Origin of the sequence: Spiroplasma endosymbiont of Dromius quadrimaculatus, from assembly GCF_964031155.1 — a bacterium.
Taxonomy (GTDB): Bacteria; Bacillota_I; Bacilli_A; order Mycoplasmatales; family Nriv7; genus Nriv7.
This window is the reverse complement of sequence record NZ_OZ035010.1, coordinates 922,743-1,153,428: the sequence shown is the minus strand read 5'-3', so window position 1 is coordinate 1,153,428 and position 230,686 is coordinate 922,743. Positions and strand designations below refer to the sequence as shown.

General features: G+C 26.4%; 240 protein-coding genes, 8 tRNA genes, 3 rRNA genes, 1 riboswitch and 1 other annotated feature (2 of these 253 only partly in view). Of the genes, 214 read left to right on the top strand and 37 right to left on the bottom strand.

Annotated elements, in window-relative coordinates; all coding sequences use genetic code 4:
* The 9 genes from AAHM88_RS06435 to AAHM88_RS06395 all read left to right on the top strand — a co-directional run.
* Nucleotides 1-531 carry the 3' portion of a hypothetical protein gene (locus AAHM88_RS06435; RefSeq protein ID WP_342262642.1) on the top strand. Its footprint begins 435 nt before the window's first position, so 531 of the gene's 966 nt are visible here — the last part of the coding sequence; its start codon lies off the left edge, out of view; it ends in the stop codon at nucleotides 529-531.
* A 301-nt stretch (nucleotides 532-832) separates the two neighbouring features.
* The gene (locus AAHM88_RS06430) at nucleotides 833-2,764 is read left to right on the top strand and encodes a hypothetical protein (RefSeq protein ID WP_342262641.1); all 1,932 of its coding nucleotides are present in this window, start codon (nucleotides 833-835) and stop codon (nucleotides 2,762-2,764) included.
* Between the two features lie 49 nt (nucleotides 2,765-2,813).
* Nucleotides 2,814-5,753 (top strand): AAA family ATPase, encoded by a 2,940-nt coding sequence (locus tag AAHM88_RS06425; protein ID WP_342262640.1) that lies wholly within the window; start codon nucleotides 2,814-2,816, stop codon nucleotides 5,751-5,753.
* A 67-nt stretch (nucleotides 5,754-5,820) separates the two neighbouring features.
* Nucleotides 5,821-6,426 (top strand): phosphate uptake regulator PhoU, encoded by a 606-nt coding sequence (locus AAHM88_RS06420; RefSeq protein WP_342262639.1) that lies wholly within the window; start codon nucleotides 5,821-5,823, stop codon nucleotides 6,424-6,426.
* A 431-nt stretch (nucleotides 6,427-6,857) separates the two neighbouring features.
* Nucleotides 6,858-8,378 (top strand): DUF2130 domain-containing protein, encoded by a 1,521-nt coding sequence (locus AAHM88_RS06415; protein WP_342262638.1) that lies wholly within the window; start codon nucleotides 6,858-6,860, stop codon nucleotides 8,376-8,378.
* A gap of 116 nt (nucleotides 8,379-8,494) precedes the next feature.
* Complete coding sequence (hisS, locus tag AAHM88_RS06410) at nucleotides 8,495-9,772, top strand: histidine--tRNA ligase (RefSeq protein WP_342262637.1); 1,278 nt, start codon at nucleotides 8,495-8,497, stop codon at nucleotides 9,770-9,772.
* Entirely contained in the window at nucleotides 9,772-11,457 is a 1,686-nt protein-coding gene (gene aspS, locus AAHM88_RS06405; protein ID WP_342262636.1) for an aspartate--tRNA ligase, read from the top strand. The genes hisS and aspS overlap by 1 nt, the downstream gene beginning before the upstream one ends.
* 68 nt (nucleotides 11,458-11,525) lie before the next feature.
* Nucleotides 11,526-13,550 carry a transketolase gene (gene tkt / locus AAHM88_RS06400; RefSeq protein WP_342262635.1) on the top strand — a complete coding sequence of 675 codons (2,025 nt, stop codon included), beginning with the start codon at nucleotides 11,526-11,528 and terminating at the stop codon, nucleotides 13,548-13,550.
* A gap of 1 nt (nucleotide 13,551) precedes the next feature.
* Complete coding sequence (locus tag AAHM88_RS06395; protein WP_338967972.1) at nucleotides 13,552-13,779, top strand: YneF family protein; 228 nt, start codon at nucleotides 13,552-13,554, stop codon at nucleotides 13,777-13,779.
* Nucleotides 13,780-13,822: 43 nt separating this feature from the next.
* Here the strand turns inward: AAHM88_RS06395 and radC are convergent, their stop codons facing one another.
* Both radC and AAHM88_RS06385 read right to left on the bottom strand, forming a co-directional pair.
* Nucleotides 13,823-14,506 (bottom strand): RadC family protein, encoded by a 684-nt coding sequence (gene radC, locus AAHM88_RS06390; RefSeq protein ID WP_342262634.1) that lies wholly within the window; start codon nucleotides 14,504-14,506, stop codon nucleotides 13,823-13,825.
* The gene (locus tag AAHM88_RS06385; RefSeq protein ID WP_342262633.1) at nucleotides 14,496-14,765 is read right to left on the bottom strand and encodes a hypothetical protein; all 270 of its coding nucleotides are present in this window, start codon (nucleotides 14,763-14,765) and stop codon (nucleotides 14,496-14,498) included. The genes radC and AAHM88_RS06385 overlap by 11 nt, the downstream gene beginning before the upstream one ends.
* 564 nt (nucleotides 14,766-15,329) lie before the next feature.
* Here AAHM88_RS06385 and AAHM88_RS06380 point away from each other — a divergent pair.
* The 14 genes from AAHM88_RS06380 to AAHM88_RS06315 are packed head-to-tail and all read left to right on the top strand — an operon-like array spanning nucleotide 15,330 to nucleotide 21,633.
* The gene (locus AAHM88_RS06380; protein WP_338967359.1) at nucleotides 15,330-15,656 is read left to right on the top strand and encodes a hypothetical protein; all 327 of its coding nucleotides are present in this window, start codon (nucleotides 15,330-15,332) and stop codon (nucleotides 15,654-15,656) included.
* Between the two features lie 2 nt (nucleotides 15,657-15,658).
* Entirely contained in the window at nucleotides 15,659-15,880 is a 222-nt protein-coding gene (locus tag AAHM88_RS06375) for a hypothetical protein (protein ID WP_342223528.1), read from the top strand.
* Nucleotides 15,880-16,041, top strand: a complete 162-nt coding sequence (locus AAHM88_RS06370; protein ID WP_342262538.1) for a hypothetical protein — start codon at nucleotides 15,880-15,882, stop codon at nucleotides 16,039-16,041. The genes AAHM88_RS06375 and AAHM88_RS06370 overlap by 1 nt, the downstream gene beginning before the upstream one ends.
* Before the next feature lie 3 nt (nucleotides 16,042-16,044).
* On the top strand, nucleotides 16,045-16,275 hold the full coding sequence (locus AAHM88_RS06365) for a hypothetical protein (protein ID WP_342262537.1): 231 nt from the start codon (nucleotides 16,045-16,047) through the stop codon (nucleotides 16,273-16,275).
* 11 nt (nucleotides 16,276-16,286) lie between these two features.
* Nucleotides 16,287-16,421, top strand: a complete 135-nt coding sequence (locus AAHM88_RS06360) for a hypothetical protein (RefSeq protein WP_342262536.1) — start codon at nucleotides 16,287-16,289, stop codon at nucleotides 16,419-16,421.
* A gap of 19 nt (nucleotides 16,422-16,440) precedes the next feature.
* Entirely contained in the window at nucleotides 16,441-16,686 is a 246-nt protein-coding gene (locus AAHM88_RS06355; RefSeq protein WP_342262632.1) for a hypothetical protein, read from the top strand.
* Nucleotides 16,687-16,710: 24 nt separating this feature from the next.
* A complete protein-coding gene (locus AAHM88_RS06350) occupies nucleotides 16,711-17,694 on the top strand; it encodes a hypothetical protein (RefSeq protein ID WP_342262534.1) in 984 nt (327 codons plus the stop codon).
* A gap of 6 nt (nucleotides 17,695-17,700) precedes the next feature.
* Nucleotides 17,701-17,985 carry a hypothetical protein gene (locus tag AAHM88_RS06345; protein ID WP_338968736.1) on the top strand — a complete coding sequence of 95 codons (285 nt, stop codon included), beginning with the start codon at nucleotides 17,701-17,703 and terminating at the stop codon, nucleotides 17,983-17,985.
* A 2-nt stretch (nucleotides 17,986-17,987) separates the two neighbouring features.
* On the top strand, nucleotides 17,988-18,236 hold the full coding sequence (locus AAHM88_RS06340) for a hypothetical protein (protein WP_215826579.1): 249 nt from the start codon (nucleotides 17,988-17,990) through the stop codon (nucleotides 18,234-18,236).
* A gap of 21 nt (nucleotides 18,237-18,257) precedes the next feature.
* A complete protein-coding gene (locus AAHM88_RS06335) occupies nucleotides 18,258-18,650 on the top strand; it encodes a hypothetical protein (RefSeq protein WP_342262533.1) in 393 nt (130 codons plus the stop codon).
* Between the two features lie 43 nt (nucleotides 18,651-18,693).
* Complete coding sequence (locus tag AAHM88_RS06330; protein WP_342262532.1) at nucleotides 18,694-18,900, top strand: hypothetical protein; 207 nt, start codon at nucleotides 18,694-18,696, stop codon at nucleotides 18,898-18,900.
* Between the two features lie 15 nt (nucleotides 18,901-18,915).
* On the top strand, nucleotides 18,916-19,608 hold the full coding sequence (locus AAHM88_RS06325; RefSeq protein WP_342262631.1) for a hypothetical protein: 693 nt from the start codon (nucleotides 18,916-18,918) through the stop codon (nucleotides 19,606-19,608).
* On the top strand, nucleotides 19,569-21,101 hold the full coding sequence (locus tag AAHM88_RS06320; RefSeq protein ID WP_342262630.1) for a hypothetical protein: 1,533 nt from the start codon (nucleotides 19,569-19,571) through the stop codon (nucleotides 21,099-21,101). Before AAHM88_RS06325 ends, AAHM88_RS06320 begins: the two co-directional genes overlap by 40 nt.
* 31 nt (nucleotides 21,102-21,132) lie before the next feature.
* Nucleotides 21,133-21,633: a hypothetical protein gene (locus AAHM88_RS06315; protein WP_342262530.1), complete on the top strand. Its 501-nt coding sequence runs from the start codon at nucleotides 21,133-21,135 to the stop codon at nucleotides 21,631-21,633.
* A gap of 240 nt (nucleotides 21,634-21,873) precedes the next feature.
* Here the strand turns inward: AAHM88_RS06315 and AAHM88_RS06310 are convergent, their stop codons facing one another.
* Complete coding sequence (locus AAHM88_RS06310; protein WP_342262529.1) at nucleotides 21,874-24,105, bottom strand: hypothetical protein; 2,232 nt, start codon at nucleotides 24,103-24,105, stop codon at nucleotides 21,874-21,876.
* Nucleotides 24,106-24,300: 195 nt separating this feature from the next.
* On the opposite strand from AAHM88_RS06310, the gene AAHM88_RS06305 reads away from it, so the two are divergent.
* From AAHM88_RS06305 to AAHM88_RS06225, 17 genes are all read left to right on the top strand, one after another.
* Complete coding sequence (locus tag AAHM88_RS06305) at nucleotides 24,301-25,269, top strand: Mbov_0401 family ICE element transposase-like protein (RefSeq protein ID WP_342262629.1); 969 nt, start codon at nucleotides 24,301-24,303, stop codon at nucleotides 25,267-25,269.
* 233 nt (nucleotides 25,270-25,502) lie between these two features.
* Nucleotides 25,503-25,685: a hypothetical protein gene (locus tag AAHM88_RS06300; RefSeq protein ID WP_342262628.1), complete on the top strand. Its 183-nt coding sequence runs from the start codon at nucleotides 25,503-25,505 to the stop codon at nucleotides 25,683-25,685.
* A 460-nt stretch (nucleotides 25,686-26,145) separates the two neighbouring features.
* Nucleotides 26,146-26,472, top strand: a complete 327-nt coding sequence (locus tag AAHM88_RS06295; protein ID WP_342262627.1) for a hypothetical protein — start codon at nucleotides 26,146-26,148, stop codon at nucleotides 26,470-26,472.
* A 248-nt stretch (nucleotides 26,473-26,720) separates the two neighbouring features.
* Nucleotides 26,721-29,915 carry an ankyrin repeat domain-containing protein gene (locus AAHM88_RS06290; RefSeq protein ID WP_342262626.1) on the top strand — a complete coding sequence of 1,065 codons (3,195 nt, stop codon included), beginning with the start codon at nucleotides 26,721-26,723 and terminating at the stop codon, nucleotides 29,913-29,915.
* Nucleotides 29,916-29,966: 51 nt separating this feature from the next.
* Nucleotides 29,967-30,161, top strand: a complete 195-nt coding sequence (locus AAHM88_RS06285; RefSeq protein ID WP_342262625.1) for a hypothetical protein — start codon at nucleotides 29,967-29,969, stop codon at nucleotides 30,159-30,161.
* Nucleotides 30,162-30,772: 611 nt separating this feature from the next.
* Complete coding sequence (gene mnmA, locus AAHM88_RS06280) at nucleotides 30,773-31,912, top strand: tRNA 2-thiouridine(34) synthase MnmA (protein ID WP_338967488.1); 1,140 nt, start codon at nucleotides 30,773-30,775, stop codon at nucleotides 31,910-31,912.
* Between the two features lie 23 nt (nucleotides 31,913-31,935).
* Entirely contained in the window at nucleotides 31,936-32,907 is a 972-nt protein-coding gene (gene ftsY / locus AAHM88_RS06275) for a signal recognition particle-docking protein FtsY (protein ID WP_338967491.1), read from the top strand.
* A 7-nt stretch (nucleotides 32,908-32,914) separates the two neighbouring features.
* On the top strand, nucleotides 32,915-33,241 hold the full coding sequence (ylxM, locus tag AAHM88_RS06270; protein ID WP_342262624.1) for a YlxM family DNA-binding protein: 327 nt from the start codon (nucleotides 32,915-32,917) through the stop codon (nucleotides 33,239-33,241).
* A 14-nt stretch (nucleotides 33,242-33,255) separates the two neighbouring features.
* Entirely contained in the window at nucleotides 33,256-34,053 is a 798-nt protein-coding gene (locus AAHM88_RS06265) for a TIGR00282 family metallophosphoesterase (protein WP_342262623.1), read from the top strand.
* 2 nt (nucleotides 34,054-34,055) lie between these two features.
* Nucleotides 34,056-34,349, top strand: a complete 294-nt coding sequence (locus AAHM88_RS06260; protein WP_342262622.1) for a hypothetical protein — start codon at nucleotides 34,056-34,058, stop codon at nucleotides 34,347-34,349.
* Between the two features lie 486 nt (nucleotides 34,350-34,835).
* Entirely contained in the window at nucleotides 34,836-35,162 is a 327-nt protein-coding gene (locus AAHM88_RS06255) for a hypothetical protein (RefSeq protein WP_342262621.1), read from the top strand.
* 2 nt (nucleotides 35,163-35,164) lie between these two features.
* Nucleotides 35,165-35,386: a hypothetical protein gene (locus AAHM88_RS06250; RefSeq protein ID WP_342262620.1), complete on the top strand. Its 222-nt coding sequence runs from the start codon at nucleotides 35,165-35,167 to the stop codon at nucleotides 35,384-35,386.
* Entirely contained in the window at nucleotides 35,386-35,547 is a 162-nt protein-coding gene (locus AAHM88_RS06245; RefSeq protein WP_342262619.1) for a hypothetical protein, read from the top strand. Before AAHM88_RS06250 ends, AAHM88_RS06245 begins: the two co-directional genes overlap by 1 nt.
* 3 nt (nucleotides 35,548-35,550) lie before the next feature.
* Nucleotides 35,551-35,781, top strand: coding sequence for a hypothetical protein (locus AAHM88_RS06240; RefSeq protein ID WP_342262618.1), 231 nt, complete (start codon nucleotides 35,551-35,553; stop codon nucleotides 35,779-35,781).
* Nucleotides 35,782-35,792: 11 nt separating this feature from the next.
* The gene (locus AAHM88_RS06235) at nucleotides 35,793-35,927 is read left to right on the top strand and encodes a hypothetical protein (protein WP_338968593.1); all 135 of its coding nucleotides are present in this window, start codon (nucleotides 35,793-35,795) and stop codon (nucleotides 35,925-35,927) included.
* Between the two features lie 20 nt (nucleotides 35,928-35,947).
* On the top strand, nucleotides 35,948-36,193 hold the full coding sequence (locus AAHM88_RS06230) for a hypothetical protein (protein ID WP_338967504.1): 246 nt from the start codon (nucleotides 35,948-35,950) through the stop codon (nucleotides 36,191-36,193).
* A 24-nt stretch (nucleotides 36,194-36,217) separates the two neighbouring features.
* Nucleotides 36,218-37,198, top strand: coding sequence for a hypothetical protein (locus AAHM88_RS06225; protein WP_342262617.1), 981 nt, complete (start codon nucleotides 36,218-36,220; stop codon nucleotides 37,196-37,198).
* Nucleotides 37,199-37,260: 62 nt separating this feature from the next.
* On the opposite strand, the gene AAHM88_RS06220 is transcribed toward AAHM88_RS06225, so the two are convergent.
* A complete protein-coding gene (locus AAHM88_RS06220; protein ID WP_342262616.1) occupies nucleotides 37,261-37,482 on the bottom strand; it encodes a hypothetical protein in 222 nt (73 codons plus the stop codon).
* Between the two features lie 30 nt (nucleotides 37,483-37,512).
* Between AAHM88_RS06220 and AAHM88_RS06215 the strand changes: the two genes are divergently transcribed.
* The 7 genes from AAHM88_RS06215 (at nucleotide 37,513) to AAHM88_RS06185 (ending at nucleotide 41,743) form a co-directional block, all read left to right on the top strand.
* Entirely contained in the window at nucleotides 37,513-37,833 is a 321-nt protein-coding gene (locus AAHM88_RS06215; protein ID WP_342262615.1) for a hypothetical protein, read from the top strand.
* A 2-nt stretch (nucleotides 37,834-37,835) separates the two neighbouring features.
* The gene (locus AAHM88_RS06210) at nucleotides 37,836-38,084 is read left to right on the top strand and encodes a hypothetical protein (protein WP_342262614.1); all 249 of its coding nucleotides are present in this window, start codon (nucleotides 37,836-37,838) and stop codon (nucleotides 38,082-38,084) included.
* Between the two features lie 88 nt (nucleotides 38,085-38,172).
* Nucleotides 38,173-38,412 (top strand): hypothetical protein, encoded by a 240-nt coding sequence (locus AAHM88_RS06205; RefSeq protein WP_342262613.1) that lies wholly within the window; start codon nucleotides 38,173-38,175, stop codon nucleotides 38,410-38,412.
* Nucleotides 38,396-38,734, top strand: coding sequence for a hypothetical protein (locus AAHM88_RS06200; RefSeq protein WP_342262612.1), 339 nt, complete (start codon nucleotides 38,396-38,398; stop codon nucleotides 38,732-38,734). Before AAHM88_RS06205 ends, AAHM88_RS06200 begins: the two co-directional genes overlap by 17 nt.
* Nucleotides 38,700-39,053: a hypothetical protein gene (locus AAHM88_RS06195; RefSeq protein ID WP_342262611.1), complete on the top strand. Its 354-nt coding sequence runs from the start codon at nucleotides 38,700-38,702 to the stop codon at nucleotides 39,051-39,053. Before AAHM88_RS06200 ends, AAHM88_RS06195 begins: the two co-directional genes overlap by 35 nt.
* A 264-nt stretch (nucleotides 39,054-39,317) precedes the next feature.
* Nucleotides 39,318-41,156: a hypothetical protein gene (locus AAHM88_RS06190; protein WP_342262610.1), complete on the top strand. Its 1,839-nt coding sequence runs from the start codon at nucleotides 39,318-39,320 to the stop codon at nucleotides 41,154-41,156.
* Nucleotides 41,157-41,254: 98 nt separating this feature from the next.
* Entirely contained in the window at nucleotides 41,255-41,743 is a 489-nt protein-coding gene (locus AAHM88_RS06185; protein WP_342262609.1) for a hypothetical protein, read from the top strand.
* A gap of 264 nt (nucleotides 41,744-42,007) precedes the next feature.
* Here the strand turns inward: AAHM88_RS06185 and AAHM88_RS06180 are convergent, their stop codons facing one another.
* Complete coding sequence (locus tag AAHM88_RS06180) at nucleotides 42,008-45,622, bottom strand: ankyrin repeat domain-containing protein (RefSeq protein WP_342262608.1); 3,615 nt, start codon at nucleotides 45,620-45,622, stop codon at nucleotides 42,008-42,010.
* Nucleotides 45,600-46,922: a ribosome-inactivating family protein gene (locus AAHM88_RS06175; protein ID WP_342262607.1), complete on the bottom strand. Its 1,323-nt coding sequence runs from the start codon at nucleotides 46,920-46,922 to the stop codon at nucleotides 45,600-45,602. Before AAHM88_RS06175 ends, AAHM88_RS06180 begins: the two co-directional genes overlap by 23 nt.
* A 247-nt stretch (nucleotides 46,923-47,169) precedes the next feature.
* On the opposite strand from AAHM88_RS06175, the gene AAHM88_RS06170 reads away from it, so the two are divergent.
* From AAHM88_RS06170 to metK, 3 genes are all read left to right on the top strand, one after another.
* Entirely contained in the window at nucleotides 47,170-48,150 is a 981-nt protein-coding gene (locus AAHM88_RS06170) for an Mbov_0401 family ICE element transposase-like protein (RefSeq protein ID WP_342262606.1), read from the top strand.
* Nucleotides 48,113-48,550, top strand: a complete 438-nt coding sequence (locus AAHM88_RS06165; protein ID WP_342262605.1) for a hypothetical protein — start codon at nucleotides 48,113-48,115, stop codon at nucleotides 48,548-48,550. Before AAHM88_RS06170 ends, AAHM88_RS06165 begins: the two co-directional genes overlap by 38 nt.
* 428 nt (nucleotides 48,551-48,978) lie before the next feature.
* On the top strand, nucleotides 48,979-50,142 hold the full coding sequence (metK, locus tag AAHM88_RS06160; protein ID WP_346350382.1) for a methionine adenosyltransferase: 1,164 nt from the start codon (nucleotides 48,979-48,981) through the stop codon (nucleotides 50,140-50,142).
* Between the two features lie 58 nt (nucleotides 50,143-50,200).
* Here metK and AAHM88_RS06155 read toward each other — a convergent pair whose 3' ends face one another.
* Nucleotides 50,201-50,911 carry a Pr6Pr family membrane protein gene (locus AAHM88_RS06155; protein WP_342262603.1) on the bottom strand — a complete coding sequence of 237 codons (711 nt, stop codon included), beginning with the start codon at nucleotides 50,909-50,911 and terminating at the stop codon, nucleotides 50,201-50,203.
* 145 nt (nucleotides 50,912-51,056) lie between these two features.
* Here AAHM88_RS06155 and AAHM88_RS06150 point away from each other — a divergent pair, with 145 nt between their 5' ends.
* The 32 genes from AAHM88_RS06150 (at nucleotide 51,057) to AAHM88_RS05995 (ending at nucleotide 73,469) form a co-directional block, all read left to right on the top strand.
* On the top strand, nucleotides 51,057-51,455 hold the full coding sequence (locus AAHM88_RS06150) for a hypothetical protein (protein WP_342262602.1): 399 nt from the start codon (nucleotides 51,057-51,059) through the stop codon (nucleotides 51,453-51,455).
* Nucleotides 51,456-51,604: 149 nt separating this feature from the next.
* Nucleotides 51,605-51,681 (top strand) — tRNA-Ile (locus AAHM88_RS06145).
* A 17-nt stretch (nucleotides 51,682-51,698) separates the two neighbouring features.
* Nucleotides 51,699-51,791, top strand: a tRNA-Ser gene (locus AAHM88_RS06140).
* Nucleotides 51,792-51,815: 24 nt separating this feature from the next.
* Nucleotides 51,816-51,892: transfer RNA gene (locus AAHM88_RS06135), tRNA-Met, on the top strand.
* A gap of 3 nt (nucleotides 51,893-51,895) precedes the next feature.
* Nucleotides 51,896-51,971, top strand: a tRNA-Asp gene (locus tag AAHM88_RS06130).
* A gap of 9 nt (nucleotides 51,972-51,980) precedes the next feature.
* Nucleotides 51,981-52,056 (top strand) — tRNA-Phe (locus AAHM88_RS06125).
* A gap of 212 nt (nucleotides 52,057-52,268) precedes the next feature.
* Nucleotides 52,269-53,192 carry a 1-phosphofructokinase gene (gene pfkB / locus AAHM88_RS06120; protein ID WP_342262601.1) on the top strand — a complete coding sequence of 308 codons (924 nt, stop codon included), beginning with the start codon at nucleotides 52,269-52,271 and terminating at the stop codon, nucleotides 53,190-53,192.
* 1 nt (nucleotide 53,193) lies between these two features.
* The gene (locus AAHM88_RS06115; RefSeq protein ID WP_342262600.1) at nucleotides 53,194-55,239 is read left to right on the top strand and encodes a fructose-specific PTS transporter subunit EIIC; all 2,046 of its coding nucleotides are present in this window, start codon (nucleotides 53,194-53,196) and stop codon (nucleotides 55,237-55,239) included.
* A gap of 59 nt (nucleotides 55,240-55,298) precedes the next feature.
* Nucleotides 55,299-56,873 carry a PTS transporter subunit EIIC gene (locus tag AAHM88_RS06110; protein WP_342262599.1) on the top strand — a complete coding sequence of 525 codons (1,575 nt, stop codon included), beginning with the start codon at nucleotides 55,299-55,301 and terminating at the stop codon, nucleotides 56,871-56,873.
* Entirely contained in the window at nucleotides 56,834-57,406 is a 573-nt protein-coding gene (locus tag AAHM88_RS06105) for a hypothetical protein (RefSeq protein WP_342262598.1), read from the top strand. Before AAHM88_RS06110 ends, AAHM88_RS06105 begins: the two co-directional genes overlap by 40 nt.
* Nucleotides 57,407-57,527: 121 nt before the next feature.
* Entirely contained in the window at nucleotides 57,528-58,265 is a 738-nt protein-coding gene (gene tpiA / locus AAHM88_RS06100) for a triose-phosphate isomerase (RefSeq protein ID WP_342262597.1), read from the top strand.
* A 26-nt stretch (nucleotides 58,266-58,291) separates the two neighbouring features.
* On the top strand, nucleotides 58,292-59,110 hold the full coding sequence (locus AAHM88_RS06095; protein WP_342262596.1) for a Cof-type HAD-IIB family hydrolase: 819 nt from the start codon (nucleotides 58,292-58,294) through the stop codon (nucleotides 59,108-59,110).
* Nucleotides 59,111-59,139: 29 nt separating this feature from the next.
* On the top strand, nucleotides 59,140-60,675 hold the full coding sequence (gpmI, locus tag AAHM88_RS06090) for a 2,3-bisphosphoglycerate-independent phosphoglycerate mutase (RefSeq protein ID WP_342262595.1): 1,536 nt from the start codon (nucleotides 59,140-59,142) through the stop codon (nucleotides 60,673-60,675).
* A gap of 25 nt (nucleotides 60,676-60,700) precedes the next feature.
* Complete coding sequence (locus AAHM88_RS06085; protein ID WP_342262594.1) at nucleotides 60,701-62,206, top strand: dicarboxylate/amino acid:cation symporter; 1,506 nt, start codon at nucleotides 60,701-60,703, stop codon at nucleotides 62,204-62,206.
* Between the two features lie 238 nt (nucleotides 62,207-62,444).
* Nucleotides 62,445-63,281 carry a MurR/RpiR family transcriptional regulator gene (locus AAHM88_RS06080; RefSeq protein WP_342262593.1) on the top strand — a complete coding sequence of 279 codons (837 nt, stop codon included), beginning with the start codon at nucleotides 62,445-62,447 and terminating at the stop codon, nucleotides 63,279-63,281.
* A 155-nt stretch (nucleotides 63,282-63,436) separates the two neighbouring features.
* Complete coding sequence (locus AAHM88_RS06075; protein ID WP_342262592.1) at nucleotides 63,437-64,249, top strand: site-specific DNA-methyltransferase; 813 nt, start codon at nucleotides 63,437-63,439, stop codon at nucleotides 64,247-64,249.
* Nucleotides 64,242-64,898, top strand: coding sequence for a hypothetical protein (locus AAHM88_RS06070; RefSeq protein WP_342262591.1), 657 nt, complete (start codon nucleotides 64,242-64,244; stop codon nucleotides 64,896-64,898). The genes AAHM88_RS06075 and AAHM88_RS06070 overlap by 8 nt, the downstream gene beginning before the upstream one ends.
* A gap of 228 nt (nucleotides 64,899-65,126) precedes the next feature.
* Complete coding sequence (gene eno / locus AAHM88_RS06065) at nucleotides 65,127-66,437, top strand: phosphopyruvate hydratase (RefSeq protein WP_342262590.1); 1,311 nt, start codon at nucleotides 65,127-65,129, stop codon at nucleotides 66,435-66,437.
* Between the two features lie 728 nt (nucleotides 66,438-67,165).
* Entirely contained in the window at nucleotides 67,166-67,492 is a 327-nt protein-coding gene (locus AAHM88_RS06060; protein ID WP_338967359.1) for a hypothetical protein, read from the top strand.
* Nucleotides 67,493-67,494: 2 nt separating this feature from the next.
* Nucleotides 67,495-67,716, top strand: a complete 222-nt coding sequence (locus tag AAHM88_RS06055; protein ID WP_342223528.1) for a hypothetical protein — start codon at nucleotides 67,495-67,497, stop codon at nucleotides 67,714-67,716.
* A complete protein-coding gene (locus AAHM88_RS06050; RefSeq protein WP_342262538.1) occupies nucleotides 67,716-67,877 on the top strand; it encodes a hypothetical protein in 162 nt (53 codons plus the stop codon). Before AAHM88_RS06055 ends, AAHM88_RS06050 begins: the two co-directional genes overlap by 1 nt.
* Before the next feature lie 3 nt (nucleotides 67,878-67,880).
* Complete coding sequence (locus AAHM88_RS06045) at nucleotides 67,881-68,111, top strand: hypothetical protein (protein ID WP_342262537.1); 231 nt, start codon at nucleotides 67,881-67,883, stop codon at nucleotides 68,109-68,111.
* An 11-nt stretch (nucleotides 68,112-68,122) separates the two neighbouring features.
* Nucleotides 68,123-68,257: a hypothetical protein gene (locus AAHM88_RS06040; RefSeq protein WP_342262536.1), complete on the top strand. Its 135-nt coding sequence runs from the start codon at nucleotides 68,123-68,125 to the stop codon at nucleotides 68,255-68,257.
* 19 nt (nucleotides 68,258-68,276) lie between these two features.
* Nucleotides 68,277-68,519 (top strand): hypothetical protein, encoded by a 243-nt coding sequence (locus tag AAHM88_RS06035; protein ID WP_342262535.1) that lies wholly within the window; start codon nucleotides 68,277-68,279, stop codon nucleotides 68,517-68,519.
* 24 nt (nucleotides 68,520-68,543) lie between these two features.
* On the top strand, nucleotides 68,544-69,527 hold the full coding sequence (locus AAHM88_RS06030) for a hypothetical protein (RefSeq protein ID WP_342262534.1): 984 nt from the start codon (nucleotides 68,544-68,546) through the stop codon (nucleotides 69,525-69,527).
* Nucleotides 69,528-69,533: 6 nt separating this feature from the next.
* On the top strand, nucleotides 69,534-69,818 hold the full coding sequence (locus tag AAHM88_RS06025; RefSeq protein ID WP_338968736.1) for a hypothetical protein: 285 nt from the start codon (nucleotides 69,534-69,536) through the stop codon (nucleotides 69,816-69,818).
* 2 nt (nucleotides 69,819-69,820) lie between these two features.
* Nucleotides 69,821-70,069 carry a hypothetical protein gene (locus tag AAHM88_RS06020; RefSeq protein ID WP_215826579.1) on the top strand — a complete coding sequence of 83 codons (249 nt, stop codon included), beginning with the start codon at nucleotides 69,821-69,823 and terminating at the stop codon, nucleotides 70,067-70,069.
* 21 nt (nucleotides 70,070-70,090) lie between these two features.
* A complete protein-coding gene (locus AAHM88_RS06015; RefSeq protein WP_342262533.1) occupies nucleotides 70,091-70,483 on the top strand; it encodes a hypothetical protein in 393 nt (130 codons plus the stop codon).
* A 43-nt stretch (nucleotides 70,484-70,526) separates the two neighbouring features.
* Nucleotides 70,527-70,733, top strand: coding sequence for a hypothetical protein (locus AAHM88_RS06010; protein WP_342262532.1), 207 nt, complete (start codon nucleotides 70,527-70,529; stop codon nucleotides 70,731-70,733).
* A gap of 15 nt (nucleotides 70,734-70,748) precedes the next feature.
* On the top strand, nucleotides 70,749-72,746 hold the full coding sequence (locus tag AAHM88_RS06005; RefSeq protein WP_342262589.1) for a hypothetical protein: 1,998 nt from the start codon (nucleotides 70,749-70,751) through the stop codon (nucleotides 72,744-72,746).
* The gene (locus AAHM88_RS06000; RefSeq protein ID WP_342262588.1) at nucleotides 72,740-72,931 is read left to right on the top strand and encodes a hypothetical protein; all 192 of its coding nucleotides are present in this window, start codon (nucleotides 72,740-72,742) and stop codon (nucleotides 72,929-72,931) included. Before AAHM88_RS06005 ends, AAHM88_RS06000 begins: the two co-directional genes overlap by 7 nt.
* A gap of 37 nt (nucleotides 72,932-72,968) precedes the next feature.
* Nucleotides 72,969-73,469: a hypothetical protein gene (locus AAHM88_RS05995; RefSeq protein WP_342262530.1), complete on the top strand. Its 501-nt coding sequence runs from the start codon at nucleotides 72,969-72,971 to the stop codon at nucleotides 73,467-73,469.
* 240 nt (nucleotides 73,470-73,709) lie between these two features.
* On the opposite strand, the gene AAHM88_RS05990 is transcribed toward AAHM88_RS05995, so the two are convergent.
* A complete protein-coding gene (locus tag AAHM88_RS05990) occupies nucleotides 73,710-75,941 on the bottom strand; it encodes a hypothetical protein (protein ID WP_342262529.1) in 2,232 nt (743 codons plus the stop codon).
* A gap of 195 nt (nucleotides 75,942-76,136) precedes the next feature.
* Here AAHM88_RS05990 and AAHM88_RS05985 point away from each other — a divergent pair, with 195 nt between their 5' ends.
* The 13 genes from AAHM88_RS05985 to thrS all read left to right on the top strand — a co-directional run bounded on the left by AAHM88_RS05985 (nucleotide 76,137) and on the right by thrS (nucleotide 93,008).
* Nucleotides 76,137-77,519 (top strand): Mbov_0401 family ICE element transposase-like protein, encoded by a 1,383-nt coding sequence (locus AAHM88_RS05985; RefSeq protein WP_342262528.1) that lies wholly within the window; start codon nucleotides 76,137-76,139, stop codon nucleotides 77,517-77,519.
* 285 nt (nucleotides 77,520-77,804) lie between these two features.
* Nucleotides 77,805-78,734 (top strand): 6-phosphofructokinase, encoded by a 930-nt coding sequence (gene pfkA / locus AAHM88_RS05980; RefSeq protein WP_342262587.1) that lies wholly within the window; start codon nucleotides 77,805-77,807, stop codon nucleotides 78,732-78,734.
* Between the two features lie 47 nt (nucleotides 78,735-78,781).
* Nucleotides 78,782-79,744: an ABC transporter ATP-binding protein gene (locus AAHM88_RS05975; RefSeq protein WP_342262586.1), complete on the top strand. Its 963-nt coding sequence runs from the start codon at nucleotides 78,782-78,784 to the stop codon at nucleotides 79,742-79,744.
* Nucleotides 79,744-81,144 carry an ABC transporter permease gene (locus AAHM88_RS05970; RefSeq protein ID WP_342262585.1) on the top strand — a complete coding sequence of 467 codons (1,401 nt, stop codon included), beginning with the start codon at nucleotides 79,744-79,746 and terminating at the stop codon, nucleotides 81,142-81,144. The genes AAHM88_RS05975 and AAHM88_RS05970 overlap by 1 nt, the downstream gene beginning before the upstream one ends.
* A 498-nt stretch (nucleotides 81,145-81,642) precedes the next feature.
* A complete protein-coding gene (locus AAHM88_RS05965) occupies nucleotides 81,643-82,425 on the top strand; it encodes a hypothetical protein (RefSeq protein WP_342262584.1) in 783 nt (260 codons plus the stop codon).
* A 41-nt stretch (nucleotides 82,426-82,466) separates the two neighbouring features.
* Entirely contained in the window at nucleotides 82,467-83,639 is a 1,173-nt protein-coding gene (locus AAHM88_RS05960; RefSeq protein WP_342262583.1) for a hypothetical protein, read from the top strand.
* A 47-nt stretch (nucleotides 83,640-83,686) separates the two neighbouring features.
* The gene (locus AAHM88_RS05955; RefSeq protein ID WP_342262582.1) at nucleotides 83,687-84,976 is read left to right on the top strand and encodes a hypothetical protein; all 1,290 of its coding nucleotides are present in this window, start codon (nucleotides 83,687-83,689) and stop codon (nucleotides 84,974-84,976) included.
* Nucleotides 84,977-84,996: 20 nt separating this feature from the next.
* Nucleotides 84,997-86,616 (top strand): hypothetical protein, encoded by a 1,620-nt coding sequence (locus AAHM88_RS05950; RefSeq protein WP_342262581.1) that lies wholly within the window; start codon nucleotides 84,997-84,999, stop codon nucleotides 86,614-86,616.
* Nucleotides 86,568-86,831: a hypothetical protein gene (locus AAHM88_RS05945; RefSeq protein WP_342262580.1), complete on the top strand. Its 264-nt coding sequence runs from the start codon at nucleotides 86,568-86,570 to the stop codon at nucleotides 86,829-86,831. The genes AAHM88_RS05950 and AAHM88_RS05945 overlap by 49 nt, the downstream gene beginning before the upstream one ends.
* A gap of 23 nt (nucleotides 86,832-86,854) precedes the next feature.
* Nucleotides 86,855-87,736 carry a hypothetical protein gene (locus AAHM88_RS05940; RefSeq protein WP_342262579.1) on the top strand — a complete coding sequence of 294 codons (882 nt, stop codon included), beginning with the start codon at nucleotides 86,855-86,857 and terminating at the stop codon, nucleotides 87,734-87,736.
* A gap of 29 nt (nucleotides 87,737-87,765) precedes the next feature.
* On the top strand, nucleotides 87,766-89,376 hold the full coding sequence (locus AAHM88_RS05935; protein WP_342262578.1) for a hypothetical protein: 1,611 nt from the start codon (nucleotides 87,766-87,768) through the stop codon (nucleotides 89,374-89,376).
* A gap of 201 nt (nucleotides 89,377-89,577) precedes the next feature.
* Nucleotides 89,578-91,014, top strand: coding sequence for a pyruvate kinase (gene pyk / locus AAHM88_RS05930; protein WP_342262577.1), 1,437 nt, complete (start codon nucleotides 89,578-89,580; stop codon nucleotides 91,012-91,014).
* A 35-nt stretch (nucleotides 91,015-91,049) separates the two neighbouring features.
* A complete protein-coding gene (gene thrS, locus AAHM88_RS05925; protein ID WP_342262576.1) occupies nucleotides 91,050-93,008 on the top strand; it encodes a threonine--tRNA ligase in 1,959 nt (652 codons plus the stop codon).
* A 150-nt stretch (nucleotides 93,009-93,158) separates the two neighbouring features.
* Here the strand turns inward: thrS and AAHM88_RS05920 are convergent, their stop codons facing one another.
* The gene (locus AAHM88_RS05920) at nucleotides 93,159-94,016 is read right to left on the bottom strand and encodes an HAD-IIB family hydrolase (RefSeq protein WP_342262575.1); all 858 of its coding nucleotides are present in this window, start codon (nucleotides 94,014-94,016) and stop codon (nucleotides 93,159-93,161) included.
* Nucleotides 94,017-94,034: 18 nt separating this feature from the next.
* A complete protein-coding gene (trpS, locus tag AAHM88_RS05915; protein ID WP_346350434.1) occupies nucleotides 94,035-95,048 on the bottom strand; it encodes a tryptophan--tRNA ligase in 1,014 nt (337 codons plus the stop codon).
* Between the two features lie 136 nt (nucleotides 95,049-95,184).
* On the opposite strand from trpS, the gene AAHM88_RS05910 reads away from it, so the two are divergent.
* The 3 genes from AAHM88_RS05910 to AAHM88_RS05900 all read left to right on the top strand — a co-directional run bounded on the left by AAHM88_RS05910 (nucleotide 95,185) and on the right by AAHM88_RS05900 (nucleotide 98,521).
* Complete coding sequence (locus tag AAHM88_RS05910; RefSeq protein ID WP_342262573.1) at nucleotides 95,185-95,970, top strand: NAD(+)/NADH kinase; 786 nt, start codon at nucleotides 95,185-95,187, stop codon at nucleotides 95,968-95,970.
* 18 nt (nucleotides 95,971-95,988) lie between these two features.
* Nucleotides 95,989-96,351, top strand: coding sequence for a DUF4330 family protein (locus tag AAHM88_RS05905; RefSeq protein ID WP_342262572.1), 363 nt, complete (start codon nucleotides 95,989-95,991; stop codon nucleotides 96,349-96,351).
* A 70-nt stretch (nucleotides 96,352-96,421) separates the two neighbouring features.
* On the top strand, nucleotides 96,422-98,521 hold the full coding sequence (locus AAHM88_RS05900) for a polyribonucleotide nucleotidyltransferase (protein WP_342262571.1): 2,100 nt from the start codon (nucleotides 96,422-96,424) through the stop codon (nucleotides 98,519-98,521).
* Between the two features lie 50 nt (nucleotides 98,522-98,571).
* On the opposite strand, the gene AAHM88_RS05895 is transcribed toward AAHM88_RS05900, so the two are convergent.
* Nucleotides 98,572-99,996: an MATE family efflux transporter gene (locus AAHM88_RS05895; protein WP_342262570.1), complete on the bottom strand. Its 1,425-nt coding sequence runs from the start codon at nucleotides 99,994-99,996 to the stop codon at nucleotides 98,572-98,574.
* Between the two features lie 289 nt (nucleotides 99,997-100,285).
* Between AAHM88_RS05895 and AAHM88_RS05890 the strand changes: the two genes are divergently transcribed.
* The 47 genes from AAHM88_RS05890 (at nucleotide 100,286) to AAHM88_RS05660 (ending at nucleotide 146,395) form a co-directional block, all read left to right on the top strand.
* Nucleotides 100,286-101,941: a ribonuclease J gene (locus AAHM88_RS05890; RefSeq protein ID WP_342262569.1), complete on the top strand. Its 1,656-nt coding sequence runs from the start codon at nucleotides 100,286-100,288 to the stop codon at nucleotides 101,939-101,941.
* A gap of 32 nt (nucleotides 101,942-101,973) precedes the next feature.
* Nucleotides 101,974-104,751, top strand: coding sequence for a DNA translocase FtsK (locus AAHM88_RS05885; RefSeq protein WP_342262568.1), 2,778 nt, complete (start codon nucleotides 101,974-101,976; stop codon nucleotides 104,749-104,751).
* Between the two features lie 11 nt (nucleotides 104,752-104,762).
* Nucleotides 104,763-106,535: an excinuclease ABC subunit UvrC gene (gene uvrC, locus AAHM88_RS05880; protein WP_342262567.1), complete on the top strand. Its 1,773-nt coding sequence runs from the start codon at nucleotides 104,763-104,765 to the stop codon at nucleotides 106,533-106,535.
* 168 nt (nucleotides 106,536-106,703) lie between these two features.
* The gene (locus AAHM88_RS05875) at nucleotides 106,704-107,696 is read left to right on the top strand and encodes an HAD family acid phosphatase (protein WP_342262566.1); all 993 of its coding nucleotides are present in this window, start codon (nucleotides 106,704-106,706) and stop codon (nucleotides 107,694-107,696) included.
* A 360-nt stretch (nucleotides 107,697-108,056) separates the two neighbouring features.
* Nucleotides 108,057-108,551: a nucleoside 2-deoxyribosyltransferase gene (locus AAHM88_RS05870; protein WP_342262565.1), complete on the top strand. Its 495-nt coding sequence runs from the start codon at nucleotides 108,057-108,059 to the stop codon at nucleotides 108,549-108,551.
* A 203-nt stretch (nucleotides 108,552-108,754) separates the two neighbouring features.
* A tRNA-Arg gene (locus AAHM88_RS05865) sits at nucleotides 108,755-108,831 on the top strand.
* Between the two features lie 31 nt (nucleotides 108,832-108,862).
* A complete protein-coding gene (locus tag AAHM88_RS05860) occupies nucleotides 108,863-109,615 on the top strand; it encodes a DUF3196 family protein (RefSeq protein WP_342262564.1) in 753 nt (250 codons plus the stop codon).
* A 90-nt stretch (nucleotides 109,616-109,705) separates the two neighbouring features.
* Nucleotides 109,706-110,986 carry a trigger factor gene (gene tig / locus AAHM88_RS05855; protein ID WP_342262563.1) on the top strand — a complete coding sequence of 427 codons (1,281 nt, stop codon included), beginning with the start codon at nucleotides 109,706-109,708 and terminating at the stop codon, nucleotides 110,984-110,986.
* A gap of 80 nt (nucleotides 110,987-111,066) precedes the next feature.
* Nucleotides 111,067-113,454, top strand: a complete 2,388-nt coding sequence (lon, locus tag AAHM88_RS05850) for an endopeptidase La (protein ID WP_342262562.1) — start codon at nucleotides 111,067-111,069, stop codon at nucleotides 113,452-113,454.
* 134 nt (nucleotides 113,455-113,588) lie between these two features.
* Nucleotides 113,589-113,778: riboswitch (cobalamin riboswitch) on the top strand.
* A 116-nt stretch (nucleotides 113,779-113,894) separates the two neighbouring features.
* The gene (locus AAHM88_RS05845) at nucleotides 113,895-115,076 is read left to right on the top strand and encodes a hypothetical protein (protein WP_342262561.1); all 1,182 of its coding nucleotides are present in this window, start codon (nucleotides 113,895-113,897) and stop codon (nucleotides 115,074-115,076) included.
* Nucleotides 115,064-115,333, top strand: a complete 270-nt coding sequence (locus AAHM88_RS05840; RefSeq protein ID WP_342262560.1) for a hypothetical protein — start codon at nucleotides 115,064-115,066, stop codon at nucleotides 115,331-115,333. Before AAHM88_RS05845 ends, AAHM88_RS05840 begins: the two co-directional genes overlap by 13 nt.
* A gap of 6 nt (nucleotides 115,334-115,339) precedes the next feature.
* Entirely contained in the window at nucleotides 115,340-115,879 is a 540-nt protein-coding gene (locus tag AAHM88_RS05835; protein ID WP_342262559.1) for an energy-coupling factor transporter transmembrane component T, read from the top strand.
* A 16-nt stretch (nucleotides 115,880-115,895) separates the two neighbouring features.
* Nucleotides 115,896-116,099: an energy-coupling factor transporter transmembrane component T gene (locus AAHM88_RS05830; protein ID WP_342262558.1), complete on the top strand. Its 204-nt coding sequence runs from the start codon at nucleotides 115,896-115,898 to the stop codon at nucleotides 116,097-116,099.
* Nucleotides 116,100-116,156: 57 nt separating this feature from the next.
* A complete protein-coding gene (locus AAHM88_RS05825) occupies nucleotides 116,157-116,927 on the top strand; it encodes a hypothetical protein (RefSeq protein ID WP_342262557.1) in 771 nt (256 codons plus the stop codon).
* Nucleotides 116,928-117,281: 354 nt separating this feature from the next.
* Entirely contained in the window at nucleotides 117,282-118,565 is a 1,284-nt protein-coding gene (locus AAHM88_RS05820; RefSeq protein WP_342262556.1) for a hypothetical protein, read from the top strand.
* A gap of 200 nt (nucleotides 118,566-118,765) precedes the next feature.
* The gene (gene rpsP / locus AAHM88_RS05815; RefSeq protein WP_342262555.1) at nucleotides 118,766-119,188 is read left to right on the top strand and encodes a 30S ribosomal protein S16; all 423 of its coding nucleotides are present in this window, start codon (nucleotides 118,766-118,768) and stop codon (nucleotides 119,186-119,188) included.
* A gap of 13 nt (nucleotides 119,189-119,201) precedes the next feature.
* Nucleotides 119,202-119,453: a KH domain-containing protein gene (locus AAHM88_RS05810; RefSeq protein ID WP_342189928.1), complete on the top strand. Its 252-nt coding sequence runs from the start codon at nucleotides 119,202-119,204 to the stop codon at nucleotides 119,451-119,453.
* Nucleotides 119,453-119,959, top strand: a complete 507-nt coding sequence (gene rimM / locus AAHM88_RS05805) for a ribosome maturation factor RimM (RefSeq protein ID WP_342189927.1) — start codon at nucleotides 119,453-119,455, stop codon at nucleotides 119,957-119,959. Before AAHM88_RS05810 ends, rimM begins: the two co-directional genes overlap by 1 nt.
* A 23-nt stretch (nucleotides 119,960-119,982) precedes the next feature.
* Nucleotides 119,983-120,717, top strand: a complete 735-nt coding sequence (gene trmD, locus AAHM88_RS05800; protein ID WP_342262554.1) for a tRNA (guanosine(37)-N1)-methyltransferase TrmD — start codon at nucleotides 119,983-119,985, stop codon at nucleotides 120,715-120,717.
* 24 nt (nucleotides 120,718-120,741) lie between these two features.
* A complete protein-coding gene (gene rplS, locus AAHM88_RS05795) occupies nucleotides 120,742-121,113 on the top strand; it encodes a 50S ribosomal protein L19 (protein ID WP_342262553.1) in 372 nt (123 codons plus the stop codon).
* A gap of 58 nt (nucleotides 121,114-121,171) precedes the next feature.
* Entirely contained in the window at nucleotides 121,172-122,044 is an 873-nt protein-coding gene (gene ylqF, locus AAHM88_RS05790; protein WP_342262552.1) for a ribosome biogenesis GTPase YlqF, read from the top strand.
* Between the two features lie 492 nt (nucleotides 122,045-122,536).
* Nucleotides 122,537-124,966 carry a hypothetical protein gene (locus AAHM88_RS05785; protein ID WP_342262551.1) on the top strand — a complete coding sequence of 810 codons (2,430 nt, stop codon included), beginning with the start codon at nucleotides 122,537-122,539 and terminating at the stop codon, nucleotides 124,964-124,966.
* Complete coding sequence (locus AAHM88_RS05780) at nucleotides 124,956-126,020, top strand: hypothetical protein (RefSeq protein WP_342262550.1); 1,065 nt, start codon at nucleotides 124,956-124,958, stop codon at nucleotides 126,018-126,020. Before AAHM88_RS05785 ends, AAHM88_RS05780 begins: the two co-directional genes overlap by 11 nt.
* Before the next feature lie 263 nt (nucleotides 126,021-126,283).
* On the top strand, nucleotides 126,284-127,042 hold the full coding sequence (locus AAHM88_RS05775; protein ID WP_342262549.1) for a DNA-processing protein DprA: 759 nt from the start codon (nucleotides 126,284-126,286) through the stop codon (nucleotides 127,040-127,042).
* A gap of 89 nt (nucleotides 127,043-127,131) precedes the next feature.
* Complete coding sequence (gene topA / locus AAHM88_RS05770; protein ID WP_342262548.1) at nucleotides 127,132-129,096, top strand: type I DNA topoisomerase; 1,965 nt, start codon at nucleotides 127,132-127,134, stop codon at nucleotides 129,094-129,096.
* Between the two features lie 56 nt (nucleotides 129,097-129,152).
* Nucleotides 129,153-130,580, top strand: a complete 1,428-nt coding sequence (locus tag AAHM88_RS05765) for an NADP-dependent glyceraldehyde-3-phosphate dehydrogenase (RefSeq protein ID WP_342262547.1) — start codon at nucleotides 129,153-129,155, stop codon at nucleotides 130,578-130,580.
* Nucleotides 130,581-130,767: 187 nt separating this feature from the next.
* The gene (locus AAHM88_RS05760; protein ID WP_342262546.1) at nucleotides 130,768-131,394 is read left to right on the top strand and encodes a hypothetical protein; all 627 of its coding nucleotides are present in this window, start codon (nucleotides 130,768-130,770) and stop codon (nucleotides 131,392-131,394) included.
* A 164-nt stretch (nucleotides 131,395-131,558) separates the two neighbouring features.
* On the top strand, nucleotides 131,559-132,380 hold the full coding sequence (locus tag AAHM88_RS05755) for a hypothetical protein (protein ID WP_342262545.1): 822 nt from the start codon (nucleotides 131,559-131,561) through the stop codon (nucleotides 132,378-132,380).
* A 9-nt stretch (nucleotides 132,381-132,389) separates the two neighbouring features.
* Entirely contained in the window at nucleotides 132,390-133,136 is a 747-nt protein-coding gene (locus tag AAHM88_RS05750) for a hypothetical protein (protein ID WP_342262544.1), read from the top strand.
* The gene (locus AAHM88_RS05745; RefSeq protein ID WP_342262543.1) at nucleotides 133,060-134,166 is read left to right on the top strand and encodes a hypothetical protein; all 1,107 of its coding nucleotides are present in this window, start codon (nucleotides 133,060-133,062) and stop codon (nucleotides 134,164-134,166) included. The genes AAHM88_RS05750 and AAHM88_RS05745 overlap by 77 nt, the downstream gene beginning before the upstream one ends.
* 27 nt (nucleotides 134,167-134,193) lie before the next feature.
* Complete coding sequence (locus tag AAHM88_RS05740; protein ID WP_342262542.1) at nucleotides 134,194-135,099, top strand: ABC transporter ATP-binding protein; 906 nt, start codon at nucleotides 134,194-134,196, stop codon at nucleotides 135,097-135,099.
* Nucleotides 135,100-135,289: 190 nt separating this feature from the next.
* Nucleotides 135,290-136,885 carry a hypothetical protein gene (locus AAHM88_RS05735; protein ID WP_342262541.1) on the top strand — a complete coding sequence of 532 codons (1,596 nt, stop codon included), beginning with the start codon at nucleotides 135,290-135,292 and terminating at the stop codon, nucleotides 136,883-136,885.
* 284 nt (nucleotides 136,886-137,169) lie between these two features.
* Nucleotides 137,170-138,663, top strand: a complete 1,494-nt coding sequence (locus AAHM88_RS05730; protein WP_342262540.1) for a hypothetical protein — start codon at nucleotides 137,170-137,172, stop codon at nucleotides 138,661-138,663.
* Nucleotides 138,664-138,684: 21 nt separating this feature from the next.
* Nucleotides 138,685-139,587: an ABC transporter ATP-binding protein gene (locus AAHM88_RS05725; protein ID WP_342262539.1), complete on the top strand. Its 903-nt coding sequence runs from the start codon at nucleotides 138,685-138,687 to the stop codon at nucleotides 139,585-139,587.
* A gap of 500 nt (nucleotides 139,588-140,087) precedes the next feature.
* Nucleotides 140,088-140,414, top strand: a complete 327-nt coding sequence (locus AAHM88_RS05720; protein ID WP_338967359.1) for a hypothetical protein — start codon at nucleotides 140,088-140,090, stop codon at nucleotides 140,412-140,414.
* 2 nt (nucleotides 140,415-140,416) lie between these two features.
* Entirely contained in the window at nucleotides 140,417-140,638 is a 222-nt protein-coding gene (locus tag AAHM88_RS05715; RefSeq protein ID WP_342223528.1) for a hypothetical protein, read from the top strand.
* Nucleotides 140,638-140,799, top strand: a complete 162-nt coding sequence (locus AAHM88_RS05710; RefSeq protein ID WP_342262538.1) for a hypothetical protein — start codon at nucleotides 140,638-140,640, stop codon at nucleotides 140,797-140,799. The genes AAHM88_RS05715 and AAHM88_RS05710 overlap by 1 nt, the downstream gene beginning before the upstream one ends.
* 3 nt (nucleotides 140,800-140,802) lie before the next feature.
* Entirely contained in the window at nucleotides 140,803-141,033 is a 231-nt protein-coding gene (locus AAHM88_RS05705) for a hypothetical protein (protein WP_342262537.1), read from the top strand.
* 11 nt (nucleotides 141,034-141,044) lie between these two features.
* A complete protein-coding gene (locus AAHM88_RS05700) occupies nucleotides 141,045-141,179 on the top strand; it encodes a hypothetical protein (protein WP_342262536.1) in 135 nt (44 codons plus the stop codon).
* 19 nt (nucleotides 141,180-141,198) lie between these two features.
* A complete protein-coding gene (locus AAHM88_RS05695) occupies nucleotides 141,199-141,441 on the top strand; it encodes a hypothetical protein (RefSeq protein WP_342262535.1) in 243 nt (80 codons plus the stop codon).
* A 24-nt stretch (nucleotides 141,442-141,465) separates the two neighbouring features.
* Nucleotides 141,466-142,449, top strand: coding sequence for a hypothetical protein (locus AAHM88_RS05690; RefSeq protein WP_342262534.1), 984 nt, complete (start codon nucleotides 141,466-141,468; stop codon nucleotides 142,447-142,449).
* 6 nt (nucleotides 142,450-142,455) lie between these two features.
* Nucleotides 142,456-142,740 carry a hypothetical protein gene (locus AAHM88_RS05685; RefSeq protein WP_338968736.1) on the top strand — a complete coding sequence of 95 codons (285 nt, stop codon included), beginning with the start codon at nucleotides 142,456-142,458 and terminating at the stop codon, nucleotides 142,738-142,740.
* Nucleotides 142,741-142,742: 2 nt separating this feature from the next.
* Nucleotides 142,743-142,991 carry a hypothetical protein gene (locus AAHM88_RS05680; RefSeq protein ID WP_215826579.1) on the top strand — a complete coding sequence of 83 codons (249 nt, stop codon included), beginning with the start codon at nucleotides 142,743-142,745 and terminating at the stop codon, nucleotides 142,989-142,991.
* Nucleotides 142,992-143,012: 21 nt separating this feature from the next.
* Entirely contained in the window at nucleotides 143,013-143,405 is a 393-nt protein-coding gene (locus AAHM88_RS05675) for a hypothetical protein (protein WP_342262533.1), read from the top strand.
* 43 nt (nucleotides 143,406-143,448) lie between these two features.
* On the top strand, nucleotides 143,449-143,655 hold the full coding sequence (locus tag AAHM88_RS05670) for a hypothetical protein (RefSeq protein ID WP_342262532.1): 207 nt from the start codon (nucleotides 143,449-143,451) through the stop codon (nucleotides 143,653-143,655).
* Between the two features lie 15 nt (nucleotides 143,656-143,670).
* A complete protein-coding gene (locus AAHM88_RS05665) occupies nucleotides 143,671-145,851 on the top strand; it encodes a hypothetical protein (protein ID WP_342262531.1) in 2,181 nt (726 codons plus the stop codon).
* Nucleotides 145,852-145,894: 43 nt separating this feature from the next.
* A complete protein-coding gene (locus tag AAHM88_RS05660; protein WP_342262530.1) occupies nucleotides 145,895-146,395 on the top strand; it encodes a hypothetical protein in 501 nt (166 codons plus the stop codon).
* Nucleotides 146,396-146,635: 240 nt separating this feature from the next.
* Here AAHM88_RS05660 and AAHM88_RS05655 read toward each other — a convergent pair whose 3' ends face one another.
* Entirely contained in the window at nucleotides 146,636-148,867 is a 2,232-nt protein-coding gene (locus AAHM88_RS05655; protein WP_342262529.1) for a hypothetical protein, read from the bottom strand.
* 195 nt (nucleotides 148,868-149,062) lie between these two features.
* Here AAHM88_RS05655 and AAHM88_RS05650 point away from each other — a divergent pair, with 195 nt between their 5' ends.
* The 6 genes from AAHM88_RS05650 (at nucleotide 149,063) to frr (ending at nucleotide 154,573) form a co-directional block, all read left to right on the top strand.
* On the top strand, nucleotides 149,063-150,445 hold the full coding sequence (locus AAHM88_RS05650; RefSeq protein WP_342262528.1) for an Mbov_0401 family ICE element transposase-like protein: 1,383 nt from the start codon (nucleotides 149,063-149,065) through the stop codon (nucleotides 150,443-150,445).
* A 361-nt stretch (nucleotides 150,446-150,806) separates the two neighbouring features.
* Nucleotides 150,807-151,616 carry a 30S ribosomal protein S2 gene (gene rpsB, locus AAHM88_RS05645; RefSeq protein ID WP_425289540.1) on the top strand — a complete coding sequence of 270 codons (810 nt, stop codon included), beginning with the start codon at nucleotides 150,807-150,809 and terminating at the stop codon, nucleotides 151,614-151,616.
* The gene (tsf, locus tag AAHM88_RS05640) at nucleotides 151,616-152,458 is read left to right on the top strand and encodes a translation elongation factor Ts (RefSeq protein ID WP_342262526.1); all 843 of its coding nucleotides are present in this window, start codon (nucleotides 151,616-151,618) and stop codon (nucleotides 152,456-152,458) included. Before rpsB ends, tsf begins: the two co-directional genes overlap by 1 nt.
* Nucleotides 152,459-152,522: 64 nt before the next feature.
* Nucleotides 152,523-153,131, top strand: a complete 609-nt coding sequence (locus AAHM88_RS05635) for a hypothetical protein (protein ID WP_342262525.1) — start codon at nucleotides 152,523-152,525, stop codon at nucleotides 153,129-153,131.
* A gap of 104 nt (nucleotides 153,132-153,235) precedes the next feature.
* A complete protein-coding gene (gene pyrH, locus AAHM88_RS05630) occupies nucleotides 153,236-153,958 on the top strand; it encodes a UMP kinase (RefSeq protein WP_342189892.1) in 723 nt (240 codons plus the stop codon).
* A gap of 57 nt (nucleotides 153,959-154,015) precedes the next feature.
* On the top strand, nucleotides 154,016-154,573 hold the full coding sequence (frr, locus tag AAHM88_RS05625; RefSeq protein WP_342262524.1) for a ribosome recycling factor: 558 nt from the start codon (nucleotides 154,016-154,018) through the stop codon (nucleotides 154,571-154,573).
* Between the two features lie 48 nt (nucleotides 154,574-154,621).
* On the opposite strand, the gene AAHM88_RS05620 is transcribed toward frr, so the two are convergent.
* The gene (locus AAHM88_RS05620; RefSeq protein ID WP_342262523.1) at nucleotides 154,622-155,032 is read right to left on the bottom strand and encodes a hypothetical protein; all 411 of its coding nucleotides are present in this window, start codon (nucleotides 155,030-155,032) and stop codon (nucleotides 154,622-154,624) included.
* Nucleotides 155,033-155,085: 53 nt separating this feature from the next.
* A complete protein-coding gene (locus tag AAHM88_RS05615) occupies nucleotides 155,086-156,285 on the bottom strand; it encodes a hypothetical protein (RefSeq protein WP_342262522.1) in 1,200 nt (399 codons plus the stop codon).
* Nucleotides 156,286-156,484: 199 nt separating this feature from the next.
* On the opposite strand from AAHM88_RS05615, the gene AAHM88_RS05610 reads away from it, so the two are divergent.
* The 8 genes from AAHM88_RS05610 to AAHM88_RS05575 all read left to right on the top strand — a co-directional run bounded on the left by AAHM88_RS05610 (nucleotide 156,485) and on the right by AAHM88_RS05575 (nucleotide 169,644).
* Complete coding sequence (locus tag AAHM88_RS05610) at nucleotides 156,485-157,435, top strand: phosphatidate cytidylyltransferase (RefSeq protein ID WP_342262521.1); 951 nt, start codon at nucleotides 156,485-156,487, stop codon at nucleotides 157,433-157,435.
* 15 nt (nucleotides 157,436-157,450) lie between these two features.
* The gene (locus tag AAHM88_RS05605; RefSeq protein WP_342262520.1) at nucleotides 157,451-161,806 is read left to right on the top strand and encodes a PolC-type DNA polymerase III; all 4,356 of its coding nucleotides are present in this window, start codon (nucleotides 157,451-157,453) and stop codon (nucleotides 161,804-161,806) included.
* Nucleotides 161,807-162,280: 474 nt separating this feature from the next.
* A 16S ribosomal RNA gene (locus AAHM88_RS05600) occupies nucleotides 162,281-163,807 on the top strand.
* A 210-nt stretch (nucleotides 163,808-164,017) separates the two neighbouring features.
* Nucleotides 164,018-166,937: ribosomal RNA gene (locus AAHM88_RS05595) — 23S ribosomal RNA — on the top strand.
* Between the two features lie 75 nt (nucleotides 166,938-167,012).
* Nucleotides 167,013-167,119 (top strand): 5S ribosomal RNA (gene rrf, locus AAHM88_RS05590).
* Together the 16S, 23S and 5S rRNA genes form the textbook arrangement of a ribosomal RNA operon.
* A 336-nt stretch (nucleotides 167,120-167,455) precedes the next feature.
* On the top strand, nucleotides 167,456-168,466 hold the full coding sequence (locus AAHM88_RS05585) for a hypothetical protein (protein ID WP_342262519.1): 1,011 nt from the start codon (nucleotides 167,456-167,458) through the stop codon (nucleotides 168,464-168,466).
* 209 nt (nucleotides 168,467-168,675) lie between these two features.
* Nucleotides 168,676-169,167 (top strand): hypothetical protein, encoded by a 492-nt coding sequence (locus AAHM88_RS05580; protein ID WP_342262518.1) that lies wholly within the window; start codon nucleotides 168,676-168,678, stop codon nucleotides 169,165-169,167.
* Between the two features lie 135 nt (nucleotides 169,168-169,302).
* Entirely contained in the window at nucleotides 169,303-169,644 is a 342-nt protein-coding gene (locus AAHM88_RS05575; RefSeq protein WP_342189899.1) for a hypothetical protein, read from the top strand.
* Nucleotides 169,645-170,088: 444 nt separating this feature from the next.
* Here the strand turns inward: AAHM88_RS05575 and plsY are convergent, their stop codons facing one another.
* Nucleotides 170,089-170,784 carry a glycerol-3-phosphate 1-O-acyltransferase PlsY gene (plsY, locus tag AAHM88_RS05570; protein WP_342262517.1) on the bottom strand — a complete coding sequence of 232 codons (696 nt, stop codon included), beginning with the start codon at nucleotides 170,782-170,784 and terminating at the stop codon, nucleotides 170,089-170,091.
* 225 nt (nucleotides 170,785-171,009) lie between these two features.
* Between plsY and AAHM88_RS05565 the strand changes: the two genes are divergently transcribed.
* The 6 genes from AAHM88_RS05565 (at nucleotide 171,010) to AAHM88_RS05540 (ending at nucleotide 178,116) form a co-directional block, all read left to right on the top strand.
* Complete coding sequence (locus tag AAHM88_RS05565; protein WP_342262516.1) at nucleotides 171,010-171,933, top strand: alpha/beta hydrolase; 924 nt, start codon at nucleotides 171,010-171,012, stop codon at nucleotides 171,931-171,933.
* A 30-nt stretch (nucleotides 171,934-171,963) separates the two neighbouring features.
* Nucleotides 171,964-173,883: a DNA topoisomerase IV subunit B gene (gene parE, locus AAHM88_RS05560; protein WP_342262515.1), complete on the top strand. Its 1,920-nt coding sequence runs from the start codon at nucleotides 171,964-171,966 to the stop codon at nucleotides 173,881-173,883.
* A gap of 18 nt (nucleotides 173,884-173,901) precedes the next feature.
* Nucleotides 173,902-176,427, top strand: coding sequence for a DNA topoisomerase IV subunit A (gene parC, locus AAHM88_RS05555; protein WP_342262514.1), 2,526 nt, complete (start codon nucleotides 173,902-173,904; stop codon nucleotides 176,425-176,427).
* Nucleotides 176,428-176,444: 17 nt separating this feature from the next.
* The gene (locus tag AAHM88_RS05550) at nucleotides 176,445-176,933 is read left to right on the top strand and encodes a hypothetical protein (RefSeq protein ID WP_342262513.1); all 489 of its coding nucleotides are present in this window, start codon (nucleotides 176,445-176,447) and stop codon (nucleotides 176,931-176,933) included.
* A gap of 69 nt (nucleotides 176,934-177,002) precedes the next feature.
* A complete protein-coding gene (locus AAHM88_RS05545) occupies nucleotides 177,003-177,188 on the top strand; it encodes a hypothetical protein (protein ID WP_342262512.1) in 186 nt (61 codons plus the stop codon).
* Between the two features lie 250 nt (nucleotides 177,189-177,438).
* Nucleotides 177,439-178,116: a hypothetical protein gene (locus tag AAHM88_RS05540; protein ID WP_342262511.1), complete on the top strand. Its 678-nt coding sequence runs from the start codon at nucleotides 177,439-177,441 to the stop codon at nucleotides 178,114-178,116.
* Nucleotides 178,117-178,179: 63 nt separating this feature from the next.
* Here AAHM88_RS05540 and AAHM88_RS05535 read toward each other — a convergent pair whose 3' ends face one another.
* On the bottom strand, nucleotides 178,180-178,512 hold the full coding sequence (locus tag AAHM88_RS05535; RefSeq protein WP_342189905.1) for a hypothetical protein: 333 nt from the start codon (nucleotides 178,510-178,512) through the stop codon (nucleotides 178,180-178,182).
* Nucleotides 178,513-178,718: 206 nt separating this feature from the next.
* On the opposite strand from AAHM88_RS05535, the gene AAHM88_RS05530 reads away from it, so the two are divergent.
* The 13 genes from AAHM88_RS05530 to AAHM88_RS05470 all read left to right on the top strand — a co-directional run bounded on the left by AAHM88_RS05530 (nucleotide 178,719) and on the right by AAHM88_RS05470 (nucleotide 187,031).
* Nucleotides 178,719-179,930: a hypothetical protein gene (locus AAHM88_RS05530; RefSeq protein WP_342262510.1), complete on the top strand. Its 1,212-nt coding sequence runs from the start codon at nucleotides 178,719-178,721 to the stop codon at nucleotides 179,928-179,930.
* Between the two features lie 28 nt (nucleotides 179,931-179,958).
* Complete coding sequence (locus AAHM88_RS05525; RefSeq protein WP_342262509.1) at nucleotides 179,959-181,020, top strand: MFS transporter; 1,062 nt, start codon at nucleotides 179,959-179,961, stop codon at nucleotides 181,018-181,020.
* Nucleotides 181,021-181,075: 55 nt separating this feature from the next.
* A complete protein-coding gene (locus tag AAHM88_RS05520; protein WP_342262508.1) occupies nucleotides 181,076-181,330 on the top strand; it encodes a hypothetical protein in 255 nt (84 codons plus the stop codon).
* A 41-nt stretch (nucleotides 181,331-181,371) separates the two neighbouring features.
* Nucleotides 181,372-181,509 (top strand): hypothetical protein, encoded by a 138-nt coding sequence (locus AAHM88_RS05515; RefSeq protein WP_342262507.1) that lies wholly within the window; start codon nucleotides 181,372-181,374, stop codon nucleotides 181,507-181,509.
* A 9-nt stretch (nucleotides 181,510-181,518) separates the two neighbouring features.
* On the top strand, nucleotides 181,519-181,941 hold the full coding sequence (locus tag AAHM88_RS05510; RefSeq protein WP_342263327.1) for a GNAT family N-acetyltransferase: 423 nt from the start codon (nucleotides 181,519-181,521) through the stop codon (nucleotides 181,939-181,941).
* A gap of 44 nt (nucleotides 181,942-181,985) precedes the next feature.
* A complete protein-coding gene (locus tag AAHM88_RS05505) occupies nucleotides 181,986-182,234 on the top strand; it encodes a hypothetical protein (RefSeq protein ID WP_342262506.1) in 249 nt (82 codons plus the stop codon).
* Between the two features lie 127 nt (nucleotides 182,235-182,361).
* Nucleotides 182,362-183,240 (top strand): DNA adenine methylase, encoded by an 879-nt coding sequence (locus AAHM88_RS05500; protein WP_342262505.1) that lies wholly within the window; start codon nucleotides 182,362-182,364, stop codon nucleotides 183,238-183,240.
* A gap of 167 nt (nucleotides 183,241-183,407) precedes the next feature.
* Entirely contained in the window at nucleotides 183,408-183,818 is a 411-nt protein-coding gene (locus tag AAHM88_RS05495; RefSeq protein ID WP_342262504.1) for a hypothetical protein, read from the top strand.
* 98 nt (nucleotides 183,819-183,916) lie between these two features.
* Nucleotides 183,917-183,989: a sequence feature (ribosomal protein L21 leader region), on the top strand.
* A 10-nt stretch (nucleotides 183,990-183,999) separates the two neighbouring features.
* A complete protein-coding gene (rplU, locus tag AAHM88_RS05490; protein WP_425289535.1) occupies nucleotides 184,000-184,410 on the top strand; it encodes a 50S ribosomal protein L21 in 411 nt (136 codons plus the stop codon).
* The gene (locus AAHM88_RS05485; RefSeq protein WP_342262503.1) at nucleotides 184,376-184,681 is read left to right on the top strand and encodes a ribosomal-processing cysteine protease Prp; all 306 of its coding nucleotides are present in this window, start codon (nucleotides 184,376-184,378) and stop codon (nucleotides 184,679-184,681) included. The genes rplU and AAHM88_RS05485 overlap by 35 nt, the downstream gene beginning before the upstream one ends.
* A gap of 8 nt (nucleotides 184,682-184,689) precedes the next feature.
* On the top strand, nucleotides 184,690-184,971 hold the full coding sequence (gene rpmA / locus AAHM88_RS05480; protein ID WP_338968963.1) for a 50S ribosomal protein L27: 282 nt from the start codon (nucleotides 184,690-184,692) through the stop codon (nucleotides 184,969-184,971).
* 207 nt (nucleotides 184,972-185,178) lie between these two features.
* Nucleotides 185,179-186,618, top strand: a complete 1,440-nt coding sequence (locus tag AAHM88_RS05475) for a YfcC family protein (protein WP_338968833.1) — start codon at nucleotides 185,179-185,181, stop codon at nucleotides 186,616-186,618.
* Between the two features lie 269 nt (nucleotides 186,619-186,887).
* Nucleotides 186,888-187,031, top strand: coding sequence for a hypothetical protein (locus AAHM88_RS05470; RefSeq protein ID WP_342262502.1), 144 nt, complete (start codon nucleotides 186,888-186,890; stop codon nucleotides 187,029-187,031).
* Nucleotides 187,032-187,293: 262 nt separating this feature from the next.
* On the opposite strand, the gene AAHM88_RS05465 is transcribed toward AAHM88_RS05470, so the two are convergent.
* From AAHM88_RS05465 to AAHM88_RS05375, 19 genes are all read right to left on the bottom strand, one after another.
* Nucleotides 187,294-187,728: a hypothetical protein gene (locus AAHM88_RS05465; RefSeq protein WP_342262501.1), complete on the bottom strand. Its 435-nt coding sequence runs from the start codon at nucleotides 187,726-187,728 to the stop codon at nucleotides 187,294-187,296.
* Nucleotides 187,729-188,169: 441 nt separating this feature from the next.
* Nucleotides 188,170-188,400 carry a hypothetical protein gene (locus tag AAHM88_RS05460; RefSeq protein WP_342262500.1) on the bottom strand — a complete coding sequence of 77 codons (231 nt, stop codon included), beginning with the start codon at nucleotides 188,398-188,400 and terminating at the stop codon, nucleotides 188,170-188,172.
* Nucleotides 188,391-189,377, bottom strand: coding sequence for a hypothetical protein (locus AAHM88_RS05455; protein ID WP_342262499.1), 987 nt, complete (start codon nucleotides 189,375-189,377; stop codon nucleotides 188,391-188,393). Before AAHM88_RS05455 ends, AAHM88_RS05460 begins: the two co-directional genes overlap by 10 nt.
* Nucleotides 189,378-189,467: 90 nt before the next feature.
* On the bottom strand, nucleotides 189,468-191,159 hold the full coding sequence (locus AAHM88_RS05450) for a hypothetical protein (protein WP_342262498.1): 1,692 nt from the start codon (nucleotides 191,157-191,159) through the stop codon (nucleotides 189,468-189,470).
* Nucleotides 191,160-191,561: 402 nt separating this feature from the next.
* Nucleotides 191,562-192,278, bottom strand: a complete 717-nt coding sequence (locus tag AAHM88_RS05445; RefSeq protein WP_342262497.1) for a hypothetical protein — start codon at nucleotides 192,276-192,278, stop codon at nucleotides 191,562-191,564.
* A gap of 58 nt (nucleotides 192,279-192,336) precedes the next feature.
* Nucleotides 192,337-192,780: a hypothetical protein gene (locus AAHM88_RS05440; RefSeq protein WP_342262496.1), complete on the bottom strand. Its 444-nt coding sequence runs from the start codon at nucleotides 192,778-192,780 to the stop codon at nucleotides 192,337-192,339.
* Between the two features lie 12 nt (nucleotides 192,781-192,792).
* Complete coding sequence (locus tag AAHM88_RS05435) at nucleotides 192,793-193,989, bottom strand: Mbov_0396 family ICE element transmembrane protein (RefSeq protein WP_342262495.1); 1,197 nt, start codon at nucleotides 193,987-193,989, stop codon at nucleotides 192,793-192,795.
* Nucleotides 193,990-194,020: 31 nt separating this feature from the next.
* A complete protein-coding gene (locus AAHM88_RS05430) occupies nucleotides 194,021-194,311 on the bottom strand; it encodes an Mbov_0395 family pilin-like conjugal transfer protein (protein ID WP_342262494.1) in 291 nt (96 codons plus the stop codon).
* Between the two features lie 17 nt (nucleotides 194,312-194,328).
* Complete coding sequence (locus tag AAHM88_RS05425) at nucleotides 194,329-194,457, bottom strand: hypothetical protein (protein WP_342262493.1); 129 nt, start codon at nucleotides 194,455-194,457, stop codon at nucleotides 194,329-194,331.
* Nucleotides 194,458-194,625: 168 nt separating this feature from the next.
* The gene (locus tag AAHM88_RS05420) at nucleotides 194,626-195,885 is read right to left on the bottom strand and encodes a DNA (cytosine-5-)-methyltransferase (RefSeq protein WP_342262492.1); all 1,260 of its coding nucleotides are present in this window, start codon (nucleotides 195,883-195,885) and stop codon (nucleotides 194,626-194,628) included.
* Nucleotides 195,886-196,062: 177 nt separating this feature from the next.
* Nucleotides 196,063-196,383 (bottom strand): hypothetical protein, encoded by a 321-nt coding sequence (locus tag AAHM88_RS05415; RefSeq protein WP_342262491.1) that lies wholly within the window; start codon nucleotides 196,381-196,383, stop codon nucleotides 196,063-196,065.
* 16 nt (nucleotides 196,384-196,399) lie between these two features.
* Entirely contained in the window at nucleotides 196,400-196,690 is a 291-nt protein-coding gene (locus AAHM88_RS05410; protein WP_342262490.1) for a hypothetical protein, read from the bottom strand.
* 1 nt (nucleotide 196,691) lies between these two features.
* Nucleotides 196,692-196,868, bottom strand: a complete 177-nt coding sequence (locus tag AAHM88_RS05405; protein WP_342262489.1) for a hypothetical protein — start codon at nucleotides 196,866-196,868, stop codon at nucleotides 196,692-196,694.
* Nucleotides 196,850-196,975, bottom strand: a complete 126-nt coding sequence (locus tag AAHM88_RS05400; protein ID WP_342262488.1) for a hypothetical protein — start codon at nucleotides 196,973-196,975, stop codon at nucleotides 196,850-196,852. Before AAHM88_RS05400 ends, AAHM88_RS05405 begins: the two co-directional genes overlap by 19 nt.
* A gap of 14 nt (nucleotides 196,976-196,989) precedes the next feature.
* Nucleotides 196,990-197,523, bottom strand: coding sequence for a hypothetical protein (locus AAHM88_RS05395; protein ID WP_342262487.1), 534 nt, complete (start codon nucleotides 197,521-197,523; stop codon nucleotides 196,990-196,992).
* Nucleotides 197,507-197,974 (bottom strand): hypothetical protein, encoded by a 468-nt coding sequence (locus AAHM88_RS05390; RefSeq protein ID WP_342262486.1) that lies wholly within the window; start codon nucleotides 197,972-197,974, stop codon nucleotides 197,507-197,509. Before AAHM88_RS05390 ends, AAHM88_RS05395 begins: the two co-directional genes overlap by 17 nt.
* Nucleotides 197,975-198,232: 258 nt before the next feature.
* The gene (locus AAHM88_RS05385) at nucleotides 198,233-198,571 is read right to left on the bottom strand and encodes a hypothetical protein (protein WP_342262485.1); all 339 of its coding nucleotides are present in this window, start codon (nucleotides 198,569-198,571) and stop codon (nucleotides 198,233-198,235) included.
* A gap of 80 nt (nucleotides 198,572-198,651) precedes the next feature.
* Nucleotides 198,652-198,804 (bottom strand): hypothetical protein, encoded by a 153-nt coding sequence (locus tag AAHM88_RS05380; RefSeq protein ID WP_342262484.1) that lies wholly within the window; start codon nucleotides 198,802-198,804, stop codon nucleotides 198,652-198,654.
* 306 nt (nucleotides 198,805-199,110) lie between these two features.
* On the bottom strand, nucleotides 199,111-199,413 hold the full coding sequence (locus AAHM88_RS05375) for a replication/maintenance protein RepL (RefSeq protein ID WP_342262483.1): 303 nt from the start codon (nucleotides 199,411-199,413) through the stop codon (nucleotides 199,111-199,113).
* 361 nt (nucleotides 199,414-199,774) lie between these two features.
* Between AAHM88_RS05375 and AAHM88_RS05370 the strand changes: the two genes are divergently transcribed.
* The 17 genes from AAHM88_RS05370 to AAHM88_RS05290 all read left to right on the top strand — a co-directional run bounded on the left by AAHM88_RS05370 (nucleotide 199,775) and on the right by AAHM88_RS05290 (nucleotide 211,135).
* Nucleotides 199,775-200,647: a hypothetical protein gene (locus AAHM88_RS05370; RefSeq protein ID WP_342262482.1), complete on the top strand. Its 873-nt coding sequence runs from the start codon at nucleotides 199,775-199,777 to the stop codon at nucleotides 200,645-200,647.
* Between the two features lie 94 nt (nucleotides 200,648-200,741).
* The gene (gene obgE / locus AAHM88_RS05365) at nucleotides 200,742-202,013 is read left to right on the top strand and encodes a GTPase ObgE (RefSeq protein WP_342262481.1); all 1,272 of its coding nucleotides are present in this window, start codon (nucleotides 200,742-200,744) and stop codon (nucleotides 202,011-202,013) included.
* A gap of 18 nt (nucleotides 202,014-202,031) precedes the next feature.
* The gene (nadE, locus tag AAHM88_RS05360) at nucleotides 202,032-202,781 is read left to right on the top strand and encodes an NAD(+) synthase (protein WP_342262480.1); all 750 of its coding nucleotides are present in this window, start codon (nucleotides 202,032-202,034) and stop codon (nucleotides 202,779-202,781) included.
* A gap of 95 nt (nucleotides 202,782-202,876) precedes the next feature.
* On the top strand, nucleotides 202,877-204,406 hold the full coding sequence (locus AAHM88_RS05355) for a hypothetical protein (protein ID WP_342262479.1): 1,530 nt from the start codon (nucleotides 202,877-202,879) through the stop codon (nucleotides 204,404-204,406).
* Nucleotides 204,407-204,829: 423 nt separating this feature from the next.
* Nucleotides 204,830-205,156, top strand: a complete 327-nt coding sequence (locus tag AAHM88_RS05350; protein WP_342189958.1) for a hypothetical protein — start codon at nucleotides 204,830-204,832, stop codon at nucleotides 205,154-205,156.
* A gap of 2 nt (nucleotides 205,157-205,158) precedes the next feature.
* Nucleotides 205,159-205,380: a hypothetical protein gene (locus AAHM88_RS05345; RefSeq protein ID WP_342262402.1), complete on the top strand. Its 222-nt coding sequence runs from the start codon at nucleotides 205,159-205,161 to the stop codon at nucleotides 205,378-205,380.
* Entirely contained in the window at nucleotides 205,380-205,541 is a 162-nt protein-coding gene (locus AAHM88_RS05340; protein ID WP_338982040.1) for a hypothetical protein, read from the top strand. Before AAHM88_RS05345 ends, AAHM88_RS05340 begins: the two co-directional genes overlap by 1 nt.
* 3 nt (nucleotides 205,542-205,544) lie before the next feature.
* Entirely contained in the window at nucleotides 205,545-205,775 is a 231-nt protein-coding gene (locus tag AAHM88_RS05335; RefSeq protein ID WP_342262403.1) for a hypothetical protein, read from the top strand.
* 48 nt (nucleotides 205,776-205,823) lie between these two features.
* On the top strand, nucleotides 205,824-206,060 hold the full coding sequence (locus tag AAHM88_RS05330) for a hypothetical protein (RefSeq protein ID WP_342189962.1): 237 nt from the start codon (nucleotides 205,824-205,826) through the stop codon (nucleotides 206,058-206,060).
* A gap of 23 nt (nucleotides 206,061-206,083) precedes the next feature.
* On the top strand, nucleotides 206,084-206,731 hold the full coding sequence (locus AAHM88_RS05325; protein WP_342262478.1) for a hypothetical protein: 648 nt from the start codon (nucleotides 206,084-206,086) through the stop codon (nucleotides 206,729-206,731).
* Nucleotides 206,686-207,066, top strand: coding sequence for a hypothetical protein (locus AAHM88_RS05320; RefSeq protein ID WP_342262477.1), 381 nt, complete (start codon nucleotides 206,686-206,688; stop codon nucleotides 207,064-207,066). Before AAHM88_RS05325 ends, AAHM88_RS05320 begins: the two co-directional genes overlap by 46 nt.
* 6 nt (nucleotides 207,067-207,072) lie before the next feature.
* Entirely contained in the window at nucleotides 207,073-207,456 is a 384-nt protein-coding gene (locus AAHM88_RS05315; protein ID WP_342262242.1) for a hypothetical protein, read from the top strand.
* Between the two features lie 2 nt (nucleotides 207,457-207,458).
* Nucleotides 207,459-207,707, top strand: coding sequence for a hypothetical protein (locus tag AAHM88_RS05310; RefSeq protein ID WP_338968164.1), 249 nt, complete (start codon nucleotides 207,459-207,461; stop codon nucleotides 207,705-207,707).
* Between the two features lie 21 nt (nucleotides 207,708-207,728).
* The gene (locus AAHM88_RS05305) at nucleotides 207,729-208,121 is read left to right on the top strand and encodes a hypothetical protein (protein ID WP_342262405.1); all 393 of its coding nucleotides are present in this window, start codon (nucleotides 207,729-207,731) and stop codon (nucleotides 208,119-208,121) included.
* On the top strand, nucleotides 208,099-208,371 hold the full coding sequence (locus AAHM88_RS05300) for a hypothetical protein (RefSeq protein ID WP_342262476.1): 273 nt from the start codon (nucleotides 208,099-208,101) through the stop codon (nucleotides 208,369-208,371). Before AAHM88_RS05305 ends, AAHM88_RS05300 begins: the two co-directional genes overlap by 23 nt.
* A gap of 15 nt (nucleotides 208,372-208,386) precedes the next feature.
* On the top strand, nucleotides 208,387-210,576 hold the full coding sequence (locus tag AAHM88_RS05295; protein WP_342262475.1) for a hypothetical protein: 2,190 nt from the start codon (nucleotides 208,387-208,389) through the stop codon (nucleotides 210,574-210,576).
* Nucleotides 210,577-210,622: 46 nt separating this feature from the next.
* Nucleotides 210,623-211,135, top strand: coding sequence for a hypothetical protein (locus tag AAHM88_RS05290; protein ID WP_342262407.1), 513 nt, complete (start codon nucleotides 210,623-210,625; stop codon nucleotides 211,133-211,135).
* Between the two features lie 258 nt (nucleotides 211,136-211,393).
* Here the strand turns inward: AAHM88_RS05290 and AAHM88_RS05285 are convergent, their stop codons facing one another.
* Nucleotides 211,394-212,320, bottom strand: coding sequence for an ETX/MTX2 family pore-forming toxin (locus tag AAHM88_RS05285; protein WP_342262408.1), 927 nt, complete (start codon nucleotides 212,318-212,320; stop codon nucleotides 211,394-211,396).
* Between the two features lie 235 nt (nucleotides 212,321-212,555).
* Between AAHM88_RS05285 and AAHM88_RS05280 the strand changes: the two genes are divergently transcribed.
* The 12 genes from AAHM88_RS05280 (at nucleotide 212,556) to AAHM88_RS05225 (ending at nucleotide 226,299) form a co-directional block, all read left to right on the top strand.
* Entirely contained in the window at nucleotides 212,556-213,647 is a 1,092-nt protein-coding gene (locus AAHM88_RS05280; RefSeq protein ID WP_342262409.1) for a DDE-type integrase/transposase/recombinase, read from the top strand.
* A gap of 49 nt (nucleotides 213,648-213,696) precedes the next feature.
* The gene (locus tag AAHM88_RS05275) at nucleotides 213,697-215,334 is read left to right on the top strand and encodes an APC family permease (protein ID WP_342262474.1); all 1,638 of its coding nucleotides are present in this window, start codon (nucleotides 213,697-213,699) and stop codon (nucleotides 215,332-215,334) included.
* Nucleotides 215,335-215,400: 66 nt separating this feature from the next.
* A complete protein-coding gene (locus tag AAHM88_RS05270) occupies nucleotides 215,401-215,781 on the top strand; it encodes a hypothetical protein (RefSeq protein ID WP_338968675.1) in 381 nt (126 codons plus the stop codon).
* A 418-nt stretch (nucleotides 215,782-216,199) separates the two neighbouring features.
* On the top strand, nucleotides 216,200-218,254 hold the full coding sequence (locus AAHM88_RS05265) for an MFS transporter (protein WP_342262473.1): 2,055 nt from the start codon (nucleotides 216,200-216,202) through the stop codon (nucleotides 218,252-218,254).
* Between the two features lie 196 nt (nucleotides 218,255-218,450).
* Nucleotides 218,451-221,480 (top strand): DEAD/DEAH box helicase family protein, encoded by a 3,030-nt coding sequence (locus AAHM88_RS05260; protein WP_342262472.1) that lies wholly within the window; start codon nucleotides 218,451-218,453, stop codon nucleotides 221,478-221,480.
* Between the two features lie 113 nt (nucleotides 221,481-221,593).
* Entirely contained in the window at nucleotides 221,594-222,559 is a 966-nt protein-coding gene (locus AAHM88_RS05255) for a ComEC/Rec2 family competence protein (RefSeq protein ID WP_342262471.1), read from the top strand.
* 95 nt (nucleotides 222,560-222,654) lie between these two features.
* Entirely contained in the window at nucleotides 222,655-222,909 is a 255-nt protein-coding gene (locus AAHM88_RS05250; RefSeq protein WP_215825455.1) for a hypothetical protein, read from the top strand.
* 28 nt (nucleotides 222,910-222,937) lie between these two features.
* Nucleotides 222,938-224,170 carry an MSC_0882 family membrane protein gene (locus AAHM88_RS05245; protein WP_342262470.1) on the top strand — a complete coding sequence of 411 codons (1,233 nt, stop codon included), beginning with the start codon at nucleotides 222,938-222,940 and terminating at the stop codon, nucleotides 224,168-224,170.
* Between the two features lie 17 nt (nucleotides 224,171-224,187).
* Nucleotides 224,188-225,216, top strand: coding sequence for a hypothetical protein (locus AAHM88_RS05240; RefSeq protein ID WP_342262469.1), 1,029 nt, complete (start codon nucleotides 224,188-224,190; stop codon nucleotides 225,214-225,216).
* Nucleotides 225,217-225,255: 39 nt separating this feature from the next.
* Nucleotides 225,256-225,331: transfer RNA gene (locus AAHM88_RS05235), tRNA-Thr, on the top strand.
* Between the two features lie 2 nt (nucleotides 225,332-225,333).
* A tRNA-Ser gene (locus AAHM88_RS05230) sits at nucleotides 225,334-225,423 on the top strand.
* 42 nt (nucleotides 225,424-225,465) lie between these two features.
* On the top strand, nucleotides 225,466-226,299 hold the full coding sequence (locus AAHM88_RS05225) for an aldo/keto reductase (protein ID WP_342262468.1): 834 nt from the start codon (nucleotides 225,466-225,468) through the stop codon (nucleotides 226,297-226,299).
* 47 nt (nucleotides 226,300-226,346) lie between these two features.
* Here AAHM88_RS05225 and AAHM88_RS05220 read toward each other — a convergent pair whose 3' ends face one another.
* The gene (locus AAHM88_RS05220; protein ID WP_342262467.1) at nucleotides 226,347-226,805 is read right to left on the bottom strand and encodes a hypothetical protein; all 459 of its coding nucleotides are present in this window, start codon (nucleotides 226,803-226,805) and stop codon (nucleotides 226,347-226,349) included.
* Nucleotides 226,806-227,296: 491 nt separating this feature from the next.
* Here AAHM88_RS05220 and AAHM88_RS05215 point away from each other — a divergent pair, with 491 nt between their 5' ends.
* From AAHM88_RS05215 to AAHM88_RS05185, 7 genes are all read left to right on the top strand, one after another.
* Nucleotides 227,297-227,548 (top strand): hypothetical protein, encoded by a 252-nt coding sequence (locus tag AAHM88_RS05215; protein ID WP_342262466.1) that lies wholly within the window; start codon nucleotides 227,297-227,299, stop codon nucleotides 227,546-227,548.
* Between the two features lie 324 nt (nucleotides 227,549-227,872).
* The gene (locus AAHM88_RS05210) at nucleotides 227,873-228,175 is read left to right on the top strand and encodes a hypothetical protein (RefSeq protein WP_342262465.1); all 303 of its coding nucleotides are present in this window, start codon (nucleotides 227,873-227,875) and stop codon (nucleotides 228,173-228,175) included.
* 300 nt (nucleotides 228,176-228,475) lie between these two features.
* On the top strand, nucleotides 228,476-228,628 hold the full coding sequence (locus tag AAHM88_RS05205; RefSeq protein ID WP_158500808.1) for a hypothetical protein: 153 nt from the start codon (nucleotides 228,476-228,478) through the stop codon (nucleotides 228,626-228,628).
* Between the two features lie 258 nt (nucleotides 228,629-228,886).
* Nucleotides 228,887-229,354, top strand: a complete 468-nt coding sequence (locus AAHM88_RS05200) for a hypothetical protein (RefSeq protein ID WP_342262464.1) — start codon at nucleotides 228,887-228,889, stop codon at nucleotides 229,352-229,354.
* Nucleotides 229,338-229,871 carry a hypothetical protein gene (locus AAHM88_RS05195; RefSeq protein WP_342262463.1) on the top strand — a complete coding sequence of 178 codons (534 nt, stop codon included), beginning with the start codon at nucleotides 229,338-229,340 and terminating at the stop codon, nucleotides 229,869-229,871. The genes AAHM88_RS05200 and AAHM88_RS05195 overlap by 17 nt, the downstream gene beginning before the upstream one ends.
* A gap of 21 nt (nucleotides 229,872-229,892) precedes the next feature.
* On the top strand, nucleotides 229,893-230,417 hold the full coding sequence (locus tag AAHM88_RS05190; RefSeq protein WP_342262462.1) for a hypothetical protein: 525 nt from the start codon (nucleotides 229,893-229,895) through the stop codon (nucleotides 230,415-230,417).
* A 3-nt stretch (nucleotides 230,418-230,420) separates the two neighbouring features.
* Nucleotides 230,421-230,686: the beginning of a DNA (cytosine-5-)-methyltransferase gene (locus tag AAHM88_RS05185; RefSeq protein ID WP_342262461.1), read on the top strand. Its footprint extends 862 nt past the window's final position; only the first 266 of its 1,128 coding nucleotides appear in the window; it begins with the start codon at nucleotides 230,421-230,423; the stop codon falls past the right edge of the window.

Sequence of the window (230,686 nt, the reverse complement as noted above, 5' to 3'; positions counted from 1 at the left end):
GATAGTTCTAAAATTTCAAATAAAGGATATTGATTTGTTAATAGTCAAATAATTAATAATGATGGATTAGGAACACCTTATGTTTCTGAACTTTTTGAAAAATATCAACAATATGATTACTTTCATTTAATTACTACTAATGAGGCAGAAAATTTATTAACTATTAATCAAGAGTTAGAACAATTGCACAAAGATAATTTACAAGATAACTTTCCTCGTAATATTACTAGTGATACAATGCGTGAGCATATTGATTTGTATTGATTTATTGCTTCATCAATTAGTTTTAATCGTTTAGAATATGTTGAGTCATTAGACATTACTGAGTTTTTAACATCAGGAAATGCCTATCGTGTTAAGAGTTATGATGCTACTAGTTATTTTAATAAACCTTATATAATTAAAGAAAATGGTAAATTTAATTTAAATGATGGTAGTAATTATGTCTTTGTGTTTAAAAGATTTGCTGATGTTAATAATCTATCGTTAGGTAGCAAATGGTCGCATTTAGTTTTCTTAGGTATTTTTTAAAAAAGAAAAAATAATAATTTACTATAAATTATTTCAATATTCAAATTAAGTATATATATCCTATGTACGATTTTTGTTGTAAAAAATTATTTTAATATTGTTTTTGTAAGCATTTTACTTAGGTTTTATAACCTTTTATTAAGATTATGTTTGTTAATATTAAATATTTTGTTTTATTACTTATTTTTTAAATAAAAAGGTAATCAATTTTTAGTTGCTTTTCTTTCAAAATTATTTAAACCTTTTCCTACCTAACAAAACTTTATGCGTCCGTAGCGGTAGTATTTTTTTATCGTATTATATGCAGAGTTTTTTTAATCAAACTTATATTGATTTTTTTGTTTTTCCTGAATATGGTATTTCATTTAATGTTTTAATTATTATTTTAATTATTGTTGTACCACTTTTAATTATTGCTTTTTTTACTTTTATTTTTGCTTTTTTCTTATTACGAAAAAATCCATTAACATTAATGTCTAAGTCAATTAATTATAGTTATAAAACTGTTGTTAAATCAAAAACTAGTAATAAAAGTAGTTTTTTTAATAAAATTGTCGATTTTAGTTTTAAAACTAAAATAACCTTTTTCTTTGCTAATAATAGTTTGTCTAAATTGTCATTGACATTTGTTTCAACTTTAGCAGCATCAACATTATTATTCTTTTCATTATCAGCTTTTAAGATGAATGATTCAATTATGAATAAACAATGAGAAGGCGTTAATGTTAATTATTTATATAATTATCATACTAGTAATGATGATTTAAAATTAATGTATAAAGGCGAAGGTAGTAAAGTTGATTATCAAGCAATTAGTGAATTAAATCCTAATAATAATATTGTTGAAGATATTAAAAATAATTCTGCAAAAATTACAAATCAAGGATATTATGATGTTAGTAATAAATGAATTAGAAGTTCAGAAGTTAAAATCATTATTGAACAACTTAATAATCCAAATAGTGATAATTTACTTGGATTAGATTTAGAAACTAAGAAATTATTAGTAAGTATTATTAATACTTATCCTTATTTAAGAGATTATTTTACAGGTACAAATTTAAAAAATGATATTATTATTTTATTTAATAATATTTTTTATTGTCCAGAACAAGATAAAATGATTAATATTTTTAATGAGCAAATTTATTCGTTTAATATGAATAAATATCAAAGAATTAAAAATAGTAATCAAAAAATTAGTAAAATTGATGAAATAACAATAAAAACAAATATTAATCAGTTGAATGTTATTAATGAAACGCATCAAGAATTTATTAAACCATCGTTAAATAATAAGACATTACAGGAATTTTTTGATTTTGATATTGAAAATATTAAAATTAAATATGAACATTTTTTATCGTCTTTACAAAATAATTTTGGGTATGATAAGATTACTATTTTACCACTTTTAGTAAATGCTAACGATGTTTGAGCTTCAAACTTAAAACAAGATGATTTTGTTTATTTGAGTGATGGTGACTTTAATTTTATTAATGATGATAATAAAAAACCATTATTTGGTTATATTTTTGATACTTTTGATAATTTAACAAAAGATACTGTTATTACTCGTGAAAAGGAGTTTTATGAATATACTAATTTAAATGCAACATATTTTAATACCAAGTTATCACAAAATACAGCGAATGACTTTCAATCTTATTTTTCAATTGTTAGTAATAAGAAAAATTATCAAATTAGTTTCAATAAAAATGAATTATTTAAGACTGATTATTGAAATGATGATTTAGGTTGGAGTAGTGCAATTGAAGGATTTACTAATATTCATCATAAAAAACAGTTAACATTAAAATTTAGCACTTATTTAGAAAGTTTAATTATATGTTTTATCATTGGTGCTATTGTTATTGTTTTAATTATTGTTTTTGTAACTAGTAATATTACTATTAATGATAATTTGCGATTTGTTACAATTTTAAATGTTATTGGGTATCATTATAAATGATTAGCTAGTCGTTTTATATTAATTTTTATGCCAATTATGTTAATTACTTGAATAATATCCATTCCTTTAGCAAGACCAATTATTAAATTATTAACTGATATTATTTATAGTGAAACTAAAGTTTTATTTCCTGTATATATTGCAGATTGATACTATCCATTGGTTTTATTAATATTAGTTATTTTGTTTACAGTATCTTTTAGTATTTGTTGACTATCATTAATATATCGCAATAAAATTAGAAGTATTACTAATACATAATACATAGTTAAAATATATTGTTATAATAAAATTTGTGAGGTAGATAAATATGGTGTTTTTAAAAAGATTAGAAGCGTATGGATTTAAATCGTTTGCTAAGCCAACAAAAATAGTTTTTGAACACGGTATTATTGGTGTTGTGGGTCCGAATGGTTCTGGTAAGTCTAATATTAATGATGCTATTCGTTGAGTATTGGGCGAACAATCAATTAAATCATTACGGGGTGATAATATTCAAGATATTATTTTTCAAGGTAGCAGTGAATATCCACAGTTAAATATGGCGGAAGTTAAATTAATTTTTAATAATAAAAAACGCATTTTTCCTATTGACTTTGATGAAGTAGAAATAACTAGAAGAGTTTATCGTGATAATAATGAGAATGAATATTCAATTAATAAAAGTCGTAGCAGATTAAAGGATGTTCAAGAATTAGTATTAGGTACTGGTTTAAGTAAAGGTTCATTAGCTATTATTAATCAAGGTAATGTCGCCAATTTTTCACAAGTTAAACCAGAAGAAAGAAGATTATTATTTGAAGAAGCAGCTAATGTTTCTAAGTATAAAAAACGCAAATTAGAGTCAGTTCGGAAATTAGAAAAAACTGAAGAAAATTTAGTTCGTATTAATGACATCATTATTGAGATGGAAAGAAATATTAATTATTTGCGTCGTCAAGCTAAAAAAGCACAAGAATATGTTACTAAAAAAAAACAATTGACAACTATTGAAGTGGCTATTTTAGTAAAAGATATTACTAGTCAGTATGAAGGAATTCGTGATTTACAATTAGAAATTAAAAGATATACTTCTCAAACTGAAGATTTAAGTGTTCAAATTACTAATTATGATAATAAAATTAATTTGTTGCAAGAAAATATTTTTACTATTGATAATAAAATGCAACAATTCGGACAACAATTAGATGAACATCTTAATCAATTAGAACTATTACAAAATGAAAAAATCTCACAACAAAATGAAAAGCAAGTTAATAGTAATAATCAAGTTCAAGATTTAGAACAAGATGCTAATAATATTAATCAAGAAATTTTACAACAAACTAAATTAATTACTGAACAACAAAATATGATTGATGATTTTCAAAAACAAAGAATTTTATTAAATGAAGATTTAGAAGTTGCCGTTAAAAAGTATAATCTTTTAAATAAGGAAATTTATGAATTAAAAAGTAAACAAGATTATTTAGTTGATTTGCAAAGTAATAATACTTATTATTATCAGGGTGTTAAAACAATTTTAAATAATCGACTTCATTTAACAGGAATTATTGATACTATTGATCGATTAATTAATGTTCCTAGTATTTATCAATTAGCTATTCAAGAAGCCTTATCTAGCAGTATGCAACATATTGTTGTTGAAAAGGATAGTGATGCTATTCGTGCAATTCAATTTTTAAAAGCTAATGAAGGTGGAATTGCAACATTTTTACCTTTAAATAGTTTACGGATTCAAATGATTAATAATGAGGATTTATCATTATTAAAAACTCAAAAAGGTTTTATTGGTATTGCTTATGAATTATTAACTACTAATGTTAAGTTTGAACCAGTAATGCGTTTTTTATTAGGAAGAATAATTATTGTTGAGAGTTTAGCACAAGCAAATGAAATTGCTCATTTGACTTATCGGAAGTATCATATTATTACTTTACAAGGTGATGTTATTCGCCCTGGGGGCAGTATTAGTGGTGGCCACAAAAGAGTTAAGCCATTTTTATTTAATAATGAAGAGCAAGTTAATAATTTAAAAACTAAAATTAGTGAATTAGAACAATTAGTTCAAACTTATTATCAAAAATGGCAAAGTATTAAAGAGAAACTAATAACTTTAAATAATGAATTAGAACAAAAACAATTGCATTTAGGTAAGTTTCAACAAAGTAAACAAAGTAATGAACAAAAACAAAGAATAATTGAGCAAGAATATCAACATTTAACAAAGAAAAAAATGCGAGTTAGTGATGATTTTAATCAACAACTTGATGAGCGACTAATATTAGAAAATAAAATTAGTAATTTAAAGTTAGAAAAATTAAAAATTACTGAGCAACAACAAACACAAAGAGCTTTGCGAGAAACTTATAGTAATCAATTATATTCATTAACTTTAGAAATAAAAAAAATGCGTACTGAATATAAAAATCAAGAGAAACTATTACAAGAATATAACTATCAAAAGTTAGCAATTGATAATTGTTTACAACAAAATTTAGAAAGATTAGCGCAAGAATATCGTTTAACTTATGAATATGGTTATGAAAAGTATGGTCAAGACCCGATTGGTGATATTAAAGAAGTTCGTGAACAAATTATTTTATTACGCCAAGAATTACAAGATTTAGGGCCAGTAAATATTGATGCTATTTCTGAATATGAAACAATTAATGAGCGATATCAATTTTTAAAAGAACAAGAACAAGAATTAAATAATGGTAAAAAACAATTACTTAATGCTATTAAAGATATGGATGAAATTATGATAACACGTTTTGATACGACCATTAAAGATATTAATAAGGTTTTGCCAGAAACTTTTAAAGTTCTTTTTGCTGGTGGCACTGCTAGTTTAGTATATACTGATCCTAATAATATTTTAGAAACTGGAATTGATATTTTAGTAAATTTACCAGGAAAAACTATTACTAACTTGAATTTATTATCAGGTGGTGAGAAATCACTAGTAGCTTTAGCAGTGCTTTTTGCAATTTTAAAGGCACGCCCTTTACCAATTGTTATTCTTGATGAAGTGGAAGCACCATTAGATGTTGCTAATGTTGAAAGATTTGCTAAGTATTTAAAGTCTTTTGCTACGGAAACACAATTTATTGTTATTACGCATCGCCCAGGAACAATGGAAAACTGTGATACATTGTATGGCACAACAATGCAAAGTAAAGGTGTTACTAAAATGGTTGCTATTAGATTAGAACAAGCAAAAAATTTAGTTACTTCTGCTAATTAATTTATCGTGTATTATTAGTATGATAAGGGTAAAACATTAATGATTTAATCCAATGGAGGCTATTAAAATGTTAAGAACTAAATTTACTATTGAGATTGAACGCTTGAAAAATAATATTATTGAATTATTTAATTTAACAATGAAACAACATAAAGAAGTTATTAAGGCTTTAGAAGAAGAAAATATTAGTAAATGTAAAATAATTGTTGCGAATGATAATAATATTAACAAATTTTATGCTGAAATTTTAGATAGTGCCATTTGAAGAATTGCTAAGCAACAACCAGTTGCTAGCGATTTGCGCCATATTATTGGCTATATGTCAATTGCCAAAGAATTAGAAAGAATTTCTGATTATGCTCGTAACATTGCTAATTTTTATTTAAAAGCTAAACCACCAGTTAAATATAGTAAATATATTGGTCAATTATCTAAAAAAGTCTTAAAAATTATGCAGTTTATTATTAAAGTTCTTGCTGATGAAACACAATGAGGTAAGAAAATTATTCAAACTATTGTTAAATTAGATGATATTGTTGATAGTGAATATAATGATATTAACACTTTGTTAATTGATTTAGTTTTAGATAATGTTACTGAAGATAAAATATGAATTTATACAGGAATTATGCAACAATTAAAATATTTAGAGCGAGCTCTGGTGATCATTTAGTTAATATTGCTGAAATCTTACTATTTATTTCTCAGGGAACTCATTATGAATCAGGAAGATAGTATCAGGACAAGTTTTGGTAATAAAGCATTTAGAAAGAACTTATATAAAATTTATGATAGTTAATGAATCAACAAAAGATTAATATTGTTATTTTTAAAATATCTAGTAGTTTTTATTAATACTTGCGATTGAAATGAAGTAGTTTGAAAATATTATTATTTAATTAAAATTTCATTAATTATATTAATTTTAAATATAGAAATAAAGATAATTAATGCAGTAAAGAAAAATGTCTTTTTTATTTATAGAAGGAGACATTTTATTGTTTTAAAATTAAATGTTTAGAAAATAATCTAGAATAGAAATTTATATCAGATTGTTAATGATAATATTAATTTATAAAATTAAAAAAAGAAAGGATTTAACTAATGTCATTTATAATTCAATGTCCACATTGTCATCAAGAAATTACCGAAAAGGATTTTGAAAAGAGTCATCAAGCAGTATCATATTTACAACAATTTTTTAATCGTAAGGAGCAAGAATATTGTGATAAGTTAAAAAATCAATTAGATGCTGATTTTCAAAAACAAAAAGCAATAGAAATTACTAGTGTAGTAAATGAAAAAGAAAATGAGTGAAATAAGCAACACGATAATGAATTGCATAAAATAAAAGAAGCCCATCAACAAATTTTAGATGGTTTAAACCAACAATTAAATGATGCTAAGAGCAATTTAAAATCCCAAGAAGAAACAAAAAAGGCTGATATTGAAGTTTCTATTTTGAAAGAAAAAAGCAATATTGAAAAACAAAAACAAAAAGAAATTGCTGATATTAAAGATAATTATCAAAAGATAATTGATGAGTTAAATTCTAAAATAAAAGATTTAGATATTAAAGAAAAAACTAATGCATCTCAACTAGAAAAATTGTTTACAGAAAAAGAACTTGAAATTACTAAAAATAAACAACAAGAAATTGATTTATTAAAGGATAAAATTAGTATTTTAGAAACCGAAAAGAAAACAAAGGAAGCAGATATTAAGGTTATTTTGGCTGAAAAAGAAAAAGAGTGAAGTAATTTACAACAAAATAAGTTGGATACTTTAAATAAAGACTATCAGAAAAATATTAATGATTTACAACAGAAAAATCATCAATTAGATATGTTAGTTAAAACTAATGATGCTAAGGTCCAAGAATTAGTAGCAAAAAAAGAAACTGAAATTATTAATTCTAAACAAGAAGAAATTAATAAGTTAGTTGATGAAACAACTGAATTAAAACTTAAATTAGAACAAGGACGAAATATTAGAACAGGAATTTTAGGAGCTAATTTAGAAAATGATTTTGCAGGTAAAATGCCATCATTTTTCCCAAATGACCATTTTGAAAAAACAACTAAAACCATTAATGGTAAAAAACCTGATTTTAGGTTAGGAGTTTTGAATGATGAAGAGGATAATAAAGTAGTTGGTAATATCTTATTTGAGTTAAAAAATCAAGAAAAATTAGATAGTAAATGAGAGGAAAAATTAGCAATTGAATTAAAAGAATGAAATGCTAAGTTTGGCATTATTGTTTGAACTTATGCTAAAGCACCATTTAGTCGTTCTTCAAAATATCGTGATATTTTTATTATTAATACTGACCTTGAAGTTATTGCATTAATTGTTAATATTTTAAAATTTTTAATTAAAAAAGAATTTGCTTTATCATTACAATCTTCAACTAATAAAAATGATCAGGAATTTAAAGAACGCTTTAATATTTGATTACAAGATGAATTTAGTTCTTTAATTGGTAAAGCGATGCAAGAGTTTATTAAGTTTGAAAAGCATATTCAACAAATTCAAAATTCTAATGAGAAATTAAAAAGCGTTAAAGAGAATTTACAAGAAATATTAATTGCTAAAATTGAGGATTCTTTAAAAAAATTATTGTAATTTTAAAAGACTTCTTGTAGTTAAGACAACAACAAGAAGTTTTTATTGAAAAATTTTTAATTTTTGTAAATAACTAGTAAAATTAGTAGTGAAAGTAAGTCTAAGGAGAGAAATGTATGGAATATAAAGCCCCCAGAGGTACTAATGATATTTTACCAATCCAAAGTAAACAACGATATCAATTACAACAAATTTTACGAGATATTGTTAAAAAATATAATTATGAAGAAATTAGTACGCCGATATTTGAACAGTATGAATTATTTCAAAGAACTGTTGGTGTTAATAGCGATATTGTTAGTAAAGAAATGTTTAACTTTCAAGATAAAAAAGGTCGTGAATTAGCACTTCGTCCTGAAAATACAGCGCCAATTGTTAGAGCAGTAATTGAAAATAAATTAGTTGATGTTTTAGGATTACCTTTAAAATTATTTTACTATGGACATATGTTTCGCTATGAACGACCACAACGAGGGCGTCAAAGACAATTTACGCAATTTGGTGTGGAAGTTTTTGGTAAAAAAACTATTTATTTAGATGCTGAAATTATTTGTTTAGCAATGGATATTGTTAAATCGTTAAAGATTAATAATATTATTCTTAAAATAAATTTTTTAGGAGCAAAAGCAACCCAAAATAAATATCAACAAATTTTAAAAACATTTTTACAAGATATGAGCACAACATTATGTGAGGATTGTCAAAGAAGAATTACTAAAAATACCTTGCGAGTATTAGATTGTAAAATTGATCAAAATATTAAAAATTTACCAATAATTAGTGAAACTTATTCTGTTGAAGAAAAAGAATATTTTACAAGGTTAATAAAGTTATTGGATAATTTAAAAGTTAAATATGAGATTGATAGTAAATTAGTTCGCGGTTTAGACTATTATAATGATACTGTTTTTGAAATTATTAGTTTAGAGAAGGGTGTTGAAGGACAGAATACATTAATTGGTGGTGGTCGTTATGATAATTTAGTTGAGGAATTATCAAAAAATCAAAAATCAGTTCCAGCAATTGGTTTTGCAATCGGAATTGAAAGATTACTTAATGCTACTGAAAATCATTCAGACTTTATTAAAAAAATGCTTCCATTGGTTGATGTATACATTATTGCTTTAACCGCTACTGGTTATGAATTAGCAACTAATGTATTATTAACTTTAAGAAGTAATAATTTTATTAGTGATATGGATTATGAACAAAGGAATATTAAGGCTCAGTTTAATGTTGTTTCTAAATTAGATTGTCGTTTTGTTATTATTATTGGTGATAGCGAAGTTAAAGAGAATAATTTAACTATTAAAAATCAGGAAACTAAGGTAGAAGAAAAGATTAGTATTAATGAATTAATTAATTATTTGAATGCAAATAAGGGAGATAAATAATGAGAAGTCATAATTGTGGTGAATTAAGAGAAGAAAATGTTAATTTAGAAGTTAATCTTTGTGGTTGAGTTCATACAATTCGTAAACTTAATAATTTAATATTTTTAGATTTACGCGATCGTTATGGAATGACGCAAATTATAATTAATAGTGAAAATCCTAACTATGTTCTTGCTAAAAGTTTAAGCACTGATGATGTTATTAAAGTTAATGGTATGGTAGTGCTTCGTAAATCTAAAAATAATAATTTATCAACAGGAAATATTGAAATTATTTGTACTAATTTAGAGTTAATAAATAAATCACAAGTATCACCATTAGATAATGAAAGTTTAGAGGAAACGCGTTTAGAATATCGGTTTTTAGATTTACGAAGACAAGTAATGCAAGATAAAATAATTTTGCGTCATCAAGTTATGCAAATAATGCGTAATTTTTTAAATAATAATAATTTTTTAGAAATTGAAACGCCAATTTTAGCAAGCACAACTCCCGAAGGAGCAAGAGACTATTTAGTTCCGGCAAGAAATCAAAAAGGACATTTTTATGCGTTACCACAGTCACCGCAAATATTTAAGCAATTATTAATGGTTGGTGGTTATGATCGCTACTATCAAATTGCTCGTTGTTTTCGTGATGAAGATTTAAGAAGTGATCGCCAACCAGAATTTAGTCAATTAGATTTAGAAATGAGTTTTATTGAACAAAAGGATATTATTAGTCTTTTAGAGCAAATGATGCAGGAAATAATGTTAAAAACTAAAAACATTAATCTAAAAATACCTTTTTTACAATTAGATTATGAAGTAGCAATTGATTTATATGGTAGTGATAAACCAGATTTACGATATGATTTAAAACTTATTAACCTTAGTTTAATGAATACTAGTAGTAAAAAGAAAACTACTAAAGCAATTGTTGTTTCTCAGTTATTAACTGATTTACAATTAGCAGACCTAAAAGTTATTGTTAGTCAATATCAGGCGGGACAGTTAGAATATATTACTTATGATAATAAAGTTATTGCTTCAGAGTTATTATCTAATAATGCTGAAGCTATCATTAATCATTTAGCAATTAGTAATCAAGCAACAGTTTTAATGATTACAAATGATTATGAATTGGCTTGCAATACAATGGGAGCCATAAGACAGGCTATTGCTAAACAATTAAATCTTTTTACTAATGAAGATTATCAATTTTTATGAGTTATAAATTGACCATTATTTGCTTATGATAATGAAAGTAAAAAATTTGTTGCTGCCCATCATCCTTTTACGCGCCCTAATATTAAAGATGAAATTGATTTTACTAGTAATCCGATGTTAGTCAAGTCTCAGGCTTATGATTTAGTATTGAATGGTTATGAAGTTGGTGGTGGTTCAATGCGAATTCATAGTCTTGAAATGCAACAAAAAATGTTAGAGTTTTTACAAGTTTCTGTTGAAGAACAAAAGGAAAAATTTGGTTTTCTTTTGAATGCTTTATCCTATGGAGCACCAATTCATGGTGGTATTGCTTTGGGATTAGATCGTTTAATAATGTTATTAAGTAATAGTCATAGTATTCGTGATGTGATTGCTTTTCCTAAGAATACTAAGGGTAGTGATATGTTAACGCGTGCTCCTAGTGTTGTTAAACAAGAACAATTGGACATTTTGGGGTTAAATGTGGTAAATAGTTAGTAAAATATAGGTATTTTATGGAAAATATATTAAAATAAGTATGGTGAAAAGTAACAAGGAGGAATAATATGTCACAAAACCAATTTCAAAATGAAAACGATGATTATAATCGTGAGCAGTCAATTAATACTATTAAGATGTTAGGTGTTGAAGCTGTCAATCAAGCTAATTCAGGGCATCCGGGAATTGTTTTAGGAGCAGCACCAATGAGTTATGCACTATTTAGTGAACATTTATATTGTAATCCGCAAGATCCCCAATGAATTAATCGTGATCGTTTTATTTTATCAGCTGGACATGGCTCAGCATTATTGTATGCGTTATTACATTTAAGTGGTTATGATATTAGTATTGATGAAGTTAAAAATTTTCGGCAATTGGATTCAATTACTCCTGGACATCCAGAAAGAAATTTAACACCTGGTGTTGAAGCAACAACGGGACCATTAGGACAAGGATTAGCAATGGGTGTTGGTTGTGATTTAGTAAGAACTTTTCTGGCCCATAAATATAATAAACCTGATTTTAATATTTTTGACTATCATACTTATATTATTTGTAGTGATGGTGATTTACAAGAAGGCATAAGTCAAGAAGCTATTAGTTTAGCAGGTCATTTAAAATTAAGTAATTTAATTGTTTTATATGACTCTAATGATATTCAATTAGATGGTCCAGTAAGTTTATCACAAAGTGAAAATACAAAACAGCGTTTTTTAAGTGCTAATTGAAATTATATTTTAGTTACTGCGGGTAGTGACTTTAAAGCAATTAGTCAAGCAATAAGACAAGCTAAAGCGGAAACTGAAAAGCCAACTTTAATTGAAATTAAAACTATTATTGGTGTTGGCGCTTCAAAAGCAGGAACTAGCAGTGTTCACGGTGCCCCTTTAGGTGATGATATTATTAAGCTAAAAGAAAATTTGAAGTGAGATTATGAACCATTTTTTGTTCCTGATGATGTGAAAAATGATTTTAAAGTTAGAGTTGCACAAAGAGGTCAACAACAACAACAAATTTGAAATCAAATGTGAACTGAATATGCTAATAAATATGTTACTGAATATAAGGAAATTAATGATACTTTATATCATAACTATAATTTTACTGCTAATGATTTTCAAGATATTTTAATTGAACAAGATATGGCAACAAGAGATTGTTCATCAATGGTATTAAAAACTATTAGTAAAAAATTGCCATTATTTATTGGTGGTAGTGCTGATTTATCATCATCAACAAAAGTTTTAGGAAGTGATGGATACTTTGCATCTAATAATTTACAAGGTCGTAATATTATGTTTGGCGTTCGTGAATTTGGAATGGGTGCTATTAGTAATGGGATGCTATTACAAAAAACTGTTCGCTCATTTGTTGCTACTTTTTTAATTTTTAGTGATTATATGAAACCTGCAATTCGTTTAGCTTCATTAATGGAAATTCCTAATATTTTTGTTTTTAGTCACGATTCAATTGCTGTTGGTGAAGATGGACCAACCCATCAACCGGTAGAACAAATTTCAATGTTAAGAGCATTACCTAACTTAAATGTTTTTCGTCCTTGTGATATGAAAGAAACGATTGCTAGTTATATTTGTGCATTGAATAGTAAAGATAAGCCAACAGCAATTTTAGTTTCGCGACAAAATTTACCGCAAATTATTTCTAGTGATGTTAATAAAGCATTAAAAGGCGGATATATTATTAGTCCTGAAAAATCACAATTAGAATTAATAATTATTGCTACTGGTAGTGAAGTGCAATTAGCATTAAAAGTTCAGCAACAATTACAAAAAGAAAATATTAATACTATTCGTGTTGTTTCTATGCCTTCAACAACTGTTTTTGATTGTCAAGATGTGACTTATAAGTTAGAAGTGCTTCCGCAGACTGTTAAAAAGATAAGTTTAGAAATGGCTTCAACTTGAGGATGACATAAATATGTTGATAATGGGATAACTTTTGGTATTGACAGATTTGGCATATCAGCATCAATGCAAGATATAATGAATGAATTAGGATTTACTGTTGATAATATTGTATTACAAGTTAAACAATTATTACAAAAAGATAATATAAAGGAGAAAAGATAAAATGCCTTGATGAGCAGGATTGTTAATTGGTCTTGTTGGCGGTTTAGTAATAGGAGGGTTATTAGCATTTTTAATATCTAAAAAGATGTTTGAAAAGCAATTAAGAGATAATCCACCAGTTAATGAAAAAATGATTCGAGCAATGTATATGCAAATGGGAAGAAAACCTTCCGAATCACAAATTAAAGCTGTGATGAATGCGATGCGTCGTAATCAAAAAAAACCTTAGAACTAATAAAATAATTTTTTAAACTGCCATATAATGGCAGTTTTTATATGGCAAATTTAGTTTGCAATAAAATACTATAAAAATTATTTTTACTAATAATGATGTGATCAACAAATTCAATTTTTAAAACTTTAGCAATATAAATTAAAGAATTTGTGGTTTCTATATCATGTTTACTAGGCAAACTATCATTATTAGGGTGATTATGAGCACAAATAATTTTTTGGGCATGATTTTTTAAAACGAGGTAATATATATCTTTTGGATCAATCGAAATTTGATTAATTGTTCCTTGATACACAAGTTGTTTAAAAATAATCCGATTATTATTATTTAATAAAATTAAATAAAAATTTTCGGTATTTAAATTACTTACTTCATATTGAAGTAAGTAAAAAATATCATATGGATTATTAATTCTAATAATTTTATTGTTAGCAATGTTAATATTTATTCGTTGATATAACTCAAAACTTGCTAATAACTCAATAGCCTTAACTTTTCCAATTCCTTTAATAACGGTTAACTCATTTAAAGTTACTTTTAATAAGTTTTCAACACCATTAAAATGATTAATAATATACTGTGCTAATTGTAAAACATTTTGTTTTTTATTACCAGTTCGTAATAGTAATGCAAGAAGTTCGTTATTACTTAAATTTTTAATGCCATTTTTTCACGCTTTTTCTCGTGGTCGTTCATTAATGGGAATGTCTTTAAATTTCATAAAATGGTGGCAAAATCTTATTATATAAATTTTGGAGTTTTTCTAATTTTGCTTCTAAATTTTTAATATTTGTTGCATCACGATTATTTCATCCGACTTTAAAACCACCAGGGAGTCCAATATCGGCTTGTTGGGCATTAAAAAGATTTTTAATTACTGGAATAGCCAAACCAAGTAATGCTCCACCAATAAGAAATGAAGCAACGGCACCACCGGTTTTAGAAATCATTTCTTCTTCTGATAATTGTTTTAGTTTCATAATAACCTCCTTTCATAATTTATATTTGTTTGATAACAAATAATTTCCTTGATTGGACGCATAAAGTTTTGTTAGGTAAGAAAAGATTTGAATAAGTATTAAGACAGTCAGCAATGATTGTCTTTTTATTTTATAAGGTGTTAAAAATTTGTTCTTTGAAAATTAAATACAAGTGAATTAATAATGTTGGTATGTATTAAAGCACGATAAATTGTGGGTGGTCGCCATAACCAAAAGAAGTTTACCAGTTGATAGATAACATCCTATTAGCTATAGCAATTTGTTTCATTTTGCAATAAAAAAATGAATGGGTGGATTTCCTAAAAATATACACGCTATTAAATTAGTTCCAAGGGTAGGATGCGGATGTTAAAGTGTAGAAATTTCTATATAGGGGTATATTAAGTTTAAAATTATTAAAATCTTTATCTAATTAAAAAAACAAAATTTACTAACAAAGCTTGTTAAACACTTAAATCTGCGATATATAAGTGTTTAAAAAACTGAGTCAACTAACTTAGTTAATGTAACTTAGTTTATAACAAATAAGAAAGGTAATTTATTATGAAAAACATTGAAAACATTTTCTTAAATACTAAAAAATATCTCTTAAAAGAAACACAAAACGCAATGTTTATTAAAGCACCTAAAATTCCATGATTTAATGAACAAATCGGCATTTGGTTTCCAAAGCGATTTGTTTATAAAGGAAAATATGAAAATTCGATTTGTATTGGAATAATAAAAGATAGTAAATATCAAGTAATTTCAATTAATCAACAAGAGCAAGAAACCAAATTAATTAAGGGACAAGAATTATTAGGCTTCTTCATTGCCGAAAAAGAAAACAACAAAAAAGATATAAATTATAACTATTTTAAAGGAGCTTAAAAATGAATATTGCAATTGGACTAATATTTATTATTATCAGCATCATGCTATTGGCATATTTTGCTTATAAAATTTATGCCAAAATAAAAATGCGAATTAAATATAAAAATGCCATTAAAAATAATACTGGTAATTTCACAAAAGACGAAAAAGTGTTTATTGCTCGCTTTGAAGAATGAGTTAAAACCCCTAATTCAAAAGAAAATAATGCGGATAAAAAATAATGTTTTGAGAAATTATTATGGAATTTTTAAAACTGTTTGTTCCGATAGAAAAAATGCCTGCACAAGTTGCGTTTATTGCCGGATTAATTATTATCATTACTTTTCTTTTCGCGTTAATTTCAATTATATATTTACCAATAAAAATGATTTTTGGGAGATAAAAAATGACAATAAACTTAAAAGAATTTGATTGAGAACAAATCAAACAAACTTTCTGAGATTTATTTATTCAAATTACAACTATTCCGGCTCATATTAGTGGTGATAAAGAAATTGATTTAACTCAAGAAACACTTTGGCTTTTAATAGCAAACATTGCTTTTTGATTCTTAACAGCGATTATGGTGTGATTTATTCTAATGCTACTTTGAAAAACCATATCAGTATTTAGATAGGGAAAAAATTAATGTCAAGAAGTTACATTGTGATGCATTCCCAAAGAAATTCAAAATTAATTAGGAAAAAATATAATCGTGTTAAGATTAATCGTGGTTTTAACAAATTTAAGAAAAATTTTGAATATAAATGATGAATGCTTTAAAAAGAAAGGGGGTGATTATATGATTGGAACTTTCTTAATAGAAGCACCAGCAGTAACAAAAATAACAGCTAGTGACGCCGCAATGACTAAATTATGAAATGCGATTATAACGGCGTTTACTAAAATGTGAGAAATTATTGCTGTTAATATGCCACAAGTCGGTAACTTCTTTGCTGACTACTGAATATTCATTTTTCCATTTATTTTGGCAATATTCTTTATTTGCTTTAAAATGTTTGAAAAATTACTTGGAGCGGTACGCTAACAAAAAAATAAAGTGAGGTGCAAGATGAAATTTTGCAAATGAATAATAGAAAAAAATAACCATTTTATTGAATTAAATCGCACCTCATTTTTAATTTTATGACATTGAGGAGCAATTTGATATATTTACAACGGTTATTTTAAAAACATTGTAAGTTATTTATTTTTAGCAGGTTGTATTTTAATTTTCCTTTTTAAAATCAGTAATTTAACGCAAATTAACAAAGTTATTAATTTTTTAAAAAATTCACCATTAAACATCGTTATTGGTTCATTAGGAACTGGAAAAACTGCTTTTCTAGTATACGCATCAAAATTACTAAAAAAGAAAAAATATCATATCGCATCAACATTTCCATTACTAGAAACCCAAAAATTAAGTTTAGGGCATATGGGATTGTTAGACTTTGATTATCCAGTATTGCCTGACAAAACCTTGCTTTTGTGAGATGAAACCAATTTATTTTTAGAAGGAACCGATTGAGAAAAAAATAATACCAAAAACGAAGAAAGCGGTATTCAAGAATATTTCGCTCTGGCACGGCATTTTGGTCATATTGTGCTTGCTAGCGGTCAGAGAGATAAACATATTTGAGTTAAAGTTCGTGATATTGCCAATAATGTAATTGTGGGAATTCGTAAAAAACCCGTTAATATTTTTCGCCCCTACTTAAAAGTCATCTATGGTACCTTTACGAGCATTGAAGAATATGAACGCTGACGAAACACCTTAATCGATGCGAAAAATAGCAAAAAAGGTCGTCGCATTAAATATCGTGATATTCCTGAACTCGATATCTATTTTTTTAAACTAAAAATTCCTCTACCAATACTTAACACTTACAATTCTTTTTACCTAGCATTTTTAAGAGATTACTTAAATGCAAAAGTAAATCCTGATTATGAAGACAAATACTATACTGACACCGCAATTGATTTAGAAGACTTAGAATACTTAAAAATGGATAAATTTAGCAAATTTTTAAGAAAAATGAAAGAAAAGGAATAATAAAAAATGGAAAATCTCGCAAAAATGGCCGACTTTCTCGCTCAAATGCTTTATAAAGTTTTTGACTTAATTTGAAGTTTAGAAGTGCCGGGAACGAATATTCAACTAATATTTCCTCTATTCTTAACACTGGCTGTAGAATTTCTTATGGCAATTATTCTTGGATTTGGTAGTCAACAAGTTAATTTGGAAAAACAACGCCAATATGCGGTTAAAAATAAAGGTCGTTTAAGTGCCTGAGGAAAAGCTAAAAAACAAATAAAACCAATAAAAACAAAACAAGGGAACTAACAATGTTTAAACTAATTATTATTTTTATCTTAATAACTGTTCTTGGATTATTGGCTGGTAGTCATTTTGAAACTTTAACGAACTATATTAGCGAGGGACTTGCCAATTTCCAAAAGTTTATTACTAGCAATTTAACAATTTTAGAACTATTTAAACCAATGGCTCGGACATTTTCGCAACACCCAATTTTTACCATTCTTGGTGTCACTTGTGTACTTATTGCTTTATTTATTGTGATTAAAGGACGATAAAAATATGAAAGGAAAATTAAAATGAAGAAACTTTTAGGAAAATTATTTAAAAAAGATAATTCAAAAGAAAAAATGCCATTAAAATTAAGAATTAAAAATTCTTTTAAAAAGCAGTGGTTAAAAATAGTATTAAGTATCATTTTCATTTTTATAAGCTTATTACTTTGTGCATTAACAGCAATTGATACTAAATGAATAACTGGAACAAGTAACGAATTTAATGAGTTTATGAATAAAGAGATGGTTGATTTCTTTGGCAAGTTCAATAGTGGTATTATGCTAGCAGGAATATTTGTTTTTTGATGAGGCGGAGCAATATATTTTGCAATTAAATTTGAAAAATTCATCCGCTTTATTATTCAGAAAATTAAAGCAAAAAGAACCTTAAAAAATGAAATCAAACAAACTAATTAATTCTTTAAAAAAATATTGATGGAGAATTTTACCTTACATTTTTATGATTATTATCTTTTTTATTCCATTTTTAAAATTGGAAACTAATGATTTGAAATTATTATATGAAAAATTTGAAGTATTAATTTCACTTATGATACTAGGATATTTAGATATATGCATTACAATAGCAGTAGTTATAAACTGTAGCATTGAGTGACTTATTAAAAAAATCAAAACCAAAAGAACAATGAAAAATAAAATATTTTAAAAAGGAGTGATAAAAATGTTTATGAAAATATTTACCGTGTTAATTATTAGTTTCAATAACATTTTTACCATTCCCCAAAATATTAATAATGACGAAATAACAACACAATCACTAATTAGAAACAAAAGACAAAATAACCAAATTTACGAAAAAGAAGTTAAACTTGAAAATTTAAAAGAAGTTGAAATTGAGAATATTCAACAGCATCATGATGAATTAAAAATAATAATAAAAGTTCCTATAAATATAAATAAAAAAAATCTTGAAGAAGTACTTAAAGAAAGACCAAAACCAACAAATGATAAACTTGAATTTATAACTCCTGCTTTTTCAAAAAACAATGAAATAAGAAAAAATATTGAAGATTTAACAGGAAAATATGGCAAAATAATTAACCAAAATAACAATAGAAAAACATACAAAATCCAAAAGTTTATCCAATTAGAAATGACAATAAATTACTATGATCACTCAAGCGGATATAGAATAGAAATAAATCCTAGAAAAACATTTATCATTAAAACAGAAAAAGATACAACCGACATTGATTTGCCAGAAATAACCAAAAAATTTGATGGAAACCATAACTATAACGATGTTGTTGATAATCTTGATTATTTAATGATTCATCGCGGTGATTTTGACAAATTCAATTATTCTTATCTTTATTGAACACCAGACCAGTATTTAATTTCATTGACACCTTAGAAAAAGGTTATTACAAAGAATTTACGATTAAAAATCACGGCTTTAAAGACGAGAGCTATTTTTATCATAAGACTTCAACTATTTTACCAAATTCAGAAATAATCGACCCTACAAATGCAACCAAAATTGAAGTTATAAAAAAAATTAAAAAAAGACTTAATGAAAAAATTAACAATCTTGCTGGCGTAAATAATGCAATTGAAGGCATCGACTATAATACAGAAATTAAAGATAATGACAACAATTACTTAGACGATAGCACTACTTTTGATTTAACAACAGACAATGTCGCTGACAGAACATTTACCGTTAAATTCACCGCAATTGAAACGAGCACACAATTGCAAGGAACAAATACGATTAAAATGGTCATTCCGAAACAAGATGATAACAACGATAATGTCCTCAAAATTAAGGCATTTAATAAAACCCTAATTGCTGGAAATAACTATTTACAATTATTACACGGTGAAAATGAAATATGAAAATATGACACCACAAGAGCTAACGATTATTACCTAATTAAGTACCTTTTCGGAACCTTAAATTACCTCAATGTTAAATTTAGTTTTCTACGATATGACCCCGATTTAAAAAATGATATTTACCTATATTTTAAAAATAACATTCCTAGTATTAACAACAGCGATTACAAAAATGTTTTTGATGAAATCTATGAAATTCTTGGCAATTTCTTTGCTAGTTTATTTTATGCGACTTTTGATATGGACGAAAAAACTCATACCGAAATTGATTTTAAGGGTATAGAAAACTATAAGAAGGATTATTTTATTCAAATAGGTTTCTTTTATCGTTCATTAATTACCTTTTATCCCAAAAAATACTTAGTAAATATTATAGGAAACTCAGAATTATTACTAAGAAGTTATTTCTTTACTTTTGACAAAAAAATGCACCAAGAGAATTACAATGCTATTAACAATACCAATAGCATTTATCAAATTAATTTTAATGTCCTTAAATCTTACGACAATAAACTAATTACCTTGCCAACCAGCAAGACTGCTAACAGTATTAATTATCTCAATACCGATATTGATATTCGTTATGGTATTAATATTTTTACCTTAACTTTTCCACTTTATCACAAAGGTAATATTTCTAACTACAATTTTAAAATTTATGACTTTAATGTATTAAATTCAACAGCCTTTATCCCTGATGGTTCAAATAACAGTGAATGAGACGATTTAATTCCACCAGCAAATTGCAAATATTCGGGACGATGAATACCAACATTTAATGATATTGGTTGTGCCATTCAAAATGCTGGTATCAAAATGATAAACTGAATACTGACAGCGTCACAAATCATCACGATTTTACGACCATTAGCAATTATTGCAAAAGCAACAGTTAACTTTTCAACCGATATTTTTCCAGTTTTTAAAACAGTACCAGCTTTTTACTATACCTTCCAATTTTTAATCGGTTTTGCCATTTTTCTAATGATTTTAAGAATTTTCGTGTAATATATATAGAAAAAATAAAGAAGTTAAAATTATGAAATTTTTAAATATACTAACTCTCTTGGAATTAGCAACATTATTCATAACTGGTTGTAATAATAAAACAAATAAATCAATAACACCACCAATGATTAAAAATCAAATTTATGAAAAAGAAGTTAAACTTGAAAATTTAAAAGAAGTTGAAATTGAGAATATTCAACAACATCATGATGAATTAAAAATAATAATAAAAGTTCCTATAAGTATAAATAAAAAAAATCTTGAAAAAGTACTTAAAGAAAGACCAAAACCAACAAATGATAAACTTGAATTTATAACTCCTGCTTTTTTAAAAAACAATGAAATAAGAAAAAATATTGAAGATTTAACAGGAAAATATGGCAAAATAATTAACCAAAATAACAATAGAAAAACATACAAAATCCAAAAGTTTATCCAATTAGAAATGACAATAAATTACTATGATCACTCAAGCGGATATAGAATAGAAATAAATCCTAGAAAAACATTTATCATTAAAACAGAAAAATAAGTTAACTAAATTTAAAAACTGTTAAAATTACTACCCTAAAAGGTGGTTGTCTATGATGACAATACTCTTAAACAACTAAGCAACTTTTCATTTTTTATATTTTAATAAAATAAGAAACCAGTAATTAATTAAAATTACTGGTTTGAATATTTTTCTTATTTTTCACAAGAAATTAAACATGGTGTACTTGCTCCAATTAAAGTTATTGTTCTAAATAGCTAATATCGTTTTTATAAAACCTTATACTATAGTAGTAACTGTATTTGTTTTTACCGGCCCTTCTCTTTCTGATGAAAAAAATGCTTCACCGTTAAATGTTATGTTATCATTGTTTTTATCTATAGTAATTTCATTGGGTAATAAACTATATTTTTGTAAAATTTGCATTACTTCTGTAATTGATAATGTAACTACTTGTTCTTTATTGTTATCATCAATTATTTTGGCAGTAATATTTCCTGTAATTTTTTGTTTTAAATTTAATATAACTTTAGATGTAATTATTCTTACTGGATAAGTAATTTTTAATTTTTCATTGGGATTAAGTTCAAATTTATCAGCGGGTACCTTAAAAATACTTAAAATCATTTCTTGTTCTTGTTTATTTGTGTTTGATAAATCAAATTCATTTGATAATACATTAATGATTTTAGAATTTTTATTATTTATATTTGTAAAATCTGTTAATTTCATTTCATCATCAGAATTTATGTTTCAACCATTTAATTTATTTTCTTGTTTTGTTTTAGTTAATCCTGTTGTAATTTGAAATACTAATTTTGATTTTGAATTATATTCACAAGTGGGTACATTAAATGATCTTGTATTTGGAGTTTTATTGATAATTTCTCTATCAGAACATACATTTTTAGGAGCATTAGATCATAAAAATGAATTTTCTCTTTTTGTTATTTCAGTATTTGAAAAATTTAAATTATTAGTATCAATATATTTTATTTCTTTAAATTTTAAATTAGGGTTTTCATCACGAAACTTAAAAAATACTGCTCTTTTAATTAATTCATTTAAATTAATAGCATTAATTTCATCTTTATTTTTAATTTTATAATTAACAGTAACTTCACCAAAATATTTACCATTGTCTTTTGCTTTAATTGTAGCTGATGTATCTGTTTTATTAATAATTTCTAATTGTGATATATCTAAATTAGGATTTAAATAATTTAATTCATTTAAAATAATTTCATCATTAATAATGTTATTAAACCGTAAATTATTTATTTGAATAATAATATTTAAAAGCATTTTAGTTTTAGTTATTGCAAATACATTACCACTTTTTTGTTCAATTATAATAGAAATAACTGCTTCATTTATTCCATTAATTTTAATTAAGTTTGATGAAGGTCTTGATTTAAAATATAATCCATCATCTGTTGCAAAATAAGTAGCACCAGCAACTGTAGACTTAATATTTCTGTCATGGATTGCAATATCATTAACTTGCCCTTTTATTTCGCTAATTTCTATAGCATCATAATTGTTTGGTTTATCTTCAATCAAATAAATTTTTTTATTTGCAGATATTGCGTAAGCTTCTCCTGTTGATTGAGAAATTATAATGCGATTAACCTTGTTATTTATTCCATTAATTTTAATTAAGTTTGATGAAGGTCTTGATTTAAAATATAATCCATCATCTGTTGCAAAATAAGTAGCACCAGCAACTGTAGACTTAATATTTCTGTCATGGATTGCAATATCATTAACTTGCCCTTTTATTTCGCTAATTTCTATAGCATCATAATTGTTTGGTTTATCTTCAATCAAATAAATTTTTTTATTTGCAGATATTGCGTAAGCTTCTCCTGTTGATTGAGAAATTATAATGCGATTAACCTTGTTATTTATTCCATTAATTTTAATTAAGTTTGATGAAGGTCTTGATTTAAAATATAATCCATCATCTGTTGCAAAATAAGTAGCACCAGCAACTGTAGACTTAATATTTCTGTCATGGATTGCAATATCATTAACTTGCCCTTTTATTTCGCTAATTTCTATAGCATCATAATTGTTTGGTTTATCTTCAATCAAATAAATTTTTTTATTTGCAGATATTGCGTAAGCTTCTCCTGTTGATTGAGAAATTATAATGCGATTAACCTTGTTATTTATTCCATTAATTTTAATTAAGTTTGATGAAGGTCTTGATTTAAAATATAATCCATCATCTGTTGCAAAATAAGTAGCACCAGCAACTGTAGACTTAATATTTCTGTCATGGATTGCAATATCATTAACTTGCCCTTTTATTTCGCTAATTTCTATAGCATCATAATTGTTTGGTTTATCTTCAATAAAATAAACTTTTTTATCTAAATTTTTTAAATTATTTGTTTTTAAATAACTGATTTCACTTTTTGTTGAAGTTGGAGCGTTTCCGACAATTCCTGACATTCCGCTTCCGGCCATTGTTATTGTGCTTAATAAACTGAGTAATTTTTTCATATTAATTAAATTCCTTTCGTGAATTTTTACTAATTAATAAAATTTACAACACCTTTTCCTTTCTCCAAATCCTAATCTGCAATTTCTTTACTTTGGAATCTCATTATAAATCATCAAATAAGAATTTTTATCATTTTTTTCGGTTTATTGAATACTAAAATTTGTTAAAGTTACTATCAAGAAAGGTAATTTATTATGTTAAAAATTAATAATAATGTAAAAACCTCAGAAAACAACCATTGATTTAGTTTATTTACAACCCATAAAAATATGTACATCAATAAATGCGAACAATTGGCTAATGAATATGAAAAATTAGATGAATACTTATATAAATATCATTATCGGTTAAAACAAGGTTATAAAGTAGTTCATTTTGCACCAAGAACAATTATTACAATTTTTGGTGATGTTACTTTTAAACGACGCCGATATAAATATTGAAATCAAAAATCAGGTAAATTTGAATATGTATGTTTGTTAGATAAAGAAATTGGCTTATTGCCTAAACAACGCATTTATTTTGATGTCCAATTTAAAGTTTTAAGTCTTTTGGGAGATGGTAAACGGTATCGTGATGTTTTAGATGCTCTAAATCATTGTTATATTTCAAAAGCTAGTATTTCAAATATTTTAAATAAATACGATATTGCTGAATATTTTCAACTAGCAGAAAAAGAAACTAAAACTAGAATTGATGTCAAAAATAAGGATTTGTATATTCAACTAGATGAGACATTTTTAGCAACATTAGATCAGAAAGTTAAACAAGACCAAAGAATTCGTTTAGTTACTTTTCATACCGGACATAAAGAAAAAAATTACAAAAATGCTCGTAGAGAATTAGAAAACAAACGAGGTCATTTTTTAATGTTAAAAGTTGGTAAACGAATAAATACGATGGATTATCGTGATTTATTAATTAAAGAAGTACAAAAAAATTATGTAAATATTAATTATGACAGAATAATTGTTTGTGGTGATGGTGATTCTTGAATTAGAGAAATTGCGAACAGTTTTGGTAATGTTAGATATATTTTAGATGGTTATCACGCTATTAAAAAATTAAAACAAACCGCATTTAATATTATTTTTGAAAATCGCAAAGTAACACTAAATAGTTGAATTAAATTATATAAGGATGGAAAAATCATCAAGAATTAATCAAAAACATTCGTAATGTTGCTAAAAATGAATTAAATAAAGATATTAAAACAAATTTAAGAAAGGCGAGTAATTATTTCAGTAATAATAAGCAAGGTATTCATCATCAAAATTTAGAATGAAATATCGGTTGTAGCATTGAAAGTGATGTATCGCATTTAGTAAAACAACAATTAGGCTATGGGGCAAAAATATATAATCATAAGAATTTAAATAATCTATTACATTTAAGAATGGCAAATTTAAACAACTTAAATGTATTACATTACATTAATGAAAATATTAATTCAGAAATAGAAATCAGAAAAGAAATATATAAAAATTCATTATGAAATAAATATAATAATAAAAATGATGATAGTTGAATTAATTATAAAGGTAATGCTGTAACAAATAAATATAATAGATTTAAGTAAGTAAAAATATAAAATTAATATATATTAGTGAAAATTTAATAATATTAATAATTTTTGTTGTGTAAAAATTCAATAATATGATAAAATGAAAAAGAATAAAAATGACAATAACAAGAAAGGCAGGGTTAGTTTAGTAATTAAATAATATAATTAGCTGATTGTTTTACTTCTTCAAAGCAATACCTAAGAAAACTAAACGCGACCCTTGTGATTTATTTATCTTGTAATTTTTAATCATTTATTACATAATATAATCAATTAAAAATATCTGAATTATTTAGTTTTTATAAGAAGTTAAAAATAATCATAAATTTAGTGATTACTTTTTATTTTGTATTTAATATAAGAGCGAAAAATTCTAGTTAAGATATTTATTAATTATAAAACCATTATTAATAACTAATGGCATTAAAAATAAATAATTGAACAATGGAAGTTCTATTAAAAGAAAGGAAAATATATGAATAAAGAAAAAGAACTTAATCAATTAAAAGAAGAATTAGCATCATTTAAAATTGGTAATGATAGCACAATCCCTGAAACAGAAGATGATGGTTCTAATGATGGCTCTGATGTTGAAACCTCATTTATTACTAATCTACCTAGTTGTAGTAATGACCGAAACACTAAGCATCCGTTTAATCGCCAGATTTCAATTCAAACTACTTCAAGTGATAGTCAAGATTCAAAATGAGATTCAGAATCAGATAAAAATTGTCAAAAACCACAAATGCAAAAGAAAAAATTAATGTGATGAAAAGTTGGTAAGAAAAAAAGCATCAAATAAAAACAACAGTAAATCCAATAACTGAGTATGTTTATTCAGCATTAGAATTAATGCCAGAATCAACACAAAGAAAAAGTAAAATTTTTAAACTATTAAGTTTCGCTTGATTTCCAAAAAGTTTAAAATGAAGAATAATAATATTATCATTGTTTCTTTCAATTTTAATAATTTTATTAGTTTTTTTTGCGTAAGAATAACTAATTCTAAATAAGAATAATAATCATAAAATTATTTATTAAGGAGTGAAAATGAATTTACATAAATTAATGCGACAAGATAGATTAACACCAGAAATGATTAAGAATGCTACTGCTGATGAACTTAATTATCAAGATGCCAAGGACGGATTGCCTTTACAAAATGCTATATATAGTCAAAAACCTGAACTTATAAAAGCCTTTATTGAAAATGAGCTTTGTGATTTAAATTTAAAAAGCAAATTTGCTACTTCAGCTATCCATATAGCAATTTTACAAAATGATATTGAAACTGTGAAGTTATTAGTTAATAGTGCAAGATTTAATAGCGTAAATATGCTTATTTCCAAATGAAAAATTACGCCTTTAGTTTTTGCATTGCACCAACATCAAGATGAAATTGCCAAAATTTTAATTAATTGCCAAAATATTGATATTAATATTCCTAGTATAAAAAAGCTTACACCTTTGCATCGTGCTGTTGAGTTTAATAATAATCAAACGGTTAAAGCAATTCTTGGCAATCAAAATTTAAAAAATGTTAATGATAATAATAATGATGAAGGGATTACGCCATTTCATTTAGCAACAAAGAGTGGTAATAAAGAAATAGTTGAAATTTTAATGGAGCATAAAGATATTGATATCAATATGCGTACTAAAATTGGGTATACGCCGTTGCATGGTGCTGTTGAGTTTAATAATAATCAAACGGTTAAAGCAATTCTTGGTAATCAGAATTTAAAAAATGTTAATGATAATAATAATGATGAAGGGATTACGCCATTTCATTTAGCAGTGAAGAATAGTAATAAAGAATTAGTGGAAATTTTAATGGGTCATCAAGATATTGATATTAATATGTCTACTAAAGCGGGGTATACGCCGTTGCATGGTGCTGTTATGTACAATAATAGTGAAGCGGTGGCAGCAATTATTGGCAATAAAAATTTAAAAAATGTTAATGATAATAAAAATGATCAGAGCATTGTGCCACTTCATATTGGGGCAAAAACTGGTAATAAAGCGTTAGTGGAAATTTTAATGAGTCATCAAGATATTGATATTGTTGATAAAGAGGGATTTACAGCTTTACATAGTGCTGTTGAGGAAAATGATACAGAAATGGTAGAATTATTAATAAATAGTGGTGCTAATGTTAATACCATAAATACTACTGGTGAAACGCCTTTGCATTTAGCAGTAAAATTAGACGATATTGCAATGGTGCAAACATTAATTAAACATCCGCAAATCGATTTAGATTGTCCAAATTTAAAGTCAAAATTTGGACTTAATGCTTTGCAATATTCATTAGTTAATGAAAATTTTATTATTTCAAAGTTATTGATTAATAGTGGTGCTAATATAAATTTTAAAACTAAAACTGGTTGTACAGTCTTTCATTATGCAACAGTTATTGGCAATGACGAAATGTTAGACTTTCTAATAGCAAATGGTGCTGATGTAAGTGCTAAAGATAATTATGGTCAGGATGCTTTAGAATGAGCAATAAGAAATAATAAGAAAAATCTAGCATGGAAAATTAGTTCTTATATCGTTGCTAATGATAATTCGCAAAATATAACTTCACAAGCGATTGAAAAAGAAAAAGAATTTATAAATATTCACTATCATATTGCCAAAGTTACTTTAAAAGATAAATATTATGAATTATTGCATGATCCGGTAGCAAATAAGATTCTTGTTAGTTTTAATAATGATAATTATCTTCAACACGCTAAAGTTGTTAATGAATTTTTTAGCAAATATGAAAAGCAATATAAAAAGATAACAAAAATAAACAAAGAATTCATTACTGAAGAAAATAAATTATTTTTAAAAAATTTACGAAGATATCAAAAGGATATTGAAAACCTAACGCAAAAACTTTCAACAATTCGAGATTCAAATATATATAATAAAAAAGAAAAAATAAATTTACAAAAAAACGCTAGTAATGTGCAAGCGCCGTTACAACAATTTAGTTTATCACGAACAGAAGAAAAAAGAAGTTTTTTAAAAAAAGAGCGGAAAATTCCAAAATATCAACGCCCAAAAGAAAAAAATTCTAATGATAAAAATTCTCATAAATTGAAATTAAAACCTCATAGTAAAGATTTACATTGTAAAGAACCTAGTAACAAGGAAGAAAAATCAAATTCATTTAGTCATCATCATCTTCATTCGTCTCTGCAACATAATATTGATGCGATTAAACAAACAGAAAAATGATTTGCAAAGCAAAGCATTGATTCTAAAGAAGTTATGCAATTAAAAGGGAAAATTGCTGCAGCTAATATTCCAAAAGAATTTGAAAATTTACAAGAAAGTTTTATTAGTTTAAATATACAAGAATTTCAAGCAGAATCAAAATGATGATATGAAAAAATCATTAATTTTGATGAAAACAACATTGATAAATTAGCAAAAGAAATTAAAGATAAAATTGCTAGTCTTGATATTAAAGAAAGAAAATTAAATTTAGAACAATTAACTATTTTACAATTAGCAAAAGAAAACCAAGATGCAGAATTAGCAACGATTATTAAAGTTAATCGCGGTGAATTATGAGACCACAGACATGGTCGGCCAGCGATTAGTTTAGGAAAAACAATTGATAATGGCAAAGAATTAGTTATAGTTGGTACGACGCGAGAAATAAAAGGGTTGTCTTGTTTTACTTTAAATCTTGTTGAGGATAAAACGACATATTTTTATTTTAAAAATATTATTACGATTGAAAAAGAAGATAATAAAGGTTGATGAGATAAAGAAAACAAACTAACCTTAACGCAAAATGAGATTGCCACATTATTTGCACAAATTGATGATTATAATGAAAAAAATGCAAATTTTTTGCATCAAGTAAATAATGATAATCAACAAATTGCAAAAGATTTACCAGTGCGAAACCCATCCACAGAGCAAGTAGATTCAGTAGCAACGACAACTTGGTTGGAAACACAATGAGATGCGACAGGTGCTAAACCGAAAAATAAATTTAATGACACCCCAAAACTATTTCCACAAAAGGAATTATTATCTAATGAACCACAAGCAGGAACTAGTTTTGATCGGAGTATAATTTTTAACCTTGAAGCAGAAACTGCCAAAGTAGCAGAGCAAATGTTAGCACAACAAGCGAAGGAAAAACAAGCAAGAGAAAAAAGTAGTAAAGAAGAAACAGAGCGAAAGCAGAAAACAGAAGAAGAAAAAAGACAAAAAACCGCTTTGTTTAGTTAAAAATAATAGATTTTGTTATTTAAAAGAGGAATTAAGAAGGGAACGAATAATATGACTAAGAAGAAAAAGAAACTTGTTGCAAAAAGACGAGAAAGTGAAAAGCCACAAGCGAAAGAAAAATATCGGGGATTACTTGATGATTCAGGTTCAGAATCAGATGATTCAGATTCAGAATCAAATATTATTTGACAAAAACCAACGCATCGTATAAAGAAATTCCAAAAAAACCTAATGAGCAATTTTTAAGAATGCGGAAATTGTTTCACCAAAAAAAGCAGTTAAACTTAAATCCTAAACAAAAAGAAACCTCAAAAAGAAACAAAAAAATAAAGTTAACTTCAAGTTGTTTGTTGCCAAAAAAATTAAATAATAAGACTTTAATCGCTGTATTGGGAATTTCACTTTCTTTAATTATTATTGTGATTTTAATTTTTTTTGCTTAAAAATCAATAAATATAATATCGTTCTAATATATAAACAACAACTGCAAACAAATATTAGAGCGTTTCATCAATGGTTTTTGCAATTTCGTAAAACAGTAGAACAAATCCAAAAATTGCAATTAGAACAAAATTTTAGAAAATATATTGATTTCATAGTTAGCATTAGAAAAATAATTAAATTTTAAAAATAAGTTCTGAAAAAGGCAAAACAGAAACAAACCAATAAACTTAAAGGATATTATTTTCCTTGTTCCTAATAATAACAGTGATAATAAGAAATTATTATTATCTATTATTATTAGGATTTTTAATTATTTTTTCTTAAAATACTCCTAAATTATAAAAAGATGTAATTTATTGCTATTTGTTGTAAAATTAATAGGGAAAGTTAATAAATTTGAGAAGGTGAAATTGATGAAAGGACGAGTTGTTATTGGTATGAGTGGGGGAGTGGATTCTTCCATTGCGGCATATTTATTAAAACAACAAGGATATGATGTTATTGGATTATTTATGCGTAATTGAGATTCATTAGTAAATAATGATATTTTAGGAAATAAATCTATTAATGATGCTATTTGTCCAATGCAAGTTGATTATTTAGATGCTAAAAAAGTTGCTGAACAATTAAATATTGATTTATATCGTATTAATTTTGTTGAGGAATATTGACAATATGTGTTTACTTATTTTTTAGAAGAATATAAAAAAGGACGCACCCCTAATCCTGATATTTTATGTAATAAATATATTAAATTTTCTGCTTTTTTAAATTATGCATTGGAAAAGTTAAATGCTGATTATATTGCTATGGGACATTATGCTAAAGTTAAATATAATGATGAAACAAAAAAATATGAATTATTAAAAGCAAAAGATGAAACAAAAGATCAAACTTATTTTTTATCACAATTAAATCAAGAACAGTTAGCAAAAACTATTTTTCCTTTAGGTGATATTAAAAAAGTAGAAGTTAGGCAATTAGCTAAGAAATTAAATTTAGTAACAGCTAATAAAAAAGATTCAACAGGAATTTGTTTTATTGGTAAAAGGAATTTTAAACAATTTTTACAAAATTATATTCCTGCCCAAGTTGGTAATATTGTTGATATTAAAAGTAATAAAGTTATTGGGACGCATCAAGGGATTATGTATTATACGATTGGCCAAAGAAAAGGCATTGATTTATCAGGAATGAATAATCGTTATTTTGTTGTTGGTAAAGATTATCATCAAAAAATTCTTTTTGTTGCTAGTGGCAGTGATAAGGAATGATTATGAGCTAATGGTTGTTTAGTTACTGATGTTAACTGAATTAATAATTCTTTACCATTATTAAATTTACCGATTACAGCAAAGTTTCGTTATCAACAAATTTCTTATGATGTCAAATTATTATTATTAGATAATAATTGTGTTAATGTTGTTATTGCAAATAAGGTAAGAGCTCTTACTCCAGGGCAAGTTGCAGTATTTTATCAAGGTGATGTTTGTTTAGGTAGTGGAGTAATTGATCAAGTGTTTAATGATGATAAATTATTAAATTATTTATAAGTTATGCATATTAGGAGGAATTAATGTTAAAAAAATTAAAAGATAAAATTTTATCTAAAAGCTCTTTAAAATATGAAAAAGGGTTGAATAAATCCCGAAAATCTTTTTTACAAAAATTACAGATTTTAGTTACTAAGCATCGTGTTATTGATGAAACATATTTTGAAGAATTAGAAAATACATTAATTTTAGCTGATGTTGGCGTTAAAATGGCATTGCAAATTGTTAATGAAATTAAAAATGAAGTTAGAATTAATAATATTAAGGATCCTGAAATAATTAATGAACTTATTATTGATAAGATGTTTGCTATTTATGCTAGTAATTCGTTTATTACAACGACTTTAAATGTTTTGGATAATCAATTAAATGTTATTTTGGTTGTTGGTGTTAATGGTGCTGGTAAAACAACATCAATTGCTAAATTAGCTTATTTGCTATTACAACAAAATAAAAAAGTTTTATTAGTAGCAGGGGATACTTTTAGAGCTGGTGCTGTTGAACAATTATCGCAATGAGCAAAACGCTTGCAAGTGCCAATTGTGGTGCCTAGTAAAGAACAACAAGATCCTGCTAGTGTTATTTATACGGGTATTAAAAAAGGTCAAGAATTAGAAGTTGATGTTGTTCTTTGTGATAGTGCGGGCAGGTTACAAACTAAAACTAATTTAATGAATGAATTAAATAAAATATATAAAGTTATTCAAAAGGTAATCATTGATGCTCCCCATGAAACATTATTAGTAGTTGATGCCACAACGGGACAAAATGGCATTTCCCAAGCACAAAATTTTACTGAAGTAGCCCCAGTTACGGGGATTATTTTAACCAAGATGGATGGTTCTTCTAAGGGAGGAATTATTTTAGCGATTAAAGAAAGTTTAAATATTCCTGTAAAATATATTGGTCTTGGTGAAAAACTTGATGACTTGGAAGAATTTGATTTAGAACAATATATTCAAGGATTAACAACAAAAGAAGTTACGAGTAGATAGGATAAGGATGAAAATGTGAGATCTTAGTAAGACTAATGAATTAAATTTATTATATGATTTATATGGTAAGTTATTAACACCGAAACAGCAAAAATACTTTTCGCTTTATTTAATGGAAAATTTTTCATTACAAGAGATTGCTAATGAGTTAAATGTTTCGCGTAGTGCTGTTCACGATGCGATTAGTAAGATAATTAATATCCTAAATACTTATGAAGAAAAGATGCAGTTATTAGCAAAAGATATTCGTCGAAAAACATTATATGCATATTATGAAAATGAAACGGAAGCAAATGTAGAAATGTTAATTGCTGAGTTAAGAAAAATTGATTAGAAAGAAGGAAAAATATGAATATTTTAGTTATTGGTGATATTTATGGTCAAGTTGGTCGTAGTATTTTAGAAGAATATTTAGCATTATTAAGAAAAGATTATCAAATTGATTTTGTCATTGTTAATGGAGAAAATATTAGTCATGGAAAATCAATGATTAAAGAGCATTATCATTTTTTAAAGCGAATTAATGTTGATGTGATTACGGGTGGTAATCATACATTTGATAAGCCGGATATGTTAGATTTAATCGTTAATAATGATGATATTTTACGACCATTAAATAGTAATCCCTACCATTCTGGTAAAGGTTCTTCAATATTTACTGTTAAAGATAAGAAAATTCGCGTTACCAATTTAATTGGTAGTGCTTTTATGGGTTCATCACAAAATGCATATTTTGAAATGGATACGCTCTTAAAAGAAGATGACAGTGATATTCACTTAGTTGATTGCCATGCTGAAGCAAGTGCTGAAAAAATTGCTTTAGCTTGAAATTATGATGGCAAGATTACAGCATTATGAGGAACGCATACGCATGTACAAACTAATGATGCGAGAATTTTGCCAAAAGGAACGGGATTTATTACTGATATTGGAATGACGGGAGCTTATTATTCAATTATTGGTGCTAATCCAACAGAAGTTATTTATCGTCAGAAAAATAATTTGCCAATTAAATTTAAACCAGCAATTGGTGAGGGGCAAATTAATGGTATTGTTTTATTTATTGATGATATTACTAATAAAGTTATAAAAATTGAAAATATTAATATTAATCCACACAAAGAATATCCTAAGGTTATTAAATAATTATGATTTTTATTAATTTTTTACGAAATTATTGAATGTGATTTTTACTAGCATTTACCGTTGTTTTTGTTTTATATTTTATTTTCCGTCGAATTTATAATTTATTAAGAATTGGTGTTAGCGAAGTTTTATCAATTCAAAAACCCGAAATTAGAAAGCATTCATTAATAATGAGTGATTGCTTTTCCTTGTCGGCTAATTATCAAGTTGATATTAATAAAAACAAATTAATTATTTTTGTTCATGACTTTTTCAATAGTAAAGTTGATTTTAAGGGACGCATAAAGTTTTGTTAGGTGGGAAAATATTTGAATAAGTATTAAGACAGTCAGCAATGATTGTCTTTTTATTTTATAAGATGTTAAAAATTTGTTCTTTGAAAATTAAATACAAGTGAGTTAATAATGTTGGTATGTATTAAAGCACGATAAATTGTGGGTGGTCGCCATAACCAAAAGAAGTTTACCAGTTAATAGATAACATCCTATTAGCTATAGCAATTTGTTTCGTTTTGCAATAAAAAAATGAATGGGTGGATTTCCTAAAAATATACACGCTATTAAATTAGTTCCAAGGGTAGGATGCGGATATTAAAGTGTAGAAATTTCTATATAGGGATATACTAAGTTTAAAATTATTAAAATCTTTATCTAATTAAAAAAACAAAATTTACTAACAAAGCTTGTTAAACACTTAAATCTGCGATATATAAGTGTTTAAAAAACTAAGTTAACTAACTTAGTTAATATAACTTAGTTTATTCATAAGAAAGGTAATTTATTATGAAAAACATTGAAAACATTTTCTTAAATACTAAAAAATATCTTTTAAAAGAAACACAAAACGCAATGTTTATTAAAGCACCAAAAATTCCGTGATTTAATGAACAAATCGGCATTTGGTTTCCAAAGCGATTTGTTTATAAAGGAAAATATGAAAATTCTATTTGCATCGGAATAATAAAAGATAGTAAATATCAAGTAATTTCAGTTAATCAACAAGAGCAAGAAACCAAGTGAATTAAAGGACAAGAATTATTAGGCTTCTTCATTGCCGAAAAAGAAAACAACAAAAAAGATATAAATTATAACTATTTTAAAGGAGTTTAAAAATGAATATTGCGATTGGAATAATATTTATTATCATTTGCATAATGTTATTGGCATATTTTGCTTATAAAATTTATGCCAAAATAAAAATGCGAATTAAATATAAAAATGCCATTAAAAGTAATACTGGTAATTTTACAAAAGACGAAAAAGTATTTATTGCTCGCTTTGAAGAATGAGTTAAAGCTCCTAATTCAAAAGAAAATAATGAGAATAAAAAATAATGTTTTGAGAAATTATTATGGAGTTCTTAAAACTGTTTGTTCCGATAGAAAAAATGCCTGTACAAGTTGCGTTTATTGCCGGATTAATTATTATCATTACTTTTCTTTTCGCCTTAATTTCAATTATGTATTTACCAATAAAAATGATTTTTGGGAGATAAAAAATGACAATAAACTTAAAAGAATTTAATTGAGAACAAATTAAACAAACTTTCTGAGATTTATTTATTCAAATTACAACGATTCCAGCTCATATTACTGGTAGCGAAGAAATTAATTTAACCGAAAAACCACTTTGACTTTTAATAGCAAATATTGCTTTTTGATTATTAACAGCGATTATGGTGTGATTTATGCTAATGCTACTTTGAAAAACCATATCAGTATTTAGATAGAAACAAAATTAATGTCGCGAAGTTACATTGTGATGCATTCACAAAGAAATTCAAAATTAATTAGGAAAAAATACAATCGTGTTAAGGTTAATCGTGGTTTTAACAAATTTAAGAAAAACTTTGAATATAAATGATGAATGTTTTAAAAAGAAAGGGGGTGATTTATATGATTGGAACTTTCTTGGCCGATGCACCAGCAACAGTAGAAAAAATAACAGCTAGTGACGCGATGACTAAATTATGAAATGCGATTATAACAGCGTTTACTAAAATGTGAGAAATTATTGCCGTTAATATGCCACAAGTCGGTAACTTCTTTGCTGACTACTGAATATTCATTTTTCCATTTATTTTGGCAATATTCTTTATTTGCTTTAAAATGTTTGAAAAATTACTTGGAGCGGTACGCTAACAAAAAAATAAAGTGAGGTGCAAGATGAAATTTTGCAAATGAATAATAGAAAAAAATAACCATTTTATTGAATTGAATCGCACCTCATTTTTAATTTTATGACATTGAGGAGCAATTTGATATATTTACAACGGTTATTTTAAAAACATTGTGAGCTATTTATTTTTAGCAGGTTGTATTTTAATTTTCATTTTTAAAATCAGTAATTTAACACAAATTAACAAAGTTATTAATTTCTTAAAAAACTCACCGTTAAATATTGTTATTGGTTCATTAGGAACTGGAAAAACTGCTTTTCTAGTATATGCATCAAAATTATTAAAAAAGAAGAAATATCACATCGCATCAACATTTCCATTACTAGAAACCCAAAAATTAAGTTTAGGACATATGGGATTGTTAGACTTTGATTATCCGGTATTGCCAGACAAAACCTTACTTTTGTGAGATGAAACCAACTTATTTTTAGAAGGAACTGATTGAGAAAAAAATAATACTAAAAACGAAGAAACCGGTATTCAAGAATATTTCGCTCTAGCACGACATTTTGGTCATATTGTGTTAGCTAGCGGTCAAAGAGATAAACATATTTGAGTTAAAGTTCGCGATATTGCTAATAATGTGATTGTGGGCATTCGCAAAAAACCTGTTAATATTTTTCGCCCCTATTTAAAAGTCATCTATGGCACCTTTACGAGCATTGAAGAATATGAACGCTGACGAAACACCTTAATTGATGCTAAAAATAGTAAAAAGGGTCGTCGCATTAAATACCGTGATATTCCTGAACTTGATATTTATTTTTTTAAACTAAAAATTCCTCTGCCAATATTAAACACTTACAATTCTTTTTACCTAGCATTTTTAAGAGATTACTTAAATTCAAAAGTAAATCCTGATTATGAAGACAAATACTATACTGATACAGCAATTGATTTAGAAGACTTAGAATATTTAAAAATGGATAAATTTAGCAACTTTTTAAGAAAAATGAAAGAAAAATAACGGTTAACCCCGTTTTTAGTAGCGACAATTATTATTTAGACATTAATTAAATTAAGTTTTATTTAATATTTTTGTTTCATTATCAGTGCAATTCCAATAACAATCATAATTCAGAAAAAAATTGCCATTGGTGTAAAACCAAATAAAAACTCAAATATATTATATACAAGAGTTCAAGCACCCTCTAAAAATTTTAAAGAAGCTTCTTCGGCGGTTGGACTATTTATCATATTTCACCTCCTTTCTAATATTGTCGCTACTAAAAACGCAATCAACCACAACATTATTTTACTCTAAGAAAGGAACAATAAAAAATGGAAAATCTTGCAAAAATGGCCGACTTTCTCGCCCAAATGCTTTATAAGGTTTTTGACTTAATTTGAAGTCTTGAAGTACCGGGCACAAATATTCAACTAATATTTCCTTTATTCTTAACGCTGGCTGTAGAATTTCTTATGGCAATTATTCTCGGTTTTAGCAGTCAACAAGTTAATTTAGAAAAGCAACGCCGATATGCCGTTAAAAATAGTGGTCGCTTAAGTGCGTGAGGAAAAGTTAAAAAACAAATACAACCAATAAATCCAAATAAAATTAATTGAAAACAAAGAAATAAAAAAACAAAACAAGGTAACTAACAATGTTTAAACTAATTATTATTTTTATCTTAATAACTGTTCTTGGATTATTAGCTGGTAGTCATTTTGAAACTTTAACGAACTACATTAGCGAAGGTCTTGCCAATTTCCAAAAGTTTATTACTAGCAATTTAACAATTTTAGAACTATTTAAACCAATGGCACGAACATTTTCACAACACCCAATCTTTACCATTCTTGGTGTTACTTGTGTACTTGTTGCTTTATTTATTGCGATTAAAGGTAGGTAAAAAATGGAAAAATGAACTAAAAAACAAGAATTAAAAATAGAGAATGACAAATTAAAAATAATTGAAGAAAGGAACTTAATAGTTAATTATGTTAAATTCTAATTTATTAAATAAAATTAATGTTAATGATGAATGATATACACAGGAATATGCGATTAAACCAATTTTAGAATTTTTAAAACCTAATAGTACTATTTTATGCCCTTTTGATAAAATTGATAGTAAATTTGTATGTGTTTTAGAAAGAAATGGGCATAAAGTTTGGAATAGTCATATTGATGATGGAATTGATTTCTTTAATTACATTAAAAGTGATGTGGATAGATAGATATAATTATATTATTTCTAACCCTCCGTTTAGTAAAAGAAAGCAAGTAATAGAACATTTATTTAATTTGGGTAAACCGTTTGCGATGTTAATACCATTAGTAAGTATTGCATTAAAACCAATTAGAGAAAAAATAGATCAGTGTGAGTTATTAGTTTTTGATAAAAGAATAAAATTTATTGCTTATAATGGTATAGTTTGCAAAAATCCACCAAGTGAAACTGCTTATATTTGTCATAATGTTTTGCCTAAGCAAATTGTTTGTAGAAAATTAAAGGAGTTAAAAAATGAAAGAAAAAATGCCATTAAAATTAAGAATTAAAAATTCTTTTAAAAAGCAGTGGTTAAAAATAGTATTAAGTATCATTTTTATCTTTATAAGCTTATTAATTTGTGCATTAACAGCAATCGATACTAAATGAATAACTGGAACAAGTGACGAATTTAATAATTTTATGAATGAAGAAATGGTTAAATTCTTTGGCAAGTTCAATAGTGGTATTATGCTGGCAGGAATATTTGTTTTTTGATGAGGCGGAGCAATATACTTTGCAATTAAATTTGAAAAATTAATCCGCTTTATTATTCAAAAAATTAAAGCAAAAAGAGCCTTGAAAAATGAAATCAAACAAACTCATTAATTTTTAAAAAAATATTGATGAATAATACTTAATTACATTATATTCATATCTTTAAGTATAGTTTTATTATTACATACAGATATTGAAAATTTGCAACAATTTATTAAAAATTTTGGAGCAATTGGTAAGTTAATGATTATAGGTTATTCATTAGTATGAGTAACCATAACAGAAATAGTAAACTGCTTAATTCGTTTTATATTAAAAAAGATTAAAGCTAAAAGAATAATGAAAAATAAAATATTTTAAAAAGGAGTGATAAAAATGTTTATGAAAATATTTACCGTGTTAATTATTAGTTTCAATAACATTTTTACCATTCCACAAAACATTAATAATGACAAATCAACAGCACAATCACTAATTAGAAGTAAAAGGCAAAATAATGAATCATACGAATTAAACTTAAAAAAATCAAAATTAACACTTAAATCATCAAAAGATGATAACAGCAAGTGAAATCAAAAATGAGAAATAAAAGTTAATGTAGAAAATGAATTTATGCCCAAAAACTTGCCTCCGCGAATGAAACTTAATGATTGAGAATTTTATGTTGACAAAAATGACAAGATTACACTGCCAATATTAAAATCATTAGAATATGATTTAAATTGAGAAAAAAACAGTGAACCAAGATATTGAGAAAATAAAGATTTTTTATCATATCAAAATAAAAAATTAAAAAACATAAAAATGAAAGTACAAGAATGAGATAAAAATGAAAGATATGCCAAATGAAAAATATTAGAATTTAACGCACAATCAGAAATTAAACCCTCGACTGATATTGATTTACCAGAAAAAACCACCAAATTTGATGGCAACCATAACTATAACGATGTTGTTGATAATCTTGATTACTTAATGATTCACCGTGGTGATTTTGATAAATTTAATTACTCGTATCTCTATTGAACGCCCGTATTTAATTTCATTGACACCCTAGAAAAAGGTTATTACAAAGAATTTACGATTAAAAATCACGGCTTTAAAGACGAGAGTTACTTTTATCATAAAACTTCTAGTGATAAAAATGTAGTAAATGAGAATGTTTTGAAAATTAAGGCATTTAACAAAACTCTAATTGCTGGAAATAAGTATTTACAATTGATACACGGTGAAAATGAAATCTGAAAATATGGCACTACGAATTCTAACGATTATTACCTAATTAAATATCTTTTTGGTACCTTAAATTACCTCAATGTTAGATTTAGTTTTCTACGCTATGACCCCGATTTAAAAAATGATATTTACCTATATTTTAAAAACAACATTCCTAGTATTAACAATAGCGATTACAAAAATGTTTTTAACGAAATCTATGAAATTCTTGGCAATTTCTTTGCTAGTTTATTTTATGCGACTTTTGATATGGACGAAAAAACTCATACCGAAATTGATTTTAAGGGTGTAGAAAACTATAAGAAGAATTACTTTATTCAAATCGGTTTCTTTTATCGTTCATTAATTACCTTTTATCCCAAAAAATACTTAGTAAATATTATAGGAAACTCAGAATTATTACTAAGAAGTTATTTCTTTACTTTTGACAAAAAAATGCACCAAGATAATTACAATGCTATTAACAACACCAATAGTATTTATCAAATTGATTTTAATGTCCTTAAATCTTATGATAATAAACTCATTGCCTTGCCAACCAACAAAACCGCTAACAGTATTAATTATCTAAATACCGATATTGATATTCGTTATGGTATTAACATTTTTACCTTAACTTTTCCACTTTATCACAAAGGGAATATCTCTAACTACAATTTTAAAATTTATGACTTTAATGTATTAAATTCAACAGCCTTTATCCCTGATGGCTCAAATAACAGTGAATGAGACGATTTAATTCCACCACCAGCAAATTGCAAATATTCTGGACGATGAATACTAACCTTTAATGATATTGGTTGTGCCATTCAAAATGCTGGTATCAAAATGATAAACTGAATACTCACAGCTTCACAAATTATTACCATTTTACGCCCGTTAGCAATTATTGCAAAAGCAACAGTTAACTCTTTTCAACCGCCATTTTTCCAGTTTTTAAAACGGTACCAGCTTTTTACTATACCTTTCAATTTTTAATCGGTTTTGCCATTTTTCTAATGATATTAAGAATTTTTGTATAATTATATATATATATATATATTATATTGAAAAAACAAAATGAAGGAGTTAAATTTATGAAAATTTTAAATATAATAGCTCTTTTGGGGCTGGCAACATTGCCAATAGTTGGGTGTTCTAAAAAAGAAAATAAACCAGTATTACAAATTAAGAATGAGTCATACGACTTAAACTTAAAAAAATCAAAATTAACACTTAAATCATCAAAAGATGACAACAGCAAGTGAAATCAAAAATGAGAAATAAAAGTTAATGTAGAAAATGAATTTATGCCCAAAAACTTGCCTCCGCGAATGAAACTTAATGATTGAGAATTTTATGTTGATAAAAATGACAAGATTACACTGCCAATATTAAAATCATTAGAATATGATTTAAATTGAGAAAAAAACAGTGAACCAAGATATTGAGAAAATAAAGATTTTTTATCATATCAAAATAAAAAATTAAAAAACATAAAAATGAAAGTACAAGAATGAGATAAAAATGAAAGATATGCCAAATGAAAAATATTAGAATTTAAAACTGAATTTAAAAATAATTAAAATAATTAAACTGTTAAAATTGCTACCCCAAAATGTAGCTTTATATGACGATACTGCTCTTAAACAATTTTTTCATTTTTTTTTCTATTTTGTCAAAATAAAAAAGCAGTATTTAAACTTAAATACTGCTTTAATAAAAATATTTTTAATCTTAATTTAAATTAGATAATTAACAAATATATTAAAATTAAAATTTGAAGTCAGGTTATTTCTGCATAACACATATAAGAAATATTTTAATTTTTTAATTAATAATGTTAAATTTTATTCTATTCCCAGTCAATCGCCTTCAGTGTTGGTTATAATGACAAAGCCATCATTTTCATTATCTAATATTTCAAAATAACCATTTATTTGTTCGAAATGAAGTACTATTACTTTTACAAAAGTGTTGAAATCTTCATTTGTGACACTTCCGCCTCAACCAGAATGGTCATTTATAACAAATTTATTTTTAATAATTTTTATAATGTTTGCTGGTGAATTTTTATTTTGTTTGATTTCATTTCATGTGTTTTTGTTAATTTTAATTTTTAATTTATCATGGGCTAGAAATTTATATCATTTTTCAATGTTATCATAAACATTATGATGAATTGAAGTTGGCAACGCAATATCAGATGTTGCATGATGATGAAAAGCAAAATACATTCATGTTCCTGCAATTGCTAATCCTCCAATTACTAAGGATAGCCCTAGAGTTTCCGGAGCCAGAGCGGCAGCAGTACCAGTTTCTCCCGCTATAACTCCGCCTTCAACCGCTGCTGTTTCGGTAACAGTAATTGTTTCTGCGGCGGCTAAACTTTCTGTTGTGCTTGTTGAAAAAAGCGGGGTCATTTCCATTGCTTCTGCATTTGTAACACTACTACTAGTAATGGCAGCAGTATCACTAACAGTCATTTTTGTTCCGTAAGCTGTTAATGCTCCTCCACTTAAAGCTGCTAATCCAGTATTTGTTAGTTTTTCTTTAAAAGCTTTTTTATCATTTTCAGATAATGTTTGATAATAACGATTAATTTCATTTAATTTTTTTAATTTTTCTTCTTTTGAAAGAGCGTTGTATTTATTTATTGCCTTGGTAGCTGTTATTTGTGCATTGATAATATTTTTGTTTATTGGTTTATTTACTACAGGTACATTTTGCTTGATTTTATTATTGTTTTTAATTAAGTTAATTTCTAAATTTTCATCATTTTTTAAACTTTTTTCTTCTGTTTTTTTATCTACAAAATGATATTCATCTTTTTGTAATGGGGTTGTTGTTGGTTCTGGTGCGTTGATAATATTACCTTGATTAGCATCATCATACTCATTATTTTTAGATAAAATAGTATGGTGTTGAGCGTGATCATCAACCGGTAATTTAATTGACTTTGTATCTGATTTTGGGGTTGTTGGTGGTAAATTATCTGGTCTTTTTGTTGTATCAACTACCGGGATATTTCCCTGATTGTCATTAATAGCAATAGGGTGGTTTTTTCGATTTTCTTCTGGTGTTAAAGCAAAATTATAATGATTGTGAATACCAGAGCCTTTTGTAAGTTCAACATAATATATCGCTATGTTATTATTATTTGAATTTTGATTAACTGGTTGATAAGGAATATCAGTACCTACACTAATATTAGCATTTAAAAGATTATTCATGGCCAATATTTCAATTTCGCCCCCTCACGCATTAATATTTCTCATTCTATCTAAGTAATTATTAACAACTTCATTTTCACTTATCTGAATTGCACTGAGAAAGCTTTCTGCTTGTTTGCCATTAGCATTGCTTTGGGTTGGATTATCTAAATTTCTTTCAATATAATCTACAACGCGATTACGAAAAACAACTCTTACTAATCTATGTGCGGTGGCATCTTGATATCAAGTTTGCAAGAAATTGTTGGTATTTGATAAATCAAATTGTTGTAATAAAGTTTGAACATATGATAAATAACTTAATTGTAATTCACCAAATAATTGAATGAATCGATTTCTAAATTCTTCATTATTATTTCTAACCGGAACTAAATAAGATGTTGCTACTGATCAAAATAAACAACTTCCATCCGCAGGAACATCATACAGATTATTTTGATTTGTTACTCTAGTTTTTTTGTTTTGTGTGCCACTATTTTGTTGTGGAATTCCAGCACCACTTACATTTGTAATACTACTTTTTTTGTTATCAGATTGTTTTGAAGCTACTGTACTTCCTTTAGGTCGTGCTCCCTGTTTTTTATATTCATCTTCTGTAATTGTTTTTTGTGTATTACTTGGTTTACTTGATTTTTTAGCAAGCGTAAATGTCACTTTGACTGTGCCAGTATAAACATTGGGGGCTGGTGAAATAATATCTGCCGAATTATCTGTTATATTTTGAACATATAATTGTCCAGACAAAATACCTAGCTTTTCATTTTTTTCAATAAAAGCATTTAAAATTGTTTGTGAACTATTATCTGGTATTTTTCCTAATTCAGTTTGTGTAATAAAAACTGACAATTTAATTTTTAATAATTGTTCTAATTCTTTTTGAGTTTCTTGTAAATCTTTTTTAATTTTTGTTTTTTGTCCATCATTTTGTGTTTTTTCTAGTTGTTTATTAAGTGATTTTATTTTATTTTTTATTTTAACAAAATTTTCTAAAAGATTTATTACTTCTGTGCGACCTTCATCTGTTGCTTTTTGTAAAGGAGTAATACCCTTTATATCTTGTGCATTTACATCAGCACCTTTAGCGAGTAATAATTTTATAATTTCAAGATGCCCCTTATGTGCAGCTAAATGTAAAGGAGATTGACCAAAATCATCTTTAATATTGACATCAGCACCTTTTTCTAGCAACAATTTCACAATGTCTAGATTACCAAGAAATATTATAGTAGTAGATAAAGGGGGTTCCCCCTTGTTATTTTTTGCGTTAACATTAGCACCATTATTAAGCAATAACGAAACGATGTCTAAATATCCTCTATCTATTGCAACATGTAAAGGAATATTAACATTTTTTGCTCTTGCATTAACATTAGCACCTTTTTCTAGCAACAATTTCACAATGTCTAGATAACCATAAAATGTTGCAGTATATAAAGGAGTTGAATCATATTTACCTTCTTCATTAACATTAGCACCGTTTGCGTTTGCTAGTAATCATTTTACTATGTCAATTTTATTGTTAGCTATCGCAACTTGTAAAAATGTTAGATCATTATTATTTACATTAATAAGTTCTGGTTCTTTTGTAATTATTAATTCAAGCAAGTCTAAATTACCTTGTACAATTACTGACCTTATTAAATTATAATTACGATCTGTATTTATAAATCTTATTACGCTAGGAATACTAGTATTATTATTGTATTGTAAAAATTCTCTTTCCTTTTGATTTGCTATGAATAAATTTTTAAGATATTGTAAAATTACATTTAATAAATTTATATATTCTTTATTTTGAGAATTTTCAATTATACTCTTAATTTTGGGTTTAACATTTGTTTCTCAATTCGATTGTTTATTAAAAATTTTATTTAGTTCTTCATTATTTTCACTTAAAAAATTTGAAACAATAATTCGTTCATTTAATTTTTTAAAAATTTCTTTTCTTTTTTGTTCTAAATTTTTACTAGCTGCTATTCAACCACCTATTAATTGTGGTTCATAATCTTTTCACTTAAGTGAATTAATTTTACCATCAAGTATTTCTTGAACATTTGTTGGAACATTTTTAAATTTAACTTGATTATTTGTTGTACTTGTTGAAGGCGGTGCAGTTTGTGGTTTTGGAGTACTACTTTTTGTTGGGTTGTCTTTATCTTTGTAATAATGATTAAAATATTTAAGATAAGATCCAAAACGCATGGCTTCACTAGTAACAAAAAGTAATTGCACTAAAATCATCTTTTATTGTTTGAATTTCTTCTTCTGTTCTTGTTGAACCATGAATATAATCTGATAAATTTGCAATTGCATCTTTTAAAGTTTTTTGCGAAATAATAATATTTTGATTCACGGCATTTAAACCTTGTGGTTGATATGCTCCTGTATAACCTAAATTATGTTTTTGTTCTTCTTTTATTGAACATTTTTCTGATACTTTTGCATTTATTGATTTAATTTCATCTTCATCTTTTTTTAAACCTCCACCTTGTAAATTTTTAATTTTATTATCTAAATATTTTTTATCATTATTATAATTTACAGAAGGAATAGATACCAATATTTCTTTGTTTAATTTTTCTATCTTTTGATTTATTTCAATAACTTTATCTTTGTTTTTTTCTTTTCTTGCTTCAATTAATTCTTTTTTTAATTTATCTAATTCTTTGGCTTTATTGATATCTTCTTTGATTATTTTGTCTATATCTTTAATGTTTTCTTCTATTTTTTTAATTTCTTCTGGGGTTTTTGCTTGTTTTAATTCTTCTTTTCATTTTTCTAATATTTTTAATTTATTAAGTTGTTCTTTAATTTTTCATTCTAAGTTTTCTTTTTTCGTATTATCTTTGTTTTTTTCTTTTATTAATTTATTAAGTTGCTCTAAAACATTTTTTATATTTTCTAGTTCTTCAATTTTTTCTTTATTTTTATCTTTTTCTCTTTTTACAAGTTCATCATCAAAATAAAAATAATGATTTTGACTATTGATAAATCCGAGGACATAAAAATTTCTTAAATTAATTATTAATCTTATTTTATTATTTTTATTTTTTAAAGTTAAAACTAAAATTCTTATTTTATTTGCATCAAATTTACTTAATTCTAAAATTGCATCTAATTTTTCTATAATTTTAATATTAGCGTCACGTTCTTTTATTTTTGTTTCTGTTTCAAAATAATCTGTCGTAACAATTCCTTCGTTATTTATCATTCTTAACGGATCAATTTGGTTATTTTTCATAAAGTCTTTTAAAATTTTTTGAATACTTTCGGTATAACCACTATATAAAGTAATTTCTTTTTTAATAATATCAGGTTGGCTATTTGTATTTTTTGAAGATCGGGATTGTTGATCATCTTGTATTTTTGAAGTAGTTGATATATCTTCGTTGTTTTGTCTTTTTTGGCGAGTTAATGTTTCTAGACTTTTTTTAATTTTATCTTTATTGTTATTAGGTTTATTGGCAATTAATGGTCCTGCAGCGTTACTAGTTATCAAAATTATCCCTAGTAACTCTAAAAGTTTTTTCATACTAATCGAATTCCTTTCGTGAATTTTTGCTAATTAATAAATTTTTATAGTAACCATCCCCCGCCCCTTCGTAAACTTATAAAATTTAATTAATACAAATTAATTATAAATCATCAAATAAGAATTTTTATCATTTTTTCAGAATATTGAATACTAATTCTAGAAAAACATTTATCTTTAAAAAAGAAAAATAAGTTAACTAAATTTAACTTTGTTAAAATTACTCTACCAAGAAAGGCGATTTTTTATGTTAGAAATTAATAGTGTAAAAACCTTAGAAAACAAGCATTGATTCAGTTTATTTACAACCCATAAAAATATGTACACTAATAAATGTGAACAATTAGCTAATGAATATGAAAAATTAGATGAATACTTATATTTATATCATTATCGGTTAAAACAAGGTTATAAAGTAGTTCATTTTTCTTTAAGAACAATTATTACAATTTTTGGTGATGTTACTTTTAAACGACGCCGATATAAATATTGAAATCAAAAATCAGGTAAATTTGAATATGTATGTTTGTTAGATAAAGAAATTGGTTTATTGCCTAAACAACGCATTTATTTTGATGTCCAATTTAAAGTTTTAAGTCTTTTAGGTGACGGTAAACGATATCGCGATGTTTTAGATGCTCTAAATCATTGTTATATTTCAAAAGCTAGTATTTCAAGCATTTTAAATAAATATGATATTGTCGAATATTTTCAACTAGCAGAAAAAGAAACTAAAACTAGAATTGATGTCAAAAATAAGGATTTATATATTCAACTAGATGAGACATTTTTAGCGACATTAGATAAGAAAGTTAAACAAGACCAAAGAATTCGTTTAGTTACTTTTCATACGGGACATAAAGAAAAAAATTACAAAAATGCTCGTAGAGAGTTAGAAAATAAACGAGGTCATTTTCTAATGTTAAAAGTTGGTAAACGAATAAATACAATGGATTATCGTGATTTATTAATTAAGGAATTACAAAAACATTATGTAAATATTAATTATGACAGAATAATTGTTTGTGGTGATGGTGATACTTGAATTAGAGAAATTGCTAATAGTTTTGGTAATGTTAGATATATTTTAGATGGTTATCATGCTATTAAAAAATTAAAACAAACGGCATTTAATATTATTTTTGAAAATCGTAAAGTAACACTAAATAGTTGAATTAAATTATATAAGGATGGAAAATCATCAAGAATTAATCAAAAACATTCGTAATGTTGCTAAAAATGAATTAAATAAAGATATTAAAATAAATTTAAGAAAGGCGAGTAATTATTTCAGTAATAATAAGCAAGGTATTCATAATCAAAATTTAGAATGAAATATTGGTTGTAGCATTGAAAGTGATGTGTCACATTTGGTAAAACAACAATTAGGATATGGGGCGAAAATATATAATCATAAGAATTTAAATAACTTATTACATTTAAGAATGGCAAATTTAAACAAATTAAATGTATTACATTACATTAATGAAAATATTAATTCAGAAATAGAAATCAGAAAAGAAATATATAAAAATTCATTATGAAATAAATATAATAATAAAAATGATGATAGTTGAATTAACTATAAAGGTAATGCTGTAACAAATAAATATAGTAGATTTAAGTAAGTAAAAATATTAGTTAAAATTTAATAAAATTAATAATTTTTCATTGTGTAAAAATTCAATAATATGATAAAATAGCAATGAATAAAAATGACAACAACAAGAAAGGCAGGCTTAGTTTAGTAATTAAATAATATAATTAGCTGATTGTTTTACTTCTTCAAAGCAATACCTAAGAAAACTAAACGCGACCTTTACTTTTAAGTGATTTGCATTTTTAAGTGATTAATGTTAATATTTTTAAGGATAATTTAAAATTTTCATTCACTTATTCTGAACTGGATATGCTAGTTTTAACCAGTAGCAACCCTTTTATTTTTAAAAGAAGGTGCTTCTAGCAGGGTAAATACCAACAATAAGGGAAGGATTATATCTAAAATATAAAACCTTCTTTTTAGTTAAAGAAGGTTTTATATTATTTAAATAAATTAATGGAGGAAAGTATGAGAAAAATATTATTTACTAGTGAATCTGTTAGTGAAGGACACCCAGATAAGATTTGTGATCAAATAGCTGATGCTATTTTGGATGCTTGTTTAAAACAAGACCCGCAAACAAGACTAGCTTGTGAAGTGTTTATTACTACTAATATGGTTATTATTGGTGGCGAAATTAAATCATCAGCAATTGTAAATTATGAAGCGATTGCTAGAAAAGTTATTTGTGATATTGGTTATATTGATGAAAAAATTGGTATTAATGGTAATACTTGTCATATTCAAGTATTAATTCATAGTCAGTCACAAGATATTATTCGTGGTGTGGAACATAATCATCAATTAGCAGCAGGTGATCAAGGAATTATTTTTGGTTATGCTACTAATGAAACTAAAACTTATATGCCGTTAGCCATTCAAATTGCCCATGATTTAGTACATTTGGCTTCTTCTTTAAGAAAAAATCAACAATTTAAAGATGCGCGCCCTGATATGAAATCACAAGTAACGATTGATTATACTGATTGGTTACAACCTAAAATTGATACGATTTTAATGTCAATTCAACATCATCCTGATTATAATGAAAGTGAATTTAAAACATTTATTCATCAAAAAATTATGCTAGTTATTGCTAAGAAATATAAGTTAAATTTTGATTTTAAATTTTTGATTAATCCAACAGGAAGATTTGTTATTGGCGGACCTTATGGTGATACGGGATTAACAGGAAGAAAAATTATTGTGGATACTTATGGTGGATATGCTCGTAGTGGTGGTGGTGCCTTTTCTGGTAAAGATGCTACTAAAGTTGATCGGACAGCTGCTTATATGGCAAGAAAAGTTGCTAAACATATTGTTGCTTTAAATTGGGCTGATAAATGTGAAATTCAATTGGCATATGCTATTGGTATGAAAGCGCCGATTGCTGTTTATGTTGAGACATTTAATACTGAAAAGATTGCTCTTAATATAATTAATGATGCTATTAGTGCTGTTTTTGATTTTTCGATGCAAGGAATGATTGATTGTTTGCAGTTAATGCAACCGATTTATCAAAAAACTACGGTTTATGGTCATTTTGGTAAAGATGATAATTTTAGTTGAGAAAAATTGGATTGTTTAGAACAATTAAAAGATTATATTAAAGATAAGTAAAAATGAGAATAACTAGTTATTCTCATTTTTAAAATTTAAATTATTTTCTAATATTTTTTTATTTTTTATTTTTTAAATTGTTAATAAATATGTATAGCAAGTTAAATACAATAAATAAAAATAAAATTAAAGTTGCAAAGATAACAAATACTAAAACCCCATTCATTCCAAAATTTTCATTATGAAGGTTTAAGAAAAAGTAAGGGTATGATAAGTTTTCTTTACCATCTGCTCAGCGCATTTCGCCACGAAGCATAACATAGATAATGTATGTTAATGGATAACTTAAGTATATTCAGATATTTTTTTTAAAATAGTTATTTAATTCAATTTTATTACTGGCAATATTTCAAATGCCATAAATAATCATTAATAAAGGGACAATAATGTGTTGGGCAACGCCATAAATTCAGGCATTTATTCCCATATCTTTAAAAGCGGTGGGCATTAGGACTGTAACTCAAACAAAAAAAGTTACGGAAATATAACTAGTTATGAAAAGTTTGCTTGTTTGTCCTGTTAAAATACTTTTATCTTCATTTTGATAATTAATTGTTGCTAATAGAAATCATATGGCAACAATGATATTTGATTGCGTAGTAAAAAAAGATAAATACTGAACTGTAAAATCGCCATATAGAAATGGTAAGTCAGATTTAGGTACTCATGATTTTAATACCATTGAATTAATATATGCAGCAATTAAAAATGCTATTGTAAATATGAAAGCAAATATTTTAAAGATTAGTTTTCCTCGTGTTGGTTTCATAAGACCCTCCGTAGATTTTTTTAATTAAAAATATTATATCAAAATTAGACAACGGATTGTTTTAAAATTTTGCTGTTATTGCATTATATTGTTTATTGAATATAATTATAGATAATAAAATTAAAAAAGAAGGGATGTTTTAAAAATGATTAATAATTCTAATTTAAAAGAAACTAAAAATTTAAATCAAACTAATATTCAACCTAATGGATTAATGAAAGCAGGACTAATTATAACGATTGTTAGTGTTAGTTCGGGATTTATTTTATTTTTTGCTCTAATTTCATTGACGTATACTTTAATTGGAGCTGGATTTATTGGTTTTAGTGAATTTATATTTGGTGGATTTTGAATTACTAATGTTATTTTAGCAATTTTGGCAGTGACGGCGATAGTAACTAATAGTTTAGTATTAGCTAAAAAGAGTAAAAATTATATTTTGGCAGGTATTTTTGGAATTTTTTCTGGTTTTATTGGTGGCATTTTAGTTCTTTGTGGTAAATTTGAATCTTTAGCGAGTTCAGAAACTAATATGAATTCTTAGAATATTAAATAGAAATAATAAAGTTTATTATTTATCTTGGTTTATTGCTTGCAAACTTGCATTATTTTTATTATAATTTATTTTGTTTAAGATTAGTGACAATTTTATTGATTTAAACAACCAATTAAATATAAGTTAGTTTTACTATTGGACCCTTAGCTCAGTTGGTTAGAGCATCCGGCTCATAACCGGATGGTCGTAGGTTCGAGCCCTACAGGGTCCACCATTATGGTATTATTTTATGGAGGTGTACCCAAGCCTGGTTGAAGGGGGCGGTCTTGAAAACCGCAAGGAGTATAAAAACTCGCAGGGGTTCGAATCCCTTCACCTCCGCCATTAGTAATTATTAACGAAACATATCGCGGGATAGAGCAGTCTGGTAGCTCGTCAGGCTCATAACCTGAAGGTCGGAGGTTCAAATCCTCCTCCCGCAACCAATTGGTCCCGTGGTGTAGTGGTTAACATGCCTCTCTGTCACAGAGGAGATCGAGGGTTCAATTCCCTTCGGGACCGCCAGTTAGTTAGGGTTCGGTAGCTCAGTCGGTAGAGCACTTGATTGAAGCTCAAGGTGTCGGCGGTTCGATTCCGCCCCGAACCACCATTAGACTGTGAATTAAGATTTTAAAAGGTATTAATAAACTTTTTTAAAATAGTTAAAATAGTTGAAGGAACCTAAAATAAATTTAATTTAAGTAGTTTTTGTAATTAATTACAAAAACTACTTTTTAATTATGATATTTCATTTTTACTAATAAAAAAGACTTTTTAGCATCTTTAAGATAAAATAATAATTAGAGAAAGGAGAATAAACTAATGATTTATACAATTACTTTTAATCCAGCAATTGACTATACAATAAAAGTAGAGAATTTTACTGTTGGCAATACTAATCGTTGTTATGAAGAATATTTGCAGTCTGGTGGTAAAGGTATTAACTGTGCTATTATTCTTACCCGATTGGGAATAAAAACTATTACAAGCGGATTTTTAGCTACTAATAATAATGAGTTAATTTTACAAAAGTTAAAAGAAGAAAATATTCTTGCTAACTTTATATTAATTAAAGGAATGGTTCGCATTAATGTCAAAATTAAAAGTGATCAAGAAACAGAAGTTAATGCTAGGGGTCCATTAGTTATTGCTAGTGATTGAGAAGCATTTATCAAACAAGCTAGTGATTATCATTCTGATGATTTTGTTGTTATTTCTGGTAATTTAGCAAATGGAATGGATCAAGCGCAACTTAAACAATTCTTAGAAATTCTCAATGAAAGACAAGTTAAGTTTTCGTTAGATATTAATAGTGATAGTTTAAAACATTGTTTATCGTATCAACCGTTATTAATTAAACCTAATTTAGCAGAGTTACAACAATTATGTAATAAGAAATTAATAACAGATTCGCAAATAATAACGGCGGCTAAATTATTACAACAACAAGGTGTTCATAATGTTTTGGTAAGTTTAGGTAAAAAAGGTTCAATTTATATTACCAGTGATAATGAAGTTTATCGTGTTAGTGCAGCAGAAGGTTTATTAATTAATTCAGTAGGGGCTGGTGATTCAATGTTGGCAGGTTTTATTGCTAGTTATTTTGTTAATAAAAAATCAATTGAAGATAGTTTAAAAATGGCGGCAGCTTGTGGAGCAGCAACAAGTTTTACAAAATGATTAGCTACTGCTCAAGATATTGAAAAATTAATTCCATTAATTAAAGTAGAAAGGTTGAAAAAGTAAGATGAAAATTGATAGTTTATTTAATGTACAAGTAATGGATTTAAATTTGAAGGCAAAAACTAAAAAGCAAGCTATTAGTAAACTTTGTCATTTGGCATATAAACAAAAAGTTGTTAGTAATGCTGAAAAGTTTGAAAACGATATTTGAATTCGTGAGGAACTAGGAACAACAGGAATTGGTGATGGAATTGCTATTCCTCATAATCATAGCAAATATGTTAAAAAAGCAACGATTATTTTTGCTAAAACTAGTAGTAAATTAGATTGAGAGTCATTGGATAATAAACCAGTCAAATTAATTTTTATGATTGCGATGCCTTTACTTGGTGATGATACTCACTTAAAAACCTTGGCAACTTTAGCATCGTATTTAATTGATCCTAAAATTGTTAAAGAATTATTAAAAGTTAAAAATCCTGAAGCTGTTGTAAAAATTTTTAGTAAGCAACAAGAATCTAAAGACGATGGGTCTTTAGTTGATGATAGTGGTAAAGTTTTAGCGATAACTGCTTGTCCGACTGGGATTGCTCATACTTATATGGCACAAGAAAAATTAGAATATTTTGCAAAGCAATTAAATGTTAGTATTAAAGTTGAAACACAAGGGCGTAGTGGTCAAGAAAATGTTTTAACTAAGGAAGATATTTCTAATGCTAAAGCTATTATTATTGCTGCTGATAAGAATATTGAAGGTGTTGAAAGATTTGCTGGTAAGAAAGTATTATATGCGGGAACTAAAGATGCAATTACCGCGGGTGATAAATTAATTCAAAAAGCATTAAGTGGTGAAGGTGAAATTGTTAAAGAACAATCAAAAAATGATGATTCTTTTTTAACAGATACTGCTCAAAGTTGAAAGTCTTTTCGTTCTGTTTATAAACATATTATGGCTGGGGTTTCACGAATGCTCCCTTTTATTGTAGCAGGGGGAATTATTCTGGGGATTGGATTTTTATTGGATTCTGGTGTTGATGGTAACAATAATTTTGGTACTGTTCGTCTGCAATCGGGCTGATTTTCAGCTTTAGGAAAGTTATCACTTTCAATGATTGTACCTGTATTAGGTGGTTTTATTGCTTATTCACTTGTAGGTTGGCAAGGTTTGTTGCCTGGTTTTATTGCCGGATTAATTGCTGATGCTCCGGGACTGTTATATACTGCTGATATTAATGAGGGATGAAGTAATCTTTGAGGAAGATTAATACCAGAAATTAAAATTGGTGATATAACATTGCAGTTTAATTCTGGATTTATTGGAGCCATAATTGGTGGTTATTTAGCGGGAGTAATTGTTTTTGCTTTAACACAATGAACAAGAAAAGTTCCCGCAACTTTTAGAGGTGTTAAAGATATTGTTTTTGTGCCTTTATTGAGTGTTTTATTTATTGGTTTAATAATGTTTGCGTTAAATATTCCTTTAGGGTTTTTAAATTTAGGTTTAAAAACGGGAATTAAAAAAATGTATGATTATAATTTACATATTCTTGTTGGTATTATTGTTGCGGCGATGATGGCTGTTGATATGGGGGGACCTATTAATAAAGCGGCTTATGTTTTAGGAACAAGTTTAATTGCTGATGGTGAGTCTGGACAAAAGGTAATGGCTAGTGTAATGGCAGGAGGAATGGTGCCACCATTAATTATTGCTTTAACAACATTAATTTTTAAATCACAATATACAATAGAAGAACGGAATGCGGGAATTTCTAACTGATTTATGGGATTATCTTTTATTACTGAGGGGGCTATTCCTTTTGCGGCAACTCGTCCCAAAAAAGTTATTCCTTCAATTGTAATTGGTTCTGCTATTACTGGGGCATTAGTGATGTTATTTAACATCTCATTGCCAGCACCGCATGGCGGAATATTTGTTTTTCCACTTTTAAGAAATCATTGAGTAACTGATTCTGGAATGCAAATTGGTTTAGGTATTATTTTGTATGTTACAGCTTTAGTTGTTGGTATGGTTGTTGGAGCATTATTGTTAGGATTGTTAAATTCTAAATATTTTATGGAAAAGATTTCTAATAAGAAGGTTAAAAAATAATTTTTAGATATAATAATGAGTAATATGTAAGCTATTAAAGTTAAAGGAAAGTGAATAAAATGAGTTCAGAAACTTTAATAAAGAAAGAAAGAAAATCTTGGCTTCATACTTTTATTAATCGTTGATTTATTCCGTTTGCTGAAAAAATGGGTAATCAAACTTATTTGTCAGTTATTGGTAATACTTTTACAATATTAATACCATTAATTATTACTGGTGCTTTTGCTTTGCTTCTTAATAATGCTGTTTTTGGTAATACTAATAGTTCATTAGCATATTGAATTGCTGTTTGAACAGATGCTTATTCTGTAGTTCCTAATAATCCTAACATTATTGAATTTGTTGGTATCGGCGAACAAATAATAACGAGTTTTAAGGTTGTTGGTGAAGTAATTTATAGTGCTACTTATTTAATTTTAGCGCCATATGTTTCATTTTTAATTGGTTATTTATTGGCAAAAAAGCGTAATCAAGAATTAGCAGTGATTATTGGTTTAGTAACATTAGGAGTTTTTCTTATTAGTGGGGGAATTACTGTTTATTGACAGACTCCTGTTAAGATTGGCACAAAGTTTTTGGGTGTTGATGGTTTATTTTCAGCAATTATTATTTCATTTTTAGGAGCAGAATTACTTTTATTTTTATCACGAAATAATCGGTTAGCAATTAAAATGCCAAAAGGAATGGCACCAATTGTTAGTCAGTCATTTGCTAAGTTATTGCCAATTCTTATTGTTATTGTTATTTTTGCTATTGTTTCACAATTGTTTATTACTGTTCCGATTCAACAAGCAGTATTGAAAGAATTTAATCGCCTTTTTGATTTAGAAAGTGATGCTGATACGGTGAAAGCTATTGTTAAAGATACTGAAGGAAATATTTTTTATGCTGTTTTTGTTTTTCAAGCTGATGATAATTCTTGATTTTCAACAGTTATTCCTTTAACAAGAGACCAAATGGCTGTTTTTGAAAAGGTTGAATATTTATCGTTTACTGGTCAAGGATATGAAATGTGAGGTAATTATGAAGCTAAATTTGATAATTATGCTTTGTTTACACCTGATATTAATGCTTTAAATTTAGTTGCTATTTTTTATAAATTTTTTGCATATCCTTTTATGAATTTTTCTGCTAATCCGAATATTGGTTTAGGTTTAGCGATTGTTTATGTATTTTTTGGACAGTTATTTTGATTTTTTGGTTTGTCAGGAACAAACATTATGAATGGTATTTTTGGACCAGTTTGAGGATATGCTATTGCGCAAAATGCGGCATCAATCAAAGCTGGTTTGGTACCGCAATTTATATTTAATGAATCATTTTTCAATAGTTTTATTTTTATTGGGGGATGGGGGATGTCGTTATCTTTACTGTTGGTGTCATTATTAATTGGTCGTGATAAAAGAGCAAGAACAGTATCTAAAATGGCATTAGTTCCAACAATATATAATATTAATCATCCGATAACATTTTCATATCCTTTAATATTAAATCCAATATTTTTTATTCCTGCGGTTATTGGTCCAGTATTATTAGTGATTTGAACTTGATTATGAATGATGTTAGGGTATATGTTCCTTATGCTTCACTGCAAATGTCTTTTCTTGCTCCTGTGGGCGTTGGTGCCATTTTAGCAACATCAAGTTGGAAAGCAATTATTTTAGTATTTTCTAATTTAATATTAGGGATGGTAATTTATGTTCCCTTTATATTAATTGCTAATAGTATAGCTAAGAAAAATGGTAATGCTGTTAATTTAGGATATTTAGGTGCGATTCATTATTTTTTTACTGGCAAAAACTTTCAAGATTTACGATATCAAGAAATTAGGAATAAGCATCGCAGTGAATATCAAATTTTAAAGAAAAATGATGCTTCAATTGAGGAAAAGCAAAGATTGCGAGAGAAACATATTCAAGAATGAATCATTTATCGTAAATTTCTTAAAAAGGAACGCATTGAAATTAAAAAACGACAACAACAAGAAAAATTACAGCAAAAAATTGAATTAAAGGCACAGCGAACTAAAGTTTCTGCTAATAAAAACAAAGATAAAAAAGAGAAAAAACTTATTAAGAAAAATAATCAAGATTTGAAAAAAGCAAAAAAGGCTTCTAAAAAGGCTAAACTAAAATCTCAAAAAAGAATTAAAAGAAAGAAAAAATAAAAAGCTTTATCTTTTATTGATAAAGTTTTTTATTGAAAATTGCGATTTTCTAGTGGCAGCATATCCAAAAATAGATATGTTATAATCAAAGAGGAAAACAATTAAGAAAGGAATTATTTAAATGCGTAAACCAATTATTATCGGTAATTGAAAAATGTATAAAAATATTAATGAAACAAAAGATTTTATTTTGCAAGTTGAACAGAAAATGATAAATCAGAATATTGATGTTGGAATTGCTGTTAGTTTTCCTTTATTGGAAACATCTATTCGTGAGGCTAGTAAATTAATTATTAGTGCTCAAAATTGTCATTTTGAAAATGATGGTGCATTTACGGGAGAGGTTTCCCCATTATTGTTAAAAACTATGAATGTTTCCTATGTTGTATTAGGGCATTCTGAAAGAAGAATTCTTTTTAATGAAAGTAATAAGATTATTAACAAAAAGGTTTTAAAGGCTTTAGAAAATAATTTAAAAATTATTCTTTGTTGTGGTGAAACGGAAGAAGAATATATTAATAAGCAAACAGAAGTAGTTGTTGCTCAACAATTAAAGATAGCATTAGAAAATGTTAGTGAGAAACAATTAGAACAAATTGTTATTGCTTATGAACCGGTTTGAGCTATTGGAACTGGAAAAACAGCAACAGTAGAAGTAGCACAACAAGTTTGTCAGTTTATTCGTAAAAATATAATGGAAATATATAATGTTGCTATAAGTAATAAGATTAGAATTCAATATGGTGGTTCTGTTAAACCAGATAATATTAAAGCACTTTTAGAACAATCAGATATTGATGGAGCATTGGTTGGTGGTGCATCATTGCAAGTGGATTCATTCTTGCAATTAATTTCTTAATTAATTTCTAAGGAGTGATAAATAGTATGAATATTAAAGTAATTGCAATTGATATTGATGGCACTTTATTAACTGATAAAGGAAAAATATTAGATGATACTAGGGAGACTATTATTCAAGCGCAAGAGAAAGGCATTAAAGTTGTTTTAGCAACGGGAAGGGCGCCTAGTGCAGCACTTTTATATGCTCAGCAATTAAAGTTAGATGAGTATGCGCAACATATTATTTGTTTTAATGGTTGTGTTATTTATGATTTAAAAACTAAAAAGAATATTTGAAATGCTCATTTAAATGAAGAAGATACAAAATATATTTATGAAATTATTAAAAAATATGATTTGAATTTTTGAGGTTATGGTTTAAAAAATTCTGCTTATACAAGAAAAAAATCTGTTGCGATTATGCGAGAAGCAAAAATAAATCCTAAATATAAGTTAAAGATTTTAAATGATTGCCAAGCATTGCCAGCTTGTTATACATTAACTATTAGTTTAGATGATTTAGAGGATAAGATTTGTGAAAATTTTAAAATTGAAATTGAAGCTAATAAACGAATTAGAATAACATCGTCATCGTTAGAAAAATATCAATATTTAGAGATTATGCCAGCAAATTTTGATAAATCTAAAGCTTTAAAGTTTCTTGTGAATAAATGACATCTTAAACTAAAAAATTGTATGGCAATTGGTGATTCTTTAAATGATTATGAAATGTTACAAAAAGCTGGTTTAGGAATAATGATGAAAAATGGTTATTCAGATTTAATAAAAGTAGCAACAGATATGTGTGATAGTAATAATAAAAATGGTGTTGGTAAAGCGATACTTAAATATATTTTAAAATAATATTGATGAAAATAAGAGAAGGAAAGAGAATGATGAGAACTAAAAATCCAATATTATTAGCAATTTTAGATGGTTTTGGCATTGCTGCTGAACAAGCTTCTAATGCCGTTACGAAAGCTAAGATGGAACATTTTAAATATTTACAAAGTACTTATCCGTCATTAGCAATTCATGCTTCAGGAAAATGAGTTGGCTTACCAGATGGACAAATGGGAAACTCGGAAGTGGGTCATTTGCATATTGGTGCGGGAAGAATTTTATATCAATCATTATCGCTAATTAATAATGCTATTGGTGATAAATCTTTTTATGAAAATCCAGCCCTGTTAGCTGCTATTTATCAAGCTAAAAGTAATAATGCGCGATTGCATATTATTGGTTTATTATCTGATGGTGGCGTTCATTCGCATATTAATCATTTATTAGCAATTTTGACAATGGCAAAAGAGCAACAGTTTAAAGATGTTTATGTGCATGCGATTTTAGATGGTCGTGATACTAAACAGGATGTTGCTAAAAAGTATTTAACAAAGTTAATGTCGGTGATGAATGAATTACAAGTTGGATATTTATCTAGTATTTCGGGAAGATATTACGCAATGGATCGTGACCAACGATGAGAGCGAATGAAGTTAGCGTATGATGTCATTGTGCAACGGAATGGCGCTAGTTTTAGTAATCCTTTAACATATATTGATGATGAATATGCTTGTTCTCGTAATGATGAATTTATTATTCCGGCATATAATGAACAAGTTGCTGATGGTCATATTAAAGATAATGATAGTGTAATTTTTAGTAATTTCCGTCCTGACCGTGCTATTCAATTAGCTGCGGCAATAACTAATCGTGAATATGTGTGAAATTCAGAAGTAGTTCGTAATAATTTATTTTTTGTAACAATGACAGAATATAGTGTTGATGTTAAAGCTAATCAAATTGCTTTTCAAAGTCAAAATGTAAATAATGGTCTTGGTGAATGAATTAGTAAGCAAGGATTAGAACAATTACGAATTGCTGAAACCGAAAAATATGCTCATGTTACTTATTTCTTTGATGGTGGCAGAGATATTATGTTTTCTGGTGAAGACCGCATATTAGTTTCTTCACCACGAGTTGCCACTTATGATTTAAAACCAGAAATGGCTGCCAACGAAGTTACTAAGGAATTAATTAGTAAAATTAAAATGCAAAAATATGATTTGATTGTTCTTAATTTTGCTAATCCTGATATGGTAGGGCATACTGGTAATTTATTAGCTACTATTAAAGCATTACAAGTAGTTGATAAATGTTTAAAAGAAATATATGAACCATTAAAATCGTTAGGGGGCATTATGGTATTAACAGCTGATCATGGTAATGCTGAAATTATGATTGATGAGACGGGCGATATTAATAAGAAACATACTTCACAGTTAGTACCATTAGTTATTACTAAATCAGATTTAAAATTGGTAACAAATACCGATATTAGTTTAGCAAATATTGCTCCAACAATTTGTGATTTATTAGGAATTAGCATTCCTGATGAAATGACAAGTAAATCAATTATTAAAAAATAACTTTATTTTAAAGGGAGGTAAATATATGCCAGAAGATAAAAAAGTTGACATTTTAAAGGATTTTTTTAGTATTTCAACTTGACAATCGTTAGTTATTATTTTAATTTTCCTTGTTTTAGTTGTAAGTTTAGGAATTTTAGTTAAGTTAACTAAAATGCGATTTAGTTTTCGAATTTTTACTGCTATTGGTGGTGGTGTTATCTTTGCAATTGGTATTCAAGCGATATTAGGTTTTCCTAATGATGATAGTGCTACTAGTATTTGAAAGGAATTCTTAGAGGATAAAAAAACAGAAAATCCTAATTACAATCTTTGATTGCATCAAGTTATTACTTGGATAACATTGTTAAAAACTATTTTTATTAATGGAATGTTGATGTTATCTGTTCCCGTTGTATTTTTAGCAATTGCTCGGGTGGTTGCTAAACCACTAGTATGTGGTTTAGCAACAATGACAATTAAAGGCATTATTATTTTATTAATTAATGTTGCTGTTGCTTATACGGTGACATATTTAGTTGGTATGGTATTAGACATTGGTAGTGGTTTAAATTTACAACCAGAAGGAATGCGTGATGAAACTACGGTTAAGGAATTACCAGAAGTAATTAGTAACTATATGCCAGCAAATTTTATTGGGGCTTTTGTTGGGGGAGCGATTATTCCGGTAATGGTTATTGCGGCGTTAGTTGGGTATGCGATTAAAAAGCAAAGCAAAAGGTATGAACAAGAAATGAATACTTCAAGAGATACTTTAGAGCGCTTTTGAAAAATTGTGATGTCAATGTTAATGACTTTTATGAAGTTTATGCCTTATGCTGTAATGTCAATGGTAATCATTGCTATTATTGGTGGTCCAATTGCCCACTTAGTAGATATTGGTAAAGTAATGGGAACAGCATATATTGGTTTATTTATTAGTTTAGTATGGCATACATTAACGATATTAATTTTTGGGATTAATCCATTACAGTGATGGAAATTTGCTTGAAAACCGGTTATTCAAGGATTTGCCACGCAATCATTTCAAGCAACAATTCCCATATCAATTGATGCCTTAAAAGATGATATGAAAATTAAAGAAGAAGCCGTAAACTTAGTATTACCATTATCCTCAACGATGGGATTAACTGGATGTGCTGGTGTTCAAGCTGGTGTCGTTTTAATGTTTGTTTATAACGGTGCTAGTAGTATTAATAGTCAATATTCAGTATGAATTTGATTTTTAATGGGATTAATTGTTACGGTTATTACTTCATTAGGAATTGCTGGTGTTCCTGGTACAGCACCATTAGTTACTGCTGGTGTTTTATCGGGGTTAGGATTTCCTACATATTATGGTACGGTATATACTTATTTGGGAGCATTAGATGGGATTCTTGATATGGGAAGAACGGCGGTTAATGTTGCTGGTGGTTTACAAGCAACAACAATTGTGGCCCGAATGCAAAATAAAATTACTGAACCGCACTTGATTCTTTTTAATTATCGGAAAAAAAATCGCCAAAAAAATAAAAATAAGATTCACTAAACGATATTTTTTTCACAAAACACACCCTTAGGTGTGTTTTTATTTACCATTTATATTAATTATAAGCGGTTTTAATTAAGAAAAAGAAAATAAAAGATTGTTTAGCAATTAATAATTGAATGCGTTTTCATATTGTGAAAAGTGAAGGCAATTTAGCAATATTTGTAATTTAATTGCTATTATTTCTTATAAGGAAGTTCTTTAATTTCTAATAATATCATTTGAGGGGGAGAAGCAAGTGGAAATTAATAAAATTATTTCACAAATTAAAGAACTTGCAACCTCTACTCATAATTATGCGTTATTAGCAAATTATATTATTACTAATACTCAAAAGGTTATTACTTTTCGGATTAATGATTTAGCAAATAAGACATATGTTTCAACATCTACGGTGTCACGATTTGTTAAATTATTAGGTTTGAGTGGATATAATGAATTTCAACATGTTTTAAAATATTATTTGCATAATATTGCTGGCGACTATATTAGTCATTCATCGCCTGATAATAAAGGTGATTATATAAAAACATTATATGAGAATACTACTAAAAGTTTGCAAGATACTCATAACATTATTGATACTAAAAAAATTGAGCAAGTTAGTTTATATTTGACTAAAACTCAAGAAGTTATTCTCATTGCGTGGCAAGCATCATATGTTCCTTGCCTTGATTTAGCAGAAAAATTAATTCGTTTAGGTTTTAATGTTAAGTTTAGTAATAATGCTTATATTCAAAATACTTATTGTAAACTATCAAGTAAAAATAGTCTTGTTATTGCTGTGAGTTATTCGGGAATTAATTTTGAGGTGTTGCGTAATTTAAAAATTGTTAAAGGTAATAATAGTCATATTGTAACTGTTACTAAACGAAATAAAAATGAAGTAAATAGTTATAGTGATGTTGCGCTCCATGTTTTGTCCAATGAATCAATTGAGCGGTATGTATCGTTAACAAGTCATTTAACTTTAATATATTTATTTGATTCTATTTTTGTTACGGTTTTAGAAAAATATCATAATAAATATATTCATAATTTAAGAAAAACGAAGTTGGATTATGATTTAAAGTAATTTATTTTTTATAAATGCTCAATTATGTTATGAATGATATTTTCTATAATTTAGAATACTTTAAATCTATATTTATTAAATTTTTGTATATTCCTTTAAATTCATTTAATATAAATGTTATAATCTAAAACAGTTAATGTTTGGGAGAAAAATTTATGTGTATTAATAAATTTATTGATAATTTAATAACAGAAGATATTTTGATTTTTCTTAATAAAATACCAGATAATTCAATAGACTTAGGATTAACTTCACCTCCTTATAATAAACAAGAAAAAAACAAAGGAGGATTAGTTGATAAGATTATGTATGATAATCATAAAGATTCAATGAATGAAGAAGAATATCAATTATGACAACTTAATGTTTTAAATGAATTATTCAGGGTAATAAAACCAGGCGGTTCTTTTTTTTATAATCATCGAGTGCGATATGAAAATGGTGGTATGATCCATCCTTTGGAGTGACTTTCAAAAACTAAATGAAAATTAAGACAAGAAATAATTTGAAATAGAAGTATCGCTGGCAATATTAGAGGTTGAAGATTTTGACCTATCGAAGAACGAATCTATTGATTGTACAAACCTTTAAGTGAAAGTGATAAGGGAAAAGAATTAGAATCACGACACGCTTTATTAACATCTATTTGAAATATCAGACCAGAAATACGAAATCAGGAACATCCAGCACCATTTCCTATTGAATTACCAACAAGAATAATATTTTCAATTTTTAGTGAAGAAACTAATAAAATAATAATTGATCCATTTGGTGGTTCTGGAACTACAGCATTGGCAGCTAAGTTATTAAATCATCATTATATATCTGTTGATATATCAAAGCAATATACTGAAATTAGCAGAAATAGATTATATAATATTGAGAAATATAGAAACTTAGTTGAAAAAGAAAAAGTGAGTCATTTTGTAAAAATGACATATAAAGAAAGGAAAAATAAATGTGAGTAAAGAATTATTAGAAATACTGAAATTATATGCAACATCAAAACAAGAAAATAATTTTAAAGAAATTACTCAGGATAGTAAAGAAAATATTATTTCTTTATTTATTGAATTAATAAAAGCATATTTAAATGATTTAAATTCCTCTACTTTAAGAGAAATGATAACAGTAGATATTGCTGGTTTTAAACATTTAGATAAAAAAATAGGATATGATGGATATCGAATATCATCTTTAACCAATGAAAAGGAATATTGTGAAGTTAAACCAGTTAATTTAAGAATAAATGATTCTGGTAACTTGAACAAGAAATTTAATGGTTCAGGAAATTTTACTGATTTTAGTTGAAAAAAATTAGCAAGAATTGAAAAAGATAATATTAAAATGATTTTAAGTGGATTTTTAGATGGAAAATTATTATATATTATTAGTTTTAGTTATTCTGAATCATTATTTATGGAGAAATTAAAGCAACAGTTAGAAAACAAGTATCCTGATGGTGATAAAATTGGTTTTTGATTACGGAGTGCAAATTTTAGTTATTTAGATTATAAAGATGCTGAAAGTTTAGAATTAATATACTTAAATCAAAATATTGATGAATATAAATTTGCATTTGTAAATCAGTTTTTTGAGTTATTAAAAAGTTTATAGATTAGTAATTATTTCTAATAATATATATTTGGATAAATAACTATATGAAGTAATTAAATATCAATATAGTTTTGTTTCAAGATAAATATGTAAGAATGTAATTCATTATAAATATTTTTTGTTCTTAGTAAGAATATAAAAACTAGACAATCATATTTTCTGTGTGTCTTTGTCTAGTTTTTGCTATAATATATAATATATATCTCATTTAGAGGAGGATAGTAATAGATGTCAAGAATTACAGATGTAAGAGCAATAGAAGTTTTAGATTCTCGTGGTAATCCCACAATTCAAGTGGAAGTATGAAGTGAATTTGGTTATGGTAAAGCCTTGGTTCCGTCAGGGGCATCCACAGGTGAATTAGAAGCTTTAGAATTAAGAGATAACGATGAAAAGCGATATATGGGTAAAGGTGTTTTAAAAGCTGTTGCTAATATTAATAAAACGATTCGTGAAGAAGTAGTAGGAATGGATGTTACTAATCAACTTTTAGTTGATCAAGTGATGATTAAATTAGATGGTACAGATAATAAAGAAAAATTAGGGGCTAATGCGATTTTAGGAGTATCAATGGCAGTTATGCGTGCAGGTGCTGATGAAGTAGGTTTACCATTATATCAATATATTGGTGGTATTAATGCTAGAAAATTACCAGTACCAATGTTAAATATTATTAATGGTGGAGAACATGCAGACAACACAATTGATTTTCAAGAGTTTATGATTATGCCGGTTAGTGCTCCTGATTTTAAAGAAGCAATTAGAATGGCAGCAGAAGTATTTCATACTTTAAAGAAAATTTTACACGATGCTGGTGATACTACTTCTGTTGGTGATGAAGGTGGATTTGCTCCAAATTTAGATAATGAAGGTGCATTAGATGTTATTGTTAAAGCAATTGAAACAGCAGGGTATAAAGCAGGTACGGATATTAAAATTGCAATGGATTGTGCTTCTAGTGAACTATATGATAAAGAACGAAAAATTTATGTCTTTAAAAAACTAAGCAAAAAAAGTGGCAAAGCTGTTGAAAAAACTACTGATGAAATGATTTCGTATTTAGAACAGTTAGTTAATAAATATCCGATTATTTCTATTGAAGATGGACTATCAGAACATGATTGAGATGGTTTTGTTAAATTAACAGAAAAATTAGGTAATAAAGTCCAAATTATGGGAGATGATATTTTTGTAACTAATCCTAAAATAACAAAAGAAGGTATTGAAAAGCAAGCTGCTAACTCAATTTTAATTAAAGTAAATCAAATTGGAACAATGAGTGAAACGATTGCGACGATTCAAATGGCGCAAAAAGCTAATTGAACAACAGTTGTATCACATCGTTCAGGTGAAACTGAGGATACAACTATTGCTGATTTAGCGGTTGCTTTAAACACTGGACAAATTAAAACTGGTTCAATGTCAAGAACCGATCGGATTGCTAAATATAATCGTCTCTTAACGATTGCACATGAATTAGGTGTTACTGGTGAATATGATGGAATGGAAACATTTTATAACTTAACAAAAAAATCTTAAAATCTTAAAACCTTTAAATATCTCCCAATTAATTGGGAGATATTTTTTATTTAAGAATATTATTTCTTTAATTAGAAACAATTTTCACTCTATTCTTGCTATTGTAGTAGTAAAGGAGGCTTAACGATAAAATTAAAATTTTATTAAGGATACCTTTTTAAAAAATAACAAATTAATAGTATAGTCCCCAACTAATTAATTATTAAGGAGACAAATAGGGACGCATAAAGTTTTGTTAGGTAAGAAAAGATTTGAATAAGTATTAAGACAGTCAGCAATGATTGTCTTTTTATTTTATAAGGTGTTAAAAATTTGTTCTTTGAAAATTAAATACAAGTGAATTAATAATGTTGGTATGTATTAAAGCACGATAAATTGTGGGTGGTCGCCATAACCAAAAGAAGTTTACCAGTTGATAGATAACATCCTATTAGCTATAGCAATTTGTTTCATTTTGCAATAAAAAAATGAATGGGTGGATTTCCTAAAAATATACACGCTATTAAATTAGTTCCAAGGGTAGGATGCGGATGTTAAAGTGTAGAAATTTCTATATAGGGGTATATTAAGTTTAAAATTATTAAAATCTTTATCTAATTAAAAAAACAAAATTTACTAACAAAGCTTGTTAAACACTTAAATCTGCGATATATAAGTGTTTAAAAAACTGAGTCAACTAACTTAGTTAATGTAACTTAGTTTATAACAAATAAGAAAGGTAATTTATTATGAAAAACATTGAAAACATTTTCTTAAATACTAAAAAATATCTCTTAAAAGAAACACAAAACGCAATGTTTATTAAAGCACCTAAAATTCCATGATTTAATGAACAAATCGGCATTTGGTTTCCAAAGCGATTTGTTTATAAAGGAAAATATGAAAATTCGATTTGTATTGGAATAATAAAAGATAGTAAATATCAAGTAATTTCAATTAATCAACAAGAGCAAGAAACCAAATTAATTAAGGGACAAGAATTATTAGGCTTCTTCATTGCCGAAAAAGAAAACAACAAAAAAGATATAAATTATAACTATTTTAAAGGAGCTTAAAAATGAATATTGCAATTGGACTAATATTTATTATTATCAGCATCATGCTATTGGCATATTTTGCTTATAAAATTTATGCCAAAATAAAAATGCGAATTAAATATAAAAATGCCATTAAAAATAATACTGGTAATTTCACAAAAGACGAAAAAGTGTTTATTGCTCGCTTTGAAGAATGAGTTAAAACCCCTAATTCAAAAGAAAATAATGCGGATAAAAAATAATGTTTTGAGAAATTATTATGGAATTTTTAAAACTGTTTGTTCCGATAGAAAAAATGCCTGCACAAGTTGCGTTTATTGCCGGATTAATTATTATCATTACTTTTCTTTTCGCGTTAATTTCAATTATATATTTACCAATAAAAATGATTTTTGGGAGATAAAAAATGACAATAAACTTAAAAGAATTTGATTGAGAACAAATCAAACAAACTTTCTGAGATTTATTTATTCAAATTACAACTATTCCGGCTCATATTAGTGGTGATAAAGAAATTGATTTAACTCAAGAAACACTTTGGCTTTTAATAGCAAACATTGCTTTTTGATTCTTAACAGCGATTATGGTGTGATTTATTCTAATGCTACTTTGAAAAACCATATCAGTATTTAGATAGGGAAAAAATTAATGTCAAGAAGTTACATTGTGATGCATTCCCAAAGAAATTCAAAATTAATTAGGAAAAAATATAATCGTGTTAAGATTAATCGTGGTTTTAACAAATTTAAGAAAAATTTTGAATATAAATGATGAATGCTTTAAAAAGAAAGGGGGTGATTATATGATTGGAACTTTCTTAATAGAAGCACCAGCAGTAACAAAAATAACAGCTAGTGACGCAATGACTAAATTATGAAATGCGATTATAACGGCGTTTACTAAAATGTGAGAAATTATTGCTGTTAATATGCCACAAGTCGGTAACTTCTTTGCTGACTACTGAATATTCATTTTTCCATTTATTTTGGCAATATTCTTTATTTGCTTTAAAATGTTTGAAAAATTACTTGGAGCGGTACGCTAACAAAAAAATAAAGTGAGGTGCAAGATGAAATTTTGCAAATGAATAATAGAAAAAAATAACCATTTTATTGAATTAAATCGCACCTCATTTTTAATTTTATGACATTGAGGAGCAATTTGATATATTTACAACGGTTATTTTAAAAACATTGTAAGTTATTTATTTTTAGCAGGTTGTATTTTAATTTTCCTTTTTAAAATCAGTAATTTAACGCAAATTAACAAAGTTATTAATTTTTTAAAAAATTCACCATTAAACATCGTTATTGGTTCATTAGGAACTGGAAAAACTGCTTTTCTAGTATACGCATCAAAATTACTAAAAAAGAAAAAATATCATATCGCATCAACATTTCCATTACTAGAAACCCAAAAATTAAGTTTAGGGCATATGGGATTGTTAGACTTTGATTATCCAGTATTGCCTGACAAAACCTTGCTTTTGTGAGATGAAACCAATTTATTTTTAGAAGGAACCGATTGAGAAAAAAATAATACCAAAAACGAAGAAAGCGGTATTCAAGAATATTTCGCTCTGGCACGGCATTTTGGTCATATTGTGCTTGCTAGCGGTCAGAGAGATAAACATATTTGAGTTAAAGTTCGTGATATTGCCAATAATGTAATTGTGGGAATTCGTAAAAAACCCGTTAATATTTTTCGCCCCTACTTAAAAGTCATCTATGGTACCTTTACGAGCATTGAAGAATATGAACGCTGACGAAACACCTTAATCGATGCGAAAAATAGCAAAAAAGGTCGTCGCATTAAATATCGTGATATTCCTGAACTCGATATCTATTTTTTTAAACTAAAAATTCCTCTACCAATACTTAACACTTACAATTCTTTTTACCTAGCATTTTTAAGAGATTACTTAAATGCAAAAGTAAATCCTGATTATGAAGACAAATACTATACTGACACCGCAATTGATTTAGAAGACTTAGAATACTTAAAAATGGATAAATTTAGCAAATTTTTAAGAAAAATGAAAGAAAAGGAATAATAAAAAATGGAAAATCTCGCAAAAATGGCCGACTTTCTCGCTCAAATGCTTTATAAAGTTTTTGACTTAATTTGAAGTTTAGAAGTGCCGGGAACGAATATTCAACTAATATTTCCTCTATTCTTAACACTGGCTGTAGAATTTCTTATGGCAATTATTCTTGGATTTGGTAGTCAACAAGTTAATTTGGAAAAACAACGCCAATATGCGGTTAAAAATAAAGGTCGTTTAAGTGCCTGAGGAAAAGCTAAAAAACAAATAAAACCAATAAAAACAAAACAAGGGAACTAACAATGTTTAAACTAATTATTATTTTTATCTTAATAACTGTTCTTGGATTATTGGCTGGTAGTCATTTTGAAACTTTAACGAACTATATTAGCGAGGGACTTGCCAATTTCCAAAAGTTTATTACTAGCAATTTAACAATTTTAGAACTATTTAAACCAATGGCTCGGACATTTTCGCAACACCCAATTTTTACCATTCTTGGTGTCACTTGTGTACTTATTGCTTTATTTATTGTGATTAAAGGACGATAAAAATATGAAAGGAAAATTAAAATGAAGAAACTTTTAGGAAAATTATTTAAAAAAGATAATTCAAAAGAAAAAATGCCATTAAAATTAAGAATTAAAAATTCTTTTAAAAAGCAGTGGTTAAAAATAGTATTAAGTATCATTTTCATTTTTATAAGCTTATTACTTTGTGCATTAACAGCAATTGATACTAAATGAATAACTGGAACAAGTAACGAATTTAATGAGTTTATGAATAAAGAGATGGTTGATTTCTTTGGCAAGTTCAATAGTGGTATTATGCTAGCAGGAATATTTGTTTTTTGATGAGGCGGAGCAATATATTTTGCAATTAAATTTGAAAAATTCATCCGCTTTATTATTCAGAAAATTAAAGCAAAAAGAACCTTAAAAAATGAAATCAAACAAACTAATTAATTCTTTAAAAAAATATTGATGGAGAATTTTACCTTACATTTTTATGATTATTATCTTTTTTATTCCATTTTTAAAATTGGAAACTAATGATTTGAAATTATTATATGAAAAATTTGAAGTATTAATTTCACTTATGATACTAGGATATTTAGATATATGCATTACAATAGCAGTAGTTATAAACTGTAGCATTGAGTGACTTATTAAAAAAATCAAAACCAAAAGAACAATGAAAAATAAAATATTTTAAAAAGGAGTGATAAAAATGTTTATGAAAATATTTACCGTGTTAATTATTAGTTTCAATAACATTTTTACCATTCCCCAAAATATTAATAATGACGAAATAACAACACAATCACTAATTAGAAACAAAAGACAAAATAACCAAATTTACGAAAAAGAAGTTAAACTTGAAAATTTAAAAGAAGTTGAAATTGAGAATATTCAACAGCATCATGATGAATTAAAAATAATAATAAAAGTTCCTATAAATATAAATAAAAAAAATCTTGAAGAAGTACTTAAAGAAAGACCAAAACCAACAAATGATAAACTTGAATTTATAACTCCTGCTTTTTCAAAAAACAATGAAATAAGAAAAAATATTGAAGATTTAACAGGAAAATATGGCAAAATAATTAACCAAAATAACAATAGAAAAACATACAAAATCCAAAAGTTTATCCAATTAGAAATGACAATAAATTACTATGATCACTCAAGCGGATATAGAATAGAAATAAATCCTAGAAAAACATTTATCATTAAAACAGAAAAAGATACAACCGACATTGATTTGCCAGAAATAACCAAAAAATTTGATGGAAACCATAACTATAACGATGTTGTTGATAATCTTGATTATTTAATGATTCATCGCGGTGATTTTGACAAATTCAATTATTCTTATCTTTATTGAACACCAGTATTTAATTTCATTGACACCTTAGAAAAAGGTTATTACAAAGAATTTACGATTAAAAATCACGGCTTTAAAGACGAGAGCTATTTTTATCATAAGACTTCAACTATTTTACCAAATTCAGAAATAATCGACCCTACAAATGCAACCAAAATTGAAGTTATAAAAAAAATTAAAAAAAGACTTAATGAAAAAATTAACAATCTTGCTGGCGTAAATAATGCAATTGAAGGCATCGACTATAATACAGAAATTAAAGATAATGACAACAATTACTTAGACGATAGCACTACTTTTGATTTAACAACAGACAATGTCGCTGACAGAACATTTACCGTTAAATTCACCGCAATTGAAACGAGCACACAATTGCAAGGAACAAATACGATTAAAATGGTCATTCCGAAACAAGATGATAACAACGATAATGTCCTCAAAATTAAGGCATTTAATAAAACCCTAATTGCTGGAAATAACTATTTACAATTATTACACGGTGAAAATGAAATATGAAAATATGACACCACAAGAGCTAACGATTATTACCTAATTAAGTACCTTTTCGGAACCTTAAATTACCTCAATGTTAAATTTAGTTTTCTACGATATGACCCCGATTTAAAAAATGATATTTACCTATATTTTAAAAATAACATTCCTAGTATTAACAACAGCGATTACAAAAATGTTTTTGATGAAATCTATGAAATTCTTGGCAATTTCTTTGCTAGTTTATTTTATGCGACTTTTGATATGGACGAAAAAACTCATACCGAAATTGATTTTAAGGGTATAGAAAACTATAAGAAGGATTATTTTATTCAAATAGGTTTCTTTTATCGTTCATTAATTACCTTTTATCCCAAAAAATACTTAGTAAATATTATAGGAAACTCAGAATTATTACTAAGAAGTTATTTCTTTACTTTTGACAAAAAAATGCACCAAGAGAATTACAATGCTATTAACAATACCAATAGCATTTATCAAATTAATTTTAATGTCCTTAAATCTTACGACAATAAACTAATTACCTTGCCAACCAGCAAGACTGCTAACAGTATTAATTATCTCAATACCGATATTGATATTCGTTATGGTATTAATATTTTTACCTTAACTTTTCCACTTTATCACAAAGGTAATATTTCTAACTACAATTTTAAAATTTATGACTTTAATGTATTAAATTCAACAGCCTTTATCCCTGATGGTTCAAATAACAGTGAATGAGACGATTTAATTCCACCAGCAAATTGCGCAAATATTCGGGACGATGAATACCAACATTTAATGATATTGGTTGTGCCATTCAAAATGCTGGTATCAAAATGATAAACTGAATACTGACAGCGTCACAAATCATCACGATTTTACGACCATTAGCAATTATTGCAAAAGCAACAGTTAACTTTTCAACCGATATTTTTCCAGTTTTTAAAACAGTACCAGCTTTTTACTATACCTTCCAATTTTTAATCGGTTTTGCCATTTTTCTAATGATTTTAAGAATTTTCGTGTAATATATATATATATAGAAAAAATAAAGAAGTTAAAATTATGAAATTTTTAAATATACTAACTCTCTTGGAATTAGCAACATTATTCATAACTGGTTGTAATAATAAAACAAATAAATCAATAACACCACCAATGATTAAAAATCAAATTTATGAAAAAGAAGTTAAACTTGAAAATTTAAAAGAAGTTGAAATTGAGAATATTCAACAACATCATGATGAATTAAAAATAATAATAAAAGTTCCTATAAGTATAAATAAAAAAAATCTTGAAAAAGTACTTAAAGAAAGACCAAAACCAACAAATGATAAACTTGAATTTATAACTCCTGCTTTTTTAAAAAACAATGAAATAAGAAAAAATATTGAAGATTTAACAGGAAAATATGGCAAAATAATTAACCAAAATAACAATAGAAAAACATACAAAATCCAAAAGTTTATCCAATTAGAAATGACAATAAATTACTATGATCACTCAAGCGGATATAGAATAGAAATAAATCCTAGAAAAACATTTATCATTAAAACAGAAAAATAAGTTAACTAAATTTAAAAACTGTTAAAATTACTACCCTAAAAGGTGGTTGTCTATGATGACAATACTCTTAAACAACTAAGCAACTTTTCATTTTTTATATTTTAATAAAATAAGAAACCAGTAATTAATTAAAATTACTGGTTTGAATATTTTTCTTATTTTTCACAAGAAATTAAACATGGTGTACTTGCTCCAATTAAAGTTATTGTTCTAAATAGCTAATATCGTTTTTATAAAACCTTATACTATAGTAGTAACTGTATTTGTTTTTACCGGCCCTTCTCTTTCTGATGAAAAAAATGCTTCACCGTTAAATGTTATGTTATCATTGTTTTTATCTATAGTAATTTCATTGGGTAATAAACTATATTTTTGTAAAATTTGCATTACTTCTGTAATTGATAATGTAACTACTTGTTCTTTATTGTTATCATCAATTATTTTGGCAGTAATATTTCCTGTAATTTTTTGTTTTAAATTTAATATAACTTTAGATGTAATTATTCTTACTGGATAAGTAATTTTTAATTTTTCATTGGGATTAAGTTCAAATTTATCAGCGGGTACCTTAAAAATACTTAAAATCATTTCTTGTTCTTGTTTATTTGTGTTTGATAAATCAAATTCATTTGATAATACATTAATGATTTTAGAATTTTTATTATTTATATTTGTAAAATCTGTTAATTTCATTTCATCATCAGAATTTATGTTTCAACCATTTAATTTATTTTCTTGTTTTGTTTTAGTTAATCCTGTTGTAATTTGAAATACTAATTTTGATTTTGAATTATATTCACAAGTGGGTACATTAAATGATCTTGTATTTGGAGTTTTATTGATAATTTCTCTATCAGAACATACATTTTTAGGAGCATTAGATCATAAAAATGAATTTTCTCTTTTTGTTATTTCAGTATTTGAAAAATTTAAATTATTAGTATCAATATATTTTATTTCTTTAAATTTTAAATTAGGGTTTTCATCACGAAACTTAAAAAATACTGCTCTTTTAATTAATTCATTTAAATTAATAGCATTAATTTCATCTTTATTTTTAATTTTATAATTAACAGTAACTTCACCAAAATATTTACCATTGTCTTTTGCTTTAATTGTAGCTGATGTATCTGTTTTATTAATAATTTCTAATTGTGATATATCTAAATTAGGATTTAAATAATTTAATTCATTTAAAATAATTTCATCATTAATAATGTTATTAAACCGTAAATTATTTATTTGAATAATAATATTTAAAAGCATTTTAGTTTTAGTTATTGCAAATACATTACCACTTTTTTGTTCAATTATAATAGAAATAACTGCTTCATTTATTCCATTAATTTTAATTAAGTTTGATGAAGGTCTTGATTTAAAATATAATCCATCATCTGTTGCAAAATAAGTAGCACCAGCAACTGTAGACTTAATATTTCTGTCATGGATTGCAATATCATTAACTTGCCCTTTTATTTCGCTAATTTCTATAGCATCATAATTGTTTGGTTTATCTTCAATCAAATAAATTTTTTTATTTGCAGATATTGCGTAAGCTTCTCCTGTTGATTGAGAAATTATAATGCGATTAACCTTGTTATTTATTCCATTAATTTTAATTAAGTTTGATGAAGGTCTTGATTTAAAATATAATCCATCATCTGTTGCAAAATAAGTAGCACCAGCAACTGTAGACTTAATATTTCTGTCATGGATTGCAATATCATTAACTTGCCCTTTTATTTCGCTAATTTCTATAGCATCATAATTGTTTGGTTTATCTTCAATCAAATAAATTTTTTTATTTGCAGATATTGCGTAAGCTTCTCCTGTTGATTGAGAAATTATAATGCGATTAACCTTGTTATTTATTCCATTAATTTTAATTAAGTTTGATGAAGGTCTTGATTTAAAATATAATCCATCATCTGTTGCAAAATAAGTAGCACCAGCAACTGTAGACTTAATATTTCTGTCATGGATTGCAATATCATTAACTTGCCCTTTTATTTCGCTAATTTCTATAGCATCATAATTGTTTGGTTTATCTTCAATCAAATAAATTTTTTTATTTGCAGATATTGCGTAAGCTTCTCCTGTTGATTGAGAAATTATAATGCGATTAACCTTGTTATTTATTCCATTAATTTTAATTAAGTTTGATGAAGGTCTTGATTTAAAATATAATCCATCATCTGTTGCAAAATAAGTAGCACCAGCAACTGTAGACTTAATATTTCTGTCATGGATTGCAATATCATTAACTTGCCCTTTTATTTCGCTAATTTCTATAGCATCATAATTGTTTGGTTTATCTTCAATAAAATAAACTTTTTTATCTAAATTTTTTAAATTATTTGTTTTTAAATAACTGATTTCACTTTTTGTTGAAGTTGGAGCGTTTCCGACAATTCCTGACATTCCGCTTCCGGCCATTGTTATTGTGCTTAATAAACTGAGTAATTTTTTCATATTAATTAAATTCCTTTCGTGAATTTTTACTAATTAATAAAATTTACAACACCTTTTCCTTTCTCCAAATCCTAATCTGCAATTTCTTTACTTTGGAATCTCATTATAAATCATCAAATAAGAATTTTTATCATTTTTTTCGGTTTATTGAATACTAAAATTTGTTAAAGTTACTATCAAGAAAGGTAATTTATTATGTTAAAAATTAATAATAATGTAAAAACCTCAGAAAACAACCATTGATTTAGTTTATTTACAACCCATAAAAATATGTACATCAATAAATGCGAACAATTGGCTAATGAATATGAAAAATTAGATGAATACTTATATAAATATCATTATCGGTTAAAACAAGGTTATAAAGTAGTTCATTTTGCACCAAGAACAATTATTACAATTTTTGGTGATGTTACTTTTAAACGACGCCGATATAAATATTGAAATCAAAAATCAGGTAAATTTGAATATGTATGTTTGTTAGATAAAGAAATTGGCTTATTGCCTAAACAACGCATTTATTTTGATGTCCAATTTAAAGTTTTAAGTCTTTTGGGAGATGGTAAACGGTATCGTGATGTTTTAGATGCTCTAAATCATTGTTATATTTCAAAAGCTAGTATTTCAAATATTTTAAATAAATACGATATTGCTGAATATTTTCAACTAGCAGAAAAAGAAACTAAAACTAGAATTGATGTCAAAAATAAGGATTTGTATATTCAACTAGATGAGACATTTTTAGCAACATTAGATCAGAAAGTTAAACAAGACCAAAGAATTCGTTTAGTTACTTTTCATACCGGACATAAAGAAAAAAATTACAAAAATGCTCGTAGAGAATTAGAAAACAAACGAGGTCATTTTTTAATGTTAAAAGTTGGTAAACGAATAAATACGATGGATTATCGTGATTTATTAATTAAAGAAGTACAAAAAAATTATGTAAATATTAATTATGACAGAATAATTGTTTGTGGTGATGGTGATTCTTGAATTAGAGAAATTGCGAACAGTTTTGGTAATGTTAGATATATTTTAGATGGTTATCACGCTATTAAAAAATTAAAACAAACCGCATTTAATATTATTTTTGAAAATCGCAAAGTAACACTAAATAGTTGAATTAAATTATATAAGGATGGAAATCATCAAGAATTAATCAAAAACATTCGTAATGTTGCTAAAAATGAATTAAATAAAGATATTAAAACAAATTTAAGAAAGGCGAGTAATTATTTCAGTAATAATAAGCAAGGTATTCATCATCAAAATTTAGAATGAAATATCGGTTGTAGCATTGAAAGTGATGTATCGCATTTAGTAAAACAACAATTAGGCTATGGGGCAAAAATATATAATCATAAGAATTTAAATAATCTATTACATTTAAGAATGGCAAATTTAAACAACTTAAATGTATTACATTACATTAATGAAAATATTAATTCAGAAATAGAAATCAGAAAAGAAATATATAAAAATTCATTATGAAATAAATATAATAATAAAAATGATGATAGTTGAATTAATTATAAAGGTAATGCTGTAACAAATAAATATAATAGATTTAAGTAAGTAAAAATATAAAATTAATATATATTAGTGAAAATTTAATAATATTAATAATTTTTGTTGTGTAAAAATTCAATAATATGATAAAATGAAAAAGAATAAAAATGACAATAACAAGAAAGGCAGGGTTAGTTTAGTAATTAAATAATATAATTAGCTGATTGTTTTACTTCTTCAAAGCAATACCTAAGAAAACTAAACGCGACCGACAAATAGGACTTTAATAATGTGGGGAAGATATTTTTGCTATAATTAAAATACTAAATATTTAGAAGGGATAAATTAAAAATGGCAAAATTGATGAAGAAAGTTGCGATATTAACTTCTGGTGGCGATGCTCCAGGAATGAACAATACGGTGGCGCAAATAATTAAAAAAGCAATAGCAAATAATATCCTGCCTTACATTGTTAGGGATGGTTATGAAGGTTTAACACAAGGTTGAATTGAAGAAACTAATGAAGACTTTGCAAGAAAAATTGTTAATCGTGGGGGAACAGCGATTGGTACTTCGCGTTATCCTGAATTTGCAAAGGAAGAAGTAAGACAACGAGCGATTAATAATTTAAAACAATTAGAAATTAATAATTTAATTGTTATTGGTGGTGATGGTAGTTATCAAGGTGCTAATAAACTAGTAGCAATGGGATTAAATTGTATTGGTTTGCCAGGAACAATAGATAATGATGTTGTATCAAGTGATTTTACTATTGGTTTTGATACGGCATTAAATATCGTTATTGAAGCAATTGACCGTGTTCGCGATACTAATGAATCTCATAATCGGTGTGGAATTATTGAAGTTATGGGTCGTTATTGTGGAGATATTGCGATGCTGGCGGGAATTGGTAGTGGTGTGGAAATTATTAGTACATCAGAAAATAAATTGACAGAAGAAGAAATTATTCAGCAAACTAAAAAATGTTATGAAAAAAAATATCGTTCGGTAATTATTCTTGTAACGGAAAAACTGTATGATGTTCATCAATTGGCGAAAGAAGTTGAAAAAGGTAGTGGTTATGTTACGCGAGCAACAGTCTTAGGACATATTCAAAGAGGCGGTATGCCAACAGCAATGGATCGCTATTTAGCAACAATTTTAGGAACTGAAGCTATTAAGCAATTAATTGCTGGCAATACAGGGATTTGTATTGGATTAAGTGGAAATGGTTTACAAAGTTATTCTTTTACTAAAGCATTAGCAATGAAACGAAAATAAGCTGATCGTGTTCATCATTAGTCATAAAATATACAAGGAGTAAATTAATGGAAAATAATAATTATGCAATTTCTATTAGTGGATTAACCAAAAGATTTAAAAAACAAGTTGCTGTTAATAACATTACTATTAAAGTAAAAAGTGGTAAAATTCATGGTTTTATTGGACCTAATGGTAGTGGAAAAACAACAACAATTAAATGTTTAATCGGTTCAATTATTCCTAATAGTGGTGAAATACAAATTGATGGTAAAGATGCTACGCTGTCTGTAGCTAAAGAAGTTTTAGGATATATTCCTGAAAATGCTCGTTTTCCAATGCACTTATCAACATATAAATATTTAACTTGAATGAGTTTTTTACGAGGAAACGATTGAAAAAAAAGTAAAAAGGAAGCTAAAGCATCATTAGAACAATTAAATTTATGAAAGTTTCAACGAAAAAATCCTAATAGTTTTTCTTCTGGAATGAAAAAAAAGGTATTATTAGCACAAGCTCTTATTTCTAATCCTAAAATATTAATTTTAGATGAACCAGCAGCTAATTTAGATCCAACAGCGAGAATGGAATTATTTGATGAATTAATTAAACTTCGTGATATGGGAAAAAGCATTTTGATTTCATCACATATTTTATTAGAGTTACAAAATATTATTGATGAAGTTACAATTTTAAATCATGGTAATGTTATTTACAGTGATATCATTCAAACTAAAAAACAAAATTTATATATGTTTGATCCTTTAAAACCAGAATTGTTTATTAAAGTATTGAAAAAAGCTGGTTATGATGTTCAAATAATGAATGAAAAAATTGTGGTGCAAATTAAAAATGATCAAGAATTGTTAAATATTAGTGAATTAGCGCTTGAACATAAAATTTTAATTAAATCAACACAACCGTATACAACAGACTTAACTGAGTTGTATGAACAAATTATTAAAAATGATCAACAATCAGAAATTGTGTCTAGTCATAAAAACAGTAATAAAAAGGAAGGTAAGAAGTAATGCCGATTAAAACTCAAAAAGTAACAAGTAAAAACTATAAATTTAGTTTTAGAGCGCCAATTTTGCTTTATACTTTAAATAAAATTATCAAAGCAATTTCATCTTGAGTTTTTCTAATTATTGGTTTAATAATTCCTTTAGCGATTGTCGGTTCATTATCTTATTTTTTAAATATGCGTTTAGAAACAGTTTCTAATATTACTACTGATGTGATAAGAGCAGAGTATGTTTCTTTAAATAATCAAATAATTACTATTTTATATGGTTTTTTTATTAGTTTTTTAATTTTATTAAGTTATTCTAAAGCATCACAAATTTTTCGTGATGAAATTAGTGATGGAACATTATTAATTTTTAATACTTTACCAATGACAAGAACAAGACTCGTTACAGAAAAAATCTTAGCATTTCACATCACAATTATAACTTATATAATTATTTGTTTAGGAGTGCCAATTTTAATAACACCATTATTTTTTAAATTTTTACCATTTATTTTTATGGGTCAATTTGCTAAAAATATTTTTATTTTAATTGGAGTTTTAATATTATTGCAGTTTTTAATTTCTAGTCCTGCTTTATTATTATCATTAGTTTTTTCTTCAAAAGTTTTAATATTATTTGCTGCTTTATTTCTTGGTTTAATTCAAATTTTTGGCTTAGTTGATACATTTATAAGTCCGGTGGCTGCTGGTTCAAATTTATTTCAAAGACAATCAGAATGAGATGAAGACTTTAAGTTAATTCCTGATTTTAGGAAATTACTTTTATTAAGTGATGCTGAATTAGAAAAATCAGGATTTAATGAATGAAAAAATGCAATTAATAAATATGCACAAGATAATGGTGGTGAAGTTGGATATAATTATTTTGATTATTCAATAGAACCGTGAAAAGAAACAAATTTTCAATTAGCAGTGGATAATACAAATAATATTAGTAACCCATATAACATTAATTATAAACAAATGTTTAATATCATTTTGAAATATAAAATATTTAATAAAATTACGAGAGTATGAGATGATAGTCAAGAATTTAATAAGGTTATGGGATATTATTTTGCAATCAAATTTGATGAATGAAGAAAATTATTAGGTCAGAAGATACCACCATTTACTGTTACGATGGGGAAAATAGCTACTTCAATCTCATATTTAAATGTTGTTAAACATTGACAGTTATTAGTGTCACCAGCCTTGAATGATAATAATATAGATAGGATTAATACTAATAAGAATATTGGATTTGTAAAAAATGCTGATAGCTCATATTCATATCGCCCTGATATCACAAGAGAAATTATTAATGTTCCTGGTGCTTATGTTTTCTATATTCTTTTAACTATTGGTGTCATCGTTGGAACCTGATGGGTGTTTAAAAATAAAGATTTTACTTAATTTATTACTTTTAAATTATTAATATTAATAATAAAAATAGTTCTTACACATATTGTGTAAGAACTATTTTTTAAATTAAAATTATTATTATTTTTCTAGTAGTAATTAAATATTAAATTTGTTAATATTATTCATAAGAATGTTATGAAGTTAGACTAATAAATAGTTATTTTTTAAAAAAGGAGGTTGTAAGTATTATCTTTTACTATTAACTTATTATTTTAGTTGTCAGGAGAGTTTTTGGTGAATAAACTATTTTCTAGTTTAGTATTAATTAGTATTTTTGCTACTAATAATATAGCATTGCTATTAGAAACGGATTAGTTTGATATCATTAATAATGATGAAGGAAAAATAATTGATTTATCAATTTTATCTAATCATTTTAATAATTTAGATAAATCACTATTCAGAATTAACTTAACTGAAAAAAATCCGCGGTTAACAAATGAATTAATTTTTAAGGGATTAAACGAATATTTAAAACATAAGCCAACTTTGGTGGGTTTTAATTCACCTGTTCCTGTTAATTTTTTTAATAACTCAAATTACATTAGACATTTAAATATTAAATTGTTTACTGCTGATGGTTTAAATATTCAACCTAATAAATTAAATACTGTAATAAATGAAGATATTTTTGTTAAAATAGTTTTAACAGTGGTACCGAATCGTTTTATTAAAATGGATTCTCATAAAGAAATGCAATTTTTTATTAATATTAAAGATACTAGACACTATATTATTAAGCAAGAAACTAATGATATAAAATATATGTTTAGTAAATTACCAGATTTCAAAAATAGTGTTATTATTAATGATTTTACTAATGATTTTAAGAAATTATTAAAGAAAATCAATAATAAAGTAGTTTTGAGGAAAACTATTTTTGATGTCAAATTTACGAGTAATTTTTTAATTTTTTTTAATAATAGAAATGAAAAATCTTCGTTTGAAGATTTAATTTGTAATTATTTATTAAAAGATAGTAATAGTTTGAAAGAAATAAAAAGTGAAATTTCATTTGTGCAACCCCATAAATATTACTTTGAATTTCATTTTGAAATTAAAATTGCATTTTTGGATAATAACAATTTAAGAAAAGAATCTTTTATTAGAAAGGTAATGCCGTTGGAACAAGATGCTGATTCGAAAGAAATGGTAGAATTAGCACGGGCTTCTTTTTATAACCAATATGATAGCAGTAAACTTAATAGTTTTTTAACTTATAAATTTGAACAATTAATTTGAGGTCAAGAACCTTTAATAATTTTATTATAGAAAATTAATATTTTGATAATTTATAAATAGTGAGGTTTTCAATGTTAAAAAAAAATGTAATGGTTTTGATATTAATTTTTTTTACTTTAATTAATTTAATAAATAATAATCTTAATAATGTTAGTAATAATGATTCTAATATCATTGGTAATACTCAAAAACTCAAAATGCAAAAAGATATTCTTATTGATATTAATGAGTTTTTTAATATTTTGAAAAATGATAATTTTATTATTTTTACTTCGGAAATTAATCTTGATGAACCGGAAAACATTAAAAGTTGATTTAAAAATTGATTGTTAGAAGTAGAAGCATTATTATTTGCTAATCAAAATAAAAGAATAAATAATTTACAAAGCATTATTTTGAATGGTTTTAAACAAAATGATAATAATAAAAAAATGGAATTATTTTTAAAATATATTCAAAAAAAGGGAATGGAAGATATTTATGTTACGATATCATTTCAAATAGTTGATTCAACAATTGAAAAATTTCAAGAGTGGTTACATAAACATTTTAAAAATAAGTATTTAACCTTGCGTGAGATGTATATTAATAACATAACTGATATTAGTCGTTCACAATTATTTTCTAGAATTCCATCTGTTCAAGAAAGTTTTAAAGAATCTGTTCCAATGACAATTACTTTTAATAATAAAAAAATATTTATGACTCAAATATTTTTTATGTTGAATAGTTATGAACGCGATAGTAATGTTGATATGATAGCTGAGTTTAATTATTGGCGAATAAACTTAAAAATTAAAATTAAAATGCTGAAATTTAAAATTTATAAAATAAAAATTTATAGTTATATGACATTTTTATTAGAAGTAGAAGAAAGATTGTTGCTTTCTAATGATCCAAGAAATGAATATTGAACTATGAAATTAAAATTATCAAAAACTGAATTAATACAAGCTAATTTTATTCGTCGACTACAAGAATTTCATAATAGTTTAGGTTTTATTTATGGAGCATTATCTACTTTCTGAAATGAAACTTTTTATTATTTAAATATTTACCCCTTGTCATTTGAATTAGAAAATAATTTTGATACCAATCAGCTTGAAAATGATAATTGGTTAAAAGCACAAGAAAATTTTAATGTAAGTTTTGTTTTTAAAATTAAGGAATATAAATTTGATAGTGGAGAAACGCATATAATTGAAGGGTTTAGATTTGATTTTGTTTTTTCTTATCCACAATAAAACTTATTAATTTTTATTAACAATTTTTTAAATAGGAGGTTTAATCAATGAATAAATTAATGGTAAAAAGTTTAGCTATATTTTTAATTTTAACTTGAAATAATTGTTTAATTATTAGTAACCAAATTATAAATTATGCTAACACTGAAAATGGTTTAAAAAATCGTAATCAGGGTTATCTAAAGTTAACAGAAAGTTTAAGAAATCATAGTTGAAATCGTTTACGAATGTATTTTATTCGTTCTGAACAACATCGAGAATATTTGCTAGAATTAGAAGAAAAATTATTATTTCAAAATCCGTCTCCGCAAAGCATTTTAGAATTTAATACTTTAATAAGTACTAATAAGTATTTTCAAGATTTTAATGAATTAAGTAATTTTTTTTCAAAGAAAGAATATTTTCAAGACAAAGCAAAGTTTTTTTATCTTAAAGATTTTATTACTGTTAATTATGAAGAGATTGTTAAAAATATACCAGAAGGTAAAATGAAAACTACAGTTCAAGAAAATATTATTAATTTTTATAATATTTTGTTACAAAAAATTCCGATTCAAGATATTGCTCGTTTAGTTTTTTCAGTGTTTGTTGATTCTCTTAATACAAAAGATATTGAATTTGGAACAAGAGGACTAACTGGTTTTTTTCTTGCTGGATTTATGTGTATTTCATTAGCAAATGATTGATGGGAATCAGATGAAACCAGTCTTAGAATATCTTGAAATGCAGCTACAACCTATGGTCAAGTTATTGTTCATGAATTTGCCCATACTTTAGATTATTATATTAGTTTGCCAAAACAACAAAGAACAATTTTGAATCTTTTTAACCCTATTGAACAGTTTAATTTGCAACTTAAAGAATCTTTTCAAATTAATTGTGATACTCTAAGTTTAGAAGCTAATAATTCCAATCCAAAAAAAAATCATAATAATTTAACTCCAAAATATATTGATGATTTAATAAACTTACAAAATAATGATGATTTAAATTTAGATGATGAAAATAGTTTTGATATTGTTATCAAACCTAATGATAATAAATTATCAGACATTTTTATGAATTATATTTATAAAAAAATTAAAGATGTACCTGTATCAAATCGTAATCTTAAAGAGTATGAAATTAATGAAATTTTACTGCCCCTGTTGATATTACCGAGCAATTATTCGCGATATGAAGCATATAAGAGTGTTTTAGAGGGTTCTACTTTTATTAATGCAGAATTTTTTGCTGAGGCGATTGCAATGTGAATTGCTGGCGATGCTAGTGAGCGAAATATTATGTGGCAATGAACTCATGAGTTTATGACTAAAGAATTTGTTAAATATATTTAAGTGTTAGGTGGAAAATTATTGTGAGACGATATCGTTTAATATTAATGCCATTAATAATTTTATCGTTATGCTGAAATTCATTTAATAATTGAAATAGTTTTAATTATCGTTCATCGTTAGCTACTGTTGATGAAACTAATTATCAAATTTTGGATTATATAATAGCAAAAATGCAAAAAGTAAAATTTAAAATTTCTAATTTTGATTCTTTAATTAATGAAAATTCTATTTATTATTGAAATTATATTAAAAGTTTACTTAAAGATGAAGTTATTAACTTATTAGAAAATAATCCTTATGTTTTGATTAGTGAAAAATGAGAGTTATTTAAAACTAATAATTTTTTTATTAATCAAATAATTATGCAACAGTATGATATTACTAATAAAACATTAGCTATTGAATTATTTTATCAAGATATTACAAAAATAGTAACGATTGAACTGGATACGAATATTACTGACAGTGACATTATTAAAGCTGTTGCTGATAAATTTTATATGCTAAAAGATATATGAGAAGTTTATGAACCCGAAGATAATATTGATTTTTGGATTAATACTATTAATGCTAAAATTCAATGAGAAACAACAAATTTAAAAATTAATGATATTGTAATTGAGTTGGATGCAAACTTAATAAATTGTGAATGAATATCATTAAAAAGTATTAAAGCAAATAAAATTCAGTTTGGATTAAATTATAAAGGTTATAAAGATACTATTAATATTAAAACTAAATATTTTTTTTCTAAAGAAATAATGATTAAATTAAGTCGACAGGTTTTTAGTAGTGATTCCTCGCTTACGGGAATTTTCCATTTTGCGAAGTTTGAAGATGGCAAAGAACATTTACTAAATATTGTTAAAGGGAAACTTACTAATACTTCTTTGTTATATGATGGTTTTAAAGTTTCTTGAGAATTGGAATTAATTGATATTAAAACATTAGATGAAAATAAAAAAATTTCACCTTGGGGTGATCCGTACCCATTACAAATTTTTTATTTAAATGAATATTTAATAAATTTTAATATTCAATTTGTTAATCCAACGATGGAAAATAAAAGTTTAATTTTACAAGAAGCAATTATGAATAATGTTCAAGCTGATATTACTAAGTTAGATGTTGTTAATTTTGGTGGTATTCAAGGAAATTGATTAGCTAATGATATTGAAAATACGATTAAAGATTTATCAATAACCATTAGTGGTAATGAGTTTTTATATTCAGAATTATTTAATTTAAAAAATCTTTATATTGAAAATATTTTTTCATATGAGAAAAGAGAATTAGATCATATTTTATGAATTGCTATAAGTTATGAAGAATTAGATATTTTTATTATTCCGATTAAAATTAAAATTTATGCAATTAAACAATCAACAATTGTTTGAAGACAAATTTATAAATGGGCAATGCTTGATGAAAATAATAATCGACAGAAGCCTCGCATTAAACAATTTTTACAAGCTAGTAGAATGAGACAATTATATGAATCAGATATCACATTAGAAAAATTTAATTGACTGTATTTAGGATATATTTCATATCATTGAAAAAAATTGTTACTCAATATGAAAGAGTTGCATTGTATGAAAATGATATTGTCTTATATGGTGCTGATTTTGAGGCGATAACTAGTAGACCAGTTTATATTGATCCGCAAGAAAATAATGCTTTGTTTAATAAGTATGCTTCTGGGTTAGAAGAATTTTTTATTACTAATGAACAAAAATTACCTAATGCTGTTCTTTTGGAATTACGATTAAAAGATAAAGTGGAAATTCAAAAAGATTTATTATTTGAAGAAATGCAGTATTTTTTTCTTATTCCCATTCATATTAATCTTTAAATTTTTGAAAGGTGTGTATTTGAATGAAAATAGTAAAATCAATGTTATTTTTGATGTTAATTTTTAATTTCTTTGCTTATCGATGAATTGTTTTCCATAACATTAATTATGCACAATCAATTGTAAATCTTAGAGACAATGATAATATTTATCAATTAATTAATAAAGTATCACCAATATTAGCAACTATGATTAATGAAGATAATTTTACTTGAATATTGCCAAATGTTAAAGAACAAAATATTTTAGATATTAAATCTAATTTAATTTATGAAGAACTAGATATAACACATACAGGAAAAGTTACAATTAATATACCTTCATTTAAAGCTTTATTATTGTATTATTTTTTTAAGGATGTTAAATATTTGTCATTGCTTTTTAATAATTGAGTTTATCAACATAGTTTAAATTTAGAGGAAAATAAAATTCTTTTAGTTACTGAATTTTTAAAATTAATGAAAGTTATTGATGTTAATACTTTTGAAGTTTCTGAAGATAATGATGAAAATTTTTCATTAATGTTAGGTTTTTTAAATAATTTTTGTAGTGAAAATCGCTCGGAACATTTTATTAATTTAATTAATAGTTTTTTTATTAACAATATTATTAATGCTAAGATGGAAGGATTTACTAACTGAATTACTTTAGAAACAATATCTAATCCAGAACAGTTTACGGGAGGTTTAAATTTATTAATAGCAAAAAATATTATTGAGGCTCAAAAATTTTATGATTTATTGTCTGTTGCCGCTTTGGAAGCATTTTTTGAATCTAATGTTATTAGTTATCGTAATATTAATAATAATATTAAAATTATTTCTACTGAACATTATCAACGCTATAATAAAAGTTTACATTTTGAATGTTATTTACCAACGGTTTTTTCAATTTGTAGCCAATAAATTAAATTTTAGTAGAGGAGATTAATTTCTTGAAATTATTATCGTTAGTTTCAATAGTAACAACAATAAATTTTATTCAAGTTCCCATAAATCAAATTTCACTGTGCGTTCAACAAGATAATAAAATTTTCAATAATATACCTTGTCAACAACAAGATAATAAAATTTTCTTTAATGAAGTAAAAATGGAGTATGCAAAAATGTTGCCAGCTATTTTTGAAGATGATATTTCTGATTATAAAAATTGAACTGTAATGAGAAAAGCGATCGTTAATGAATTAATAGAAATTATTGAAAAAATTAATCAAGAATATTTAGTAACTCATCTTAATATTGACGATTATGCTTTTCGTGGTTTTAAATTAGAACCAGTAATTCAAGGTTTTTTTAGGAAATTTGATATTATGGATATAATTATTGAATATAAATTTTTTAAAAATATAATAAAACACCAAGTTATTAAAAGAATGAATGAAAAATTAGATGATAAGTTTATTATTGAAACAAAAGAGTCTTTAAATCATATTAATCGCATAAAGATTGCTAGTTGGCGATTACAAATTTTTCAATGATTAGGAAATAATGTTGCAATTATTTCAGAAGATACTACTTCTACTCTTGTACCAATTACTAAGACGCGATTACAATTTATTGAGTTACAAACTATTAGTGAAAATGAGGCTTATGGCATTTTTAATTATTTTAAAGAACAAGAGCCAATTAAATTAAAAATCAATATTATTGAATCATCCCGCCCTCCAAGGGAAGATCCCGAAGGAGTCAAAATTGATGAGGAAAGTCTTGAAAGAATTGGTGATGAAGGTCAAAGATTGCGGTGATCAATAACATATTGAAAATGACTTGCTGGGGGATTGTCATTAGCAGGAATGGCAATATTAGGATATTACTTATGAAAAACTTCTAAGTTATCAGCGCTAATATCTACTGTTAGTGAAACAATGCCATTATTATCTTTTGGTAATGCAACGGAATTACTTGAAGGTGTTGCTGATGTTACTACTGTTGAAAGTAATAAATTACTTGATTTTTTACGAAGAATTTTTAGTGACTTTTTGAGTAAAATGAAGCAAGCAACAGTATCTAAAAATTCTGTTCCTAGGTTTCTAACTGAGAATGAGGATATTTTTGGTGATTTAAAAATTAATTTTGATGATTGAAATCATGAATATGATAATATATTGTTAAATTTAAAAGTAGAAGATATTACTCATAATTTAAATTACTTAGAATGAGGAATATTTGATGTTACTCGTTATGGAATTATTAAAGTAAAAAATACTGATTTATCATTTAAATTGCATTTATTTAATTCAAAAATTAATAATCAATCATTTTCATTAATTACTAAATTTTTTAATAATATTAAAAGTAAATTGGAAGGAGCATATATAAATCAGGAATTATTAGATAGTAGTAATCAAAAGTTTCAGATTTTTCAAATTATTTCGCAAATTTTACAAAAGGAATTAATGATTATTGATAATAAAACATATAAGTTTTCAATGGACTCATTTTGAATTTCATCTTACAAGATAATTGATGATAAAATTTATGTTGTTTTAAATCACGACTTATTAAATCAAGGGTTAGAAATTACAATGCAGACATTTTTAAATTAGAAAAAAATGAATGGTTATTTATTGATATTGAACAATAAGACTTGTTTTTTTAAATTTTATTGTTTATTAATAATATTTGATATAATTAATAAAAGAAATAATTGAATTTACTTTCTTTACAATTAACAAATTAATTTAAAATATGTTTTTATGTTAAAATTAAACTGTTATTTACAAAAATAGAAATGAGGATTAAAATAAATGCTTTTTATAAATAAAAGAGTAAAAACCATTACGACAATTGGTCCGACTAGTGAAACCAGAGATTTGATGCTTCGTTTAGCACAAAAGGGAGCAAATGTATATCGTTTAAACTTTTCTCACGGTGATTTTGAAGAACATGGTAAGCGCGTTGAATTTGCTAAATCTATTATTCAGCAAGTACAAAGGCCACTATCACTAATATTAGATACTAAAGGTCCAGAAATTAGAACTCATTCTTTTAAAGGCGGCGAGGCGTTAATAAGTAAAGATAGTAGGGTTATTATTTATACGAATAAAGAAATTGAAGGTACGGAAACGGAATTTTCAATTAATTATGAAAATCTTGTTAATGATATTCAAGTTGAACAAAGATTATTAGTAGATGATGGTAAGTTACAGTTAATTGTTTTAGGAATTAATAATAAAGATGATGATAAGTCAATTATTTGTCGTGCTGTTAATACTCATCTTGTTAAAAATCATCGTGCGATTATTGTTTCGGGAATTAAACTGTCATTACCTTTTATTTCTGACAAAGATCGTGCCGATCTTATTTTTGGATGTGAGCAAAAAGTAGATTATGTAGCTGCTTCTTTTGTTCATGATGCTAAAGATTTACAAGAGATGCGTCAATTGTTAGATGAAAATGGTGGTACTGATATTAAAATTATTGCCAAAATTGAATCACGATATGCTGTTGATAATATTGATGAAATTATTGCTAATAGTGATGGTATTATGATTGCGCGTGGTGATTTAGGTGTTGATGTGCCTTATGCTGAGGTGCCTTTAATTCAAAAACATGTTATTCGTAAATGTAATAAAGCAATGGTGCCAGTAATTGTCGCTACGCAAATGTTAGAATCAATGTTATCTAATCCTTTACCAACAAGAGCTGAAGTATCAGATATTTATTGAGCAGTTGATTTAGGTGTGGATACAACAATGTTATCTGGCGAAACAGCTAATGGTGAGTATCCTGAAAAATCAATTGAAGCAATGACGAGAGTCGTTAGAAAAGCAGAAATTCATTTTTGATATGAAGGTTATTTAGAAAGATTTATTAAATGATCAACTTCACCTTTTAAAGATTTTGTTTATCAAGTTGGTAAAGAAGTTCTTGGTGAAAAAATTCAAAAGCAAAAACGAATTCATCAAGTAATTGTTTTAGATGATAGTGATGATCAATTATTAACTAAAACTTTATCTAATGCTCGTGTTCGCAGTACATTAATTCCATTAGTTACTGATGAAAGAATTAGAAATAGTTTTGGGATTTGGTATGGTGTTTATCCAGAATTAGTTATGGATATTAATAAAGTAATTAATGATGATAGTTTATTAAATAATATTGCTAGAAAATATGGTGCTAAAACTAATGAACAAGTTTTAATTGTTAATGGTAATGAAATGAGAAAATTACAAATAAAATAATTACATTAACAGTGTTAAAGACGTTCAATTTGCTAATGAACGTCTTTTTCGCTAGAAAGGATATGTCGGCAATGGAACAAATTGTTACTGTAAAAATTAATAATGAAAATAAATCGTATCCATTAGGAATAATGCTTAGTGATGTTTTAACAAGTATTGATGCTAATTGACAAGAAAATATTATTGCTGTTAAAGTTAATAATGAATGAAAAGATATTAAAACTTATGTTTTAGAAAATGATATTATATTAGAAATAATTACAAAAGATTTAGATGAGGCATTAAAAGTACTTAATTATTCAGCAGCTATTGTTTTAGCAAAAACATTACAAACTAATTGAAAGGGTTTACTAATTGCCAATATTAATGTTGGTGATGAAGGTTTTTTTGTTGATTTTGATTTTCAAACCCACATTAAAGAACAAGATTTAGAAATTATTACTAAGCAAATGCAAGAATTTCTTAAAAAAGACTTAGAAATTAAATATGAGTTAAAATCACCGCACGATTTACAACGATTATATGAAAATAATCCTTATTTTTTAGAACAACTTTTAACACTTAAAGATGTTGTTGGTATATATACTGTTGATAACAGTTCCTTCATTAATAATTTTATTGCTTTAGATAATACTAAAATTGTTGAAAATTTTATGCTTTCATCACTTGCTGGAGTTTATTGAAATAATGATGCTAACAATAAGCAAATTCAAAGAATTTATGGTGTTTGTCATTTTTCACAAGAAAAATTAGCAACATTATTAGCATTAATTGCTTTAAGAAAAGAACGAGACCATCGAAAAATTGGTAAAGATTTAGAAATTTTTATGTTTGATTCATTGGCAGGTCAAGGATTACCAATTTGATTGCCTAATGGAATGATTCTTAAAAAACAATTACAAGAGTATTTGCGTTCGCAAGAGTTCTTTTATGATTATTTAGAAGTTGCAACACCAGTAATGGGAGCAATAGAATTATATCGTACTAGTGGTCATTGAGATCATTATCAACAAAATATGTTTCCGGTTATGTCATTGAATAATGAACAACTTGTGCTTCGCCCGATGTCGTGTCCACATCATTGTTTAATTTATTGTTATAAATTACGCTCTTATCGTGATTTGCCATTACGATTTGCTGAACATGAGTTATTATATCGTTATGAAGCTAGTGGCGCTTTAACTGGTTTAGAACGCGTTCGAGCAATGGAGTTGACTGATGCTCATATTTTTTGTCGTTTTGATCAAATAAAAACTGAATTTCAAACAACATTTAAATTAATTAGTGAAATATTGTTAGCATTAAATATTGAAGTTGATTACTATTCATTATCATTAAGAGATTTTCAAGATAAAAAAAGTTATTATGATAATGATGAAATGTGAATTAAAGCTGAGAAAGTTTTAAAAGAAGCCTTACATGAATTAAAAATTAAATATATTGTAATGCTTGGCGAAGCAGCTTTTTATGGTCCGAAATTAGATATTCAAATTAAAACAGTGTTAGGACACGATATTACGGTTTCAACGATTCAGTTGGACTTTTTACTACCAGAAAAATTTGATTTATCTTATCAAGATGAGAATGGACAAGAAGTTCGCCCTGTTATTATTCATCGTGGCTTAATTGGAACTTATGAACGCTTTATTGCTGTTTTATTAGAACAAACAGGTGGAGTTTTACCACTATGATTAAGTCCTAAGCAGATTACTTTAATTCCTATTAAAGAAGAGCATCAAGCATATTGTTATGAATTAGAAAAGCTATTTAAAACCCATAATTTACGGTCATTTGTTGATGCTAGTAGTGAACGGTTAGGTTATAAAATTCGTATTGCGCAAACTAAAAAAATACCTTTCCAAATTGTTATCGGTCAAAAGGAAATTGCTACTAAAAAGATTACTTATCGTCAATATGGTAAAGAAGAACAAATAACAGTTACGATTGATGAGTTTATTAATTTATGTAATGAATTAATAGTAAATAAAAAATAGTTAATGAATGTTTGGCATCTTAAAATTGGTGATAATTCAAACAATAATAAATTAACCGAAAAATATTATTATTCATACTAATATTGGTAGGTAATGTAATATATTAAAAAGATGCTTGTAATATCCAAGCATCTTTTTATTTGTTTTAAGTTATAAGTTTAATAGTTTTTCTAAATATATGCCAACACCACCTTCATCATTAGTATGTTCAGTAATATCTTTAGAAAATACTTTTAAAGTTTCAATACCATTTTTCATTACAATACCATAACCAACTTTGGTAATCATTTCTAAATCATTAAATTCATCACCAAAGGCAATAACATCTCTAATATCTATATTGTAATATTGTGAAAGAATTTCAGCTGCCATCCCTTTATTAATAAATTTATTTGATAGGTCTAGAACAGGATGTTCTTTGTCATTATCATGCGTTCAAATATTAATTTTTAAAGTATTAGTATATTTTTCTAAACTACGAATAACTTTATCTAAATGTTGGGGACTTTTTAATTGTAAAACAATATTATTAGCAGAACCACTTCAGTTTTCTAAAAGATTGCCAATAATAAAATTGTCCGTTGGAATATCTGTTAAATGAAAGTAGCGTTCAAAATTTTCTGTTTGTTTTAAGCATACTGCTTTGTTGTAGTATTCTACAAGACCATTATATAAAGAAGTTTTGACATCGTTTTCTTTTAAAACTGCTTTTACGGTATCATAAGAAATTGGAAATACTAAGCGTTTAAATTCTCTTAATAATGGATCATGAATGTGACCACCATTAAAATTGCAAAGTAATGTTTTTAATCCTAGTTCATTATAAAATGAAATACTTCCACGGTGGGGTCTTCCTGTAACAATACAAACAATATGACCTTGAGCAATAGTTTTTTGTAATCCTTGAATAGTTAATGGATGCATTGTTTTTCCATCATCCATTAATGTTGTTCCATCAAGGTCAATAAGGATTAATCTTTTTTTATCAATATGATTAAGTTTAATCATTGTTTTTCTCCTTTATTTTTAGTAATTAATCCCAATTTTATCTTGGATTAATTGCAATTTTTCGTGAGCAATTTTTGTTGCTTTTTCTTTTCCTTGCAATAATCAATGTTTTCATTTATCGTTAGCAATAATTTCGTTATATTTTCTTTGAATAATTTCAAGTTGATGGCAAACAACTTTAGCAACTTTTTCTTTAAAAACACCATAATTTTGGTCAGAAAACTCATTTGTTGCTTCTTCAATTGTAGTATTTGTAAAAGCACAGTAAATATTTAAAAGATTACTAATTCCTGGTTTATTAATTTCATCATAAAAAATTTTATTTTCACTATCAGTAATGGCACTTTTAATTTTTGTGGTAACATCATTTAAATTATCTAAAAGAGAAATGTAAGTTTTAGGATTTTCATGTGATTTTGACATTTTTTTTAAGGGATTTTGTAAGTTCATTATTTTTTTACCATTAGGAGCAATATATGGTTCTGGAATTGTAAAGATATTACCATATTTATTATTCATTCTGATCGCAATATTTCTTGTTAATTCTAGATGTTGCTTTTGATCAATTCCCACAGGAACAATAGTAGCATCATATAGTAAAATATCAGCTGCCATTAATGCTGGATAAGTAAATAATCCTGTTGGTATCGTTTCAGTATTATTATGTTGTTTAAATGATTGTGTTTTATCTTTAAATTGTGTCATGCGATTTAGTTCTCCCATTGATGTATGACATAGCAGAATATGACCTAATTGGCAATGCTCTAAAATGTCAGATTGAGCAAAAATTGTAATCTTATCGGGATCTAAACCACAAGCAACATATAACGCAACTAAATCACGAATATTATTTTTAAGAACATCGTGGTCATGATTTTTTATTGAGACAATAGCATGCAAATTGGCAACAAAGATAAAAACATCATATTCTTCTTGTAATTTAATAAAATTTTGAATAACACCAATATAATTACCAATAGTAATTTTTCCAGTATTAGTAATACCTGATAATAAGCGTGGTTTCAATAGTAATTCCTCCTAAAATAAATAAATCTCATTGATAATGTATCAATTTTACTATAAATAATAATAAAAAAGAATATTTATATGGATTCTTAATTATGATATTATTACCTTATTGATAGAATTATATTATGAGGTGTAATTAATGCAACAAAAGAAATTTACAATTGTTACTAATAAGGCCGATGAATCAATTGCTGTGGCTAAAAACTTATCTAGTAAATTATTAGCATTAAAGATGATATTTGATGAACAAAATCCAGAAATAGTATTTGCTATTGGTGGTGATGGCACTTTTTTATCGGCGGTTAATCGTTTTAATGAAAATATTGATAATATTCATTTTATAACTATTAATACGGGAAATATTGGTTTTAATGCTCTTTATCAAGTTAATGAAATTGATAAGTTAATTACTAATTTAAAAAATAATATTTTGAAAACAAAATCTCTTGATGCTTTAAAAATAACTATTAATAATAAAATTTTTTATAGTCTTAATGAGATTAAATTAATGAGTATTGCAAAAACAATATTTTTTACAGTTTATATTAATAATCAATTATTACAAAATTGTCAAAGTTCAGGATTTGTTTTAACTACTAAAACTGGTTCAACGGGTTATACTAAAAGTATTAATGGTGCCGTTATTTTAAGTGAAAAAAATTTAATGGAATTCTTAGAAATTGCTCCGGTTTTTCATAATAAACATAATTCTTTAAAGGCGCCATTAATTTTAGATAATACCCACACCGTTACTATTAAAGGTAATATGAAAGATGCTTTTTTAGTAATTGATAGTCAAAAACATGACTTTAATAGTGATAATTTAATTATTAATTTAATTGCTAACAAAATTAAAATTTTAGTAACTGATGTTAATGATTTAATAATGATTAATCAAATTCAAAAAACATTTATTCATAATTAAACAAAAGGAAGAGAAGCGATGGAATTATGACAGATACTGTTGTTAGATTTAGGGTTAATATTATTAGTTTTTATAATTGCTTGCTTAATAAATATGATATTTTTAAAAAATAAAAATTCATCAGAAAAACAATGACAAAAATTAATTCCTTTTAAAGTAGATGTTTTTATTGATTATTTAGGAACAATTAGTAATATTATTGAGGCACAAGCAACAAATACAAAGATTAAAATTATTATTAAAGATATTAAACAAGTTAATATTGAAAAGATTCGGAAGTTAAAACAGCAAGGAATAATTAAACAAAGTAATGCTATTAGTATTATTTTTGATAAGTATGCGAAGGCATTATCAGAGATTATTAATGGTCGTTTAAAATAGCGATCATATTTTTTGTTGCTAAAACAATATGATAGAATAAGATGTGGGAAGATGAGAAGGGTAACAGCAAATGAATAAAGAACAAAGATTTACGAATAATTTTAATGGGAAGAAAATTGTTATTGAGTATGGTAGTTTAGCATCACTAGCAACAAGTTCAATTTTAGTACGATATGAGGAAAGTACAGTATTAAGTATTGTTAGTTTTAATGAAGAGCCATCAACATTAGATTTTTTTCCCTTAACAGTTGTATTTCAAGAGAAATTATATTCTGTTGGAAAAATTCCTGGAGGCTTTTTTAAGCGTGAAGGTAAACCTAGTGAATATGCAACATTAGCATCAAGGTTAATTGATCGTCCTTTGCGACCTTTATTTCCTAATAATTTTAATCACGAAATTCAAGTAATTAATAATGTATGAGCGGTTGATTCTAATGCTGATGTCAGAATGGTAGCATTATTAGGTTCTTCATTAGCATTATGTATTTCAAAAATTCCTTTTAATGGTCCCGTAGCAGGAGTTATTATTGGAAAAATAAATGGGGAATTAATTTGTAATCCTACAAGTCAACAATTAGAACAATCATCGTTAGAATTAATTGTTGCGGGAACAAAAGCATCAATTAATATGGTTGAAGCTAGTGGTCAAGAAATTAGTGAAGAAGAAATGTTAGCAGCAATTGCGATGGCCCATATAGAAATTAAAAAGTTAGTTGCCTTTCAAGAAGAAATTATTAATATTATTGGTCAAGAAAAAATGCCTATTATTGAATTAGAATTTGATAATAAGTTAGTATCAACTATTACTAGTCAGTATGAACCACAAATTATTAGTGCTTTAAATATTAAAACGAAGCAAGAACAAAAAAAAGCTTTAAAAGATGTTTATAATGCTTTATTTGCTGTTTATGATAATCAACAATATGTTAATGAATTAGAAAAAAAAATGGTTATTAAACAGATTAGAGCTATTTATCAAACTTTATTAAAGAAACTTGTTCGTGATTTTATTATTAATAAGAAAATTCGTTTAGATGGTCGTGTGAACAATGAAATTCGACCGTTAACATCAATAATTGATGTTCTCCCAATTGTTCACGGTAGTGCTTTATTTACTCGTGGCGAAACGCAAGTATTATCAATTGTAACTTTAGGAGCTCTAGGCGAACATCAAATTATTGATGGTTTAACAGAAGAGGAAAGTAAACGCTTTATGCTTCATTATAATTTTCCATCATTTTCAGTTGGTGAAACTGGAAGATTTGGACCGCCCAATAGAAGAGAAATTGGTCATGGAGCATTAGCAGAAAAAGCATTGTTACAAGTATTGCCTAGTATTGATGATTTTCCTTATACGATTAGAGTTGTAACGGAAGTATTAGCATCTAATGGTTCAACCTCCCAAGCAGCAATTTGTGCTTCTTCATTAGCTTTGATGGCTAGTGGAGTACCATTGAAATCTAGTGTTGCTGGGATTGCAATGGGATTAATTAAAGAAGGTAATGATTATGTTATTTTAAGTGATATTCAAGGTAGTGAAGATCACTTTGGCGATATGGATTTTAAAGTTTCGGGAACAAACCAAGGAATTTGTGCTTTACAAATGGACATTAAAATTGATGGCATTACAATGGAAATTTTTAAAGAAGCATTATTACAAGCTAAAATTGGGAGGAAGCATATTTTAGATAATATGAAGCAAACAATTAATATTTCGCGTAATAAAGTAAATAAAAATGCCCCTAAAATTAAGCAATTACAAATTCCGATTAATCGCATTCGTGATGTTATTGGTGCTGGTGGTAAAGTAATTACTAATATTGTTGAGACTTCTGGCAATGTTAAAATTGATATTAATGACCAAGGGAAAGTGACTATTTATCACAAAGATGAAGCATCAATATTAATGGCAGAAAAATTAATTAAAGATATTATTGAACCAGTTATAATTGGAGAAATTATTACGGGAACTGTTGTTCGGATTGAAAAGTTTGGTTACTTCATTAATTTAAAAGAGAATATTGATGGATTATTACATAATTCAAAAATACCCAAAAATACGCCGTTATTAAAATTAAAACAAGAAGTAACAGTAAAAGTAATTAGTATTGATGAAAAAAATCGTGTTAATTTAGAATTAATTAATGAAACTAAAATTAAAATTGAATAGAAAAATAAAATGAACTCTTATTAGTTTAAAATAGGAGTTCATTTTATTTTTTAAATTAATTTTCGTGCTCATTTTATTTTAATAACACAGATGGTAACAAGAGCAAATTGAATAATTTCACCAATAGTAGAAATAATAAAAATATATTTGTAATCAAAGTTAGGAAAATATTTAGTTACAATAATACTAACAATTAATGGTGTCATAACAATAATAATTCAAGTACAAAGAATATCTAAGGCAGTAGCTAACTTTACAAATCCGCCGGCGCGTAAAACACTAAAAAAGATAATTGAAAAAGATAAGAAGAAATAAGCTAGGGATTGTAATCCTAAATAAAATCTTGCTGTGCTAATGGCTTCATTACTAATTTTGTTAGTAAATAGAATATCAAAAATGAAAAATGAAAGACCGAAAATTATTATTGTGAAAGTAATCGCAATTAGAAATAGCAAACCAATAATTTTTTTAAGATTGGCAACTGCTTGTGACAGTTTACCAACACCTAATTGTTTACCAATAAAGATTGGTACAATGGCACTATAACTATTAAATACGGCATAAAAAATATTCATAATATTCATTACAACAACGGTTGCTGATAGGATATCGGCTCCACCATAATATGAATAAATAACTGTTTGTGCTGTTAATGATAATACAAAAAGAATGTTAGCTAAAAATATTGGCAAAAGCGATTTAAGAATTTTTAATAATAAATCTTTAGTAACATATCAAAATTTTTTCATTGGGCGAAACACGGGTTTAGTAATTAAAAGAAATGTAATAACAATAGTTATTTCTAAAATTCTTGCTATTACAGTAGGAATAGCAACTCCCATAACTCCCATTTTTAAATAAAATAAAAAGATGAAGTTGAGAATGCCATTAGTCAATACCGGAAAAATTGTAAAAAGAAACGGTAAATATGTTTTATTACATTCGTTCATATTTTGGTATAAGGTTGTTATAACGCTTAGAAGCGGATAAATTCAAATAACAGTTGCTAAATATAAACTGCCATTATCAATTGCGATTTGGGAATTAAAATTTAACATTGTTTTACTGCTTTCAGAAGCAATAATTAGTTTAATTAAATCATTTCTTAATGTGAAGATAAAGATGGTAAATATTATTGACATTGTGACATTAATCATAATTCTAATGTTATTTACTTCTTGCATTTTTTTAAGATTATTATTACCAATATATTGAGAAGCATAAATGCTTCCGGCTATATTCGTAGCAAAAAAACCGAACATTGCCAGTAACAGAATGGTATTAGCAGCACCAACGCCATTAAGAACTTCTTGACTTAAAAAAGAACCAATCATAAAGACATCAATAACATTCATTAATGCAATTAGTAATGATTGACCGATTAGAGGAATCATAATGATAAGTGCTTGTTTCATAAACTTACTGTCAAAGTATGCTGATAATTTTCATTTTTGGTTGATATTAGTAAGTTTCATTATTTTAGTACCTCGGTTTCTTAAATATATAAGAACAATTATATTTTACTAATAAGATTAAGTCAATTGTGATTAAGTTAATTTAATAATAAACAGCATTTATCAAATTTTTGCATTTGCGAATAGTTATAGTATAATTAAAAGATAAAAATCAGAATGAATTTTAATTATTGAGGAAACAAATAAGATAAGAAATTATTCTCTGCTTAGCTGGATAATCAATGTGTTATAATAATAGAAGCAATATTTTAAAATAAAATTATATTAAATTAGAGGAGAAAAAATAGTTATGGCAACAATAAAAGTTTTTGCATTAGGGGGACTTGATGAACGCGGAAAAAATATGTATGTGGTGGAAGTTAACCGTGATATATTTATTTTTGATGCTGGTAGTAAAATCCCTGAACGAGAAGCATTAGGAATTGATACTGTTATTCCCGATTTTTCTTATTTAAAAGAAAATGTTAATCGGATTAAAGGATTATTTATTTCTAAACCATCAGACGAATGTTTTGGAGCAATAACATATCTTTTAAAGGATATTAAAATTCCTATTTATGCTAGTAAATTAACAATCTTTTTAATTAAACAAAAACTGTACAAGTTTAAGGTGTGACATAGTGAAAATGAATTAATTGAAATTAAAGAAAAGGATATGTTATCTTTTGGTGATAATGAAATTGAAGTTTTTAATACGACAACTTGTATTCCAGGAAGTTTTGGTTTTGCTTTAAAGACTGTTGATGGAACTATTGTTTATACGGGTGATTATATTTTTGATAGTGAAGAACGCAGTAATTTTGCTACGGATATGGCACACTTAGCAAAAATTGCTAATAATAAAATTTTATTATTGATGAGTGATTCTGGTTATGCTAGTCGTAATGATTATACGGCTCCTAATCATAAATGTAAGAAGTTAGTGGAATCAACTTTTAAAGCAGCAAAGTCTAAAATTATTATTGCTTGTCATGAACAGGATTTATATAAAATAAGTGAAATTTTGGAGTTGGTTAGTGAAACTAATCGTGACGTTATTGTTATGGGGGGCACATTAAAATCAATTTTAGAAGAATTTAAGTCAGGAACTTATTTGCAATTTAATAAAATTAAGTTTAGAAATTTAACTAGTGATGCTATTAATGACAATTCAGTAATTTTTGTTACAGGTAGTGGTGAGCGACTTTATACAAGATTATATAAAATTATTAGTGGCGATGATGAGCATTTAGAAATAGAAAAGTCGGATACTGTGATTTTAGCAACGCCACCGATTCCTGGTTATGAATTAAAACATGCGAGAATATTGGATGAATTAGCAAGAACTGATGCTCGTTTTATGGCGTTATCCGATAAAAAAGTGTGAGATATGAATGCTTCATATGAAGATATTAAGATGATGATTGGAATTATGAAACCAAAATTTTTTATGCCAATTAAAGGATTACATAAAAATTTTGTTAGTGCGCAAAATAGTGCTCAAGAAGCAGGAATTCTAATTAATAATATTTTAATTAAGGATAGTGGTCAAATTTTAGAGTTTATTAATGGTAAATTAGGACCATCACCAGTTTCTTTAAAATGTAATAATATTTATGTTGATGGTCTTGGGGTTGGCGATATTGGTGCTGTTGTTTTAAATGAAAGAAAGCAATTAGCTCGTGATGGAGTTTTAATTAGTGGAATTACATTAAATCGTCGTAGTAAAGAGATTGTTTCTTTAGTTGATGTGCAAATGCGTGGGGTTGTTTTTATTCAAGATGATGAGGAATTAACTAATAAAATGCAAGCGAAAGTTCGTACTATTGTTGAAGAACATCAAAAAAAATCAGAGTTTGATGGTACAACAGTTAAAAATCAAATCCGTAGTGAGTTGCAAGAGTTATGTCGTCAAGAAACGGGTAAAAATCCAATGGTTTTAGCAATAATTAATGAGATAAATTAACTATTACTTAAAAAATATGAGGAGATAAAAGGATGAATAGCGATAAAATAAGTAGTGATTTTGTCGAGTTTGAAAATAATCCTCGCAATACTACAAAATATGAACAAGAACAACAAGCGAAATCCAAAATTATTCAGTTAAAGAAGAAAATTCGGCGTAGTGATAAAATTGGTGGGAAAATATGAGCTTTGTTCATTATTTTTGCTAGTATTTTGGCGCTTGCTCGTTTAACGGTTATTGGTCAATTTTTAGATGATGTTCTTTTCAATTTTCTGTTTGGATGATTTAAATATATTATCTATTTTGTTATTTTAGTAGTGAGTTTTGGAATTTTTGGTGGTATTCAAATTAAAATTAAGAAACGAGTTCAAGTAATGATAATATTACTTGTTTTAGCTATTTGTTGATTTGTGAATGATATTGTATTATTGATTAGTTATCATCGTTCTTCTATTAATGCAGAACAAAATTGGTTTTCGCAAGTTATTAGTTCTTATACGGATAATTGACTACAAAATTCTCTTTTTATGCAACGATTAGATATTAAGAAATTTTTTCATATTAATGGTTCATATTTTATTCCTTTTGCTGGTGGCGGATTTATTGGAATGTTGTTTTCAGCAGTATTTGGTTATTTAACAACAATTGTTTCTTTAATATGTAGTTTAGTTTTTTTAACAACGATTATTTCATGAATTTTAACAGGAAATCCTTGATATCTTTATCAATGAAAAGTTAATAAGGAACATAATAGTTTACATGTTGTTAGTTTTATGGCTAAAAAGAATGTTAAAAATAAGAAAAATGCTGAGAAGAAATATCAGCAATATTTTGAAACTGTTAATGTTAAAAATATTAATGGTAATGATCGGCAAGTTTTACATACAACAAAAAATTCTGATATTACGATTAAATTACCATCCGTTAATTTACATCATTCATTAATGAATGAAGATTTATTATTTGATGATATTTATAGTAATAAAAATTATCACCTTATTGATAATTGAGATTCGAAGTTAACACCAAAAATTAATCTTAATGAGAAGGTAATTAAAGAACAAGAGTATCATCAACAAGCATTTTCTCGTGATGATTTTGGTTATGATCAAACATCATTAATGGAATTAGATGTGGTGCGCAAAGATTTTGCTGCTAATAGTTATTTAACACCTTTTAATAAAGAACAACCGCCAATTCAAAAAGAACGGATAAAATCTTATCCAACTAGCTCATCAGCATTAGATGAGGTATTTTCAGTTATTGATCAATCCGATAATCAAACAAAACAAGCAGTTGTTATTAGTGACAATTTGTCCCCAGAATTTATTGAAGAGATTAATCCTTTGGATAATAAAGTTTCTTCTTCAATAATACCAAGTAATTATTTTCCTTCAATAATTAATCCTAATTATCAATTGCCACCAGTTAGTCTTTTAACAAAACCAATAATTAGTGTTAATCGTGATTTAAATATTAAAACCGCAAAAAATAATGTTGAAAAAATTCATCGTCTTTTTAAACATTTTAATATTGAAGCGCGAGTTACTAATATTAATATTGGACCAGCAGTAACTAAGTTTGAAATTGAACTAGGAATGGGCGTTAAGGTAAGTAAGATTACTTCGTTAGAAAATGATATTAAGTTAGCTTTAGCGTCAAAAGATATTCGTTTAGAAGCACCAATTCATGGCAAGTCAGCAGTGGGAATTGAAATTCCAAATATTTCACCAGCATTAGTTACGATTCGTGAAGTGATGGAAAATGTTCCCCTTAATAAGAAAGATAGTAAATTATTAATGGCCATTGGTAAAAATGTAATGGGAAAAATTTTATTTGCGGAATTAGATAAGATGCCACATTTACTAATTGCGGGTGCTACTGGTAGTGGAAAATCAATTTGTATTAATAGTATTATTGCTTCTTTAATTCTTCGGGTTAAACCGCATGAAGTAAAATTTTTATTAATTGATCCAAAACGCGTTGAATTATCGGTATATAATAATTTGCCACATTTATTAGTACCAGTAATTACTGATTTAAGAAAAGCCAATCGTGCTTTAAAACAAATTATTAGTGAAATGGAACGAAGATATATTATTTTTTCTAATATTGGCGTGCGAAATATTGCTAGTTATAATCAAAAAGTGGCAATTGAAGAAATGTTACCATATATTGTGATAATTATTGATGAGCTTGCTGATTTAATGGTTGTTGCTGGAAAAGAAGTTGAAGAAAGTATTATGCGAATAACGCAAATGGCACGAGCTTCAGGAATTCATTTAATTATTGCAACCCAAAGACCATCAACAGATATTATTACTGGCGTTATAAAAAATAATATTCCATCAAGAATTGCTTTTGCTGTTAGTTCTTCAATTGATTCTAGAACAATTTTAGATAGTATGGGAGCTGAGAAGTTAATTGGTAGTGGTGATATGTTATTTGCTCCTTATGGTCAAATAACACCAACTAGAGCTCAAGGAGTATACATTAATGACGAAGACATTAGTGCGTTAATTAAATTTATTTCTCAGCAACAAAAACCGCAGTTTAATGAACAATTCCATGAATCCACACAAAGGATGAATACTAGTCATATTATTACAGGTGAAGATGATGAATTGTATGATGAGATTTGTGATTTTGTTATTGCCAATAAAAAGGCATCAGCTTCATTAATTCAACGAAGATTTGGTGTTGGTTATAATCGGGCAGCAAGATTAATTGATAGTTTAGAAGCTAATGGTATTGTTGGACCGCAAAATGGGTCCAAGTCTCGTGAAGTTTTGATTATGAATAAAGAGTAGGAATTTTGATAATGGTGTGAGTTAAGCCCCTTGTTTTACAAGAAAAAATTAAAAATTTACCACAAAGTTCGGGATGTTATCAGTTTTATAATGAAGCGCGACAATTAATTTATGTTGGTAAAGCAAAAAATATTCAACAGCGGGTAAATAATTATTTTAATAAAGTACATAATTTTAAAACTACTAAATTAGTTCGTGAAATTGCTGATGTGGATTATATTTTAACAATTAATGAAAAAGAAGCATTATTGTTAGAACATAATTTAATTAAAGATAAGCGTCCCCGATATAATATTTTATTAAATGATGATAAAACCTATCCTTATATTAAAATTACTGATGAAAATAATCCTGAATATCGTTTTGTTCGTAAAATTCAAAAAGATAATGGTAAGTATTATGGTCCTTTTCCTGATGGCACGGGGGCTAGAGAAGTTTTAAAGATATTGCAACAATTATTTCCTTTGCGAAGATGTAAAGGAAGTTTAGGAACGCCGTGCTTATATTATCATCTGCAATTATGTTCGGGTGCTTGTTTTAAAAAGATTCCTGAGGAATATTATGCCTTGATGAAAAAGAAAATTAATGATTTTTTTCAAGGAAAAAATCAAGATATTAAAAATAAGATTACTGAGCGAATGCAACAAGCAGCGATTAATTTACAATATGAAGAAGCACAAAGATTAAAAAATGTTTTAGATAAGTTACAATTATTTATTTCTCATCAGTTTGTTCAATTTCGTGATTTTCGTAATCGTGATTTTATTGGTTATGCTATTAAAGATCATAAATTGTCAATAACAGCATTATTTTATCGTAATGGACAATTGCTTTCTAAAGATGAACAAATTTTTACTTTATTTAATGATGATTTAACTGATGCAATGAGAAATTATTTACAACAGTTATATACTAATAATACTGTTCCCCAAGAATTATATGTTGCAAATATTGTTTTAGATGATTTGGCAGAAGCATTAAATATTAAAATTATTAATAAGCTTACTAAAAAAATGCAAGAAATTATTTCTTTAGCTACTAAGAATGCTCAAGAATTATTAAAGCAACAACTTGTTGATTCTTATCAAATTAAGTATCGTTATTATGAGATTGTTGAACAATTAGGAAAACTTTTAAAAATCGCGACACCACAATATATTGAAATTATGGATATTGCCAATTTAGGACATGATAATGTTATTGGTGGGGTTATTGTTTATCAAAATGGTCAAGCAATTAAAAAACTGTTTCGTCGTTATAAAATTCAAATTGAGCAACAAGGGGATTATCATTATTTACAAAATTTAGTTTATCGTCGTTATTGAAAAAAATTAATGAATAAAGAACCAATGCCGGAATTAATTATTGTTGATGGTGGTAAATTACAAATTGATAGTGTGCAGTTGCAATTAGAAAATTTAAATATTAGTTTACCAGTTGTCGGTCTTGTTAAGAATAGTCATCACAAAACTGATTATTTATTAGATAATAAAGGTTATCGGTTGGATATTGCTAAAAAGAGTGCTTTATTTCATTGATTAACTAAAGTTCAAGAAGAGGTCCATAATTATACAATTTCATTTCATCGTCAACAACGAACTAATTCTTTATTTGTTAATTCGTTAAAAAAAGTTAAAGGATTAGGTGAGTTAACTATTAAAAAGTTATATCAACAGTTTGAAACAATAACAAAAATGAAAGCAGTTTCATTTGCTGAATTAAATGCTATTATTAAAAATAAAACAACAACAAAGGAGTTAATTGCTTATTTAAAAGATAATTAATTTAGAAATTTTATTCGTTAAATCGAAAAATTTATTACTAATTTGATGCTAAAATGCTTATATAAAAATATAAGCATTTTTATTTTTAATAAAATAGAAGGAGGATATTATTTATTGAAAATAAAATGCAATGATTAAATTTATAAACTAGATATAGGAGTATTAAATATGAAAAAAGTATTAAAAAATATGTTATTAACAATTGCCCCATTAACAATAAGTGCTAACTTTTTAGTATCTTGTAATCATACTAGTAAAGACAATTTGACTACTGCTTTTAATGAATATGGAGCATTACAGTCGGTATTATGAGCAATTTCTGCTGAAAGAAAAGCACAATTATTAACACAATATCGCTTAAAAAAAGACTTATATAGTCAAGTTATCGCAAAACAAAAGCAAGTTGATAAGGCATTAACTAAGGGTAAATTGAATAATAATCTTGTGAAATGAGAACATAATAAACTAACAATTAATCAAACCCAAGAAAATGAGTTTATTCCTGTTGTAGCTGTTGATTTAGATGAAACATTTATTGATAATACGCCATCATCAGCATATAATCTGTTAAATAACAAACCATTTCATTCTCTTGAATGAGATAAGTGGGTTAATTCGCAACAAGCAACAATTTTCCCAGGGGTTTTAGATTTTGTTCAACATGTTTATAAAAATGGGGGATTAGTAATGTTTGTTTCTAATCGTTTGCAAGATACTCATAAAGAAGCAACAAGAAATAATTTAATTAAAGAAAATTATCCAAAAGAATTATTACAAGATTTTCATTGATGAATGTCAGGTGTTAAAGATAGTGAACAAAATATTGTTAAAGAAAAAGAAGATCGTTATCATTACTTAAACAGTAATAAATTGCATATTAAAGAAGGAATTGCTGTTAATATTCGCATTATGATGGTATTAGGTGATGATATTAATGATTTTAATTCTAATTTTACTAATGCTAAGGATAATATTTATCGTAACTATTATTTAGAAGATAATGATGTCCAACAACTTTTTGGGCAAGTAGCACCAGCCGTTCGTTTTACTAGAAAAAATACTGAAATTACAAAATATTATGCTAATTGTGGGCAACAACCAGATAAGTTATTAAAAAATAAAAAATACCTTGATAATATTCAAGAAGAATTAACTTGATAATATTCAAGAAGAATTAACTTGATAATATTCAAGAAGAATTAACTTGATAATATTCAAGAAGAATTAACTTGTTGATATAGTACTTATGGTTTAATTGGTGGTAATGCGATGTATGGGGGCTGAGATAGTGCTTTTAAGAAGAAATATTTTGAACAGCATAAGACCTCTTATATGAAACAAGCAATTAGAGAATATTTACAAAAGTTTACTTCTTGGGATTAGAAATTAAATAATAATTTTGGATTTTTGTTCATAAATTGGCAACTTCACCAGCAATATTTTAAATATAATATCACTACGAAAGTGGTACCACTTTCGTAGTGATATTAAAAGATAAGTATTTGGAAAGGGACAATAAGAATGAAAAAAATATTTGTTTATAATGCGGGACCATTATTTAGTGAAGCAGAACAAAATCAGAGAAAAGCAGAAGGAATAAATTTAAGAAAGCAATTAGGTGATGATTTTGAAATTTTAAATCCCATTGAGTTTAGTTTTAATAATGAAAATGCTACGCCAAAAAATAACGAGATATTTAAAAAAGATTATGAAGAGATTAAAAAGTCAAAATATGTAATATTTGATATTGATGGCCGTGATAGTGGGACATATATGGAATATGGTTTTGCCTTTGAACAATGTTTGCAGGAAGAAAAATATTTAATATGTGTTTATAGTGATTTTAGGTTGTATCAATCAAATATTGATATTGAGGAAATTCCTGGATATGGTATTAATGAGATGATATCAGGTAGTTTACAATACAATGATATTAGTAAAAAGAAAATTTTTAAGGTTAAAAATTTTCAAGAAGCAATTAATAAAATTAAAGAAATTGAAGGAATTTTAAAATAATAAAAGGGAATAAATTTTTAATTCTTTTTACAAATGAAGAAGCAATGTTGATAGAATTTAAAAAATAATTTCTATCAACATTTTTGTAAAATTATTTATTAACATTTTTTTATATTTAAAGGATTTAGTGGCTATTAATTTTATTTAAAATAATTGCAGTTTAAAGCTAATAATGTTATTATTTTTTATGTAGTATAAAATGTGCCCATGTAGCTCAGTTGGATAGAGCATGCGCCTTCTAAGCGCAGGGTCAAGAGTTCAAGTCTCTTCATGGGCGCCATTTAAAATAAAAATGTTGGTGAATAAGTTTAATGAATAATAAATATTATACTTTTTTTATTAAGGAAATTGAACAGTTAATTGCTAATGAAAACTATGAACAAGCGAAAGTTAAGTTAAAATTTGAATTAGATTTACCTTATATACCAAAAAAATATGAACAACAAATTATTAAACTTTATGATGAAATTCAACAGTTAACAAAAGAAAAACCAAATATTAAGCAATGAGATTTAGAGACAATTAAAGAAATTATTAATAATCCGTTTGATGAAGAAATTCATTTAGTAGCGTTTAATTTTTTAGAAGAGCAAAATGCTAGAAAAATATTATCAACATTACGAGATTATCTAAAAAATTCGTTGTTTAGAAATGAAAATAAAACGCATTTGTTAATAGTTTTAAAAAGACAAGATATTGATGAGGTGTTTATTGTTCAAAAAACACATGGTCAGTATTTTGTTAATCCGATATTGATTTCTGAATTTCATCTTGATGAATGTACTAAAAAAGTTAAAACTATTTTAAGTAATTTTGTTTATAATGATAATCCTAGTTTAGAACAGGTTTGTTGATACTTATGAGAAAATTATTGATATAGTCAGTATCCTAATTTGCCATTAATGGCGGATCTTCCTGCGGTAGTTAGTGCTATTATTTATAAAGCACAAATTATGCAAGGTGATGATGAATGTAAGCTAAAACAGATTTGTCAAAATTTAAAAACTGATGTTGTTCTTACTGAAAGATTTTTATTACAAATTGAGAAAGAACAAATTTTTTAAGATTTATTATTGGATATTTGTTAAAGTTTAATTGCATTTAGTAATTAAACAAGGGTATAATTAAATCGTTGAAATATAGGAGGATATTTGATGAAATTTACAAGTAAAAAAAATATTGAAGAAAATAAAGGAAAGTATATTATTGAATTTGAAAAAGAAGAATGAGAAGATATTATTGAAAAGGTAACAAATAAGTTGAAAGCCCGTTTACAAATACCAGGTTTTCGTAAAGGCAAAGTGCCAGAAGCGATGGTACAAAAATATTTAAGTGAAGCACAAATTTTGAATGAAGCTCATGATATTGCAGCTGATAAAGCGTGAAAATTTGCTTTATTAAAAGATGATCCATTGAAACCTTTTAATCAGCCAAGTTGAAATATTGATGCTTTGTCAATGGAAAAATATACTATTTCTTTTGAATTTGATTTAAAACCGGAAGTTAAAGTTGAAAAATATACAAATATAAAAATTGAGAAAATGGCAAATATTGTTAATGATGAGGATATTAATCAGGCACTTAGTCAGTTACAAGAAAAATCAGTTATTTTAGAAATTAAAGAAGATAAGATTACTAATGGTGATGTTGTTATTTTTGATTTTGAAGGGTTTAAAGATGGTAAGTCTTTTGCTGGTGGAAAAGCAGAAAATTTTAGTTTAGAAATTGGTTCAAAAAAGTTTATTCCTGGTTTTGAAGAACAAATGATTGGATTGATGGCTGGTGAAGAAAAGGATTTACTTGTATCGTTTCCTAAAGATTATTTACAACCAGATTTAGCAGGAAAAGAAGTAACTTTTAAAGTTAAGATTAAAGAAGTTAAAAATAAGATTGTTCCAGAAATTAATGATGATTTAGCAAAAGATGCTAATATTGATGGTATTGAAGATTTAGCACAATTAAAAAATTTTATTAAAGAAAATTTGATTAGGGAAAATGAAGAAAAAATTAAAGATGAGTTTATTAATAATTTATTATTAGAAATTTCTAAAACAGCAACGATTCATATTCCTCAATCAATTATTGATAAAGAAGTATTAAATCTTCAAGGTGAATTTGAGCAGAAGTTAAAAGAACAAAATATTGATTTAAAAGAATATTTGAAGTTAACTAAATTAACTGAATTAGATATTAAAAAGGAGTTACGCGGCGACGCTAAAACAAAAATTAGTAATTATTTAATTTTACAAGAAATTATGAAGCAAGAAAAAATTCAAGTTAGTAATGATGAGGTAGAACAAGAAATTATTGAGTTTGCTAAGTTTTATAAGATGACACCAGAAGAAGCTAAAGAAAAAATTATGGATACTAGTATTGTTGAAGAAGGTTTAAAACATCGTAGGTTATTAAATTTTCTTTATGAGAATAATGGATAAAATAGATTTAGCATTTTAATATTGCAAGTGCTAAATTTTTATTATATAATTAAGTAAATCTGTTTTATGGAGGTATCATAATGATAGATAAAGAACAAATAAAGTCTTTGGAAAATATTCCTGTTTTGGTTACACGAGGTAGTTATATTTATCCCGGATTTGAGCAGGTTTTAGAAATTGGTCGTAATAAATCATTAAAGACTATTGAAGTGGCTAAGGATAATTTTGATAATCAAGTTATTTTAGTATCACAAAAAAAACCTTTAGATGATGAACCAACAATTGATGAAATATTTGATGTTGGAGTTATTGCTAATTTAAAAATAAAAAAAGTTTGAGAAGAAGGTTCGTTTACGGTTAATTTTAAGTCACTTAATCGGGTTAAATTACTGAATTTAAAAGATAATGGTACTTATTATGAAAGTGATATTGAGGTTTTAGAATCAAATCATGAAGGTAGTGTTGAAGAATTAGTCCAAAAAATTACTAATAATTTAACAGGATTATTGGAAATGCAAGAAGGTCTTCCTGAAGATATCTTACAAGAGATTAAGGTAAATATTAATAGTAGTCCTGGAGAAGTAATTGATACATTAGCACAGTTTTTACCTTTTTTACCGTTAGATAAAAAACAAGCTATTTTAGAAGAGTTGAATGTTGAACAACGCTTGAATCTTTTAGTTGATAATGTTAATAGTGGTAAGCAAACTGGTGAAATTGATCAAAATATTTCTGAAAGAATTAAAGTTAGAATTGATGAACAGCAAAAGAAATTTTATTTACGAGAAAAACTTGAAGCAATTAAAGAAGAATTAGGTGAAATTGATGACGATAGTAATGAGATGAAGAAATATTTAGATCGTCTTCAAAAAGAACCATTTCCTGAGAATATTAAAGTTCGTGTTAAGGAAGAAATTAATCGTTATGAAATGATGCCACAAGCATCAAGTGAAGCTAATATTATTAGAACATACATTGATTGGGTAATGGCGATTCCTTGACATGAAGAAAAGGAAGAAATTGAGGATTTACCATTTGCTTTACAAACTTTAGATAAATATCATTATGGTTTGGAAAAAGTTAAAGAACGAATTATTGAACATTTAGCTGTTAAACAAATGACTAAATCATTAAAAGGACAAATTATTTGTTTAGTAGGTCCTCCCGGAGTAGGAAAAACATCACTTGCTAAGTCAATTGCTGAAGCAACAGGAAGAAATTTTGTGAAGTTATCATTAGGTGGTGTTCGTGATGAATCAGAAATTCGTGGTCATCGAAAAACATATATTGGTTCAATGCCAGGAAGAATAATCCAATCAATGAAACGAGCTAAAAGTATTAATCCTTTATTTTTGCTTGATGAGATTGATAAGATGGCTAATGATTATCGTGGTGACCCTGCTAGTGCGATGTTGGAAGTATTAGACCCAGAACAAAATTTTGAGTTTTCTGATCATTACTTAGAAGAAAATTATGATTTATCAAAAGTAATGTTTATTGCTACGGCTAACTATATGGAAGATATTCCCGAACCATTATTAGACCGAATGGAAATTATTCAATTATCATCTTACACAGAAATTGAAAAAATGGAAATTGCTAAAAATCATTTAATTGCTAAAGTATTGCAAGGTAATGGTTTAAATGAGCAGTTATTAAAATTTGAAGATGGTGCAATTAAAGAAATTATTAAATATTATACTCGTGAAGCTGGTGTACGACAGTTAGAGCGATATTTGCATCAAATTGCGAGAAAGTTTATTGTTCGTTATTTAGCTAAACATTTAAGTGATGAATTAGTGAATATTGAAAAGGTTAAGCAATATCTAGGTAAACATAAGTTTGAATATACTGAAAAAGAAGGAACAGCTCAAATTGGTGTTGCTACTGGTTTAGCATATACTGCTTTTGGTGGCGATATTCTCTCAATGGAAGTAAATTTCTTTTCAGGTAAAGGACAGTTAGTTTTAACAGGAACTTTAGGTGATGTTATGAAGGAATCAGCAAATATTGCTTTGGATTATTTAAAAGCTAATAGTAAGAAGTTTAATATTGATTCCAAGTTTTTTAGTAATAATGATATTCATATTCATGTTCCTGAAGGGGCAGTACCTAAAGATGGACCTTCAGCGGGGATTACAATAACAACAGCAATAATTTCTGCTTTAACTAAAAGACCTGTATCTAGTGATGTTGGAATGACTGGGGAAATAACTTTACGAGGGAATGTTTTACCAATTGGTGGTTTAAAAGAAAAATCAATTTCTGCTCATCGCAGTGGAATTAGTACAATTTTAATACCTGATAAAAATATGAAAGATTTAGATGATATTCCTAACGAGGTGTTAAATGAATTAAAAATTATTCCGATTAAACATTATGAAGAAGTATATGACTTTATTTTTAATTCTAATTCAACAATAACATCCACTGATGTTATTACTGATGCTGTAGCAGTTGCTGCTTAATTACGAAGATAATTAATACTATGAAGAAATTCTTTATAGTATTTTTTTATATTCTGATTATTTTATTTTTAAAATATTTTTTAAAAATAAATGTGAGTTAGTTATTTTTATTGTAAGATTACTTTATAAATAAATAAAAATATTTTTTATAAGGTTAATTGCATTTAATGTAATTATTAAAAGGGAATTTAGTGTGATTCTAAAACTGTCCCAGCAACTGTAATATTGACATTAATTATATAAGTCATTGAAAAGTTATTTTTGAGAAGGCATAATTAGTGGTTGAAATTAAGTCAGGAGACCTACCTTAGAAAAAATTATTTAATTCTCCTGGGGATGGGTTATTAAAAAATGATTTTAATTTAACTACTTTTAAAATTTATTTTTTAATCTTAAACCATCACCTAGTGGTGGTTTTTGTTTATAGTCAGGAGGCAATGATGAAATTAAATATTTTTAAATCAACAGTAGTTAGCATTGAAGAAGATAGTTATTGTGTTAAAAAACTAGTTTTATTATCATTTTTATCAGCAATGGTTATTTGTGTAAAATTTTTATTAGGTAATATTGTGGGTGTAGAATTAGTATCATTTTTGCTGTGCTTATATACCCTTTATTTTTCTTTACGAGATAGTATTTTTATTGTTACTATTTTTAACTTGGCAATAATGTTATTATATGGTTTTAGTGCTTGAAATTTAGTATATTGATTAATATTTCCTTTTGATGTTTTAGTTATTAAAATTTTGAAAAAACAAATTAATAATCGTTATAGTTTTGGTGTTATTGTTGGAACATTAAGTTTTTTAATTATGTTCTGATATTTTCTTAGTGATTTGTTATTTTTTGATTTAACATATGCCGTTGGTGGTTTAATATCAGCATTACCGATGGCATTAATGGGATTTGTTACTAATTTCTTAGTGGCATTATGACTGTTTAATCCTTTAAATAAGTTATTTAATGCTAATATGCGTTTAATGTCGCAAAACTATTTATCAGTTAACATTAAAGATAATATTAATGTTATTAGTGCTTTTCTAACAGTAACATTTTCAGTAAGTATTTTTGTAATCATATCGTTAATAATGCTTAATAATCATCAATTTATAAAATGATCGCAAAATGTTAAGAATATTTTAACTAATGATAAATCGTTAAATAATAGTTATGACTATGCGTTTAAGCAAGGAATATTAACTAGTGAAGATTATTTTACTTTTTATCACAGTTTAGCACCTAATGAATGTGGGATTGTTGCTATTTATGATGAAAATAATATTTTTAAGGCACGAATCAATAATTGTAGTGAAAATTATAAGACATTACAAAATATTATTTTTGATAAAAATATAATGACAACACCAGATCAGTTTTATTTTAATGATGTTAGTTCTAAATTCAAGAAACATTATGGTCGCTTTATTGGTGATTTATGAGCTTTAAAAGCTGGAAAATGACAAAAAATTAATTCTGGAAATACTTGCCCGTTTATTTTTACTAAGGATATTAAAAGTGCGTATGGAGTTATGGACACTGAACTTAAAAATAAGGAAATTTATCAATTATCATATAACTATAATAACGAAGAAAAGTTTTTGGAAGGGAAATGTTATTACTAATGATTAATAACATTAATTATTATCCAAAAAATTCTTTAATTCATAACTGAGATCCCCGAGTTAAATTAATTGCTATTTTACTTTTAATGATTATTTCGTTATTTAAAATTAAGTTTAGTGGGTTACTAGTATTAATGACAATATTTTTAATATTATTTATTAGTTCGCAATTACCATTATTTTTCTTAATTAAACCATTATGAAAAATGGGTTTACTTTTTTTATTAGTATTAATCGTTTCTAGTTTTGTTATTTAAATTTCTTTGCCGGATGCTAATGATGCTAATGAGCAGTTTAATTTATTAAAGTGAGGTTATCAAAATAATTATTTTTCAATAAAGTTCTTAAATATTAGTGAATATGATTTTTTAACAAAATGAAATAAAGAAGAACAATTACAATGAATTCAAGCAATATTACGAAGAGAACGAATTCATAGTGGAATGTTAGAAACAGTAAATGATATGCGATTAGGTTTAATATTTCGTTGAAATATTTTTGCTTTTTCTTATCAGACAATTTTTAAATCACTATATATTGTTAGTAAACTTTATTTAGTTATGAATTGGTCATTATTGTTAATCAGAACGACTAAATTAGAAGTATTACTTAATAGCTTAGAAGACCTTTTAAAACCGTTAAAATATTGTAAAGTTAAAGTTAATGCTCTCGCTATTGGCTTGACTATTACGCTTAATGCTTTACCATTGCTAATGAGAGAAGCTAAAACTAATTTATTAGCCCAAGCTTGTCGAGGTAGTGATATTAGCGGTTCTTGATGACAAAAGTTAACCATAATTTAAAGCTTTTATTATTCCAATGTTTAATAGTAGTTTTATCCGTGCTGATAATTTAGGAACAGCAATGTATACGCGTGGGTATAAAACTTCTATTAAAAGAACAAGATATTATCAATATAAAATTCGGTGATGAGATGTAAGTTTATTTTTAATCGTGTTAACTTTAATTGTTATCTTAATAAATATTTTTATTTTTCAAATCAACATTTATGTTAATGTTTAATATTACAACAATTACTTTTATATTTGATAAATATATTTAATAAGGAGATTCTAAATAATGAAAAAATTTTGTTTAATTAAAACTTTCTCGCTTTTGTTAATTTTAAATCCGCTATTTTTAGATGGATGTAATGCTTTACAAATGCCATTTAAAAATCAACAATATGATTTTTGCGTATTTTATCAAGATAAATTACTACCCATTGGTGATAATTATGAACAAAATCATTGAATTAATTTAGAAAAAGGAAATAAAATTGTCATTAAGGTGGATAAGGATATTACTTTAGATGAATTTGTTAAAAATATTGAGATTAATGATAGTGCTAGGGTTTCTGGTTTTGAAGGAGCAATTGTTAATGAAGTTATTGAAAAAATATTATGGGAAAAATCTGGTGACTTTTATCAATCAGCATCATTTTTAACACAGGATTCTTGAATTAATTATCCAACAACTAATAAGACAAGATGAGATGATATTTTATGTCATAGTAATGTTTTTAATCCTTTAGGAGAAATTTCATATCAAGAGTCAAAAAGCAAAGCAAGTTATGAGCTGTGAATTCAAGAGTGAAAAGAACAGAACAAATGTGCTAACAATAAAGCATATAATAGTAAAATTTGATGAGACCCTACTAATGAATTTGGAAATATTTTAGATACTTCAAAGCAGAAAATCATTTTTGAAGCTTTTAATAAAAATTTATCGCAAAGAAATGAGTTTATGAAAATTCCGCTTTCTTTAGTTCTTTCGGGAGCATTTCAAATTAAGAAACAATTACCAAAGCAATTTGTTCTTGAAATTAATCCTCAAACATTGTGACGCTAAGAACAAAAAGCACCTTTAGTTCATTGAGGGTTTTATTTCATATTAAAGAATATTAAAACTGTAAATAATAAAAAAGTTACTAATTATGAGTTGCAAAATCTTATTCCTCATATTTCTAAACTAAAATATTATCATCAAATTTTAGAATATTTGCACAGTCGAAATTGAATTTCTTGAAATGAACAATTAGCGTTACGATAGGAAATATGTTCCCCGCTAGTGTTATTTGGGTTTATACGATAAGTAATTAGCATCAGTTTTATATATAGAGTTATTTTCTTTTTTCTATTTAGTGATATAATGAAACTAATAATTATTGTGTATGAAAACAAATAATCGGGGGTCTAAAATGATATGAAAAGATTATTTAAAATATTAGGAACGATTGCTTGCAATAGTAGTGTAATAATAAATTTTATCGCTTGTAGTTCTAGTGATAGGCTGACAACACCAGCAACAAAATCATTACATTTAAGCAAATTAGATATAAATATAAATATGGAAAATGTTGAATTAATTAATTGACGCTTATCTAACACCTTAATGATATTGAAAGAAGATTCTTCGCGACAAGCTTTTGTTTTTGATGCGAATGCTAATAATAAGTTAACTAGTTTAAATCGAAAAATTGATAATTTTTGACGCTTATCGGATACTACGGGAATATTTAAAGAATTTACTACTAATCAAGCGTTCTTGTTTGATGCGAATGCTAGTAATAAATTAATTAATTTAAATAAAAAATTTGACACTTTTAAGCGCTTATCGGATACTACGGGAATATTTAAAGAAAACTTGCAAGGAAAAGCGTCCTTTTTTGATAATAATAAGTTAAGTAGTTTCAATGAAACTGTTATTAATTTTTGACGCTTATCAAATACGAGAGCAATAATTGGTGATAGTAAGCAACAAGCGTTATTTTTTGATGGTGCTGCTAATAATAAAATAACTAATTTAAATAAATCACCTAGTAATTTTTGATCATTATCGGATGCTAGGGGCATATTTAAAGAATTTACTACTAATCAAGCGTTCTTGTTTGATGCCAATGCTAGTAATAAATTAACTAGTTTGAATCGTAAAATTAATCATTTTTATCGTTTATCGGATAGCACGGGAATATTTCAAGAAGATAGTTCTGGACAGAGTTTTGTTTTTGATATGAATGCTAGTAATAAGTTAATTAGTTTGGAAAGCAAAATGAATCATTTTTATCGTTTATCGGATACTATGGGAATATTTGAACAAGCTGATACTAAGCAAGGGTTCGTTTTTGATGCGAATGCTAGTAATAAGTTAATTAGTTTGGAAAGCAAAGTGAATCATTTTTATCGTTTATCGGATACTATGGGAATATTTGAACAAGGCGATACTAATAAAGCGTTCTTTTTTAATGCTAATATTAATGATAAGTTAATTAGTTTGAATCATAAAGTTAAGCATTTTTATCGTTTATCCGATACTATCGGAATATTTGAGCAAGGAGATACTAATCAAGTGTTCTTGTTTGATGCTAGTGTTATTGATAAGTTAATTAGTTTGGAAGGCAAAATGAATCATTTTTATCGTTTATCGGATACTACGGGTATATTTCAAGAATTTGGAACTAATCAAGCGTTCTTTTTTGAATATAAGTAAAGTTTAATTAAAAATAATTTTTCATCAAGATTTACTATTCAATAGTAAATCTTTTTTATAAAAATAAGTTATTTTTTTAAGTAGTAATAATATTAACTGTTAAGTAAACTTGCTTGACATATATATAGATTAACGATATTATTAATTATGGTTTAAAAAGATAATTAAACCAATAATAGTGAGAGGAGTACTTATATTTTATGGTTAAATTAAGACTAAAAAGGATGGGAAGAACTAAACAACCTTTTTATCGTATTGTTGCTATTGATTCTCGTATTAAAAGAGATGGTGAATATATTGAATTAATTGGAACATATGATTCTTTAAATGATTCGTTAAAAATTAATAAAGAATTAGCTTTAAAGTGATTAACCGTTGGTGCTCAACCAACTGAAACAGTTCGTAGTTTATTTGCAAAAGAAAAAATTATGCAGGCATTTCATGAATTACGACAAAAAAATAAAGCAAAGAAATCAACAGCAGAGAAAAAAGTGATTAAAAAAGAACATTTAGCTAAGGAAGTTAAAAACAAAGTAAATGATGATAAAAGTAGTAATTCTAAATCAACGGTTAAAGTTTCAAAAGAAGCAAAGGTTATTGATAAAAAAAATTCGAGAGAATAAATGGAGTTAGCTAATGATGAATTACATTAATACTGTTAAAATATTAATTAGTCCAATTGTTAAAGATATTAATAATATTCAAATTAGAATGTTAAATGAAAATGACAATGAATTAGAAATTCTTATTATGACTAGTGATAGTGATTTGGCAAGATTAATCGGTAAAAAAGGATTAATTATTGATTCGATTCGTCGTTTAGTTAATGTTAAGGCATCAAGAGAGCAAAAAAGAATTAAAGTATCTTTAGAGGCTTTTAACGAATAATGAAGTTTGTTAAAATTGGTAAGGTTATTAATACTCATGCTTTAAAGGGCGAAGTAAAGATTAGATGTTTAATGCCTAAATATGAGCGATTCTTTGATGCTAATCATGATATATATTTTTATGATTCTAATAATTATACTTATGAAATATTAACGGTTGTTAGTTCTAGAAGTCATAAAGGTGATCTTTTAGTTAAATTTAAAAATTATGATTATATTAATGACATTTTATTTTTAAAGACTCAAGATTTATTTCAACTTAGTAATAATCCTCATTTAGTAAATGATGATGAAGTTGAAAACTATATTGGATTACAAGTTATCAATGTTGATGATAATTCACTTATTGGTGAAGTGATTGATTACTTTATTACTAAAGCGCACGGTGTTTTTGTTATTCAAACAGTTATTGGTGAACAAAAAATGTTGGCCGATGTTTCACAGTTTATTATGAATATTCTTTGAGAACAAAATACTGTTTATGTTAAGTTAATTAATAATTGATAAATTATAGAGGAGGCAAAAAATTAATGACAACAATTCAAATTATCACTTTATTTCCCGAACTCTTTGTTAGTTTTATTAATACATCAATTATTAAGAATGCTGTTAAGAAAGAAAAAGTAAAGTTTAATATCATTAATCTTCGTGATTTTGCTATTGATAAGCATCAACAAGTTGATGATTATCAATATGGTGGTGGTAATGGGATGGTATTAATGGCGCCAATTGTAGTTGCAGCGATAAATTATGCTCGTGAGCAAATCCCTAATAGTCAAGTGATTTTATTATCGCCACAAGGAAAAACATTTAAACAGGATATTGCTAGTGAAATGGCTAGTAGTAATAATTCATTAATTTTAGTTTGTGGTCATTACGAAGGTTTTGATGAAAGAATTAGAGATTTTGTTGATATGGAAATATCTATTGGTGATTATGTTCTTAGTGCTGGTGAAATTGCCAGTATGGTTATAAGTGATGCTGTTATTCGCTTATTACCAGGTGTTATTCAAGAAGCATCACATCAAAATGATTCATTTACTAGTAAGTATTTAGATTATCCTGTATTTACTAAACCATTAGTTTTTAATAATCAGCAAGTTCCTGATGTCTTATTATCAGGTCATCATAAAAATATTGATATTTGAAGAAAACAACAAGCGTTTTATAATACATATAAAAAGCGACCAGATTTGATTGATTTAAATCAATTAACACCACAAGAGCAAATTTGAATTACTGAATTAGAAAAAGATAAAAAATAAATAATAATGGAGGGAGCAATTGTTATGAATATGCAATTAGATCGACAAATTACTGAACAACAACTTCGTACTGATATTCCAAAATTTAAATCTGGCGATACAGTAAGTGTTGCTGTTGAAATTAATGAAGGTAACAAAAAACGAACACAAGTTTTTACTGGTTTAGTTTTAAAGCGTCAAGGGTCAGGTATTAGTTCTAGTTTTACCGTAAGAAAACTTACTGGTAGTACTAGTATTGAAAGAACTTTCCCTTTACATTCACCGCTAATAAATAAAATTGAAGTTTTAAAAATTGGTCGTGTTAGAAGAGCGAAGTTATACTATATGCGTGATCTTATTGGTAAAGCTGCAAGAATTAAAGAAGTAGTTAGTTCTAATAAGAGAAATAAGGCATAATAATTAATAAAGGTAAAGGTAGAATTTGCCTTTATTTTTCAATTAAGGAGACATATTAATGGAAAAGTTAAATATTAATTGATTTCCAGGTCATATGGCAAAAGCTATTCGCTTGATGAAAGAAAAATTAGCATTAGTTGATTTAGTAATTGAACTTCGCGATGCGCGAGCCATTAACTCTAGTATTAATCCAATTATTCAAGAATTATTTAAAAATAAACCACGAATTATTATTTTGAATAAAAAAGATTTAAGTGATATGAAAGTAAATCAAGAATGAATGGCATTTTTAAAAAAAGACCCGTTAGTTAAAGTAGTATTAACTAATTTATTAGTTGATCAACCCAAAAATGAAATTATTTTATTAATTAATCAATTATTGAAAGATAAAATTAATCATCAAAAATCTCGTGGCATTCCAAATTGACAAATTAAGGTGATGATTATTGGGATTCCTAATGTCGGCAAATCACGGTTAATTAATAATTTAGTTAAAAGAAAAGTAAGTAATGTTGCTAATCAACCAGGAGTTACGAGAGGGATTCAATGAGTCAAGTTAGCGCAAAATATTCATTTACTAGATACGCCGGGAATTTTATGACCTAAACTTGATGATCCACTAGTGGCAGTGCATTTGTCATTAATTGGAGCTATTAAAGAGCAATTATTACCATTTATTGATATTAGTTACTATGCGTTTAATTTTTTAGCAAAACATTATCCTCATATTTTAAAGGAACATTATGCACTTATTATTCAATGAAAACAAGATATGCAAACTAAAGAAATGGATTGTTATTTTTTACAAATGGCGAAAGCAAATAATGTATTAGGTTCTTCTGAACAACAAATTATTCAAATGATGACAAATTTTTATTATGCTTTTACAAAAGGAATAATTAAAAATATTTCCTGAGAAAGACCGAAATAATAATGGGGGCGTATTAAATAAATATTGACATTATAATTTTGTTTTTGGTTTGTATCCGCTATTTTAATTTTTAAAGATTAAAAAGAAAGTAAATTAAGAGAAAAACTTAATAAGATGTTCATTCATTAATTAAAAATGTGAAAAAATTCATTGTAAATTTGAATTAAAAGCAAAAATTGTTGAAATGGAATTAAAATTAAAAGAATTAGCAAAAGATAAAAATAAAGAAAAATGATAAATAATAAAATTCCAATTTAAATTGGAATTTTATTATTTTTTAAATTTTATCAAAATTAATTGTTAGAAATAGAAAATAAATTTTATTTTAAAAATATTTGTTATGTGATAAAATTAATTTCCTAACATAAGAGTTTAGGTTGCTTTGCTATTAATAACCTTGTTGCTACTGCTAATATTTTTTATTTTTATTTGTTTAACAATAATGCATATTTAATTTAATAAAATAACGAAAAAGAAAGGAACAATAGCAAAATGAGAAAAAAACTTGTAGGATTATTAGGAACAGTTACAATAACAAGTAGTTGTATGCCAGCTGTTGTTGCTAATTATCCAATTCAAAAACAAAAAGAATCAAATAATTTAATCCAAAAGCAAAAAGAAAAGAAAAATATAATACAAAAATATAATAGTTTATTAGATAAAAAAGATAATGCAAATTTGGAATTTATTAGTTCATATATTAAAAATAATGATTTTTATTTCTTGTATAAAAATATCGAAAATAATGAACTTTATCTTTATTCAAAAACAAATGAATCAGTGGAGCAGTTAAATAAAAGAACTTTTACTTTACCAAATGAATATAATTATTCATTAAATAATTTAATACGATTTTTAATCAATGAAAATGATATTTATTTTCTTTTAAATAATAGTATTTTTAGATTTAATTTAAATGGTTCTTATATCAAAGATATTCATATAGATGGTATTAAAAAATTTAATATTTCAAAAATTAAAACCAGCAAGGACACTATTTATTTCTTATCTGATGATAATATATTTAAGTATAATTTAATAAATAATAGTGAAGATTATGCAGTAAAATTTTTTTCTGAAGAACAAATATTAGATTTTGATGTTAATAATGAAAATGATGTTTATTTTGTTAGTCGGAAGAAAGATAAAAAATTTTCTTTTAATTTAATTATTTATTATCAAAATCAGTTTACACATTTTGACTTAGATTTTTTAAAACAAATTAATCAAAATTTAAATATAGAAGGAATTAGAATTGATAACAAAAGTAATATTTATTTTATTTCTTCAAAAGATTTTTATAATAAAGAATTATATAAATTTTCTAATAATATAGTAAATAAAGATAACTGTGATAAATTTATCTTAAAACTAGGTTACTATATTGACAATATGTTTTTTGATATTGAAAATAATATATATATTATATCCGAAGAGAAAATGTATTTTTTAAATGTAAATACAAAAGAATGAATTTTTCTTAAAAAAATAAAAAACAAATTAAGAAATATAAAAGAAGTTTTTTTTAGTAAAGAAAATATATATTTTATTACCCAAAATAATATATATTATTTAGATTATAATAGTTTAAAAAACATGTTAATTACAAAAAAACAATTAATTAAAGAAAAAAAAGATTTAGAAAATTTTTTTACAAAAGAATTAAAAGAAATTAATTTAAATTTACAAAATCTTTTAGAATCAAAATTTAAATTAAATAATGAAATGTCAACAAAAAATATACTTTTTTTAATAAAAGAACAATTAAAATTAATAAAAGAAAATCTAGATAATAAAAATAAAGAAATAAATCAACTGAAAAGTAATCTAAATACACAATTAGATGAAAAACAACAAAAAATAGCGGAATTAACTAATGAAATAAATCAACTGAAAAGTAATTTAAACATACAATTAGATGAAAAACAACAAAAAATAGCGGAATTAGAAATTGAATTAAAAACAGCAAAATTAGAAAAAAATAGTTTAAATGATACTTTAGAAACTTTAAATAATGAAATTGAATTTTTATTAGATAATGATGTTAGTTCTTTTAAAAATATATCTTTAACAGAATTAAATAAAAATTTAAATCAATCTCTTTTTATGTTAAAAGTAAAAATTCAAAATATGGCGAAAGATTTAGATAATAAAAATAGGCAAATAGCAGAATTAGAAAAAAATGAAGATAAAAAAATAAATAAACTAAATAATCAAATAAATTCATCAAAAGATTTCATTACTTCGTTAGAAGACAAGTTGCGTAATAGTGAAAATAATAAAAAAATGATGGAAAATTTACAAAGAGATTTAGATAATAAAAACGATAAAATAGCAGAACTAGAAAATGAACTAAATACAAAATTAGGTGAAAAACAACAAAAAATAATAGAATTAACTGGTGAAATAGAATCCTTAGAAGAAAAGATCAAAATTGAAAATAATAAGGAAAATCAATTAAATATAGTAATATCTCAATTAGAAAAAAGTGTTGAAAATTTACAGAAGGATTTAGATGATAAAAATAGGGAAATAAATCAAGTAAAAAGTAGTTTAAATACAAAATTAGATGAAAAACAACAAAAAATCGCGGAATTAACTGGTGAAATAGAATCCTTACAAGAAAAATTAGCAGTTACTCAAAATGATGAAAATACATTAAGCAAAAAAATAACACAATTGGAATCGACAAATCAACAATTAAACAAAAAAATAACAGAATTGGAATCGACAAATCAACAATTAAACAAAAAAATAACAGAATTGGAATTGACAAATCAACAATTAAATAATTTTATAAGTAAAATCAGTGAAGATCTTTTTAGTGAGCAAGAAATAAAAAAATTCAAAACTAATGATGAAAGAAATAAAGCAATATTAAGAAAAATAAAAAGTCTTTTATCTTTTAATGATGGTTATTAAAAACTTTAAAAAAGTATTATATATTTTAAGTTTAATTATTTTATTAATAATTGTCTTCATTAGTTTAATGTTCTATAAAAATAATAATGATTTTAATCAAATAGACAAATTTCCACTTTTTGCAAGAACAGAATGAGTTACTTATAATAATACAAATATTATTATTTCTCGTAATTTAATTAATAAGGAATTTAAAACAAAGGTATTTTTTTTAGATTTAAATAAACAGGAAATGACAAAAATTTCTTGAATAGAAAATAAAAATATAACCTCACTTTTAGTACAAAATAATGATGTTTATTTTGGAACAGATGATGGTATGTATATTTTAAAACAAGGTAAAATAACACCATCTATATTAAAGCAAACGGATTTTTATATAAATGCAATTTCTGCGTTTGATAATAATGTTTATTTTGGAACAGATAATGGATTATATAAATTAGACAATAATTTGAAAATTACTCAATTAAATGATATTAGGGTTGATTTAATATGTATTAAAAATGATGATGCTTTCTTTTTAAAATCTCGCGATAAGTTATTTTTATTAAAACCAAATTTAAAATTAGCTGAAGAAATTAAAAAAATAAAAATAGTAGATAAACATTTAATTACTAATTTTAAAACCGCTAATTTATATTTTGCGACAAAGGAAGGTGCTTATGTTCTTAAAAATGATAAAATAGAAAGAATATTAGATAAAAAAAATATTAATGGTATTTATGAATATAAGAATAATATTTATTTTGTAACAGAAGAAGGTGCTTATGTTTTAAAACACAATGAAATTAAAGTTAAACAAATTGAGGGAACAAATAACTTATTTATTAAGTATTTTGATTTTGATGAAAATGATATTTATTTTGGTACTAAAGATAGTGTTTATATTTTAAAACAAGATTCAAACTTAGTTGAAAAGATAAATATACCATTATTAACTATTAATGATGAAATAAAAAAAATAAAGATAAATAAAGATAAATTATTTTTACTAATAAAAACAAAATTAAATAATAAAGTAGTTTCAAAAATATTAATTTTTAATTTATAGTAATGATAAAATCAAGATAAAATAAATATTTAAAATAGTACTTTAAAGTACTATTTTTTATTTTGTCAAAGTAGAAATAAATAATAAAAAAGTTACTGCGTGTTTAGAAATATTTTTATTATTCAATTGCTGGAATTTAGAGCGGAGATTATAGTAAAAAAAGGAGAGACATCATATTATATATGATAATAAAAATAAATATTTTGTTAAAGGAAATTACTTATTTGATAACAAAATATAATAACAGGAGGTTCATAATAATTATGGAAAAAGTATTATTATATTTTGTTATCAAATACGATGGTAATTGAGATAAAGTATATGAAGCATTGGATAAAAAGGAAAAAATTGCGTTGGAAGAATTGCAAAATATTGAAGATAAAATTACTTGCCAATATTTAACAATTTTAAGTTCACAATATCCGGCTGGTTTAAAAACAATTTACAAACCACCGTTTGTAATTTTTTATGAAGGAAATATTGATTTATTAAAATATTCTCAAAAAATTATTGCTATTACAGGTTCACATTATCCTAATGTTTATATTAAAAAAGTTGCTAACGATATGGTTCAGCAATTAGTTAATCATCAAAAAATTTTAATGACTTCATTTAATGCTGGGGTTGAAATATTAGTTCATCAATTAATTAAAGAAAATAGTATTTCTGGAAATAGTGTGGTTATTATTAATGATAGTAATAATTATGATGCAAACCAACAAGAATTGCTTTTGTATCTTAAAAGATATCATTTAGTAATTAGTGAATATCCGCTTCATATGACAAGAGAAAATATTAGTCCAATTGATAGTAATGTTCAAAGAATCTTATTAGGATTATCAAAAGCATTATTGGTATTACCGTTTGCTGATGAAAAAATTGTTCATTCATTAGTAGATACTGCTTTTAATGAAAATAAAGATGTTTTTGCAGTTCCTAATCAAATTTATGAGAACTTTGCTACTAATAATCTTATTAAAAATAGTGCTAAATTAGTGCAAACTATTGATGATATTTTATAAACTTGATAAAGTCTTTAAAATGTACTAAAATATTGCCGTATTTATAAAAATATTGAGAATCAAAAGATTCTTTTAAGGAGTAAAGTGTTATGAGTAAAAATATTGTTATTATGGAGTCGCCAACGAAAACTAAAGCGGTACAAAAGTATCTTGGAGATGATTATACTGTTGTTTCTTCCGAGGGACATATTACCAATTTAGCGAATAAAGGTGAATATTATTTAGGGATTGACTTAGAAACATTTACTCCATATTATCGAATTGAAACTAAGAAAAAGCCACTTGTTAAGAAATTACAAGGTTTAGTAAAAGATGCCGATAAAATTTTTCTGGCAACTGATCCTGATCGTGAAGGAGAAGCAATTTCATATCATTTAAATGAAGTTTTAAAAATTCAAAGTAAATCCGTTCGGGTGAGTTTTAATGAAATTACTAAAGATATTGTTATTGAAGCATTTAAAGTACCAAGAGAGTTAGATATGAATTTAGTTCATTCACAAGAAGCAAGAAGAATGATTGATCGGATGATTGGTTTTCGGTTAAGTAAGTTATTGCAAAAGAAAATTCGTTCAAAATCAGCAGGAAGAGTTCAGTCAGTAGCTTTAAAACTTCTTGTGTTGCGAGAAAAAGAACATCAAATTTTTATTCCCGAACAATATTGAACAATTGAAGCTTATTGAAAGCAACATATTTTAAAATTAACAAAATATTTAAATAAAAATATTGAGATTAAAACTGAAGCAGATTCTCAAATTATTATTAAAAATTTAAGTAGTAAATATAAAGTTATTGATATTCAAGAAAAACCTCGAATTAGACAAGCAAATAATCCTTATACTACTTCAACAATGTTACAAGATGGATCATCACGATTAAATTTTGCTGCTAATAAAACATCTTTATTAGCACAACAATTATATGAAGGAATTGATATTGATGGATTGTTAACAGGATTTATTACTTATCCAAGAACTGATTCAATTCGTTTAAGTGATAAATTTGTTAGTGATACTTTTGCTTTTATTACGGAATCATTAGGTAAAGATTATTTAGGACAAGTAAAAATTACTAAAAAGAAAAACAATGTTCAAGATGCGCATGAAGCAATTCGGCCAACAGATATTTTAATGACTCCTGAGAAGGCAAAAAATTATTTAGGTAAAGATCAATTACGACTTTATAAACTAATTTATAATCGGGCGATGGCATCATTAATGGCTCCAGCAAAAATTACGGGGAAAACTATTATTTTGGATAATAATGATTATGAATTTCGGTTGACAGGACAAACAATTTTATTTTTAGGATTTTTAAAATATTATCAAAGTGATGAGGAAGATAATATTAGTATTAAGTTACCAGCTTGAAAAATTGGTGATGTGGTAAATATTAAAGATATTAAGGCATTGCAACATTGAACCAAACCAAAACCACGATATAGTGAGGCACGATTAATTAAAACATTGGAAGAATTAGGAGTAGGGCGACCTAGTACTTATGCTCCAATTATGAGAACTTTGCGCGAACGAGGATATGTTTTATTTGAGAATAAGGCTTTAAAAGCTAGTGAAAAGGGAATTTTAACTAGTGATAAACTGCAAGAATTTTTTCAAGATATTATTAGTGAATCATATACTTCACAAGTAGAATCACAATTAGATTTAATTAGTCACGGTGAAAAAGATTATCAAGAGTTAGTTGGTTCTTTTTGAGAAAAATTTGAACCTCGTGTTGAAGAAGCTTTTGAAAAAATGACGGAAGTTGAAATTGAAAAGACGGGTACTAAATGTCCACGATGTGATAATGATTTAGTTTATCGTTTTGGAAAGTATGGTAAATTTATTGGTTGTTCAACATTTCCGAAATGTCGTTATATTTCATCATTAAATCCAGTTAATTTAGGATTTTGTCCACAATGTATTGAAGGTGAAAAAGTTATTAAAGTTAATCGTCGTAATCAAAAATTTATTGCTTGTAGCAATTATCCTGAATGTGATTTTGTCGAATCTTATGAACAATCCAAAGATGAAACAGAAAAAGTAACATTAGAATAATTAATTTTTCTGTTTTTAAAATTAAAAACGATATAATTATATTTAGAGGTGATAAAATGGAAAAAGGTCAAGCATTAATTAATGGTAAGTTGCTTTCTTCTACAAATGTTATTGAAATTACGAGTCCAAACACATTAGAAGTAATTGGTAGTGTTCCTGCTCTTTCGTTAGAAAATATTAATGATGCGTTTTTGGCAGCTAAGAATGTCCAAAAGCAATGAGAGGGATTATTAATTAATGAAAGAATTAAGTTTATTGAGCAATGAAAGCAGTTAATTATTGAAAATACTGATGCGCTTGCTAATTTGATGGTCTTAGAAATTGCTAAAGGTAAAAAAGCAGCTATTTCTGAAATTAATCGCACAATTGAATATATTGATTTTACTGTTAATGAAGCATATCGTATTTATCCTGAATCATATACAGGTGATGCTTTTAATGTGAAAAATAAGTTGGCAATTTTTTCGCGAGTTGCTAAAGGAGTTGTTTTAGCAATTTCACCTTTTAATTATCCTGTTAATTTATCGTTAGCAAAAATAATTCCGGCATTAATTATGGGAAATACAGTGGTTTTTAAACCAGCTTCACAAAGTTCTTTAACAGGATTATTTTTAGCTAAGTTAGCATTTGATGCTAATTTTCCTGCTGGTGTCATTAATGCGGTTACTGGTAAGGGCAGTGTTATTGGTGATAGTTTAGTAACCAATCCAGCAATTAATGTTATTTCTTTTACTGGTTCTGATGTTACAGGAAAACATATTACGAAGATTACTAACAAAGTGGATATTATTTTGGAATTAGGTGGTAAAGATCCAGCCATTGTTCTTAAAGACTGTGATCTCGCAATGACGGCTAAAAAAATTGTTAAAGGAGCATTTAGTTATTCAGGTCAAAGATGTACTGCTATTAAAAGAGTTTTAGTTGATAATACGATTGCTGATGAATTGGTATCATTAATTAAAGTTGAAACAGAAAAATTAACAGTTGGAAGTCCGAATGATAATGCTGATATTACGCCAATTATTGATATGAAAACCAGCGATATTCTCCAAAAATTAGTTGATGACGCGTTAGAAAAAAAGGCATTGTTAGTTTTAGGAAATACTAGAAAAAATAATTTGTGATATCCAACAATTATTGATAATGTTACTAAGGATATGGATATTGCTTGGATTGAACCATTTGGACCGGTGTTGCCAATTATCAGAGTAACATCAATTGGTGAAGCGATTACGCTTGCAAATGGTTCTAAATATGGTTTACAAGCATCAATTTTTACTAATGATATTGATATGGCGGTTAAAATTGCTAATCAATTAGATGTTGGTTCAATTAACATTAATGATGCTCCCCAACGCGGACCAGATTATTTACCTTTTTTAGGAATTAAAGATTCAGGGATGGGCGTACAAGGGATTCGCGAAGCATTATTATCAATGACTCGACATAAAGGTATTGTTTTTAATTGAAAGGCAGACAAATAATAGCAAGAAATTTAATAATGATATTGTTTTTAAAGTTAAGTATTTACTTAACTTTTTTTTGGATTTTTAAATTATAAAAATTAAATAAAACTCTTGCTTATTGATAGTAAAATATTTCATAATTTAATAACAGATAGTTACATTGTATTTTATTAACAGTTAACATCAGAAAGGATAATTTAAAAATATGAAAAATATTTATCAGTTATTAAAAGTTTTTACGCCACTTTTGTTTTTAACCCTACCACTTTTAGTTATTGTTGGTTGTAATTCTGAATATAATATTGCCGAAGAAAAAAATAATAAAAAAATTGCTATGACCATTATTGAAGAAGATTTAAAAACAATGGAAAGTATTAATAGCACAGCTTATTATCAGTTAATGAATCATAAAGTCTTTGAATATGAAACCAAAAAAAATCAGGAAATTGAACAATTATTAGTTATGGGAACTCAATTAAATGGTAGTAAACTTATTACTAATGAAGAAGCCTCAGAGGCGCTTAATTTTATTGTTAGTGATTTTGAGAAAAAATTTAATAATATTAATGATAAAGTCGCTGTAACATATTCCAATTACTATCCTAATCCTGAAGATAAGCCCTTAGAACTTATTAAGGAGACAATAAAGTTTTCTTTAAATGAAATTAATTTAAGTGATTTAACAAGTTTAACCAAAAAAGATCCAAAATTAAAATTTCGGGCTACAAGATTAGATGTAACTTATCGTTATAATATTAACTTTAAAAACTATGATCCATCCAAAAAAATCATTTTGCTCGTTATATTCTTTCTGATGATCTTCAAGCAATAAATGAAATCATTAATAGTTTAGAAACTGAAATTAGTAAACTTACATATGAACCGCTGAAAACACGTTATGAAGTTATTAATATTGATGAAAATAATGAACAATATCCGAGAATTGATAAAGCATCATTTGCACTGTGAAATATTTGGAATTATTTTAGAAGTAAAATGTTTACTGAATTTAAAGATTTAATTAATAAATCAGCATTATTTAAAGATTTTTATATGGATAATAAAATTGAATATGAGAGTATTGATAGTTTTTGAAAAGAAAATCAATGAATGCGTTATCCATTAAGCACTCATATTGCTCAAAACAAATATAATCAACTTTATAATGAAACTGGTACGACATCAAAGATATTATTTGATGATTTGTTAGAAAATGATACAACTATTAAATATCAAGATACTAGTAATCCTTTACATACTTTTAGTATTGATCAAGTAGCGTTAGTTCCAATGATTATTGCTGGTTTGCCTTTAAAAGGTTTAGTAAAAAAACCTGAAAATAATGCTATTTTAACAGTTACAATGACACTATCAAAATTAATTTTTAAACAGCATTTAGAACAAATGACAAAAATTATTGCGGGATTCTTTTTTGAATATCAAATTAAATGAGAAAAAGATGATATTACAGTTTATGTTAATGATGAGACTTTTCAAAAATTATTAAAAAATATGGGGAAAAATATCCAAGGAATTTATGATATTTTAATAAATGATTTCAAAAATACAGATTTTGTCACAAATGATAGTAATTTAAAAAATAAAAAGTTTACTCTTCAAGGTGCTGAATGTGAAAAATGTGCTTCTAATGTAAATAATGATGATATTATTTATGATTCTGAGAATAATATGATTTTTTTAGCAATTGATAAAGATAACAGATGAGATTTTAATTTTATGTATCCTGCCCAATCTTATTTTTATGTTAAAGGTATTTTTAAAAATAAATCTTTAAAAATTATTAAAAAGGAAAAATAAGTTTATTTAATGACAACAATAAATAATAAAAATAGTTCATATTTATCAGTTTGTTTATTTGCGATTTTTAAAGTTAGAAAAATGTTAGCAGTATGATTTTTATTAAGCGTTTCATTAATAATATTTACCGTATTAATAGCGTTTATCTTTTTTAGTGCTAATAATGTTAATGCTGTTATTATTAATTTTCAATATGGCGTTTTAATTTTTACAAACATTATTTTATTACTATTTATTTTGCTAATAATAATAAAGATTTTTGGTCGCGAATTTAGTGATGGAACATATTTATTATTAATTTCGCGCCCTTATTCACGATTACAAATATTTATTTTGAAAGTATTAACAATTTGATTTTTAATTTTAGTTTTTATTATTATTAATCTGGGATTTGTTTGAATTTTAATTCAGATTATGGCATTAATTGGTAATAAAAATGATTTTAAGTTATTTTTTGAAAAATTAATATTAGAACTTTTTCTTTTTTCAATCTTTGTATCTTTTTTGGCATCTAGTGGTATTATTTTTATTGCCACATTTTTGACTGTGCAAACGGTATTATTAATTGGTTTTATTTTCTGTAGTTTATTTTTATTAGGGGGAATGCCCTATTCTTTAATTTCTACTATTGCTAATAGCATTGAAATTAAATTTAAAGATAGTCAACAACGGTATTCAATTGCTAAAATTAAGGAAACATTATTATTTAAAGAAAAAATTAGCACAGCAACAAATTGATTATTATCATATAACTAAAGCAATATATGACTTTTATAGTAAAGAAAACATTCGCGATTTAAATGCAATTATTTCTGGCAATGATAATAAGGAACTTAAAAAACAACGCTTAGAATTTTATCAAAATACTTTACATTTAACTAAAATGAAAGAAGTTAATTTTAGTAGTAATGAAGTTAATAAATGGTATGGATTTTACAATGGCAGAGAAATTAATGAAATAATAAAAGGGAAATCTAAATCTAAAATTAGTATTAAATTAAAAATGCCATACTTTTTTAAAACTTTAAATGAGTTTGAACATAATACCCAAGAACATCAAGAATTGACATTAATGACAAATTATTATTTAAAAAATGTTAAATTAGATTTATTAATGCGTTTTAAATTAGGCAGTATTTCTTCTTTAATATTATATGATAAGACAGAAACTTATTTTCAACTTGATAATGATTCTTATAAGGAAACTTTAGGAGATAATTTTGATCCAACGGAAATATTTCAAGAGTTATTTAAACTTAATAAATCAGGTATTGAAATTACTAACCCAATGTATGAAGTAAATGATAGTAATTTTTATAAAAATTATGAAGAAGTTTTTAATAATCCAGTTTTATATGTTTTAAAAGAATTAGAAAATAATATTATTAAGAAAATTGTTGATTTAAAAATAATAACTACTAACAAAATTGATAGTAGTGAGGCAACTAATGGTTATGGATATAACGCTTATTTATCACTAATAAAAGTGTATTGTGTACTTTCTAAAATTAATATTATTGAACATATAAATCAAATATGGACAAGTAGTATTAGATATAATCGTTATTGATTTGAAATATTACAACGAAGTTTTATTGATTTTAATAATCAAAAAAATTACTTAATGAGTTATTCTGATTTTGCTTTACTTAAAGATGAGAATGAATTTCTTATTCGGAGTGAACATTTTATTAATGTTAATAGTTTATTAATTTTCTATCTTACTTTAAGTTTACTTTTCTTATTACTTGCTTATTTATTATTATCAAGAAAAACTATTACTTAAATGAGAAATAATAATTAAGGAGTAAAAATGGCATATAAAATTGAAGCAAAAAATTTTACTAAAAAATTTAAAAAAAATCTCATTGGTCCTTTTAATTTAAAAGTAAATCTCGGAAAAATTCATGCAATTATTGGTTTATCTGGTAGTGGTAAAACAGTTTTTATTAAATCATTAATTCGTGGAATTAATTCGTTTAAAGGAATAGTTAATATTAACGGTGAAAGCAATAAGAATATTAAAGTAAAACATAGTATTGGTTATGTTCCTGAGTTTATTACTTTTCCTGAAAATATGACATCATATCAATTTTTACATTATATGGGAAAGCTAAGTGGTGTTAAAGGTAAGCGATTAAAAAATCGGATTGAAGACTTAATGACTAAATTAGGAATTTGAGAACATCGTAATAAGAATGTTAATGCATTTTCTTCGGGAATGAAAAAACGGGTAATGATTATTCAAGGTTTATTACATGATCCAGATATTGTTATTTTAGATGAACCTGAGGCGGGGTTAGATGTTACTAATCGTCGGATAATTATGGAATATTTAAAGTTTTTAACAAAGCAAAATAAAACGATTTTTTTATCATCACATTTATTGAATGAGATTAAATACTATCTTGATGAATTTACATTAGTACTTAATGGAAAACAGTTTTATTCTGGTTCAATTAAACCATTTGTTGTGGAACATTCATATTTTTTAATGTCAAATAATGATTGAGGAATAGTTAATTTTTTTAATAAATATAAAATTCCTTATTGGTATGATGATATTAGTAAGGAATTAAATTTTATTTTACAAGAACCGTTTATATTTTTAGATATTTTTCAATTTGCTGATCAAATGAAAATCAAAATTGAAAGTATTGGTGAATCCAATTTTTCCATTGATTTTTTACTGCAAAAGTTAAATAGGAGAATTGAGTAATAAAAGATGCATAAAAATAACTTTATCTTAAAAATAAGGTTATTTTTTCTTTGATGATATTCTGATTTCTTTTATGATAATAATTGACAAAAAATTAATTAAATTGTATATAAAATAAAATATTTGTCTAAAATAATAAAATCATATATAATAAGTTATATTAAGAATACTAATTAGTAAGGAGAATAAAATGAAATATTTTACAAAAATTATTAGCATCGGTTGCTTTTCTTTGTTATCAGTTTTATCAGTAGTTGGATGTAACTATTTTGATAAGAATGATAAAATTGATAATAAGATTAAAAATAAAATCTTGGAAGAAGATATGGCAACGATGCGAGATATTCGCTTAAATTTTAGCAGTAATTTAAGAAAATTTGCCAGAAGTGATTATGATACTAGAACCGAAAAAGCCCTTAGTGATGTTTTAGACTTTGGAATGAACCAACCACTGCCAAGGCAAGTTCTTAAACATACTGACGCAAAAAAATCTCTTGATTTTATTAAAAATTCGTTTGAAAATAATTTCAATAAAGCCAATAGTGAGTTACAAAAAAAATACAGTAATTATTATAAGTTATTGCCACCTTTTAAACTTTCTATTAATGATACGAAGTTTACAGTATTTAAAATTGCTTTAGATAAAGTCGCTGATTTAGCGGGACTAGATGTAACTAAAGATAGTGCGATTAGACTAGATATAGTTTATGAATATAGTTTTAGTTTTAAAGAATATAGCCCTACAAATCAAAACTTTATTGCAAGTCATATTATTACTAATAATCTTGAATTAACAAAGAAAATTATTACTAACTTGGAAGTTAAAATTGGTGAAGTTACATATGATCAGCTGAAAGCAGAATATGAACGCATTGAAATTAACGAAGATAATAATCAATATCCAAAAATTACTAATGATTTTTCAACATATAATATTTGGTCTCATTATAATAATAAAATTTTTGGTCGTTTTAAAGAACTTATTGCTTCTTCTGATCGCTTTAAAAAAGCTAGTGATGATAATGATATTAAGTATAATTCTTATTCTGACTTCTTAGATTGAATAAGTTTGAAAAGCGAACCGTTAACTAATCGTTTTAATAATGATGAATATAATAAATTTTATGATGAGCAAGGGAGTTTATCAACTCACAAGGAACTTTTTAACCATCTTGTAAATAAATATCCAAGTGATTATGATTTTTCTAACAATGAATGATTTACTTTTAGTACTAATAATTTAAGACTGGTACCAATGACGATTTATGGTTTACCAATGACTGGTAAGGTACAAAAAAATCAGCAAAAATTAATAGTAACAATGATTTTGCCAACAAAAATTTTAAATGCTCATTTAGAACAAATAACTAAAATGGTATTTGGTTTCTTTAAAGAATATGAAATTAAATGAGAAAAGGATCAGATTACACTTTTTGTAAATAATGATATTTTTGCAAAACTAATAGATAATGAAACAAGTAAAGATGGTAAACCTAATAATATTGATGGAATTTACAAGATTTTAGAAAACCATTTTAAGAAATCAGATTTTATGATTAAAGATGATATTTTAAAACATAAAAATTTTACTGTTGGTGCTGGTAATATTTCTAATATATATAATGAAGATATCGTTTATGATAAAAATAATAATATTATTTCCTTAGCAAGTAATCAAGAAATTAATTGAGGTTTAGTTTTTGGTAATAAGGAGCAATATTTTAAAGTTAATAATGTATATAAAACAAAATCTTTAAAGATTATTAATAAGGATCAGCAAAAATAAAAGTATGAAATTAGGAAGTAAAAACAATTCATATTTATCAATTTGTTTATTTGCAATTTTTAAAATTAGAAAAATGATGGCAGTTTGATTTTTATTAATTATTTCTTTAGTTATATTTGCCACCTTAACGCTTTTTATTTTTTTTTAAATCTGATGACCTTAACAGTGTTATTAGCAATTTTCAATATGGTGTTTTAATTTTTACAAATATTATTTTATTATTATTTATTTTATTAATAATAATTAAAATTTTTGGTCGTGAATTTACTGATGGTACATACTTATTGTTAATTTCTCGTCCATATTCACGATTACAAATATTTATTTTAAAATTAATAACAATTTGATTTTTAATTTTAATTTTTATTGTTATTAATCTAGGATTTACTTTAATATTAGTTCATATTATGGGTATAATTAGTAATAAAAATGATTTTGTATCAGCTTTTCAGGAATTAATATTAAAACTCTTTGTATTTTCAGTTTTTGTTTCTTATTTAGCATCCAGTGGTATTATTTTTATTTCAACATTTTTTAGTGTACAAACGGTATTATTAATTGGTTTTATTTTTTGTAGTTTATTTTTATTAGGGGGAATGCCGTATTCTTTAATAACAACAATTGCTAATAATCTTGAAATTAAATTTAAAAATGAAACGCAAAAATATACAATTTCTCAAATTAAGGAAACCTTCTTATTTAAAGAAAAATTAGACAAAAAAGAAGTTAAATATTATAATTTAACAAAAAAAATCTATGATTTTTATAATCAAGAAAGTCTTCAAGGGTTACAAAATATTATCTTTGATCGTTATGAAGATAATGTTAAAGAAAAATGATTGAAATTTTATGAACAAGAATTAGGTTTAACCAAATCCATAGATTTTGAAATTACTGGTAATAATGTTGAACAGTGAAGAGGGCAATATAAAACAAATGAAGTTAATGAATTAATTACAAAAAATAAAGAAAAAGGTCAAAATACAAAAATTTTTCTGCAATTAAAAATGCCATATTTTTTTAAAACTAGTGCAGAACTTGAAAATAGTCGGATTGAACATCAAGAATTAGCAAATATGGTAAAAGAATATCTTGGTAGTGCTTCAATAAAAGATTTGATGTTTTTTAATTTAAGTCGAATTTCTTCTTTAATATTATTTGATAAAGCAAATACTTATTTTAAAATTGATAATGATTCTTATATGGAAAAAACCTTTGATCCGTTTCTAATATTTAAACAATTATATGATGATAAGATGAATAGCGATATGGGATATCCTAATGTTAATAGTAATTATAAAGTTAAAGATAGTAATTTTTATGAAAGTTATGAAAAAGTTTTTAATAATCCACTGTTATATGTTTTCAAAGATTTTGAATATAATATTATTAAAAAAGTTATTGATTTTAAAATAATTACTACTAATCAAGTTGATGATAATCACTTTTTCTTTAAATTTTATTTATCAGCAAGTCAACTATATGGGATTCTTTCTAAAATTAATATTATTGAACATATAAATCAAATATGAACAAGTAGTGTGCGATATAATCTTTATTCGTTTGAAAAGTTCCAACAAGGTTTTATTGATTTTAATAATCAGAGAAATTATTTAATGAGTTATGATGATTTTCCATTAGTTAAAGATGAAAACGGTATTTTTGTTTGGCAAGAAAATTTTATTAATACTAATAATTTATTTATTTTTTATCTTACTTTAAGTTCTTGCTTTTTATTAGTAGCTTACTTAATATTAAATCGCAAGACAATTATCTAGTAAGATTTAAGGAGAAAAGTTATGAAATATAAAATTGAAGCTAAAAACTTTATTAAAAGTTTTAAAAAAAATATTGTTGGTCCTTTTAATTTGCAAGTAAATCCAGGAAAAATTCATGCAATTATTGGACTTTCTGGTAGTGGTAAAACAGTATTTATTAAATCATTAATTCGCGGAATTAATTCTTTTAAGGGAACGATATCCATTAATGGTAAAAATAATAAAAATATTAAAGTAAAACATAGTATTGGTTATGTTCCTGAGTTTATTACTTTTCCTGAGGATATAACAGCATATCAATTTTTACGATATATGGGAAAATTAAGTGGTGTTAAAGGTAAGCGATTAAAAAATCGGATTGAAGACTTAATGACTAAATTAGGAATTTGAGAACATCGTAATAAGAATGTTAATGCATTTTCTTCGGGAATGAAAAAACGGGTAATGATTATTCAAGGGTTATTGCATGATCCAGATATTGTTATTTTAGATGAACCAGAAGCAGGATTGGATATTACTAATCGTCGCATAATTATGGAATATTTAAAATTTTTAGCATCGCAAAAGAAAACAATTTTTTTGTCTTCCCATTTATTAAATGAAGTTAAATATTATCTTGATGAGTTTACATTAGTACTTAATGGTAAACAGTTTTATTCTGGTTCAATTGCACCATTTGGTGTTGATTCTTCTTATTTTTTAATGTCAGATAATGATTGAAAAATCATAGATTTTTTTATTAAATATAATATTCCTTACTGATATGAAGAGGCTAGTCAAGAATTAAATTTTGTTTTAAATAATCCGTTATCATTTTTAGATGTTATGCAATATGCTGAACAAATGGAAGTTACAATTTATAAGATTAGTGAATCTAATTTTTCCATTGATTTTTTACTGCAAAAGTTAAATAAGGACGCATAAAGTTTTGTTAGGTAAGAAAAGATTTGAATAAGTATTAAGACAGTCAGCAATGATTGTCTTTTTATTTTATAAGGTGTTAAAAATTTGTTCTTTGAAAATTAAATACAAGTGAATTAATAATGTTGGTATGTATTAAAGCACGATAAATTGTGGGTGGTCGCCATAACCAAAAGAAGTTTACCAGTTGATAGATAACATCCTATTAGCTATAGCAATTTGTTTCATTTTGCAATAAAAAAATGAATGGGTGGATTTCCTAAAAATATACACGCTATTAAATTAGTTCCAAGGGTAGGATGCGGATGTTAAAGTGTAGAAATTTCTATATAGGGGTATATTAAGTTTAAAATTATTAAAATCTTTATCTAATTAAAAAAACAAAATTTACTAACAAAGCTTGTTAAACACTTAAATCTGCGATATATAAGTGTTTAAAAAACTGAGTCAACTAACTTAGTTAATGTAACTTAGTTTATAACAAATAAGAAAGGTAATTTATTATGAAAAACATTGAAAACATTTTCTTAAATACTAAAAAATATCTCTTAAAAGAAACACAAAACGCAATGTTTATTAAAGCACCTAAAATTCCATGATTTAATGAACAAATCGGCATTTGGTTTCCAAAGCGATTTGTTTATAAAGGAAAATATGAAAATTCGATTTGTATTGGAATAATAAAAGATAGTAAATATCAAGTAATTTCAATTAATCAACAAGAGCAAGAAACCAAATTAATTAAGGGACAAGAATTATTAGGCTTCTTCATTGCCGAAAAAGAAAACAACAAAAAAGATATAAATTATAACTATTTTAAAGGAGCTTAAAAATGAATATTGCAATTGGACTAATATTTATTATTATCAGCATCATGCTATTGGCATATTTTGCTTATAAAATTTATGCCAAAATAAAAATGCGAATTAAATATAAAAATGCCATTAAAAATAATACTGGTAATTTCACAAAAGACGAAAAAGTGTTTATTGCTCGCTTTGAAGAATGAGTTAAAACCCCTAATTCAAAAGAAAATAATGCGGATAAAAAATAATGTTTTGAGAAATTATTATGGAATTTTTAAAACTGTTTGTTCCGATAGAAAAAATGCCTGCACAAGTTGCGTTTATTGCCGGATTAATTATTATCATTACTTTTCTTTTCGCGTTAATTTCAATTATATATTTACCAATAAAAATGATTTTTGGGAGATAAAAAATGACAATAAACTTAAAAGAATTTGATTGAGAACAAATCAAACAAACTTTCTGAGATTTATTTATTCAAATTACAACTATTCCGGCTCATATTAGTGGTGATAAAGAAATTGATTTAACTCAAGAAACACTTTGGCTTTTAATAGCAAACATTGCTTTTTGATTCTTAACAGCGATTATGGTGTGATTTATTCTAATGCTACTTTGAAAAACCATATCAGTATTTAGATAGGGAAAAAATTAATGTCAAGAAGTTACATTGTGATGCATTCCCAAAGAAATTCAAAATTAATTAGGAAAAAATATAATCGTGTTAAGATTAATCGTGGTTTTAACAAATTTAAGAAAAATTTTGAATATAAATGATGAATGCTTTAAAAAGAAAGGGGGTGATTATATGATTGGAACTTTCTTAATAGAAGCACCAGCAGTAACAAAAATAACAGCTAGTGACGCAATGACTAAATTATGAAATGCGATTATAACGGCGTTTACTAAAATGTGAGAAATTATTGCTGTTAATATGCCACAAGTCGGTAACTTCTTTGCTGACTACTGAATATTCATTTTTCCATTTATTTTGGCAATATTCTTTATTTGCTTTAAAATGTTTGAAAAATTACTTGGAGCGGTACGCTAACAAAAAAATAAAGTGAGGTGCAAGATGAAATTTTGCAAATGAATAATAGAAAAAAATAACCATTTTATTGAATTAAATCGCACCTCATTTTTAATTTTATGACATTGAGGAGCAATTTGATATATTTACAACGGTTATTTTAAAAACATTGTAAGTTATTTATTTTTAGCAGGTTGTATTTTAATTTTCCTTTTTAAAATCAGTAATTTAACGCAAATTAACAAAGTTATTAATTTTTTAAAAAATTCACCATTAAACATCGTTATTGGTTCATTAGGAACTGGAAAAACTGCTTTTCTAGTATACGCATCAAAATTACTAAAAAAGAAAAAATATCATATCGCATCAACATTTCCATTACTAGAAACCCAAAAATTAAGTTTAGGGCATATGGGATTGTTAGACTTTGATTATCCAGTATTGCCTGACAAAACCTTGCTTTTGTGAGATGAAACCAATTTATTTTTAGAAGGAACCGATTGAGAAAAAAATAATACCAAAAACGAAGAAAGCGGTATTCAAGAATATTTCGCTCTGGCACGGCATTTTGGTCATATTGTGCTTGCTAGCGGTCAGAGAGATAAACATATTTGAGTTAAAGTTCGTGATATTGCCAATAATGTAATTGTGGGAATTCGTAAAAAACCCGTTAATATTTTTCGCCCCTACTTAAAAGTCATCTATGGTACCTTTACGAGCATTGAAGAATATGAACGCTGACGAAACACCTTAATCGATGCGAAAAATAGCAAAAAAGGTCGTCGCATTAAATATCGTGATATTCCTGAACTCGATATCTATTTTTTTAAACTAAAAATTCCTCTACCAATACTTAACACTTACAATTCTTTTTACCTAGCATTTTTAAGAGATTACTTAAATGCAAAAGTAAATCCTGATTATGAAGACAAATACTATACTGACACCGCAATTGATTTAGAAGACTTAGAATACTTAAAAATGGATAAATTTAGCAAATTTTTAAGAAAAATGAAAGAAAAGGAATAATAAAAAATGGAAAATCTCGCAAAAATGGCCGACTTTCTCGCTCAAATGCTTTATAAAGTTTTTGACTTAATTTGAAGTTTAGAAGTGCCGGGAACGAATATTCAACTAATATTTCCTCTATTCTTAACACTGGCTGTAGAATTTCTTATGGCAATTATTCTTGGATTTGGTAGTCAACAAGTTAATTTGGAAAAACAACGCCAATATGCGGTTAAAAATAAAGGTCGTTTAAGTGCCTGAGGAAAAGCTAAAAAACAAATAAAACCAATAAAAACAAAACAAGGGAACTAACAATGTTTAAACTAATTATTATTTTTATCTTAATAACTGTTCTTGGATTATTGGCTGGTAGTCATTTTGAAACTTTAACGAACTATATTAGCGAGGGACTTGCCAATTTCCAAAAGTTTATTACTAGCAATTTAACAATTTTAGAACTATTTAAACCAATGGCTCGGACATTTTCGCAACACCCAATTTTTACCATTCTTGGTGTCACTTGTGTACTTATTGCTTTATTTATTGTGATTAAAGGACGATAAAAATATGAAAGGAAAATTAAAATGAAGAAACTTTTAGGAAAATTATTTAAAAAAGATAATTCAAAAGAAAAAATGCCATTAAAATTAAGAATTAAAAATTCTTTTAAAAAGCAGTGGTTAAAAATAGTATTAAGTATCATTTTCATTTTTATAAGCTTATTACTTTGTGCATTAACAGCAATTGATACTAAATGAATAACTGGAACAAGTAACGAATTTAATGAGTTTATGAATAAAGAGATGGTTGATTTCTTTGGCAAGTTCAATAGTGGTATTATGCTAGCAGGAATATTTGTTTTTTGATGAGGCGGAGCAATATATTTTGCAATTAAATTTGAAAAATTCATCCGCTTTATTATTCAGAAAATTAAAGCAAAAAGAACCTTAAAAAATGAAATCAAACAAACTAATTAATTCTTTAAAAAAATATTGATGGAGAATTTTACCTTACATTTTTATGATTATTATCTTTTTTATTCCATTTTTAAAATTGGAAACTAATGATTTGAAATTATTATATGAAAAATTTGAAGTATTAATTTCACTTATGATACTAGGATATTTAGATATATGCATTACAATAGCAGTAGTTATAAACTGTAGCATTGAGTGACTTATTAAAAAAATCAAAACCAAAAGAACAATGAAAAATAAAATATTTTAAAAAGGAGTGATAAAAATGTTTATGAAAATATTTACCGTGTTAATTATTAGTTTCAATAACATTTTTACCATTCCCCAAAATATTAATAATGACGAAATAACAACACAATCACTAATTAGAAACAAAAGACAAAATAACCAAATTTACGAAAAAGAAGTTAAACTTGAAAATTTAAAAGAAGTTGAAATTGAGAATATTCAACAGCATCATGATGAATTAAAAATAATAATAAAAGTTCCTATAAATATAAATAAAAAAAATCTTGAAGAAGTACTTAAAGAAAGACCAAAACCAACAAATGATAAACTTGAATTTATAACTCCTGCTTTTTCAAAAAACAATGAAATAAGAAAAAATATTGAAGATTTAACAGGAAAATATGGCAAAATAATTAACCAAAATAACAATAGAAAAACATACAAAATCCAAAAGTTTATCCAATTAGAAATGACAATAAATTACTATGATCACTCAAGCGGATATAGAATAGAAATAAATCCTAGAAAAACATTTATCATTAAAACAGAAAAAGATACAACCGACATTGATTTGCCAGAAATAACCAAAAAATTTGATGGAAACCATAACTATAACGATGTTGTTGATAATCTTGATTATTTAATGATTCATCGCGGTGATTTTGACAAATTCAATTATTCTTATCTTTATTGAACACCAGTATTTAATTTCATTGACACCTTAGAAAAAGGTTATTACAAAGAATTTACGATTAAAAATCACGGCTTTAAAGACGAGAGCTATTTTTATCATAAGACTTCAACTATTTTACCAAATTCAGAAATAATCGACCCTACAAATGCAACCAAAATTGAAGTTATAAAAAAAATTAAAAAAAGACTTAATGAAAAAATTAACAATCTTGCTGGCGTAAATAATGCAATTGAAGGCATCGACTATAATACAGAAATTAAAGATAATGACAACAATTACTTAGACGATAGCACTACTTTTGATTTAACAACAGACAATGTCGCTGACAGAACATTTACCGTTAAATTCACCGCAATTGAAACGAGCACACAATTGCAAGGAACAAATACGATTAAAATGGTCATTCCGAAACAAGATGATAACAACGATAATGTCCTCAAAATTAAGGCATTTAATAAAACCCTAATTGCTGGAAATAACTATTTACAATTATTACACGGTGAAAATGAAATATGAAAATATGACACCACAAGAGCTAACGATTATTACCTAATTAAGTACCTTTTCGGAACCTTAAATTACCTCAATGTTAAATTTAGTTTTCTACGATATGACCCCGATTTAAAAAATGATATTTACCTATATTTTAAAAATAACATTCCTAGTATTAACAACAGCGATTACAAAAATGTTTTTGATGAAATCTATGAAATTCTTGGCAATTTCTTTGCTAGTTTATTTTATGCGACTTTTGATATGGACGAAAAAACTCATACCGAAATTGATTTTAAGGGTATAGAAAACTATAAGAAGGATTATTTTATTCAAATAGGTTTCTTTTATCGTTCATTAATTACCTTTTATCCCAAAAAATACTTAGTAAATATTATAGGAAACTCAGAATTATTACTAAGAAGTTATTTCTTTACTTTTGACAAAAAAATGCACCAAGAGAATTACAATGCTATTAACAATACCAATAGCATTTATCAAATTAATTTTAATGTCCTTAAATCTTACGACAATAAACTAATTACCTTGCCAACCAGCAAGACTGCTAACAGTATTAATTATCTCAATACCGATATTGATATTCGTTATGGTATTAATATTTTTACCTTAACTTTTCCACTTTATCACAAAGGTAATATTTCTAACTACAATTTTAAAATTTATGACTTTAATGTATTAAATTCAACAGCCTTTATCCCTGATGGTTCAAATAACAGTGAATGAGACGATTTAATTCCACCAGCAAATTGCAAATATTCGGGACGATGAATACCAACATTTAATGATATTGGTTGTGCCATTCAAAATGCTGGTATCAAAATGATAAACTGAATACTGACAGCGTCACAAATCATCACGATTTTACGACCATTAGCAATTATTGCAAAAGCAACAGTTAACTTTTCAACCGATATTTTTCCAGTTTTTAAAACAGTACCAGCTTTTTACTATACCTTCCAATTTTTAATCGGTTTTGCCATTTTTCTAATGATTTTAAGAATTTTCGTGTAATATATATATATATATATATAGAAAAAATAAAGAAGTTAAAATTATGAAATTTTTAAATATACTAACTCTCTTGGAATTAGCAACATTATTCATAACTGGTTGTAATAATAAAACAAATAAATCAATAACACCACCAATGATTAAAAATCAAATTTATGAAAAAGAAGTTAAACTTGAAAATTTAAAAGAAGTTGAAATTGAGAATATTCAACAACATCATGATGAATTAAAAATAATAATAAAAGTTCCTATAAGTATAAATAAAAAAAATCTTGAAAAAGTACTTAAAGAAAGACCAAAACCAACAAATGATAAACTTGAATTTATAACTCCTGCTTTTTTAAAAAACAATGAAATAAGAAAAAATATTGAAGATTTAACAGGAAAATATGGCAAAATAATTAACCAAAATAACAATAGAAAAACATACAAAATCCAAAAGTTTATCCAATTAGAAATGACAATAAATTACTATGATCACTCAAGCGGATATAGAATAGAAATAAATCCTAGAAAAACATTTATCATTAAAACAGAAAAATAAGTTAACTAAATTTAAAAACTGTTAAAATTACTACCCTAAAAGGTGGTTGTCTATGATGACAATACTCTTAAACAACTAAGCAACTTTTCATTTTTTATATTTTAATAAAATAAGAAACCAGTAATTAATTAAAATTACTGGTTTGAATATTTTTCTTATTTTTCACAAGAAATTAAACATGGTGTACTTGCTCCAATTAAAGTTATTGTTCTAAATAGCTAATATCGTTTTTATAAAACCTTATACTATAGTAGTAACTGTATTTGTTTTTACCGGCCCTTCTCTTTCTGATGAAAAAAATGCTTCACCGTTAAATGTTATGTTATCATTGTTTTTATCTATAGTAATTTCATTGGGTAATAAACTATATTTTTGTAAAATTTGCATTACTTCTGTAATTGATAATGTAACTACTTGTTCTTTATTGTTATCATCAATTATTTTGGCAGTAATATTTCCTGTAATTTTTTGTTTTAAATTTAATATAACTTTAGATGTAATTATTCTTACTGGATAAGTAATTTTTAATTTTTCATTGGGATTAAGTTCAAATTTATCAGCGGGTACCTTAAAAATACTTAAAATCATTTCTTGTTCTTGTTTATTTGTGTTTGATAAATCAAATTCATTTGATAATACATTAATGATTTTAGAATTTTTATTATTTATATTTGTAAAATCTGTTAATTTCATTTCATCATCAGAATTTATGTTTCAACCATTTAATTTATTTTCTTGTTTTGTTTTAGTTAATCCTGTTGTAATTTGAAATACTAATTTTGATTTTGAATTATATTCACAAGTGGGTACATTAAATGATCTTGTATTTGGAGTTTTATTGATAATTTCTCTATCAGAACATACATTTTTAGGAGCATTAGATCATAAAAATGAATTTTCTCTTTTTGTTATTTCAGTATTTGAAAAATTTAAATTATTAGTATCAATATATTTTATTTCTTTAAATTTTAAATTAGGGTTTTCATCACGAAACTTAAAAAATACTGCTCTTTTAATTAATTCATTTAAATTAATAGCATTAATTTCATCTTTATTTTTAATTTTATAATTAACAGTAACTTCACCAAAATATTTACCATTGTCTTTTGCTTTAATTGTAGCTGATGTATCTGTTTTATTAATAATTTCTAATTGTGATATATCTAAATTAGGATTTAAATAATTTAATTCATTTAAAATAATTTCATCATTAATAATGTTATTAAACCGTAAATTATTTATTTGAATAATAATATTTAAAAGCATTTTAGTTTTAGTTATTGCAAATACATTACCACTTTTTTGTTCAATTATAATAGAAATAACTGCTTCATTTATTCCATTAATTTTAATTAAGTTTGATGAAGGTCTTGATTTAAAATATAATCCATCATCTGTTGCAAAATAAGTAGCACCAGCAACTGTAGACTTAATATTTCTGTCATGGATTGCAATATCATTAACTTGCCCTTTTATTTCGCTAATTTCTATAGCATCATAATTGTTTGGTTTATCTTCAATCAAATAAATTTTTTTATTTGCAGATATTGCGTAAGCTTCTCCTGTTGATTGAGAAATTATAATGCGATTAACCTTGTTATTTATTCCATTAATTTTAATTAAGTTTGATGAAGGTCTTGATTTAAAATATAATCCATCATCTGTTGCAAAATAAGTAGCACCAGCAACTGTAGACTTAATATTTCTGTCATGGATTGCAATATCATTAACTTGCCCTTTTATTTCGCTAATTTCTATAGCATCATAATTGTTTGGTTTATCTTCAATCAAATAAATTTTTTTATTTGCAGATATTGCGTAAGCTTCTCCTGTTGATTGAGAAATTATAATGCGATTAACCTTGTTATTTATTCCATTAATTTTAATTAAGTTTGATGAAGGTCTTGATTTAAAATATAATCCATCATCTGTTGCAAAATAAGTAGCACCAGCAACTGTAGACTTAATATTTCTGTCATGGATTGCAATATCATTAACTTGCCCTTTTATTTCGCTAATTTCTATAGCATCATAATTGTTTGGTTTATCTTCAATCAAATAAATTTTTTTATTTGCAGATATTGCGTAAGCTTCTCCTGTTGATTGAGAAATTATAATGCGATTAACCTTGTTATTTATTCCATTAATTTTAATTAAGTTTGATGAAGGTCTTGATTTAAAATATAATCCATCATCTGTTGCAAAATAAGTAGCACCAGCAACTGTAGACTTAATATTTCTGTCATGGATTGCAATATCATTAACTTGCCCTTTTATTTCGCTAATTTCTATAGCATCATAATTGTTTGGTTTATCTTCAATAAAATAAACTTTTTTATCTAAATTTTTTAAATTATTTGTTTTTAAATAACTGATTTCACTTTTTGTTGAAGTTGGAGCGTTTCCGACAATTCCTGACATTCCGCTTCCGGCCATTGTTATTGTGCTTAATAAACTGAGTAATTTTTTCATATTAATTAAATTCCTTTCGTGAATTTTTACTAATTAATAAAATTTACAACACCTTTTCCTTTCTCCAAATCCTAATCTGCAATTTCTTTACTTTGGAATCTCATTATAAATCATCAAATAAGAATTTTTATCATTTTTTTCGGTTTATTGAATACTAAAATTTGTTAAAGTTACTATCAAGAAAGGTAATTTATTATGTTAAAAATTAATAATAATGTAAAAACCTCAGAAAACAACCATTGATTTAGTTTATTTACAACCCATAAAAATATGTACATCAATAAATGCGAACAATTGGCTAATGAATATGAAAAATTAGATGAATACTTATATAAATATCATTATCGGTTAAAACAAGGTTATAAAGTAGTTCATTTTGCACCAAGAACAATTATTACAATTTTTGGTGATGTTACTTTTAAACGACGCCGATATAAATATTGAAATCAAAAATCAGGTAAATTTGAATATGTATGTTTGTTAGATAAAGAAATTGGCTTATTGCCTAAACAACGCATTTATTTTGATGTCCAATTTAAAGTTTTAAGTCTTTTGGGAGATGGTAAACGGTATCGTGATGTTTTAGATGCTCTAAATCATTGTTATATTTCAAAAGCTAGTATTTCAAATATTTTAAATAAATACGATATTGCTGAATATTTTCAACTAGCAGAAAAAGAAACTAAAACTAGAATTGATGTCAAAAATAAGGATTTGTATATTCAACTAGATGAGACATTTTTAGCAACATTAGATCAGAAAGTTAAACAAGACCAAAGAATTCGTTTAGTTACTTTTCATACCGGACATAAAGAAAAAAATTACAAAAATGCTCGTAGAGAATTAGAAAACAAACGAGGTCATTTTTTAATGTTAAAAGTTGGTAAACGAATAAATACGATGGATTATCGTGATTTATTAATTAAAGAAGTACAAAAAAATTATGTAAATATTAATTATGACAGAATAATTGTTTGTGGTGATGGTGATTCTTGAATTAGAGAAATTGCGAACAGTTTTGGTAATGTTAGATATATTTTAGATGGTTATCACGCTATTAAAAAATTAAAACAAACCGCATTTAATATTATTTTTGAAAATCGCAAAGTAACACTAAATAGTTGAATTAAATTATATAAGGATGGAAATCATCAAGAATTAATCAAAAACATTCGTAATGTTGCTAAAAATGAATTAAATAAAGATATTAAAACAAATTTAAGAAAGGCGAGTAATTATTTCAGTAATAATAAGCAAGGTATTCATCATCAAAATTTAGAATGAAATATCGGTTGTAGCATTGAAAGTGATGTATCGCATTTAGTAAAACAACAATTAGGCTATGGGGCAAAAATATATAATCATAAGAATTTAAATAATCTATTACATTTAAGAATGGCAAATTTAAACAACTTAAATGTATTACATTACATTAATGAAAATATTAATTCAGAAATAGAAATCAGAAAAGAAATATATAAAAATTCATTATGAAATAAATATAATAATAAAAATGATGATAGTTGAATTAATTATAAAGGTAATGCTGTAACAAATAAATATAATAGATTTAAGTAAGTAAAAATATAAAATTAATATATATTAGTGAAAATTTAATAATATTAATAATTTTTGTTGTGTAAAAATTCAATAATATGATAAAATGAAAAAGAATAAAAATGACAATAACAAGAAAGGCAGGGTTAGTTTAGTAATTAAATAATATAATTAGCTGATTGTTTTACTTCTTCAAAGCAATACCTAAGAAAACTAAACGCGACCGTTAAATAAAACTGGTGTAATTGATTTAATGTAAATGTGTTATAATTTATTTGCTAATATTTTAAAAGCAACACATATGTGGATTCATTAGTCTAGTGCTTATTAATTAAGTGATTAATGTTAGAAGGATATGGAAGAAAAACGAAAGGAAATAAATATGGCAAGTGTTACTAAGGAACAGTTATTAGAAGCGGGGACTCATTTTGGTCATCAAACTAAAAGATGAAATCCCAAGATGAAAAAGTATATTTTCACTGAAAAAAGTGGAGTTTATATTATTGATTTACATAAAACAATGATTATGTTGGAAGAAGCTTTAGAGTATATTAAATCAATAACTAAAACTGGTGGAAAAATTATTTTTGTTGGTACTAAGAAACAAGCTCAAAATATTGTTAAAGAACAAGCAGTAAGAAGTAATTCTTTTTATGTTAATAAGCGATGACTTGGAGGAACTTTAACTAATTTAAGAACAATTCAAAAAAGTGTTAAAAAATTATGAAATATTGAACGACGAGAAAAAACTGGTGAATTATCTGTTTTACCAAAAAAAGAGCAAATTTTAATTCAAAAAGATAAAGAGAAATTAGATAAGTTTTTAAGTGGAATTCGCCATATGCGGGCGTTACCACAAGCAATATTTATTATTGATACTAATGTTGAACACAATGCAATTAAAGAAGCATTGAAGTTAAATATTCCTATTATTGCTATTTGTGATACTAATAGTGATCCTGATGGTATTAGTTATCCCATTCCTGGAAATGATGATGCTGCTAAAACAATTGCTTTAATTTCAACATTAGTTGCTGATGCTATTATTGAAGCTACTGATTTAACTATTGTTAAAGAAGAAAAACTACAAACTAATGCTAGTGTTGATTCAGCACCAGCAGTTATTGCTCCAAGTAAAAAGGAAGCAGAAATTATTGAAAAAAATGACGGTGAGAAAGGAACTAAAGAATAATGCCAATAACAATGGAAATGATTAAAAATTTGCGTGATCGTACTAGTGTTGGCCTTATGGATTGCAAAAAAGCATTAGAGGCGAGTAATGGTAATATTGAAGCAGCGATTCAATGGTTAAGAACCAATGGTATTGCAAAGGCACAAGCTAAACAAGCGCGAATTAATACTGAGGGATTATCAAAAGTTTTAGTTGTTGATGATATAGCAATTATTTTAGAATTAAATTGTGAAACTGATTTTGTTGCTAAAAATAAATTATTTCTTGAATTATTAGACAATATTTTAACTTTATTTTTGAAACATCAACCACTTACTTTAGAAGCAGGATTATTGTTAAAAAATGAAGAAAATATTGTTGTTAATGATTTATTAAATGAAGCAACATATAAATTAGGTGAAAAGATTAGTATTCGTCGTTTTACGATTATTACTAAAAGTGATCAAGACACATTAGTGGGATATAATTATGGTAATTATCGTATTGCTAGTTTAGTTAAATTACAAGGTCAAGTTGATAATGATATTGCTAAAAAACTTGCGATGCATGTTGTGGCTTCAAAACCTGCTTTTATTAGTCGTGAAGATATTCCTCAAGATTTTATTAATAAGGAAATGGATATTATTAATAGTCAAATGGCAACAGAAAATAAACCACCAGAAATTTTGGAAAAAATTAAGCAAGGTCGTTTAGATAAGCAGTTAGCGGAATATTCTTTATTAGATCAACCTTTTATGTTTGATGAAAAGAAAAAAGTTCAAGAAATTCTTACAATGCATAATACAAAAGTTTTAGTAATGTATCGCTATGAAGTTGGTGAAGGAATTACTAAAACTGATTAATTTTTATTAATTAGCGCTACATTAGCATTGAAATAAAGATAAAATAAAGGAGGCATAATTAAAAGTGTATTTATCAGTAATAGTTTATTTCTTATTTGCATTTTATTTTGGTTTGATAGCAATAATTATTGGTAGTTTTACAATGTTTAACAAAGTTGCATCAAAAGTAGGATTTTGAAATAAGAAACAATCATTGATTTTATTAACAATTATTGTAATGAATTTACCGTTACAGTTAACAACATTAATATTAGCAATTACTAGTAAAACATATAATTTTTCCATTAGTGATACTTTATCCTCTGATGATAAATTTGCTATTAGTTTATTAACAATAAATTTTGCTTTACTTATTTTTACTGTTGTTTATTGTATTTTAGTTTCTGATTATTTAGCTGTTAAGTTTACAAAACAATTTGTTTTTCTTTTTGGACGAAAGATTCGCATTGAAAAAATTTATGAAATAAATGAAAATGAAAATGATTATTTGACAGTTCGGTTTATTGAAGGTTCTAGAGCAAAAAGAAAAATTAGTTGAAATAAAAAAAGTTTAACAACAAAATTTATTTTGGAAAATTATCAAGATTATATTCATAAGGTAATGAATTTAGAAGAAAATAATTTGACTAACAAAAAGCCACTTAAAACGGTGCGTTCAAAAAAAGAAAAGTAGTAATATTTTAAAAGAAAAACTTTAAAATTTTAATTAAAGTTTTTCTTTTTATTTAAAAAAATGTCGTATAAAATATATATGGGAAAAAGAAGTAGGTGTGAATAATGGAATTTAAATATAAGCGATGTTTATTAAAAATTAGTGGTGAAGCTTTAGGCGGTGTTAGCATTTATGATCCACAACGAATGAAAAATATTGTTAAACAAATTATTACTTTATCGCAAGAAGGAATTGAAATTGCTGTTGTTGTTGGTGGTGGTAACATTTGAAGAGGAGTTAATGCTAAAATCGCTGGTTTGGATAAGGTTAATGCTGATTATATGGGGATGTTAGCTACGGTAATGAATGCTTTAGCTTTAGAAGCTGAATTTAAGAATCAAAACTTTGATAAAGTAATTATTCAATCATCAATTGAAATGAATAAAATTTGTGAACCTTATTATTTTAAAAAATGTCTATCACGATTATCTAAGGGTTATGTTGTTATTTTAGCAGCTGGAACGGGATATCCTTATTTTACAACTGATACTGCGGCGGCATTACGAGCGGCGGAAATTAAGGCAGATGTCTTATTAATGGCTAAAAATGGTGTTGATGGTGTTTATAGTGCTGATCCAAAAATAGATAATACTGCTACTCATTATAAGTTTTTAACTTATGAGGATATAACGCAAAAGCAATTACGGGTAATGGATTTAACAGCAATTACAATGAGTATGGAAGCTAATTTAAAGATTATTGTGTTTGATATTAATGAACCAGATAATATTGTTAAAGCTTTACAGGAAAATACTAAAATTACAATTATTAGTAGTAGCAATAAATAGTTAAAGTTTTTAAGAAATAAGATTAAATTACAGTAATAAAAGTAAGGAGAATAATTAATGTTAATTGAGGCATTACAATTAGAAATTGAACAAATAAAAGAAGAAATGGAAAAGGTTTTAGAAAGTTTACGATATGAATTAAGTAAGATTCGTACAGGAAGAGCTAATCCTTTAATTCTTGCTTCTGTTTTGGTAGATTATTATGGTAGTTTAATGCCAGTTAATCAAGTTGCTGCAATTACGGTTGTTGAAGGGCGACAACTTGTTATTAAACCTTATGATCGAAGTATTATTAAGCAAGTTATTGCTGCAATTACTAAAGCTAATTTGCAAGTTTCATTGCAAGACCAAGGTGATTATATTAGAATGAATGTCCCGCAGTTAACTGAAGAAAAACGCAAAGAATTTGTTCGGCAAGTAAAAAAGATTACTGAAGAAATGCGAGTTCGGATTCGTAATTTAAGACGAGATATTAATGAAATTATTAAAAAATCTAAATTGCCTTTAGATGATGTTAAATCTTATCAAGAAGATATTCAAAAATTAACTGATGAATATATTGCTAAGGTTGATGCTATTGCGTTAGAAAAAGAAAAAGAATTAATGACGGTTTAATGGAAATAAAAACTCTCCTAAATAAAGGAGAGTTTTTATTTTTTAAAGTTATTTACGAGCATATTTTTTACAGTAATATAAATTTCAATATAATGCGGGACAAAATAAGAAAATCAGAATTAGAGCGGAGACAGCAATCTCTCGATAATTGCATCACATTGTTCCACCAAAATCTTCAATTCTAATAAGCGACATTGTTGCTACTAAAGTTAAGAGAATTAAGGCAAGCAATGAAATGCTAAAAAGCACAATTGCTATTTTTGCTTTTATTTGACTGAAATAAGAAAAAATTTGTAAACTGATAAAGATAATACTAAAAGTAACAAAGGTTATAAAATAATGAAATGGAAAAAAAGTAACATTATTTGGGATAAGACATTTTTCAAGAATAATTTTAATTTCATCATAGGCATTGGCACGATTACTTCCAGTTAAACTATTAGGATAAAGAAACATCATTGTTATTCAAAAAATAATGTTGAGGATTAGCCACACTGTTGTGACTGTAAAAACTATGTTGCGATTTGTCATATGTTTTTCTCAATCAGTTCTGTTCAGCGGTCTTTTCAGTGAATGGCACAATCTGGATAAGGCCCTCCTCAGCAATCTGTTCAAGTGTGGTATCTAATTCTATCAATATCACTAACATAGTGAAATTTAATTTCATCACCATTATCTAGTTTATCTTGTGAAAATAGTCCAATTCAATCATAACTAAATCGTTTTCATCAATATTGAATAGTAATACCATTATTTAATTTATTGCTGACTTGATAAATATCATTTGTTGTAAGAAAATTTTGTGAAAATATATAGCCTTTTATATAGTCAAAATAATATTTTGGTTTGAAATAATTATTTATTTTTCATAAAAGACCTACTGCTTTTAATGCTTTTCATATATTAATAATTATGACTGGAATTGCATATTGGGCATTATCGGTTTTTTTAGTTATAAATATATCTTCAATTTTTGTTTTGTTTCATTCCGCTAATATTAATGCTGTTTCACAGTTATTAAAATTAGCAATATAGCGATATTGTAGCGCTAATCAGCCATCCTTTACTTCTTTAGATGAACCAGTAGATTTTCCATTGACAATCATTTTTTCACTAGTAAAAGAATTTTTTAGATATACTGGTGAGTTGTCAGCAAAGCGATACTCACGATAATAACCATTTTCATCAATTGTTCCAAAAGTACAGTATTTATCAAGTTTAATATTATTTTTCTTTTGAGTTTGTGATAATTTAATGTTTACTTTTTTTAATAAATTTTCAATTGCTATTTCGCGAATTATTAATTGATAAATATTTTGATATAAATAACTTCAATTATATAAAATTGTATTTTGCTTAATAATATTATCTAGATAGTTAATATTGTCTATTGTTATGGTTTGCATTGAGATACTATTAAAGTTTTTAACTAATTTAAGAAAATTAGTTTCAATAATTTGAAGTTCGTTTTTATTAAAGTGATATTTAAAGTTATCAAAAGTAATTTCATTTTTTAATAGGGTAATATTTTGTTTTGTATTAACAAAATTATCAAACTTAATAATTAATTTTTTAATGCTATTATTTATTGTATGTGCTTTATTATTTAATGTTATATTTTTACTTTTTTGACTTGTTAGTTGCGGAATTATTAATCCGTTGTTGATAATGCATAAGGCACTAAAATATCTAGCTAGTACTTTTGTATTCATTATTTTTACCTCTTTCTTAAAAGATCTTATTTTATTTTTTAAAAAGCAAAAATATTTTTTAATTTGGTCAAAACCCCTCCTTATTAAATTTTATTATAGCATTGATTGTCTGAATATATTTTCACAATTAGATGCGATTTTATTCTTTCAATTTAATTATCAGTTATAATTAGTTAATATTGATAGAAGGAGTGATTAAATGAAAAAGCGAATTATTACTAGTATCTTTTTAATTTCTTTTGCAATTTTATATTTATTTGTTGGGGCGATATATCAAGAGTGAAAAGGTTTTGATGTTTGATATATGCCATATGCATTTTTAACAGTTAATAGTATTTTATTAGGGATTACAATTTTTGAGGTGATGAATTTAAGGAAAGGAGAAAGTTTTAATTGAATTATTAAAGCTATTATTTTTGTTTTTGCAATTATATTATTATGGTTTCCCATAGCAGAGAATATTAAGTATGAACCGTATTGAAATAAGTACGATGGTCCAAGTCGTATTGAATGATGACAATCATGAATGGTATTGTTAATTTATATGATATTTTTATTAGTTATTTTACTAATGGTGAAAGTTTTTAAGAAGTTTAGTGCTAATGATGCGTTATTTATATTTTGTATGACACTTTATTTAGTATTTGCTTTTAAAGCAATGAATTATATTATGCTCCAACCAGGGTTTGGTTGACCAGCAGTTAGTGTGGTTTTATTAATTACTATTAGTAATGATACATTTGCTTATATTGGCGGAACATTAGTTGGCAAAAATGCTCTTGCTCCAAAAATTAGTCCTAGTAAAACGTGAGAAGGGGCGATTATTGGTATTTTAGTAACCTTGGTGCTTGTTTTAGGATATATTGTGTTATTAACGGAGTTTACGAAGTATCAGCCATTTGCTAACTTTTTTACAACGAAAACAGATGATTATAAATATGTAATTTATTTCTTGTTAATTTTATTTTTGTCATTAATAAGTCATATGGGTGATTTACTTTTTTCATTTATTAAACGGAATCATAATGTAAAAGATTTTTTTAATGTTTTACCAGGTCACGGAGGATTTTTGGACCGGATTGATAGTTTGTCGTTGGTATTAATATTTACTGGATTTTTTATGTTAATCCAGAGTTTTTCAACAATTTAAGTTAGGGGTGAAAGTATGGAAAAGAATTTACAGCAATTGTGAAAAATAATGAAGTTTTCTTTAAAAAATGACATTTTACAACAAGCAAAATTATTGAAAATAGAATTTAAGAAAAAGAATGATACGCTGTATTTTACATTGCAAATCAACAAAATTTTACCAATTGAAATTATTAGAGAACTTGAACAATGTTTATTGAAACTTGATTTTCGTAGTAAAATAACTTTTTTATGTGTTGATGCTAATTATGTAATAGAACAAATTGTTGATTATTGAGAATATATTAAGCAAACTAAGACAAAACAAAAAGAGTACATTAATAGTAATATTTCTTGTGATAATTTAGTGTTGGAAAATAATGATTTACTTATTAAAGTTTATAATGAATCACAAGTGGCATTGACTAATCGGCATTTAAAATATTATCAGGAGCGAATGCGTCGGTATGGTTTTCAAAACTTGTCTTTAAAAATAAAAATTGAACAATATGATGTTTCTGTTGATCCAGCAATGATACAAATTGAAGATGAAGAACGAATGAAAGTCCAACAAAGAGAACAACAACAAGTAAAGGCTTTGCCTGCAAAAAAACGGGCGTTTAAAGGCAATTTGTCTAGTAGTGACAATTTATTGTCGCAAGTATCGTGTAAAATTTCAGAATTGGAAGAAGATGTGCGGGGGGTTTCTATTCAAGGACAAATTTTTCGTAAAGATTGTAAATTAACAAAAACTAAACGATGAATTTATTCAATATTAATTAGTGATTTTAGTGATGCGATTGCTTTACGATATTTTACAAGTGATGATATGAAAGACAAGCTTTTGGAAGAACTACAAGAAAAGGATTGAGTTGTTGTTAAAGGTGATGTGCGGTTTGATAATTTTTCTCGTGAACAAGTTTTGTGAGTAAATAAAATTCAAAAGATTGCTGATCCGCATTTACGAACTGATGATATGGTAGAAAAGCGGATTGAATTTCATTTACATACAAAAATGAGTGCGATGGATGGGGTTACAAGTATTGGTGAATATATTAAACAAGCAAGTCTTTGAAAACATTCAGCAATTGCGATTACTGATCATTTAAATGTTCAATCATTTCCTGATGCGCAAATGGCCCAAAAGAAATATCCTGCTGTTAAGGTTATTTATGGTGTGGAAATGCAAATGATTGATAGTAGTGTTAAAGCGATTACTAATGCTACTAGTGATGCGATTAATGCTTGTAAGTTTGTTATTTTTGATATTGAAACAACAGGATTGTCTAGTCGTTATGATGAAATTATTGAATTTGGAGCGGTAGTTATTGAGGGTCGGGGGTTAAGTGATAAAAGATATGATTTTTTAATTAAACCCAAAAGTAATGTTAGTGCTTTTAGTGAATCATTAACTGGGATTAGTAACGAAATGTTACAAGATAAGCCCCCAATTGAAATTGTGGCTGCTGAGATTAAAGAAGTTTTACAAGATGCTGTTCTTGTGGCTCATAATGCATCATTTGATATTGGTTTTATTCAAGAATTGTGAAATCAAATGGGTTATGGAAAACTTACTAATCCGATTATTGATACCTTGCAATTATCACGGTTATTACAACAACAGTTACGCTATCATCGTTTAGGAACGGTTGCTAGAAAATATAATATTAAGTATAATGAAGAAATTGCTCATCGTGCTGATTATGATGCTGAAATATTAGCTGATGTGTTTGCTGTGATGTTAACGGATTTAGAAGATAATTATCAAGTAAAAACATTATTAGATATTGAAAAAATTAATTATGAACCAATTTTTGCCAAGTTATTTGGTAATCATACGACAGTAATTGCTAAAAATGAGCAAGGATTGAAAGATTTATTTTCGTTAGTTTCGTTATCGCATACTAAGTACTTTTATAGTAGTCCTAAAATTACGATTGCGGCATTGCAAGAAATGCGTGCTAATGTTTTTATTGGTTCTGGTTGTGTTAATGGTCAGGTTTTTGAGTTTGCTCGTAATCGGAGTCAACAAGAATTGGAAGCAATAATGCAATTTTATGATTATATTGAAGTACAACCGCTAAGTGTTTACAATCATTTAGTTGAAAGTGGTGAGATGACAGTTGAACATTTAATGCGGATTGTAAAAAATATTGTTCATACTGCAAAGAAACTTAATAAAGTGGTTATTGCTTCTTCTGATGTTCATTATTTAAATCCGCAAGATAAGATTTTTCGTGATGTATATATTAATACTAAGGGTTTAGGAGGAAGAATGCATCCTTTATTTGACCGTAAAGGTCGTGTTAAAAATAATCCTGAGCAACATTTAAGAACGACTGCTGAGATGTTAAATGAGTTTAGTTTTTTAGAAGATGAAGTTTTAATTAAGGAATTGGTTATTACTAGTCCTAATTATTTAAATGAGCAAATTTCGTGGTTGCGACCGATTAAAGATGATTTGTATACCCCAGTAATTGATAATGGTGATGTTGATAGCAATTTGAAAAGATTATGTTATGATAACGCGAAAAAAATTTATGGTGCAGTATTGCCAATAATGGTAGAAAAAAGGTTATCTCGGGAGTTAGATGCGATTTTAAAGCATGGTTTTGGGGTTGTTTATTGAATTGCTCATTTGTTAGTTACAAGGTCATTAAATGATGGTTATTTGGTTGGTTCTCGTGGTTCTGTGGGGTCGTCATTAGTTGCGACAATGGCGAAGATTACCGAGGTAAATCCATTAGTGCCACATTATGTGTGTTCGCAATGTCAATATAGTGAATTTATTAGTGATGAAAATATTCGTAGTGGTTATGATCTACCATCAAAAAATTGTCCACAATGTCGTCATCTTTTAACTGGTGATGGCCATGATATTCCGTTTGAAACCTTTTTAGGTTTTGATGGTGATAAAGTACCGGATATTGATTTGAATTTTTCTGGTGAGTATCAAATGGTTGCTCATAATTTTACTAAAGAGATGTTTGGTGCGGATAATGTGTTTCGGGCGGGAACAATTTCTACCGTGGCACAAAAAACAGCATTTGGTTATGCTCGTGGTTATTTGGAAGATGTGAAAGGTAATCATTTTGTTAAAAAGGCGTATTTGGAATGATTAGCACAAGGTTGTGAGGGTGTTAAACGAACAACCGGACAACATCCGGGGGGAATTATTGTTGTTCCTAAGAACTATGATGTTAATGATTTTACGCCAGTAAATTTCCCAGCCGATGATATTACTTCGCAGTGAAAAACAACGCATTTTGATTTTCATGCTATTCATGATAACTTGTTAAAGTTAGATATTTTGGGACATGTTGATCCCACAGCATTAAAAATGCTACATGACCTTACTGGATATGATCCGCAAAATATTTTGTGTAATGATGCCGAAGTACTTTCATTATTTAGTTCCCCAGAAATTATGAAGATTACTAGTAGTGATATTAACAATGAAAAAACTGGAGCCGTGGGCTTACCTGAGTTTGGCACTCAATTTGTTCGTAAAATGTTAGAAGAAACAAATCCGACGAGTTTTGCTGATTTAGTGCAAATTTCTGGTTTATCGCATGGTACTGATGTGTGAGTAAATAATGCCCAAACATTAATTACCCATCAAGATTTAAAATTAAAAGATGTTATTGGTTGTCGTGATGATATTATGACTTATTTAATTCATCGTGAGATTCCGTCAGATATTGCTTTTAACATTATGGAAACCGTTCGTAAAGGAAAAGGTGTCACTGATGAGCAACAAAAAATTATGATTAGTCATAATGTTCCCCAATGATATATTGCATCGTGTCAAAAAATTAAGTATATGTTTCCTAAGGCGCACGCGACAGCTTATGTTCTAATGGCGTTGCGAATTGCTTGATATAAAATTAATTATCCGCACGAATATTATGCGACTTATTTTTCAACACGATGTGATGTTTTTGATATTAAGACGATTGCTAAGGGAAGGAATGCTGTTTTAACAAAATTAACCGATATCTTATCACGAATGGATAATGGTTATAATGTTGTTAATAAGTTAACTCAAAAGGAGAAGGATTTAGTACCAGTGTTGGAAGTAGCATTAGAAATGTATGCTCGCAAAATTGAATTTATTGGTATTAATTTAGAATATTCTTTAGCAACAAATTTTGTTGTTCAAGAGTTTGCTGGTGTTAAAAAGATTGTTCCGCCATTATCAGCATTAGATGGTTTGGGTAGTACTGTTGCTAATTCAATTGTTGAAGCTAGAACTGAAAGAGCGATTGCTTCTTTGGAAGATTTGCAAAAAAGAACTAGTATTACTAAAACGCATTTAAAGGAATTTGAGGAGATGGGTATGCTATCAGGTTTAGATAAATTTGATCAAATATCTTTGAACTTTTTTGAATAGTTAAAAGTAAAAAAATCAATTAGTTAAGAGTTAAGTAAAACCTTAATAGGTTTTACTTTTTCTGTAAGATGCTAAACAAAAATTTTTATTGTTGCTTTTCTTTTATTAAAATGGTACCTAAAATATGTAGTTTAGTTTTTTAAAAATATTTAATTTATATCGTTAAATAGTTAAAATTTGTGGTAATATATATTTACGGTTTTGAAATACTCCGAGGATATATATTGAATTTAATTGATTAAATATTGGTTTAAAAGATAATTAGAATTATTTTAAAAAAAGTTTAAATTTATGTTGACATTTATTTCCAAATTCAGTATTATCTTAAATGTACTAGTAATTAAGTCGTTAAACTTCTTACTATTACAAAATGATCTTTGAAAACTAAACAGAACAATCTGTCAATCTGATGAGTTATGAAACAAACAATAAAAATTGAAAACATTACTATAAAATGTTTTTTTATTTTCACTTTTTAATGAGAGTTTGATCCTGGCTCAGGATTAACGCTGGCGGCATGCCTAATACATGCAAGTCGAACGAGAGTGCTTGCGCACTCTAGTGGCGAACGGGTGAGTAACACGTATCTAATTTGCCTTTTTGAGGGGAATAACCGTTGGAAACGACGGCTAATACCGCATAGGTTATCGTTAGGCATCTAATGATAATTAAAGGTGCATTTGCACTACAAAAAGATAAGGATGCGCTGCATTAGTTAGTTGGTAAGGTAATGGCTTACCAAGACGATGATGCATAGCCGACCTGAGAGGGTGAACGGCCACACTGGGACTGAGACACGGCCCAGACTCCTACGGGAGGCAGCAGTAGGGAATTTTTCACAATGGGCGAAAGCCTGATGGAGCAATGCCGCGTGACTGATGAAGGCCTTCGGGTTGTAAAAGTCTGTTGTAAGGAAAGAATAGTAAGAATAGGAAATGATTCTTATTTGACGGTACCTTACCAGAAAGCCACGGCAAACTATGTGCCAGCAGCCGCGGTAATACATAGGTGGCAAGCGTTATCCGGATTTATTGGGCGTAAAGGGTGCGTAGGCGGTAATATAAGTCTAAGGTTAAAGATCGAAGCTCAACTTCGATTCGCCTTGGAAACTGTATAACTAGAGTACAGGAGAGGTTAGTGGAATTCCATGTGTAGCGGTGAAATGCGTAGATATATGGAGGAACACCAGTGGCGAAGGCGACTAACTGGCCTGTAACTGACGCTGAGGCACGAAAGCAGGAGTATCAAATAGGATTAGATACCCTAGTAGTTCCTGCCGTAAACGATGAGTACTAAGTGTCGGCTTTAATGTCGGTGCTGCAGCTAACGCATTAAGTACTCCGCCTGAGTAGTATGCTCGCAAGAGTGAAACTCAAAGGAATTGACGGGGACCCGCACAAGCGGTGGATCATGTGGTTTAATTCGAAGCAACGCGAAGAACCTTACCCAGACTTGACATCCAGTGCAATGCTATAGAAATATAGTGGAGGTTAACACTGAGACAGGTGGTGCATGGTTGTCGTCAGCTCGTGTCGTGAGATGTTGGGTTAAGTCCCGCAACGAGCGCAACCCTTATCATTAGTTGCTAACATTTAGTTGAGGACTCTAATGAGACTGCTAGTGCAAGCTAGAGGAAGGTGGGGATGACGTCAAATCATCATGCCCCTTATGTCTGGGGCTACACACGTGATACAATGGTCGGTACAAAGAGTCGCAAACTCGCAAGGGCAAGCTAATCTCAAAAAGCCGATCTCAGTTCGGATTGAAGTCTGCAACTCGACTCCATGAAGTTGAAATCGCTAGTAATCGCGGATCAGCAATGCCGCGGTGAATACGTTCTCGGGTCTTGTACACACCGCCCGTCACACCACGAGAGTTGGTAATGCCAGAAGTTCGTATCTTAACAGTTTACTGAGAGAGCGACCCAAGGTAGGATTGATGATTGGGGTGAAGTCGTAACAAGGTATCCGTACCGGAAGGTGCGGATGGATCACCTCCTTTCTATGGAGTTTATATTTATAAACTAATTACATTAGATTTTAACAAATAACTTTGGTTGAGGATGTTCTGTTTAGTTTTGAGAGATTATTTATCTCTCAAACGCAATATGAGAAATTACACTGTAATTTCTATGAGCATTGTTCTTTGAAAACTGGATATAAACATTTATTTTTATAATTGCAATAGGTTTTTCTTTTGACAAAGAAAAATTAGTAAGTTAATAAGAGCATATAGTGGATGCCTTGGGATTAGGAGCCGATGAAAGACGTGACTACCTGCGATAAGCCTTGGGGAGCTGGAAGTAAGCTTTGAGCCAGGGATTTCTGAATGGGGCAACCTACTATTCTTAATCGAATAGTGTCATATGATGAATACATAGTCATATTGATGGGATACCTAGGGAAATGAAACATCTTAGTACCTAGAGGAAAAGAAAGCGAATGCGATTCCCTTAGTAGCGGCGAGCGAACAGGGAACAGGACAAACCACTCTTCGGAGTGGGGTTTGGACCATCTATATAGAGTTTTAGAAAATTTTTTGATAGTAGAAATCGCTGGGATGCGATGCCATAGAGAGTGAAAGCCTCGTATACGAAATTGAAAAGTCTCTTGATGGGATCCAGAGTACGGCGAGACACGAGAAATCTTGTCGGAAGACGCGCAGACCACTGCGTAATCCTAAATACTACCTAATCACCGATAGTGAACCAGTACCGTGAGGGAAAGGTGAAAAGTACCCCGAGAGGGGAGTGAAATAGTATCTGAAACTATATGCTTACAAGAAGTCGGAGCTCGTTAATGAGTGACGGCGTGCCTTTTGTAGAATGAGCCGGCGAGTTACGATTATATGCAAGGTTAAGTGGAAAACATGGAGCCGTAGTGAAAGCGAGCCTTAATAGGGCGTTTAGTATGTAGTCGTAGACCCGAAACCAGGCGATCTAGCCATGAGCAGGTTGAAGTTAAGGTAATACTTAATGGAGGACCGAACCAACGTTCGTGAAAAGACCGTGGATGACTTGTGGCTAGTGGTGAAATTCCAATCGAGCCTGGAGATAGCTGGTTCTCCCCGAAATAGTTTTAGGACTAGCGTCAAAATTAGCGCAACGGAGGTAAAGCACTGAATGTATGATGGCCCCACCTCGGGGTACTGAATGCAATCAAACTCTGAATGCCGTTGTTGTATGTTTGGCAGTCAGTCTGTGGGTGATAAGGTCCATGGACGAGAGGGAAACAGCCCAGATCATCAGTTAAGGTCCCAAAATCAATGCTAAGTGTAAAAGGATGTGGAATGACTTAAACAGCTTGTAGGTTGGCTTAGAAGCAGCCATCCTTTAAAGAGTGCGTAACAGCTCACAAGTCGAGTTATTTTGCGCCGAAGATGTACCGGGGCTAAGCATTGTACCGAAACTATGGATTTTAAATTATTTTAAAGTGGTAGGGGAGCGTTCTAAACGGGACGAAGGTAGATCGTAAGGACTACTGGACTGTTTAGAAGTGAGAATGCCGGCATGAGTAACGATTGAAAGTGAGAATCTTTCATGCCGTTTGACTAAGGTTTCCTGGGCAAGGTTCGTCCACCCAGGGTTAGTCGGGACCTAAGGCGAGGCCGAAAGGCGTAGTCGATGGACAACAGGTTGATATTCCTGTACCACCATGGTATGGAATGGAGTGACGGAGAAGGCTAGGATATCCCGGTTAATGGATTCCGGGCTAAGCGCAAAGAGGGTCATTTAGTAAATTTTATGGCATAACCTTGAAGCGTTATGGGGAGTGAAAGCTTCGGCAAGTAGCGAAGAGTCTGACGCCACGCTTCCAAGAAAAACTTCTACTATTAACTATCATGGTGCTCGTACCGAGAACGAACACACGTGGTCAAGGAGAAAATCCTAAGGCAAGCGAGATAACTATAGCTAAGGAACTCTGCAAAATCATCCCGTAAGTTAGCAAGAAGGGATGCTCATATAAGTAATTATGTGAGCCGCAGTGAAGAGGCCGGGGCGACTGTTTAGCAAAAACACAGCTCTCTGCTAAGTCGTAAGACGATGTATAGGGGGTGACGCCTGCCCAGTGCTGGAAGGTTAAGAGGATGGGTTAATAATTTATTATGAAGCTCAGAATTGAAGCCCCAGTGAACGGCGGCCGTAACTATAACGGTCCTAAGGTAGCGAAATTCCTTGTCAGGTAAGTTCTGACCCGCACGAAAGGCGTAACGATCCCGGCGCTGTCTCGGCTATAGACTCGGTGAAATTTTAGTACCTGTGAAGATGCAGGTTACCCGCAACTAGACGGAAAGACCCCGTAGAGCTTTACTATAACTTGATATTGATTTTTGATCTAATATGTACAGGATAGGTGGGAGACTTTGAAGTAGATACGCTAGTATCTATGGAGTTAACCTTGGGATACCACCCTTATTATTTTGAAAATCTAACCTTATTCAGTTATCCTGAATAGGAACAGTGTCAGGTGGGTAGTTTGACTGGGGCGGTCGCCTCCTAAAGAGTAACGGAGGCGCCCAAAGGTACCCTCAGTATGTATGGAAATCATACGCAGAGCGCAAAAGTAGAAGGGTGCTTGACTGTGAGACTTACAAGTCGAACAGGAACGAAAGTTGGGTTTAGTGATCCGGCGGTCCTGAGTGGAAAGGCCGTCGCTCAACGGATAAAAGTTACCTCGGGGATAACAGGCTTATCTCCCCCAAGAGTTCACATCGACGGGGAGGTTTGGCACCTCGATGTCGGCTCATCACATCCTGGAGCTGAAGTTGGTTCCAAGGGTCGGGCTGTTCGCCCAATAAAGTGGTACGTGAGCTGGGTTTAGAACGTCGTGAGACAGTTTGGTCCCTATCTGTTGTGGGCGTAGGAAGTTTGAGGAGATCTGTTCTTAGTACGAGAGGACCGGAATGGACCTACCTCTGGTGCTCCAGTTGTCATGCCAATGGCACAGCTGGGTAGCTATGTAGGGAATTGATAAGTGCTGAAAGCATCTAAGCACGAAGCAAACTTCAAGATGAGACTTCCCATCCAGAAATGGAATAAGACCCCTTAAAGATTATGAGGTTGATAGGTTGGGTGTGTAAGTATGGTGACATATTTAGCTGACCAATACTAATAGGTCGAGGACTTACTTTATTTTAAAAGTAATTCCTATTGTTGAAAGTCTAAAAAATAATGTTTATGTCTAGTTTTGAGAGAGCAATCTCTCTATCTGGTGCCTATAGCGGCGTGGCCACACCTGTTCCCATTCCGAACACAGAAGTTAAGCATGCCAGCGCTGACGATACCTTCACGGGGAAAATAAGACGGTGCCAGATTTTTTAATTTATTAATTCACTTTTTTTATTAAAAATATAATACAATTATTATTAACTATTGAATAATATTTTTAATAAAAAAAATGTTAATAAGGTGTTGAGATTAATGAGTCGCAAAGTATCTAATACATTAATAGTCATTATTATTGGCTTTGTTATGTTTTCAGTTACTTTGGGACTTTTATTAAGTTATGTTAATTTTAATCCTATGACTTTTATAACATTAAAACTGATAATGTTAGTTGTAATATTAAAGGTTTAGAAATTTCTGAACAAATTGTTAATGATTCAATTCGTAAAGAAAATTCTTTATTAAATTCTGATGTTTTTCAAGAATTGAAAATTGCTCAACAAGAACGAGGTGCAAAGGGTGAAACTAATTTTGTAATTCGTAATTTAACAAAGTATGATGTCAAATTTTTACGAAATTGTGAAGCACTACTTTTTAAAGAAGCTTCTTTAAAAAGTAGTGAAGAGTTTAATAAAGTTAATAAAAGTTTAACTAATTTTAAAAGTTTTGATGCATTACAAGATGATTTTAATAATACAAAATTGAAATCATCTATTAATGTTGATATTAGATGAAATGAATTATTGGATAATCTTAATAATAGTGATAAAACAATGATGAAAGCAGAGTTACTAAAGTTTTATAATACAGTTGCACATTATTATAAAAAAGATAGTATTTTAAAATTATTATTTATTATTATTAAAATTAATAATTTTAATAATAATACTGTTGCGGTTACAAGAGCAAATGTTGCTCGTTTATGACAATATATGATTTTTTCTAATAATTTTAATAATTATGAAAATATTAGAGATCAATTTGAAAATGGATATTGGTCAGCAAATAATATTACAACTGTTATTGTCCATGAATATGGCCATGCAATTGAAAACTTTTATAACTCATTAGACCATACTAGAGGTAGATTTAATAGTAATTATTATCCTTGTGACGATAAAAATTTAGACCCTTCAAAAGGAAACGGTTGAAAATATTATGCTAATGCTTGTTCTAATTATAGTTCTGTTTCACCTTTAAAATCCTTTAAAAATCGTAGTGATGAAAAAAGAATTCAAACAGCTAGTGATTATTTAGTAGAATGACTTGCTCGTCAAATTGGTATTGAAGAAATTATGCAAAAAAGATTGTTTGCGTGGTCTATTATTAGAAGTAATTATGGTCGAACTAATAGTTTGCGAGAACTTTTTGCTGAAGCTTTTTCACAATGATTATTAACAGAAGAAGAATATAAAACGGTAATGTGAGAATTACTAAATAAGTTTTTTACCCAATTTTTGCCTAAATATGATCCGCTTGAGTCGCCTTCTTATTAAATTTGTTTGGTAACTGTGATATAAGAAATTATGAAATTAATTACACTTTTTGATTTTTAGTTTCATTTTTAGTTAGAAATATTTATAAAATTTTATGAATGTTTATAATGACATTATTACTAATTTGCAAAGGAAGGTGATAAATGAAATAATAGTAATTTTTTAATTCTTAATATTTTTAAATATTAATAAAATTGAAAGGAATATTAATGATGAGAGGTCATTTTTTAGGATTTGCTAGCATATTTATAATGGGTTCATCTATTAATATGCTATATCCAATTATTAATAATGAAATAACAGAAAAATTATGTAAAGTAATAGAATTATCAAAATACAAAGAAGTTATTAAGGAACAAATTGTTGATGAAATTAATTATCTACCAACTTCATCGCAAATTGATGCTGTTATTAAATTTTATAATAAATTGTATGTTCAAGGAATTATTAATATTATTGAGGATAATAAGAAATTAAAAATTGTTCATAATATTTCATTTAGTGAGGAATTTAAATCTTCTTATATTGGGGTTAATAAAATTGATTTTTTTTGGTGAGGATTTAATTTTTATCTTGATGAATCAATTGTTAAAGGTATTTCTATTGGTGGCATAATAAATGGTGGTTTTCAAACGATTGTTGCTGCTCTTAGTAAAGTATTATTAGGGGAAGTGCAGCAGTTGCCCCTGCATTGCCGATAATTGCTGCGGCCTTATTAATTCAGGGTAGTATTATGGCGGAAGTTAGTAATGGATGTGGCACCGACGCTACAATGTCATATTTTTTGTCAGGTATTTTAGTAAATTATTGAGCTCAACCATGTTAAGGAGTAATTAATGGATGCAAAATTAAAACAAGAATTAATGACTCAATATACTAGTAAAAATAAGTTATTAGTTTATAAAATGATTTTATTTTTTATTCTTTTTCTTCAAGGATTGTTTTTAATTTTAGCGATAATTTTCTTGGTATATAATTGAATTTCCATTGCTACGATTTTTGGAATTGGTCTTTTAATGTTACCATATGCTTATTATTTATTTAATCGTTTATATAATCAATATTTTTATGGTTATCGATGCTATTTACAATTAGAAAATAATTCTCAAGTTAATGTTGAAGATTTAGTTTTTTTTAAACATTATCGTTTTAGAAAATGAAAAAAGAAAATTTTATAGATAATAATATATTATAATAATGCTAGAAGTTTCTAGCATTATTATTTTGTTTAAAGAATTAAATCGTAAAATTTATAAATTTTGATTTTATTTTACTTTTTCCAAAATTTTATAGATTTATCATTGAGAATTATATTTTTTTATTATATAATAAAAAAATAAGTTAATACCATTTATTTATTAGAATAATGCATAACTAATAAATAAAATAACTTAGGATGACTTACCTATTAGCATTGAAAAATAGTCAGTTTTTAAAAATAGTTAAAAACTATAGCAGTTTGGGAATGTGTTCTGCAATAAAAAAATGATTGAGGTTTAAACTTTATAAAGTTTAAACCTTTTTACACTTTACTTTATTAATAAAACAAAAATGGAGATTTAAATCATTGAATAAGAATGATAAAAAATAACTTCAATAAAGACTATGAAACTAACAAATTTTTATTTTTTATTACTAAATTGTTTTTCTTGTCCAGTAAAAATTCGATAAATATTTTGATAGTGTCGTAAAATAACAATTAAAACAATCAAACCAACAATTAATTGGGTTCAATAATTAGGCAATAAGTAAGAAAAAAATAACTCGGAGTGATTAATTCACATATTTACAGGCAAATTGTTTATTTGTGTAATTCAAGAGCAACAAAAAATAGATATGGCACATAGTAATGAAGCAATAGAAACAATGCGAATAGTTAGAAATATTGTTCATCATACAATAGTTGCAATAATAAAATAAATCGGATTAAGAAAAAGTGTAAAGCCTAAAAAGGGTCCAACACCTTTACCACCTTTAAATTTATGATAAATTGGCAAGCAATGTCCGAAAACAGCAAAAACAGCACTAATATAAACTGAGCTTTCACTAAGAGTAAAGGTTGGTGAATTAATTAGTGATAGTAATTTTACAATTGCTAAAACAAGACCAATTTTTAAACCATCTAAAATAAGAATAATTAAACCAAATTTGGTTCCCATAATTCTGGCAGCATTAGTAGCTCCGGCATTTTTGGAATAATGGTTACGGACATCAGTTTTAAAATAATATTTACTAATAAGAATTGCTGGTGATAGTGAACCAACTAAATAACCAATAACACATCCTAAGGTTGTCATAATGATTGATGCAGTACTCATATAATCATCTCTTTTCTAATATTAATTATTTAATATTATATTACTATTATAAGGTAATTTTATTATATTATTGTTTAATTTAAAATTTATTGCTTAATTTATAATATAATCATTATATATGGCATAATTCTTATAATAGTTTTAGTCATTAGATATTCAAAGTAACATTATAGAAATTAAGTATTGTACTTAAAGTAGTAATTTTAGAAAAGGAAGATGAAAAAAATGCAAGAATTAAAAATTTTATCGTTTGATAATAATGAACTTCATTTATATATATGAGATCAAGTCAGTAAACCTAAAGGGGTTATGCAATTAGTGCATGGGTCAAGTGAATATACTTTTCGTTATGATGAATTTGCTAAGTATTTAAATGCTAATGGTTGAATCGTTATTGGTAATGATCTTCGGGGACACGGGAAAACGGTTACTGATAAAGACCACTTAGGGTTTTTTAGTGTTAAGGATGGTTGAGATAAGCTGGTATTAGATTTAAAAGTAGTGAATGATTATATTGTTCATAATTATCCCAAATTAGGAATTACAATGTTAGGGCAATCAATGGGTTCATTTTTAGCGCGACATTATGCAACATTATACTCTTATACTATTGAATCATTAGTTATTTGTGCCACAACTTGAAAATCAAAAATGCAATTATGAACTGGTAAATTTATTGCTAAATATTTACAAAAACGACAACCATTACATTCTCCTAGTAATTTTATTAATAATTTAACTTATAAAAAATTTAGTAAGAAAATTAAAGAAAAAGATAATGATTTAGCTTGACTAACTCGTGATAAAAATATTCAAGAAAAATTTAGAAATGACCCCTTAACGGGACAAATATTTACTGCTAGTGCTTTTAAAGATATGTTTACAGGTTTATTGTATATTATGAAAAAGAAAAACATTATTAAAACTCGGAAAACTTTACCAATATTTTTTATTGGGGGAATGAGTGATCCGGTTGGTAATTTTGGTAAAGATGTTGAAAAAACTGCAAGAAAATATCGTCAATATGGTTTTAAAAAAACAAGCATTTTATTATATTCAGGAATGCGTCATGAAATTTTAAATGAAATTGGTAAAGAACAAGTATATCAAGATGTTTTAAATTTTATTAATAAGTATAATAGTAAATAATAATTAGCAACAATAAAGGGGTGAATTAAAATGCTAAATAGCTATGATGAATCTTCAATTCAAGTTCTTGAGGGATTAGATGGTGTTCGTAAACGACCGTCGATGTACGTTGGGTCAAAAGATAGGAAAGGGTGGCATCATCTCGCATGAGAGATTTTTGATAATTCGATTGATGAAGCATTAGCTGGATATTGTAATGAAATTAAGATTACTATTAAAAAAGATGATTCAATTATTATTGCAGACAATGGTCGGGGGATTCCTACGGGAATGCATAAAAAAGGAAAATCAACACCAGAAGTTATTTTTACAATGTTACATTCTGGTGGTAAATTTGATGGTAATAGTTATAAAACATCAGGTGGTTTACACGGTGTGGGGGCATCGGTTGTTAATGCGTTAAGTGAATTTTGTTATGTAACAATTTATCGTGATAAAAAAATTTACGAAATTGGTTTTAAAAATGGGGGTCATTTAGCACGACATTTAAAATTAATTGGTAAAACAGTAAAAACTGGTACTGTAGTTCATTTTCGCCCTGATAGTACGATATTTAATAATTTTAAGTTTTCATATTCAATGATTTGTGAGCGAGCTCGCGAGTCAGCATTATTAATTAGTGGTTTAAAAATTATTGTTGTTGATGAACATAGTAAAAAAGAAGAACAATTTTGTTTTACTAATGGCTTAGAAGAATTTGTTAAATATTTAATCGCTGATGAAAAAATTATTAGTCCAATTATGCTTTTAAAAGGTGAAATGGATAATGTTCAATTAGAAGTTGGGATGCAATATAGTAATGCTTATAGTGAAAATATTATTAGTTTTGCTAATAATGTTAAAACTATTGATGGGGGAACCCATGTTGTTGGTTTTCGTACTGCCATAACGAAAGTTATTAATGATTATGCTAGAACAGAAAATCTTTTAAAAGAAAAAGAAAAAAACTTTGAAGGTAGTGATGTTCGTGAAGGATTAACAGCAGTTATTTCGGTACGGATTCCTGAAGATATGATTCAATATGAAGGACAAACTAAAAGTAAATTAGGAACTAATGAAATTAAAAATATTGTTGATAATATTGTCACTAAACAATTTTCTTTTTGATTACAAGAAAATAAGACTGTTGCTTATGAAATTTTAACAAAGATTATTAAAACTAGAGAAGTAAGAGAAGCTACAAGAAAAGCTCGCGAACAAGCAAGAGGACAACGACAATCAAAAGGTTTAAAAGACCGAATGTTAATTGGCAAGTTAGCGCCAGCGCAAAATCGGAATCCTAATAAAAATGAATTATTTCTTGTTGAAGGTGATTCGGCTGGTGGTACTGCGAAAATGGGGCGAGCGCGAAGTTTTCAAGCCATTTTATCTTTAAAAGGGAAGATAATTAATGCTGAAAAATCTAATTTAGCAACATTATTAAAAAATCCTGAAATTAATATGATTACTAATGCTATTGGTGGTGGCATTGGTGAGCATTTTGATTTAGATGATGTTAATTATGATAAAATTATTATTATGACCGATGCTGATGTTGATGGCGCCCACATTCAAATTTTATTATTAACTTTTTTTTATCGTTATATGAAGCCTTTAATGGCTGCGCAAAAGATTTATTTAGCATTACCACCGTTATATAAAATTAGTAACAAAAAATCTAATGAAATTAGTTATGCTTGAAATCAAAAAGATTTATATAAGCAATTAGAAAAACATACTAAAAGTGAAATTCAACGCTATAAAGGACTTGGAGAAATGAATGCCGATCAATTATGAACAACAACAATGAATCCAGAAACTAGACAACTAGTGCAAGTTACTATTGGTGATCGTCATAAAGCTGAAAAAAAGATTATTACTTTAATGGGTGATGATAGTGATAAACGCAAAAAATGAATTGAAGCTAACATTAATTTTACATTAGAAGATAATTTTGTTATTGCTTCATAAAATGAAAGGAGGAATGAAATGAAAAGTAACAGAAATAGTGTGGTTCATGAATTAGATGAAATTGTTGCTGAACGGTTTGGTTTATATGCGAAATATATTATTCAAGAACGAGCATTGCCTGATGTTCGTGATGGCTTAAAGCCAGTGCAAAGACGAATTTTATATGCAATGAATAATTTAGGGTTATTTTTTGATCGGCCTCACAAAAAATCAGTTCGGGTTGTTGGTGAAGTAATTGGTAAATATCATCCGCATGGTGATGTTCCCATTTATGAAGCAATGGTGCGAATGGCGCAACCTTGAAAGTTAAGAGTACCACTAATTGATGGTCATGGTAATTTTGGTTCCATTGATGGTGATTCAGCAGCGGCAATGCGATATACCGAAACGCGTTTAAATGCAATTTCTAAGTATTTATTACAAGACTTAGATAAAAAAACTGTTGGTTGAACTCCTAACTTTGATGATTCAGAAACTGAACCGACAGTATTACCAGCGTACTTTCCTAATTTGCTTTTAAATGGTTGTATGGGTATTGCTGCTGGTTATGCAACCAATATTCCGCCTCACAACTTATCGGAATTAATTGTTGCCTTAGTTTATCGTCTTAATAATCCTGAATGTTCGTTAAAAGAAATTATGAAAATTATTAAAGGGCCTGATTTACCTACGGGTGGTATTATTCAAGGACGGGATGGAATATTAAATGCTTATAAAACTGGTCGTGGTAAGATTATTATTCGTAGTAAAATGGAATTACAAGGGACACCGCGTCATCGAAAATGAGTTATTAAGGAGTTACCTTATGAAGTTGTTAAAAGTGATTTAGTAACGCGAATTGCGGATATTAAAGAAGAACAAAAACTTAGTGGTATTAAGGATATTATTGATTTAAGTGATATGTCAGGAGTTCATATTGAAATTAATTTACAACAGGATGCTGATGCCGAGACAATTCGGAAATATTTATTAAAACATAGTAATTTACAAGTATCTTATAATCTTAATATGGTTGTTCTTGAAGATAACAAACCAATTTGTGCGGGGATATTAAACTTATTAGATGCTTATTTAAAACATCAATTTGATATTGTTCAAAAAAGAACTAAATACGATTTAGAAAAAGCGATTGTTCGTTTAGAAATTGTTAGTGGTTTAATTAAAGTTACAACAATTTTGGATAAGGTTATTGCTACGATTCGTAAATCAACTGATAAGGCTAATGCTAAGAAAAATTTAATTAAAACTTATCATTTTACGGAATTACAATCAGAAGCTATTGTTTCGTTACGATTGTATCGGTTAACATCAACTGATGTTAATGCTTTAAAAGAAGAGGAAAAATCTTTACAAAAAGAAATTAGAACTTGACAAGAAATTATTAAGAAAAAAGAAAAACAAAAAACTTTGATTATTCAACAATTACAAACTATTTCGCAAGAATTTAATTCGCCACGAAAAACAGTTATTGAGAATATGGTGGAAGAAATTATTATTGAAAAAACAGAAATAATTAATGAAGAAAATATTTTTGTTACGATATCGCGTGATGGTTATATTAAAGTTATTAATGAAAAAGTAGTTGCTAAACAAGATATGAAAGATTATGGCCGAAAACCTTTAGATATTAATGTTGCTTCATTATCAACTACTTCATTAAGTACTTTGTTATTGTTTACTAGTCAAGGTAATTATTGTATTGTTCCTTTACATAAAGTAAAAGAAAGTCGTTGAAAGGATATCGGCCACCATGTTAATAACTTTTCAACAATGACGGGTGACGAAAGAGTTCTTGGTGCGATATTAATTAATGATTTTGATATTCAAGACCAATTTGTTATTTTAGCAACTAAGTTAGGATTTATTAAAAGAACTGTTATTAGTGATTTTAAAGCAACAAGAATATCTAAAGCTTTAAAAGCGATTAATTTACAATCCAATGATGAGGTTGTTGGTTTTGATTTAAGTAATGGTAAAAAACAAGTTATTTTAACAACTAAAAAAGGTTTTGTTGTTAGATATGATGAAAATGATATTGCGATTATTAGTCCCAAAGCTAAAGGTGTTAAAGCGATTAATTTAAAAGATGATGATAAAGTTGTATCATTAAATGTTGTTAATGATGAGCACGATAGTTATGTTTCTTTTACTACAGCGGGGGTTAAAAAAATTAAAATTAATAATATTCCTTTACTACATCGTCCAGCGAAAGGGGTTCATTCTTTTAAAATAACTAAAACTATTATTCCCTATGTAATTACATCGTTTGTAATTCCTAATAATAGTAAAGTTCATATTTTAACTAAAAATAATACGATTGAAAATTTTGCGATTAGTAAAGTTCATTATGGTCGTTTATTAGAAAGTGTTAGTGATTTTTTAGGGGATGTTAATGTGGAATGAATTCAAGATGACCGTTATTATGATTTAAGAAAGCATAATTTACAATCAGCATCATTAATTTCTTCTTTAAAAAAGGATAAAAAAATATCTAATGCTAATGATCAAATATCATTATCAATGGACGATATTTTAAATGATTAATAAATGAAAGGAAACTTATGATTCAAAAAAGTTTTTTAGAAAAAATAAAATTATATGAATGATTAGTAGAAAAGTCACACAGTTCTAATGATTTAAATAAAAAAGGTATTTATGCTTTATATATTCAGTTGCCAACAGTTAAACTTAATAAACTAATTCCTGTTTATATTGGTCAATCAAAAAATAAAAATGGGATTGGTGAGAGATTTAAGCAACATAAAATTCAGTTAAGCAGGTTATTAAAAATGTCACCTCTTGATTATGAAGACCATATTGAGTCTGGAAAACAAGATGGTAAACATTTTTATAGTAAACTCCATGATTTTATTAGAAATATTAATGGTAGTATTAATGATATTAAAATTAAATTATTAGAAGAATTTGTTGAACATCCTAGTTGTAATACCAAAAAATGTTGTTGTTTAGATGAAAAAGAACAATGATGAATTAATGAATTTAAAGCCGAATATTTTGGTTTTAATCAATTAGCTTTTGTTATTAATTAACATAAATTAGTAAACTCTTTAAGAAATAATTATTATGATAAATTAGTTAGCAAAAAATTTATTAATGACATGAAAGTGTTAGGGCAAAAAGTTATCGCTAATCATAATGACGAGTACTTACAATATGGTTATTATGATTTTAATTTTACTAATTTTAAAAGATTTTATGTTTGTTTTGAACGATATCTTCAAAATGACAATTGAAAATGAATAACAACATTTGAGCAGTTGAATGAGGCACTTAAACAGGAATAAAAAATCGGCCATAGGAAAAAAGGAAACCATAAATGAAATTAATTAAAGAAAGAAAAGAATGCAATTAATTTGTCAAATAATAATTTTATCTCGTAAGTAGAACAGTGAAAATATTTTCATTTTGTGAAAATTATATCGTATTTGTATATTTTGGTTGTATGAATTTTTACTTTGTTATAATACTTTTGCTGGAGGTTTTGACAAAGAATGAAAATACAATATAACTGATTAGTACTAACTTCATTAACTTATGACTAATATTATTTTCGTTGTTCAACAATATTCACAAGAAAGTGAGCAAAGTATTGATCAGTTAATTTCTCAAACAATTTTAAATAACATTAATGATTTTGCTAATATTAATTTAACATTATTGGCAAAGCAAGCTTATACTTCAACAGCATCAGTTATTCGTTTTTGTAAAAAATTAGGTTATAGTGGTTATTCAGAGTTTAAATTTGCTTTTTTACAAGCATACAAAAAGAAAAACCCGACTGAGGATGCTAGTTTAAAAAATTGTTTTTCTTGTAATAATTTTTGAAAGGGTATTAAACATAATAATTTTTTAATTAGTGACTTGGATCAAGAAATAGTTGCCAATTATTTATTAAAGCAACAAAAGATTTATTTGTTAGTTGATAAAGTTATTAGTACTAATTTAAAACCATTTATTAAGAAATTGAATCGGTTATTTTATAAAATTAATTTTTGTTTATTTGATACTAATGATTATTTTGTTGTTAATAAAGAAAAGTCTTTAGTTTTAGTTTTTGGTAATAATTTACCTAATTGATTTAGCAAAACAGAACACCTATTTGTGCAATTTTTTAGTCCAATATTTGATTTGAAAAGTGCTTCCTTACAAGCAAAAAATGAATATATCCTTTTAGTATTAATTAAATTGTTTGCGATTGTTTATTCTAAGTAAGTTGAGAAAATAGCGGTGTTACATATAAAATCAAAGTAACCCCGCTATTCATTTAAGATAAATTTATTTTTGCTTTTTCTTAATTTGCTTATCTTGTTCATAATGTCTAGTAATAATTTCTTCAATTTTGTGATAGGAGGTAGTTTTAGGATGCTTTTTGTACTTTGTGGACATAATTTTACGATAGGGACTTATTTCTTCTTTTAATTCATTATATAGTGATTTATAAACTTTATCATTAAAGTCATAATTTTTGAATTTTTTTTCGCCTATCTTTTTAAGTGTGGTAGCAATTTCATTGTTAATAGCATTTTTTAGTTTATTGTAATCAATAATAATAAAAATAATAAAAGCAGTTATTAAAGCAATTGCTAATGCTATTAGTAAATAAGTCATATGGTTTTGCTCCTCTTTATTAAAATATCTTATTTTATTAAAATAATTTATCAAACCGTGTAAGTCATATATCGTTTCCTTTCAAATGATTATATTAATTACTAATTATTATATCAATCATTCTAATATTTTATTGGTGTGAATAATAAAATATGCTATTATTTATATAGTTTAAAAAAATATTAATATTTTTTATAGGAGGAATGATGGTGAGTCGCAAGGTTAAAAAGTTATCACCAAAAATTCAGTTATCACAAGAGCGCTTATCTAAGTTTTTAGGTAAACAATATGTATTGTTAACAATTTTTTGAATGATTTTTACAGCGATGTTAATTTATGTACTAATTTTATTTATTCAAGAAAGAGGGATGGTAAATAATACACCAGAAATTAGTAAACTTTTAAATCAACTTAAAGAGGCAACGCTTACAAATGTTGAGAAACAAGAAATTTATAAGCAATTAATTAAGTTAACTGTTTATCCAATTATTGATTTTTCATTAATGAAATTTGATTTTTTTGGGACAAAAACTGATGTTGTTGATTGAGAAGCGGCTTGGAATGACCGAATCAAAAATATTAATCTTGCTTATTCTTATGTTTTTATTAGTGCGGCGATTGCTCTTATTGCTTTATTTTTTTATATATTAATTAATATTAAAAATCTTCGTAGAAGACTTTTTGAAAAAAAATATCAATTATCAACGGTATATCCCAATAACTACTTTATTTTTAATACTAAAATTTATTTAGATTTTATTACTAGTTTAACAATTGTTTTTTGTTTTTTTAACTTTATTACGACAATAATTGCTATTATTTATGGTATTTTTAATGTTGTGATTTCTACTTTAAATCGCTGAATTTTTAAGGTTGATAGTCCTGCTTTTTTACCACGAAAATGATGGCGCGGTGGTAATTTTGGTTTTTTTGTAATGGTATTAGTTATTCAAAACTCATATACAATTGCTAAATCATATTTTGCAACTCAATTTGATGTTGATATTGATATTATTGTTTCCATAATTATTCCTATTGGAACCATAACTGTGATTGTGGCAATATTTATTCGTAATATGATGGCTGCTAAAGTTACAGCTGTTAAAACGATTATGGTAAGAGTAATGGCATTTAAAATTTATGTTCATTCACAAGATGATAAAGTTTTTAGTGATTATAGTTTTATGCGTGATATGCCAATAATAATTAAAGAAAGATTTTTGAGCAAGACAATTAATAATAAACAGGGATTAGAATTATTAGGTATTATTGATGAAACTGTTGAATTTTTTCGTCTTAACATTAAAAAGCCTGATGAGTTAAATTATATGTTATTTCATCTTTTTAATGATGTTCATGAAATCGCAGAAATTGAGGAGATAAGACATAATATTCTAAAAGTAAAATCTAAGAAATAAAAAATAATGAAAATGGAAAGAGATAATAATGAAAAATATATTTAAACCGCCGGCTGCTAAAGAGCAGTTTAGTAGTGATTTAAAAACTGTTAATAAAAAGTTTAATTTTTTAAGAAATCAAGTATTTATTGTATCAATTTTAGGTTATATGATGTATTACTTTACTCGAAAATCAGTTGATATAACTGGTAGTCATTTAATGGAAACTGGAGGGTTAAGCACATATAATTATGCATTAATGGGAATGTTTTTTTCAATTACTTATGGATGTAGTAAGTTTATTATTGGTGGTTTTGCTGATCGTAGTTCAGGAAGAATTGTGATGACGATGGGATTACTAGTTTCAGCCATCTTAAATATTGCTTTAGGTGGTGTTATTCAAATTGGTAATGGTCAAATTACGGTTGCTCCATTAGTGGTAATGATTATTATTTTAACAGCATTAGGAATATTTCAGGGTATGGGTTGACCAGCTACTGCGAGAATGATGGCACATTGATTTACTGATAAAGAACGATCACCACGACTTGCGATTTGAAATTCCGGACAAGGATTAGGAGCCGCTTTTGCTCCACTAATTATTATTCCTTTAATTGAATTAATTGACCCGGGTGGTACAATTTATGGGTTATATTACTGAGTACCTAGTATTATTGCTTTAATTTTTTTACCTTTGGTTTTTTGAGGTTTGCGAGACCGACCTGAGGCCGAAGGATTACCAACTGTTGAAAAATGAAAAGGAATAACTGAACATGCTAAAGAAAAAACAGAATTAAAAATCAAAGAAATTTTTGTTAAATATATTTTAAAAAATAAATATGTTTGAATTTTAGCATTTGCAAATATTTGAGTTTATGTTTTACGACAAGGAATGTCTTCGTGAGCAATAAAAATTGCCGATGAAATGCATGGTATTAAGTTAAAAGATAGTAAATGATTGTGGTCATTTTTTGAATGATCAGGAATTGCTGGTGGAATATTTGCAGCCTATGGTGCTAGATATTTATTTCAAAATCGGAAAGCACCATTAATGATTTTTGGATTAATTTATTGGTATCGGTGGTCTAGTTATCTTTCAAAATGCTCCTAGAGGTAATATCGCCGTATTAATTACTGCTATAATTGTTGCTGGTTTTGGTGTCTATATGCCACAGGCAATGATTGGAGCAACAGCAATTGAATTAACGAATAAAAAAGCCGCAGCCACAGCTTCAGGACTTACAGGATTATTTGGATATTTTGGAGATGCTGATGCTGTGATGTCAAAACCAGTTGTTGCGGGAATTGCTGGTAATGGTAATTGAGACAATGTCTTTTATTATTTCTATGCTTGTGCGATTATTGCGATTATTGCTCTTGCGTTCTTATGAACTAAAAATCAAGATAACAAAGTTATTTAATAAATTTTTGTGTAATAAAATTGTATGAACGAGGGATATAAATGATTAGAAAAGCAAAGAAAAATGAGAGTTTAGAAAATTTACAGCAAATTGCAACATTAATTTATAATGTATTTGCTAGTAAAGATACCTTGTTATTTTTACCACAAAATAAAGTTAGCGATATTCTTTTCTTTTAAGAACAATATTTATTAGATAATCATTATTACAGTTATGAAAACTATCTTGTAAAAGAAGAAAACAATAATATAATTGCAATTGCTTTAATTGTTAGAGATGATGCAATTAATCAATTGAATGCTAATACTTTAAAGATTTGAAAAGATAAGTTTGGCATTACAAATATCAAACTAGAAAAATTAAGTCAGACAGGAGAATTGTATTTAGAAGTAATTGCTGTTCATCAAGCATATCAAGGAAAAGGTATTGGTACAGATATTATTAATTATATTTGAAATCATCATCACGATAATGATTTAACAAGTTTATCTTTAAATGTTTATTTTGGTAATCATCGGGCTAAAGTTTTATATGAAAAATTAGGTTTTAAACAACATTCAATAATAACTATTTATGGTAAGCAATATTATCATATGGTAAAACCTTTTTAACTAGTTTATAATGACAACATAATAATACACAAGGAGGAATAAATATGGCAAAAGATTTAACCAACCTTAAAGAAGTATTAGATGGTCAATTAGAAACAATAAAACAATATCTTAATCAAGGATATACTGTTTTAGTAGCAATTGAAAAGGGTACTAAAGCCAAAATAGCATTGCAAACAGGATATTCCTATTTATTTAAAGCTAATGTGGAGTTAAAAGAAAGCAAAGCAGATGCCGGAACTTGCCCTTGTGGTGAACCAGCCGATGCCTTGATTTATATGTGAAGAGAGTAATGCTAAGAATTTAGCAAGTAGATAATTTAAAATTGTTGTGTGAAGCAACAATTTTTTATTAAAACTTTAAAAGATATGAAAAAATATTTTATAATAGATAAGAATAAGGAAAGGTGTGTTGAATCAGATGTTAAAACCTTTTGTTAAGTGAGTTGGTGGTAAAAAACAATTATTAGATGAATTAACAAAAATTGTTAATGAGAATTTTAAAAATTATGAAACTTATATTGAACCTTTTGTTGGTGGTGGTGCTTTGTTGTTTAAACTTTCACCGCCTAGTTTTATTATTAATGATCAAAATTCTGAATTAATAAATTTATATAAAGTTGTTAAAGAAAATCCTCAAGAATTATTGAATTCACTTCGTATGTATGAAAAAAATAATTCACAAGATTATTATTATAATGTGAGACAATTAGATCGTGAAGCATTTTATAAATTACGAAGTAGTGTTTCCTTGAAAGAAAAAGTTGAACAAAGTGCAAGATTTATTTATTTAAATAAAACTTGTTTTAATGGAATGTATCGTGTAAATTCTAATGGTTATTTTAATGTTCCTTTTGGCAATTATAAAAATCCAAATATTGTTAATGAAAATAATATTTTAATTGTTTCAAAGTTTTTAAATAATTCAAAAAATAAAATTTTAAATGCTGATTTTGAGTTTGTTTTAAAATTTGCTAAAAAAAATGATTTGGTATATTTTGACCCCCCCTATATACCATTAGAAAATACAAAAAGTTTTACTAGTTATACAAGTAATGGGTTTACATTAGAAGACCAAATAAGATTACGAGATTGTGCATTGAAATTAATTAATAAAAAAGTTAATGTAATTTTGAGCAATTCATATACAGAAAAAACATTTGAAATATATGATTTATTAAGTTTAAACTCTAAATTTAATTATTTAGTAGTAAATGTGAATCGTAGTATTAATTCTAATGGTAAAAAAAGAACAGGTGCTAAAGAAATTATAATATGGAATAAAAAGGAGGAAAGTTAGTCATAAGAAATGGTAGGGGTGGAGCAAATACTAATAAAACAGGTTTAAGTTTTGAAAATTATTTTCAATTTAAAGAAACTTTAGAAAATATTGGTTTTATTCTTAAAATTACAACATTTAAAAATATTTTTAAAATTGTAGATAAGTATGACAAAGAATTAGGATATATGGGTGAACAGCCAAATAGCAAGTTTTATGATTTCTTTGATGATTATTTATCAATAAAGTTAGATGAGAAAATTGATTTACAGGCAGATATTGATGTTCGCTTATTTCCAGATAAGTTTTATTTTGATACAGTTGAACAAATATTATATATAATTGAGTGTAAAACACAAACTGTTAGTGGTTCAACTGATGAAAAGATTCAAACAGCCCCATTTAAAAAATATTTTTATTCACAATTGTTATTAAAATACAATATTAAAATAGAGTTTATTTATGTTTGAAATGAGTGGTTTAATCACAAAAGGTATGGTCTTGTTAAAGAATTTTTAAATCAAAATAATGTAAAATATTTTTTAGATGAAATACCTTTAGCAGATTTAGGCCTTGTCATAAGTAATAATGAAGATTAGGACATAAAAAAATTTACATATTTTGCTACCGAAAATATTTATTTTAGGTTATAATTATTAATGTTGTAAGTATTGCAATATTAATTTGTGATAACTTTAAACGGTTTCAACCGCACGAAATAGGTTATAAGTAGTTTAATCTCACCTAAATTGGCGAGTCTAAGCTGGAGGGTATGTATATATGTCTGCTATTATTTTAAGTGGTGGCAAGCAACTAAGTGTTGAAATGGAACAAGTAATTTGAATTGAAAAAATCGTTGGTGATGCTGGCGATGTTGTTGAGTTTGATAAGGTTTTAATGATTGATGGTAACATTGGTCGACCGCTTGTACCAAATGCTAAGGTCGTTGGTCAAATAATTAAACAAGGTAAAGAAAAAAAGATTGTGGTTTTTACTTATAAACCGAAAAAAAATAGTAAAACTAAGTATGGTCATCGTCAACCATATACACAAGTAAAAATTATTGATATTTTATTAGATGGAGCAAAAAAGGTTTCTAAAGTTGTTGAAACTAAGTCAAAAGCGATGCCGACAGCAGAAATTAGTGATAGTAATAATGGTTCGGGTTCAAATTCAAAGACAGCAAAATAATTATTATCAAGTAATTGTTAGTGGTCATTCTGGTTTTAAAGCAAAGGGTCAAGATATTGTTTGTAGTGCGATTAGTGCTGTTGTTTTTGGAACTTTAAATGCATTAGATCGGCAATGTCAAGATAGTATTAGTATTTCGGTTAAGGATGATATTATTATTAAGGTTCTAGAAGTGCAAGCTGTTAATCAAATTGTGTTGAATACAATGGTTTATCAGTTACAAACTATTGCTGAGCAATATCCACAAAATATAGAAATTAAGGAGATATAATTATTATGATGAGATTTAAGTTAGATATTCAATTTTTTGCCTCTAAAAAAGGTGTTGGTTCTAGTCGTAATGGTCGTGAATCACATTCTAAACGATTAGGTACTAAGTTAAGTGATGGACAATTAGCAAAGACGGGGATGATTATTTATCGGCAACGGGGAACTAAGATTCATCCTGGAAATAGTGTTGGTCGTGGTGGCGATGATACTTTATTTTCTTTAATTAACGGTGTTGTTAAATATGAACGCTATGGTAAAAAGAGAACGAAAGTTTCAGTTTATAAAAAATAGTCTTTTTCTTTGTTAAATTAAATATTATGAGAAGCAACAAGTTAATTCTTGTTGTTTTTTGTGCTAAAATATATGCAAATATGTGAAATTAGAAAGGGATACAAATTATGAAGGATAGTAAATATCAATTTAGTTTTGAAGTGGGAAAATTCTTAGAAATTAATATTATTAAATGAGCTGTGCTAGTGGCAATGGTTGATTAGCGATATGAAAAAGTGATTTAAATTTAAAATGCCAACGGCATTTACCATTTTATTTTTAATTATTATTATTTTAGTTTTTTTATCTTGAATTCCGGCGGTTGCTAAAACGCCAGCAGGAATTATTGATATTTTTTGAGTTCCGATGGAAAGTTTTACTAATAAAGGTCGGGCATCAATTATTATCTTTGTATTAATTTTAGGGGCTTTTGTTAATGTGATGATGAAAACTCAAGCTTTAGATGCTTTGATTGGCAAGTTAATTTCTAATTTAAAAAATAAGGAGTTGTGGTTAATTCCGATTTTAATGATTTTCTTTTCCGTTTCAGGAACAACATATGGGATGGCAGAAGAGACATTAGGATTTTATGCTTTAATTTTACCAATTATTTTAGCTGCGGGATTTGATGCTTTTACGGGATTATTAATTATTTTGTTAGGAGCTGGGATTGGTGTTTTAGGTTCAATTATTAATCCATTTTTAATTGGTACTGCTGTTCAGGCTGCAATAGATGGTGGAATTGTTGGTAAGTTAGCAGTAACTACAGGAATAGTTTGAAGAGTTATAATTTGAATTGTGATGACAACGGTGGCGATTGGTTTTGTAATGCTTTATGCTTATCGTGTTAAAAAAGATAACCGTAATTCAGTTGTTTTTTCAATGCATAGTGAACATCAAAAAATTTTTAAAAAATCAATTTTAGAAGTGCCATTAACAAAGCGAAGAATTGTTTCATTAATCTTGTTTGCTTTAGCATTTGTAGTAATGATTTTTTATTTAATTGCTTGAAGTGAATTTGGTATTAGTATTTTTAAAGAATTTGGGAAAACAATTAATACTGAAGTGCCATATATAACCAAATTTATTCCGGGAGTTGGTGTAGGTGGTTTATTAGAAGTTTCTTCGTTCTTTTTAATTGCGACAATTATTATTGGTTTTGTTAATTGAAAATCAGAACAAATGTTAGTTAATGATATTTTACAAGGAAGCTCTGCTATTTTATCTGTTTGTTTAGTAATTGCATTAGCTGGTGGAATTACAGTAATTTTACAACGCACAGGAATGCAAGAAATTATGATTGCGGGAATTAAAAATAGTATTGTTAATTTACCACAATGAGCTATTCCTTTAATTTTATATTTTTTATTTGTTCCCTTATCATTTTTAATTCCTTCTGCTAGTGGTTTTGCAACAGCAGTTTTTAGTATTATTGCTCCTGCATTAGGTGTCGGTTTAACATCAGGAGCAATTACTAGTTTTAGTTTAGCATCAGGAATTGTTAATTTAGTAACCCCAACTTCTGGTGTTGTTATGGGAGCTATTGCTCTCTCACATATTTCATATGGTTCATTATTAAAAGGACTTTGACCTTTGTTAATAGTTATTATGGTATTATCAATAGTATTTTTAGTAATTGGTTCATTAATTGGACAACCAACATTTTAATGCCAGAAAGTTGGGTATATTAAAACTTAAAAGAATAATTAAATAATTATTCTTTTTTTATTTTATTTAGAATTTTTTTAAGTTATAATATTTAGAAAATAATTTGTGAACATTTTTTCTAAATTAATATGAAAAGATATATATTTTAAAATATCCTTTTAATAAAGTTAAGTACTACTAATAAAGTAATTATTTTAGGAGGTGAACTAAAGATATTAATTTTAATAATATATTAAAATTTTGTGATTTTAACATCAAGGAGACAAAATATGCAAAATATAAAAGTTATGTTAATTGCTTTAATAACTTCTAGTATATTATTTAATTATTCTAATATTAATGTTAAAAGTGAAGTTATTAAAAATGTTACTCTTGCTAAGGCAACTACTAATATGTATCGTCAAAAATGTTAGGTCGCATTTAGTTTTCTTAGGTATTTTTTAAAAAAGAAAAAATAATCATTTACTATAAATTATTTCAATATTCAAATTAAGTATATATATCCTATGTACGATTTTTGTTGTAAAAAATTATTTTAATATTGTTTTTGTAAGCATTTTACTTAGGTTTTATAACCTTTTATTAAGATTATGTTTGTTAATATTAAATATTTTGTTTTATTACTTATTTTTTAAATAAAAAGGTAATCAATTTTTAGTTGCTTTTCTTTCAAAATTATTTAAACCTTTTCCTACCTAACAAAACTTTATGCGTCCAAAATATTTGACTTAAATTTATATAGTGATAAGCATTATAATCAACCATATCTGCCATACTATGATCAACATATCCTTCATAATCTATTTGAATCTGGGAATACTTATTTTTAAAATCATTTCAATTGCTGGCATAATCTAAAATATTAATATAATAATATGGTGATTCTACTTTTTCTGTATAAGCACCACTTCAAGTTCCATCAGTTTCAACATAAATATCATCATTTCAATTAATATTTTTTGTAAAACTTGGGGCTGTTGGGTTAAAACTTTGCTTTGCATTTTTACTGATAATTTGTTCTTGCTTTGATATCAAAAATTTATCATTGATGGTTGATTTAAAAATAAGTGGTTCACTTATACTGATTGTAGCTGTTAATAACAATGACACCAATATAGTTTTTTTAATAGCATATAACCTCCTTTCTCTAAAATTTAAAAATCATTTTTATATTCCTCCTTACTGTTTATTAGTATTGATTAAGAAACAAAACACAATATAATATTCATAATTAAAATACCAAAAATTAAAAATAGTAGTGGTAAGATTAATAAAATAAATAATTTTTTACCCTCGATTTCTTTTTGAAACACAATAAATCTAGTTATTATTTGTCATAAAATAGTTATAGTAAATAGTACAAATATTGCTATAAGTTCAATTTTTCAGTTCATTAAATTTACTTCTTTCTTTAAAATTTAAAAATAATTTTTATTGAAATATAAAAACCACGCAAATGAAGGACCGCGTAGTAGATATTGTGCAAATTCGTTTTTTGAATTTATAAAATCTGGAATAATAAATATTAAAAATTTGAATACTTTTTCCATTTTATTTCAAAGTTGGATATATTAAACCAAATCATAACCCAATCACTAACACAAACAACACCAAACAACCTATACTAACATAAAATATTATTTGGCAAGTTTTTTTGTATTTCGTTAACTCAATTTGTTTTTTCATTTTTTGCACTTTAATACCTAGAAACTTTCATAAACAACCAAGCAAACCAATTACAGCAATGGTTCCCACCATTCCCATTATATTGTTTAACATCATTTACACTTCCTTTCTTTTTTATCTCTTATTTGTGGTAAATAACTTGTCAAGTATTCGTTTCAAAATTCTCATGTTTTTGTTTGCATGTTTTGTTTCGTTAATAACCAATATGCAAATCCCTCTGCCAATAACTCATCATCATCACTTAATCCATAATTACTGTTGGCAAGTATCTTTAACACTTTTTCTTTGTCTAGTTCTGCAAATTTATTTAAGTTATTAATTTTTTGTGCTAAAAATTGCTTTAAATAAAAAATATGATTGATTTTAAATATTTCTCAATCATAAAAATAAAAGATATGTCCTAATTCGTGGATTAAAATATGAAAAAAGTTATTGGTTGTAAATTGTCCTTTGTGTCATTCATTATTTATTGTTTTTTCAAATGTACAAGATAAAATCTTTTTGTTTAGCAAAATAGTTTGGTGATTATTTGTTTGTCCCAAGACATTATTATCACCATCAATCACATTTTTAATTTCTATTTTCCTTAAAATTTCATTGATATTTGTTTTATTTCAAATATTTGCAACAAAATTATAAAACAATAAAATAAGTTGTTTTAAATTATCTTGGTATTGTTGACAAATATTATTAAGTAAATTTTGTCAGTAATTTTGTTGTTCTAATTTTCAATAACCTTGTAGTTGTTTATAAGTACTAAATTTTGTTTTAAATTTCATTGATAAATTATTATCTGCTTTGCTTAAAAAAGCATTTGTTAGATGTTTGATAGTATCTGTCTTATATTGATTAAAGAAAATTCCTTTATAACCTCGCTGTTGGATTAAAACAGGGTGGGGCAAATATCTTTTTTCTAAATCAATATTGGTTTTTAAATTAACTTTTAACTCATTTTCTGTATTGAGCGAATGCAGAGGTGGTTTGTTATTTACAATATTACCACAACTAAACAATGTCATTGTGTTTGTACACGATAACGAAAATATCGTCAACAAATTAAGTAATTTTTTCATCCATTTTTGTATTTCCTTTCTCTTTTAACAAAATAAAAACCAGCAATTAAAATTACTGGTTTGAATAGTTTGCTTATTTTTCACAAACAATTAAACTATTGAAGTATTCAGAACTAATTTTGGTTCTGCTTCTTGTGTAAAAGAAATTTTTGCTTTTCCATTAAAAGTTATACTATTATCTTCATTGATAATAATTTCGCTTGGCAATAAGCTATATTTTTGTAATATTTGCATTGCTTCTTTAATTGATAATGTAATTGTTTGTTCTTCATTATTATCATCAATTATTTTAGTCGTAATTGTTCCGCTAATTTTTTGTTTTAAATTTAATGTAGTTTCATATTTAATTTCTCTTACTGAATATTTAATTAATGCTTTTTCATTAGGAGCAAGTTCTATTTCATTTCCAGGTTCATTAAAAACTAAAATCATTTCTTGTTCTTGTTTATTTGTGTTTGATAAATCAAATTCATTTGATAATACATTAATGATTTCAGAATTTTTATTATTTATATTTGTAAAATCTGTTAATTTTATTTCATCATCAGAATTTATGTTTCAACCATTTAATTTATTTTCTTGTTTTGTTTTAGTTAATCCTGTTGTAATTTGAAATACTAATTTTGATTTTGAATTATATTCACAAGCGGGTACATTAAATGATCTTGTATTTGGAGTTTTATTGATAATTTCTCTATCAGAACATACATTTTTAGGAGCATTAGATCATAAAAATGAATTTTCTCTTTTTGTTATTTCAGTATTTGAAAAATTTAAATTATTAGTATCAATATATTTTATTTCTTTAAATTTTAAATTAGGGTTTTCATCACGAAACTTAAAAAATACTGCTCTTTTAATTAATTCATTTAAATTAATAGCATTAATTTCATCTTTATTTTTAATTTTATAATTAACAGTAACTTCACCAAAATATTTACCATTGTCTTTTGCTTTAATTGTAGCTGATGTATCTGTTTTATTAATAATTTCTAATTGTGATATATCTAAATTAGGATTTAAATAATTTAATTCATTTAAAATAATTTCATCATTAATAATGTTATTAAAACGTAAATTATTTATTTGAATAATAATATTTAAAAGCATTTTAGTTTTAGTTATTGCAAATACATTACCACTTTTTTGTTCAATTATAATAGAAATAACTGCTTCATTTATTCCATTAATTTTAATTAAGTTTGATGAAGGTCTTGATTTAAAATATAATCCATCATCTGTTGCAAAATAAGTAGCACCAGCAACTGTAGACTTAATATTTCTGTCATGGATTGCAATATCATTAACTTGCCCTTTTATTTCGCTAATTTCTATAGCATCATAATTGTTTGGTTTATCTTCAATCAAATAAATTTTTTTATTTGCAGATATTGCGTAAGCTTCTCCTGTTGATTGAGAAATTATAATGCGATTAACCTTGTTATTTATTCCATTAATTTTAATTAAGTTTGATGAAGGTCTTGATTTAAAATATAATCCATCATCTGTTGCAAAATAAGTAGCACCAGCAACTGTAGACTTAATATTTCTGTCATGGATTGCAATATCATTAACTTGCCCTTTTATTTCGCTAATTTCTATAGCATCATAATTGTTTGGTTTATCTTCAATCAAATAAACTTTTTTATCTAAATTTTTTAAATTATTTGTTTTTAAATAACTGATTTCACTTTTTGCTGAAGTTGGAGCGTTTCCGACAATTCCTGACATTCCGCTTCCGGCCATTGTTATTGTGCTTAATAAACTAAGTAATTTTTTCATATTTATATTTTATCCTTTCTTTTTGTTATTGCATTAAATTGCAAACGATATGTAATCATATTATATTTAAAATAATAAATGTCTTTTATTTCCACAAACATAGAAAATTGTTAGGATTGTTTGATATAATTGCCTGTGGAAATATTATGCTTTATCAAAGTTAAACATTTCTTTTTAATTTAACTCATAACAACCTAAACATTATCTATTTAGTAAGTTAATACTATCATAAAAGATAAAATATGATAAATGTTGCATATTTTATCTTTCTTTATTTGCGTCTTTTAATTTTAGTTCCATTTCTAAGATTTCTTTTTTTAAGCGTAAATTTTCATTTTCAATTGATAAATCATTATTATTTATATTATTATGTTTTTCGGTCTCAATTAATTTAGTAATTTTTTAGACAATTACATCAACACTTGATTTATCAAATATTTTATCTTTAATTACTTCTTTAATTTCTCGTGTTGAAACTCCATAATGTGCTGCTTTTTCTTGTAAATCTAATAATCTATTTTTTTGTTCTTCTTGCTTTTTTAATGGTTCCAATTCTCTTTTTAACTTAGAAATTTCTGCTTTCTGCTCAGGAATATCTTTTTCATAAGATTTAATCATTTTTCCAATTTGACGAATATAACTTGATTTTCCATACGGGTATTTAAGACCACTTGACGTTTTTAACTCGCCTTTTTTTCACTGTTCCCATTTTTCAATGTTGTTTTTATATTCATTTATTTTGTTTTCGTATTTTTCCAATTCCTTTTCACGGATTTGAATGCGATATTCGAGAAAAGGAATTGCTCCTTTTTTATATTCGTCGTATCATTCTCATGCTTGATCTCAATCTTTTTGATTATATTTAGCATCTCGTAAATTACCAAGACCATCAACTTGTTTTAGTCATGGGTATTTAGTGGTTGTTGGGACATTTCGTCCAAACTTTTCTAACACTCACATGACATTATTTTTGTCATCATCATTTGATCTGTCAATTGATAAACCACCACCAAAAGCATGAATAATAGCATCAAGAATTTCGTTTAACTGTTCTCTGTTTTGCATTTTGGCAACGCGTTCTCAGTTGACTTCTCCACCTAATAATCGTCATAATCCCATGTTTATCACTCCTTTTTATTTACATTATACCTTATTTAAAAAATTTGTCAGGTGTTTTTTACTTACCACTTTTCTTTTCTTGTTTTTTCGCAGCTTTTGCTTTTCATTTTGCTTGTTTAGCATCTGATTTTTCTAAATGATCTTTAAGTTTTTTATTAATCTTTGTTTGTTTTTCATTTAAATTTTGTAATGAAACTTTTTTGTTGTGCTTAATTTCGCTTTTTGTTGTTGGTTTAAGATATGAAAAACTATTTTTGCTAGTAAATGTGCGTTCTACTTTCCCTAGTTTTTTGTTTAAAGATTTTTTTCTTAATTTAGTAGATTTAATTGTATTCCTTTTGTTTTCTTGGTTTCCTTTGCTTGCTAGTTGTGGATTGATTTTTTTATAAGTTGCTACAAATGGTGTGGCAATGCCAGTTCCAAATTGTTTTCAGAATCCTTTTGCTCCACCTCCGCGAGCTGCTCCCACTAGTTTACTTGTTGCTAGGGTTGCAAACACCAAGACCAAATCCTGCTAAACCAGTAATACCAGCACGCGAACTCATTCCCTCGGTGGCGTGTCAGAAATGGCGAAAGTCAAGGGGTTTTTCTTGGCGAGATTGATTGCCCGATGTTTCGCCATCACCATCATCGCCTGCCATTGAACCCATCGCGTTCATGGTTTTTTCACCCATGCTAGAACCACCCATTGCCATTGCTCTTTTCGCTCGTTTACTTTTGGCAAATCCAAATGCTTTTCCTGCCATTTTAGCAGCCCCCATTGCCATCATTCCGCCAGCCACAGTCGATTTTTCATCGAACTCATTCCTTCGCGAACACCAGCTGCTTCACCAATTAAGTTGGCAACAACATCCGAAAATGCCAGCACTGCCAATCCACCACCACACATCATCAGAATAATAAACAATGATTTACCAATGCCCTCAATACCTAATCCTGCTAAATTAGTACTTAAAATCGTTTGAATTGTTGTCATAAATATAAAGTATCCTGTTAAAGTGGCGGTTGATGCTAGAAATTTTGCAATTACCATATCTTTTCAAATAAATGCTCCTTTACCATTATCAATTGTCATAATAACCATTACTCATGGTGAAATAATAAATAAGAAAAACAATTCAATTATTTTTTGCACCAAAGCAATTCCAATCATAAACATTGCAAACAGCATAAATCATACCCCAAAAACTTCGGCAATCATATTAAAATCACCAATATTGTCAGGATAGGAATAATTGCTTGGTATATTATCACCACTACCATCTCAATTGGTGTTTCCAATATTGTATAGGTAATTTGCAATATTTCCGTTTTCACCTCCAAATCCCGATGTAATCATTTTGGCAATGTTAGCAATTGCAAAATTAGCCAAAAAGAAAAAGATTGGAATTAAAAAGATAAAAATAAATGCCTTACTACCATTTTGTAAGGCAACAATAAATTTTGTTTTTGTTTCGGTGGCATCTTGAAACAAAATTTTAATCATGGTAATTGTAAATATTAAAGAAAATAAACAAATAGCCGTAATGACAAAATATCAGAATGCCATTGGGATATTTTGAAAACTAAATTCTTGCTTTGATCCAAACATTAAATCGCCAACTACTCCTCCTGTTAAATAATTTAATACGTTGTTAAATGATCCAATTAATTGTAATGGCCCTTGTACAAAAATTGACCATATTAACCTATATAATGCATTAACTATCATTTTTTATCACTTCCTTTCATTTTTTTATCAACTATGTTCCAATACTAGGATTATATGTTTTAATAACTTGTAAAATAACATTCATAACAGCAATAAATACCAATATTGCAATAATAACTATAATTGGTCATTTTAAAGCAATTAAATCATTTCCTCTTGCTTCGGGGTTATCAGCGTTTCGCATTATTGAAATTAAAATAATAATTAATTTTCAAATTGCAAAAATAACTGCTAAACCCATAAATACCCCTAAAACAACATTACTTCATAATATAACAACATCCATTATTCCACTAAAATCTGCTGTGTTGTTTGCTTTCATATTTTCATCCTCCTTTGTTATTTTAAAAATTTGCTTTTATTAATTTTTTGATAATATATATTTTTCTTTTTTTGATAGTATTGTTGTTTATTATTAAAGTAATTTTTAATATTGTTTTTCTTAGCCATTGCTATTTTTCCTTTCAAAAGGCAGGCAAAATAAATGCAATAATAAATTACCAATCATAAAATCACAATCAATTCCAAGCGAGATTAAAAGCAAAATAGGGGAAATTACTAGCAACAAAATTCCACTAATAATTGTTAACGGATATAAAAGTCATTTTCATCAAACTTTTCTCTTATTTTGCATCTTTAATTTTTCCTTTCTATTTGAAACATTGCTGTAAAAATTCTTTCTAGCACATCCACAACAATACTATTGCCAGCTTGTTTATAAAGTTGGGTTTCTGAAACAACTTTGCTTGCTTTATCAAAGTCTTTATTCCTAAATCCCATTAATAATCAACATTCGCGTGGGGTTAAAACTCGCAAAAAGTATTCTTTTTCATCAATTAAAAAAGATAGTATTTTACTACTATCTTGGTGTTGTAATTTATGGTTATCAACGATGATTTTATTGACATTACTTGCTGCGATTGTTCCCATATAATTATTTTCTGTTTTTCAAAACCGATTATATGAACCGTTAACTATTAAACCGTCTTTTGCTCGTGGCAAAACAATAAAATTTCTATAATTTTTAATTGGAATTGCAATTTTTGCTGATTTTGAATTTGTAGTTAATGTATCTAGATATGTATTTTCATTACTAGCATCATATACTCTACTTTCTTGTTGAAAAGAATTAAAGTCTATTTCCATTTTGCCACGAGCATTAAATTTTATATCATTGGGAATTGCAATAATTCCAGCATTTCCTCATCGCATTTGTTTTGTTGTAATTGTATAAGAACATTGTTGAATGATTTTAAGTTTATTGTTTTCAATTGCTTTTTTCATTGATTCTTGTCTAATAAAATATTTTTCATTTACATTATTTTCTAAAATATCTTTTACCAAAAATTTTAAATTACAAGGTTGCGGATATTGAAATTTAAAATCTTGCTTTAATGTTGAAATCATAAACAATCTTTTCCGATTTTGGGGAATTCCATAATCCTTGGCATTCATTGTAAAATATTGGTTATAATATCCTAATTCACTAAGTTGATTTTGAAGATTTTGAAACCCAACAAAAAACTTTTTACTTAATAAATTTGGTACATTTTCCATTAAAAGATATTTTGGTTTTGTTGGCATTGTGCTTATTAAATCAACAACTTTGTAAGCTAAACCACTTCGCTTGCCATTTAATCCTCGCCCATTATTATTGGCATTTGATATGTCTTGGCATGGAAATGATCAAGTTATTAAATCAGCATACGGTAAAGTTTCTAGTTTAGTAATATCTCCTAAATTTTGTGTGTCATAATCATTAAATATTGCTCGATATGATTTTTCAGCGTATTTATCGTTATCACAAAATGCAATTACTTTGTGGTTAATTCCAATCTTTTCTAATGCTTTTCTTTGACTTCCAATCCCAGCAAATAATTCAATTATTTTAAGCATAACAAACCATCATTCTTCTAATTTTTCTTTTATCTAAAATGATTCATGGATTGGGATGCCTATAAGAACAAAAAAATAATATTTGGGTATTGTTTTCATTATAAATATGATGGACATATTTACACAACGGACAATTTATCATTTCGGCACCTCTTTCTAAAAAAAACAAGATATTAGTTATCTTGTTTTTGTGTTATTTTTATTATTTAGATTGTTTTTAATTTCATATGTTGATGTATTTTCATCTTTATATTTGTTTTTATTTTGTTTTTTGTTATTAATTAATTCTGAAATTTCACTCAAAGTAAATACTATAAACAAACCAATAAAAGCAGAATTATAACAACAGAAACAAATATATATTGAAAAAATTAATAAGTTTTCACTTGAATATCATTCTCTACACAAAATTAAAAATGTAGTTGTTAAAACACACATTATAATTGATATGCAACTAAAAAATAATCTTAATTTATTAATTTTATATTTTTTTCACATTAAATTCATTCCTTTCTTAATTGTTTTCTTTAATTTCATCTGTTGATATATTTTCATTATTTAAATTGTTTTTGTTTTGTTTTTTATTTTTAATTAATTGTAAAATTTCAAAACAAATACACAATATAAGTAAGCTACCAATGACAATGTTAAAAATACAAACCACAACATATACAAAAATTCCGCCACTATAATTTATTCATTCCCTACATAAAATTAAAAATGTAGTCATTAAAACACACATTATAATTGATAGGAAACTAATAAATAATTTTAATAAATTAATTTCTTTTAAAAACTTTTTCACATTAAATCATTCCTTTCTTAATTGTATATATTTCTTTAAATGTTGATATTGTTAACATAATAATCGAATTATTAATCGTATCTTTATTTTTAAAACTTATTTGACTTTTTATTTTATTTATTAATTCTTCTAATAAAATATTTTTATGATAATTTATAATTATTGTTTCTTTAACCATTTTTTTCAAAAAACATCATATGTAGTTTTTATATTTAAATTAATTTTATATAATAAATCATCTAAATTTATAATGTTTGTTTTAATTTCTGCTTTTAATTTATTCATATTTTATTCCTTTCTTAATTGTTTTTAATTTCACCTAAAATAATTTTTGTATTTATAATGTTTGTTTTAATTTTTTCTAAATCTTTCTGATCAAAATCACTATTTTTAATTTCGCTTAATAAATTTAAAGCACTATTTAAGTTATTTATTTGTTTTTCTAACAATTTAATTCCTTGTTGTTTTTGTTCGTCTGTAAACTCATTTTCTTTTTGACATAGTAAAATTTGATATTCGTAATCATTTATTTCAGATATTTTAATAAATTGTTCTGCTTGGGTTTGATTTAATTCTATTTGATAATCTTTTTCACTTTCATAATCATTTTTACTATTTTTAATTTCTTTAATTACTTCATCATATTCTTTAATTTCTGCTGTAATTTCTTGTTTTAATTTTTCATAGTAAAAAATGTCTTTGATTATTGGTCTTTTTGTTTTTGATGGTGGTAAGTGTGGTTTGTTATTTGCAATATTGCCACAACTAATTAATGGCATTGTACTTCCACACGATAACAAAAATATTGACAACAAACTAAGTAATTTTTTCATATTTGTTGTATCCTAAATAAAAACCATTATCTCAATAATTGGGATTATCAATATTTTCTAAATCTTCTAGTAATTGTTTTAGTTCTGTTGATGTTAATTTTCGTTGTGTTGTTTTGTTATCATAATGATTGTTATATTCATTTAGTAAATCATTATTAGCATCATTTTTGTTTTGCAAATTAAACTGCTTTTTGTTTTCTTGCTTTAATTTTTCAAAAGATAAAATTAAATTTTTTCCCACAATATTACCATTCTTATTATTAACGCTACTATGGACTACATAATTTTTATTTTCATCAATTTCTAAACAAAAATAATTTTTATAACTTGATAAACCTAAACCATTTTTATCTCAAACAACGCAATCTTTTTGTTTGTTTATTAAAATATGAGTTTTATTATTTATTTCTTGTGAAATTAAATTTTGGTTTAGATAAATTTTTTTAGTCATATTTAATCACCTCACTTTATTTTTTACATTTTTGGCATTTATAAAATTTATTAAGTGTTAATCATTCTGAATTTAAAATAGTGAACTCTTGTTCACATCTAATACAGTCAATAATTATATTTCCATTTAATCTTGCTTTGGGTTTTGAATAATCTTTTTTTATGATAATCACCTCGCTTTTTTTGCTTTTAATTTTATTTTTCATAAAATTAATATCTAATAAGTAGGTTAAAAATAAATAAACCGAAAAACCAATTCTTAACGAACTGGCTCTATATTTCTTTCTGACTCTTTTTGTCAATTAATATCAGATAAATGATTTACCACTGTATAACCAAATTTATCTTCAACATAATTTTCTATAATTTCATTTCACGATTTTTCTTGCAATTCTTTAAACTTTTTGGTTAAATATTCATCAATATCTTTTATATAATCTATCATTCCGCTTGATCAACAATATCCCATTCAATATTGTTCTAAACCAAATTTATATCAAAAGTTTTCTTTTTCTTCATGATCGGTATTTTTTGAAATTAAATCCGTTATTTTATAATGATCTTTTATATTATCTGAATCTTTTATAACTAAATACATGTTTTATCATCCTTTCTTTTTTATTTATCAGAAATAAAAAACCAACTAATTTTAATAAATAGTTGGTTTAATTTATTTTTTTATCTTATTTGATTTAAAATATTTTCAATATTGTTAACTTTGTCAATTAAAGCTTCCATAATTTGTTCTAAATTATTTAAATTGTTTTCTGTTGTTGTTTTAATTTCGTTAATTAAATCGCTAATCGTATTTTTGATATTATTTTCAACCATATATATTTTCCTTTCCTCATTTGTTTTTTTATTGATAGAAGGAGAGAGATTAATTAATCTTCTTATCTTTTTTCCTTTTTGTTTATTATTAGTTATTTGTTAGATAACTTTGTTGCTTGTTATCTTTTAGACATAGTTTCCCTTAGACATTTGTTTAGTTAATCACTTGCGACTACGCTTCTGCCCCATGTAGTACTAATTTAATTAGTTGATTAACCTTACAGATATCCTCCCACTCCGTTTATTTTTTAGTGTTCCAGCTTGACCACTTTGTGAAATTTCTTACATTTATCTATACCTATTATTCTAATTTTTGATATTAATAATTTTTCATTTATTTTGTTCAAAAACTAATTTTTTAATAATTAAATGATTATTTTGGCATTGCAAAGTTAAAAGCCAAAGGTTAGCATTTATTTTTTGTTTATTAATAAATTCTAACCTTGCCAAACAATGCCGAGCATATTTTTTATAATATCAACCGTCTTTTTTATTTTTGGTTAATTTTGTAAAGTACTCATTGATATAACACTGACATTTGTTAATTAGTGTTGATTTATTTTTTACTTTACTTTTAAACTCTTTTTGACAGAGTTCTTTTAAAGACACTCGTAAAACCTCCTTATAAATAGTAAGATTTCTAAAATTTTTTTATTGTGGAACACTCACCCTTTAACCATTGCAGGTTAAAGATTTATCCCTAAACCACGATAACTCTTTTATATTGCCTAAAAGAATTGCCTACATTGTGTCGTAGCGGTACGGCCACCCCTATATTGTTTATCCTCGCTTGCTTGGTTTAACGACATTCCAAGTAGGAGAGTTTTATTTAGTTGGTCTTGCTATTATTTTTTTAAACTAAGCAAGGTTAACGACAATTTTAACCTAATTAAAAAAGATAGAATTTTATTTCTATCTTTTTCTTAGTTTTTGGAAATTTTATACCAACCGAATATTTTACGCGGTCACGATGAAACAGGTAAAAAATTGTACATTTTCTCTTCTTCAATTCAGTAAACCAAGTCCGATAGCCTGCCTTGGTGATGGTGAATGGAGAAAAACTCGAATTGATTACCCAATTTCAAAAGATCTTGAATGCTTAGACTTACAAAGATTAAATAAATCTAAATGAAAACATACTCAGCATGGTTGTTTTCCATCAAGAAATATTGCTGAGAATGATAAATTTATTTGTAGAAATACTAGTGAACTCTTAGCAGTTAATATTAAATTAAAAGACAAGTTATCTATTATTGCAAAAGAAAATACTAGTCAATTTAATATTAAATTACCGCTATCAGATAGTCCTATTAAGGAAGACACTGCTTCATTAATGTCACATTCAACATATAATCCCCAAACCGATAAAGTTTTACAAGGTAAGGAAAACCGAGCAAAATTTTATCAAGAGTTTCAAGAAGAAGGAAAATTAATAGCTTCTAGCAAAGAAAATTTTCAAACTGAAAAAGATAGTTTTAATGTTAATCAAGAAGAAGAGAACAAAGATATTAAATATTTACAAGAACTAAAAGAAGTACTTACACAACAAAAAAATAATAAAGATGATGAACCATCATTAATAAATAGTAGATTAGGAAAGAAGCAAGAACAAATAACAGAATCACAAAGTAGCAATTCTTTAAATTTACAACAAGAACTTGCTGAACAAACTGCTAAGATCGCACAAAGTAAAAATCAAAAACTTCGTGAAGAAGAAAAATTAAAACAAGAGCAAGAAATTCAAAGACAGCTAGATAACCAAGCACGATTAAAAAAACTACAGGAAGAAAATAAGCAAAAAGCAATAACAAAGCGAAAAACAAGACAATTGGAACCTGCTTAAAATATTTAGTAAATATTATCCTTTAAAAAGAAAACATTTTTTTATGTTAAAATATTATTGATTTGATTTTTTTTAAAAGACTAGGATGATATGAATGAAATTTATTGATAAGATTACAATTAAAGTTAAAGCTGGCAAAGGTGGTGATGGTGCTGTTGCTTTTCGTCGTGAATTATATGTTCCAAAAGGTGGGCCGGCTGGTGGTGATGGCGGTAATGGCGGTAACATTATTTTTATTGGCGATGAAGGAATAAATACATTATTAGAATTAAACTATCAAAAAGAAATTAAAGGTGTTGATGGTGAAAATGGGCAACATAAAAATATGCACGGTAAAAATGCTAAAAATACTTATATTAGTGTTCCCTTAGGTACTATTATTTATGATGCTTTAAATAAAGAAGAAATTGGTGATATTGTTACTAACAAACAAGAAGTTATTGTTGCGAATGGTGGTCGTGGAGGTAAAGGAAATAGTCGGTTTGCTAATTCCAGAAATCGTGCTCCGACAATATTTACTCGTGGTGATTTAGGCGATGAAAAAGAAATTACTTGTGAATTAAAATTATTAGCAGATGTCGGGATTGTTGGTATGCCTAATGCTGGGAAGTCTACTTTATTAGGAACTATTTCTCACGCTAAACCACAAATTGGTGATTTTCCTTTTACAACTTTAACCCCGCAATTAGGTGTAGTTAAACATCAAAACTTTTCTTTTGTAGTTGCTGATTTACCAGGATTAATTGCGGGTGCTAGTTTAGGAAAAGGTTTAGGATATGAATTTTTACGGCATATTGAACGATGCCGGTTATTAGTTCATCTTATTGATATTAGTTTACCCAATGCTTATGATAATTATTCAGTGATTCAAAAAGAACTTAAAGATTATAATTTACAATTAGAAAATAAGCAACAAATAGTTGTTGCTAGTAAAATGGATCAAGTTGATGCTTCTCATAATTTAGAACTTTTTAGTAAGCAAATTAAACAAAAAGTTTACTCAATTTCTGCTTGAACTAGAGAAGGAATTGAATCATTAGTTCATATTATTCATAGGCAATTGCAAACTATTAAAAAAATACCAGAATTAAAGCAAGAAATGGCACCAACAATCTATCGTTTTACACCAACAAACGAAGAAGTCATTGTTGAAAATTTAGGAAATGGTCATTGAAAAGTAATTGGTGCTAGTGTGCATCGCATTTATCACAAATTTCCATTAACAACACATGATAATTTATTATTATTTAATCAGAAGTTACGAGATTTAGGAGTTTTTAAAATTCTCGTTAAAAAAGGCATTCAAAAAGGGGATACAATTAAAATTTTTGATTATGAGTTGCAATGACTTGACGAAAATTTTTAAGTGAAAGGATATTAATTAATGGAATTACAGAAATATTTAGATTATTTAGTTCAATGATTACAAGAACAAGTAAAATTAGCTAATGCTAAAGGATTAATTGTTGGTGTATCTGGTGGTATTGATTCAGCCGTTACTGTTGCTTTGATTAAAAAAGCAATGCCAGATAACCATTTAGCTATTTTTATGCCTTGCTATTCATCAAGTAATGATGAAATTTTAGTAAAAAAATTAGTAGCGACATTAGATTTAAAATTACAAATTATTAATTTAGAGTCAGCTTATAATGAATTACAAAATAACTTTAATTGACACGATGGTTTATCATCATTGCAACAAAAAGCATTAGTTAATTGTAAACCCCGTCTCCGAATGACTTCTTTATATGCCTTAGCACAAGCAAATGAATATTTAGTTGTCGGCACTAGTAACTTTGATGAATGATATACAGGTTATTTTACTAAACATGGTGATAGTGCTTGTGATATTTTACCATTAATTAATTTATTAAAAAGTCAAATAAATACGGCTGCTAAGTTATTAAATATTCCGCAAGAAATTATTAATCAGCCACCATCAGCAGGTTTATGAGCAGGACAAACTGATGAAAAAGAGATGGGGATAACTTATGCTGAGTTAGATAACTTTTTAAACGGTCAAGAGAAATTGTTAGATGGTAATATTGTTACTAAAATTAAGATGATGCACAAAAATACTGAACATAAGCGAAAATCAGCAATTATCCCTAAAAAATTTATTTTTAAAAATTAGTCAAATATTAGTAAATAAAAATAATATGTGCTATACTGAAAAAAATGTAAATTAAAAAATATTGACTAAATTTACATTTCGATGAGGTGAAATATATGAAATTAATGAATATGCAAAAGTTATTAAAGTTAATGGCGACAATAACAATTATTAGTGGGCCATTATTACCAGCAATAGCTTGTAGTAATAATGCTAATGATAAGATTATTACCACAAATGGGATTAATGTTAGTACTTTAGATGTTAATAAATCAAAATTAATTGCTAAGTCGCTAATTTTGGCACGAACTAAACAATGAAATCCAAATGAGATTTTAAAAAGGGCGTTACAAAATAATTTTAAAGATTTAAATGACTACTTTGTTGATGATACAATTAAAAATTTAGTATTAACAAAAGAACATCATAATTTTTCAAAACCGGACTATCAAGTACCTAAAACTTTAGAAGTTGCTGGTTTTAATATTTTAGAAAAAATAAAAGCAGTTTTACAAGAGTTTATTAAAAATAATGATTTTGAAATTAAGAATTTTATGGAAAAATTATTAGAACAGTTATTAGGTTTATTAAATAGTGAGCAAATTGCTACTCATATTCCAGATATTAAAGCAATTCTAACAACACAATATCAAGATATCGTTGTTGCTATTAAGAGTGGTATTGATACTAATAAAAAATTCATTACTGATAAAAAAACATTTGGTGAAATTTTTGCGGATATAAAACATAATAAAATTATAGAAGATAATATTTTTAGTAAATTTTTAAAAATTCAGAATAAATCAATAGAAATTAAAGATATTGCGGTTTTAATAAAAACAATAATTACTTATGTGCCAATATTAATAACTTTTATGATTAATTTTGCTGAAAAATTAGAAAATGGTTTTAATGAAGAAATAATTAATGATTTAAAAGCAAAACCATATCAAGGTTTATTAGATAATAAAGACCAACCGTTTACTTTACAAAATATCAAGAATACTTTTAAAAATATTTTTGGAGTTAATAAGAAAAAAGTCGATTTTTTAATAAAATTAATATCTGATTCAAGTTTACCATTTAATTCTATATTTATGGCTTTACAAGGTGTTGTTGGTGAAAAAGAGTTCAATAATTTTTATCAAAACTTGAATGGTGATGAGCTTGATAATGATTTTATCGCAATAATTGATCAATTGCTTTTAAAATTACCTAAAGTGTATGATGATTTTATAACTTTATTAGAAGACAAAACTGCTATTAGTAAAGTGGATTTTCTTAAAAAACTTATTAAGATAATGGGTGCTAATGTTAATGATAAAACTAGTATTGAAAAAGAAACTATTTTAGATTATTTAACTAAAATTCTTGGTAATAAGTGATTTCAAGATAATGTTTTGCAAAACATTATTGATAATAAAAGTATTTGAGAAGAAGATGGTGATTATATTGCTGATTTTGTTAATAAATTAAGTTATATTCAGGATACAAAAGCAGAAATTGTTTATGATCCGAGTGCAGGGTTAGTATTTTATAATATAACGATAGAAAAGCAAGAATTTAAATTTAGTTGAAAGTTTTCTTATAGTAACGAGAAAAAATTAATAGGAATGAAAATATTTAATTTTGAACAACTTAATTAAATACATATTTAGTAAATAAAACGGTAGTTACCGTTTTATTTTTTAAAACAATTTTACAATCATAAAATTGTTTTAATATATATTTATTATTGTTATAATAAATATATATAATACTATGAAAATAAAAAAATTAAATAAAATTAATAATTTAGAATGTGTAAAGCACACACTTATGTTAGTTTTACACAAAATCAATAAATAAATATGAGCTCATTTATTTATTGCAAGAAATATAAGGTTAAATTAACACTTATTATTTTTAATTATGCCTTATATTTTTTGCACCAATGAAATCAAACTAAGTTAATTAGTAAACGAAGTTTACTAACAAAAATTGTTAAACATTCAAATCTGCGATATATAAATGTTTAAAAAACTTAGTTAAATAACTTAGTTTATAACAAATAAGAAAGGTAATTTACTATGAAAAACATTGAAAACATTTTCTTAAATACTAAAAAATATCTCTTAAAAGAAACCCAAAATGCAATTTTAATTAAAGCACCAAAAATTCCGTGATTTAATGAACAAATCGGCATTTGGTTTCCAAAGCGATTTGTTTATAAAGGAAAATACGAAAATTCAATTTGTATTGGAATAATCAAAAATAGTGAATATCAAGTAATTTCAATTAATCAACAAGAGCAAGAAACCAAGTTAATTAAAGGCCAAGAATTATTAAGTTTCTTCATTGCCGAAAAAGAAAACAACAAAAAAGATACAAATTATAACTATTTTAAAGGAGCTTAAAAATGAATATCGCAATTGGACTAATGTTTATTATTATCAGCATAATGTTATCGGCATATTTTGCTTATAAAATTTATGCCAAAATAAAAATTAGAATTAAATATAAAAATGTCATTAAAAATAATACTGGTAATTTCACAAAAGACGAAAAAGTATTTATTGCCCGCTTTGAAGAATGAGTTAAAACTCCTAATTTAAAAGAAAATAACAAGGATAAAAAATAATGTTTTGAGAAATTATTATGGAGTTCTTAAAATTGTTTGTTCCGATAGAAAAAATGCCTGCACAAGTTGCATTTATTGCCGGATTAATTATTATCATCACTTTTCTTTTCGCCTTAATTTCAATTATGTATTTACCAATAAAAATGATTTTTGGGAGATAGAAAATGACAATAAACTTAAAAGAATTTAATTGAGAACAAATTAAACAAACTTTCTGAGATTTATTTATTCAAATTACAACCATTCCCGCTCATATTACTGGTGGTAAAGAAATTAATTTAATCGAAGCGCCACTTTGGCTTTTAATAGCAAACATTGCTTTTTGATTCTTAACAGCGATTATAGTCTGATTTATTCTAATGCTAATTTGGAAAACCATATCAGTATTTAGATAAAAGCGAAATTAATGTCAAGAAGTTACATTAAAGAAAGGGGGTGATTATATGTTTACAACTTTCTTAGCTGAGGCACCAGCAAAAATAACAGCTAGCGATGCGATGACTAAATTGTGAAATGCAATTATAACAGCATTTACTAAAATGTGAGAAATTATTGCCGTTAATATGCCACAAGTCGGTAACTTCTTTGCTGACTACTGAATCTTCATTTTTCCATTTATTTTGGCAATATTCTTTATTTGTTTTAAAATGTTTGAAAAATTACTTGGCGCAGTCCGCTAACAAAAAATAAAGTGAGGTGCAAGATGAAATTTTGCAAATGAATAATAGAAAAAAATAACCATTTTATTGAATTGAATCGCACCTCATTTTTAATTTTATGACATTGAGGAGCAATTTGATACATTTACAACGGTTATTTCAAAAACATTGTGAGCTATTTATTTTTAGCCGGTTGTATTTTAGTTTTCCTTTTTAAAATCGGTAATTTCACACAAATTAACAAAGTGATTAACTTCTTAAAAAACTCACCATTAAATATTGTGATTGGTTCGTTAGGAACTGGAAAAACCGCCTTTCTAGTATATGCAGCAAAATTACTAAAAAAGAAGAAATATCACATCGCATCAACTTTCCCATTACTAGAAACCCAAAAATTAAGCTTAGGGCATATGGGATTATTAGACTTTGATTATCCGGTATTGCCAGACAAAACCTTACTGTTGTGAGATGAAACCAATTTATTTTTAGAAGGAACCGATTGAGAAAAAAATAATACCAAAAACGAAGAAACTGGTATTCAAGAGTATTTCGCTCTTGCACGCCATTTCGGTCATATTGTTCTCGCTAGTGGTCAAAGAGATAAACATATTTGAGTTAAAGTTCGTGATATTGCCAACAATGGATTGTGGGAATTCGCAAAAAACCAGTTAATATTTTTCGCCCCTACTTAAAAGTCATTTATGGCACCTTTACGAGCATTGAAGAATATGAACGCTGACGAAACACCTTAATTGATGCTAAAAATAATAAAAAGGGTCGTCGCATTAAATATCGCGATATTCCTGAACTTGATATTTATTTTTTTAAACTAAAAATTCCTCTACCAATATTGAACACTTACAATTCTTTTTATCTAGCATTTTTAAGAGATTACTTAAATTCAAAAGTAAATCCTGACTATGAAGATAAATACTATACTGACACAGCAATTGATTTAGAAGACTTAGAATACTTAAAAATGGATAAATTTAGCAAATTTTTAAGAAAAATGAAAGAAAAGGAATAATGAAAAATGGAAAATCTCGCAAAAATGGCCGACTTTCTCGCTCAAATGCTTTATAAAGTTTTTGACTTAATTTGAAGTTTAGAAGTACCAGGAACAAAAATTCAACTAATATTTCCTTTATTCTTAATGCTTGCAGTAGAATTTCTTATGGCAATTATTCTCGGTTTTGGTAGTCAACAAGTTAATTTAGAACAAGAACGCCGATATGCCGTTAAAAATAGTGGCCGTTTAAGTGCCTGAGGAAAAGTTAAAAAACACCAACAAGATATATCCGCTAGAATTAACAAACAAGAGAAACAAGTCGGTAATTTTCACCACAAAAAAAGCGGTCAAATTACCACAGTTAGACAAAATAAAAATTTCAAATCGTGAAATCAAAAGAGTAAATAAATATGTTCAAACTAATTATTATTTTTATCTTAATAACTGTTCTTGGACTTCTGGCTGGTAGTCATTTTGAAACTTTAACGAACTATATTAGTGAGGGTCTTGCCAATTTTAAAAAGTTTATTACTAGCAATTTAACAATTTTAGAACTATTTAAACCAATGGCACGAACATTTTCGCAACATCCAATCTTCACCATTCTTGGCGTTACTTGTGTACTTATTGCTTTATTTATTGTTATTAAAGGACGATAAAAATATGAAAGGAGCGTTAAAATGAAAAAACTTTTAGGAAAATTATTTAAAAAAGATAATTCAAAAGAAAAAATGCCATTAAAATTAAGAATTAAAAATTCTTTTAAAAAGCGGTGGTTAAAAATAGTATTAAGTATCGTTTTCATCTTTATAAGCTTATTAATTTGTGCGTTAACAGTAAGTGGTGCTAAATGAATAACCGGAACAAGTGACGAATTTAATGACTTTATGAATAAAGAAATGGTTAATTTCTTCGGCAAGTTCAATAGTGGTATTATGCTTGCAGGAATATTTGTTTTTTGATGAGGCGGAGCAATATATTTTGCAATTAAATTTGAAAAATTAATCCGCTTGATTATTCAAAAAATTAAAACAAAAAGAGCCTTGAAAAATGAAATGAAGCAAATTAATTAGTTCTTTAAAAAAATGTTGATGAATAATATTTAATTACATTATATTCATATCTTTAAGTATAGTTTTATTGTTACATACAGATATTAAAAATTTGCAACAATTTATTAAAAATTTTGGACCAATTGGTAAATTAATGATTATAGGTTATTCCTTAGTATGAGTAACCATAACAGAAATAGTAAACTGTTTAATTCGTTTTATATTAAAAAAGATTAAAGCTAAAAGAATAATGAAAAATAAAATATTTTAAAAAGGAGTGATAAAAATGTTTATGAAAATATTTACCGTGTTAATTATTGGTTTTAATAATATTTTTATTACTCCGCAAAACATTAAGAATGATAAAATAACAACACAATCACTAATTAGAAATAAAAGACAAAGTAATAAAGTTTATGATTTTGAAATTAGAAACTTGAAAAAAATAAGATTTTTAACGGAAAGGCAAGACCATGACCTTTTAAAAGTTGAGATAAGAACAGAAGAAAATATAAATGCAAATATAGATAAACAATTACCAAATTTAAAAAATGTAAAAATTTTTAGTTTAGAGTTTAATGCAGAGCTTGTAAATAACAGAATTAAACAAAAAGACTTTCAAAAAATAACAAATACTTATGGAACAAAAATAGATACTTCGGGTTTAAATTTTTATACCTGAATGATTAATATACCCAATAAAACAATAAGAATTAAAGCACAAGGAACAGAATTATTAACTTTTGAACATGACGACACTAACAATTATAGATTAAATAAAACAAATAATTTTGAAATTGAAATTGAAAAAGATAGTACTGATATTGAATTACCGACAACAACCACCGATTTTGATGGTAACCATAATTATAACGATGTTGTTGATAACCTTGACTATTTAATGATTCATCGCGGTGATTTTGACAAATTCAATTATTCTTATCTTTATTGAACACCAGTATTTAATTTCATTGACACCTTAGAAAAAGGTTATTACAAAGAATTTACGATTAAAAATCACGGCTTTAAAGACGAGAGCTATTTTTATCATAAGACTTCAACTATTTTACCAAATTCAGAAATAATCGACCCTACAAATGCAACCAAAATTGAAGTTATAAAAAAAATTAAAAAAAGACTTAATGAAAAAATTAACAATCTTGCTGGCGTAAATAATGCAATTGAAGGCATCGACTATAATACAGAAATTAAAGATAATGACAACAATTACTTAGACGATAGCACTACTTTTGATTTAACAACAGACAATGTCGCTGACAGAACATTTACCGTTAAATTCACCGCAATTGAAACGAGCACACAATTGCAAGGAACAAATACGATTAAAATGGTCATTCCGAAACAAGATGATAACAACGATAATGTCCTCAAAATTAAGGCATTTAATAAAACCCTAATTGCTGGAAATAACTATTTACAATTATTACACGGTGAAAATGAAATATGAAAATATGACACCACAAGAGCTAACGATTATTACCTAATTAAGTACCTTTTCGGAACCTTAAATTACCTCAATGTTAAATTTAGTTTTCTACGATATGACCCCGATTTAAAAAATGATATTTACCTATATTTTAAAAATAACATTCCTAGTATTAACAACAGCGATTACAAAAATGTTTTTGATGAAATCTATGAAATTCTTGGCAATTTCTTTGCTAGTTTATTTTATGCGACTTTTGATATGGACGAAAAAACTCATACCGAAATCGATTTTAAAGGCGTAGGTAACTATAATAAGGACTACTTTATTCAAATTGGTTTCTTTTATCGTTCGTTAATTACCTTTTATCCCAAAAAATATTTAATTAATATTACTGGTAATTCAGAACTACTACTAAGAAGTTATTTTTTTACTTTTGACAAAAAAACACACCAAGAGAATTATAATACCATTAAAAACAACAATAGCATTTATCAAATTGATTTTAATGTGCTTAAATCTTATGACAATAAACTGATTAAATTATCAGTCAGTAAAACTGCCAATAGTATTAATTATCTTAACACCGACATTGATATTCGCTACGGTATTAATATTTTTACTTTAACATTTCCTTTGTACCATAAGCAAAATACCGCTAACTACAATTTTAAAATTTATGACTTTAATGTCCTTAATTCCACAGCATTTATCCCTGACGGCTCCACCAATTCAGAATGGGATGACCTAATTCCACCACCAAATTGTAAATATTCCGGACGATGAATACCAACCTTTAATGATATTGGTTGTGCCATTCAGAATGCTGGCATTAAAATGCTAAACTGAATGCTGATAGCTTCACAAATCATTACCATTTTACGCCCATTAGCAATTATTGCCAAAGCAACAGTTAATTTTTCAACCGCCATTTTTCCAGTTTTTAAAACGGTACCAGCTTTTTACTATACCTTTCAATTTTTAATCGGTTTTGCCATTTTTCTAATGATATTAAGAATTTTCGTGTAATATATATATATGATTGAAAAAATAAAGTAATAAAGGAATTAAAATAATGAAAATTTTAAATATAATAACTCTTTCTACATTAACAATATTACCAATAGTTGGCTGTTCTAAAAAACCAAATGAACCAGTAGAACAAAAAGATAACGAAAACAAAATTTATGATTTTGAAATTAGAAACTTAGAAAAAATAAGATTTTTAACGGAAAGGCAAGACCATGACCTTTTAAAAGTTGAGATAAGAACAGAAGAAAATATAAATGCAAATATAGATAAACAATTACCAAATTTAAAAAATGGAAAAATTTTTAGTTTAGAGTTTAATGCAGAGCTTGTAAATAACAGAATTAAACAAAAAGACTTTCAAAAAATAACAAATACTTATGGAACAAAAATAGATACTTCGGGTTTAAATTTTTATACCTGAATGATTAATATACCCAATAAAACAATAAGAATTAAAGCACAAGGAACAGAATTATTAACTTTTGAACATGACGACACTAACAATTATAGATTAAATAAAACAAATAATTTTGAAATTAAAATTGAAAATCCTTAATAACTAAATTTAAAAACCGTTAAAATTAATGCCTTAGAAGGTGGTTTTCTATGATGACGGCGCCCTTAAATAACTAAGCAACTTTTTCATTTTTTGACAAAGTAAAAAAAGGCAGTAATTTTAATTAATTACTGCCTTTAAACTTTATTTTATTATATACAATTTATACTTTTATTCTTAACAAGAGATTAAAAATTTGTTATACTTGTTGTTAAATTGATTGCTTCTAAAATGCGTAATAATATTTTAATTTAAAAATTATTGATTTTCTAATGGATTTTCACTGAAATTAACATCAAGTTTGCCTCCTTGTGAATTTCAAGTTATTGGTATATTGAATATAATTATTGTTGGATTATTTATATCATTAACTGATAAAACAGAATTTCCCTTATAATCCATTGCAAGCATGTCAGGATATTTAGAAGCAATTTCTTTGATAGTTCTTGTTAAAAAAACAGTATTTCAATGATTTAAACCATCTTTGCCTCTGTATTTTGGTGAAGTTATTTTAAAGTCCGAAGGAAGGTAATACCTTATTATTCCATCTGATTTGTATGTACCTTGTCGGATTATATATTGTGCAATTCCTTTTGAATTAGAGCCCACAATAAATGATTGGCTGGGTGCAGTTACTGTTTCTTCTGTAGTTGTTGTTTTATCTCATGTTTGGCTTGAATTAACATTAACATTTATAGATGAGTTTCAAAATAAAAAATTAAAACTTGTTTCAAATGATGCTGATTCATTTAAAGAAATAGTAAAAGAATTTGTGTTTCCAATAGTTTTTGAATAAGATTGAGTTTGAAAAGTTTGAGAAGAACTAGTGTTATTTATATAATTATTTTCAAATGTTTGAACTACATTATCAGATATTGCTGTCATATTTTTTGTATATAAACTCCCAGTTCTATTTATTAAAAAATTATTATAATATTCAGAAACTTTGTCTTTTGCTGTATCAACTCAATAACTAAAATTTTGCTCAAAAGCTTCCTGTGTACCATTCATAAAAGTTTGAATAATATTTTCTACACTTGTTGGTGGTAATATTTCGAATTTTAAATTACTACTTAAAACATTATTTTTCGGTACAGTTATTATATAAGGACTATTAGCGACAACACCAGACATTCCGCTTCCAGTTATTATTATGATTCCTAAAATTCTTAATAATTTTTTCATATTAATTAAATTCCTTTCGTGAATTTTTACTAATTAATAAAAATTTATATCACTTTCTCCTTTCTTCAAATCTTATTCTAAAATCTACTTACCTTGGAATTTGATTATACACTAACAAACAAAAATTTCTAATTTTTACGGCATTAAAATATGAAAAAATTTAATCAAGTAACAACTAATTTATAATGAGATTAAATCAACAAAAATAATTAAATAGAAAGCAGGTTTGTAAACAATGAAATATATTATCGCCGAAAATCAATTATCAGATTTAGAAGCACGCTTACAATGCTGATTAAAGGGTTTTTACCGAGATAAAAACTATCATAAAACTAAAAAACGAATTAATAATTATTTAAACCTATGCAAACAATTTTATACCGAAAAAAATACTTTAAAATCATTAATTAAAAAACACTTTCACAATATTGACATAACTTTTTATCGTTGAGCTAAAAAAATTATTACTGGTTACTATGAAAATAATTTTAGTAATTTAATAATTAAATCAACAAAACCGTTGAACCCACATTATCAATTTAACATTGAAAGTCGTAAAAAAATATGTGATTTATTTTACAAATACAAAAACATTAAAGCTGGTGGTGTTTGGTCATTATATAATAATCTCCTTAGAGGCGAACATGACGCCCATAAATATGATTTACCAAGAAATATTAGAACATTTTATCGCTGAATTAAATCTGACCCTCGCTATGATAAAATTAGACAAAAAATTAAGGAAAACAAACGCTATTATAACCGTTATGAAGTAAAAGAAATCGGATTAATACAAATGGATGCTAAACACTTTCCCAAGTCAAAATATCCGGTAGAAAAAAATATGTATGTCTATGACTTTATTGATGAAAAGACAAGAATGGTATTTGGTTATGTTTATGATAGTTTAGGAACTAACAACGCCATTAATGCTGTGCAAAGAGCAATATATGATTTTAAGAAGTTTGGAATAGAAGTTAATAGAATTAGAACTGATAATGCTCCAGAATTTACCACTACTAATTGAAGTAATAAAAATGAATATAAGATAAAAGAAAGACCCTTTAGTAAATATTTAAAAGATAATAAAATAATACACGAAACTACTCCAATAAGGTCACCCCAAAGTAATGGTAAGATAGAAAGATTTCATAAGAATTATAATAATTTATTATTGTTAGATGATATCAAAAGATTTAATACTAATGAATTACAAAGATATTTAAATGAATATTATTACTTTTATAACTTTCAAAGGAATCATTGAACAATAAAAGACATCCCATTCAATTTTCTAAACAAACTTTTAAAAACCTCTTGAAACTAACATATGTCTGTGCTATAGTACAATTAATAATTTAGAAGGGAAAAAATATATGAGTCAAAATGTCGCAAGAAAATATGGTTTATTTATGTGCCTCTGTATGGTTGTGGGGACAGTAATTGGAACTGGGATTTTCTTTAAAAATGAAGGTGTTTACGGCTTTGTTAATGGTAATGGAATTTTAGGAATTATTGCTTGAATTATTGGTGGTGTTGTAGCAATTTCTTTTGGTTTATCATTTATGGAAATTTCATCGGCAAAACAAGATAATAATTCGGGAATTGCTTTATATGCAAAAATGTTTGCTGGTAGTAAATTTGGTCGTGTTGTTCGTAACGCAATGAATAATATTTATTTGCCATTAACTGCTTTTACAGTAGCTTATTATACTAGTAAGGCTTCTGTTTGAGCAATTGGTGGCGGTCAAGATGCGGAAATGCGTTTAGCAAATGTCTTAGGTGGTTCTAATGTGTATGAATTATTATTAAGTATTTTTGCAGTTTTATATACTTTATTTGTTATTGTTTGTTGCATTTATAATGAATCAATTAGTAAATGAGTACAAATGATTACCGTTGTTTTAAAATTAATACCATTAATTTTTATTGGTGTTGCTGGATTAATTGTTGTTAATGCAGGAGCAGGTGCTTTTTTAGAAACTGGATTAGGTGATCCAAAAAAATATGAAATTGTTAAAAATAAAGGTCATTTTGAAATGCTATTAATGGCGTTACCAGGAATTCTTTTTGCCTTTGATGGTTTTTTATCAACAACTTATATTCAAAAAGATGTTCGGAATTCTAGTAAAAATATTCCTTTAGCCTTAGTTTTTGGTTTAACAGGAATTACCTTTATTTATGTCTTAACTTCAATTTCAACATTAAATTTAGACCCTAGTGGTAGCGTTGCTATTGCTGCGGGGAAAATATTTAATAATCCAACAGTTAATGCTGTTTGTACGCGCTTAATTTTTATTTTTATTCTTATTAGTGCTTTTGGCACTTTAAATGGTTATTGTTTTTCAATGACAAAGTTAACAAGGTCATCATTAGATGATGGTTTTGTTGTTGGTAACGATAAAATATGACAAAAAGTTATTAATCGTTTTGGTATTAAAACAGCAACATTAATGGTGATGGGAGTATTATTTGCAGTTTGAATTGTAATTATGGCACTACCAACGATAGTTACTGATGATAATTATAATTTCTTTGATTTTATTAGTAATGCTGGTGTTGTGATGGCATTTATGTTATATGGTGTAATTATTTTTTATGGTTTATTAAATCGTTATCGTAAAAAAATTAAAACGCTTAATGCTTGATATTTTATTCCGGCAGCGATTATTTCCATATTATGTATTACTTTAATATTGGGATATAATGTTTATTCTTACTTTGCTTTATTAGTAACCTCTGAAAATAAAGTAGGAGCAATTTTACAAATTTTCTTTTTACTATTAATTCTTGCTTTGCCTTGATTAGGATTATTTATGAAAGATAATGAATTAGAAAATGATAATGAAGCTGGTAATGGATCAGAACTTGGACAATCAACAAGTGATAATGGGACGACAAATAATTTTTCTAATGATAATAATGTGCCAGAAATTTATGTTTCTCTGGGACAAATTACTCCTAATGAGACTGGTAATGGTTCTGAATTTGGTGATGAAATTACAGAATTATAAAATAGTCTTGCATTAGACTATTTGAAAATAGTATAATATATCTTAGTTAAAGGGGATGTATTATATATGGCAAAAATAAATCCAACAGGACTAATAATTCCTAAAATATTAATGATGATTGGCGCTATTTGAATTATGGTTTTTGCAGTTGCGATTGCAATTAGTAAAGATGAAAATGCTGGTGTGATGTATGGTTTAAAAATTTCGTGACCGTTATTATTATTTTTAGGGTTAGTATATATATTGATTCCTTTTTCTGTTAAAGTTGGAATTTGATCATTAGTTTGAGGTGCTTTAATAGCAACCCTATCAATCATTATTCTTATTGGTAGTCTTATTGATGTTGATTATAAATCAATATGAACTTATTTTGGAGCAGCACCTTATGCGTTTTTAGCAGTAGGTTCAGTCTTATGAACATTAACATCATTTAAAACAAAAAAATAAAATTCTTATTTTTATAAGTGAAGCTTTGGCTTCACTTTTTTAATTGAAAAATTTATCTCATTAAATTTTTATTTTTAAATTTTGTATAATATTACAAAATAAATTTAGATAAAATATTAATATTTTCTAAAATTGGTACATAAATTCAATTAATATGATTTAATTAGCTTGGTGTTACAATTTTAAAATAATAAAATAAAAATAATTGTTTTATTTATGAAAGGATTATGATTTATAGATGTTAAAACGATACTATTTGATTACTGCGTTTTTTCACTTTTTTAGAGCTTTACCGCATGCAATCTTGTTTACTTATTTTATTAGTAAGGGGGTTGGGTTACTATTAGTAATTATGGGTTAGTTCAAACTTTATTTTTTATTGGTATTGTTTCCTTTGAAATTCCTAGTGGTGTTTTTAGTGATTTATATTGTAAAAAAAAATGTTAAAGTGATTTCATTATTAATTAATGCTTTAGCATTTGTTGGGGTATTTTTATCTTCTAATATTGTTTTTTTAATAATTTGTTATTTTATTTATGGTATTTCTTCTGCTCTTGATACTGGTTCGATTGATGCTTTTATTGTTAATAAATTATCACAAGAAAATAATAAGGAACAATTAATAAAGAAATTTATTAGTTATAATAATGGTTTTATGCTTTTAGCAATGATTATTGGAGCAACAACGGGAATATTTTTATACCAATTAATTGATGGTGTTATTTATTTAATTTCTGCCACAAGTTTTATAATTTTAGCATTTTTTGTTTTTTGGTTTTTTGATAAAGAAGTTAAATCAGAAAGCAATATAACGATAAGAAGTCAGTTTAAAAAAACATTTGCTGTTTTTAATTACAAAGAAGGAATATTTATATTTATTTTAATTATTATTATTTTACAGTTTCCTTTACAAGCGATAATGCAATATTGACAAATTCTTTTAAAACAAATTAATTTTAATATTCAATATAATAGTATTTTTTATTCGTTAATATTATTTTCAACAGCACTTTTTTCTTATATTTTTAAATTTGTAAACATTAAAGAAAAATTGCTTCCTATTTTTATGTTAATCTATTTGATTGGAGGATTATTTTTCTTTTTAAATAATGTTATTGTGATGGCAATAGTATTTTTTATTGTAACATTGGCGAATACATTTATTATGTTATTCTATAATAATAAAATTCAAAATGCGATTTCATCAAAACAAAGGTCAACGATTACTTCAACAATTAGTTTTTTTAGTCGTATTGTTTCAATGGTTGTAATGTTGGTCTTAACATTATTTAATAGAATTTTAAATAATCCTTTTTCAGCTTTTGCAACTGTGATTTTTATTGGTGCTATTAGTTTATTTATAGTATTTTTTATTTTGCAAAATAGCAATTCAAGACAAAAAGTCGCTTTTGATGCAAATTTAGATTATAAAATTCCTTATCATATTAATTTAGTTACTAACTATAAAAAAAAGCGCATTCAAATTATTGGCACGGATGTTAAATTTTTTAAAAATTTACGATTTAGTTGACGAAAGCAAGAATTTTTAAAATTTTTTAATAATTTTCAAAATAAACAATTTAAGTTAATAGAGTTAAAAGATTTTTTAATTGCAAATAATAAAAAATCGCATCGTCATATTAATAATTTTATTTCATTTTTATTACGAAATAAAATTATTTTATCGGATGAATTAATTGATATGCAAGACCGCTATTCGCGCCATAATTTATATTTTGAAATGATTGGTAATAATAATTTTAATTTTTTAAATTCAAAAACAATAACCTTAGTTGGTGCGGGTGGTATTGGTACTAACATTGCTCTTTTATTAACAGTTGCGGGTATTAAAAAAATATATTTGGTAGATGATGACATTGTTGAATTATCAAATTTAACTAGACAATATATATTTTCAGAAAAAGAAGTTGGTCAAAAAAAAGGTAAAGTGCTTAAAAAGCAGTTACTAAAACGAAATCGTAATTGTGAAATTGAGCATCTTGATTTTAAAATTTCTAAAGATAATTATGAAGAAATTGCTTTGAAAATAAATGATAGTAATTTTATTATTGTTTCTGCTGATTCTAGTTTTTTAGTTTATTATTTAATAAATGAAATCGCAACTAAATATAAAATTCCTTATAGTATTGCGGGGTATGTTAATAAGTATGGGATTGTTGGACCGTTAATAGTTCCCGAAGTAACTAAATGTTGAAACTGTATTGTTCCCCAAGATAAAAAACCAACTCTTAAATTTTGAAATTCAAATTTTAAATCACCAAGTTATGGTCCTTTAAATAGTTTAGTTAGTTCTATTCAAGTAAATGAGATTTTAAGATATTTTGCTAATGCTAAAGGAATAGAAACATTAGGAAAACGAATGTTTATTAATTCGGAAAGTTATCAGATTTCTTTTGAAAATACAAAGAAATTTAACTCGTGTAAACTTTGTTTTGTCAAGAAAGGGGTGTAGTTATTATGTTTGAAGTTATTACTCAAAATTAATTATTAAAATAAAATTTTTATACGATGTGGTTAATAAATTTCATTAAACACATCGTATTTTGTTTTGTTAATGTTATTTATTTTATTTACAAATAAAATAACAAATTTTTAATTAAGGCGGTATATAATCTTATTACAACAAGGAAATAAAGAGTGATTTATAAATGAAAGAAAAAGGTTATTATGATTTATTATTAAAATTAGGTGAAACAATTAATGAAGATTATATTGTTAAAAATCTTAATGATGAAAAAAGTGCTATTAAAGACATTGATAAATATTTATTGAAGCAATTTAATAATATTTTAAGTATTAAATTGCAAGAATATAAAACAGTTGATGATAAGTTAAAATTTTTAAATCAAATTATTGGTATTTATAGTGAACAATCACAATTATCTAATAATGTTTTATTACAAATAGGTAATGATTTGCAAGAAAAGGTTAGTTATCATCAAGAAATTCGATTAATTGATAATCACTTATTTACTAATGAAAATGAACAAGAATTAATTAATGAAATTAATAAAGAAATTAAAACTGCTGATAGTGTTTATTTTATTTATCCTTTTATTTCTAAGGGAATGATTAATAAAATTAGAAATTCTTTTTTGTATGCTCAACAACATAATATTAAGATTAATTTTATTACGACAACTTTTGATGATATTGCTTTATTTGTTAATTTATATGAATTAGAAAACTTAGTTAATAGTTATAATAATATTTTAATTAGGGTAGAAGATAATACTGAAAAGCGTAGCGAAAGAATTCATATTAAAGCAGCGATTTTTAAAAGAAAATCAGGTTTTTCAACAGCAATTGTAGGCTCTTCTAATTTAACTTATAAGGGAATGATGCGTGGAAGAGAATGAAATATTAAAATTAGTGAGTTTAGTAATCCTAATTTATATTATCATCTCTTTCGTGAATATGAAAAAATTTGAAATGATAATCTTGTTAATTTTAATAATGCTAATGAGCGTGAGATGTTACTAACAAGAATTGATAATAATCGTTTACATATTAAAGCACAAAGTGAGGGAACGATAACAAGAAAATATTCAATGTATGATTTTCAGCAAAAAATTGTTAATCGTTTACAATATCGTCGCAAGATTAATAAAACTAAGCATTTAATTATTATGGCTACGGGAACTGGGAAAACTATTATTAGTGCTTTTGATTATTTAAATCAAATTAAAGAAAATAATAATTTTCGCCCCCGATTATTATTTTTAGCTCATCAACGAGAAATTATTGATCAAGCAATATTAACTTTTCGTAATGTTTTACAAGATAATAAGTTTGGTTGTGTTTTTTATGAAAATCAAACATTAGATAATACTAATTATTTATTTGCTACTGTGCAATCAGTTTATCGTAATTTAAAAAAGTTTTTACCGGATCAGTTTGATGTTATTATTTTTGATGAAGCCCATCATATTGCTGCTAAATCATTTGTAACGATTTTTAATTATTTTCAATCAAAACAAGTTATTGGTTTAACAGCAACTCCCGAAAGGGAAGATAATAAGTTAATTACGCCGTATTTTGATAATGAATTTGCATATGAATTACGATTATGAGATGCTATTAATCAACGCTTATTATCGCCATTTGACTATTATTGTATTGATGATATTAGTAGTAATCTTGAAGGTATTGATTTAAATAATGATGTTGAATTGTTTAAGAAGTTGAATACTAGTGAACGCAATAAATTATTATTTAGTGTGATAAATAATTATATTGGTATTTATGCTCAACCATTTTGTTTAGTATTTTGTATCACAACAACGCATGCTAAAATTGTTGCTAATTTTCTTCAAAAGGAAGAAGGGTTACAGGCTGCTTATTTAACTAATGAAGTATCCCAAGAGCGAACAACAATTATTAATAATTTTAAAAAGGGTAAAATTAATTATTTATGTGTTGTTAATATGTTTAATGAAGGCATTGATGTTCCGCAAATTGATACAATTATAATGTTACGACCAACAAGTTCAAAAACTATTTATTTACAACAATTAGGTCGTGGTTTAAGAAAAACTGATAGTAAAAATAAGTTAGAAGTTTATGATTTAATTGCTAATGTTGATAAAAAATATGATATTACTGTGGGAATTAAAAATCTTTATAATTCTCATTTAGAAAGGAATAAAGCATTTTTAGGTGGTAATAGTGGTTTACCCTATGGGTGTACGATTACTTTAGAGAAACGCAGTCAAAAAGTTATTTTGGCAAACTTACAAAAATGATATGAAAATAAAAAACGCATCCATTTAGTTATTAAACATTATTATCGGATTTATGGTGTTGATGGTTTAGTTAAAGTTTTACAAGATTATGAATTAACCCTATGGGAATTTTATAATTTTTTAAATGATTTTTATTTAAAAATTGGTCAAGATATTAAAGTTTATGCAAATGGTATTAATGATTCTAATCGTAATAAAAATCTTTTAAAGCAATTTTTATTTCTTAATGATTATTATTTAATAAATTATTTTTATCAGCGATTGTTAAAAAACATTAATAATGAAGCAATTAATTATGAATATGATAATTTATTAATTTGTTCGCTTTTATATGAAGTAACTAGTATGAAAGCCTTTTTAAAAGTGTTTCCTAATTATTTAGCAATTGATGATTTAGTAGCAGAATTTATTAATCATAATAAATTAGTTGTTAATGAACTAGTAATGATATTAAAATATAAATTAGAAAATGAAACCTTATTAGTTAATGAACATAATTTTTTGTTGTATCCATTGTTAGCTTATGAATCAATATTTACTGTTCGTCAAGCCTTATGTGCAATTCGTCGCGTAAATTTTATTAAACAATTAGGTGAATTAAGAATTATTGCTTTTCAAGCGGGACATTTAACTTTTGATCAAACAAAAGCAGTTATTTTTGCTGATGTTGCTGGTAGTAAATATGGTAAGAAAACGAAATATGATGCTACAAGTAAAGAATATTGGTGGTCAATTCCTGAGGATAAAACAATGCAAAGTAAACTAGTGAATGATTTACAAAATTTAAAAATTGCTAAATTTTTATTTTTAGATAATAAAATTAATCACAATTTACCAAATTTATATTTAAAACTTTATAATTTTATTGGTTTGGGAAAATACATTGATTGTGTACAAGAAGATTACATTACTGTAAAGTTTTTGATAGAATAAATCTATATATAATAACTTTGATTGGAGGCATTTTATTTAAAAAATTTTTATAATTAAAATTACAAGAATTTGATGAATTAGAAAAAATGTTGCCAAGATAAGGAATGATAGTTATGACAAGAAGTAATTTATTTAAACTTAGTTTAGTAGTTAGTAATATTTTTTTAGTAGCATCTTGTAGTAAAATTAGTGATTTTTTACTTAATAATCCACAATTACAATATCATATGTTAGCAGTTGGTAATGGTTTATCAACGATTATTACGAATTCGCAATATAAAAATCGGGCAATAATGTTTGATACGGGTATTGGCGGTAATCCGCAAGATTGATGAAAAGATAAATATGCAAAAAGTAATTTTGTTGCTAATTATTTAAAAAACCTAAAAATTAATCAATTAGATGCAATTTTTATTTCTCACGATCATACTGACCATACAAGTAATTTAGAAACGATTGTTAATACGGTTAATGTTAAAAATATTTATGGTAGTCGTTCATTTTTTGAACGCTATCAAGGCAAAGCAAGCAAAAAATGACCAAAACAATGAGCAGATTTAAAAATTATTGTGCAAGATGTTAAGCCAAGTTATAATATCTTAGGTTTATCATTTGATAATTTAACTTATAAAATTCAGGACTTTATTAATAGCAATTCAAGTAAAGATGAAAATAATCAAAGCTTAGTATTATCTTTTGTTTATCAAAATCAGCGGTTTTTATTAACAGGCGATACCGAAAAGAAAGTAGAACAAGAGTTATTAAAAAAGAATTTGCTTTCAGAAGTTAATTTTTTACAAGTAGCCCATCATGGTAGTAAAACATCAAGTTCATTGTCATTTTTAAATAAGATTAAACCTAAAACTTGCTTTGCTTCGGGTGTTAATCCTGATACTTATGGATTAGAATATGTTGGTAATAAAAGTCATATTTATCCAACAGCAGAAGTAATGGCTAATTTAAAAACTGTTGGTTGTGATTTTTCTTGAACAGGAAAAGATGGAACATTAGTTTATACAGTTACAAATAGTAAGGCACAAGTTCAAAAATTAAATTATCATATTAAAAATCATACATAAATTGTTTTGATAAAATTATTAATTATTTAAAAAATTTAATGATTACGATATAATTACTATGTAATTTAAAGATAATCATAAAGAAGGTAATTATTTTGCAAGGATTTCTAACTAATGAAAAAGATTATATTAATATTTTAGGACAAAATTTAGCAATTCAATATTTAATTATTTCTTGTATTATTATTGGGGTAGTATTTATTGCAATTATTAGTGCAATTTTATTGGTTATTAACTATCGCAATCGTAACCTGAAAAATTCAGCTTGAGAAAAATTTAAAAATGAAAAATTAATTTATAATATTGAATCAGAAGTAATTAAAATGGGGCAAGCATTAAAAAATAAATAGTTATATTTTTATAAGGTAGGCAATAGATATGTCATGAAAAGAAAAAATAATGGATAAGTTTTTTAATAAAGCAGAACAAAAACGATTTAATGATAATAAATTAAAGGCAGAGCAACTTGATCCGTATTTTCCTTATGAAAGAAAACAAAAGCAAAATGATGTTCCCCGCGTAATTAATCGTTATGAGTTTACAGTTGATGATAAAAAATATTTTAATTCTGGTATTAATAAAGAACCACCACCATATTATGAAGAAAATTATAGTTTACCAAAAGCAAGAGTTTATAGTCCTAAAAATGGTTATAATCGTGAATTTGGTGGCATGCCGTACCAACAAAATTCGCCAACAATAACTTCTTATCAATATCCACAACCACAACAACCAATTTTAGATTCATCACCTAATGATTTTTTAGAGGATAATCATAATGATTATAGTCCAACTTTATATCAAAAAGCATATCAAGAACCATATTTATCATATGATGAACCACGAGGACAAGAGATACCGTATCGTTCGTTAAGTTTAAAAACTATTCCTAAAGAAATTGCTAATGAGGTTCGTAGTGAAAAATATCGTTTGGTTTTAACAATGATTATTGGTTTTTTAGGAATAATTGCTTCTTCAATACCATTAATTTTGTGATTTTTAAAGCAACAAAATATTGTTATTGACAATGAAAATTTAATTCCGCATCCAACTTTGATGATACCGTTATGTATTGTGTCATTAGGTTTATTTTTTATTTCTTTGTTTGATTGAATTAAAATTAAAAAAGAAGTGGAAGGATATTTAAAAAAAGCTAAATTAGGAAATAATGTTATTCCTAATTTCATTATTGCTAATTATCGAAAAATGCATATTCGTAGTATTATTATTAATTGAGTAGCTTTTCCTTTGTATATTATTGGTGCTGCAATTATTGCTATTCTTTATGGATTATCAGGCGCAACACAGCCAAAACTTTTTGGGTTTTTAATTTTAGATATGACGATTAGAGATTTAACAACAGAAATTATTATTTTAACAGGAATATTATTTGCCTTATTTTTTTTACAAGTATTAAATATTATTTTTGTTCGTAAAAGAAAAGCTAATATTATTGGTTTTTATGGTTATGAAATTATTAATCCTTATGAAATGTATGAATTAAAGCGAATAATAAATCGTCGCTGTTTATGAACTTGATTAACAATTATTGCGATTATGTTTTTTGTTATTGCGATTCCGATTTGATTATTACGAAGAAAAAAAAATTAAGGTTGCTTCAAGTTAAAATGTATTTTCATTTATTTGTAAATCTTTTTATTAGTAATGATGGAAATTATCACTTGCAAAATATTAATCAAAAATTAATTGTTAAACAAGATTTTAATATTATTATTGATAATATTGAACAAGAAATAATTTGTGAGCGAGAAAATTTACAGCAGTTACAAACAATATATATTGCTGTTAATTGTTCTCGTGACCTTGATTTTGAACAATGACAGCGAATTTTAAATATATTACAACCATTAGCAAGGAATATTATTGAATATAATTTAGAATTACATTGTAATAATACTGATGAATTATTTTTGTTATGAAATAGTTATGGTGTTAATCGGTTAATATGAAAAGTAATTTCATTTAGTCGGGCGGTATTATTACAAAATAATTATTGTGATAATATCAATTATGTTAAGCAAATTAATAAAGCATTAGTTAGTGGTTTTAAAAATCAAGCAATTGATTTATTTTATAATTTAAAAGGTTCTTCTAAAGCTGTTATTGAAAATGATTTAAATATTTTAAGAAAATTGCCTGTTAATCATATTAGTTATTATGAAGCTGATAATAATTGTGTTGTAATTACATATCAATGATTGAAAAATATTTTAAAACAAAATGGTTATTTACCTTATGAGAAAAATAATTTTATTACTAATAGAGGCATTAAATCGCAACATCAATATAGTTATTGAACTTTACAAAATTATTTAGGTGTTGGTATGGGCGCTAGTTCTTTTCATAAAAATTCACAAATAGTTATTTGCCAAAATACTAATGAATATCCATTATGGCGACAAACAATTACTAAAATTACAAAACAAGAATATTATGGACAAATTTTTATTATGGGGTTAGGACTAATTGAAGGCGTTGATTTGCGAATAAAGCAAAATCAAGTAGCTTATGAATATTTTCAAAATGCGATTAATAAACTCATAGTAAAAAAGAAACTAAATATTAAAAATAATTTTCTTTTTTGTTATCAAGATGAGTGAGAAAATTTAGATGAGATTTTATTATCATTTATTTAATATCGCAAACAAGTTATAATGAAGAAGGAAATATCAATTGCTGGTTTAGCTCAGTCGGTAGAGCACACCCATGGTAAGGGTGAGGTCAAGAGTTCAATTCTCTTAACCAGCACCATTGGAGAGTTGTGTGAGTGGTTTAAACAGTCATCTTGGAAAGGTGATGAATTCGAAAGGATTCCACGGGTTCGAATCCCGTACTCTCCGCCATAAAATGAAATATAATAAATAAATATTTATAAAGGGGTTTTTATGAAAAAAAGGATTATTTTAGATGAAAAAGTTAAATTACATAATGGTATTATGATGCCAGTTATGGGTTTTGGAACATATAAAATTGAAAATAATGAATTAGGTAAGGAAGCGATTTTAGAAGCTTTAAATCAGGGTTATCGTCATATTGATACGGCTAAAATTTATGGGAATGAAGAAATCGTTGGGCAAGCAATTAAAGAAAGTAAGATTTCTCGCAGTGAAATTTTTGTTACGACTAAACTTTGAGGTAATGAATTAACAAAAGAACAGTATTTACAAGAGATTGATAGCTCATTAGAAAAATTAGGTTTGGAATTTGTTGATTTATTTTTAATGCATTGACCGTGAAATAATCGTAAAATTGCTTGAGAAGTATTAGAGGAAATATATCGTGCTAAAAAAGCTCGTGCGATTGGTGTTAGTAATTTTAATATTGAGCAGTTAGAACAATTAAAACAAGATGCTAAAGAGTTACCAGTTGCTAATCAAATTGAGTTTCATCCGGGATTAAATCAAACAGAATTAAGAGCATATCATCAAAAAAATAATATTGTAACTATTGGTTGAGGAACAATGAAATATCATGACTCTTTACCAGAAACTTGTGAGCAGATTGCTCGTGAATATAATAAAACAATTCAACAATTATTTTTACGATGAGCTTATCAACATCAAAGTTTAATAATTCCCAAGTCAATGCATAAGACGCGGATTATTGAAAATAGTGCGATTGATGATTTTAAAATTAGTGATGAACATATGAAGTGAATTGATAGTTTACCACAATCACGAAAAGGTCCTGATCCTAATAATTTTGATTTTGGAAATTAGAAAAAACCTTGTAATTTTACAAGGTTTTTTCTATTATATTGTTAGCTTTAAACTAATGAAGAGTCAGATTTTAAAGCTACTTCTAAATTGTTTCCTGCGGTTAATAAATAAGAATGAAGCATATCTTTTTCAATACTATTTAATTTATTTAACAAAATGCTATCAATTTGTTCTTTGATTAATGCCGCTTTTTTAATGATTTCTTGTGCTTTAGGAGTTAAAGTTAATAGTTTTGAACGACGGTCACTAGCAAGAACTTTACAAGTAATATAACCCTTTTTAACTAATGTTGATATCACGGCTGATGTGTCAGCTTTGGATTTGCAAAGTTCTTTTGCAACATTAACAATAATGGGTTTATCTTTGATCTTATCAATTACTAATAAAATATTTATATGTACAGGCATTAGATTTTTAATTTCTAATTTTCTTAATAAGTCAATGTATAACTTTTCTTTAAGTTGCGAGATTTTATATAATAGAGCTAGATGATTTATCATTGTCATTCATTAGACCACCTTTTTGTTGTTTTCTCTTCATAACATAATTATATAATAAATTATCAAAATAATTCAAATATATTTTATATTATATCTTAAATAGTCTAAAAATAGTCTAATGAAAAAATGAACCTGCATTAGGTTCATTTTTTAAAATTTACGGGGTGGCTTTCTTTCATGATTGTCTTCTGTTTTACAAGTCGGACAGTCACTACAGTTATTTATATTATTACTTTGATGTTCTGCTCCCGGTGTACGACAAGTACATTGGCAGGCAACACAGCGTAATCTACAATTATCAGTCATTATTTCTCCTTTCGAGTAATGTCTCTTAATTGTATCACATAATTTAGGGTTGCTTGTCTACTTAATATTAGGGATATACTTTTTAAATTATTAATTAATTTAAGTAATAAAATTATATTTAAGTTATTTTTTATTTACAAAAGATAAATATTAGCGTATTATAATAATTAAAATAGAAAGATTATATTTTAATGGAAAAAGAAAAAAAGGGTTTAACACATATTGGTTTTATATTATCAGCTTTAGCTGGTGCTGTTGGCTTGGGAAATATTTGAGGTTTTCCAACGCAAATGTATCGTAATGGTGCTGCTGCTTTTTTAATTCCATTTTTTATTGCAATTTTAGTTTGTGGTTTGCCAATTTTAATTTTGGAAATTAATTTAGGAAATAAGTGAAGGAAATCACATAGACCGCATAAAGAAATCGTTTGGTGAGAATTTTAAAAAAACTACTAAGAAAAAGACTGAGATAAAATCAGTCTTTTTTAATTAGGTTAAAATTGTCGTTAACCTTGCTTAGTTTAAGAAAATAATAGCAAAACCAACCAAATAAAACTCTCTACTTGGAATGTCGTTAAACCAAGCAAGCGAGGATAAACAAGACAGGGGTGGCCGTACCGCTACGACATAATGGAGGCAATTCTTTTAGGCAATATAAAAGAATTATCGTGGTTTGGGGATAAATCTTTAACTTGCAATAGTTAAAGAGTGAGTGTTCCACAATAAAAAAATTTTAGAAATCTTACTATTTATAAGGAGGTTCTGCGAGTGTCTTTAAAAGAACTCTGTCAAAAAGAATTAAAAATTAAAATAAAAAATAAATCAACACTAATTAACAAATGTCAGTGTTATATCAATGAGTACTTTACAAAATTAACCAAAAACAGAAAAGGTGGTTGATATTGTAAAAAATATGCTCGGCATTGTTTAGCAAGGTTAGAATTTATTAATAAACAAAAAATCAATGCTAAACTTTGATTTTTAACTTTGCAATGCCAAAATAATCATCAAATTATTAAAAAATTAATTTTTGAACAAAATAAATGGAAAATTATTAATATCAAAAATTAGGAAAAATAGGTATATATAGGTAAGAAATTTCACAAAGTGGTCAAGCTGGAACACTAAAAAATAAACGAAGTGGGAGGAAATCTGATAAGGTTAATCAACTAATTTAATTAGTACTACATGGGGCAGAAGCGTAGTCGCAAGTGATTAACTAAACCATACCTAAGGGAAACTATGCCTAAAAGAGGATAAGCAACAAAGTTATTTAACAAATAACTAGTGAAAAAAAGAAAAAAATATAAGAAGATTGATTAATCTCTCTCTTTCTATCAATAAAAAATAAACGAAGAAGGGAAAATATATATGGTTGAAAATAATATCAAAAATACAATTAGCGATTTAATTAACGAAATTAAAACAACAACAGAAAATAATTTAAGCAATTTAGAGCAAATTATGGAAGCTTTAATTGATAAAGTTAACAATATTGAAAATATCTTAAATCAAATAAGATAAAAGATAAATTAAACCAACTATTTATTAAAATTAGTTGGTTTTTTATTTATCAGAAATAAAAAATAATGGAGATAAAAATAAAGGTAGGTAATTATCATAAAAAAAGATTATTCAAAACCAAAAGCAAGATTTAATGGAAAAATAATTATTGATTGTATTAGATGCGAACAAGAGTTCACTATTTCAAATTCAGAATGATTAACGCTTAATAAATTCTATAAATGCCAAAAATGTAAAAAATAAAGTGAAATGTTAAATATGATAAAAAAAATTTATTTAAACAAAAATTTAATTTCACAAGAAATAAATAATAAAACGCACATTTTAATAAACAAACAAAAAGATTGCGTTGTTTGAGATAAAAATGGTTTAGGTTTATCAAGTTATCAAAATTATTTTATTTTAGAAATTGATGAAAATAAAAATTATGTGGTTAATAGTAGTATCAATAATAAAAATGGTAATATTGTGGGAAAAAATTTAATTTTATCTTTTGAAAAATTAAAGCAAGAAAACAAAAAGCAGTTTAATTTGCAAAACAAAAATGATGCTAATAATGATTTACTAAATGAATATAACAATCATTATGATAACAAAACAACACAACGAAAATTAACATGAACAGAACTAAAACAATTACTAGAAAATTTAGAAAATATTGATAATCCCAATTATTGAGATAATGGTTTTTATTTAGGATACAACAAATATGAAAAAATTACTTAGTTTATTGGCGATATTTTCGTTATCGTGTGAAAGTACAATGCCATTGATTAGTTGTGGCAATATTGCAAATAACAAACCACACTTACCACCATCAAAAACAAAAAGACCAATAATCAAAGACATTTTTTACTATGAAAAATTAAAACAAGAAATTACAGCAGAAATAAAAGAATATGATGAAGCAATTAAAGAAATTGAAAATAGTAAAAATGATTATGAAAACGAAGAAGACTATCAAACAGAACTAAAACAAACACAAGCAGAAAAATTTATCAAAATATCTGAACTAAATAATTGTGAATATCAAATTTTACTATGTCAAAAAGAAAATGAGTTTACAGACGAACAAAAACAACAAGCAATTAAGTTATTAGAAAAACAAATAAACAACTTAAATAGTGCTTTAAATTTACTAAGTGAAATTAAAAATAGTGATTTTGATCAGAAAGATTTAGAAAAAATTAAAACAAAGATTAAAAATACAAAAATTATTTTAGATGAAATTAAAAACAATTAAGAAAGGAATTGGTAGTTAATTATGTTAAATTCTAATTTATTAAATAAAATTAATGTTAATGATGAATGATATACACAGGAATATGCGATTAAACCAATTTTAGAATTTTTAAAACCTAATAGCACTATTTTATGCCCTTTTGATAATATTGATAGTGAATTTGTCCGTGTTTTAAAAAGAAATGGACATAAAGTTTGAAATAGTCATATTGATGATGGAATTGATTTCTTTAATTACATTAGAAGTGATGTGGGTAGATATAATTATATTATTTCTAACCCTCCATTTAGTAAAAGAAAACAAGTAATAGAACATTTATTTATTTTAGGAAAACCATTTGCAATGTTAATGCCATTAGTAAGTATTGCATTAAAACCAATTAGAGAAAAAATAGATCAGTGTGAATTATTGGTGTTTGATAAAAGAATCAAGTTTATATCAAATAATGGAATAATTTGTAAAAATCCGCCAAGTGAGACAGCATATATTTGTCATAATCTTTTGCCTAAGCAAATTATTTATAGAGAATTAAAAGAGTGTTATTAAAATATGCTTAAAATAATTGAATTATTTGCGGGGATTGGAAGTCAAAGAAAAGCATTAGAAAAGATTGGAATTAACCATAAAGTAGTTGCATTTTGTGATAACGATAAATACGCTGAAAAATCATATCGAGCAATATTTAATGATTATGACACACCAAATTTAGGTGATATTACTAAACTAGAAACTTTACCGTATGCTGATTTAATAACTTGATCATTTCCATGCCAAGACATATCAAATGCCAATAATAATGGGCAAGGATTAAATGG